This is a genomic window from Dyella sp. C9, from assembly GCF_003332825.1.
GTDB lineage: Bacteria > Pseudomonadota > Gammaproteobacteria > Xanthomonadales > Rhodanobacteraceae > Dyella.
The window spans coordinates 57,672-286,640 of the sequence record NZ_QIRF01000003.1; the positions used below are offsets into that span (position 1 = coordinate 57,672).

General features: G+C 66.3%; 200 protein-coding genes and 1 pseudogene (2 of these 201 running past the window's edge). 110 read left to right on the top strand and 91 right to left on the bottom strand.

Going from position 1 to position 228,969, the window contains the following annotated elements; all coding sequences use genetic code 11:
* Both DVU99_RS04950 and DVU99_RS04955 read right to left on the bottom strand, forming a co-directional pair.
* Positions 1–333, bottom strand: the 5' end (the start) of a protein-coding gene (locus DVU99_RS04950) for an ABC transporter permease (protein ID WP_114239108.1). Its footprint begins 801 nt before the window's first position; only the first 333 of its 1,134 coding nucleotides appear in the window; its start codon is at positions 331–333; the stop codon falls past the left edge of the window.
* Positions 333–1,751, bottom strand: coding sequence for a TolC family protein (locus DVU99_RS04955; RefSeq protein WP_232823458.1), 1,419 nt, complete (start codon positions 1,749–1,751; stop codon positions 333–335). Before DVU99_RS04955 ends, DVU99_RS04950 begins: the two co-directional genes overlap by 1 nt.
* 246 nt (positions 1,752–1,997) lie before the next feature.
* Between DVU99_RS04955 and DVU99_RS04960 the strand changes: the two genes are divergently transcribed.
* Positions 1,998–2,702: an MtnX-like HAD-IB family phosphatase gene (locus tag DVU99_RS04960; protein ID WP_114239110.1), complete on the top strand. Its 705-nt coding sequence runs from the start codon at positions 1,998–2,000 to the stop codon at positions 2,700–2,702.
* A 50-nt stretch (positions 2,703–2,752) separates the two neighbouring features.
* Entirely contained in the window at positions 2,753–4,159 is a 1,407-nt protein-coding gene (locus DVU99_RS04965; RefSeq protein WP_114239111.1) for an aspartate aminotransferase family protein, read from the top strand.
* A 302-nt stretch (positions 4,160–4,461) separates the two neighbouring features.
* On the opposite strand, the gene DVU99_RS04970 is transcribed toward DVU99_RS04965, so the two are convergent.
* Both DVU99_RS04970 and DVU99_RS04975 read right to left on the bottom strand, forming a co-directional pair.
* Entirely contained in the window at positions 4,462–5,901 is a 1,440-nt protein-coding gene (locus DVU99_RS04970) for a sensor histidine kinase (RefSeq protein ID WP_114239458.1), read from the bottom strand.
* 26 nt (positions 5,902–5,927) lie between these two features.
* Positions 5,928–6,617, bottom strand: coding sequence for a response regulator (locus DVU99_RS04975; protein WP_114239112.1), 690 nt, complete (start codon positions 6,615–6,617; stop codon positions 5,928–5,930).
* Positions 6,618–6,845: 228 nt separating this feature from the next.
* Here DVU99_RS04975 and DVU99_RS04980 point away from each other — a divergent pair, with 228 nt between their 5' ends.
* From DVU99_RS04980 to DVU99_RS05010, 7 genes are all read left to right on the top strand, one after another.
* Positions 6,846–7,505, top strand: coding sequence for a PepSY-associated TM helix domain-containing protein (locus tag DVU99_RS04980; protein WP_114239113.1), 660 nt, complete (start codon positions 6,846–6,848; stop codon positions 7,503–7,505).
* Between the two features lie 44 nt (positions 7,506–7,549).
* The gene (locus tag DVU99_RS04985) at positions 7,550–8,065 is read left to right on the top strand and encodes a DUF2271 domain-containing protein (RefSeq protein ID WP_114239114.1); all 516 of its coding nucleotides are present in this window, start codon (positions 7,550–7,552) and stop codon (positions 8,063–8,065) included.
* A 17-nt stretch (positions 8,066–8,082) separates the two neighbouring features.
* A complete protein-coding gene (locus tag DVU99_RS04990) occupies positions 8,083–8,895 on the top strand; it encodes a DUF4198 domain-containing protein (protein WP_114239115.1) in 813 nt (270 codons plus the stop codon).
* 15 nt (positions 8,896–8,910) lie between these two features.
* Complete coding sequence (locus DVU99_RS04995) at positions 8,911–9,891, top strand: FAD:protein FMN transferase (RefSeq protein ID WP_114239459.1); 981 nt, start codon at positions 8,911–8,913, stop codon at positions 9,889–9,891.
* Positions 9,888–11,516, top strand: coding sequence for a sulfite reductase flavoprotein subunit alpha (locus DVU99_RS05000; RefSeq protein ID WP_114239116.1), 1,629 nt, complete (start codon positions 9,888–9,890; stop codon positions 11,514–11,516). The genes DVU99_RS04995 and DVU99_RS05000 overlap by 4 nt, the downstream gene beginning before the upstream one ends.
* A gap of 104 nt (positions 11,517–11,620) precedes the next feature.
* Entirely contained in the window at positions 11,621–13,837 is a 2,217-nt protein-coding gene (locus tag DVU99_RS05005; protein ID WP_232823460.1) for a M1 family metallopeptidase, read from the top strand.
* Entirely contained in the window at positions 13,837–14,742 is a 906-nt protein-coding gene (locus DVU99_RS05010; RefSeq protein WP_343126319.1) for a hypothetical protein, read from the top strand. The genes DVU99_RS05005 and DVU99_RS05010 overlap by 1 nt, the downstream gene beginning before the upstream one ends.
* Before the next feature lie 24 nt (positions 14,743–14,766).
* Here DVU99_RS05010 and DVU99_RS05015 read toward each other — a convergent pair whose 3' ends face one another.
* From DVU99_RS05015 to DVU99_RS05030, 4 genes are all read right to left on the bottom strand, one after another.
* Positions 14,767–15,339 (bottom strand): HutD family protein, encoded by a 573-nt coding sequence (locus tag DVU99_RS05015; RefSeq protein WP_114239118.1) that lies wholly within the window; start codon positions 15,337–15,339, stop codon positions 14,767–14,769.
* Positions 15,336–15,875 (bottom strand): GNAT family N-acetyltransferase, encoded by a 540-nt coding sequence (locus DVU99_RS05020; protein WP_114239460.1) that lies wholly within the window; start codon positions 15,873–15,875, stop codon positions 15,336–15,338. The genes DVU99_RS05015 and DVU99_RS05020 overlap by 4 nt, the downstream gene beginning before the upstream one ends.
* Before the next feature lie 5 nt (positions 15,876–15,880).
* Positions 15,881–16,360, bottom strand: coding sequence for an SET domain-containing protein-lysine N-methyltransferase (locus DVU99_RS05025; protein ID WP_114239119.1), 480 nt, complete (start codon positions 16,358–16,360; stop codon positions 15,881–15,883).
* Between the two features lie 107 nt (positions 16,361–16,467).
* Positions 16,468–16,797: a helix-hairpin-helix domain-containing protein gene (locus tag DVU99_RS05030; protein ID WP_114239120.1), complete on the bottom strand. Its 330-nt coding sequence runs from the start codon at positions 16,795–16,797 to the stop codon at positions 16,468–16,470.
* 202 nt (positions 16,798–16,999) lie between these two features.
* Between DVU99_RS05030 and DVU99_RS05035 the strand changes: the two genes are divergently transcribed.
* From DVU99_RS05035 to DVU99_RS05045, 3 genes are all read left to right on the top strand, one after another.
* A complete protein-coding gene (locus DVU99_RS05035; protein WP_114239121.1) occupies positions 17,000–18,424 on the top strand; it encodes a M20 family metallopeptidase in 1,425 nt (474 codons plus the stop codon).
* Positions 18,425–18,542: 118 nt separating this feature from the next.
* Positions 18,543–19,256: a YggS family pyridoxal phosphate-dependent enzyme gene (locus tag DVU99_RS05040; protein ID WP_114239122.1), complete on the top strand. Its 714-nt coding sequence runs from the start codon at positions 18,543–18,545 to the stop codon at positions 19,254–19,256.
* 248 nt (positions 19,257–19,504) lie between these two features.
* Positions 19,505–20,227 carry a C40 family peptidase gene (locus DVU99_RS05045; protein ID WP_114239123.1) on the top strand — a complete coding sequence of 241 codons (723 nt, stop codon included), beginning with the start codon at positions 19,505–19,507 and terminating at the stop codon, positions 20,225–20,227.
* 59 nt (positions 20,228–20,286) lie between these two features.
* On the opposite strand, the gene DVU99_RS05050 is transcribed toward DVU99_RS05045, so the two are convergent.
* Positions 20,287–20,931: an oxidoreductase gene (locus DVU99_RS05050; RefSeq protein WP_114239124.1), complete on the bottom strand. Its 645-nt coding sequence runs from the start codon at positions 20,929–20,931 to the stop codon at positions 20,287–20,289.
* 97 nt (positions 20,932–21,028) lie between these two features.
* On the opposite strand from DVU99_RS05050, the gene gloA reads away from it, so the two are divergent.
* Positions 21,029–21,556 carry a lactoylglutathione lyase gene (gloA, locus tag DVU99_RS05055; protein ID WP_114239125.1) on the top strand — a complete coding sequence of 176 codons (528 nt, stop codon included), beginning with the start codon at positions 21,029–21,031 and terminating at the stop codon, positions 21,554–21,556.
* Between the two features lie 39 nt (positions 21,557–21,595).
* On the opposite strand, the gene DVU99_RS05060 is transcribed toward gloA, so the two are convergent.
* Entirely contained in the window at positions 21,596–23,242 is a 1,647-nt protein-coding gene (locus tag DVU99_RS05060; protein ID WP_198670188.1) for a M28 family peptidase, read from the bottom strand.
* 112 nt (positions 23,243–23,354) lie between these two features.
* On the bottom strand, positions 23,355–25,943 hold the full coding sequence (locus DVU99_RS05065) for a TonB-dependent siderophore receptor (protein ID WP_114239127.1): 2,589 nt from the start codon (positions 25,941–25,943) through the stop codon (positions 23,355–23,357).
* A 687-nt stretch (positions 25,944–26,630) separates the two neighbouring features.
* On the opposite strand from DVU99_RS05065, the gene DVU99_RS05070 reads away from it, so the two are divergent.
* Both DVU99_RS05070 and DVU99_RS05075 read left to right on the top strand, forming a co-directional pair.
* Complete coding sequence (locus tag DVU99_RS05070; protein WP_114239128.1) at positions 26,631–27,284, top strand: rhomboid family intramembrane serine protease; 654 nt, start codon at positions 26,631–26,633, stop codon at positions 27,282–27,284.
* 28 nt (positions 27,285–27,312) lie between these two features.
* Positions 27,313–28,686, top strand: a complete 1,374-nt coding sequence (locus DVU99_RS05075; protein WP_114239129.1) for an amino acid permease — start codon at positions 27,313–27,315, stop codon at positions 28,684–28,686.
* 51 nt (positions 28,687–28,737) lie between these two features.
* Here the strand turns inward: DVU99_RS05075 and rapA are convergent, their stop codons facing one another.
* The 8 genes from rapA to DVU99_RS19680 form a co-directional block, all read right to left on the bottom strand.
* Complete coding sequence (gene rapA / locus DVU99_RS05080; RefSeq protein WP_114239130.1) at positions 28,738–31,578, bottom strand: RNA polymerase-associated protein RapA; 2,841 nt, start codon at positions 31,576–31,578, stop codon at positions 28,738–28,740.
* 149 nt (positions 31,579–31,727) lie between these two features.
* Positions 31,728–32,246, bottom strand: coding sequence for a type IV pilin protein (locus DVU99_RS20055; protein WP_304529403.1), 519 nt, complete (start codon positions 32,244–32,246; stop codon positions 31,728–31,730).
* Between the two features lie 17 nt (positions 32,247–32,263).
* Positions 32,264–36,418 carry a PilC/PilY family type IV pilus protein gene (locus tag DVU99_RS05090; protein ID WP_198670189.1) on the bottom strand — a complete coding sequence of 1,385 codons (4,155 nt, stop codon included), beginning with the start codon at positions 36,416–36,418 and terminating at the stop codon, positions 32,264–32,266.
* Positions 36,418–36,990 carry a PilX N-terminal domain-containing pilus assembly protein gene (locus DVU99_RS05095; protein WP_157971351.1) on the bottom strand — a complete coding sequence of 191 codons (573 nt, stop codon included), beginning with the start codon at positions 36,988–36,990 and terminating at the stop codon, positions 36,418–36,420. Before DVU99_RS05095 ends, DVU99_RS05090 begins: the two co-directional genes overlap by 1 nt.
* 40 nt (positions 36,991–37,030) lie before the next feature.
* A complete protein-coding gene (locus DVU99_RS05100) occupies positions 37,031–37,789 on the bottom strand; it encodes a PilW family protein (RefSeq protein ID WP_157971352.1) in 759 nt (252 codons plus the stop codon).
* A gap of 5 nt (positions 37,790–37,794) precedes the next feature.
* Positions 37,795–38,328: a type IV pilus modification protein PilV gene (gene pilV / locus DVU99_RS05105; protein ID WP_114239133.1), complete on the bottom strand. Its 534-nt coding sequence runs from the start codon at positions 38,326–38,328 to the stop codon at positions 37,795–37,797.
* The gene (locus DVU99_RS19675) at positions 38,325–38,915 is read right to left on the bottom strand and encodes a GspH/FimT family pseudopilin (protein WP_157971353.1); all 591 of its coding nucleotides are present in this window, start codon (positions 38,913–38,915) and stop codon (positions 38,325–38,327) included. Before DVU99_RS19675 ends, pilV (DVU99_RS05105) begins: the two co-directional genes overlap by 4 nt.
* Before the next feature lie 118 nt (positions 38,916–39,033).
* Positions 39,034–39,585, bottom strand: a complete 552-nt coding sequence (locus DVU99_RS19680) for a hypothetical protein (RefSeq protein WP_157971354.1) — start codon at positions 39,583–39,585, stop codon at positions 39,034–39,036.
* Between the two features lie 348 nt (positions 39,586–39,933).
* On the opposite strand from DVU99_RS19680, the gene pilV (DVU99_RS05115) reads away from it, so the two are divergent.
* The 6 genes from pilV (DVU99_RS05115) (at position 39,934) to DVU99_RS05140 (ending at position 49,391) form a co-directional block, all read left to right on the top strand.
* Positions 39,934–40,464, top strand: coding sequence for a type IV pilus modification protein PilV (gene pilV, locus DVU99_RS05115; protein WP_157971355.1), 531 nt, complete (start codon positions 39,934–39,936; stop codon positions 40,462–40,464).
* Between the two features lie 16 nt (positions 40,465–40,480).
* Entirely contained in the window at positions 40,481–41,638 is a 1,158-nt protein-coding gene (locus tag DVU99_RS05120) for a PilW family protein (RefSeq protein WP_198670190.1), read from the top strand.
* Positions 41,622–42,368, top strand: coding sequence for a PilX N-terminal domain-containing pilus assembly protein (locus DVU99_RS05125; RefSeq protein ID WP_198670191.1), 747 nt, complete (start codon positions 41,622–41,624; stop codon positions 42,366–42,368). The genes DVU99_RS05120 and DVU99_RS05125 overlap by 17 nt, the downstream gene beginning before the upstream one ends.
* Positions 42,369–42,378: 10 nt before the next feature.
* Entirely contained in the window at positions 42,379–48,276 is a 5,898-nt protein-coding gene (locus DVU99_RS05130) for a hypothetical protein (protein ID WP_114239138.1), read from the top strand.
* Complete coding sequence (locus tag DVU99_RS05135) at positions 48,273–48,695, top strand: type IV pilin protein (protein WP_114239463.1); 423 nt, start codon at positions 48,273–48,275, stop codon at positions 48,693–48,695. The genes DVU99_RS05130 and DVU99_RS05135 overlap by 4 nt, the downstream gene beginning before the upstream one ends.
* Positions 48,696–48,764: 69 nt before the next feature.
* Positions 48,765–49,391, top strand: coding sequence for a GspH/FimT family pseudopilin (locus DVU99_RS05140; protein WP_232823461.1), 627 nt, complete (start codon positions 48,765–48,767; stop codon positions 49,389–49,391).
* A 66-nt stretch (positions 49,392–49,457) separates the two neighbouring features.
* On the opposite strand, the gene DVU99_RS05145 is transcribed toward DVU99_RS05140, so the two are convergent.
* Both DVU99_RS05145 and DVU99_RS05150 read right to left on the bottom strand, forming a co-directional pair.
* Positions 49,458–50,135, bottom strand: coding sequence for a Fe2+-dependent dioxygenase (locus tag DVU99_RS05145; protein WP_114239140.1), 678 nt, complete (start codon positions 50,133–50,135; stop codon positions 49,458–49,460).
* A 157-nt stretch (positions 50,136–50,292) separates the two neighbouring features.
* Complete coding sequence (locus DVU99_RS05150) at positions 50,293–52,617, bottom strand: catecholate siderophore receptor Fiu (protein ID WP_114239141.1); 2,325 nt, start codon at positions 52,615–52,617, stop codon at positions 50,293–50,295.
* 234 nt (positions 52,618–52,851) lie between these two features.
* On the opposite strand from DVU99_RS05150, the gene panE reads away from it, so the two are divergent.
* Positions 52,852–53,781: a 2-dehydropantoate 2-reductase gene (gene panE / locus DVU99_RS05155; RefSeq protein ID WP_114239142.1), complete on the top strand. Its 930-nt coding sequence runs from the start codon at positions 52,852–52,854 to the stop codon at positions 53,779–53,781.
* Between the two features lie 4 nt (positions 53,782–53,785).
* Here panE and DVU99_RS05160 read toward each other — a convergent pair whose 3' ends face one another.
* Positions 53,786–55,030, bottom strand: coding sequence for a patatin-like phospholipase family protein (locus DVU99_RS05160; RefSeq protein WP_114239143.1), 1,245 nt, complete (start codon positions 55,028–55,030; stop codon positions 53,786–53,788).
* Positions 55,031–55,156: 126 nt separating this feature from the next.
* Positions 55,157–56,647 carry an HD domain-containing phosphohydrolase gene (locus DVU99_RS05165; RefSeq protein ID WP_114239144.1) on the bottom strand — a complete coding sequence of 497 codons (1,491 nt, stop codon included), beginning with the start codon at positions 56,645–56,647 and terminating at the stop codon, positions 55,157–55,159.
* Positions 56,648–56,918: 271 nt separating this feature from the next.
* On the opposite strand from DVU99_RS05165, the gene DVU99_RS05170 reads away from it, so the two are divergent.
* Positions 56,919–57,695 carry an alpha/beta fold hydrolase gene (locus DVU99_RS05170; RefSeq protein WP_114239145.1) on the top strand — a complete coding sequence of 259 codons (777 nt, stop codon included), beginning with the start codon at positions 56,919–56,921 and terminating at the stop codon, positions 57,693–57,695.
* A gap of 75 nt (positions 57,696–57,770) precedes the next feature.
* On the opposite strand, the gene DVU99_RS05175 is transcribed toward DVU99_RS05170, so the two are convergent.
* Complete coding sequence (locus tag DVU99_RS05175) at positions 57,771–59,885, bottom strand: M13 family metallopeptidase (RefSeq protein ID WP_114239146.1); 2,115 nt, start codon at positions 59,883–59,885, stop codon at positions 57,771–57,773.
* A 123-nt stretch (positions 59,886–60,008) separates the two neighbouring features.
* Positions 60,009–60,893, bottom strand: a complete 885-nt coding sequence (locus DVU99_RS05180) for a LysR family transcriptional regulator (RefSeq protein WP_114239147.1) — start codon at positions 60,891–60,893, stop codon at positions 60,009–60,011.
* A 77-nt stretch (positions 60,894–60,970) separates the two neighbouring features.
* Between DVU99_RS05180 and DVU99_RS05185 the strand changes: the two genes are divergently transcribed.
* From DVU99_RS05185 to DVU99_RS19685, 6 genes are all read left to right on the top strand, one after another.
* Positions 60,971–61,381: a CidA/LrgA family protein gene (locus DVU99_RS05185; protein ID WP_198670192.1), complete on the top strand. Its 411-nt coding sequence runs from the start codon at positions 60,971–60,973 to the stop codon at positions 61,379–61,381.
* The gene (locus tag DVU99_RS05190) at positions 61,371–62,060 is read left to right on the top strand and encodes an LrgB family protein (RefSeq protein ID WP_114239149.1); all 690 of its coding nucleotides are present in this window, start codon (positions 61,371–61,373) and stop codon (positions 62,058–62,060) included. The genes DVU99_RS05185 and DVU99_RS05190 overlap by 11 nt, the downstream gene beginning before the upstream one ends.
* Before the next feature lie 128 nt (positions 62,061–62,188).
* The gene (locus DVU99_RS05195) at positions 62,189–63,877 is read left to right on the top strand and encodes a phospholipase C (protein ID WP_114239150.1); all 1,689 of its coding nucleotides are present in this window, start codon (positions 62,189–62,191) and stop codon (positions 63,875–63,877) included.
* Positions 63,878–63,957: 80 nt separating this feature from the next.
* On the top strand, positions 63,958–65,577 hold the full coding sequence (locus DVU99_RS05200) for a multicopper oxidase family protein (RefSeq protein WP_232823462.1): 1,620 nt from the start codon (positions 63,958–63,960) through the stop codon (positions 65,575–65,577).
* A gap of 346 nt (positions 65,578–65,923) precedes the next feature.
* The gene (locus DVU99_RS20065) at positions 65,924–66,268 is read left to right on the top strand and encodes a hypothetical protein (RefSeq protein ID WP_232823463.1); all 345 of its coding nucleotides are present in this window, start codon (positions 65,924–65,926) and stop codon (positions 66,266–66,268) included.
* Between the two features lie 96 nt (positions 66,269–66,364).
* Positions 66,365–66,925 (top strand): hypothetical protein, encoded by a 561-nt coding sequence (locus DVU99_RS19685; protein ID WP_157971356.1) that lies wholly within the window; start codon positions 66,365–66,367, stop codon positions 66,923–66,925.
* Between the two features lie 124 nt (positions 66,926–67,049).
* On the opposite strand, the gene DVU99_RS05210 is transcribed toward DVU99_RS19685, so the two are convergent.
* Together DVU99_RS05210 and DVU99_RS05215 are read right to left on the bottom strand one after the other, a co-directional pair.
* On the bottom strand, positions 67,050–67,724 hold the full coding sequence (locus DVU99_RS05210; RefSeq protein WP_114239152.1) for a DUF502 domain-containing protein: 675 nt from the start codon (positions 67,722–67,724) through the stop codon (positions 67,050–67,052).
* A gap of 96 nt (positions 67,725–67,820) precedes the next feature.
* Positions 67,821–68,309 carry a DUF4442 domain-containing protein gene (locus DVU99_RS05215; protein WP_114239153.1) on the bottom strand — a complete coding sequence of 163 codons (489 nt, stop codon included), beginning with the start codon at positions 68,307–68,309 and terminating at the stop codon, positions 67,821–67,823.
* Positions 68,310–68,794: 485 nt separating this feature from the next.
* On the opposite strand from DVU99_RS05215, the gene acnD reads away from it, so the two are divergent.
* The 3 genes from acnD to DVU99_RS05230 all read left to right on the top strand — a co-directional run bounded on the left by acnD (position 68,795) and on the right by DVU99_RS05230 (position 74,914).
* Positions 68,795–71,389: a Fe/S-dependent 2-methylisocitrate dehydratase AcnD gene (gene acnD, locus DVU99_RS05220; protein WP_114239154.1), complete on the top strand. Its 2,595-nt coding sequence runs from the start codon at positions 68,795–68,797 to the stop codon at positions 71,387–71,389.
* 178 nt (positions 71,390–71,567) lie between these two features.
* Positions 71,568–72,758: a 2-methylaconitate cis-trans isomerase PrpF gene (prpF, locus tag DVU99_RS05225; RefSeq protein ID WP_114239155.1), complete on the top strand. Its 1,191-nt coding sequence runs from the start codon at positions 71,568–71,570 to the stop codon at positions 72,756–72,758.
* A gap of 161 nt (positions 72,759–72,919) precedes the next feature.
* Positions 72,920–74,914, top strand: a complete 1,995-nt coding sequence (locus tag DVU99_RS05230; RefSeq protein ID WP_114239156.1) for a S9 family peptidase — start codon at positions 72,920–72,922, stop codon at positions 74,912–74,914.
* A gap of 99 nt (positions 74,915–75,013) precedes the next feature.
* Here the strand turns inward: DVU99_RS05230 and trxA are convergent, their stop codons facing one another.
* The gene (gene trxA, locus DVU99_RS05235) at positions 75,014–75,874 is read right to left on the bottom strand and encodes a thioredoxin (RefSeq protein WP_232823464.1); all 861 of its coding nucleotides are present in this window, start codon (positions 75,872–75,874) and stop codon (positions 75,014–75,016) included.
* 120 nt (positions 75,875–75,994) lie between these two features.
* Here trxA and DVU99_RS05240 point away from each other — a divergent pair, with 120 nt between their 5' ends.
* From DVU99_RS05240 to nadD, 8 genes are all read left to right on the top strand, one after another.
* Positions 75,995–76,636, top strand: a complete 642-nt coding sequence (locus tag DVU99_RS05240; protein WP_114239157.1) for a paraquat-inducible protein A — start codon at positions 75,995–75,997, stop codon at positions 76,634–76,636.
* Entirely contained in the window at positions 76,633–77,256 is a 624-nt protein-coding gene (locus DVU99_RS05245; RefSeq protein WP_114239158.1) for a paraquat-inducible protein A, read from the top strand. The genes DVU99_RS05240 and DVU99_RS05245 overlap by 4 nt, the downstream gene beginning before the upstream one ends.
* Positions 77,249–78,934: an intermembrane transport protein PqiB gene (locus DVU99_RS05250; RefSeq protein ID WP_114239159.1), complete on the top strand. Its 1,686-nt coding sequence runs from the start codon at positions 77,249–77,251 to the stop codon at positions 78,932–78,934. Before DVU99_RS05245 ends, DVU99_RS05250 begins: the two co-directional genes overlap by 8 nt.
* Positions 78,931–79,545 carry a membrane integrity-associated transporter subunit PqiC gene (locus DVU99_RS05255; protein ID WP_114239160.1) on the top strand — a complete coding sequence of 205 codons (615 nt, stop codon included), beginning with the start codon at positions 78,931–78,933 and terminating at the stop codon, positions 79,543–79,545. The genes DVU99_RS05250 and DVU99_RS05255 overlap by 4 nt, the downstream gene beginning before the upstream one ends.
* A gap of 205 nt (positions 79,546–79,750) precedes the next feature.
* Entirely contained in the window at positions 79,751–82,555 is a 2,805-nt protein-coding gene (gene leuS, locus DVU99_RS05260; RefSeq protein WP_114239161.1) for a leucine--tRNA ligase, read from the top strand.
* 5 nt (positions 82,556–82,560) lie between these two features.
* Positions 82,561–83,148, top strand: coding sequence for an LPS assembly lipoprotein LptE (gene lptE / locus DVU99_RS05265; RefSeq protein ID WP_232823465.1), 588 nt, complete (start codon positions 82,561–82,563; stop codon positions 83,146–83,148).
* Between the two features lie 13 nt (positions 83,149–83,161).
* The gene (holA, locus tag DVU99_RS05270) at positions 83,162–84,172 is read left to right on the top strand and encodes a DNA polymerase III subunit delta (protein ID WP_114239163.1); all 1,011 of its coding nucleotides are present in this window, start codon (positions 83,162–83,164) and stop codon (positions 84,170–84,172) included.
* Between the two features lie 58 nt (positions 84,173–84,230).
* Positions 84,231–84,866, top strand: coding sequence for a nicotinate-nucleotide adenylyltransferase (gene nadD, locus DVU99_RS05275; protein ID WP_114239164.1), 636 nt, complete (start codon positions 84,231–84,233; stop codon positions 84,864–84,866).
* Between the two features lie 106 nt (positions 84,867–84,972).
* Here nadD and msrB read toward each other — a convergent pair whose 3' ends face one another.
* Together msrB and DVU99_RS05285 are read right to left on the bottom strand one after the other, a co-directional pair.
* Complete coding sequence (gene msrB / locus DVU99_RS05280; protein WP_114239165.1) at positions 84,973–85,590, bottom strand: peptide-methionine (R)-S-oxide reductase MsrB; 618 nt, start codon at positions 85,588–85,590, stop codon at positions 84,973–84,975.
* 29 nt (positions 85,591–85,619) lie between these two features.
* Positions 85,620–87,344: a cytochrome c biogenesis protein DipZ gene (locus tag DVU99_RS05285; RefSeq protein ID WP_114239166.1), complete on the bottom strand. Its 1,725-nt coding sequence runs from the start codon at positions 87,342–87,344 to the stop codon at positions 85,620–85,622.
* Between the two features lie 265 nt (positions 87,345–87,609).
* Here DVU99_RS05285 and DVU99_RS05290 point away from each other — a divergent pair, with 265 nt between their 5' ends.
* The 10 genes from DVU99_RS05290 (at position 87,610) to DVU99_RS05335 (ending at position 94,756) form a co-directional block, all read left to right on the top strand.
* Positions 87,610–88,134: a sigma-70 family RNA polymerase sigma factor gene (locus DVU99_RS05290; RefSeq protein WP_114239466.1), complete on the top strand. Its 525-nt coding sequence runs from the start codon at positions 87,610–87,612 to the stop codon at positions 88,132–88,134.
* A 5-nt stretch (positions 88,135–88,139) separates the two neighbouring features.
* Positions 88,140–88,799: an NrsF family protein gene (locus DVU99_RS05295; RefSeq protein WP_114239167.1), complete on the top strand. Its 660-nt coding sequence runs from the start codon at positions 88,140–88,142 to the stop codon at positions 88,797–88,799.
* A 71-nt stretch (positions 88,800–88,870) separates the two neighbouring features.
* Positions 88,871–89,155, top strand: a complete 285-nt coding sequence (locus tag DVU99_RS05300) for a hypothetical protein (RefSeq protein WP_114239168.1) — start codon at positions 88,871–88,873, stop codon at positions 89,153–89,155.
* A 375-nt stretch (positions 89,156–89,530) separates the two neighbouring features.
* Complete coding sequence (locus tag DVU99_RS05305; protein ID WP_114239169.1) at positions 89,531–89,812, top strand: hypothetical protein; 282 nt, start codon at positions 89,531–89,533, stop codon at positions 89,810–89,812.
* A 90-nt stretch (positions 89,813–89,902) separates the two neighbouring features.
* Positions 89,903–90,970 carry a nitronate monooxygenase family protein gene (locus DVU99_RS05310; RefSeq protein WP_114239170.1) on the top strand — a complete coding sequence of 356 codons (1,068 nt, stop codon included), beginning with the start codon at positions 89,903–89,905 and terminating at the stop codon, positions 90,968–90,970.
* Positions 90,971–91,044: 74 nt separating this feature from the next.
* Entirely contained in the window at positions 91,045–91,437 is a 393-nt protein-coding gene (gene rsfS, locus DVU99_RS05315) for a ribosome silencing factor (RefSeq protein WP_114239171.1), read from the top strand.
* An 84-nt stretch (positions 91,438–91,521) separates the two neighbouring features.
* The gene (rlmH, locus tag DVU99_RS05320; protein WP_114239172.1) at positions 91,522–91,992 is read left to right on the top strand and encodes a 23S rRNA (pseudouridine(1915)-N(3))-methyltransferase RlmH; all 471 of its coding nucleotides are present in this window, start codon (positions 91,522–91,524) and stop codon (positions 91,990–91,992) included.
* A gap of 108 nt (positions 91,993–92,100) precedes the next feature.
* Positions 92,101–92,550 carry a GNAT family N-acetyltransferase gene (locus DVU99_RS05325; RefSeq protein WP_114239173.1) on the top strand — a complete coding sequence of 150 codons (450 nt, stop codon included), beginning with the start codon at positions 92,101–92,103 and terminating at the stop codon, positions 92,548–92,550.
* Positions 92,551–92,644: 94 nt separating this feature from the next.
* Positions 92,645–94,156 (top strand): acetyl-CoA hydrolase/transferase family protein, encoded by a 1,512-nt coding sequence (locus DVU99_RS05330; protein ID WP_114239174.1) that lies wholly within the window; start codon positions 92,645–92,647, stop codon positions 94,154–94,156.
* A gap of 30 nt (positions 94,157–94,186) precedes the next feature.
* Positions 94,187–94,756, top strand: a complete 570-nt coding sequence (locus DVU99_RS05335) for a nucleoside triphosphate pyrophosphatase (RefSeq protein WP_114239175.1) — start codon at positions 94,187–94,189, stop codon at positions 94,754–94,756.
* A 20-nt stretch (positions 94,757–94,776) separates the two neighbouring features.
* On the opposite strand, the gene DVU99_RS05340 is transcribed toward DVU99_RS05335, so the two are convergent.
* On the bottom strand, positions 94,777–95,598 hold the full coding sequence (locus DVU99_RS05340) for a CPBP family intramembrane glutamic endopeptidase (RefSeq protein ID WP_114239176.1): 822 nt from the start codon (positions 95,596–95,598) through the stop codon (positions 94,777–94,779).
* 195 nt (positions 95,599–95,793) lie between these two features.
* Here DVU99_RS05340 and DVU99_RS05345 point away from each other — a divergent pair, with 195 nt between their 5' ends.
* The gene (locus DVU99_RS05345; protein ID WP_114239177.1) at positions 95,794–97,350 is read left to right on the top strand and encodes a hemolysin family protein; all 1,557 of its coding nucleotides are present in this window, start codon (positions 95,794–95,796) and stop codon (positions 97,348–97,350) included.
* Positions 97,351–97,475: 125 nt separating this feature from the next.
* On the opposite strand, the gene DVU99_RS05350 is transcribed toward DVU99_RS05345, so the two are convergent.
* Positions 97,476–97,868, bottom strand: coding sequence for an MAPEG family protein (locus DVU99_RS05350; protein ID WP_114239467.1), 393 nt, complete (start codon positions 97,866–97,868; stop codon positions 97,476–97,478).
* A 119-nt stretch (positions 97,869–97,987) separates the two neighbouring features.
* Between DVU99_RS05350 and DVU99_RS05355 the strand changes: the two genes are divergently transcribed.
* Together DVU99_RS05355 and DVU99_RS05360 are read left to right on the top strand one after the other, a co-directional pair.
* Complete coding sequence (locus DVU99_RS05355; RefSeq protein ID WP_114239178.1) at positions 97,988–98,845, top strand: neutral zinc metallopeptidase; 858 nt, start codon at positions 97,988–97,990, stop codon at positions 98,843–98,845.
* A 128-nt stretch (positions 98,846–98,973) separates the two neighbouring features.
* On the top strand, positions 98,974–99,333 hold the full coding sequence (locus tag DVU99_RS05360) for a YkgJ family cysteine cluster protein (protein ID WP_114239179.1): 360 nt from the start codon (positions 98,974–98,976) through the stop codon (positions 99,331–99,333).
* Between the two features lie 23 nt (positions 99,334–99,356).
* On the opposite strand, the gene DVU99_RS05365 is transcribed toward DVU99_RS05360, so the two are convergent.
* Both DVU99_RS05365 and DVU99_RS05370 read right to left on the bottom strand, forming a co-directional pair.
* Positions 99,357–100,151, bottom strand: coding sequence for a dioxygenase (locus tag DVU99_RS05365; RefSeq protein WP_114239180.1), 795 nt, complete (start codon positions 100,149–100,151; stop codon positions 99,357–99,359).
* A 255-nt stretch (positions 100,152–100,406) separates the two neighbouring features.
* Positions 100,407–102,248 carry a DEAD/DEAH box helicase gene (locus DVU99_RS05370; protein WP_114239181.1) on the bottom strand — a complete coding sequence of 614 codons (1,842 nt, stop codon included), beginning with the start codon at positions 102,246–102,248 and terminating at the stop codon, positions 100,407–100,409.
* A gap of 119 nt (positions 102,249–102,367) precedes the next feature.
* On the opposite strand from DVU99_RS05370, the gene DVU99_RS05375 reads away from it, so the two are divergent.
* Genes DVU99_RS05375 through DVU99_RS05385 form a run of 3 tightly spaced genes read left to right on the top strand, consistent with a single transcriptional unit; the run spans position 102,368 to position 104,562 of the window.
* Positions 102,368–103,117 (top strand): SDR family NAD(P)-dependent oxidoreductase, encoded by a 750-nt coding sequence (locus DVU99_RS05375; RefSeq protein WP_114239182.1) that lies wholly within the window; start codon positions 102,368–102,370, stop codon positions 103,115–103,117.
* Between the two features lie 48 nt (positions 103,118–103,165).
* The gene (fghA, locus tag DVU99_RS05380) at positions 103,166–104,014 is read left to right on the top strand and encodes an S-formylglutathione hydrolase (RefSeq protein ID WP_114239183.1); all 849 of its coding nucleotides are present in this window, start codon (positions 103,166–103,168) and stop codon (positions 104,012–104,014) included.
* Positions 104,011–104,562: a GNAT family N-acetyltransferase gene (locus DVU99_RS05385; RefSeq protein WP_114239184.1), complete on the top strand. Its 552-nt coding sequence runs from the start codon at positions 104,011–104,013 to the stop codon at positions 104,560–104,562. Before fghA ends, DVU99_RS05385 begins: the two co-directional genes overlap by 4 nt.
* A 12-nt stretch (positions 104,563–104,574) precedes the next feature.
* Here the strand turns inward: DVU99_RS05385 and DVU99_RS05390 are convergent, their stop codons facing one another.
* From DVU99_RS05390 to DVU99_RS05400, 3 genes are all read right to left on the bottom strand, one after another.
* Positions 104,575–105,057 carry a hypothetical protein gene (locus DVU99_RS05390; RefSeq protein WP_157971357.1) on the bottom strand — a complete coding sequence of 161 codons (483 nt, stop codon included), beginning with the start codon at positions 105,055–105,057 and terminating at the stop codon, positions 104,575–104,577.
* Between the two features lie 127 nt (positions 105,058–105,184).
* On the bottom strand, positions 105,185–106,501 hold the full coding sequence (locus tag DVU99_RS05395; RefSeq protein ID WP_114239186.1) for a DEAD/DEAH box helicase: 1,317 nt from the start codon (positions 106,499–106,501) through the stop codon (positions 105,185–105,187).
* Between the two features lie 123 nt (positions 106,502–106,624).
* Positions 106,625–107,281 (bottom strand): class I SAM-dependent methyltransferase, encoded by a 657-nt coding sequence (locus DVU99_RS05400; protein WP_114239187.1) that lies wholly within the window; start codon positions 107,279–107,281, stop codon positions 106,625–106,627.
* 173 nt (positions 107,282–107,454) lie between these two features.
* On the opposite strand from DVU99_RS05400, the gene DVU99_RS05405 reads away from it, so the two are divergent.
* On the top strand, positions 107,455–108,699 hold the full coding sequence (locus DVU99_RS05405; protein WP_114239188.1) for an MFS transporter: 1,245 nt from the start codon (positions 107,455–107,457) through the stop codon (positions 108,697–108,699).
* 49 nt (positions 108,700–108,748) lie between these two features.
* Complete coding sequence (locus DVU99_RS05410) at positions 108,749–109,234, top strand: peptidylprolyl isomerase (RefSeq protein ID WP_114239189.1); 486 nt, start codon at positions 108,749–108,751, stop codon at positions 109,232–109,234.
* Between the two features lie 175 nt (positions 109,235–109,409).
* Here DVU99_RS05410 and DVU99_RS05415 read toward each other — a convergent pair whose 3' ends face one another.
* The 4 genes from DVU99_RS05415 to DVU99_RS05430 all read right to left on the bottom strand — a co-directional run bounded on the left by DVU99_RS05415 (position 109,410) and on the right by DVU99_RS05430 (position 112,412).
* The gene (locus DVU99_RS05415; protein ID WP_114239190.1) at positions 109,410–109,838 is read right to left on the bottom strand and encodes an organic hydroperoxide resistance protein; all 429 of its coding nucleotides are present in this window, start codon (positions 109,836–109,838) and stop codon (positions 109,410–109,412) included.
* 3 nt (positions 109,839–109,841) lie between these two features.
* Positions 109,842–110,300: a MarR family winged helix-turn-helix transcriptional regulator gene (locus tag DVU99_RS05420; RefSeq protein ID WP_114239191.1), complete on the bottom strand. Its 459-nt coding sequence runs from the start codon at positions 110,298–110,300 to the stop codon at positions 109,842–109,844.
* A 119-nt stretch (positions 110,301–110,419) separates the two neighbouring features.
* Positions 110,420–110,992, bottom strand: a complete 573-nt coding sequence (locus tag DVU99_RS05425; protein WP_232823466.1) for a C40 family peptidase — start codon at positions 110,990–110,992, stop codon at positions 110,420–110,422.
* 88 nt (positions 110,993–111,080) lie between these two features.
* Positions 111,081–112,412, bottom strand: coding sequence for a hypothetical protein (locus tag DVU99_RS05430; RefSeq protein ID WP_232823467.1), 1,332 nt, complete (start codon positions 112,410–112,412; stop codon positions 111,081–111,083).
* Between the two features lie 52 nt (positions 112,413–112,464).
* Between DVU99_RS05430 and DVU99_RS05435 the strand changes: the two genes are divergently transcribed.
* The 4 genes from DVU99_RS05435 (at position 112,465) to DVU99_RS05450 (ending at position 116,429) form a co-directional block, all read left to right on the top strand.
* Positions 112,465–113,724 (top strand): FAD-binding oxidoreductase, encoded by a 1,260-nt coding sequence (locus DVU99_RS05435; protein ID WP_114239192.1) that lies wholly within the window; start codon positions 112,465–112,467, stop codon positions 113,722–113,724.
* Between the two features lie 59 nt (positions 113,725–113,783).
* Positions 113,784–115,130 (top strand): glutathione-disulfide reductase, encoded by a 1,347-nt coding sequence (gorA, locus tag DVU99_RS05440; protein WP_114239193.1) that lies wholly within the window; start codon positions 113,784–113,786, stop codon positions 115,128–115,130.
* A 56-nt stretch (positions 115,131–115,186) separates the two neighbouring features.
* Entirely contained in the window at positions 115,187–115,972 is a 786-nt protein-coding gene (hutG, locus tag DVU99_RS05445; protein WP_114239194.1) for an N-formylglutamate deformylase, read from the top strand.
* Between the two features lie 187 nt (positions 115,973–116,159).
* Positions 116,160–116,429, top strand: coding sequence for a hypothetical protein (locus DVU99_RS05450; RefSeq protein WP_114239195.1), 270 nt, complete (start codon positions 116,160–116,162; stop codon positions 116,427–116,429).
* A gap of 70 nt (positions 116,430–116,499) precedes the next feature.
* On the opposite strand, the gene DVU99_RS05455 is transcribed toward DVU99_RS05450, so the two are convergent.
* The 7 genes from DVU99_RS05455 to asnS form a co-directional block, all read right to left on the bottom strand.
* Positions 116,500–116,922: a RidA family protein gene (locus DVU99_RS05455; RefSeq protein WP_114239196.1), complete on the bottom strand. Its 423-nt coding sequence runs from the start codon at positions 116,920–116,922 to the stop codon at positions 116,500–116,502.
* Complete coding sequence (gene can, locus DVU99_RS05460; protein WP_114239197.1) at positions 116,919–117,587, bottom strand: carbonate dehydratase; 669 nt, start codon at positions 117,585–117,587, stop codon at positions 116,919–116,921. The genes DVU99_RS05455 and can overlap by 4 nt, the downstream gene beginning before the upstream one ends.
* 10 nt (positions 117,588–117,597) lie before the next feature.
* The gene (locus DVU99_RS05465; RefSeq protein WP_114239198.1) at positions 117,598–119,049 is read right to left on the bottom strand and encodes an aldehyde dehydrogenase; all 1,452 of its coding nucleotides are present in this window, start codon (positions 119,047–119,049) and stop codon (positions 117,598–117,600) included.
* Positions 119,050–119,204: 155 nt separating this feature from the next.
* The gene (locus tag DVU99_RS05470; RefSeq protein WP_114239199.1) at positions 119,205–119,993 is read right to left on the bottom strand and encodes an SDR family oxidoreductase; all 789 of its coding nucleotides are present in this window, start codon (positions 119,991–119,993) and stop codon (positions 119,205–119,207) included.
* Between the two features lie 22 nt (positions 119,994–120,015).
* Positions 120,016–120,330 (bottom strand): hypothetical protein, encoded by a 315-nt coding sequence (locus tag DVU99_RS05475; protein WP_114239200.1) that lies wholly within the window; start codon positions 120,328–120,330, stop codon positions 120,016–120,018.
* A gap of 34 nt (positions 120,331–120,364) precedes the next feature.
* The gene (locus DVU99_RS05480) at positions 120,365–121,228 is read right to left on the bottom strand and encodes a MalM family protein (RefSeq protein ID WP_114239201.1); all 864 of its coding nucleotides are present in this window, start codon (positions 121,226–121,228) and stop codon (positions 120,365–120,367) included.
* 14 nt (positions 121,229–121,242) lie between these two features.
* On the bottom strand, positions 121,243–122,643 hold the full coding sequence (gene asnS / locus DVU99_RS05485) for an asparagine--tRNA ligase (RefSeq protein WP_114239202.1): 1,401 nt from the start codon (positions 122,641–122,643) through the stop codon (positions 121,243–121,245).
* 134 nt (positions 122,644–122,777) lie between these two features.
* On the opposite strand from asnS, the gene DVU99_RS05490 reads away from it, so the two are divergent.
* From DVU99_RS05490 to radA, 9 genes are all read left to right on the top strand, one after another.
* Positions 122,778–123,104 (top strand): iron-sulfur cluster assembly accessory protein, encoded by a 327-nt coding sequence (locus tag DVU99_RS05490; protein WP_114239203.1) that lies wholly within the window; start codon positions 122,778–122,780, stop codon positions 123,102–123,104.
* Positions 123,105–123,304: 200 nt separating this feature from the next.
* Complete coding sequence (gene rpsF / locus DVU99_RS05495; RefSeq protein ID WP_114239204.1) at positions 123,305–123,706, top strand: 30S ribosomal protein S6; 402 nt, start codon at positions 123,305–123,307, stop codon at positions 123,704–123,706.
* Between the two features lie 15 nt (positions 123,707–123,721).
* A complete protein-coding gene (gene rpsR / locus DVU99_RS05500; protein ID WP_017462785.1) occupies positions 123,722–123,952 on the top strand; it encodes a 30S ribosomal protein S18 in 231 nt (76 codons plus the stop codon).
* Between the two features lie 179 nt (positions 123,953–124,131).
* On the top strand, positions 124,132–124,581 hold the full coding sequence (rplI, locus tag DVU99_RS05505; RefSeq protein ID WP_114239205.1) for a 50S ribosomal protein L9: 450 nt from the start codon (positions 124,132–124,134) through the stop codon (positions 124,579–124,581).
* Between the two features lie 212 nt (positions 124,582–124,793).
* Positions 124,794–126,239, top strand: coding sequence for a replicative DNA helicase (locus DVU99_RS05510; protein WP_114239206.1), 1,446 nt, complete (start codon positions 124,794–124,796; stop codon positions 126,237–126,239).
* Between the two features lie 148 nt (positions 126,240–126,387).
* Positions 126,388–126,540, top strand: a complete 153-nt coding sequence (locus tag DVU99_RS05515; RefSeq protein WP_114239207.1) for a DUF3309 family protein — start codon at positions 126,388–126,390, stop codon at positions 126,538–126,540.
* Positions 126,541–126,550: 10 nt separating this feature from the next.
* Positions 126,551–126,766: a hypothetical protein gene (locus DVU99_RS05520; RefSeq protein ID WP_157971358.1), complete on the top strand. Its 216-nt coding sequence runs from the start codon at positions 126,551–126,553 to the stop codon at positions 126,764–126,766.
* 186 nt (positions 126,767–126,952) lie between these two features.
* Positions 126,953–128,041, top strand: coding sequence for an alanine racemase (alr, locus tag DVU99_RS05525; protein ID WP_114239209.1), 1,089 nt, complete (start codon positions 126,953–126,955; stop codon positions 128,039–128,041).
* Between the two features lie 78 nt (positions 128,042–128,119).
* Positions 128,120–129,499, top strand: a complete 1,380-nt coding sequence (gene radA, locus DVU99_RS05530; protein ID WP_114239210.1) for a DNA repair protein RadA — start codon at positions 128,120–128,122, stop codon at positions 129,497–129,499.
* Positions 129,500–129,547: 48 nt separating this feature from the next.
* Here the strand turns inward: radA and DVU99_RS05535 are convergent, their stop codons facing one another.
* Genes DVU99_RS05535 through DVU99_RS05545 form a run of 3 tightly spaced genes read right to left on the bottom strand, consistent with a single transcriptional unit; the run spans position 129,548 to position 131,827 of the window.
* Positions 129,548–130,153, bottom strand: coding sequence for a glutathione S-transferase family protein (locus DVU99_RS05535; RefSeq protein WP_114239211.1), 606 nt, complete (start codon positions 130,151–130,153; stop codon positions 129,548–129,550).
* A 13-nt stretch (positions 130,154–130,166) separates the two neighbouring features.
* On the bottom strand, positions 130,167–131,027 hold the full coding sequence (gene purU / locus DVU99_RS05540) for a formyltetrahydrofolate deformylase (protein WP_114239212.1): 861 nt from the start codon (positions 131,025–131,027) through the stop codon (positions 130,167–130,169).
* Entirely contained in the window at positions 131,024–131,827 is an 804-nt protein-coding gene (locus tag DVU99_RS05545) for an inner membrane protein YpjD (RefSeq protein WP_114239213.1), read from the bottom strand. Before DVU99_RS05545 ends, purU begins: the two co-directional genes overlap by 4 nt.
* Before the next feature lie 208 nt (positions 131,828–132,035).
* Between DVU99_RS05545 and DVU99_RS05550 the strand changes: the two genes are divergently transcribed.
* The 6 genes from DVU99_RS05550 to rplS all read left to right on the top strand — a co-directional run bounded on the left by DVU99_RS05550 (position 132,036) and on the right by rplS (position 136,975).
* Entirely contained in the window at positions 132,036–133,307 is a 1,272-nt protein-coding gene (locus DVU99_RS05550) for an alpha/beta fold hydrolase (protein WP_157971359.1), read from the top strand.
* A gap of 67 nt (positions 133,308–133,374) precedes the next feature.
* Complete coding sequence (gene ffh / locus DVU99_RS05555; RefSeq protein WP_114239215.1) at positions 133,375–134,757, top strand: signal recognition particle protein; 1,383 nt, start codon at positions 133,375–133,377, stop codon at positions 134,755–134,757.
* Between the two features lie 227 nt (positions 134,758–134,984).
* Entirely contained in the window at positions 134,985–135,239 is a 255-nt protein-coding gene (rpsP, locus tag DVU99_RS05560) for a 30S ribosomal protein S16 (RefSeq protein ID WP_114239216.1), read from the top strand.
* 2 nt (positions 135,240–135,241) lie between these two features.
* Positions 135,242–135,757, top strand: coding sequence for a ribosome maturation factor RimM (gene rimM, locus DVU99_RS05565; RefSeq protein WP_114239217.1), 516 nt, complete (start codon positions 135,242–135,244; stop codon positions 135,755–135,757).
* Between the two features lie 33 nt (positions 135,758–135,790).
* Positions 135,791–136,558 carry a tRNA (guanosine(37)-N1)-methyltransferase TrmD gene (gene trmD, locus DVU99_RS05570; protein ID WP_114239218.1) on the top strand — a complete coding sequence of 256 codons (768 nt, stop codon included), beginning with the start codon at positions 135,791–135,793 and terminating at the stop codon, positions 136,556–136,558.
* Positions 136,559–136,585: 27 nt separating this feature from the next.
* On the top strand, positions 136,586–136,975 hold the full coding sequence (rplS, locus tag DVU99_RS05575; RefSeq protein WP_019463592.1) for a 50S ribosomal protein L19: 390 nt from the start codon (positions 136,586–136,588) through the stop codon (positions 136,973–136,975).
* Between the two features lie 216 nt (positions 136,976–137,191).
* On the opposite strand, the gene DVU99_RS05580 is transcribed toward rplS, so the two are convergent.
* Both DVU99_RS05580 and epmB read right to left on the bottom strand, forming a co-directional pair.
* Positions 137,192–139,234: an EAL domain-containing protein gene (locus DVU99_RS05580; protein ID WP_114239219.1), complete on the bottom strand. Its 2,043-nt coding sequence runs from the start codon at positions 139,232–139,234 to the stop codon at positions 137,192–137,194.
* 154 nt (positions 139,235–139,388) lie between these two features.
* Positions 139,389–140,399: an EF-P beta-lysylation protein EpmB gene (gene epmB / locus DVU99_RS05585; RefSeq protein ID WP_114239220.1), complete on the bottom strand. Its 1,011-nt coding sequence runs from the start codon at positions 140,397–140,399 to the stop codon at positions 139,389–139,391.
* Between the two features lie 84 nt (positions 140,400–140,483).
* Between epmB and efp the strand changes: the two genes are divergently transcribed.
* From efp to DVU99_RS05625, 8 genes are all read left to right on the top strand, one after another.
* On the top strand, positions 140,484–141,053 hold the full coding sequence (gene efp / locus DVU99_RS05590; protein ID WP_114239221.1) for an elongation factor P: 570 nt from the start codon (positions 140,484–140,486) through the stop codon (positions 141,051–141,053).
* Between the two features lie 276 nt (positions 141,054–141,329).
* Complete coding sequence (locus DVU99_RS05595; protein ID WP_114239222.1) at positions 141,330–142,670, top strand: TRZ/ATZ family hydrolase; 1,341 nt, start codon at positions 141,330–141,332, stop codon at positions 142,668–142,670.
* Between the two features lie 10 nt (positions 142,671–142,680).
* Complete coding sequence (locus tag DVU99_RS05600; RefSeq protein ID WP_114239223.1) at positions 142,681–142,935, top strand: YciI family protein; 255 nt, start codon at positions 142,681–142,683, stop codon at positions 142,933–142,935.
* Positions 142,936–142,966: 31 nt separating this feature from the next.
* Positions 142,967–143,689, top strand: a complete 723-nt coding sequence (ubiG, locus tag DVU99_RS05605) for a bifunctional 2-polyprenyl-6-hydroxyphenol methylase/3-demethylubiquinol 3-O-methyltransferase UbiG (RefSeq protein WP_114239224.1) — start codon at positions 142,967–142,969, stop codon at positions 143,687–143,689.
* On the top strand, positions 143,686–144,357 hold the full coding sequence (gene gph / locus DVU99_RS05610; protein WP_114239225.1) for a phosphoglycolate phosphatase: 672 nt from the start codon (positions 143,686–143,688) through the stop codon (positions 144,355–144,357). Before ubiG ends, gph begins: the two co-directional genes overlap by 4 nt.
* The gene (locus DVU99_RS05615) at positions 144,354–145,193 is read left to right on the top strand and encodes a squalene/phytoene synthase family protein (protein ID WP_114239226.1); all 840 of its coding nucleotides are present in this window, start codon (positions 144,354–144,356) and stop codon (positions 145,191–145,193) included. The genes gph and DVU99_RS05615 overlap by 4 nt, the downstream gene beginning before the upstream one ends.
* Positions 145,194–145,306: 113 nt before the next feature.
* On the top strand, positions 145,307–146,260 hold the full coding sequence (gene folE2 / locus DVU99_RS05620) for a GTP cyclohydrolase FolE2 (RefSeq protein WP_114239227.1): 954 nt from the start codon (positions 145,307–145,309) through the stop codon (positions 146,258–146,260).
* A 65-nt stretch (positions 146,261–146,325) separates the two neighbouring features.
* Positions 146,326–146,796, top strand: a complete 471-nt coding sequence (locus DVU99_RS05625; RefSeq protein WP_114239228.1) for a YbaY family lipoprotein — start codon at positions 146,326–146,328, stop codon at positions 146,794–146,796.
* A gap of 11 nt (positions 146,797–146,807) precedes the next feature.
* Here the strand turns inward: DVU99_RS05625 and DVU99_RS05630 are convergent, their stop codons facing one another.
* The 3 genes from DVU99_RS05630 to yidD form a co-directional block, all read right to left on the bottom strand.
* Complete coding sequence (locus tag DVU99_RS05630) at positions 146,808–148,352, bottom strand: PAS domain-containing methyl-accepting chemotaxis protein (protein ID WP_114239229.1); 1,545 nt, start codon at positions 148,350–148,352, stop codon at positions 146,808–146,810.
* Positions 148,353–148,541: 189 nt separating this feature from the next.
* Positions 148,542–149,879: a dihydroorotase gene (locus tag DVU99_RS05635; RefSeq protein WP_114239230.1), complete on the bottom strand. Its 1,338-nt coding sequence runs from the start codon at positions 149,877–149,879 to the stop codon at positions 148,542–148,544.
* A complete protein-coding gene (gene yidD, locus DVU99_RS05640; RefSeq protein ID WP_114239231.1) occupies positions 149,869–150,129 on the bottom strand; it encodes a membrane protein insertion efficiency factor YidD in 261 nt (86 codons plus the stop codon). Before yidD ends, DVU99_RS05635 begins: the two co-directional genes overlap by 11 nt.
* Before the next feature lie 188 nt (positions 150,130–150,317).
* Between yidD and dksA the strand changes: the two genes are divergently transcribed.
* Positions 150,318–151,325 (top strand): RNA polymerase-binding protein DksA, encoded by a 1,008-nt coding sequence (gene dksA, locus DVU99_RS20070; protein WP_232823468.1) that lies wholly within the window; start codon positions 150,318–150,320, stop codon positions 151,323–151,325.
* Positions 151,326–151,449: 124 nt separating this feature from the next.
* On the opposite strand, the gene DVU99_RS05650 is transcribed toward dksA, so the two are convergent.
* Together DVU99_RS05650 and cysS are read right to left on the bottom strand one after the other, a co-directional pair.
* Positions 151,450–151,884, bottom strand: a complete 435-nt coding sequence (locus tag DVU99_RS05650) for a SufE family protein (RefSeq protein WP_114239232.1) — start codon at positions 151,882–151,884, stop codon at positions 151,450–151,452.
* Between the two features lie 63 nt (positions 151,885–151,947).
* On the bottom strand, positions 151,948–153,336 hold the full coding sequence (gene cysS, locus DVU99_RS05655) for a cysteine--tRNA ligase (RefSeq protein WP_114239233.1): 1,389 nt from the start codon (positions 153,334–153,336) through the stop codon (positions 151,948–151,950).
* Between the two features lie 244 nt (positions 153,337–153,580).
* Here cysS and DVU99_RS05660 point away from each other — a divergent pair, with 244 nt between their 5' ends.
* From DVU99_RS05660 to DVU99_RS05715, 12 genes are all read left to right on the top strand, one after another.
* On the top strand, positions 153,581–154,135 hold the full coding sequence (locus DVU99_RS05660; protein WP_198670194.1) for a glycine zipper 2TM domain-containing protein: 555 nt from the start codon (positions 153,581–153,583) through the stop codon (positions 154,133–154,135).
* 317 nt (positions 154,136–154,452) lie between these two features.
* Entirely contained in the window at positions 154,453–155,460 is a 1,008-nt protein-coding gene (locus tag DVU99_RS05665; protein ID WP_114239235.1) for an N-acetylornithine carbamoyltransferase, read from the top strand.
* 2 nt (positions 155,461–155,462) lie between these two features.
* Positions 155,463–156,089, top strand: a complete 627-nt coding sequence (locus DVU99_RS05670; protein ID WP_114239236.1) for an FMN-binding negative transcriptional regulator — start codon at positions 155,463–155,465, stop codon at positions 156,087–156,089.
* Positions 156,086–156,565, top strand: a complete 480-nt coding sequence (locus DVU99_RS05675) for an OsmC family protein (protein ID WP_114239237.1) — start codon at positions 156,086–156,088, stop codon at positions 156,563–156,565. The genes DVU99_RS05670 and DVU99_RS05675 overlap by 4 nt, the downstream gene beginning before the upstream one ends.
* Positions 156,566–156,605: 40 nt before the next feature.
* Positions 156,606–157,799, top strand: a complete 1,194-nt coding sequence (locus DVU99_RS05680) for an argininosuccinate synthase (RefSeq protein WP_114239238.1) — start codon at positions 156,606–156,608, stop codon at positions 157,797–157,799.
* A 135-nt stretch (positions 157,800–157,934) separates the two neighbouring features.
* Positions 157,935–159,029 (top strand): acetylornithine deacetylase, encoded by a 1,095-nt coding sequence (locus DVU99_RS05685; protein ID WP_114239239.1) that lies wholly within the window; start codon positions 157,935–157,937, stop codon positions 159,027–159,029.
* Between the two features lie 6 nt (positions 159,030–159,035).
* The gene (locus tag DVU99_RS05690; protein ID WP_114239240.1) at positions 159,036–160,352 is read left to right on the top strand and encodes an acetylglutamate kinase; all 1,317 of its coding nucleotides are present in this window, start codon (positions 159,036–159,038) and stop codon (positions 160,350–160,352) included.
* Between the two features lie 3 nt (positions 160,353–160,355).
* Complete coding sequence (argC, locus tag DVU99_RS05695; protein WP_114239241.1) at positions 160,356–161,312, top strand: N-acetyl-gamma-glutamyl-phosphate reductase; 957 nt, start codon at positions 160,356–160,358, stop codon at positions 161,310–161,312.
* Positions 161,313–161,452: 140 nt separating this feature from the next.
* Positions 161,453–162,748: an argininosuccinate lyase gene (argH, locus tag DVU99_RS05700; protein WP_114239471.1), complete on the top strand. Its 1,296-nt coding sequence runs from the start codon at positions 161,453–161,455 to the stop codon at positions 162,746–162,748.
* Positions 162,749–162,762: 14 nt separating this feature from the next.
* On the top strand, positions 162,763–163,122 hold the full coding sequence (locus tag DVU99_RS05705; protein ID WP_114239242.1) for a cupin domain-containing protein: 360 nt from the start codon (positions 162,763–162,765) through the stop codon (positions 163,120–163,122).
* Positions 163,119–164,279 (top strand): glutamate 5-kinase, encoded by a 1,161-nt coding sequence (gene proB, locus DVU99_RS05710; RefSeq protein WP_114239243.1) that lies wholly within the window; start codon positions 163,119–163,121, stop codon positions 164,277–164,279. The genes DVU99_RS05705 and proB overlap by 4 nt, the downstream gene beginning before the upstream one ends.
* The gene (locus tag DVU99_RS05715) at positions 164,276–165,541 is read left to right on the top strand and encodes a glutamate-5-semialdehyde dehydrogenase (protein ID WP_114239244.1); all 1,266 of its coding nucleotides are present in this window, start codon (positions 164,276–164,278) and stop codon (positions 165,539–165,541) included. The genes proB and DVU99_RS05715 overlap by 4 nt, the downstream gene beginning before the upstream one ends.
* Positions 165,542–165,583: 42 nt before the next feature.
* Here the strand turns inward: DVU99_RS05715 and DVU99_RS05720 are convergent, their stop codons facing one another.
* Positions 165,584–166,489 (bottom strand): LysR family transcriptional regulator, encoded by a 906-nt coding sequence (locus DVU99_RS05720; RefSeq protein ID WP_114239472.1) that lies wholly within the window; start codon positions 166,487–166,489, stop codon positions 165,584–165,586.
* 119 nt (positions 166,490–166,608) lie between these two features.
* Here DVU99_RS05720 and DVU99_RS05725 point away from each other — a divergent pair, with 119 nt between their 5' ends.
* Positions 166,609–167,868: an MFS transporter gene (locus DVU99_RS05725; protein ID WP_157971360.1), complete on the top strand. Its 1,260-nt coding sequence runs from the start codon at positions 166,609–166,611 to the stop codon at positions 167,866–167,868.
* 95 nt (positions 167,869–167,963) lie between these two features.
* Here the strand turns inward: DVU99_RS05725 and DVU99_RS05730 are convergent, their stop codons facing one another.
* The 4 genes from DVU99_RS05730 to DVU99_RS05745 all read right to left on the bottom strand — a co-directional run bounded on the left by DVU99_RS05730 (position 167,964) and on the right by DVU99_RS05745 (position 171,486).
* The gene (locus DVU99_RS05730) at positions 167,964–168,455 is read right to left on the bottom strand and encodes a nuclear transport factor 2 family protein (protein ID WP_232823469.1); all 492 of its coding nucleotides are present in this window, start codon (positions 168,453–168,455) and stop codon (positions 167,964–167,966) included.
* Between the two features lie 157 nt (positions 168,456–168,612).
* Complete coding sequence (kynU, locus tag DVU99_RS05735; RefSeq protein ID WP_114239246.1) at positions 168,613–169,893, bottom strand: kynureninase; 1,281 nt, start codon at positions 169,891–169,893, stop codon at positions 168,613–168,615.
* 55 nt (positions 169,894–169,948) lie between these two features.
* Positions 169,949–170,455, bottom strand: coding sequence for a hypothetical protein (locus DVU99_RS05740; protein WP_114239247.1), 507 nt, complete (start codon positions 170,453–170,455; stop codon positions 169,949–169,951).
* Positions 170,452–171,486 carry an amidohydrolase family protein gene (locus DVU99_RS05745; RefSeq protein WP_114239248.1) on the bottom strand — a complete coding sequence of 345 codons (1,035 nt, stop codon included), beginning with the start codon at positions 171,484–171,486 and terminating at the stop codon, positions 170,452–170,454. The genes DVU99_RS05740 and DVU99_RS05745 overlap by 4 nt, the downstream gene beginning before the upstream one ends.
* Before the next feature lie 262 nt (positions 171,487–171,748).
* Between DVU99_RS05745 and DVU99_RS05750 the strand changes: the two genes are divergently transcribed.
* A complete protein-coding gene (locus DVU99_RS05750) occupies positions 171,749–172,123 on the top strand; it encodes a YciI family protein (RefSeq protein WP_114239249.1) in 375 nt (124 codons plus the stop codon).
* Positions 172,124–172,157: 34 nt separating this feature from the next.
* Here DVU99_RS05750 and DVU99_RS05755 read toward each other — a convergent pair whose 3' ends face one another.
* The 4 genes from DVU99_RS05755 to DVU99_RS05770 all read right to left on the bottom strand — a co-directional run bounded on the left by DVU99_RS05755 (position 172,158) and on the right by DVU99_RS05770 (position 176,663).
* Positions 172,158–174,242, bottom strand: coding sequence for an FUSC family protein (locus DVU99_RS05755; protein WP_114239250.1), 2,085 nt, complete (start codon positions 174,240–174,242; stop codon positions 172,158–172,160).
* 87 nt (positions 174,243–174,329) lie between these two features.
* On the bottom strand, positions 174,330–175,112 hold the full coding sequence (locus DVU99_RS05760; RefSeq protein WP_114239251.1) for an N-acetylmuramoyl-L-alanine amidase: 783 nt from the start codon (positions 175,110–175,112) through the stop codon (positions 174,330–174,332).
* 115 nt (positions 175,113–175,227) lie between these two features.
* Positions 175,228–175,791 (bottom strand): elongation factor P-like protein YeiP, encoded by a 564-nt coding sequence (yeiP, locus tag DVU99_RS05765; protein ID WP_114239252.1) that lies wholly within the window; start codon positions 175,789–175,791, stop codon positions 175,228–175,230.
* 110 nt (positions 175,792–175,901) lie between these two features.
* Positions 175,902–176,663: an SDR family NAD(P)-dependent oxidoreductase gene (locus tag DVU99_RS05770; RefSeq protein WP_114239253.1), complete on the bottom strand. Its 762-nt coding sequence runs from the start codon at positions 176,661–176,663 to the stop codon at positions 175,902–175,904.
* A gap of 732 nt (positions 176,664–177,395) precedes the next feature.
* Here DVU99_RS05770 and DVU99_RS05775 point away from each other — a divergent pair.
* The 3 genes from DVU99_RS05775 (at position 177,396) to DVU99_RS05785 (ending at position 199,114) form a co-directional block, all read left to right on the top strand.
* Positions 177,396–178,142 carry a SapC family protein gene (locus DVU99_RS05775; protein ID WP_157971361.1) on the top strand — a complete coding sequence of 249 codons (747 nt, stop codon included), beginning with the start codon at positions 177,396–177,398 and terminating at the stop codon, positions 178,140–178,142.
* 69 nt (positions 178,143–178,211) lie between these two features.
* Positions 178,212–197,441 (top strand): filamentous hemagglutinin N-terminal domain-containing protein, encoded by a 19,230-nt coding sequence (locus DVU99_RS05780; protein ID WP_114239255.1) that lies wholly within the window; start codon positions 178,212–178,214, stop codon positions 197,439–197,441.
* Between the two features lie 98 nt (positions 197,442–197,539).
* Positions 197,540–199,114, top strand: coding sequence for a ShlB/FhaC/HecB family hemolysin secretion/activation protein (locus DVU99_RS05785; RefSeq protein WP_198670195.1), 1,575 nt, complete (start codon positions 197,540–197,542; stop codon positions 199,112–199,114).
* A gap of 67 nt (positions 199,115–199,181) precedes the next feature.
* Here the strand turns inward: DVU99_RS05785 and DVU99_RS05790 are convergent, their stop codons facing one another.
* The 14 genes from DVU99_RS05790 to DVU99_RS05855 form a co-directional block, all read right to left on the bottom strand.
* Positions 199,182–199,757, bottom strand: coding sequence for a GNAT family N-acetyltransferase (locus DVU99_RS05790; protein WP_114239257.1), 576 nt, complete (start codon positions 199,755–199,757; stop codon positions 199,182–199,184).
* A complete protein-coding gene (locus DVU99_RS05795; protein ID WP_114239258.1) occupies positions 199,754–200,221 on the bottom strand; it encodes a GNAT family N-acetyltransferase in 468 nt (155 codons plus the stop codon). Before DVU99_RS05795 ends, DVU99_RS05790 begins: the two co-directional genes overlap by 4 nt.
* Entirely contained in the window at positions 200,221–200,817 is a 597-nt protein-coding gene (locus DVU99_RS05800) for a YdeI family protein (RefSeq protein WP_114239259.1), read from the bottom strand. The genes DVU99_RS05795 and DVU99_RS05800 overlap by 1 nt, the downstream gene beginning before the upstream one ends.
* A 9-nt stretch (positions 200,818–200,826) precedes the next feature.
* Complete coding sequence (locus DVU99_RS05805; RefSeq protein WP_114239260.1) at positions 200,827–201,312, bottom strand: GNAT family N-acetyltransferase; 486 nt, start codon at positions 201,310–201,312, stop codon at positions 200,827–200,829.
* Positions 201,309–202,592 (bottom strand): amidohydrolase family protein, encoded by a 1,284-nt coding sequence (locus tag DVU99_RS05810; RefSeq protein WP_114239261.1) that lies wholly within the window; start codon positions 202,590–202,592, stop codon positions 201,309–201,311. Before DVU99_RS05810 ends, DVU99_RS05805 begins: the two co-directional genes overlap by 4 nt.
* A 103-nt stretch (positions 202,593–202,695) precedes the next feature.
* On the bottom strand, positions 202,696–203,061 hold the full coding sequence (locus tag DVU99_RS05815) for a hypothetical protein (protein ID WP_114239262.1): 366 nt from the start codon (positions 203,059–203,061) through the stop codon (positions 202,696–202,698).
* Between the two features lie 45 nt (positions 203,062–203,106).
* Entirely contained in the window at positions 203,107–203,871 is a 765-nt protein-coding gene (locus DVU99_RS05820) for a LytTR family DNA-binding domain-containing protein (RefSeq protein WP_114239263.1), read from the bottom strand.
* Positions 203,868–205,133, bottom strand: coding sequence for a histidine kinase (locus DVU99_RS05825; RefSeq protein WP_232823470.1), 1,266 nt, complete (start codon positions 205,131–205,133; stop codon positions 203,868–203,870). The genes DVU99_RS05820 and DVU99_RS05825 overlap by 4 nt, the downstream gene beginning before the upstream one ends.
* Before the next feature lie 135 nt (positions 205,134–205,268).
* Entirely contained in the window at positions 205,269–205,895 is a 627-nt protein-coding gene (locus tag DVU99_RS05830) for a GIY-YIG nuclease family protein (protein WP_114239265.1), read from the bottom strand.
* A 71-nt stretch (positions 205,896–205,966) separates the two neighbouring features.
* Positions 205,967–206,878: a hydroxymethylglutaryl-CoA lyase gene (locus DVU99_RS05835; RefSeq protein WP_114239266.1), complete on the bottom strand. Its 912-nt coding sequence runs from the start codon at positions 206,876–206,878 to the stop codon at positions 205,967–205,969.
* 179 nt (positions 206,879–207,057) lie between these two features.
* Positions 207,058–209,061 (bottom strand): biotin carboxylase N-terminal domain-containing protein, encoded by a 2,004-nt coding sequence (locus DVU99_RS05840; RefSeq protein WP_114239267.1) that lies wholly within the window; start codon positions 209,059–209,061, stop codon positions 207,058–207,060.
* Between the two features lie 139 nt (positions 209,062–209,200).
* Entirely contained in the window at positions 209,201–209,710 is a 510-nt protein-coding gene (locus DVU99_RS05845) for a cupin domain-containing protein (protein WP_114239268.1), read from the bottom strand.
* Positions 209,711–209,772: 62 nt separating this feature from the next.
* Positions 209,773–210,165 carry a VOC family protein gene (locus DVU99_RS05850; RefSeq protein WP_114239269.1) on the bottom strand — a complete coding sequence of 131 codons (393 nt, stop codon included), beginning with the start codon at positions 210,163–210,165 and terminating at the stop codon, positions 209,773–209,775.
* A 100-nt stretch (positions 210,166–210,265) separates the two neighbouring features.
* Complete coding sequence (locus DVU99_RS05855) at positions 210,266–211,060, bottom strand: enoyl-CoA hydratase-related protein (RefSeq protein WP_114239270.1); 795 nt, start codon at positions 211,058–211,060, stop codon at positions 210,266–210,268.
* Positions 211,061–211,422: 362 nt separating this feature from the next.
* Here DVU99_RS05855 and DVU99_RS05860 point away from each other — a divergent pair, with 362 nt between their 5' ends.
* Positions 211,423–213,057 (top strand): phosphoethanolamine transferase, encoded by a 1,635-nt coding sequence (locus tag DVU99_RS05860; protein ID WP_157971362.1) that lies wholly within the window; start codon positions 211,423–211,425, stop codon positions 213,055–213,057.
* A 41-nt stretch (positions 213,058–213,098) separates the two neighbouring features.
* Here the strand turns inward: DVU99_RS05860 and DVU99_RS05865 are convergent, their stop codons facing one another.
* Positions 213,099–214,190 carry an MBL fold metallo-hydrolase gene (locus DVU99_RS05865; protein WP_114239272.1) on the bottom strand — a complete coding sequence of 364 codons (1,092 nt, stop codon included), beginning with the start codon at positions 214,188–214,190 and terminating at the stop codon, positions 213,099–213,101.
* A gap of 239 nt (positions 214,191–214,429) precedes the next feature.
* On the opposite strand from DVU99_RS05865, the gene DVU99_RS05870 reads away from it, so the two are divergent.
* The 5 genes from DVU99_RS05870 to DVU99_RS05890 all read left to right on the top strand — a co-directional run bounded on the left by DVU99_RS05870 (position 214,430) and on the right by DVU99_RS05890 (position 218,681).
* A complete protein-coding gene (locus DVU99_RS05870) occupies positions 214,430–214,768 on the top strand; it encodes a hypothetical protein (protein WP_114239273.1) in 339 nt (112 codons plus the stop codon).
* Between the two features lie 91 nt (positions 214,769–214,859).
* The gene (locus DVU99_RS05875; protein ID WP_114239274.1) at positions 214,860–216,152 is read left to right on the top strand and encodes a hypothetical protein; all 1,293 of its coding nucleotides are present in this window, start codon (positions 214,860–214,862) and stop codon (positions 216,150–216,152) included.
* Between the two features lie 146 nt (positions 216,153–216,298).
* Complete coding sequence (locus tag DVU99_RS05880; RefSeq protein ID WP_114239275.1) at positions 216,299–216,544, top strand: FeoA family protein; 246 nt, start codon at positions 216,299–216,301, stop codon at positions 216,542–216,544.
* Entirely contained in the window at positions 216,541–218,385 is a 1,845-nt protein-coding gene (locus DVU99_RS05885) for a ferrous iron transporter B (RefSeq protein ID WP_114239276.1), read from the top strand. The genes DVU99_RS05880 and DVU99_RS05885 overlap by 4 nt, the downstream gene beginning before the upstream one ends.
* Positions 218,382–218,681, top strand: a complete 300-nt coding sequence (locus tag DVU99_RS05890; RefSeq protein ID WP_114239277.1) for a DUF6587 family protein — start codon at positions 218,382–218,384, stop codon at positions 218,679–218,681. Before DVU99_RS05885 ends, DVU99_RS05890 begins: the two co-directional genes overlap by 4 nt.
* A 17-nt stretch (positions 218,682–218,698) precedes the next feature.
* Here the strand turns inward: DVU99_RS05890 and DVU99_RS05895 are convergent, their stop codons facing one another.
* From DVU99_RS05895 to DVU99_RS05925, 6 genes are all read right to left on the bottom strand, one after another.
* Positions 218,699–219,559 carry a tetratricopeptide repeat protein gene (locus DVU99_RS05895; RefSeq protein WP_198670196.1) on the bottom strand — a complete coding sequence of 287 codons (861 nt, stop codon included), beginning with the start codon at positions 219,557–219,559 and terminating at the stop codon, positions 218,699–218,701.
* Positions 219,560–219,751: 192 nt separating this feature from the next.
* Complete coding sequence (locus DVU99_RS05900) at positions 219,752–220,660, bottom strand: tetratricopeptide repeat protein (RefSeq protein ID WP_114239279.1); 909 nt, start codon at positions 220,658–220,660, stop codon at positions 219,752–219,754.
* A 102-nt stretch (positions 220,661–220,762) separates the two neighbouring features.
* Positions 220,763–221,719: an SRPBCC domain-containing protein gene (locus DVU99_RS19905; RefSeq protein ID WP_198670197.1), complete on the bottom strand. Its 957-nt coding sequence runs from the start codon at positions 221,717–221,719 to the stop codon at positions 220,763–220,765.
* Complete coding sequence (locus DVU99_RS05915) at positions 221,716–222,066, bottom strand: helix-turn-helix transcriptional regulator (protein ID WP_232823471.1); 351 nt, start codon at positions 222,064–222,066, stop codon at positions 221,716–221,718. Before DVU99_RS05915 ends, DVU99_RS19905 begins: the two co-directional genes overlap by 4 nt.
* A gap of 74 nt (positions 222,067–222,140) precedes the next feature.
* Positions 222,141–224,090: a hypothetical protein gene (locus tag DVU99_RS19910; RefSeq protein WP_198670198.1), complete on the bottom strand. Its 1,950-nt coding sequence runs from the start codon at positions 224,088–224,090 to the stop codon at positions 222,141–222,143.
* Entirely contained in the window at positions 224,087–225,778 is a 1,692-nt protein-coding gene (locus DVU99_RS05925; protein WP_114239281.1) for a molecular chaperone HscC, read from the bottom strand. The genes DVU99_RS19910 and DVU99_RS05925 overlap by 4 nt, the downstream gene beginning before the upstream one ends.
* 119 nt (positions 225,779–225,897) lie before the next feature.
* On the opposite strand from DVU99_RS05925, the gene DVU99_RS05930 reads away from it, so the two are divergent.
* Entirely contained in the window at positions 225,898–226,083 is a 186-nt protein-coding gene (locus DVU99_RS05930; protein WP_114239282.1) for a hypothetical protein, read from the top strand.
* 268 nt (positions 226,084–226,351) lie between these two features.
* Here the strand turns inward: DVU99_RS05930 and DVU99_RS05935 are convergent, their stop codons facing one another.
* From DVU99_RS05935 to DVU99_RS05945, 3 genes and pseudogenes are all read right to left on the bottom strand, one after another.
* Entirely contained in the window at positions 226,352–227,959 is a 1,608-nt protein-coding gene (locus tag DVU99_RS05935) for a carboxyl transferase domain-containing protein (protein ID WP_114239283.1), read from the bottom strand.
* A gap of 147 nt (positions 227,960–228,106) precedes the next feature.
* A pseudogene (locus tag DVU99_RS05940) lies at positions 228,107–228,376 on the bottom strand (hypothetical protein); the annotation flags it as partial.
* Positions 228,377–228,522: 146 nt separating this feature from the next.
* A protein-coding gene (locus tag DVU99_RS05945; RefSeq protein WP_114239284.1) for an acetyl-CoA C-acyltransferase crosses the window boundary here: on the bottom strand, positions 228,523–228,969 show its 3' portion. Its footprint extends 738 nt past the window's final position; the window shows 447 of its 1,185 coding nt (coding positions 739–1,185); its start codon lies off the right edge, out of view; its stop codon occupies positions 228,523–228,525.

Below are 228,969 nucleotides of genomic sequence, written 5' to 3' on the forward strand. Positions count from 1 at the left end.
GACGAACACCGATACGCCGCCGGTGTCGCTGGGGCCGCGCCAGTCGGCATCAACCCAGTGGAACGGTTCGACGGAGGCAACCGCCGGGTCCATGCGCAGCCGCATCTCCACGCCGGAGTCGATCGAGCGGCCCAGGTTCACGCTCTGCGTGCCCGGATAACCGGCCCAAAGATCGGCGGAGGAGCCGGTGATGTAAACGCTGGCACTGCCGAAGATGCCGAGCACCAGTGCGGCCTGCAGCAACTGCAGCAGACCGGCGAAGCCCACCGCGAGAATGGCCGGCAGGAAACGCCGCCATTCATAGACAAGTGTCTTGCGTGCCAGCGCCACCATCAGTCGGTGCTCCGCGGCGGCTGCGGCGGATTGGGCATGGGGGCGCCACCCAGGGCCTTGTACAGGGACACATAGGCCAGGTCGCGTGCGGCCACGGCGCTGACCAGTTCCAGTTCGGCGCGATGGCCTTCGATCAGTCCGTCCTGCACGTCCATGTTGCTGCCCAGGTTGAGATCCGCCCGCTTTCGCAGCGCCGTCAGGTTGGTCTGCAGGAGATCGGCGGCCTGGCGTGAGGCGTCTTCGCGGCCGCGCAGCTGTTCCAGGTCGCCCATGGCCGTTTCGGCCTCGGCTACACCTTGTAGTACCGCCTGGCGGTAAGCGTAGACGGCCGCCTTCAGCTCGTGGTCCTTGGCGTGCGCGGTGGCCACGCGCTGGCCCCAGTCGAACAGCGGCACGTCGATGATCGGACCGTAGGAGAAGATCGCCTCGCCCGTATGCACGTGGTAGTTGGAGGCAATGTTGGCCGACCACTGCAGCGAGGCGCCCAGGCCAATGTGCGGATAGATGTCGGCGCGGCTCATGCCCAGCTCGCCGGCGGCGCGCAGCACATCGGCTTCCGCGCTGGCGATCTCGGGGCGGGCGCGCAACATGTCGGCCGGTGCCGTGGTCAGCTGCCAGGCGCCGAGCTGCGGCTGCTCGCCGGGCTGCAGCCATTGAGGATCCGGCTCGGGCTGGCCCAGCAATACGGCGAGCTGCTGGGCGCTGGCGTTGATGGTCTGCTGCGGCTCGCTCAGGGCGGCCTGGGCACGGGACAGGTCGGCCTGCGCGCGGGCTACTTCCAGTGGCGGCGCCAGCTTCAGCTGCTCGCGCACCTGCAGCAGGCGCACCTTTTCCTGTTGCGCATCGCGGATGGCCGTAAGCAGGCGAGCCTGCTGCTGGGCGGAGCGCAACTCGATCCAGCGGCGGGACACCTCGGCCACCAGCGACACCTGCGCGCCGCGCAGCGCCGCGGCCGAGGCATCGAGCTGCCCCTGGGCGACGCGCTGGCTGCTCTTCCAGGCCCCGAACAACGGCAGTTCCCACAGCGCGTCGAAACCCACCACGAAATACGAGGCGGTGGTGTCGGGGTCGATCACGTCGTTGGTGCGGCCATGCAACGAAGGCAGGTATGGGTCGTGGGCATGGCGGTTCAACAGCCGGGCCGAGCGCATGCGCGCGGCTGCCTGGGCCACGTCCAGGTTGTTCTGCAGGGCGCGGTCGACCAGGGCGTCCAGCTCCGGATCGCCCAGGGCCTGCCACCAGCCCCGCAGGTCGGCGCTCGGCGGGGCGACGCCGGCCGGCGCGTTGCGCCAGGTGTCCGGCAGGGGCGGCTTCAATGCCGGTACCGGTGCAGCCGCGCAGCCGGCCAACACGACCAGGCTCCAGCCCAGCAGGCTACAGGCGAGCAGGTGGCGTGGCCGGATGGGTGCAGCTTCCATGTTCGACGGATCCGGGTGATTTCGACGCTGAAACACGAATTTCCTGATTGTTCAGCCGATTATGTGGGGAACGTATGGCCGGGGAATGCGCCAATGAAGCGGTTAAGAATAGCCGACTAAGCCTACGACAGGCTTATGAAAGTCTTACAGGATGGATAGTACCGCGCAGAATCTTTCGGAAAGAAAGGAGGCCGAAAGGGGGGGCTACCTATTGTGTCCTCACACTGCAATGTGGAGCTTCACCTAGTGACTGGCTGGACCATTCTCTGCGACTTCGACGGCACCATCTCGGTCGAAGACGTGATCGACTCGCTGCTCGACCGCTTCGGCCGTCCCGGCTGGGAAACGCTGGAGCAGGACTGGCGCGCTGGCCGCATCGGCTCGCGCGAATGCATGACGGGCCAGGTCGGCCTGCTCGACATGACCCAGGAGGCGCTGGACAAGCACTTGTCCTCGCTGTGGATCGACCACGCCTTCCCGGCGTTCGTGAAGCAGGCGCGCGACCTGAACACGCCGATCCGCGTGGTCAGCGATGGCCTGGATTATGCCATCCACAAGATCCTCGGCCGGTATGGCCTGGACGACCTGCCGCTGGCCGCCAACCACCTGGCCCCGGCCACGCCGCCGCGCCAGTGGCAGCTCACCTCGCCGTTCCAGGCCGAGGGCTGCCGCAGCGGTACCTGCAAGTGTGCGGTGGCCGCCCAGGCCAGCAAGGGGGGCGCCAAGACCCTGCTGATCGGCGACGGTGCATCGGACTTCTGCGCCGCCGACCGCGTCGACTTCGTGTTTGCCAAGCACCGCCTGATCGAGCACTGCCGCGCCGCCGGCATCCCGTACGTGCCGATCACCGGTTTCGAGGATGCGCTGGAACTGCTGCCGCGCCTGCTTGATGGCAGCCTGCTGGCCGAACACACCCCGGCCGCGCCCGCGCTGGCCGTTGCTTCCCTCTGAGCGGGCGCTGCCCGCTCTTCCCCATCTTCTGATCGTTTCCGGATTTACCAATGAACGCTTACGACAAGAACGCTGGCGTCGTGATCCCCGACGCGCAGCTGCTGGCTGACGAGGCCGAGTGGAGCTCGTTCGGCGACACCGTGCACTACGTCGATCCGCCGAAGATCTTCCGCCACGGCGAAGGCAGCTGGATGATCGACACCGCCGGCACGCGCTTCCTCGACCTGCAGATGTGGTACTCCGCGGTCAACTTCGGCTACGGCAACCAGCGCCTCAACGACACGCTGAAGCGCCAGATCGACATCCTGCCGCAGGTCGCCAGCCAGTACCTGCATCAGACCCGCATCGAGCTGGCCAAGACCATCGCGGTCGACGCGCAGCAGAAGTTCGGCCTGAAGGGCCGCGTGCACTTCAACGTCGGCGGCGCGCAGGCGGTGGAAGACTCGCTGAAGCTGGTGCGCAACTACACCGGCGGCAAGAGCCTGATGTTCGCCTTCGAGGGCGGCTACCACGGCCGTACGCTGGGCGCCTCGTCGATCACCTCCAGCTACCGCTACCGTCGTCGCTTCGGCCACTTCGGCGAGCGCGCGATGTTCGTGCCGTTCCCGTACCCGTTCCGTCGCCCGAAGGGGATGACGCCGGAGGAGTACTCGGACGCCTGCGTGCGCCAGTTCGCGCGCCTGTTCGAGACCGAATACAACGGCGTGTGGGACCCCAAGGTCAGCCAGGCCGAATATGCCGCCTTCTACGTCGAGCCGATCCAGGGCACCGGTGGCTACGTCGTCCCGCCGATGAATTTCTTCAAGGACCTGAAGAAGGTGCTGGACCAGTACGGCATCCTGATGGTGGTCGACGAAATCCAGATGGGCTTCTGGCGCACCGGCAAGCTGTGGTCGATCGAGCACTTCGGCGTGACGCCGGACGTGATCGTGTTCGGCAAGGCGCTGACCAATGGCCTGAACCCGCTGTCGGGCCTGTGGGCGCGCGAAGAGATGATCAACCCGACCATCTTCCCGCCGGGCTCCACCCACTCCACGTTCAACTCCAACCCGCTGGGCACCTCGCTGGGTCTGGAAGTGATCAAGATGGGCTACGAGCTGGACTACGAGACCAGCGTGCCGAAGAAGGGCGCGCACTTCCTCGAAGGCCTGCGCGACCTGCAGAAGCGTCACAAGGAAATCGGCGACGTGGACGGCCTTGGCCTCGCGCTGCGTGCCGAGATCTGCACCGACGACGGCTTCACGCCGAACAAGGCGCTGCTGGACAAGATGGTCGATATCGGCCTCGCTGGCGACCTCGAGCACAACGGCAAGAAGATCGGCCTCGTGCTGGACGTGGGCGGCTGGTACAAGAACGTGATCACGTTCGCGCCGTCGCTGGACATTACCTACGAAGAAATCGACCTGGCCATTGCGCTGCTCGACCAGCTGCTGACCAAGGCCAAGAAGGCCATGTAATGCGATGCCGCGGGGCCCATGGCCCCGCGGTTCTTTTTTTGTTGATGGTTTGTCTCAAGTAGTTCCCATGCAGGGGAAGTGTGACGACGGCGGCGCGCATGTGTCGCCGTTTTTTTATGGGCGATGATTTTGTCAGGCCTTCAGTGCCTGTGTCGTGGTGAACCCATCGCAGTGCGAGGGGCAAGGCGATCCCTGTAGGAGCGCACCCTGTGCGCGACCGCTCCTGGCTTCGGTCCATCGCGCACAGGGGGCGCCCATACAAAGGGCTGGAGCCGATTCAGCGAACGTTGGGCACGTCGCGGTCAGCCCACGATCCGCGAGGTACGCGCGGGAGGAAACACCACTTCAACGCGAAGGCCTCCTGCGCTGCCCGACAGGTAATGCACTTGCGCGTGGTGCCGCTCCGCGATGCGCTGCACGATGGCCAGGCCCAGGCCGGTGCCTTCCTCGGTGATGCCGGGCACGCGGAAGAAGCGTTCGCCCAGTCGTTCGAGGAAGGCCGGCGGCACGCCGGGGCCGTTGTCCTCCACGCTGAGGCAGGCGCCGGCGGGCACGGTGGAAAGGCCCACGGTGAGGATGCTGTCGCGGCCGGCGTAGCGCAGGCTGTTGTCGATCAGGTTGTCGAGCATCTCCTGCAGCGAGATGCGGTCGCCGTCGATCCACACCGGGCCGGCCGGGCCTTCGTAGCCCAGGTCGACCCCGGCGGTGATCGCATCATGCACGCGCACGCCGAGCAGTTCTGGCACGACCTGCGCGAGGTCGAGCAGCACCAGCGGGCTGGCCTCGTTGAGCTCAGGCGACTGCGCGCGGGTGAGGGCCAGCAGCTGGCTGGAAGCACGGCTGGCGCGCTGGGTCAGTCGCAGGATGTGTTGCAGGGCGTCGTTGACGGTTTCCTTGCTTGGATCGGCCTGTGCGCGCTCCACGTGCACGCGCAATCCGGCCAGCGGCGTCTTGAGCTGGTGCGCGGCATCGGCGATGAAGCGCTCCTGCAGCGAGAGCATGCTGCGCTGGCGTGCGAACAAGGCGTCGATGGTGCGCGTGAGCGGAAGGATCTCGACCGGCACGTCGGCGTCGCCGATCGGCGCCAGGTCATGCTCGCGTGCCGCCAGGCGCGTGGTCAGCGGGTCGAGCTGGCGCAGGCCCACGCGTACGCCATACAGCACCAGCATGAACACGCTGGCGATCAGGATGGCCTGCGCCGGGATGGTCAGCAACAGGATCTCCCGCGCGCGCTGGTGGCGATCGTGGAAGGTCTCGGCCATGGTGACCGTGAGCTGGTCGCTGGGATCGCGCAGGTTCGGGATGCGCACGGTGGCGGCGCGCAGGTCGCGATGCTTCTGCGTGTGGGTGAAGATGGAGGTCGAATACAGCTCCGGCTCGCCGTCCTGCGACGCGCCCGACAAGGGCGCCGGCTGCAGCTCGGCGGTGCCCGCGAGCAGGCCATGGCGCTGGCTGCTGACGTTGAAGTAGTTGTGGCCTTCGGGGGCGTATTCGAGCAGGAAACGCGCCTGCGGCGAAATCTGCCCGCCGAGGTCTTCCTGGCTGAGCATCTGGGCCAGTGTGGTGGCGTCGTCGGCGAGATCGCGATCGTGCACGTGGTTGGAGTAGATCAGCGCGCCGCCATAGGTGACCAGGCTCTCGATCACCAGCAACACCATCAGCGGCACCAGCAGCGAGGACAGCAGGTGCCGCCGCAGGCTGGGGCGCCCATCCGGCTCGGTGATGCGGTAAAGCCAGGCCATCGGGGAGGGCGGATGCGCCGGTTCACTCATGCCTTCGATTCCTTGCCTTCCTTCACTTCCTCGAGCAGGTAGCCAAGGCCGCGAATGGTGCGTACCTGGGTGCCGGAGTCGGTCAGCTTGCGCCGCAGCCGATAGATGGCGATGTCCAGGCCGTTATCGGTGAGCTCCTCATCCCAGCTGCACAGGGCTTCGACCAGTTGGGCGCGGCTGGTGACACGGTCGGGGCGTGCAGCCAGCGCTTCCAGCAGGCCGAACTCGCGGGCCGTGAGCTCCAGTGGTTCTTCACCGATCCAGGCACGGTGGCCCGGCAGGTCCAGGCGCAGCCGGCCCATGGTGAGCTCGGGGGCGCCCTGTGAGGTATAGCGGCGCAGCAGGGCGCGCACGCGTGCCTCGAATTCGGCCAGCGCAAACGGCTTCACCAGGTAGTCGTCGGCGCCCAGGTCGAGCACGCGCACGCGCTCGCGCAGGCCTTCGCGCGCGGTGATCACCAGCACCGGCAGTCCGGTACCGCGCTTGCGCAGCCGTTGCAGTACGTCGGCGCCGTCCAGGTTGGGCAGGCCAAGGTCGAGGATCAACAGGTCGTAGGGGGTGTCGCGCAGGGCGGCGTCTGCCTTGCTGCCATCGGTCACGCAGTCCACCGCGTGGCCTCCCTGGCGAAGCGCCGCGCTTACACCGGCGGCAATGGAGGGGTCATCTTCGGCAATCAAGATGCGCATGCAGGTATCCGTTGGGGCCGCGTGGCCATGGGGGTGAACGCGGCAGGGGCGGGTAGGGCTAAATTGCGAGTGATTCTCATTTGTGGCAAGATCCCGGCCTGGTGTCAGGGACGGCCGCCCGAGCGGCCAGCTTAGCCCCTGGCGAAGTGCTGTGACAGCAAGCGCGCGTCATCGTTGCATGGCCCGTCATGCGGGAGTGGCGCGGACGGGACACGCAAGAAGGCGGGCATGCAGGCAGCGGCGCAGTCGCGCGACAACAGGGGCGGGGGCGCACGGGCCGGTACCCGGCGGGCGTTCTGGCTCAAGCAACTCCATCAGTGGCACTGGATCAGCTCCGCGCTGTGCCTGGTGGGCATGCTGCTGTTTGCCATCACCGGCTTCACCCTCAACCACGCCGGCCAGATCGAGGCCAAGGCGCAGACCATCCATCGCAACGCGCAGCTGCCGACGGCGCTGCTCCACGTGGTGGCCGGCGAAGACGAGCGCAAGGGCATCGCCTTGCCCACCGCGGTGGCGGACTGGGTATCGGGCACGCTAGGCGTGGATGTCGCGGGCCGCGAGGGCGACTGGTCGAGCGATGAAATCTATCTGTCGATGCCGCGCCCGGGCGGTGACGCCTGGCTCAGCATCGACCGCGAGACGGGCAAGGTGGAATACGAGCGCAGTTCGCGCGGCGTGATCGCCTATCTCAACGACCTGCACAAGGGACGGCATGCCGGCCCCGCGTGGGGCTGGTTCATCGACGTGTTCGCGCTGGCCTGCGTGATCTTTTCGGTCACCGGTCTGCTGCTGCTGAAAATGCATGCCGCCCAGCGTGGTGCCACCTGGCCGCTGGTCGCATTCGGCCTGGTGCTGCCACTGGTGCTGGCGCTGATCTTCATCCACTGACATCACTGTTCATTGGCATCGCCTCCTTCCATCGAGAGAAATCCATGCGTCGTCTATCACTGACTCTTCCCGCCATGTTGCTGGCGGCTCCTGCGATGGCAGCCGACCTCAACGTCACCGTGCAGATTCCGCAGCTCAACGTGGCCGAATACCACCGTCCGTACACCGCGGTGTGGATCGAGCGCGAAGACCACAGCGTGGCCGCGCAGTTGGCCGTCTGGTATGCCCAGAAGGAATCGAAGGAAGGCGCCGGCACCAAGTGGCTGCCCGAGCTTCGCCAGTGGTGGCGGCGCGGTGGCCGCGAGCTGCAGCTGCCGATCGACGGCGTGTCGGGTGCCACGCGTCCGGCCGGCGACCAGAAGCTGAGCTTCCACGACGGCAAGGCGCCGCTGGGCGAACTGCCGGCGGGCAAGTACGAACTGGTGGTGGAGGCCGCGCGCGAAGTGGGTGGCCGCGAAGTGGTGCGCGTGCCGTTTACCTGGCCGGCCAGCGCCCCGCAGCAGCTGGCTGCCCAGGGCAACAGCGAACTGGGCGCGGTGAAGCTCGACCTCGCCCCCTGAACACGGAGAGTCCTCGAATGATCAAGCAAACGTTGAAGTGGAGCGCGCTGGCGCTGGCCCTGTCGCTGCCGGTGATGGCGCAGGCACACAAGCTGTGGCTGGTGCCCTCGGCCACCAATGTTTCCGGTGCCGACCCGTGGGTGACGGAGGACGCCGCGGTGTCCAACGACCTGTTCTATCCCGCCCACATGCCGGTGGCGCTGGACCGCGTGGTGATCACCGCGCCCGATGGCCAGGCGGTCAAGGCCGAGAACGCCTCCACCGGCCAGTACCGCAGCGTGTTCGACGTGCACCTCACCCAGCAGGGCACCTACAAGATCGCCGTGGTGAATGGCGGCCTGTTCGCCAACTACGAAGTGAATGGCGAGAAGAAGCGCTGGCGCGGTGACGCGGCCAACCTTGCCAAGGATGTTCCCGCAGGCGCGAAGAACCTCGAGGTGTCCGAGTCGATCAACCGCGTGGAAACCTTCGTCACCAACGGCAAGCCCAGCGACGTGGCGCTCAAGCCCACCGGCAAGGGGCTGGAGCTGGTGCCGGTGACCCAGTTCACCGATTTGGCGGCCGGCGAACCAGCCACCTTCCAGTTGCTGCTGGACGGCAAGCCGGCGGCGGACGTGAAGATCGCCGCGATCGCCGGCGAGACGCGCTACCGCAATGCGCAGGAAGAGCTGGACGTCACCACCGGCAAGGACGGCAAGTTCAGCCTCAACTGGCCGCATGCGGGCATGTACTGGATCAACGCCACCGCGCAGGACGACAAGACCAGCGTGAAGGCCGCCAAGCAGCGTCGCCTGTCGTACTCGGCCACGCTGGAAGTGCTGCCGCAGTAAGGACGCGTCATGCAGATGTCCCCGGGAAGGGATCTTGCCGTGCAATCCACCGGCGGCGACACCATGGGCACCACCTGGTCGGTGCGTGCGGTGCTGCCGGTGGAGTTGTCGCTGCAAGCCTGGCATGCGGGCATCCAGGCCGTGCTGGATCTGGTCGACGGACAGATGAGCACGTACAAGCCACACTCCGCGTTGTCGCGCTTCAACGCGGCACCGGCCGGCACCTGGCACGTGCTGCCGGCCGAATGCTTCGAGGTGGTGACGCATGCGCTGCAGCTTGCACGCGACAGCGGCGGCGCCTACGACCCGACCGTGGGGCCGCTGGTGAACCTGTGGGGCTTCGGACCCGACGGACTGCGCCGCGCGCCTCCGTCCATCGAGGAGATCACGCGGGCCCATGCCCGCATCGGTTGGTCGCGCCTGGTGCTGGACGCGCAGACGCGCAGCATCTATCAACCGGGTGGCGCTTATCTCGACCTGTCCTCGATCGCCAAGGGTTACAGCGTGGACCAGGTCGGACGTTATCTCGACAGCGTGGGCCTGGGCACCTGGCTGGTGGAAGTCGGCGGCGAGCTGAAGGGGCAGGGACTCAAGCCCGACGGTTCGCCCTGGCGCATCGGCATCGAGCGCCCCGGCGCCGTGCCGGGTTCGGTCGAGCGCATGGATCAGCTCAGCCAGGTGCTTGCACTCAGCGGACGCGCGATCGCCACCTCGGGCAATTACCGCCGCCAGTTCGAAGCGGATGGCGTGTCCTACTCGCATCACATCGATCCGCGCACCGGGCAACCGGTGCCGCACCGGGTCGCCTCGGTGAGCGTACTGGCGCCACAGGCGTTGCAGGCCGATCCGCTGGGTACCCTCATGACCATACTCGGACCCGAGCATGGCATGACGTACGCGCGTGATCGCGGCCTGGCCGTGATGTTCATCCTGCACGGCGAGCTCGGGCTGGAAGAGCGGTTGTCGCCAGCGTTCGCCGAGGCGCTGGCTTCGTGAGCGCTGACGGCCACACGCGCCCTGCCTGGGGAAATCCGGTGCTGGGCGTGGTGCTGGCGCTGACCGCGCTGGCTTTGCTGTGGCTGCACCGCGCGGAATGGGAATGGCATGACCCCGGTGCATCACGCTGGCTGGCCGCCGGCCTGGTGCTGCTGGCCTGGGTGGGTTTCACCGCCGCTATTGCGTTACGTCGTCGCGGCATGCGGGCATTGCGCGTCGATGTGTCGACAGCATGGCCCGAGGATGCGCTGCTGGTGGTGTTCGCCAGCCAGACCGGCACGGCCGAACAGTGGGCTTTGCAGACCATGCGCAGCCTGGAGCAGGCGGGTATGGCTGCCCGCTTGCAGGCGATGGGCGACCTCAATGACGTCGCGCTGATGCAGGCGCGTCGCGTGCTGTTCCTGGTGAGCACCACGGGCGAAGGCGACGCGCCGGACGGCGCCTCGGGCTTTGTCACGCGCTGGATGCAGGCAGGGTTGTCGCTCGGGCACCTGCGCTATGGCCTGCTCGCGCTCGGCGATCGCGATTATGCGAATTTCTGTGGCTTCGGTCGTGAGCTGCGGCACTGGCTGCAGCACAACGGTGCCACGCCGCTGTTCGATACGGTCGAAGTGGACAACGGCGATCCGGCGGCCTTGCGCCACTGGCAGCATCATCTGGCCCGGTTGTCGGGCGTCACGGAGATGCCCGACTGGGAGCGGCCGGACTATCAGCGCTGGCAACTGGTCGAGCGCCAGTGGCTCAACCCGGGCAGCGTCGGCGGCCCCTGTTTTCATCTGGCGCTGCGTCCGCTTGAGGGCATGGCCGAATGGCAGGCCGGTGACTTGGTCGAAATCGGGCCGCGTCATGCCGCCTCGGCGGTGGAAGAGTGGCTGGCTCGGACGTCATTGGTGGCGGGTGAGCTGGTCTCGCACCAGGGACGCACAGATACCCTTGGCGAATGGCTGGCCGCCAGTCACCTGCCGCCCTCGGACGAAGTGCCATCACTCACCGCCGCCGCGCTGGTGGGCAGCCTGCAGGCCTTGCCCCATCGCGAGTATTCGATCGCATCGTTGCCGTCGGACGGCACCTTGCAGTTGCTGGTGCGTCGCGTGCAGCGCGAGGATGGCAGCGCCGGCGTGGGTTCGGGCTGGCTTACCGAGCATGCGCCGCTGGGCGCCACGATCGCACTGCGCATTCGCGGCAATGCCTCGTTCCGCGTACCCGCCAGCGATGCCCCGCTGATCCTGATAGGCAATGGCACCGGCCTGGCCGGACTGCGCGCCCTGCTCAAGGCACGCATCGCTGCCGGCTATCGCCGCAACTGGCTGCTGTTCGGCGAGCGGCAGCAGGCCCACGATTTTCATCACCGCGCCGAGATCGAACAGTGGCTGCAGGAAGGCCAGCTCGAACGCCTGGACCTGGCCTGGTCGCGTGACGGCACTACCCGCGTCTATGTGCAGGATCGCCTGCGCGGCCATGCCGACCTGCTGCGCGACTGGGTGGGGCAGGGCGCCACGGTGTGCGTGTGCGGCAGTCTCGATGGCATGGCGCCGGGCGTGGACGCCGTGTTGCGCGAGGTGCTCGGCGACGAGGCCACCGAGCGCCTGCGCGAAGACGGCCGCTACCGTCGCGACGTTTACTGAACCTTCCTGCGGGCATGCTTGCGGCCGAACGGGCGTGACCTCTGGCCTATAGGAGGCCGGCGCGCCGATGCCGCAGGCTGCGTATTCCTTCGGGGGAGGGTGCCATGGGGAAGTCGATGGGTGGCTGGCGCAGCCTTGGGCTGGCCTGGGTGTGCTGTCTGGCGTGGTGTGGTGCAGCGCATGCCCAGCAGGCACCGGCGCCTGCTTCCAGCGTGGAGCCCGCACCGATCGTGGAGATCCCGTTGACCGGGGCCCGCGCGGCCGCGCCCCGCGTGGCCAGTAACGCCGATGCCTGGGGTGGCGTGCGCCAGGGCAACGAGCCCACGTTGTCCGATCGCGTGGTGGGCTATCGCATCGACGCCGAACTCGATGCGGCGCATCACAGCGTCAAGGGCAGCGAGCAGCTGACCTGGCGCAATCGCAGTGATCGTGCGGTCGATCGCATCTACCTGCATCTCTACCTCAACGCCTTCCAGAACGAAGGCAGCACTTTCTTTACCGAGCGAAGCGTGCTCGATGCGCATGGCCGTGGCTCCGACAGCGTGCCCGGCAAGGGCGAGTGGGGTTGGATCGACCTCAAGAGCGTGCAGCAGGGCAATGCCCTGCTGAAGTGGGAGTTCGTGCATCCCGATGATGGCCCTGGCACGGACGAGACCGTGGCGCGCGTCGATCTCGCCGAGCCGGTGCCGGCAGGGGGCACGCTGACGCTCGACATCGATTTTCTCAGCCAGCTGCCCCGCGTGATCTCGCGCACCGGCTGGTGGGGCCATTTCAACCTGGTGGCCCAGTGGTTTCCAAAGATTGGCGTGCTCGAACTGCCCGGTGAACGCGGCGCCGACCAGTTGCAGTGGAACGTCCATGAGTTCCACTACAACAGCGAGTTCTACGCCGATTTCGGCCAATACGACGTGCGCCTTACCGTGCCGTCGGACTACACGGTCGGTGCAGTCGGTGCTCTGCAGGGGCCGCCGGAACAGGGCAATGGCAAGAGCACCTATCACTTCGTGCAGGGCGACGTGCACGACTTTGCCTGGGTGGCCGCCAAGGACTTCAAGACGCTGGAGTCGAACTGGCAGGGGCCGGGCAGCCCCAGGGTGGCCGTGCGGGTGATCTATCCGGCGGAATACGTGGCGAGCGCGCAGCCGGTGCTGAAGGCCACGCTCGATTCGCTGGATTACTTCTCGCGCACGCTCGGCCCGTATCCGTACCGCACCGTCACGGCGGTGGTGCCGCCCTTCAACGCGGAGGATGCGGGCGGCATGGAGTACCCCACGTTCTTCACCGCCGAGGGGCACGCGAACATTGATCCGCAGACCATGGATCAATGGAACATCGACTTCGTGACCATCCACGAATTCGGGCACGGTTACTTCTACGGCATCCTCGCCTCCAACGAATTCGAGGAGCCGATGCTCGACGAGGGCATCAACGAATACTGGGACGAGCGCATGCTGCGTGATCGCAACCAGCGCGTGCTGGTGCCCGATTCATGGCTGCGCCGGGCCGGCATCACGCCATCGGCCGACGTGTTCGTCACGGAGCGGGCCACGGCAGGCCTCTCGCATCCGTTCGACCCGCTGGGACAGAACAGCTGGGATCGCTATTCCAACGGCAGCTACGGCACGGTCTACGCGCGCACGGCCACGGCCATGCACGACCTGGAGGCACGGTTCGGCCGTGACGTGATGGAGCGCGCGATGCGCGAGTACTACCAGCGCTGGCGATTTCGTCATCCCTCGGTGGCGGACCTGCGCGCGGTGCTGATCGACGTGTCAGGCGATGCGCGGACGGTCAACCGGGTGTTCGACCAGTACGTGTATGGCACGGCGCGCATCGACGATCGCGTGGCGTCCATCGTCAACCAGGAAGTGTTGCCGATGGCCGGGAGCTGGGTGGCGCATGGCGAGCGCAGCGAACGCTCCGCCGACGAAGTCGACGACCAGGTCGATGAGCGACGCGCGGCGTGGCGCAAGGATCATCCAGGGGCGGGTGTCAACGCCAGGGGGCCATACCCGTGGCGTGGCACGGTGACCGTGGTGCGTGAAGGCGCGGCGGTGCCGCAACGCCTGCGCGTCACCTTTGCCGACGGCAGTCGCGAAGACGTGCGCTGGGATGACGATCGTCGCTGGGCACGCTTCGTGTTCACACGCCCCACCCGGGTCGTGTCGGCGGAACTCGATCCGGACCAGCAGATCCTGCTGGACGAAAACAAACTCAACGACAGCCGCGCGGTGAAGGCCGACCCCTCCGCCTCGCGCCGCTGGACGGCCGACGCCGCCACGCTGCTGCAATCGTTCTACGCCCTGCTGGGGACCCTGTGATGGCCTACAAGAGTTCCCGGCGTGTCGATGCCCTGGCGCTGTTGCGCGCACTGCCCAGCGCCATGCAATGGCGATTGCTGCTGCTATGGGCCCTGATGCTGCTGCTGCCGGTCATCGTGGTGGCCGTACCGCTGCTGCAGTCGCTGGGCGAACTGCTCGACCACTCGGTGCATGCGCGTGGCTGGGCCAGGCAGTTCGACCTGTTGATGATGACCGACGTGGGGCAGGTGCTGGGACGCGAGCACGCATTGCTGCACGGCGCGGCCACGGCCAGCCTGCTGTGCGCGTTGCTTTCGCTGCCGCTGCTGCATGGCATGGTGGTCGCCAGCGGCCGCAGCGGTCGGACGCTTGGTTTTGGCGCGTTGTTGCAAGGTGGCCTGGTCGAATACGGCCGCATGTTTCGACTGCAGTTGTGGGCATTGCTGCCTTACGCGGCGGCGGGCTATCTGCTGCAGGTGGGGCTGGATCACGCGGCGGATCGTGCCGATCTTGCCGTATTGGAATCGCAGGCGATGGCGGCGCAGCACCTGGCATGGTGCTTCGGCGGCCTGGTGATGCTGGTGGCGCTGTTGTGGGTGGAGTCGGCGCGCGCGGCATTCATTGCCGATGGCGGGCTGCGTTCGGCGACGCTGGCGATGGGGCGCGGATTGATGCAGGTGCTGCGTCGCCCGTTTTCCTCGTTGCTGGTGTTCGTGCTGGTCAGCCTGCCGGGGCTTGCCATCGCGCTGGGACTGGGGCTGGTTCGCGCGCACACGCTGGCGGTCGGCCGGCACGGCCTGCTGCTGGCTTTCGTGCTGACCCAGCTGGTTGTGGCCAGCCTGGGCTGGATGCGCATCGCGCGCCTTTATGCACTGACGGAAATCGCTCGTTCACTCGGCGGTTCGCGGCGCGCTGGCCTGCTGTAGGCGCCCGCGCGAGGGCGGGGCGCTTCAGTGGGCCGGCAAACGGGCCAGCACCAGCTCGCCGCCACCTTCGATGCGCACCGGGTGACCGGGTATCGGATCGATCCACAGCATGTCGTTAGGTTCCAGGTCGCGGATGCGATGGTCGGCGATGACCTTGGCCTGGCCCGACAGCAGCAGCACGAACCAGCGCCAGCCGTTGGGGGCGAGCAGCACCATGGCGCCGTTGAGCGGTCGGGCGATCAGTTCGCCCTGGGTGTCGTCGCGCAGCTTGAGGTTGAAGGTGCGGGTGGGGCGGTCCGACAGGGCGGCTTCCGGATCATTCACGTGATCGAAATGCGCCACGTCGAAACGGTTCAGGTGCTGGGTGCGGCCGTCGGGGAAGGTGACGTCCACCGGGGCATCGAGGGGCACAAATTGCCGGCGTATGTCGCTATGTGCCGGAAATTCCAGCTGCTGCTCGCCGATGCCGATCATGGACATGCGCCAGAGCCAGCTGTCTTCGTCGGGACTGCAGGCAATGTCGGTGATGATCACGCTGCCGTCCGAACAGGGCTTGCCCTGCAGGCCATCCGCAGACAGGGGCTCCAGCCGGCTCATGCCCAGGCGCGCCGTTTCTCGGGGAGCGGCGGGTAATAGGCGAACACGTGGTTGTGCGCCCCGAAGAAATCCATGTCGTCGATGTGCTCGCCGCCCAGGCGCTCGGCCACGCGGTCGGAGGCTTCGTTGCCGATCTTCACCAGGCTGATCACGCGCTGGGCGTGCAAGGTGTGCCAGGCGAACTCGAGGATCGCGCCGCTGGCTTCGGTGGCGTAGCCGAGGTGGCGGTACTGGGGCTTGAGCATCCAGCCCAGCTCCAGGTCGGGCCAGCCTTCCGGGCGCATCAGGCCCGCGCGACCGATGAACTCGCCGGTGTCCTTCAGCTCCAGCGCCCACATGCCGTAGCCGCGCAGCTGCCAGTGGCCGATCAGCATCGCCAGCGAGCGCCAGGCGTTGGCGCGGTCCAGCGGCTGGCCGTCGCCGATCCAGCGCGTGCTGGCAGGGTCGGCAAGCATGGCGGCGTAGTCGTCGAAGTGACGTTCCGCCAATGCGGTCAGGCGCAGGCGGGCCGTTTCAATGACAGGTATCTCGATCATGGTCATCAGCAAGCAAGTCGGGTGCCAGCGAGCAGGTCCGCCAGTGCGCGGGTGCTCTCGGTGAGACTGTCGAGCCAGGACAGGCCGACGATCGGGCGACCGGTGGCGGCATCGACGAATGCCTCTTCCTCCCCCGGGGGAAGCAGGTGGCGGTAATCCACGGTGATTTCGGTGCCGGCGGGCAGGTCGCGCGTGGCGAACACAAAGCCCAGGTGCCATAGCCCGGTGGGGTCGAAGCTGTGGTTGACGTAGCACTCGTCGGGCCAGTCGGGCGAGACGGTGTAGCGGTCCTCGAACCAGCGCGCGCTGGCATACAGCTGCGCGGAAAGTTCCGGCGAGCTGACCAGCTCGTCGTACCGGTAGGTGCGCTCGATCGCGTCCGGCGCCGTGACGATCTGTCCGGCGGCGACGTCCTGTTCGAGAAACAGCCCCTGGCCCGCACCGGGGATCCCGGACCGGGCAATGCGGTAACGCGGAACGATCATGTCACCCCTAACCCCACAGCAAGGCGGCCGAGTGTAGGCCCATCCGGCCGGGGTTTCCATACCCGGCCGGATCGCGTTTCCTGAACGCAAGTGACTGACGGGTTTGATTATTCGCCTGAGCCCTTGACCGGCTTGGACTTGCTCTTGGCGGGGGCGGCCTTGGTGTCGGCCGGGCTGTCGCCGAGCAGGATGGCGTCGCGATTGCGTTCCAGCGTGGCGGGACCAATGCCTTTGACCTGGGTCAGGTCGTCCGCGCTCTTGAACGGGCCGTGCTCAGTGCGGAAGGCCACGATGGCCTCGGCCTTGGACATGCCCACGCCGTCGAGCGAGTGGGCGAGCGTGCTGGCGTCGGCCTTGTTGATGTTGACCGGAGTGGAGGCAAAGGCGTGGCCGGCGAGGGCCAGGCCGGTCAGCAAGGCGATGAGCTTCATGCGCATGGGTGTTACTCCCTGTAGGTGATTGCGGTCGCGAGTCGGCCGCGACCGGACTGTGCCAATGCGCTGCCGTCGCGGCAGTCGGCATAACCGGCAGATCGGGGTGGGGGTTGCCACTGGTGGCGTGTGCGCCTAAGGCCGTTGAGGCGGCCTTTTGGCCAGCGCTGATACAATTGCCGCTTTCCCAATGCTGCAGGAGTCGCCCATGGATACCGCTCGCCTCAACCGTTTCATCAGCGGCCTGTGGGACGACGAGATCGTGCCGCAGCTGGTTGAGTACATCCGCATTCCCAACAAGTCCCCCATGTTCGATCCCAAGTGGGTCGAGCACGGCTACATGGACGCCGCGGTGAAGCTGATGGAGACGTGGGCGCGCTCGAAGCTGTCCTCGCTGCCGGGCGCCACGCTGGAAGTGGTGCGCCTGGAAGGCCGTACCCCGCTGATCTACATCGAAGTGCCGGGCAGCGGCGACGACACCGTGGTGCTGTACGGCCACCTGGACAAGCAGCCGGAGATGACCGGTTGGGCCGAAGGCCTGGGTCCGTGGACCCCGGTGCTCAAGGGCGACAAGCTGTATGGCCGCGGCGGCGCCGACGACGGCTACGCCATCTTCGGCTCGCTGGCGGCACTGCTGGCGCTGCACGAGCAGGGCGTGCCGCATGCACGCTGCGTGGTGCTGATCGAGGCCTGCGAGGAGTCCGGCAGCTACGACCTGCCGTACTACGTGGACCACCTGGCCGATCGCATCGGCAACCCTTCGCTGGTGGTGTGCCTGGATTCCGGTTGCGGCAATTACGACCAGCTGTGGCTGACCACCTCGCTGCGCGGCATGACCGGCGGCGAGCTCACCGTGCAGGTGCTGGAAGAGGGCGTGCATTCCGGTGACGCCTCCGGCGTGGTGCCGTCGAGCTTCCGCATCCTGCGCGAGTTGCTGAGCCGCCTGGAAGACCCGCAGACCGGCACCATCGAGCCCAAGGAGCTTTACGTCGACATCCCGCCGCAGCGCATCGAGCAGGCGCGCAAGTCGGCCGAGGTGCTGGGCACTGCGGTGTACGACAAGTTCCCGTTCGTTGAAGGCATGCACCCGGTGACCGAAGACCTCACCGAGCTGGTGCTCAACCGGACCTGGCGTCCGCAGCTGGCGGTCACCGGTGCCGACGGCCTGCCACCGCTGGAAAGCGCCGGCAACGTGCTGCGCCCGAAGACCGCGCTGAAGCTGAGCCTGCGCGTGCCGCCCACGCTGTCGGGCGCCAAGGCCGGCCAGTTCGTCAAGCAGCTGCTGGAGAAGGATCCGCCGTACGGTGCCAAGGTCACCTTCAAGCTGGAGAAGGACGGCAGCGGCTGGAACGCACCGCAGTTGTCGCCGTGGCTGGAAGAGGCCGTGGCCAATGCCTCGCAGACCTATTTCGGCGCGCCCGCCGCGTACATGGGCGAGGGTGGCAGCATCCCGTTCATGGGCATGCTGGGCGAGAAGTTCCCGAAGGCGCAGTTCCTCATCACCGGCGTGCTCGGTCCGCACTCCAATGCGCACGGTCCGAACGAGTTCCTGCACATTCCCACCGGCAAGAAGGTGTCGATGGTGGTGGCCGACGTGGTGGCGCACCACTACGCACAGGGCGCCAAGGGCTGACATGCCCGGCCGTTGCCCCGGCGCTCGCCGGGGCTCGGCGCTTCTTCCGCCACGAGGCGTCGGGTGCCGGCATGCGCTGGCGTGACATGGCAGTGGCGTGACGCCAGGCCTGCCTGAGATGAACAACGCCTCCAGCGATTATTCCTACGTTGCCGACAACTGGTCCGCGGTGCGTGCGCGCGTCGATGACGCCTGCCGCGCCGCCGGGCGCGAACCCTCCGACGTGTCGATCCTGCCGGTCAGCAAGACCTTTGGCGCGGATGCGGTGCGGGCGGCCATGGCCTTGGGCCTGCGGCGCTTTGGCGAGAACAAGGTGCAGGAAATCCGCAGCAAGGCCGCGGCGTTGGCAGGCGAGGACATTGCGTGGGTGGTGATCGGCCACCTGCAGACCAACAAGGCCAAGGACGTGGCGCGGCTGGCCAGCGAAGTGCAATCGCTCGACCGCATCGAACTGGCCGACGCGCTGCACCGGCGCCTGCAGATCGAGGGGCGGGCGATCGACGTACTCATCGAGGTGAAGACCTCACCGGAGGAGAGCAAGCAGGGGCTTGCGCCGGAGCAGTTGCTGCCCTTCCTGGCTGCACTGCGGAGCTACGACACGCTGCGGGTGAAGGGGCTGATGACCATGGCCGTGCAGTCGGAAGACCCCGCGGCGGTGCGTGCCTGCTTCCGCCAGTTGCGCGAACTGCGCGACCTCGCATGCGTGCAAGGCCATGATCTGAAGCGGCTTTCCATGGGTATGAGCGGGGATTTCCCACTGGCCATTGCCGAGGGGGCAACCGAGATACGGGTGGGTACGGCGATCTTCGGTCAGCGGCTCAGAACCGCCTGAAACATACGGTACCGAATTGAATAATTAGTTTACTAATTGATCAAAAAGTAACCACATTAGGTATATTTATATTTCTAAATCAATGATTTATGCGCAATGCATAGGTCATGCCAAATTTTGAAACGATGGAGTTTAGTTAACCCCAATCGAACATACGACCGGGAACCCTTTGATAAGTTCACGTCACCGTCACGGCCAGCGGACACCCCGCTGGCATAACTCACGAACTGCAAAGGGATTTGTCCCACATGCCAACGAAGCGATTCATCGCCGCTGCTGCGCTTGCTGGTGCACTGCTCTTCTCCCTTCCGCTCTTTGCTGAACCGCTGACTGGCCAGACCACTCCGTCGGCCGCTCCCGCTTCCAGCCTCACCCCCAATCTGATGGGTTCGCTTTCGGTGTTCGCACCGGCCGCGGCGCTGGCGCAGTCGGCCATCCCGGCCAAGCTCACCGTTCCCTCCGCTGCCAATGGCGCCGGCTGGGGCGACGATGACGACGTCGATGGCGACGGCATGCCGAATGCCGGCGTGGCCAACGGTGCCGTGGCTTCGCTGGCAGCCGATACCTCCGACCTGCGCAAGACCCTGATCGGCCTGGCCATGCAGCTGCGCGACATCCGCTATGTGCGCGGTGGCCGCGATCCTTCCACCGGTTTCGATTGCAGCGGCTTCGTCCGCTACGTGTTCGCCCATGCCGTGGGCCTGGACCTGCCGACCAATTCCGCCTCGCAGTTCCTCGCTGGCCTGAAGGTGAGCCGCGATGACATGAAGCCGGGCGACCTGGTGTTCTTCCGTACCGCCGGCAAGCGTGGCCAGGGCCGCATCTCGCACGTGGGCATCTACATTGCCAACGGCCAGTTCATCCATTCGCCCTCGCGCGGCAAGACCGTGCGCGTGGACAGCCTGGACGAGTCGTACTGGGCACAGCGTTTCGCCGGCGCCAAGCGCCCGGGTGCGCTGGCCCGCAGCTGATTGCAGGCGTCTTCGTCAGTCAAGGGCCGCCCTCAAGGGCGGCCTTTTTTGTGGCTGGCCTAGGCGGCGCCGAGTTGCTGCAGTTCGTCCGATTCGACGATGCGCAGCCCTTCACCCGGGAGGCTCGCCAGGCGCCACATGGCCCGTGCCACGGTAGCCGCCTCGATGCCACGCCAACGCCCCGGCAGCACGCGCGAGAAGGGCGCGGCCAGCACCTCGCCCATGCGCGGCTTGTGGCGGGCGCCGAGCAACAGCGAAGGACGAATGATGCTCAGCCGGGGCCAACCCTGCTTCTGGAGGGCGACCTCGAGTTCACCCTTGGTGCGATTGTAGAACAGGCGTGAGGCGGGATCGGCGCCCAGCGCACTGATCACCAGATAATGCGTGGCGCCCAGTGCCTGCGCGTGCCGGCCAAGCGACAGGGGCAGGTCGTAATCCACGATGCGGAAGGCCTCGCGGGAACCCGCCTGTCGAATGGTGGTGCCGAGGCAGCAGAACACGGTATCCACCGGACCGTGCAGTTGTGCGGCGAGATGGCTGACCATGCCCACCGGATTTTCCAGCTTGGGATGGCGCGGCAGCGCATGGCGCGTCGGTGCCAGCACGTGGCTGACGCCGGGATCGTCCAGCAAAAGGCCAAGCAGCGCCCCTCCGGTCAGTCCGGTGGCGCCGGCGATCAGGACGTGGCCTGGCGATGTGCCCATGCGGCCATTCTACGGCGTGGCGGGCGCGCCGCCAGGGAGGGCTTGCCTGGGAGGCCTGTGGCCCCATCTCTGAACACCTGTTGTCAGGAGTCCAAGAATGTCGCTTGCCCCCTTGCTCGCCATGCCTGGCGTCAGCGCCCCGGAATCCGCCACGCGCGGCTTTGTCTTCAACCACACCATGATCCGGGTCAAGGATCTGGCCCGCTCGCTGGACTTCTACACGCGGGTGCTCGGCTTTACGCCGGTGCACCGCCAGGACTTCGCCGAGGCGGCGTTCACCATCGTCTACCTGGTGCTTGCGGCCGATCCGTCGGTGATCCCCGATGACGATGGCGAGCGGCTGCAGTGGGTGCTGGCCCAGCCGGGCGTGCTGGAGCTGACGCACAACCACGGTACCGAGCAGGACGAGGCGTTCCAGTACCACCACGGCAATGCCGAGCCACGCGGCTTCGGTCATCTATGCGTCTCGGTGCCGGACGTGCAGCAGGCCTGCGAGCGTTTCGAGGCATTGGGCGTGCCGTTCCAGAAGCGCCTGAGCGACGGCCGCATGAAGCACATCGCCTTCATTCGCGACCCGGATGGCTATTGGATCGAGATCCTGCAGCCGGCGCCGTTCATCGCCTGAATGCCGGGAGCGGGGCGGTCTTGCCGGCCGCCCTGCACGTCACAAGCCCTGCATGCTCTCGGGGCGCCGGTAGTCGGCTCCCGGCTTCCACTGCGGATAGCTGTCTTCCATCGACAGGCGGCTGCCGACCATGAACAGCGCACGGATATCCTCCACCGTGCCGCTCAGGTCCCAATGCGGGTCGAACACGTCGCTGGCCGGCGTCGTGTCGCCCGCGCTGGGCGCGGCATCCGGCTGGGTGGCCGCCGACCGTGCATACAGCACCGGCACGCCGGCGCGGGCAAAGCTGAGCTGGTCGGAACGGAAGAAGAAGCCCTTCTCGGGCATCAGGTCCGGCATCACCGCGCGTCGCTGCGCGCGCGCGGCATCGGCGAGGTAGTCGTCGAGCTGGGATTGGCCAAAGCCGATCACCGACAGTGTGCTGGCGGGGCCATCCACCGGCAGCATGTCCAGGTTGATGTCCGCCACGGTCCTCGCCAGCGGGACCAGCGGATGGGCCACATAGTAGCGCGAGCCGATCAGTCCTGATTCGTCGAGGGTGGTGGCAATGAACAGCACCGTGCGGTGCGGCTTGGGCGCGCGGTGCGCGAAGGCTTCGGCGATCTCCAGCAGCCCGGCGACGCCGGTCGCATTGTCCACCGAACCGTGTTGTGCATCGCTGGGCGCGGCGAGATGGTCCCAGTGCGCCGAGTAGACGATCGCCTCGTCGGCATGTCCTTTGCCGTCCAGGCGCGCCACCACGTTGTGCGATTCGCCATGGGCAATGCGGCTGTCGAAGGCCACGCTCAGCGTGGCGTCGAGCGGCACGGCGGTGAAGCCGCGCTGGGCGGCTCTCTGTTTCAGTGCGTCAAAATCAACGCCGGCATTGGCGAACAGCTGGCGCGCGGCCTCGGTGGTCAGCCAGCCGGCCACGGGCAGCCGTGGCGTGCCTTCCTCGCCCTTGGGCAGGTCCATGCGGGTGCCGCTCCAATTGCGCTCCACCACGCGCCACGGATACCCCGCCGCGTCGGTGTCGTGCACGATGAAGGCTGCGGCGGCACCGGCGCGGGCGGCCTGTTCGAACTTGTAGTTCCAGCGCCCGAAATAGGTGTACTCCCGGCCACGGAACAACTTGGGATCCTGGGTGCCCCAGCCCGGGTCGTTGACCAGGATGATCAAGGTCTTTCCCCGGACGTCGGTGCCGGCGTAGTCGTCCCAGTGCTCGCCAGGCGCGTCGATGCCGTAGCCCACGAACACCAGCGACGAGGCGTTCAGCGCAGCGTGCGCTTGCTCATCGAGCGTGCCCACTACCATGTCCTTGCCGAAGGCGAACGCCGAGGTCCCGTGTTTGCCGTCCACGCTCAGCTGCACCTGGCTCGGGTGCAGCACGGTGGCCGCGACGTAGGGCACGGCCTGCAGCCACTCGCCCTGGTTGCCGGGTTGCAGGCCGATGCGCTTGAACTGCTCGATCAGGTAGTCGGTGGTGCGTCGCTCCGCCTCTCCGCCGGGCGTGCGGCCGAGCAGTGCGCTGGAGGAGAGCACCTTCATGTGCTGGGCCACGTCGTCGGCCACGATGCCGGGGGAGAACGCGTGGTAGCCGAACAACGCACCGGTGTCTGCGTCGCGATCGTTGCCGCCATTTGTCTGGTGATGCTGGCAGGCGCATAGCGCCAGGGTCAGCAGAGCCAGGAACCACCGGTGACGCATGTTCATTCCAACGGAAAGCAGGGCTGCCAATGTACAGCTTCCAACGCACGGGGAAACATGCCGGGCGACACTGGGCCCGGCATGTTGTGTGGCGCAAGAAACTGCTTGTTCGTCAGAACTTGTAGTCGACGCCCAACGTCACGAAGCGGCCGCGGGGGTCGGCCTGGCTGATGTCGAAGTAAGGCGTCGACGGGTCCCACGGCGGGCGGCGGTTCTGCAGGTTCTGCACGGCAAGCGTGATGGTGGTATGCGCAAGTCCGGTGTAAGCGATGGAGAGGTCGTAGGTGCTCCAGTTCTTCACCCATTCCGGATACGCGGGCGTGAACAGGTTGGCGGGATTCTGCTTGTAGCCGCCCACGTAATACCAGGTGAGCGTGCTGGAGAAATCGCCCTGGGTCCAGTTGAGTCCGGTGACCGCGCGCCATTTCGGCAGCGAGCCGAAGATGTTGGTGCCTGCACCGTTGACGGGCGCATCGCCCGCCACCAGTGGCTGGCTGTACTTGAGCAGCCGGGTGATCGAGCTGTTCAGTGCGAACTCGCCGTAGCCCTGCGTGTGCAGCGCCTGGTGGAAGTCGATGTCGACGCCGTCGGTAGTGAGGCTCTGCTGGTTCTTGTACTGGTTGTAGATGGTGACGATGCGTCCCTGTGCATCGCGTTGCACGCGCGGATCCTTACGGTCCACCAGTGCCGTGTCGTTGTCCGGTCCGATGATGCCGTCCTGCACGATGTGGTAGTAGTCCATGCCGACGCTGGTGTCGGCGGTGGGTGAAACCACGAAGCCCGCGTTGTAGTTGGTCGAGCGCTCGGGCCTCAGGTTTGGGTTGGCCGTAAAGACGTCCGTGTAGCCGCGGCGCTGGCCCGGCGTGATCGGGTCGTAGGGATCGATCACCGTGCTATAGCTGATGGCGGTGCTGTTGGTGATCTCCGGCAGCGAAGGGGCACGGAACCCGCGCGAGAACGACCCGCGCAGCAGCAGCCAGTCCAGTGGCTGGTAGCGCAGGCTGAACTTGGGTGCGAACGCATTGCCGAAGTCGCTGTAGTGGTCGAGGCGGCCCGCGACATTGGCTTCCAGCGTACTGAGCAACGGAACGTTGAACTCCGCATATGCCGCGTTGACGTCGCGCGAGCCCTGGATGATGTCGATGGCCGGTCGCAGCTCGGTGCCGGACAGCACGGCTTGCGAGGTACGCGAATCCATCGCTTCGTGGCGGAACTGGTAGCCGGTGGCGAAGCCAACGCTGCCCGCCGGCAGGTCGAACAGCTGCGTGCTAGCCGTGGCATCCACCGTGGTCAGGCGCGACACCGCCGGCCGGATGGTGGACAGGCGCAGGGCATCGGTCGCGTCCGCCGGATTGTCATTGCTGGCCAGGTCATAGGCTCCGCTGGCCAGCAGCGACTGGAACGCGTATCGGTTGCCGAAGTTGGTGACGTATTCCTTGAGGCTACTCTCGGAATGCTGCGCGGATACGTCCCAGTCCCAGGCGCCGGTGTGCCCTTTCACGCCGGCGAGGAAGCGGGTGAAGATGGTGCGGTCGCGCTTGTTGCGCTGGCCGACATCCCACAGGTTGGTGTTAACCGGAGTCGGCACGTCGTAGGGATTGGCGGGATTGCCCACCGGCAGCGTGGTGTCGATGTTCACCAGGTGCTGCTGGGTGTTGTCCCAGGCGCGCAGGCCGCTGCCGATGGCCAGCGGTGCGCTGAACACGAACGCCGCGTGGCTGCGGCTGTACATGGCCTCGCCGTAGCCGGTGATGTCGTCGGTGAGCTTCAGCGTGCCGCGCAGCACGGCGTGATAGCGCTCCACGCCGGGCATCACCGAGTCGTACTGGGCCGGGTTGTAGGCCCAGACCTCGCCGGTCTTGCCCGGGGTGATGGCGCCGTAGGGGACCTTCTGCACCGGCCCCACCGCATTGGCGAAGCCTTGCGTGGGATCGTTGTTGTAATAGTTGGTCGGCACCCAGTTGAGCTGGCCGCCGGGCTTGTCACGGAAGTCGTTGCTGCGCAACCAGCTCACGTCGCTGGCGGTGAGCTGGTTGCTGCGCGTGCCGTCGAGTGCGAAGAACACGTTGTAGCCGTCCTTCTTCAGGTCGCCATGGCCCAGCAGCAGGTGGAAATTGTTCTGCGTCTGCCCGGTGCCTTCGGTGCTGCCGCCGAAGCTCGCGCCCGCCTCGGCTCCCTGGTAGTTCTGGCGCAGGATGATGTTGACCACGCCGGCGATGGCATCGGAACCGTAGACGGCGGAGGCGCCGTCCTTCAGCACTTCGATGCGTTCTACGGCGGCGAGCGGCAGGGAGTTGAGGTCGACGAAGGTGTCCTGCAGCTCGTAGGCGGTGGCGTAGTTGGCCACGCGCTTGCCGTCGACCAGGATCAGCGTGTTCTTTTGGCCTAGGCCTCGCAGCGACATGCCGGCGGTGCCGGCGGAGAAGCTGCCGGTGAGCTGCTCGTTGACGCTGTTGCCGGTGTTGGCCGAGATCGAGCGGAGGAAGTCGGGGAGGGTGGTCTTGCCGCTGACCCGGATCTGGTCGGCGGTAATCACCTGCACCGGGCTAGGGCCTTCCACATCGGTGGTCTTGATGTTGGAGCCGGTCACGGTGACGGCTTCCAACTGGGTGGGCTTCTGGTTGCCGTTTTCCTCGGCGTGAAGCGACGGTAGAGCCAGCGCGGCGGCGATGGCGAGCGGGAGCAGGCTTGGCTTGGACATGAAGCGACAAAATCCTTTTGCGCGCACGCGCCCCGGCTACGGGCCAGGTGCGGGTGAGCAGGGTGGGGACAGCGGGGGAGCTGCCGGGTATTACGCCGTGGGGACGGCGTCAGGAGCGGAGCGTGGGGTCGCTCAGGGTTGCAACGTCAGGCGTGGCAACACATTCGGTGCAGGCGACAGCATGCCGCGTGCTGCGGCGTGGTACTGGAACGAGCCTGGAAAACGAGGCGTGACATGGCGACATCCGTGATGGGGCTGGGCCCCTTGCGTGGCGGCCGGAGCGGCCGCGTCAGGGTTTCTGCGACGAGTGGGCGATCAACAGCCGCAACACATCGCCGTGCGGCGGTGTGCGGTGTCGATGGCGCTGCAGAAACGCTGGGTATTCACGGTGCGAAGAGTCCTTGCTGCCTGGATGGTTTCGCCGTTTGGCGGTATGGACGTCCATTTGTCCATCAAGTTCTCGCGATGTCAACCGATTTCTCGCTCGTGCGTGGGTCGCCCGCCCGGCCGGCACCCGCGATGGCCCCAGGAGCGGCCAATCTGCTGCGTTGCGTCATTCCTGGGTAGGCATGTGGCGAATTGTCGCAGCTTCGTGTCCTTCGAGCCGGCGCAAGTTAAGCGCAAGCGTGGCGGTACCGGCCCCGGCCGGTTACGCTTGGACGGTTCGCCCCCCGGAAATGCTCCGAAATGCCGTTCGACCTACCTGCAGTCACGCGCAACCTGCTGATCGCCAATGTGGTGGTGTTCCTGCTGCAGCAGTTCATGGGGGACACCCTGCTGATGTACTTCGCGCTATGGCCCTGGGGTCCCGACCAGGTGGCCCAGACCGCGGCGGGGAGCCTCGTCTCGATCGGATTCCGGCCATGGCAGGTGGTGACCTACGCGTTCATGCACGGGAGCACGCTGCACCTGTTCTCCAACATGCTCGCCCTGTTCATGTTCGGCGGCCAGATCGAGCGCATCTTCGGGCCGCGCAATTTCACCCTGTACTACTTCGTGTGCCTGGTGATGGCGGCACTGGCGCAGCTGGTGGTGGTGAAGTGGTTCACCGGCGGTTTCTACCCGACGCTGGGCGCCTCGGGCGCGGTGTTCGGCATCCTGCTGGCCTTCGGCATGCTGTTCCCGCACGAGAAGATGATGCTGATCTTCCTGCCCATCCCGATTTCCGCCTGGCTGTTCGTGACGCTCTACGGCCTGGCCGAGCTTTACATGGGCGTGACCGGCACCCAGTCGGGCATCGCTCATTTCGCGCATCTGGGCGGCATGCTCGGTGGCTTCATCCTCATCCAGTACTGGCGCGGCAAGTTGCCGATCAAGCCACAGCGCCAGCTGTGGCGCTGAGTACCCGTTTCATCCCCTCGGCAGTCCCATGACGCAACATCTCCAGCGCAGGCTCACGCCGCGCCATATCACCTTCATGGCGCTGGGCATGGCCATCGGTGCCGGCCTGTTCCTCGGCTCGGCCGATGCGATCAAGCTGGCCGGCCCCTCGGTGCTGTTCGCCTACCTGTTTGGCGGCGTGATGATCTTCGTCATCATGCGCGCGCTGGGCGAGATGACCGTGCGCGACCCGGTGGCCGGGTCGTTCAGCGTGTACGCGCAGCGCTACCTGGGGCCGTTCGCCGGCTATGTCACTGGCTGGAATTACTGGCTGCTGATGGTGGGCGTGGGCATGGCCGAGGCTACCGCGGTGGGCGCGTACATGCACGAGTGGTTTCCCGACTGGCCACGCTGGATCTGGGTGCTGGGCAGCGTGCTGATGATCGGCGGGCTGAACCTGCTCACCGTGAAGATCTACGGCGAGATGGAATTCTGGTTCACGCTGGTGAAGGTGGTGACCGTGCTGGCGATGATCGCCGGCGGCCTGGCCATCATCTTCCTGGGCTGGGGCAACGGCGGGCAGCCGACCGGGCTCTCCAACCTGTGGTCGCATGGTGGCTGGTTCCCGCATGGCCTGATGGGCATGGTGCTGGCCTTGCCGGTGGTGGTGTTCTCGTTCGGCGGCGTGGAAACGGTGGGTATCGCGGCAGGCGAGGCGGCGCAGCCGGAACGCACCATTCCGCGCGCGGTGAACTCGGTGTTGTGGCGCATCCTGATCTTCTACGTGGGCGCGCTGTTCGTGATCATGGCGATCTACCCGTGGACCGGGCTCGGCGAGCACGGCAGTCCGTTCGTCACCACCTTTGCCCGGCTGGGCATTCCGCAGGCCGCGGGCGTGATCAATTTCGTGGTGATCACCGCGGCACTCTCGGGGTTCAACAGCACCACCTTCAGCGGCAGCCGCATGCTCTACAGCCTGGCCGGCAAGGGCCAGGCGCCCGCCGGGCTGGCACAGGTGAACCGGCACGGCGTGCCTATGCGCGCGATCCTGCTCACGCTGTCGGTGCTGCTGCTGGCGGTGCTGCTCAACTACCTGCTACCGGCCAAGGTGTTCGGCATCATGATGTCGATCCTGTCGTTCAACACCGTCTGGACCTGGAGCATGGTGTTGCTGGCGCACTACAGCTTCCGCCGCCGGCTGCGCCAGCGGGGCGAGGCGCCGACGGGTTTTCGCCTGCGCTGGTGGCCGCTCAGCGGCGTGGTCTGCCTGGCCTTCCTGGGTTTCGTGGTGGTGATGCTGGGTGTGAGCCCGGATACGCGCGTGGCGCTTTACGTGGGCGCGGCGTGGATGGCCCTGCTCAGCATCGCCTACAAGCTGTTTGGCGTGCATCGGCGCATCGTGGCGCTGGCCGAGCCGGCTTGATCCGCGAAACTGTAGGAGCGCACCCTGTGCGCTCCTACAGTAGGGCCTTGCTTAGCGCAGCGCGAGGAAGTCCGGGCTGACCACGAAGCGCACGGCGTCCAGGCGCAGGCGCGATTCCGGCAGTGCCTTGAGCACGGCGGTGCGCTCATCGGCAACGGCGGCGATTTCCTTCTCGCTGATGGCCGGGTTCACCGCGCGCAAGGCCAGCAGGCGCGAGAGTTCGGCGTCCAGCGCCTCGGTAGCCTGCGCTAGTGCATCGGTGATGCTGGCCTGGGCGCGTTCGCCGGCGACGGCTTCGGCCTTCTCCAGCATCGGCGGCACCAGCTTGCCGAGGAATTTGCGGTAACGCGCGACTTCGATGTTGCGGTCGGCCGCTTTGCGCAACGCGATGTCGCTGGGGCGGAAATCCGCGCGTTCAGCCAGTCGCGTGTCGATGGTGACCACGATCGGCTGCGTCGGCAGGAAGCGCTCGGCGTCGAGCTGGCGGTCGGCCACGCACTCAAGCAGGAACACCGCCTGCAGCAGGGCGCTGCGCGGCGGCAGGGCGTCATCGACCAGGAAGGCCGCATTGCCCTGTTCGCCGGACAGGGCCAGGTCAAGCGCGCCGAGCACGATCGGGTGGTCCAGGCGCAGCAGCGGGAGGTCTTCGCGGGCCAGGGCCACTTCGCGTGCGAAGGTGGCGGCTACTGGGCCCTCGGAGAAACCGGGCAGGGCATCGGTGGACAGGTACTGTGGATCGAGCAGCAACACCTTGCCGCCCAGTTCCTCGGCGTGGATGCCGAAGCGCTCCAGCATGCCCTGGATGAAGGCGTCGCGGCCGGGGTCGTTGTCTTCGCGGGTAAAGGCCTGCTGCAGCTCGTCGGCGTGCAGGTCGCGGCTGGCGGCCAGTTCCAGCAGGTGGTCGCGGCCGTCGCGGATCAGTGCGGCCATGTCCTCGTGCGCGCCGCGCGTTTCCGCCAGCAGCACGTCCAGCTCCTGGTCGCGGTTGTCATCGCCGCGCGCGTGTTCGCCGGCCAGGCGGGCGAGCGATTCGCCGAAGCGGCGCAGCAGTTCGCGCCCGTCGGCGGGGCTGGAGCGGAATGCGTCCACGCCCTCGTCGTACCAGCGGGCCAGCACGTGCTGCGCGCTGTCGGCCACGGCGAGGATGTGGATGCTGATGTCGTGCTTCTGGCCAATGCGGTCGAGGCGGCCGATGCGCTGTTCGAGCAGGTCCGGATCGAGCGGCAGGTCCCACAGCAGCAGGCGGTGAGCGAACTGGAAGTTGCGGCCTTCGGAGCCGATCTCCGAGCACAGCAGCAGGCGGGCGCCATCGGGCTGGGCGAAGTAGGCGGCGTTGCGGTCACGCTGCACGATGCCCAGGCCTTCGTGGAAGCGGGCGATGCCGACACCGCTGCGCGTGCGGAGCGCCTCTTCCAGCGCCAATACCTTGGCCTGGCTGCGGCAGATCAGCAGGAACTTGTCCTGTGGGTGCTCCTCGAGCAGCTTGACCAGCGCATCGAGGCGCGGGTCGTTGGCGTAGTCGACCTCGATGGCCGGCGGCGGTTGCTGGATGTCCGCGTGGAATTCAGCCAGCAGCGCCTGGCGGCCGTCATCGCTGAGCGCGTCGGCGTCCAGCACGTGCCACACCGGCACGCGCGTGGGAAAGCCGCCGATGCTGGCGCGGCGATTGCGGAACATGGCGCGGCCGGTGCCGTGGCGGTCGATCAGCGCGGCGAGGATCTCGCGCACGTGGTCAGGCTTGGTGGTATCCGCCAGGCGCTCCTGGAGCGCGCCGTCGCCGGCAAAGGCCTCGCGCAGGGCGACCCGCTGCGCGTCGTCCAGCGCGCCGCCGCCAAGCAGCTGGTCGGCGATGCGCGAGAGGTTGTAGAAGGCGTCGGCCTCGGACAGATAGGTGTCCAGGTCGTGGTAGCGCTGCGGATCGAGCAGGCGCAGGCGGGCGAAATGGCCGCTGCGGCCCAACTGCTCGGGCGTGGCGGTGAGCAGGATCACGCCAGGCGTGGCTTCGGCCAACTGCTCGACCAGGGTGTAGCGGGGGCTGGCGGCCTCCGGCGTCCAGGCCAGGTGATGCGCCTCGTCCACCACCAGCAGGTCCCAGCGGGCGTCCAGCAGTTGCTGGGCACGCTTGGGTGACTGCTCGAGGAAGCCGAAGTCGGCGATCACCAGCTGTTCGTCCTCGAACGGGTTACGCCCGTCGCCGGACTGCTCCAGCGCCTCGCAGCGCTCCTCGTCGTAGATGGCGAAGCTGAGGTTGAAGCGGCGCAGCAGCTCCACGAACCACTGGTAGACCAGCGTGTCGGGCAACAGCACCAGCACGCGCTCGGCGCGGCCGGTGGCGAGCTGGCGGGCGATGATCATGCCCGCCTCGATGGTCTTGCCCAGGCCCACCTCGTCGGCCAGCAGCACGCGGGGCGGCCGGCGCGAGGACGCGATGCCGGCCACGCGCAGCTGGTGCGGTACCAGGCCGATGCGCGAGGCACCCAGGCCCCAGGCCGGCGAGCGGCGTGCATCGGCGCGGCGACGCAGGCCTTCCACGCGCAATTCGAACTGTGCCACCGGGTCGGTGCGGCCACCCACGAGGCGGTCATCGGCCTGGCTCACGCTTTGCTCGTCGTCCAGCTGGCCTTCTTCCAGCTCGCGGCCCTCGCCGCGGTAAACCAGCAGGTCGTCGCGCACCTCGACCCGCTCCACCAGAAAGGCGATGCCCTTGCCGGCCACGCGCTGGCCGGGGCGGAACTCCGCCCTGACCAGCGGCGCGGAGTCGATCGCGTAGGGGCGCAGCACCCCCGCCTTGGCGAACAGCACCTGCACGCCGCGTCCCTCGACGCGAAGTACGGTGCCGAGGCCGAGCTCAGGCTCGGCGGTGGAAATCCATCGTTGACCGGGTACGAACATGCGGAGGGGGCTTGCAACTGATACAGAGATCGCAATTATCCGCTGACCAGCCGGTATTGACCATGCCCGAATGAAAATGGGCCCGCGGAAGACCGCAGGCCCATGCATGGCTTGCCCCTCGCCGGCGCGGCGGTCACTTCACGAAGGCATCACCAGCAGTTGGTTTCGGTGTTGCCAGTGTTGGCCTGTACACCGAGGTCGGTAAGCGTGTAGCTGCCGCAAGTGTCGTTGGCCTGGACGCCCTGCGGGGTCGCGGTGATCAGAAAGCTGGCATTCGCGCCGCTCACCTGGGAGTTCGGGTTTGGCAGGGTGATGGTGACGTTGTAGAAGTCTTCGCCGTTGCCCGGGGCCTGGATCGCTCCGCCGACCAGGTTGGCGTAGCCGAGGTTGTCCAGCGTGGTGTAGACGTTGTTGGTGGAGTAGTACGCCTCCTCGCGCCGTGCCACGTCCAGCACCGTGGTTTTGGCTGCCGTGCGGCGCGAGCGCGCGACATAGCCCTGGTAGATCGGCAGGGCGATGGCGGTAAGGATGGCCATGATGGCGACCACGATCATCGCCTCGATCAGCGTGAAGCCGCGGCCTCCGTCTCGCTGAACGGGGCGCTGCCTGCGGAGCCGCTCTGTCATGGGCTGGCGGGCCGTGGCAGGGCAAAGGGGCGGTTGGGACATGGCGATCGGCTCCTTCATCAATGGATCTGCAGCCAGGTGAGTCGCTTGGAGTGGTAGGCACCCGGCGGCATGATCTGGTTCACCGTGCCCGCGCCGCTCACGGTCTGGCTGACCAGGTAATAGTTGGTATTGGCCATAACCACTGACGGGCTGCCGGTCGCATTGAGCGCGATGCCGCTTATGGTGGCGCCGTTGTAAGTGGGGAAGTTGCCATTGGCGTCTGCAAAGAAGGACTGCTCGAACGCTCCGCCGGTGGATGGATCGAGCGCCATGGTCCAGCCCTGCGCGGCCTGCACCGAGCACGACAGCGGCGAGTTGTTGGCTGGCACCGCGGTATTGACGATGAATGCGCCGTTGGCCTCGATCGGGCTGTAGATGGTCTGCTCGGTCTGGTTGTCGCCACCGACGCCGCTGACGCCGTTGTAGCCCGGCAGGTTCATGTACCAGCCGAGCTGGGTGCCGGCAGCCGTGGTCGTGGTGCCGCTGGAGTTCACCGTGGAACAGGTCTGGCCGATGTAGCAGACGGCATTGTTGCTGACTGTGCGATAGCCCTGGCCGGTGCCCGATTGGCTGGCGTTGACGGTGCCCGTCACTGTCTGCTGCTCCAGTTGGGTCACGCTGATGGTTGTCGTCGGTGCGGACGACGTCCCTACCAGCCCAGCGTACTGTGCATTGGCCGTGCCGCTCTGGCCCATGTACCAATCCCATACGCCGTAGAGCGACTGCTGTCCCGGGGCGTAGGCAATGGGCGCGGTGGGCGTCTGCGGCGTCACCGCTCCCGTGCCGAACTCCACCATTACGCGTGGTTGGCCACTGACCGTCGGCGAAATTGCGAGCACGGTGACCTGGGTGGTGATGGGTTGCCCGGTGATCACCGTGGTGGTGTTGCCGGTCGTGGTGGAACTGTTGGGCGTGGCCGGTTGGGCCGCCAGTGCCACGGTGTACTGGGTGACGGTAGTGGTGGCCGTGCCCGTGGTTGGCGTGGTCGTGACGGTCTGGGTAGTCGGCGTGGTGAACAGCGGCGTGGGCGAGCTGTGGCCGTAGGTCGAGGCAGCCCAGTTGGTCGGCACGTTGCTGGTCAGGTCGAAGCGCCACACGTTGCCATAGGCATCGCCCGCATAGACGTAGTCGGTGATGTGGTCGCCGTCGAGGTCCACCGGTGTCACGAAGGCGATGCCATCGGGGTTGGCCGCCGTGCCGCCCACGCCGGTGTCGAGGAAGTACACCTTGTCCAGCGCACCCGCATTGGTGATTGTCATCACGTAGATGCCGGCGTGACCCGTGCTGCTGTTGAGGCCATTGCCGAAGATGATGCCCCATTCGCCGTTATGCAGGCGCCGGATCTGGGGCGTTCCATAGGTCTGGCCAAGGTTGCTTCCGCAGGTGCTGTTGTTGACGCAGCTCAGCGTGCTTGCGTTCCATTCGCCGATGACCAGCGATGCCGCATTGGACGCGCTGAACTGGGTGGGGTCGGTGACGTCGATGGCGAAGATCGCATTGCCGCCCGCCCCGAGGCCGCTTACCAGCCAGGTATGCCAGTTGCCGCTGTAGAACAGGTCGCCGGTGCCCGGCGTGGCATCGGTGAAGTAGTTGTGCGCGTACTTGGTCGACGAATAGTCCAGCGCCGGCGTGCCACTGTTGTGGATGGTCTGAAGCACGGCCTGTGGCATGTAGGCCAGCACTTCCCAGCCGTCGTTGTCGGTGCTGACGTAGTTGCCGCTGGCGTCATAGGAGCCGCTGCGGAAGCCATGCAGGAATCCGTCGTTGGCACCGTCGTACACCACGTTGAGGCGCGTGGCGGCATTGGTCATGAACTGCGGATAGGTGGTGCCTGAGTTCTCGTTGGGGATGGCGCTGGGGTACAGCAGGTCACCCCATACGGCCGGATACGGCGCGTTCGGGGGGCCGACCCAGGTAGGGCTGGAGTCGATGATGTCGCCCAGCACGCTGTTGCGGTCGCGGAACACCTGCGATCCACTGGGACCCGTAGTGGGGACTTCGTTAGTGCGGTCGCCGGTCAGGTAGGACAGGCGCGTGGATCCCAGCGTATCACCCGCGTTCAACCAGCCCTGCTGGGTGGAGCTCAGGTTGTTCCAGGCCAGCGCGATGCCGGTATTGCTCTGCGCGCCACCGGTGGTGGTGTCCTGCCAGCTGAGCAGCACGCGTTGGCTGGGCGTCTGCGCATTGCCGCTGGTGGCTCCGGTCGACGTGCATGCGCCGCCGGTCAGCACGCAGGACGCATCCCAGTTGACGGTGGAGCTGAGCGATACCGTGCCGCCCGAGCCAAGCACCAGATCCTGCGAGGTGAGTTGGCCCCACCAGTTGTTGACGTGGTAGAAGGCGAGGTAGACCTGCGTGCCGGTCTTGACCTCGCCGGACTGCTGCACGTTGAGGCCGGCGGAGCTTGCCGACTGGTCGGCGGGGGTCACCTGGAAGCAGGTGATTTCATGCACATTGCTGCTTCCACCGGTGGAGCCGCCAAAGCCGAACAGGAACGAGCTGGGAATCGGTGCATTCGACGACGTGATGCTCTGGCCGGTCAACACCGGGTTGTAGGTGCCGCCGTTCCAGCTGTACCAGAGGCTCAGCAGGCCGGCCTGGGTGATCTGCAGCTTGTAGGAGATCGGTACCGCCGAGGTGCGTACGGTCGCACTTTCATCGGCGATCGGCGTGGTCGTGGGCAGGTTCACGAACGCGTTCGGAATGGCCGCATAGTCGGGGAAGGTCACCGATTGCGAGCTTGCCGACACGGCCTGCTGGTGCGTGGTTACCGGATAGTACTGGCCGTCGACCAGCGCATAGGTCGTGCCGGTCCCGGTGAAGCCGCTGGTCGTGTTGCCAGCGGCGGGGAAGGTGTAGGTGGTGGTGCTGGTCGTGGTGTCGGTAGTGGGCGTGGCGGTCCCGGTGCACCGGTAGGTCGAATTGCCGCTCTGGATGCTCTGCGTGGTGGTTGCCGTGGTTGTGCTGCTTGAGCTGGCCGTGGTCGGCCCGGAAACGGCCATCTGGTAGAACGGTCCGACGTAACCGGTGGCCGTGCCACCGTTGTTCTGCTGTCCACCGGTGGTCGTCGTCTGCGAGTTGTTGCTCACCGTCGGGTTGGTGCCGCAGTTGGAGACGTTGACGCTGGTGCCGCCGCCATTGCCGCCTCCGTTGCCGCCTCCGTTGCCGCCTCCGTTGCCGTTGCCGTTGTTGCCGCCTCCGTTGCGATTGTTGCTCTGCGTCGCTGACGTCCAGTTGATGCTCACCTGGGTCTGGGTGGTAGTGACAACCTGCGGCGTCTCCAGTGCTTCGCCTGGTTGGTAGGTGTAGTTGGTGGTGACGCTGGCGTTGTACGTGTAGGTGCCGCCATTGGCGCAGGTCGCCTGCACGTCGCTGTCGGAAGCGCTGGCATTCACCGCCTGGAGCGAGGCGAGGTTGATGTTGCCGTAGGCGCGCAGGCCGATGCGTTCAGGCTGGTATTGCGCGCCGTTGCCGCCATTGCTGGTGGTGGCCTGGTCGCCGGTGCCGGTGTTGTCTGCCGAATTGAGGAAGTTGCCGTATTCGTCGATGCCCAGGCCCATGTAGGCGCCTGCCATGCCGCTATGCGGGGTATTGGTGTTGGAGCAGCTGTAACCAAGGCTGCCGCCCCAGGCGCCGTAGCTCGGCACCGCTGCGGTGCTATTGATGGTATTCGGGCCCTGGTTGCCGGTGGTGGCGCCAAGCAGGTAGAAACCGATGCCGTCTGCGCCGTCACCCGCGCCGCCGCCGGAGTTGCCGCCGTAGGTGTAGGTGGTGAAGGTGACCTGGATGCCCGCATTCGACGGATAGGACTGCGTGTCGATGATCAGGCCGTTCTGGCTATAGCTGTTGGTAAGGCGCAAGGCGCCGCTGCCGGCGGAGTCGGCGTTGTCGGTCAGGCCGATGAGGGTCTGGCCGTTATAGTAGCTGCCGGTGGCATCCAGTGCGGCGCATGAGGGAATGTAGCCGCCTGACGTGCCGGTGGTGTTGTTGCCGGCGGTAAGGCAGGCGCCGTTGAACGCTTTCCACGGTAACTGCGCTGTGGTCCCGGTGAAGCTGTCCTGGATGACATTGGACGTCTGCGCCTGCGCGGCCGGCGGCGCAAGCAGGAGCCCGGTCAGTGCGCACCCAGCAACCAGCAGACACCTGCTGATGATCGAACGGATCGCCGCCATTAGAGTCCCCCGAGATTCTTGACGCCGCTGGATGTCTCGAACGTGCTTTGCACGACGGCCACGGCATTGCCGGTGGCGCCATAGCCGAGTGCGGTGATCTGATACAGCTGGCCCTGGTTGTCAGGTGAAATGCCCAGGTATTGGATGTAGATCTGCGGATTGGCGTAATACGTGTTGGCCTGGCCGGCGCCCGGCACGACGTTGAGCGCCGGCTCCATGGTGGTGTAGGGCATGCCGTTGCCCAGCGTCATCGGGCTGGTGAAGGTTGCCGGTATCACGTTCACCGCGTCGGAGCAGATCGTGGGTGTGGTCAGTGGCGTCGTGGTCGCGCAGGTGCCGCCCTGCACGAAGGTGGTGTTTTGCGCCAGCAGATACTCCGCATACTGCAGCGAACTCTGTGCCACCTGGAATGCGCGCGATTTTTCCTTGCTGTTGGCCGCCATGTTCTCCTGCGCGTTGAAGCTGTGATACATGGTGACGCCGAGGAAGGTCAGCACCAGCAGGAACACGATGGCTGCGATCAGCACGTAGCCGCGTGTGGTACGGGATCGATGAAGGATGGGCGATGTCATGGTGGCCTCGCAGGCGACGGCACGTGGATCGTCGACAGGTTCATTGCTCGGTCTGGTTGACCGAGGCGATGCGGTAAATGGGATTGAGGATCGCCGGTTGGCCGTTCTGGCCTGGCAGTCCATACAGCGGGTTGTTGAACCAGAGTTCCACTTCGATCGAGATCACCTTTCCCCAGTAGGAGCCATTGGTGACCTGGTCAGCCGTCATGTATTGCAGCTGGTTGCCATCGCCCAGCTGGTCGATGACGTAATAGACCTGCATGTCACTGACCGGGTTGGTGATGATGGGTTGCCAGGTGTTGCCGCCGTCGGTCGAGCACTGCAGCATCCCGTTGAGGATTTCGTACGTGTTGGTGACGAGCGTGCCGGTTGTCTCGGTCTGGCCCTGGCAGTCGAGCGTGGGATTGTTGCTGTTGGTGCTGCTGCTGTCGGCCACGAATCGTAGCGACAGCGTGTCGCCGGGCGGCGTGGCGGTGTGCGTGCCAGTGACGAACTGCTCGGCGCCAAATCCGCCGCTCTGCACGAACGAGTTGGCGAGCGTGTAGGGCGTGGTGGGCGGGGTAGCGGAGTAATTCAGATAGACCGGGTAGAAACCCGCGGTCTGGATCGTGTTGGCCATGGTGGTCAGGGCCATGCGTTCGCTGTCCTGTAATTGCGCGAGCTGCCCTTGCACTCCGAAGGTCTGGCGCGTCTGCAGCCAGATCTGGAACAGGCCGGCAAGCAGGAAGATACCCAGCGCCAATGCGATCAGCAGGGTGATCAGGCCGACGCCGCCTTGGTGTGTCTTGACGTTGCGCATAGTGGTCAGAACTGGTTCACCAGGGTGTAGGACACGGTGGTAGGTGTCGCGGGCACGGAGCTTTGCGTGCCCTTGCTGATGGCCACCGTGGTCTTGGGCTGCCAGGTGATCTGGATGGTGCACTCGTCGGGCGAGGCGATCTGGCAGGTGATGTTCGCCGTGGCGCCGGGCACCTGGCTTTGCAGCTGAGTGCCCCATTGCTTGAGGTCGTAAGCCGCCAGTTCCTGGGGCTTGCAGGCGGTCTGCGTGCAGTTGGTGCTGATGCCTTCGAGCGTGGCGTCGCTCAGCGTCGAGCTGGCCACGGCAATGGTGGCGGGAAAGCTGCCATTCTTCCAATAGTTGAAATTGGCCTGCATGGCATCGGCGAGGCTACGGGCCTCGATCGATACCACCGATTCCGTCTGCGACGCGTGCGTGTTGACGATGGCCGATGCCTGCATCGCGGCTATCCCCAGCAAGCCCAGGGAGATGATGACCAGGGCGACCAGCACCTCGAGCAGGGTGAAGCCGCGCGGCGGGGATGCGAATGGGCGGTTCATGGGCAACTCCCCGGGGGTTGGAGCGTGGTGGTACCAACGATCGATACGATCACGCAGCGATACCAACCCACGGTGCTGTTGGCGTCATGCACGCTGAGCGCTGCGTATTTGGACGGCGTGGCGAGTGACGGCGCGCCCATGCGGTTGAACGAGAGATAGGTGAGGGTCCCCCCGAAGGCTCCGTTCGCCGTCTCGCTGACGCTGCCGGTGAGGGTGTCGTCCAGTTGCAGTGGGCTGTGCACGTGCAGCAGCGTGTCGCCGGAATCGGCGGCGTAGGTCTGGTTCTGGCCAATGTCGGTGAATACGATCCAGCCGCTCTGCCAACTGGTGCTGCCACTGCAGCTGGGTGTGGTGGCAGTGGGGTTGGACGATGGGCAGATCACCACCGGCACACCCTGCTTGATCGCGGAAGAGCGGCTCAGCTCCAGGTCGCCCTGCAGGTCGTTGATCTCGCCGCCCATGCGGTTCTGCGTGATCAGGCTTTTATAGGCCGGCACGGCATAGGCGAGAATGATGGCGGCGATGACGAGCACCACCAGCATCTCGATGACGCCATAACCTCCGGCCCGCGTGCGACGCATAAGCATCGTTTCCCCTGTCTGGCTTCTATCGTTCTTGTCGGGTACCGGATCCAGTCCGGCACGTTTGCGCGTTCTCCTTTGCTGCGATCCCTGGCGTCGCTCCTGGCGACAGCTCCCATGTGCATCAGCCTGCGTGAACATTGTTGACAAGCAGGCGCGCGATGGAACTACCGTTGGTCGGATAAAAGATGCCGCTCGTCTGTCGCAAGTAATTGAATTTACAAGAAAAAATATCAATTGCTTGTGCAGATTTCTTTCGTCGCAAGGATCTTTTGCAGTAATTTCCATGCACATCGAAGTGTTCTGCCGGTGCATCCATGCGAGCGCGCGCCGTAGTTGCTTTCGTCGTGGGCAAGCGAGAGGTCGACTCCGCGCACGGCGCATGCCGGTCTCCCGGCGTTTGGATGGCTGTCCGCGAGATGATGGAATGCCAGGGCGTCTTTGGCCGGGCTTGGGTCCGTGCTCGTGCGTAGTTGACGCGAATGCACGTTTGGCTGCGGATGCACATGCGATTGGTACAGGAATTTCCGGGGGAGATGGCGAAAGCTGTCGCGAACACGGCGCTCGCATGTGCAAGGCATGCAAGCTGGTTGCAGGCCTTTGGGTCGCCGGCACCATCGCGATTTGTGCCGTGGATCACGTCTGCGCGGGCGTTGTGCAACAGGCCGAGCTGCATGATCGCTGGCAACGCTGCCTATGCGCAGGGACGTGCGATACGGGGCGGGTAGCGGCGCTGTCGGCGATCCGACATCGCGTGGAAGCGCCCCCGTACGGTGCCTATGGCAAGGGACGCTTTCCGCAGAGTTACCCGCTATGAACGCCTTGGGCGCAAGGAGGGGCGATACGAAGCTCCCCGGGCCGGTAGCCTCTGGAGCCCGGCCAGACCGGGTTTGCGGTGTGATGGGCATCACTGATGCTGCGATTTCCTAGCCGTTTGTCGGAAAGTTCTTGCCTTCCGTCGAGGCGGGCGCCGCTATCGCAATCGTCTCGACTAGATTTGGCGCAGGAAATTGGGGGGGGGCTCATGCGCACCGGATCGCATCAGCGAGGCGACTCGCTCATCGAGGTATTGGTCTCGATCGTGATTTTCAGCCTGGGTGTGCTGGGCGTGGCGCTCCTGCAGCTGAAGGGCATGCAGTTCACCAAGCAGTCCGGCTCGCGCACGACCGCCATCGAGCAGACGCGCTCCCTGGCCGATGCCATGCGGGCGAATCCCAACGGTGTTTATGGGGTGGCTACCGAATCGGCTATTGGTGCACTCAATGGGAATCTCTCCGGCAGCTACTACCTGTATGACGGTACGGATGCGCCGGATCCCGCAGCATGCGGCAGCGATAACGTGGCCTGCGTGCAGGCGAAGAACGACCTGCTCAACTGGCTGGCCGTACTCAATGCCAATACGGCCGCTCCTACCGCCAGCGGGGCCCTGCGCGCGCAAGTCGTCGTGAACCAGCAATCGGGCGCGCTGACCATCGCAACGCGTTGGGACGGGATGATCCCCGGGTCCGATGGCGCGACTTCGGACGACTCCTATCAATTCGATTACCAGCCCTGACCCGGTGCGCCGCCCCATGCGTGAATCCTCACCCTACGGCCGCTCGCGCGGTTTCTCCATGATCGAACTGATGGTGACGATGGTGCTCGGCTCCATTGTCGTCGCCGGCATGGTCAGCCTGTTCATCTCGAGCAAGCAGTCGTTCCAGGTGCAGTCCGGCGACAACTACCTGCAGGACAACATGCGCTTCGCTTCGGACCGCCTGGGCTGGGCTCTGCGGATGTCGAACTTCTGGGGTGGCGACTCCATCAGTGCCAACAACCTGACGGTGGGATCTTCGGCCCCGTCGGCGATCACTGCGCTGGGCAAATGCAATGGCGCCTGGGCCACGGCGGTGGACCCGGGTACGACCGGCGGCGGTGGCGTTTTCGGCTATGACGGCGCGGCGACGTTCCCGTTCGACGCTACCTGCATCGGCGGTGCCGCCAACTACGTGCCGCAGTCGCCCGTGCTGGTGGTGCGCTACGCCGATCCCCAGATGCTGCCGCCGGGACCGGCGGTCTCGGGTTTTGCGCCGGCCGAGTCCAGCACGATCAGCGGCAATCCGAGCGAAGTGTTCGTGCTGAGCGTGCCGGCTTCGTCCGCCCAGTTGTTCGCCGGGACGCCGCCGACCACGGATATTCCCGGCCTGCATCGTTACGCCTACCAGTATCACGTGGAGATGTACTACCTGCAGCCCTGCGACGTGTATGCCAGTGGCAGTACGTGTTCGGCCAGCGCCGACAATGGCATGCCGCTGCCCACCCTGATGCGCCTGTCGCTGCAGGCCAATGGAACACTGAGCGCGCAGCCTGTGGTGGACGGCATCGAACAGCTCAATTTCGAATATGGCGTGGTGACGGATACAACCGGAGCCCAGCTGACGCCAACCTATGAAACCGCCACCGAGGTCACCAATGGTGGCCTGTGGGGCAGGGTGGTGTCGGTGCGGGTGTCCATCGTGGCGGTCAATCCGAGCCGCGATCTCAAGGTGCCGCATGGGCAGCTCATCACCTTGGGCACCTTGGGTACGTGCACGTACACCATCAACGTAGGCAGTGCTCCCACCACTACCGGGTGCCCGAACTTCACGCCTTATGGCGACAAGCCTTGGCAGTTCACCCGTGTCGCGCAGTCGTTCATCGTGCAGTTGCGCAATCAGGCGCAGGAGCTGGGTTATGCGAATGCTCAATAACAAGGATGCCTGCACGGCCATGCGCGGCAAGTCGGTCGATCGGGGCCAGCGCGGCGTGGCGCTGTTCATGGGCATGATGCTGTTGCTCGTGCTCACCCTGGTGGCGCTGGTGGCCATGCGCAGCACCCTGCTGGACATGCGTGTGACCTCGTCCACGGCCACTCATCAGCAGGCATTTGAATCATCCGAGGCGGCTCGCGAAGTTCCGGAGGCGCTGTTGACTGCTTACGGCTACTACCACGGCTGGCCGGAGAGTTGGGGCGGCACCATTCCTGACGCGCAGTACCAGCTAAGCAGCACGTTTCTCAACCGGCCCAACTGGCTCAATCAGCTCAAGCCGAACGGATCCACCGGACTGCAGACCTCCTGCAACGGCGCGTTGGCGAACTTCATTCTCAACGTGCCCTGCATTCCCGGGCAGACCGACGCCTACAACTACACCCCGTCACAGTGGGCGACCACCTTCATCATGGATACCTGCACCGACGGCTCGCCTGCGCCCTGCGCCTCGGCCAACCTGCAGGTGGTGAATGCCGTGGCCATCGTGCGCGACGGCGTATCGACCAACGCCGGATCTGGCGCCGCGGCCCAGCAGGGCTACGCGAGCATCGGCGTGGGAAGTGCCCGTGGTGGCGCCCTGCTGATGTTGCAGATCCGCAGCAGCTCCGTCGTGGCAGGTACCAGCCAGGCCGTGACCACCGCGCAGTATCGACTGAATATCGTGAATTGAGGACACCCGCGTGACCAAGTCCGGATTTCCCCTGCGTGGATGGTTGCTGGCGCTGCCTCTGCTGCTGCTGAGCGCCTTTGCCGTCTGGACGGTCGGCGCCGCAACGACGACGGCGACCGTCCCGACAGGGCCGATCTCGACGACCGTGAATGCCAACTTCACGATGACCAATTACACGGCCTATCCCGCCGGCATCAATTCCTTGAGCGCGCCGGACGTGCCGCCGATCATCATGCTGGTGATGTCGCGCGACGAGCAGCTGTTCAACAAGGCGTACTCCGACTACACCGATCTGAACAACGACGGCACGCTGGACACGACCTACCTCGACTCGTTCACCTACAACGGCTATTTCGACCCGAACATCTGTTACTCCTATGGCACCATGCCGGCCGGCGGAACGGGGTTCTATGCAGCTGTCAGCGTGAGCGTCAACATCCACGAATGTCCGTCCGGGCAGAGTTACTGGAGTGGCAACTTCCTGAACTGGCTCGCGATGAGTCGCCTGGACATCGTGCGTTGGACGCTCTATGGCGGCATGCGCCAGATCGACACGGCTACTGCGACGGTCCTTGAGCGCGCCGAGATCCCGGTGGACCTGCACTCCTGGGCCAAGGTCTATAGCGGCAGCGATATCGCCAACCTGGCACCGTTCTCCGGGACCACCACGTTCTGCAATACCTCAGGCGGCTCAGTGTCGGCGACCTCGATGACGGCCGCTACCGCCTCGAATGGCAACATCAGCTCTACCGGCAAGTGGGGTAGCTTCGGCACGTCACTGTCCGGTGTCCAGAGCACGCCGTTCATCCGTACGGCGTCAGGCGCATGGAACGACTGGGCGGCCAATGCAAAGGTGCAGTGCTTCAACCGTACCGGTAATGCCGATGGCAATAACGTGGACAGTGCCAAACCCAGCGGTACGATCACGGACTATGTGGCCCGTGTGCAGGTTTGCCAGACGTCCAGCGGGTCGTCATCGACGCCGATCGAGTCGTTCTGCGTGCTCGAAAACACCGGAACCATGAAGCCCGAGGGCCTGTTGCAGAAATACAGCAAGGGCGATGCTTACGAAAAGCATTTTGGCCTGGTGACGGCATCGGCAGTCAACGCACGCGGGCCGGGCCAGCTGAGGCGCAATGTGGGCATGCTCGCTGGCAATGGCGGCAACACCACCTATTGCCAAACTGACAGCACCGGCGCTGGCGACGACGACGAGTTCGACAGCAATACCGGCCAGTTCTGCTACAAGGAGCTCGCTCAGACGCCATCCGAGGGCATCGTCTACTCGATCGACCGCTTTCAGATCACGGGTTGGCAGTACGAGTCCTCGGGCTCGGATGGTGGCTATTACGACTACGGTGACAGCCCGTCGTCGACGGGTTGCTATGGGCCCAGCAATCCCTGGGGCGCACGCGGTTACCAGCTGCTGAAGACAACGACCATGTGCCCGGATTTTGGCAATCCGATCGCAGCGGTCTACGCAACGGCCTTGCAGTACATCCAGGGCCAGTCGACACCTTCAACGGCGGATACCACGGGGCCTCTGCCCAACCCCGCATGGGTGGACCCGTATGGCACGCCGGCCGGCTCGTCGACGCAACGCAATGCAGAATGCGCGGCCTGCTCGATCGTGCTGATCAGCAGTGGCCTTAACACATTCGATGCGCCAGGCACCCAGACGCTGCCGACCGTCAACAATCTCAGCAGCAACTTGTCGACCCTGATGAGCAGCATCCAGCAGGGCGAGGCGCTGAGTGGCAACTACTTGCTTTCCACCTACTACACGGGCGGTACCGATACGGGCACGCTTACCGTGGGTGGAGCTACGACCAGCGACGTGGCCGCCTGTTCGTCAGCTGCGCTCAGCAGCCTCAATTCACTGGTCGGCATCTGTAATGGCGCTCCGGGCCAACAGGGCGGTTATCTGTTCGCGGGGCTTAGCCTTGGTGCATGGAATGCATCTGGTCTCGCACCTATCCGCACCGATGGGCATGTACCTGGCACTTTCCAGATCAAGACCTTCGCCGTGGCCTTGTCGGACAACCTGCCCTCATTCAGCATTCCGGTTGGAACGAGCGGCACCATTTCGCTGGCGCCGAGTTGCCGCGCGAGTGCGGACGGCACGAATTACACGACGTGCTTCATTGGCAGTGTGCAGATCGGCGCGCAGAGCGATTACAACCTGAGCGCCACGAAGACAGGGTGGAATACCTACGGCTTGATACCCACCACGGCCTATCCGAACGTGGGCAGCTTCTATTTTGTCTGGGAAGATTCGCAGTACGGCTCGGACCACGACCAGGACGCCAACAACCTCATTTCCTATTGCGTCGGCGCCAGCTGCAACATGCCCTCTGTCGTGAATACGGCGAGCGGCGCGGTGGCCATCTGCGACCCGGCGGTGTTCAACGGCTCCATATCGTCCAAGACCTCGACGACCACCTATTCGACGACGACCAGCAGCCAGGCGTGCAATGCCAATGGCACCCTATCATTCACGCCTGGGGCCAATGACGTGGTGATCCGCAACCAGCTCGTGGCCTACAGTTCGGGCGACATGTTTGTCGGTTACGAGATCAGTGGTACGGGCACGACGGACGGCCTGCATGAAATGTTCATGTCCAATGGCGGTGGCTCGAGCAGCGCCACGCAGAACGGTGCCGCATTCAACTGCAATCTCATGGGCGGCGTTCTTGCGGGGTTCTCCAATTATCCCGGCGACTGCAAGAGCGCTCCCGTTGTCGATCATTACACGCTGGGCACCACGTCACCGGTGCAACCCCTGCAAACGCCTCTCTGGTACGGTGCCAAGTACAGCGGCTTCACCGGTACGCTGCCTTCGCTGCCGGCCGGGCAGGACCCTTCCAACTACTTCTTCGCCCGCAATGCGGGCCAGTTGAAGGCGCAGCTGGACTCGGTGTTCCAGTCGATCACCTCGCTGGCGGCCAACAACTTCGGCAACGCTACCACGCCTTCGTCGAGCAATGACGTGCAGGGCAACGGCCTGGCCTACCAGGTCCAGTACTACATGCAGCGCAACGGCATCAACTGGACCGGCGACTTGCTGGCGTTGTGGACGGATGCTAACGGCTATCAGCGCGAAGGCACGATGAGCCAGACCGGCAATGAAGAGCTGGACGCCAGCGCTAACTACGTCGTCAACGGGCCGGATTCCTCTCAGGGTGCGTTGCCTGGCGCCATGGCGCAGTACCGGTGCAAAGCCTCGACCGCACTGCTGCAGGCGTTGCAGGCCGGTGGGTTCACCCCGGTGGGCAATAGCGCCTGTACGGAGGTGAATGCTGTTTCCAATCCGCTGGTCCCGGCCTGGGATGCGGATACCTTGTTGAACGCCTATTACGACCCGACCACCACAGCGGGGCAGTCGGCCATCACAAACGTGTCCGTACAACGCAGCTACACCGCCGATTCCGGAAGTGGGAGCGGCGTAGGTAGTCGCTACATCTTCACCTATCTTCCCACCGTGTCGTCCGGTAATTGGGCGCCGAATGGCGGCAACGCCACGGGCACGATCACCAATGGTATCCAGACCGACTTCGTGTGGAACGACAGCAGCTGCAGTTCCACTGGCGTCTATACGCCGGGGGCGCAGGCTGGGTTCTGCGGGACCTACAGCACTGCCAATAAAGTGCGTTCCGGCAACTACAGTCTGCTGAACGAGCAGAGCCCCACTCTCGCCAAGGAGCTGGTCAACTGGGTGCGCGGCGTGGAGTCGCCGGACTATCGCAGTCGCACGACGGTGTCGAGTACCAGCGCCAACACCTTCCGCCTGGGTGACATCATCGACTCGTCGCCGATGATCGTGGGTACGCCGGCGGAGTCCTACGACACGCTGTACAACAGCGCCAGCTACGGCGCCTTCCGTCTGAACTACTCCAATCGCCGCCAGATGGTGTACGTCGGCGGCAACGACGGCATGCTGCACGCATTCAACGGCGGCTTCTACGTTCCGTCCCAGACCGTGGCGACGGTGGGGGGAAGCTCGACAGGCAATGCCGACCCGACGGTTTATCGCCAGCTGCCGTCGGGGCTGGGCCTGAGCTCCGGTGACACCAATCACACCTACGGCAACAACTGGACACTGGGCCAGGAGGTATGGGCGTTCATCCCGGGCAACCTGTTGCCTCATCTACGCTGGATGGCCGACAAGAACTATACCCACGTGTTCTATGTCGATGGTTCACCCGTGGCCAGCGACGTGCAGTTGTGGGGTACCGGTTCGAGCACGTCGTGCCAGGCCGGCCAGGCTGCGGCGGCGGATATCGATGCGTCCGGGCATGTCTGCGGCTGGGGTACGGTGATCGTTGTGCCGTTCCGCCTTGGCGGCGGCTACATCCAGGTGGACACGGTCGGTAGCGACAACAACGCCACAGCCAACCTGCAGACATCCAATCCTGCCTATGTGGTGCTGGACGTGACCGATCCTGAGCAGCCGCCCACGGTGCTGGGCGAGATCACCACGGCGGCCTTCAACGCCACCACATCCACCTATACCACGGGCACGTTCACCACGTCGGCACCGTCGTTCGTGGCGCACCGCGAGTCGGACGGCGTGACGCACTTCCTGCTCGCGATCGGCTCGGGCCCCGGTGACGATGGCGGCCCGATCCCCAGCACGAACTCGACGGGCATCCCGAACAATGTCCTGTGGTGCGGCACCACGCAGACGGCCGGCAACAAGGTGGTCCAGGCGCCCTGCGGTGGCAACCTCAGCGTGTCTGTCTATGACCTTGCGCAGATGGTCAAGGGCACCAGCACGCCGGTAACGACGCTCACTGGACCCGCCAACAGCTTTGCCGGTGACATGGTCGCGTCGGACTTCAACCTGAACTTCAGCGACGAGGCGGTGTACTTCGGCGTGGTGACCAATCCGACGACGACCACCACCAACGGCACCTATACCGACAAGACACCCTTCTCGGGGGCGCTGTACAAGCTGGACATGAACACCGGACCTACCACGCTCAAGGGCCAGCCGAGCACGCCCGATGTCAGTGACCCGAGTACCTGGGCATTGAAGTTGGTGATCAACAACGGCCAGCCGGTGACGATCCGGCCGACGTTGGCGACCGACAGCTCCGGGCGTCCGATGATCTATTTCGGTACGGGCCGCTCCTATACGCAGGACGATGACAGTGGCAGTTCGCTGCAGGGTACTCAGCAGCAGTACATCTACGGCGTCGCTGACGTGAGCCTGATGACCGGGCTTCCGGCCAATTGCGTGACCCTGCCCGTCAGCACGAGCTCGTTGTTCAACGCATCCACGACGACCCTGGGAACCACCGGGACGATCACCGTGGGAACGGGAAGCGGACTGTCCAACGCCTCGAGCGTGACCGACATCAATCAGCTGACGACCGCGTTGACCTCGGTGGACACCACGGCAACCGATGCGAACTACCAGTGCTACCTGTACAACGGCTGGAGTTATGCGTTGACGCCGGGAGTGTTGCCCTCGACGACGGGCGGCACGCCCACCGCAGCCCAGGCGCAGCCGTCCGAGCGCGTGGTGAGCAGCCAGGTCCTGTACTCACAGATCCTGCTGACGCCGACCTATATCCCGCCCGGCGCGGCGGCGATCGCGGCAGCCAATTCGACCGTGTGCAATCCGGTGCCGGTGCCGGGTACCAGCAACCTTTATGGCATGGACTATCTGACGGGCACCGCGAATGTCGCCATGGCGGGGTCGTTCGGTTCGGTGAAGGGCATAGTCAGTACGTCCGTCGGCCTCGGCAGCGGTCTGGCCTCGTCGCCCGTGTTGCATACCGGTAACGGGACCGTGACGGCCGCCCTTGGCCTGAGTGGCGGAACCACCCTGCAGAACGTCAGTGGCATGACCACTCCAAACAATGCCGAAATTTCCTGGCGTGAACCGGCGACCAATCAATGAAGATGAAATCCTCATCCACCCGCGGTTTCAGCCTGATTGAACTGCTTGTTACGGTGATTATCCTGTCCGTGCTTGCCGCCATTGCCATACCGAGTTATTGGCAGTACGTGACACGGGGGCGTCGCACCGACGCGACCCGGGCCTTGCAGGATGTGGCTTCGCGGGAGGAGAGCTATTTCTTTTCCAACAGTGCCTACACCTCGTCCCCGACCGCGCTTGGTATCAGCTCTCCGACCATGTACAGCCCGTTCTATACGGTGAGCGTGGTCTCGGCCAGTACCACGGCTTACGTGGCGCAGGCAGTGCCGATCAGCACCCAGGCGAAGGACACGGCATGCGCCACGCTATCGATCAATCAGGCGGGAAGTCAGATGACCACGGGCACGGCTACGCCCGCTACCTGCTGGGGCTCTCAGTAAGCGGCGTGCGTAGGCCGGCCTGTCTTGCGGGCCGCACGGGCACGGTGTTGCATTCATGTGGCAATGATCATGGGCAAGGGTTTCTGGGTGACCGATATGGCTGACAGGACGATTCGACCGCGCTCCCTGCGCACGCTGGGGGAGCGAGGCTTCACCCTTATCGAGCTGGTGGTGGCGCTGGTGGTGGCCGCCATCCTCATAGGATTCGCCATCCCGGCCATGCATACCTACATCCAGAACAACCGCGTGGTGGCGCAGGCCAACGGCCTGATCGCCGACCTGCAGTACGCGCGCGGCGAGGCGGTGGCGACGCACGGTTATATCTCGGTTTGTCCTTTGGCCAGCGCCGGCGGCAACTCGTGCGATACGACGGATGGCAGCTATGCCCAGGGTTGGATGGTGTTCACCACGTCGGGACCAGGCACCAACTACAACAGTACGACTGGCACAGTGCTGCGGGTGCAGATGGCCCCGACCACGACGACGGTCAACGCGAATTCCAACGGCATCTTGACGTATGACTCGTACGGCCAGCTATGGGCCTCGAATCAGGTCTCGGGGACATCGTTTACCGTATGTGCGATATCCAGCGGCACTTCGGGGTCGAGCGCGATCGTTGGGTCGATGGTCAATGTCTCGTCTTCAGGACGGATAGTGTCGATGCCGCCGCAAACCTCGTACTGCAGTTCGACCTGAATTCGTCGGGCTGGAGAACAGAAGGGGCCTTGTGGCCCCTTTTCGTTTTGCACGCGCAGTTACCCTTCAGCTTTCGGCCCATTGCCTGAGCAGGTTGTGATACACGCCGGTGAGTTGCAGCACGGCGTCGGGAGAGGCCTGGCTGCGGGTGAGAGTCTGGATGGAGGTGTCCAGCTCGAACAGCAGTCGCCGCTTCGCGTCGTCGCGCACCAGGCTCTGCACCCAGAAGAAGGCGGCGATGCGCGCACCCCGTGTCACCGGCGCCACGCGGTGCAGGCTGCTGGAAGGGTAGATGATGATGTCCCCGGCGGGCAGCTTCACCTCATGCTCGCCGTAGGTGTCGCTGATGATCAGCTCGCCGCCGTCGTAGTCTTCGGGCTCGGCGAGGAACAGCGTGCAGGAGATGTCGCTGCGCAGCTGCTCGCCGCCGGGCAGTGACATGACGGCACCATCCACGTGGAAGCCGTACTGGCCGCCGCCTTCGTAGCGGTTGAAGCGCGGCATCAGCGTGCGCAGCGGCAGCGTGGCAGCGTGGTATTGCGGATGACGCCCCAGGGCCGCGAGCACCTCTCGCCCCAGTTCCTCGCGCAGCGGGGAGCTGTCGGGCAACTGCAGGTTGCGCTTGACCTTGGCGCCTTGGGGGCCAACGGTTTCGCGGCCATCGGTCCAGTCGGCTGCATCCAGCTCGGCGCGTAAGCGCGAGACCTGCGCGTGATCGAGGATGTTGGGGATGTGCAGCAGCATGGCGGGTTCCCGTGGTGAGGCAGCCTATCGTCGTGCCAGTGAAGGCTGGAATCCAGCGCCTGGTGCCGTCGGCTGGAGGCTGGGGATCCAGCATCTTCATGAATCAATCGGCGCTGGATCCCAGCCTCCGCCGGGATGACGGTCGGTCAGTGGTCCACTAGAACCTGATGTTCGCCGTCAGCATGGCCGAGCGCGGCGCTCCAGGCGTGTAGCGATAGCCGCTCTTGTTGATGGCTGCGACATAGTCCTTGTCGAAGATGTTGTACACGTTCAAACGCAGGTCGAAGTTCTTGGTGATGGGGTATTCGGCCATCGCATCGAACACCCAGTAGGCCTGCGTGTAGGCCGGCGTGCCGATGGCCGAGTCGGTACCGCGCTCCATTTCGCCGGTGTAGCGCGCACCGCCGCCGATGGTGAGGCCGAACGGCAGCAGGTAGCTGGTCCAGCTGGTGAAGGCCTTCTTGGGCGTGTAGGCGAGGTCGGAGGAACCGTCTTCCGCCACGGCCGTGCCGCTGAGCACGCTGGCATTCATGGTGGTGAAGCCGGCGCTGACCGCCCAGTTCTCGGTGATCTTGCCCACCGCGCTCAACTCCACGCCCTGCACGCGTTTCTGGCCGATCTGGTAGTAGAGCAGGGTGATCGGATCCTGCACGAGGTCATTGGACACCGTGGTCTGGTACAGCGCCCCGGTCAGCAGCAGGCGTTCGTCGCCCAGCTCCCACTTGGTGCCCAGTTCATAGGTGCGCGCGCGCTCCGGTTCGAGGTTCGGCTGGTCGAGGCTGCTGGCGGAGCTGCTGAAGGTCAGCGTGTCGCCACCCGGCGGTTCGGCCGACACCGCGTAGTTGGCGTAGAGCGTGCCGTGGTCGGTGAGCTTGTACAGCGCGCCGAGCTTCCAGTTGTACAAGTTGTCGCCGGTGCGCACATCGAGGCCGGGCACGATGGTGCCGGTAGGCAGCGTGCCGCACGCGGGGTTGCCCTTGGAACCGCACTGCACAGTGCTGTCGTAATCGGTGTCGTAGTGATCCAGGCGTATGCCCGCGTTGACCTGCCAGCGCTCGCCGAACTTCAGCGTGTCGAACACGTAGGCCGAGGCGGTGTTGGTCTTGCCGTTGGTATAGGCACCGGTCTGGCCGTAGGGCGGTACCGCGACATCCCACTGCGGGTCGTACAGGCTCGCCGCGGGCCATGCCTTGCCGTTGATCGAGGCATAGCCCACCGTGGTGGCCTTCTCCTGGGTCAGCTCGATACCGGTGCTCAGGTTGTGCGTTATGGCGCCGGTGTCGAAGTTGGCGGTGAGGTTGGTCTGGTCGGTGATGATGCGGTTGACCGAGTGCTTGAAGGTCGGGTTGCTGCGCGCGATGGTCCAGGTCGACGGATCGAGCGGGTTGGGCGTCAACAGGTTGGCGGCGCTGCCCATGAACGAGGTGAGCAGGTAGTCCTCGGCGGTGCGGCCCCAGCGCAGCGTGTTGTGCAGCGCGAGGTTGTCATTGAAGTCGTGCTCCAGGCGCGTGGTGAACATGTCGGCGCTCACGCGGTCATGGTCGGCCGAGGTGCCGTAGAAGTTGGACGAATCCACTTCCGGCGCATCGCTGAGGAACGGGCGCTTCGGGTCCGGGCTGCTATAGCCCGGCAGCCCGATGGTCGGCACGCCACCGTCGGGCACGTTGTTCTGCTTCACGTGCAGGTAGTCCAGGTACACGCGGGTGGCGGTGCCCAGGCCGAAGGCGAAGCTCGGCGCCACGCCCCAGCGGTTGTTCTCCACCTGGTCGCGGCCGGGCACGCCGCTGTCCTGGCCCATCACGTTGAGGCGGAACGCCGAGGTGGCGCCCACCGTCTGGTTCCAGTCGGCGGTGGTGCGTCGCTGGTCGGCGCTGCCGTAGGAGAACGCGGCGCTCACGCCGTCGGTGAGTTCCGGCTGCTTGCTGACCATGTTGATCGCGCCGGTGGGCGCGGTGCGCCCGTTGTCGGTGCTGGCCGGGCCCTTGATCACTTCCACCTGCTCGGTGTTGAACACGTCGCGCGAGATGGTGCCCAGGTCGCGCACGCCATCGACGAAGATGCTGGTGGAGGTGTCGAAGCCGCGCATGTAGATGGCGTCGCCGGTGGAGGTCGAACCGTTCTCGCCGACATAGAAGGTGCCCACGCCCGGGCTGGTGCGCAGGGCTTCGGTCAGCGTGGTCGCGCCTTGCTGCAGGAACAGGTCCTTGCTGATCACGCTGATGGTCTGGGTGGTGGCGAGGATCGGCTGGGTGAATTTGGGCGAGGCGATCTTGTCGACTTTGTAGTCGGGCACGCCATTGGCATCGACCTGCACGCTGGAGAGCGTCTTGGGATCGGTGGTGGTCGTCGTGGACGCAGTGTCCGACGGTGCATCGGTGGCCGTGGCCGGCTGGACCAGCGCCAGGCCGGTCATCAGGGTGGCGGTGGCTGCGCTCAGGGCGGTGCGGGTAACAGGGTGCTTGCGGCTCTTGATGTAGGCCATGGGACATTCATTGATAGGGGATAGGGATGCCCGGCATCCATGCCGATGAAGCGCCATGGCGGGCAGAAGTCCGGCCCTGGTGCGGCCGGTTGTTTAATAAATGCTATTTAGAATGAGAATGATTCGCAAACGCAAGATATTGCGAAGGATTTTGCGCTTTGGGTTCAAGGCGATGGCGCGGAAGTCCGTGCGGTTGGGCTAACCTCATCGACCTGGTTTGAAGGAGTACCGGTCATGCGAGTGCTAGTGGTGGGTGCGGGAGCGACGGGCGGCTATTTCGGTGGACGGCTGCTGGAGCGTGGTCAGGACGTCACCTTCCTGGTGCGAGCCAAGCGCGCGGCGCAGCTGGCGCAAAACGGCCTGGTGATCCGCAGCAGCCTGGGCGATGCCGTGCTGCCGTCGCCACGCACCGTGCAGGCGGGCGCCATCGACGGGCCCTACGACCTGGTGCTGTTGAGCTGCAAGGCTTACCACCTGCCGCAGGTGATCGAGGACATCGCGCCGGCGATCGGGCCACAGACGGTGATCCTGCCGCTGCTCAACGGCATGCGGCACCTGGACCTGCTCGACGCGCGCTTCGGCGCCGAACACGTGCTGGGTGGCCAGTGCGTGATCGCGGCAACGCTGGATGCCGAGGGCGTGGTGCGTCATCTCAACCAGTCGCACAGCCTTACCTTCGGCGAGCGCGACGGCAGCCGCTCCGATCGCGTGCAGCGCATCCTCAAGCTCATGGAAGGCGCCAAGTTCGAGCCGCGGTTGAGCACCACCATCCTGCAGGACATGTGGGACAAATGGGTGTTCCTCGCTTCGCTCGCCGGCATCACCTGCCTGATGCGTGCGCCCGTCGGTGACATCGTGGCGGCACCGGGGGGCGAGGCCGCTACCCTGCAGTTGCTGGACGACTGTCGTCGCGTTGCCGCGATGCACGGGCATGAGCCCGCCGATGCTGTGCTTGCGCGCGCGCGCGGTGTGTTGACCGAGGCGGGTTCGTCGCTCAGTGCCTCGATGATGCGCGACCTGGAGCAGGGCGGCCCGATCGAGGCCGACCACGTGGTGGGCGACCTGATGGCGCGTGCGGAGGCGCAGGCCGATGCGCTGTTGATGCTGCGCACCGCCTACGCACACCTGAAGGCCTACGAGGCCCGGCGCGCGGGCCAGGCCTGAGTGCTCACGGCGGCCCGTGTGGCGTGATCGCCGGATCTTCCGTGGGGCATGACGGCGGACCGGAGGGCGTGATGCTGTGCGCCATGAGGTTGCGGCGCAGCCCCTGTTCCGGCGTCACCCACAGGCGTCCCTGCGCGGCGCAGTCGGCGGCGTAGTTGAACAGCGCCAGCATGTCTTTCTTGTTGAAGTCGATGAAGCTGTTCATCGGATAGTCCGCCGGTATCGACGTCATCACGAAGCGGATGTTGAGCTGGCGGCTGAAGGCGATGGTTTCGGCAACCGACTCGCGCGTCTTGTAGGTGAGGCCGGCGCCGAAGCTGCTGGTAAGCACCGGCAGCGTCTGCAGCGGCGTTTCCCGCGGAAAGTGGTGCATCTGGCTGTTGACGATCATGTACAAGTTGGCGTCGTGCAGCATCGACAACGCCTCCGGATGCAGCTCGGCGATCAGCGGCGTGGTGAACACCGGCGTGGTGACGCTGCCGTCGACATGCATTTCGTCGTAGTGATGCACGCCGTCGGTCACGTGGATCAGCACGGGCGGAAACATGCCCGGTACGCTGGCCGAAGCCACCAGTACGTCGCGGAAGGTTTGCCGTGCGGTTTCGCCCCCCAGCGCGGCGATGCCGCCCATGTCCCACAGTACGGTTTCACTCTTGTCCAGGTCGGTGGTGGCCACCACCAGGCGGCGCCCCTTGGCGTTCTCCCGCGCCACCGCGGCGATCATTTCCGGCGTCACGAAATGGTCCACCAAGGCGAACAGGCGGCCGTGGTTGCGCCCCATCGGGAACAGCAGTCGCGTGAACAGCGTGCGTGCGGGCGAACCCAGCAGTTGCGCGGTGGCATCGCCGCCCAGCGCCTGCTGCATGGCGACATCCCAGTCCGGGCCCAGGTAGGCGAACGGCGCCATCAGCGCGCCCACGCTGACGCCGGTCACCAGTTCGTATGGCGGGCGGAGGTGGGCACGGCTCAGTCCGGCCAAGGCGCCCACGCCGAAGGCGCCACCCGCACCTCCGCCGGAAAGGGCAAGGATGTCGATGTCGCCACTGCCGGCGGCGTCGCGGATGCCCTGGAAGAACTCCGGCGAGCGCCTGGTGAACTGCTCCACGTCGGAGGCGAGCAGGCGCACGCGGTCGGTGTAGCCCTCGGGCACCGCACCGGAGATCAGCCGCGGCGGCGGCGGTCGCCGCGTCGCCGTGCCACAGGCGGCCAGCAGGAACAGCACCCATAGCAGGAGCGCGATTCGGCGCATCGATCCTCCCAAGAGCACGTGCCCGGGGCCGGGATTGGGCCACGCCGCGTGTGCACTGGCCGTGTGGGCCCACCATGCCCGCGGCCCGGGCTACGTGGCAAGGCCCGGCAGGCGGCGACGCAGGGCTTACTGCAGTTCCACCGGGTCGAGCAGGCCGAGCTGTACCGCCTTGAGTATCGCCGCTGCGCGCGTGGTGCACTGCAGCTTCCGGAACACGCTCTCGACGTGCGTGCGCACCGTGCTGGTGCTGATCGACAGCTTCAGCGCGACGGCCTTGTTGCTCGCCCCCAGGCTGATGCAGCGCAGAACTTCCTTTTCTCGATCGGTGAGGACGTAGAGCTTGGTCACGGCGGGCGTCGCTGGGTGGGAAGAACGGCGGGGCGTTTGGGACAACAGGGCGCGTACGGCGGGGCCGTCCAGGCGTCCCTGTCGTGCTTCCTCGAACAAGAGTTCGCGCACCTGGTTGGCCGGGTACGCGCTGCGCCATGGCCGTGGACGGCCCAGCGCTGCCCGGGCCACGGCCGCGGCCAGGATGCGGCCTTCGAGCGGCACGTCGTCCGCCGTGAGGCCGCGGTAGTAGCCGGAGCCGTCAGAGCGCTCGTAGGCCAGCGAAGCCAGCTCGGCCTCCTTGCGCAGCGAGGGCAGCAGACGGCCGGCCCGCGATGTCCAGTACGGGGCGAGGCGCACGCGCTCCCACGCCGACTCCGACAGCGCGCTGGGCGTTTCCCAGATCATGTTGGGTATGGCGGTGCGCCCCATGCCGTGAATCAACGCAGCGCGGTAGAGCAGGTGCTGCACCGAAGGTTCCAGCCCCAGCTGTTCCGCGGCATCGCGCGCCAGCGCGGCGGCCAGTCGGGAGTGTCCGGTCATCCACGGCAGCTTCAGGTCGATGACGTCGGCCAGTACTTCGAGCGGAACGCCTTGTTCCAGTGCGTCGCCGCGAAGGACATCGATGTCCTCGGTGGTGCGGCGCGTGGCCAGTTCGGTGAACCAGGCGCGCGCGTTCGCCACGGCGGTGTCGACCAGGTCGGCGGGATATTGCCGATCCGCGCGCAGGCGCACCAGCGCGCACGCGCGCTCCAGTCCGTACAGCCGATGCAGGATCTCCAGGTCGCTGGCCATCGCGGTGAGGTAGACGAAGCGCGGTACCTCGTCGTGCGACAGGCCGCCCGGTGCACCGGAGCCGTCGTAGTTCTCGAACAGGTGGCGCAAGGCGTATTGCACGTCCTCGTCGAGGCTGAGCAGGGCGGCGATGTCGCCGGCCACTTCGCAATGGATGCGCGACAGCGAGAAGAACGCGGCGGGCCGGTTCTGCACACCGATCTTCAGGCCGCCCTCCGGGTCTTGCGTCGACAGCAGTGATTCGCGCAAGGCGACGTCGTCTCCGAAGGCGCGCGCGAATTCGTGTGCATTGGCCGTGCAACCGGACCAGCGCAGCGAGGCGACGATGGCGGCTTGCGCGCAGTGCGCCTCGTTGCCACCGGTGGCCTGGGCGAGCTGCCTGGCGAGCCAGGCCGTGCGCCAGGAGTGATCGGTCGGTTGACCCATGGCCAGGTCGCCCACGAAGGCGATGGCTCGGATCACGTCGCGGGCGGGCACGGCGGAAGTTGTGCTCATTCAGAAGGTTATAGCCCATCAGTGGCGCCGGGAAAGTCTACGGGGATCCCGCCAGGAGCCGGCATCGGATATTTGACCGATGCCCTGCGCCCAGGCGCCGGCGCAAGCTTGTTCCCACGGTAGGTCCCCGGTATCCGGATGCCCGCACAGCCTCTCCCCGACAGATGGCAGGCGGTTGCAACCCAACCATCAGGCACGTCATGGGCCACATGCGGATGGCGAACAGCGCCGTCAGCCGCATGCATCCTGTTGCGCTGGAGGAGCGTCACATATGAATCCGAGCAAGCTTCTGGTGGCCGGCGTCGTCGGCAGTGCAGTGGCCCTGGGCGGCGGCGCGACGCACGCGTCCGAGGTTCGTCCTTCAGTGGTGCTGGTCCATGGCGGTTTCGTCGACGGTTCCGGCTGGGAGGGTGTCTACGACATCCTCAGGAAGGACGGTTACGAGGTGAGCAGCGTGCAGAACCCGACGACCTCGCTGGCCGACGACGTGGCAGCCACCCGTCAGGTGCTGGAGCGGCAGAAAGGGCCGGTGGTGCTGGTGGGGCATTCCTACGGCGGCGCGGTGATCACCGAGTCGGGCAATGCGCCCAACGTGAAGGCACTGGTGTACGTCACGGCGTTCGCGCCCGATACCGGCGAGTCGGTGCAGTCGCTGCTCAAGGACCCGCCGCCGGGTGCGCCGGTGCCGCCCATCCTGCCGCCGCAGAATGGCTTCCTGATGCTGGACAACGCCAAGTTCGGCGCTGCGTTCGCCGGTGACCTGCCGCCGCAGAAGCAGCAGTTCATGGCCGATTCGCAAGTGCCCTGGGGCGTGAGCGCACTGTCCGGCACCATCAGCCAGGCAGCCTGGCGCACCAAGCCGAGCTGGTATCTGGTGGTCACCGACGACCACATGATCCCGGTGGCCGCGCAACGCACCATGGCCAAGCGCGCCAACGCCACGGTGAAGGAAACCGGCGGCAGCCACGCCATCTACGTGTCCAACCCCAAGGTGGTCGCGTCGCTGATCGAGCAGGCGGCGAGCAGCGTGGCTGCGGGTTCGAAGTAAGGGAGATACACAAAGAAAAAGGCGCCGCGCTTGCGCGCGGCGCCTTTTTGCCCGGTCATGCAGACCGGAGCGGTGTTACCAGATCTTCACCTGCTTGTCGCCCGAACGAACCATCGGATCGGTCGGCTTGCACTGGAACGCGCTGGCGAACGCTTCCATGTTGGACGGTGCGCCAATGGCGCGCAGCGAGGCCGGCGCATGCGGGTCGGTGTTGAGGCGCAGCAGCGCTTCCTTCTCGCGGATGTTGCTGCGCCACACGCGGGCCCAGTTGAGGAAGAAGCGCTGGTCCTGGGTGTAGCCGTCGATTTTCTCGCCGGCTTCCTGCGGGTTCTTCTTCAGCGCGTCCTGCAGGGCGTCGTACGCCACGTTCAGGCCGCCCAGGTCGGCGATGTTCTCGCCCAGGGTCAGCTTGCCGTTGACGTGAGCATCCGGCTTGTCCTTGACCGGCGCGTACTCGTTGAACTGCTGCACCAGCTTGTCGGTGCGCGCATCAAACTTCTCGCGGTCTTCCTTGGTCCACCAGTTGGCGTTGTGGCCGGCGCCGTCGAACTGGCTGCCCTCGTCGTCGAAGCCGTGGCTGGCCTCGTGGCCGATCACCGCGCCGATGCCGCCGTAGTTGATCGCGTCGTCGCCGTTGGCATAGAAGAACGGCGGCTGCAGGATCGCGGCCGGGAAGTTGATGGTGTTGTCGGTCGGGTTGTAGTACGCGTTGACCGTCTGCGGGGTCATGCCCCACTCCAGGCGGTCGGTCGGCTTGCCGATCTTGTTGAGATCGTACTGGTAGTTGAACTTGGAGGCGGCCATCACGTTGCCGTAGTAGTCGTCCGGCTTGATGTCCAGGCCCGACCAGTCACGCCACTTGTCCGGGTAGCCGATCTTGGGCAGGAAGGTGTTCCACTTGGCGATGGCCTTTTCCTTGGTGGCGTCGCTCATCCAGTCGAGGTTTTGGATGCGTGCCTTCAGCGAGTCGCGCACGTTGTCCACCAGTTCCTTGGCACGCTCCTTGGCTTCGGGCGTGAACACCTTGGCCACGTACAGCTGGCCCAGCGCTTCGCCCATCGACTCGTTCACGCCGCCGAGCACGCGCTTCCAGCGCGGCTTCTGCTCCGGCTGGCCCGAGAGGGTCTTGCCGTAGAAGTCGAAGCGGTTGTCCTGGAAGGCCTTGCTGAGGAACGGCGAGGCGTCGTCGATGGTGTGGAAGCGCAGGTAGGCCTGCCACTGGTCGATCGGCGCGCTGGCCAGCAGCTTGTCGAACTCGGCCATGAACTTCGGCTGCGACAGCGAGAAGCCCTTGTCGATGGTCACGCCCTGGGCCTTGAAGAAGTCGTCCCAGCTGAAGTGCGGGGTGATCTTGTCGGCTTCCTTCACGGAGACGAAGTGGTACTGGTTCTCCGGGCTGCGCATTTCCACCGGCGCCAGCGAGGCCTTGGCCAGCTCGGTTTCGAACGCCAGCACCTGGTCGGCCTGCTTCTTGGCATCGGCCTCGGACACACCGGTCAGCTCAAGCGACTTGGCGATGTGGTCCACGTAGGCATCGCGAATGTCCTTGTACTTCGGATCGAGGTAGTAGTCCTTGGTCGGCAAACCCAGGCCCGCCTGCTCGGTGAAGGCGATCTGCATCTTGGCGTCCTTGAAGTCGGCGCCGGAGCCGAACTGGAACACCTGCATGTCACCCTGCGCGAAGCTCTGGGTGAGGTAGTTGGCCACGTCCTTACTGTTCTTCAGCGCGGCGAAGGCGTCGAGCTTGGGCTTGATCGGGTCGAAGCCGGCCTTCTCGATGGCCGCGTCATCCATGCCCGAGGCGTACAGGTAGCCGATCTTCTGCTCGATCGAACCGGCCTTGGCGTTGGCGGCGTCCTTGGCGGCGGCGTCGACGATCTCATGCTGGGTGTTGAGGCTGTCCTCGGCCAGCTTGTCGAACGCGCCCCAACGGGTGCGGTCGGACGGGATCGGGTTGGCGGCCACCCACTTGGCGTTGACGAAACCGTTGAAGTCCTGGCAGATCTGGCCGTTGTCGCCCAGCTCGGTCACATCGAACACCTTCGGTGCCGGTGCGGCAGCCGGGGCGGCGGTGGAGGCGGCGGCGGGGGCCTGCGCGGTCTGCTCGGCCTGCTCGTGCTTGCCGCAGGCGCTGAGCGACAGGGCCAGGCTCACGGCCAGGGCAATGGGCTTCATATACGGTTTGGTCATGGAATTCCCTCTGTGGTTCGGAGCCCGCGTGGGCGATCGAGTAAAGGGCGAGCGCGGTTCGGTAACGTCCGTGTCGCCATCGTGACCTTTCAGGCTAGGCCGCAAGTCACGGTCCAGACAGTGTCAAAGGTCAGGGGGCTGTCCCGCAACCAGGGCCAGCCAGGCCCGGGCCGCCGGCGACAGGGTGGCGTCGCGGCGCCAGGCCAGCACCATCTTCCAGCGCAGGTCGTTGCCCGCCAGCGGCAGCGCCACCAGCCCGCTCAGCGTGCGGCCCTCGAGGGTAAGCCGGGGCAGCAGGGCAATGCCGCCGCCGGCGGCCACCAGGGCCAGGATGAACTCCACCTGCGCGCTGCGCACGGCTTCCTGGGGCGCCACGCCCCGCCGGGCGCAGGCTTCGCGGATCAGCTGGTTCAGGGCAAACCCCTCCTCGAACAGGATCAACGGCGTGTCGGCCAGCCATTCGAGCCGAAAGCGCTTCGCCCCGGCGCGGGGATGGGCCTGCGGCAGCAGGGCCAGCATGGGTTCGTCGCGCACATCCTGCCACGCCAAGCCTTCGCCCACCGGCTGCAGGGTGGCGGCTACCTCCAGCTCGCCGGCCAGCACGAATTGCTCCAGGCGACGGCTGCCGTGCTCCTCCAGGCGGATGTCGATCGGCGGGTAATGCTGGCGAAAGCGCGCCAGCAACGGGGCGAACAGCACGCTGCTGCCCAGTGGCGGCAGCCCCAGGCGCAGCTCACCGCGGCGCAGGCCACGCAAGGCATCCAGCTCCTCGCGCAGCCGCGACTGTTCGGCCAGCATTGCCAGCGCATGGCGATGCACCACGTCGCCCGCGGCGGTGAGGCGCACGCCGCCACGGCCGCGTTCAAGCAGGCGCATACCCAGCTCGTCCTCGAGCTGGGCAATGGCCTTGCTCAAGGTGGGCTGGCTGGCGTGGGCGTGGTCGGCGGCTCGCGCAAAGCCGCCATGCCGGACCACTTCCACCAGGTAGCGCAGGCTGCGTAGATCCATGTGTATTCCAGAATGGAATCGATGTGATGGAAACAATTCATTTCCATCATACGACACGCAGAACTAGGCTGCAGCGCATGAATACCCTGCATGTCCGTATGCGCTGGCTTGCCTGGCACCGCCCGCTGCTGGCGCGCTGGGCCCAGGTGGCGCTGATCGTGCTGTTCTGGTTCGCCTGCGACCAGCTGGTGCGCCGCCTGCATCTGCCCGTGCCGGGCAGCGTGCTGGCGCTGGCCCTGCTGCTGGTGCTGCTGCTTGCGGGCGTGGTGCCTGCGGTGGGCCTGCGCCGTGGTGCCGACTGGCTGTTGGCCGAAATGCTGCTGTTCTTCATTCCCGCGGTGATGGCGGTGTGGGAACACCTGCCGCTGCTGCGCCAGGACGGCCTGCGCATTCTGCTGGTGATCCTGCTGGGCACCGTGCTGGTGATGGGTACCACGGCCCTGCTGGTGGATCTCATGTTCCGCTGGAGGCAGCGTCATGCGCGCTGAACTGCTCTCGCTGCTGTGGCTGGCCATCACCATCGGTGGCTACTACGCGCTAAAGCCGCTATATCGCCGTCGTCCGCGCTGGTGGACGTCGCCACTGCTCACCGTGCCCGTGCTGCTGGCCGTGCTGGGCCTGGTGCTGGGCATGAACTATCCGGCGTACATCCGCGACACGCACTGGCTGGTGCTGATGCTGGGCCCGGCGACGGTGGCGTTCGCCTTGCCGATCTTTCGCTATCGCGCGCTGATCCGTGCGCATTGGCCGGCGTTGCTGGCGGGCGTGCTCGGTGGCAGCGCGATGGCGGTGGCCAGTGCATGGGGCCTGGCCACCGCGTGCGGGCTCGATGACACGGTGCGGCGCAGCCTGCTGGCACGCTCGATCACCACACCGCTGGCGATGGTGGTGTCGGCCGACGTGGGCGGCGTGCCGGAACTGACGGCCTTGTTCGTGGTGATCACCGGCGTCATGGGCATCGCCCTGGGGGAGTTGCTGCTGCGCTACCTGCCGTTGCGCTCGGCATTGGCGCGCGGTGCGTTGTTCGGCGTCGGCGCGCACGGCGCGGGCACCGCGAAGGCTTACGACGTGGGTACGGAAGAGGGCAGCGTGGCGAGCCTGGCGATGGTGCTGGCCGGTCTGCTCAACGTGTTGCTGGCGCCTTGCCTGGCCGGTTGGCTGCATTGATCGTGCAGCCCGGATTTCGCATGAAAATGCGATGTTTTGTTGTTATTCGCCTGTCACCTTGCCAGCCTATGGTTCGTGGCTTCCGCGCTTGAGGGGAAGCGCATCACCGCGACCGTAGGGAGCCTTCCATGCGACAGAACCTCGCAGTCTGCATCGCCGCGTGCATTCTCAGTCTCAGCGCCGTTTCGCTAGCCCAGCTTCCCGTTCATGCCGAGACGTCGGCGAATGCCGCCAACTGGCGTGCCTCGGACGTCCATACGTCCACGCCGATCAAGCACCTGGTGGTAATCTTCCAGGAGAACGTCTCCTTCGATCACTACTTCGGCACCTACCCCAGCGCCGCCAACCTCACCGGCGAGCCGACCTTCTACGCGCGCCCGTTCACGCCCAAGGTCAATGGGTTGACCACGGCGTTGCTGACGCACAATCCGACCCAGTCGAACACCGCCAACGGCACGGGTGCGATCAACCCGTTCCGGCTTTCGCGCGCGCAGGCGGCCACCGCCGACCAGGATCACGACTACACGCCGGAGCAGCAGGCGTTCGACGGCGGCGCGATGGACCTGTTCCCCGAATTCACCGGCTCGGGCGAGACCCTGCCGGGTGCAACCGCCGCCGAAGACGGCGCCGGGCAGGTGATGGGCTACTACGACGGCAACACCGTCACCGCACTGTGGAACTACGCGCAGTGGTTCGCACTGAGCGACAACAGCTACGGCACCACCTTTGGCCCGTCCACGCCGGGTGCGATCAACCTGGTGTCCGGCCAGACCAATGGCGTGACGCAGACACTCAACGGCACCGCCAACGAGATCGCCGACGGCCAGGGCGGCCTCACCCTGATCAGCGACGCCGACCCGATCGGCGACGTGTGCTCCTCGCCCTCGGGCAACCAGGTGCAGTTCGGTGGCAAGAACGTGGGTGACCTGCTGAACAAACAGGGCATCACCTGGGGCTTCTTCGAGGGCGGCTTCGACCTGTCCACGGTGAATTCCAACGGCACCACCGGCTGCAAGCGCAGCACCCTGTCGACCGTCACGCAGACCACCAAGGCCGACTACATCCCGCATCACCAGCCGTTCCAGTACTACGTGTCCACCGCCAACCCGACCCATGTGCGTCCCACTTCGGTGGCGATGATCGGTCACCAGGGCGATGCGGCTAACCACCAGTACGACATCAACGACTTCTATGCAGCGGTGAGCGCCGGCAACTTCCCGGCGGTGAGCTTCCTGAAGGCGCCGGGTTACCAGGATGGCCATGCGGGTTATTCCGATCCGCTCGACGAGCAGCAGTTCATCGTGCGCGTGATCAACTTCCTGCAGCAGCAGCCGGAATGGCGCGACACCGCGGTGGTGATCGCCTATGACGACTCCGACGGCTGGTACGACCACCAGGCCGCGCCGCGCGTGAACGCCTCGGCCACCACCTCCGACGCGCTCGATGGCGCCGGCGTGTGCAAGGGCGAAAGCACGCTGCCGGGCATCAACAGCAACGGCAAGCCGGTGCAGGGTCGTTGCGGTCATGGTCCGCGTCTGCCGCTGCTGGTGATCTCGCCGTGGGCTCGCAGCAACTACGTTGACCACAGCATGACCGACCAGTCGTCGGTCACGCGCTTCATCGAGGACAACTGGCTGCATGGCGAGCGCCTCGGTGGCGGTTCGTTCGATGCCGTGGCCGGTTCGCTCGAGCACATGTTCGAGTTCTTCCAGCCATTCCCGGGCCGCCGCAAGCTGGTGCTGGATGAAACCACCGGCCAGCCGGTGCAGCAGCCGAGCGGACCGTGGGGCAGCCAGCCGCACGTGCCGCGCGGCTAAGCTGACGCCGTTACCCAGCGCCCCGGGCTCCGGCCCGGGGCGTTTCCCGTTCAGATGCCTGCGCACGGAGGTCGTGGATCTTGCATCCCTCCCGTCGTCGTTTTCTTCAAGGCCTGGCCTGGACCGCCGCCGCCAGCGGCACCATGCGCGCCTTCGGCATGGCCATGCACATGCCCATGCCGGCACCGCCCAAAGGTGGCGCCAGCCTGTGCAAGCACCCGGTGGCCGACCAGACCAGCGTGCCGCGCCTGCTCGATCCCACGCGGCTGACCCCGTTCGTCGATCCACTGCCGGTGCCGCCGGTATTGCGCGCACAGCATGGCGCCGCGTTGCGCATCGCCATGCGCGAATGCGAGCAGCGCCTGCACCGCGACCTGGCGCCCACGCGACTGTGGACCTACAACGGCTGCATGCCGGGACCGACCATCGAGGCGCATAGCGGCGAAAGCCTGCGCATCGACTGGTCAAACGCATTGCCCGACCGGCACTTCCTGCCGATCGACCACAACATCTGCGGTGCGGAGCCCGGTACGCCGGACGTGCGCGCCGTGGTGCACGTGCATGGCGCGCGCGTACCGTCCGCCGATGATGGTTATCCCACCGACTGGTTCGTGCCGGGCCAGTCGCGCCGGCAGACCTTTCCCAACCGCCAGGATGCCGCCACGCTGTGGTACCACGATCACACCATGGGCATCGAGCGGCTGAACCTCTATGCCGGCCTGTACGGCATGTACCTGTTGCGCGACGCGCACGAGCTGGCGCTGGGCCTGCCCGATGGCGAGCATGAGCTGCCGCTGGTGCTGAGCGATCGCCTGCTCACCGAGGACGGGCAGTTGTATTACCCGGTGTCCGGCGTGAGCGACGCGCCGTGGGTGCCGGAGGTGTTCGGCAACGCCATGCTGGTCAATGGCGCGCTGCTGCCCAGGCTGGACGTGCGCGCACGCCGTTACCGCTTCCGCGTGCTCAATGCCGCCAATGGACGCTTCTTCCGCCTGAGCCTGCATGGCCAGCGACCGTTCCAGCAGATCGGCAGCGACCAGGGCCTGCTGGCCGCGCCGGTAACGCAGACCAGCCTGTTCCTCGCGCCTGGCGAACGCGCCGACCTGGTCATCGATTTCGCCGGCATGGGTGGTTCCGGTATCGAGCTGATGAACGACGCGCTGCCGCTGATGCGCTTCAACATCGCGGCGGGGCAGGAGACCGACACCAGCCGCGTGCCTGCCGTGCTGCGCGATACGCCGCGCATGCAGGAGTCGATGGCGAGCCACACGCGCCTGCTCACCATCGACGAGTACGCCAATTGCGTGTCCGACCCGATGCTGATGCTGCTGGACGGCAAGCACTGGCACGACCCGGTCAGCGAGAAGCCGAAGCTGGGCAGCACCGAGATCTGGGGCCTGGTGAACCTCACCGAGGACACCCACCCGATCCATCTGCACCTGGTTCGCTTCCAGATCCTTGACCGCCGTCCGTTCGACGTCGACGAGTACCTGGCCTCGAAGACCCTGCGTTGGCTTGGCCCCGCGCAACCGCCCGCGCCGCACGAGGCCGGCTGGAAGGACACGGCGCAGGTCTATCCGGGCATGGTGACGCGCTACATCATCACCTTCGACGGATATGTCGGGCGCTATGTGTGGCATTGCCATCTGCTGGAGCATGCGTCCAACGAGATGATGCGGCCGTTCGAGGTGGTGGCCTGAGGTTCTCTTGGAAGCGTCGACTATCGAGCCGCAGGGTGTTGGGGAGCTTGAGGACGTCGGCTCTTGCTTCCGAAGGGGTGGGTAGATTTCCGACTCGATGCCGCGATCGCACAGCAGGCCAAATGCGAAGTTGTGAGACCCCTGGTTGCCACATCCGTAACGGATTCGACAGTGCGCGCCATGGAATATGAGGATTTCTCCTTCGGTTGGTTCGAACGTGCGGCTGGTTTGGTGTGCCCCGCTTGTCCTTGATGAGCCGCTTGCCACCATTCCTACGGACACACTCAGTTATGTCCGATGGACAAGTCGTTTTCTGTGTTGGCAAATGGGCAGGCGTGAAGTCGGAGTGCGCGCTTTCGTAAAGGAAGGCGCCGCAAAGGGACTCACGACGCGGCAAAGTTCCAACGACAGAACGAAGCCACATCGGTTCGGTTGGACTGCCACCCAAGCGTTCTTCGTGCCGACGAAGGGCGCTTCCTTCGAATACCACAAAGGAGTGTTACTCGTGATCGAGTTGAGGCAGAAAGAAATCAATCAGGTAGGTGGAGGCATGAAGTGGTGTTATGGCGAAATGTCAGACAACGTTATTGTTGATGGCAGCGTTTCAGAGGACACCAGGATGCAGTGGGCGGTCGGTGGCGGATGTGGCGGTCTTCGAGACAACATCCCTCACCTTGACTTCTTCTGCTGATGTGGGGTTCCGCTAAAAGCACCTCAGAGGGGCCAGTGGATCAGATGCCGCTGGCTCCTTCTTGATGGGGTAGTCCGTCATTCTCAGGAAAGCGCGATGCTTACACGCCAAGGAAAAGATCTGACGTTTTGCTGGGCGCTCGTCGGTGTGGCCATGGCTTTGGTGAGCTCCAGTTGCGCGTCGCAGTCGGATGATCCGCGGCGTGACGGTTCCGTCCATTTGTCGGCAAAAGAATCCCGCAGACCAGCATCCGATGAAGGTGCCAAGCTGCTCTCGGAAAACTTTATTGAAATAACAAACGTGGATGCGATTCCGGAAAGTTGCCAGAGGGCATTTGCCGAGGCTACACGAGAGCCCACTTATTCGCTGGCCAATCCCAGTGAGCCCTATCAGGCGACGGACGTTATCTCGTCGGGGCCAAGGTTGCCATGGCGGCGACTTGTATATGGCGGGGTGTCAAGCGACCGATGTGTCATCTACTACGAGGTGGGAGGGATTGCCAAACACTATGCGGTCTTGGTTTTCGACAGGTCGACGCCGAAGGTTGCCAAGTGTGTCTGGGGTGGTGCTGGTGGGAAGAATGTATCGAGTTTTTCCCGGCTGATTTCGCAAATAGCTAGTGGGGCCTTTGATCAAGAAGGCGACACTTGCAGGTGATTCCGTGGCGAAGCGCTTGCTTCCGCGAGGTCGGCGCGCGACGCCTCGACGGTCAGGTCCAGTCGGTGGCGTGTGCGATGAGGTGGCAGGGCCTAGTCATGACGACAGGAAGCGGCGCGCGGATTCACGCGGTGTCCGGACGGTCCTCGCGCAGCGACGCGGGCGGCGCCGGCAAGGTATCGGGAGCCACCGCGCCACCGGAAATAATGAAAGCCATGGCTTGGTCCATGGTCCAGTCGGTCGGCGTAAGCTCGTCCACCGCCACCACCTCGAGGTACCCGCCGGTGGGATTGGGTGTAGTGGGGATGTACACCGCCGCCATCTCGCGGCCGGTGCCTTCCTCGACCATCACGCGGGTGACGAAGCCGACCACCTTCATGCCCTTGCGCGGAAAATCGATAAGCACCACGCGCTGGACCCCCGACGGCTTCTGCTGCAGCACGGCCATCAGCTTCTTGGTGCCGCCGTAGATGGTCTGCACCAGCGGGATGCGGGCGAGCAGGGCGTCGAAGCCGTCGATCAGGCGTCGGCCGATCACGCGATTGGCCAGCCAGCCAATGCCGTAGAGCACCACCAGGGTCAGCAGCAAGGCCAGCACGAACAGGATCACTGCGCTGTTGAGCGCAATCGTGGCCTGCGGTGAGTGGGCGGCGAGCGAGCCAAGCAAGGCCGACACCAGTGGCGCGCCGATGCCAGCGAGCATGCCGAGCACGAACTTGAACACCACCCATGTCACCCACAGCGGGATGACCGTGAGCAGGCCGGTGATGAGATAGCGCTTGAGGCGCAGGTGTTTCATGGGGGAGGGGCCGGGGAGGGGGAGCCGGCATTGTAGGCGAGATGCCGTGCATGCCGTCCCGTCATTGCCGGCCGCTCCATCTCGGCCGAGGGTGTTCTAGCCTGCGGCGGTGCCGTCCTGGGCCGGCGACTCCGTGCGGGCCTTCGGCTTCAGCCGCACGTATAGCTGCTTGCGCACGCGCGCAACGACTTCGCCGCTGGCCGTGGTCACGTCCACGTCGAACCAGTGCAACACCTTCTCCCCGCCCGCCGCCGCGGCGCGCAGTTCATCGACCACCGCCGGCTCCATTTTGAAATGCGCGTACACGTCCTCGCGCCCCGGCGCGACGAATTCGATGGCGCCGGCCTTGTCCCACACGAAGTAATCGTTGCCCAGCTGGTGCATGGCCAGCAGCATCCAGAACGGATCGGTCATGGCGAACAGGTTGCCGCCGAATTGGGTGCGAACGTAGTTGCGGTTCCACGGCCGCAGGCGCAGTGCCACGCGCAGCTCCGACCAGTCTTCGGACACGTACTGGACGCGGATGCTGTTGAAGAAGAACGGCGGCCACAGGTTCATCAGGCGGCGGAAGGTGGAGGCGCGCATATCGGTCGGCAGGGGAAAAGCCGCAAGCATACCTCAAACATACGGTTGCGTATGTTTGAGGTCGGGCAGGGTTCGGTGGGTGCGGCGTCGCGTGATGACACTCATTGCGACAGCATTTGGTGCCGCCGGGGCGCAGGAGACGATCCTCGCCGGATACGAACGACATGTTGCGGCGCAGCACTGGATGCGTGAGATGCCCCGCCAATGCGCCGATCACGCAGGAAGCATCCGCACCATTCGTCGGCAAGAGCGGCTGGCGCACGCGTCGCCAGGGTGGATGGAGACACTGCAGCAGGCGTGCTTGCCGGGGGCGGTCCCGTACGGGTGCGTTATAGTAAGTGGCTACGGGCGCGCGTTGTTGGCGCCTCGACGTGGGTGAGCTTTTCGCATTGGATCGCCGGCTCGGACGCTTCCGTTGACCGGACATCGCGCGGGCAGCCATCCGCGCGACACCGATCCGAGCAAGCCAAAGGTCCTCCCACACCATGAATAACGCCTACCGCCAATCCCTCCCGGGCACGTCGCTGGACTATTTCAATGCACGTGCCGCCGTGGAGGCGATCCAGCCGGGTGCCTATGACGCGCTGCCGTACACCTCCCGCGTGCTCGCCGAAAACCTGGTGCGCCGCTGCGATCCGTCGATCCTCACCGAGTCGCTGAAGCAGATCATCGAGCGCAAGCGCGAGCGCGACTTCCCGTGGTTCCCGGCGCGCGTGGTGTGCCACGACATCCTCGGCCAGACGGCGCTGGTGGATCTGGCCGGACTGCGCGACGCGATCGCCGATCGCGGTGGCGACCCGGCCAAGGTGAACCCGGTGGTGCCGGTGCAGCTGATCGTCGACCACTCGCTGGCGGTGGAATGTGGCGGCTTCGACCCGAACGCGTTCGCCAAGAACCGCGCCATCGAGGATCGCCGCAACGAGGATCGCTTCGACTTCATCAACTGGACCAAGAAGGCGTTCGAGAACGTCGACGTGATTCCGCCGGGCAACGGCATCATGCACCAGATCAACCTGGAGAAGATGTCGCCGGTGATCCAGGTGCAGGACGGTGTGGCCTATCCGGATACCTGCGTGGGTACCGACAGCCATACGCCGCACGTGGATGCGCTGGGCGTGATCGCCATCGGCGTCGGTGGTCTCGAAGCCGAGAACGTGATGCTCGGCCGCGCGTCGTGGATGCGCCTGCCCGACATCGTGGGCGTGGAGCTCACCGGCAAGCGCCAACCCGGCATCACCGCCACCGACATCGTGCTGGCGCTCACCGAGTTCCTGCGCAAGGAGAAGGTGGTCGGCGCGTATCTGGAATTCCGTGGCGAAGGTGCATCCAGCCTCACGCTGGGCGATCGCGCGACCATCTCCAACATGGCACCGGAATACGGCGCCACCGCCGCAATGTTCTTCATCGACGACCAGACCATCGACTACCTGCGCCTCACTGGTCGCAGCGACGAGCAGGTCAAGCTGGTGGAAACCTACGCCAGGGCCGCGGGCCTGTGGGCTGATACGCTGGCCCACGCAGAGTACGAGCGCACGCTGACGTTCGACCTGTCCTCGGTGGTGCGCAACATGGCGGGCCCGTCCAACCCGCACAAGCGCCTGCCGACCTCCGATCTCGCGGCGCGCGGCATTGCCGCCGAGTGGAAGGAAGAGCCGGGCCAGATGCCCGATGGCGCGGTGATCATCGCCGCCATCACCAGCTGCACCAACACCAGCAACCCGCGCAACGTGATCGCCGCGGCGCTGCTGGCGCGCAACGCGAATGCGCGCGGCCTCACCCGCAAGCCGTGGGTAAAGAGCTCGCTCGCACCCGGCTCCAAGGCCGTGCAGCTGTATCTGGAAGAAGCCAACCTGCTGCCGGAGCTGGAGAAGCTCGGCTTCGGCATCGTCGCGTTCGCCTGCACCACCTGCAACGGCATGTCCGGCGCGCTCGATCCCAAGATCCAGCAGGAAATCATCGACCGCGACCTGTACGCCACGGCGGTGCTGTCGGGCAATCGCAACTTCGATGGCCGCATCCATCCGTATGCCAAGCAGGCCTTCCTGGCCTCGCCGCCGCTGGTGGTGGCCTACGCCATCGCCGGCACCATCCGCTTCGACATCGAGAAGGACGTGCTCGGCGTCGATGCCAACGGGCAGCCGGTGACGCTCAAGGACATCTGGCCGTCGGACGAAGAGATCGATGCGATCGTGTCCGCCAGCGTCAAGCCGGAGCAGTTCCGCAAGGTCTACGAGCCGATGTTCGCCCGCACCGGCAGCACGGGCACCAGCGCGGCGCCGCTGTACGACTGGCGTCCGCAGAGCACCTATATCCGCCGCCCGCCGTACTGGGAAGGCGCGCTGGCCGGCGAGCGCACGCTCAAGGGCATGCGCCCGCTGGCGGTGCTCGGCGACAACATCACCACCGACCACCTGTCGCCGTCGAACGCGATCCTGCTCGACAGCGCGGCCGGTGAGTACCTCGCCAAGATGGGCTTGCCGGAAGAGGACTTCAATTCGTACGCGACCCATCGCGGCGATCACCTCACCGCGCAGCGCGCCACCTTCGCCAATCCCACGCTGATCAACGAAATGGCCGTGGTGAATGGCGAGGTGAAGAAGGGCTCGCTGGCCCGCGTGGAGCCGGAAGGCCAGGTCATGCGCATGTGGGAAGCGATCGAAACCTATATGGATCGCAAGCAGCCGCTGATCGTGATCGCGGGTGCCGACTACGGACAGGGTTCGTCGCGCGACTGGGCTGCGAAGGGCGTGCGCCTGGCCGGTGTGGAGGCCATCGTGGCCGAAGGCTTCGAGCGCATCCATCGCACCAACCTGATCGGCATGGGCGTGCTGCCGCTGGAATTCAAGCCCGGCATGAACCGCAAGACCTACGGCATCGACGGCACCGAGACCTTCGACGTGATCGGCAAGCGCACGCCGCGCGCGGAGCTCACCCTGGTCATCCATCGCAAGGACGGCGAAACCGTCGAAGTGCCGGTGACCTGCCGCCTGGATACCGCCGAGGAAGTGTCCATCTACGAGGCGGGCGGCGTGCTGCAGCGCTTCGCGCAGGACTTCCTCGAGGCCTCGCAGGCGGCTTGAGCATCGCCCGCGGAGCTTCGAGGTTTTCGCACGCTTCACCCTTGCCGTCATTCCCGCGAAAGCGGGAATCCAGCGCCTTTGCTTCTTGGGTGGCTTAAAAGACACTGGATTCCCGCTTTCGCGGGAATGACGAGCAAAGGCACGTATCTTTGAAGTTCTCTACAGGACAAAACCCACGATGGCACACGCTCCCCAGATCCGCATTCCCGCCACCTACCTGCGCGGCGGCACCAGCAAGGGCGTGTTCTTCCGCCTGCAAGACTTGCCGGCATCGGCACAGGTGCCGGGCGCCGCGCGCGATGCGCTGCTGCAGCGCGTGATCGGCAGTCCCGATCCCTATGGCAAGCAGATCGACGGCATGGGTGGCGCCACCTCCAGCACCAGCAAGACGGTGATCGTGTCCAAGAGCAGCCGCCCGGACCACGACGTGGACTACCTGTTCGGCCAGGTGGCGATCGACAAGGCCTTCGTGGACTGGAGCGGCATCTGCGGCAACCTTTCGGCGGCAGTGGGTCCGTTCGCCATCGCCGGCGGCCTGGTCGATCCCGCGCGCGTGCCACGTGACGGCATCGCCATCGTGCGCATCTGGCAGGCCAACATCGGCAAGACCATCATCGCCCATGTGCCGATGACCGACGGCGCGGTGCAGGAAACCGGCGATTTCGAGCTGGACGGCGTGACTTTCCCGGCGGCCGAAGTGCAGCTGGAATTCATCGATCCGGCGGCCGAGGAAGAGGGCGCCGGTGGCGCGATGTTCCCGACCGGCCACCTGGTCGATGACCTGGAGGTGCCGGGCGTCGGTACGCTCAAGGCCACCATGATCAATGCCGGCATCCCGACGATCTTCGTCGAGGCCTCGGCCATCGGCTACACCGGCACCGAACTGCAGGACGCCATCAATGGCGACGCCAAGGCGCTGGCGATGTTCGAAACCATCCGTGCGCATGGCGCGCTGCGCATGGGCCTGATCAAGTCGCTCGACGAGATCGCCACGCGCCAGCACACGCCCAAGGTCGCCTTCGTGGCCAAGCCGGCCGACTATGTCGCCTCGAGCGGCAAGCCGGTGGCGGCCGGTGAGGTCGACCTGCTGGTGCGCGCGATGTCGATGGGCAAGCTGCATCACGCCATGATGGGTACGGCGGCGGTGGCCATCGGTACCGCGGCGGCCATTCCGGGCACCCTGGTGAACCTGGCCGGCGGCGGCGGCGAGCGTCAGGCGGTGCGCTTTGGCCATCCATCGGGCACGCTGCGGGTAGGCGCCGAGGCATCGCTGGTGGACGGCACCTGGACCGTCACCAAGGCGATCATGAGCCGCAGCGCGCGCGTGTTGATGGAAGGCTGGGTACGCGTGCCGGGCGACTCGTTCTGAGGAGGGCAGCCCCGGGAGGGGCAGCCTCGTAAGAATCCAGCGCCCTTGCTGTCGGGCAATCCTGCGTGCGCCGCGCACCGGTATAAAATCGCAAGAATTCACCCCTATACTCGCCGCCAGTGACGCCACAGGGTGTGACGTCGCGCTACAGGGGAGGGGTCATGCAAAAACTATTGGGGCGCGCGCTTGGCGGCGCGCTTTGCCTGTTTGCGTCCGTGGTTCCGGCCGGGACCGTCTCGTTGGCTGATCTGGCGCGCCAGGAGCAATTCATTGAAGTGAGGATCTCGGGTGACGGCAAGTACTTGGCCGCCACCACGGTGGTGAAGGACAAGCCCATGCTCGCCCTCATCAATATCGCGACGCAGAAAGGTGCGATGGTCACGCCGCGCGAAGGCAACCAGGTGGTCGACTTCTGGTGGGTCAACGATCACCGGGTGCTCTATACCGAAGGCACCAAGGTGGCTGGCTGGGACCGGCCGTTCGCGACAGGTGAGATCTTTGGCGTCAATGCCGATGGTTCCGGGGGGGAACTCCTGTTTGGCTACCGCGCCAGCGATGGCCGCGGCGCCACCCACATCCAGCGCCGGGAGCCCGAGCGGGCCAGTGCTGAACTGCTCGACATCATGCGTGGCGATGACAAGCGGGTGCTGATCGGCGTGACGCCGTGGGACTCGGGAGCCGACGGAGCCTTCACCCAGATCTTCCAGATGGACGTGAACGACGGCTCGAAGCATCAGGTCGGTACGGCGCCGCTGCGAGGCGCGGAATTCCTGGTCGATCATCATGGCGTCGTGCGCTTCGCGATGGGCATGGACGTGCATGCGTACCCCCAGGTGTTCTACCGCGAAAACGCTGACAAGCCGTGGAGCCTGCTGTTCCAGGGTACGGCGGACCAGAGCATCCCGTGGCCGGTGGCGTTCAATCGCGACGACTCCACGGTCTACATGACCTGCAGTGCCGCCGGTGCCGTCGCCGCACTGTGCCCCTGGAGTGTGGCCAGCAGCAAGATGAATGCGCCGGTGTGGCAAAGCGCGACGGTGGGGCCGACTGGCCTGGTCAGGAGCCTGGACCGATTGGACATCGTGGGCGTGTACTCGGATCCGGGAACGCCGACGGCCCAGGCCATCGTTCCCGATGCCGATACCATCAAGGTGATCGGCATGATGTCCCGTGCGTTGCCGGGTGAAAGCGTCAGCGTGGTTTCCAGCACCGACGATGGCAGCAAGGCCGTCGTGCTGGCCCGTTCGGACATGGATCCGGGCACTTACTACCTGTGGGACAGCGCCACGGGCAAGGCATCGCTACTGGCGCAGCGTGCGTCGTGGATCAAGCCGGAGCAGATGGCTTCCATGCAGCCGGTGGAGTTCAAGGCGCGCGACGGTCTTGCCGTGCACGGCTACCTGAGCCTGCCGCCAGGCAAGGAGCAGGCAAAGCACCTGCCCATGGTGGTCTATGTGCATGGTGGTCCGTTCGGTGTGCGCGACCGATGGGAGTTCGATCCTTACGTGCAGATGCTTGCCACCCGCGGCTACGCGGTGTTGCAGGTGAACTTCCGCGGCTCCGGCGGCTATGGCGATGCTTTCCTGCGTGCCGGCTATCGCGAGTGGGGCGGCAAGATGCAGGACGACGTCACCGATGCCACCCACTGGGCGATCGAGCAGGGCATCGCCAATCCGGGGCGTATCTGCATCTTCGGTGGAAGCTACGGCGGTTATGCGGCCCTCGAGGGCGCGGTGAAGGAGCCGGATCTCTACCGTTGCGCCATCGGTTACGTGGGCGTGTACGACCTCAATCTCTTGTACTCGCGCGGTGACGCTTCCGACAGCACCAAGAACAAGAGCTTCCTGCGCTTCAGCCTGGGTGAGGACTCGGCCCAGCTGGCGGCACGCTCGCCGATCAACCAACTGGACAAGTTGAAGGCTGGACTGATGTTGATTGTCGGCGGCGAGGATACCCGCGTGCCGCCCGCGCATGCCGACGAGCTGCGTAATGCACTCGGCAAGCGTGGCATTGGCTACGAGTGGCTGTTCAAGCCCGATGAAGGCCATGGCTTCTACACCGAGGCCAATCGCACCGAGCTGTTCGAGAAGGTGAACCAGTTTCTCGATCGGCAGATCGGCAATGGTGGGGGCGGCAGCGCCACAGGGGCGCCCTGAGGTCGCCGTGGGCGACCCGGTTGCCTACACGAAGAAGCCCCGGCCTGGTTGCAGGCCGGGGCTTCTTCATTCGGGGGCATGGGCCCCGCCAGCGCTGTGTCAGAACAGCAGCGAAGCCATCTTGCGGCGATAACGGCCGACCAGCTCGGCATCGTCCAGCGTGGCAAAGGCGGCCAGCAGGCGCTTCTTGGCCTGGTCATCGTTCCAGTCGCGGGCCTTCTCCAGGATCGCCAGGAACTGGTCGAGGCCTGCCTCGGCCTCGCCCTCCAGCAGCAGGCGCACGCCCAGCAGGTCGCGGGCGGCCCAATCGCTGCCATCGGCCTGCACACGTTGCTGCAGTTCGGGCAGCAGCGGTGCATCCTTGAGTGCACGGGCCAGGTCGAGCTGGCTGCGCAGGCGCACGGCGCGGGCGTCGGTGGCCAGGTTGGCGGGCAGGGCGGCCAGCTCGGCTTCGGCGGCATCCGCCTGGCCGGCGCGCATCAGCGCCAGGGCCAGGTCGAGCTTCAGCTCGGCCTGCTCGGGCGCGGCGGCAATGGCCTGCTGGATGCGGTTGATGGCGTCTTCGGGCGTTTCGATGACTTCGGCGGGAGCGGTCTCTGCGCCATCCAGCGGCTGCACGTGGCGCAGCAGGAACTCACGCAGCTGGCCCTCGGGCAGGGCGCCGGCAAAGCCGTCGGCGATCTGTCCGTCCTTCACCAGCATCACGGTGGGAATGCTGCGGATGCCGAACATCGCGGCCAGCTGCTGTGACTTGTCCACGTCCACCTTGGCCAGCCGGAACGCGCCATTGAACTCGGCGGCGAGCTTCTCCAGCATGGGCCCCAGGGTCTTGCACGGGCCGCACCAGGTTGCCCAGAAGTCCACCAGGATCGGCGTGGTCAGCGAGGCCTGCAGCACCTCGGCTTCGAAATTGTCCTCGCGCACGTCGAAAACATGCGTATCGGCGATGGTGGCACTCACTGGGGACTCCCGTAGACGAATGGCCCTCACATCAGGGCAACGGCCAGCATATCAAGGTGGCAGGTACTTACGGTCGGGCGCCTATCGGCGTTTGTCACCGATTTTTGCGAAAATCACCGGATGACCATGCCAGCCCAAGGCGTCCAACCCGGCATCGCTCCACCAACCCTGTGGATCTGCGAGCATTGCGACACGGTGTACCACCGGCGCGAGCTGGCGTGTGGCGAGGTAGCGCGTTGCGCACGCTGCGACGCCATCCTCGAGCGGCACCACAGCGTGGGCGTGCGCGGCATGCTGGCGCTGGTGATCACGGCGATGATCGCCTTCGTGCAGGCCAACATATGGCCGATCGTGACGCTGGGGCTCAATGGCCAGCAGATCAGCACCACGCTGTGGGGCTGCATCGAGATGATGTGGCATCAGGGCGCCCAGGTGGTGGCGGTCATTGCTGCCTGTACGCTGTTCTTCTTTCCCATCGGCAAGATGCTGATGCTGGGCTGGGTGCTGTTGTACGCCCGTACCGGTCGGCGCGCGCCAGGATTCCGCCTGGCCATGGTGACGCTGTACCGTGTCGGACCATGGACCATGAGCGAGGTGTTCGTGCTGGGCACGCTGGTGGCCATCGTCAAGGCGCATATGTACTTCGAGGTGATTCCCAATCCTGGCGTGTTCGCCTATGGCGTGCTGATGCTGATCATCACCGCGTTCTCCAGCATCGACGTGCGTCGCCTGTGGGACCTCACCCGGGATGACCCGGCATGACCCGCTTGCCGCGTGCCCGCGACCTGGGCCTGGTCGGCTGCCACGTATGCCGGCTCGTGTGCCGTGACGTCGAGGCGCCCAATGCCGCCTGTCCGCGTTGTGGCTCGGCCCTGCACCGGCGCAAGTCCGCCAGTTACACCAAGACCTGGGCCTTGCTGATCGCCGCGTTCTTTTTCTATATCCCGGCCAACGTGCTGCCGATCATGCGCACGGTGAGCCTGGGCGACGTCGACGACAACACCATCCTGAGCGGCGTGATCGAGCTGTGGGTCAAGGGATCGCCCGACCTGGCCGTTATCGTGTTCACCGCGAGCATCGTGGTGCCGGTGCTGAAGTTCTTCGCGCTGGGGCTGCTGTTGATCAGCTCGCAGCGGGGCAGCCGCTGGGCCCAGCGGCAGCGCGGCAAGCTTTACCGGCTGGTCGAGTTCATCGGCTACTGGTCGATGCTTGACGTATTCGTGGTGGCATTGCTCACGGCGCTGGTGCAGTTCGGCTTTTTCAGCGAGGTGGAGCCGCTGCCGGGCGTGGTGTTCTTTGGCTTGACCGTGGTCATTACCATGCTGGCCTCGATGACTTTTGACCCGCGACTGATCTGGGATGGCAGGGATTTCGATGACTGACGACAACAAGGTAAGCACGGACGACTTGCCCGAACCCGTGGTGCAGCGGCCGCGCATCAATGCCTCGCTGGTGTGGCTGGTGCCGGTCATCGCGGCACTGGTTGGCCTGTCCCTGGTGATCCACGCCTGGGTCCAGGCGGGTCCGACCATCGACATCAGCTTCCAGAGCGCCGAAGGCCTGGATCCGGGCAAGACGCCGGTGAAATACAAGAGCGTGGTGATCGGCAAGGTGACCACGGTGCGGCTCAGCGACGATCGCACGCACGTCATCGCCAAGGTGGCGCTTGAGAAGAGCGCGCAAAGCTTCGCCACGGCCGGTTCGCGCTTCTGGGTGGTGCGTCCGCGCATTGGCCTGGGCGGCGTGTCCGGCATCGACACCCTGCTGTCGGGCGCCTTCATCGGGGCCGATGTGGGCCAGTCGCAGGAGCCCAAGACCGATTTCACCGGCCTGGAATCGCCGCCTTCCGTTACCCACGGTGCGCCCGGCAAGACCTTCGACCTGCATTCGGACGACCTCGGTTCGCTGGATATCGGATCGCCGGTGTACTACCGCCGCATCCAGGTGGGGCGAGTGTCGTCCTATCACCTCAACAAGGACGGCAAGGGCGTTACCCTGCAGATCTTCATCGACGCGCCGAACGACCAGTTCGTCACGACCTCGTCGCGCTTCTGGAACGCCAGCGGCATCGACGTGTCGCTGGGCGCGGACGGCCTGAAGGTGAATACGCAGTCGCTGGCCACCGTGCTGGCGGGCGGCGTGGCGTTCCAGGATCCCCCGGGTCCGCACGAGAGCAGGCCCGCGCAGGAAAACGACGCGTTCACCCTGTTCAATGACCGCACCACTGCGATGGCGCCACCCGATGGCGAGCCCAAGTACATCCGCATGCGCTTCGAGCAGTCGTTGCGCGGGCTGGCGGTGGATGCGCCGGTGGAATTCCTCGGCGTGCCGTTCGGCCGGGTGGTGTCGATCAACCTCGATTTCGACGAGAAGACCCAGACTTTCCCCACCGTGGTGGGTGCGGTGGTGTATCCGCAGCGCCTCGGCAAGGCCCACGACAAGCTGGTGGCGCTGGCCCGCGCCCAGGGCGACGACGAGCAGATGTCGCAGATGATGTCGCGCCTGGTCGAGCATGGCCTGCGCGCGCAGGCGCGCAGCGGCAACCTGCTGACCGGCCAGCTCTATATCGCGCTCGACTTCCTGCCCAAGGCGCCGGCCGTGGCCTTCGATGGAACGTCCAGGCCGCTGGAGATCCCCACCGCGCCGGGCGATTTCGACAAGATCCAGCAGCAGGTGGCGGACATCGTCGGCAAGTTGCAGAAGGTGCCATTCGACAGCATCGGCAACAACCTCAACGACTCGCTGGCCGAGCTCAGCCGCACGCTCAAGCAGGTCAACACCGGCGTGCTGCCGGAGGTGACCCATACCCTGCAGGGCGCGCAGCAGACCCTGGGCACGGCCAACAGCGCATTCGCGCCCGATTCGCCGTTGCAGCAGAACCTGGGCGGCACCCTGCAGGAACTGCAGCGCGCGGCGCGCTCGCTGCGCGTGCTGACCGACTACCTGGGCGCCCATCCGGATGCCTTGCTGCGGGGGCGTCGTGCCGACGACAAGCCCGCGCCGCAGGCGACGCCACTACCACCGCCGTCCAGCGCACCGGCACAAGGGAGCAAGCCATGATTCGTGCGGGATATCTCAACCTGGCCGTGGCCGCGCTAGCGCTGGTGCTGGGCGCCTGTGGCTCGGCGCCGGTGACGCACTACTACACCCTGGTGCCTCCGGCTGGCGGCGACACCGCCGTGGTGCGGCCCGGCCAGCCGTTCCAGTTCGATCTGCTGCCGGTGGCCGTTCCGGCCCAGGTGGACCAGCCGCAGCTGGTGGTGCGCCAGGGCGGGCAGGGTGTGGCCATGCTGCAGGGCGAGCGCTGGATCGCGCCGCTGGGCGACGAGCTGCGCGGCGCACTGTCGGCCGACCTGACCCGGGACTTCCACGCGCAGGATGTCAGCGGGCTGCCTTCGCAGGGCCCCGCCACGGTGCGCATCAAGCTGGACGTGCGTCGCTTCGACTCCGTGCCCGGCAGCTATGCCTATATCGATGCGGCCTGGAGCGTGCGTCCGGTGAAGGGTGGCGAGCCGCTGGCCTGCACCAGCCGCATCAGCGAGCCCGTGGGTGAGGGCTATGACGCCCTTGTCCAGGGCCACCAGCAGGCGGTTGCCCGCCTCGCCGGCCAGATCGGCGCGGTGGCCAGTGCCGTTGCCAACGGCCAGCGGCCAGGCTGCCCCGGCGGCTGAGGCGGGGCCGGTCCCTGCGGTGCGCACGCCATGCGCCCCCTTCCTGTCACATCCACCCTGTCGAGCACGGGGTGGGCTTCTGCAGAAAATCGTTGTTTGGCGACGTTTTGCGACCGTTTGGCGCGGAACAGACCCCAGTTCTGCTAGTCTGCCGCGTTCATCGCCAGTCAGTGCTGACTGAGCAAAACATCACGGCGCCGGACACATGCAGGACATTCAGGATCAGGGTTCCCACGAGGGCAACGAGCAGGGTTACCAGCCGCAGGCGGTGGAGACCGCCGCGCAGGCGTACTGGCGCGATCAGCGCGCCTACGAGGTGAAGGAAGACGCCTCGCGTCCCAAGTTCTACTGCCTCTCCATGCTGCCGTACCCGTCCGGCGCGCTGCACATGGGGCATGTGCGCAACTACACCATCGGCGACGTGATCAGCCGCTACCAGCGCATGCAGGGCAAGAACGTGCTGCAGCCGATGGGCTGGGACGCGTTTGGCCTGCCGGCCGAGAACGCCGCGATCAAGAACAAGACCGCGCCGGCCAAGTGGACCTACCAGAACATCGAGCACATGCGCGCCCAGCTGCAGCGCATGGGTTTCGCCTACGACTGGACCCGCGAGTTCGCCACCTGCCGTCCGGAGTACTACCGCTGGGAACAGCTGATGTTCACCCGGTTGATGAAGAAGGGCATGGCCTACCGCAAGAACGCGGTGGTGAACTGGGATCCGGTGGACCAGACCGTGCTCGCCAACGAGCAGGTGGTCGATGGCCGCGGCTGGCGTTCCGGCGCGCTGGTGGAAAAGCGCGAGATCCCGCAGTGGTTCCTCAAGATCACCGACTACGCGCAGGAGCTGCTGGACGGCCTGGATACGCTGCCGGGCTGGCCCGACGCGGTGAAGACCATGCAGCGCAACTGGATCGGCCGCTCCGAGGGCGTGGAGATCCATTTCGAGGTGGAAGGCGAGGGCGAGCCGCTCACCGTGTTCACCACGCGTCCCGACACGCTGATGGGCGTGACCTTCGTGTCCATCGCGGGCGAGCATCCGCTGGCAATCAAGGCGGCGCAGGACAACCCGAAGCTGGCGGCTTTCCTGGAGGAGCTCAAGCACGGCGGCGTGTCCGAAGCGGAGCTGGAGACGCAGGAAAAGCGCGGCATGGATACCGGCATCGAAGCCATCCATCCGCTCACCGGCGAGAAGATCCCGGTGTTCGTGGCCAACTTCGTGCTGTGGGGCTACGGCACCGGCGCCGTGATGGCGGTGCCCGGCCATGATCAGCGCGACTGGGAATTCGCCAAGAAGTACGAGCTGCCGATCAAGATGGTGGTGGTCGACCGTTCCGTGCTGGACGCGGTGGCCGAGATCAAGCACGACCTGGCCAAGGGCGTGGGCGCCGATCCGATCCGGGCCGCGCTCGGCGGTGGCAGCGTCGATGCCTATGAAACCTCGGCGGCGGTGCAGCTGATCGAAGACTTCGAGAACAGCATCCAGCAAGACAGCGCCTTCACCGAGCGCGGCTACCTGGTGAACTCCGGCGAATTCGACGGCATGGACTACAACCAGGCCTTCGAAGCCATGGCCGCGCGCTTCGAGCGCGAGCACAAGGGCGTGCGCCGCGTGAACTGGCGCCTGCGCGACTGGGGCGTGAGCCGCCAGCGCTACTGGGGCTGCCCGATCCCGGTCATCTACTGCGCGAAGTGCGATGCGGTGCCGGTGCCGGAAGACCAGCTGCCGGTGGTGCTGCCCGAGGACGTCGCGTTCTCCGGCGTGCAGTCGCCGATCAAGGCCGACCCCGCGTGGCGCAAGACCACCTGCCCTCAATGCGGTGGCCCGGCCGAGCGTGAAACCGACACCTTCGACACCTTCATGGAGTCGAGCTGGTACTACGCCCGCTACACCAGCCCGGGCGCCCATGACCAGGTCGACGAGCGCGCCAACTACTGGTTGCCGGTGGACCAGTACATCGGCGGCATCGAGCACGCCATCCTGCACCTGCTGTACTTCCGCTTCTATCACAAGCTGATGCGCGACGCGGGGCTGGTGAAGGCGGATGAGCCGGCCACCAACCTGCTGTGCCAGGGCATGGTGATCGCCGAGACGTTCTATCGCGAAGAAGAAGTGGAGTCCAAAGAAGTGCGGCCAGACGGCACGCTTTCGACGACCAAGACCTTGACGAAAACGTGGATCAACCCGGCCGAGGTGGAGATCCAGCGCGACGAGAAGGCGCGCGTGATCGGTGCCGTGCTCAAGAGCGATGGCCAGCCGGTGAAGATCGGCGGCACCGAGAAGATGTCCAAGTCCAAGAACAACGGCATCGACCCGCAGGCGATGGTGGACAAGTTCGGTGCTGACACGGTTCGCCTGTTCTCCATGTTCGCGGCGCCGCCGGAACAGTCGCTGGAGTGGAGCGAGGCCGGCGTGGAAGGCATGGCGCGCTTCCTGCGCCGCTTCTGGCGCGAGGTCACCACGCATGCGTCGCAGCCGGACCATCCGGTGGTCGATCCGTCTGCGCTGGACGCCGGCCAGAAGACGCTGCGCCGGCAGGTGCACGAGACCATCCAGAAGGTCAGCGACGACCTCGGCCGCCGCCACTCCTTCAACACCGCCATCGCCGCGCTGATGGAGCTGCTCAACGCGCTGAACAAGTTCAACGACATGAGCGAGCAGGGCCGCGCCGTGCGCCACGAGGCGCTGGAGGCCATGGTGCTGCTGCTCAACCCGGTGGTGCCGCACGTCAGCCACACGCTGTGGCAGGTGCTGGGCCATCCGCAGTCGGTGCTGGAAGACCAGCCGTGGCCACAGGTGGACAGTGCCGCGTTGGTGCGCGATTCGCTGACCCTGGCCGTGCAGGTCAATGGCAAGCTGCGCGGTACCATCGAGGTCGCTGCGAATGCATCGAAGGAAGAGGCCGAGGCCCTGGCTCGCGCCCACCCCCAGGTCATCGCCTTCCTCGAAGGCCAGGCCGTGCGCAAGGTGATCGTGGTGCCGGGCAAGATCGTCAACATCGTCGCAGGATGAAATTCATGAGCCGTGTGTTCAAAGCTTCGCTGCTGTTGGTGTGCCCCCTGCTGCTGGTCGCATGCGGCTTTCATCTTCGCCAGAGCGTGCCCCTGCCTCCGGCGATGAAGGAAGTACACATCACTGCACCCGGCAACATCGATCTGGAGCGTCGCCTTGCGCGCTCGCTGGCCGCCCAGGGCGTGACGATCGAGGAACACAGCGGCACGGATGTCGCCGAGCTGATCGTGCCGGTTTCCGCCTTTAGCACCGACACGCTGTCGGTCAGCGGCCAGGCCGAAGTGACGGAATACACGGTGCGCTACCACGTGGAATTCGAAGTGCATGACGGCACCGGCCAGCCGATCATTCCGCGCCAGCGCATCGACATGTCCAAGGAATTCAGCTACGACGTGACCAATACCATCGGTACGCAGGCGCAGGTCGACGCGATCCATGCAGCACTCAACGACGACATGATCACCGCGATCATGTTCCGACTGCAGGCCGCGGGCCGTCACCCGGGCAAGACGGCCGCGGAAGCGGCCAACCAGGCGCCGGGTTCGACCGAGGCACCGACCCTGGTGCCGGCGCCGGCTACCAGCATCCACTGACGCTTCCACCCGCATGCCGCTCAATGCCGCCCAATGGCAGAAGTCGCTGACGGCGGATCAGCTGCGGCCGGTCTACCTGCTGGCCGGCGAGGAACTGCTGGTGCTCGAGGCAGCCGACGCACTGCGCGCACAGGCACGCCGGCTCGGCTATGCCGAGCGTGAGGTGCTTGATGTCGGCAACCACTTCGATTGGGACGACCTGGCGCGCGCCGCGGCCGGCATGTCGCTGTTCGCCACGCGCCGGCTGCTGGACCTGCGGTTGCCCACCGGTCGCCCCGGTACCGAGGGCGCCAAGGCCATCAACGAGTTTTGCGCCAACCCGCCGCCCGACGTCACCCTGCTGATCACCGCCACCGAGTGGAGCAGCAAACACGAGGGCGCGTGGACCAAGAACCTGGACGCTGCCGGCGCGCTGGTGGTGTTCAACGCGCCGCGACCGATCGAGTGGGGTGCCTGGATCGGCGCACGACTTGCCTCGCGTGGCCTGTCCGCCACGCCGGACGCGGCAGGGCTCCTGGCCGAGCGCGTGGAGGGCAACCTGCTCGCTGCCGCGCAGGAGATAGACAAACTGGTCGTGTTGCACGGGCAGGGCAAGATCGATGCGCAGGAGATGGAAAACCTTGTCGCCGACAGCGCGCGTTACGACGCCTTCAAGCTCACCGACGCCGCGTTTGCCGGCGAGGGTGGGCGCGCCCTGCACATCCTCCACGGCCTGCACGCCGAGGGCGATGAGCTGATCGCCCTGATGGGCTGGCTGGTCAACCAACTGCAACTGGCGCTGCGCCTGGCCAACGCCCGCGACTTCGCGGCACAGGCTCGCGCCGAACGCCTGTGGCCGGCGCGCGAACAGTTGTTCCGCAAGGCGCTGCGGCGCGCACCGCGCGAGCATTGGCTGCAATGCCTGGCACGCGCGGCCCGCATCGATCGCATGGCCAAGGGGCGCGCGCAGGGTGATCCCTGGCTGGAAGCCGAGCGGCTGGTGGCCGCCATCGCCGAGCCGCGCGCGGCACAGGCGTTGTCATGAACGACGCCACCACTTTTTTCGCTCCCATCGGGAGCGCGGGGAGAGGGACCCTGCATTGATGCGCCCGCTGGCCATCTTTGGCGGCACCTTCGATCCGGTGCACCTGGGGCACCTCAGCGTGGCGTGGGAAGCGTCCGAGCTGCTCGATGCCGAGGTGCGCCTGATGCCGGCCAGCGTGCCGCCGCACCGGCCCGCGCCGCTCGCCAATGCCCGGCAGCGCGTAGACATGCTGCGCGCTGCCCTGAAGAACCAGTCGCGCCTGACCCTGGACACGCGTGAACTGGAACGCAGCGGCCCGTCCTACACCATCGATACGCTTGCCGAATTGCGGGCGGAGCAGGGCGATCGACCACTGGTGCTGCTGATGGGCGCCGATGCCTTCGCCGGATTGCCTTCATGGCATCGCTGGCAGGCGTTGTTCGAGGTCGCGCATATCGGCGTGCTCAGCCGCCCGGGCGTGGAGACCGTCCTGCCGGACGCGCTGCTGTCCGAAACCGCGCATCGTCGCGTCGATGAGGCCGCACTGTTGCGCGGCTCGCCGGCCGGCAAGGTGATCGAGCTGTCCGTCACGCCGCTGGAAATCTCCGCCACGCGCATCCGCGAGCTGTTGGCCGAAGGGCGCGATCCGCGTTACCTGCTGCCCTGCGGCCTGTTCGACGATCCGGCCATCCTCGCGCCCTACCGCAAGGCCTGATCCCTCTCGTGTAGGAGCGCACCCAGTGCGCGACCGCGGAGCCTCGGTATAGCCGCTTCGTAGGCTTTTCGCGCACTGGGTGCGCTCCTGCAAAAAGCCATGGGCGTCACGATGTACGCGGCACGAATCGCAGCGCTACCGAGTTCATGCAGTAGCGCAGGCCGGTCGGTGGCGGGCCGTCGTCGAACACATGGCCCAGGTGACTGTCGCAGCCCGCGCAGCTCACGGCCGTGCGTTCCCAGCCGAAGCTGGTGTCGCGCGTCTCGATCACGTTCTCCTTGGCGATCGGCTGCCAGAAGCTTGGCCAACCGGTGCCCGAGTCGAACTGCGTGGCGGCATCGAACAGGGCTGTATCGCAGGCGGGGCAGCGATACAGCCCGGGCACGGCCGGCTTTTCATGCGGACCGCTGAAGGCGCGCTCGGTGCCGGCGCGGCGCATCACGTCGTACGCGTCGTCGGACAGCCGCTCGTGCCATTGCGCGTCGTTCAACACCAGCTTGCGCACATGGCAGCTGCCCAGGCGGTGGCCGTCATCGGCAAAGCACACCAGCAATACGTCGGCGCCGCTGGCGGCTGGCGTGGCCGCCATGGCCTCGCTGCCGCCACTGCGCCTGAGCAGTCCGGGCAGGGCCAGCCAGCCTGCGGCTGCGAGTGTGCCGCCGGTCAGCGCGGCACGCAGGAAACGACGGCGTTCCAGCCTCACGAGATCCTGGGTACGGGACATGGCAAGCTCCTTCGCGCTGCATGCGCGAATCAACCGAAAGTGAAGGCGTAGGCCTGCACACCCGGGTCGAGGAACGTGATTTCAAAAGTGCGTTCGCCGGTGCCGTTGGCCTGGCGCACCAGCTGGTACAGGCGCTGCGCGGTGACAGTGCCGTTGCCGTCGGCATCGATGTCCATGCCGTGGTCGGCGCCGGGCGCCTTGCCGTCGATGGTGACGCGGAAGCGAACCGGTTTGCCGTCTTCGCCGGGACCCAGCACCAGGTGCAGGTCGCGTCCGCGGAAGCGGTACACGATGCGGCCATTGGCGGCATCCAGTCGTGCATTTTCGTCGCGTACCGTCCAGCGGCCATCGAGGGCCCACTGGTTGGCCATCAGCACGGTGGGGGCGCGATAGCTCCACGGATCGTCATGCGCCACGTTGCCGCCGGCGAAATTCTCGGCGCGCGCATAGCCCACGTAGGTTTCCGGCGAGCGAGTGGCGTCGCCCGATCCGGCGGCTTCCGCGCCTTGCGCGCCGCCCGGCTCCACATAACCGCCCGGCAGGTTCTTTTGCCCGGCTTCGGTGAGCAGCTGGCGGATCACATCCTCGCTCTGCGCATAGTCGCCCTCGCCGAAGTGGTGATGACGGATGCGGCCCTGGGCATCGATGAAGTAATGCGCAGGCCAGTACTCGTTGTCGAAGCCCTTCCAGATGGCGTAGTCGTTGTCGAGCGCCACGGGATAATCGACGCCGAGATCCTTCACCGCCTTGATGACGTTCTGCGGTTCCTTCTCAAAGGCGAACTCCGGCGCGTGCACGCCGATCACCACCAGCCCGTAATCCTTGTACTTGTCCGCCCAGCCGCGCACGTAAGGCAGCGAGCGGATGCAGTTGATGCAGGAATAGGTCCAGAAATCGACCAGCACCACCTTGCCGCGCAGCGACTGTTCGGTGAGCGGCGGACTGTTGATCCACTGGGTGGCCCCGCCCAGGGACGGCAGCTCGCCTTCCACCGGCAGCGGCGCGCCGGCTTGCACCATGGGTTGGGGTGCGGGGGCCGGACGCACCGCTTGGATCAGTTTCTGCTCGATGCCTCCCGTGCTGGCCAGCGACACCCGGGTGAGCACGCCGGTATCCAGTCCCAGCGCAATCATCGCCACGCCGGCCAGCACCAGCACGCCCAGCGCGCGGCGCACCCATTCCCCGGCACCGAGCGAGCGCTTCATCAGCGCGAACACGCGACCGCCGATGGCCAGCGCCAACGCCAGCGAGGTGGCCGCGCCGGCGGCGTACGTCAGCAACAACAGCGAGGTCTGCACGCTGGCGCCATTGAGCGCCGCGCCGGTCAGCAGCAGGCCGAGGATCGGGCCGGCGCAGGGCGCCCACAGCAGCCCGGTGGCCACGCCGAGGCCCGCGGCCGACCAGATCGAATCGCCCTGGGCATCACTGCGTTGCGACAACCGGTTGCCCAGTGCGACAAAGGGGCGGCTGATCCACTCGGCCAGGTGGGACGAGAGCAGGGTGAGGCCGAGGATGGCCAGCACCACCATGGCGACGATGCGGCCGTACTGGTTGGCGCGGATGGCCCAGCCGCCGCCGACGGCCGCCAGCGTGGCGACCAGCGCGAACGTCACTGCCATGCCGAGCAGCATCGGCAGGCCGTTGCGCGCGAAGGGCCGGTCGGCCCGCGCGAAGACGAAGGGCAGCACTGGCAGGATGCAGGGGCTGAGGATGGTCAGCACACCACCGAGATAGGCGAGGATCAACACAAGCATGGCGCGGCGTCCGTTGGAGGTTCCATGGCGTATTCGGTGGCAGGGCGCTGGCGGTTACCTGCCCGGGCCAAGGTAACGCGGGGTACGGCCGGGACGAATACCCCGATAGAGCCGTAGCCAACCTTGCGCCATGCCCCCTGCCTTGACCACTGCCGGCACCTTGGTTCTAGATAACGTCTTTCCCGCCTGGGCAAGGACCGAACCTGCCGTGACCGACGCCGAAGCCCAAGCCAGCGATTCGCCGGAGCGGCGTCGTGCGGCCTGGATGGCGGCCGCGCAGGGCGGCGACCGGCTTGCCTATGAGCGCGTGCTGGGCGAGTCGGTGGCGCTGATCCGTGCCGCGGCACGGCGCCAGGGCGTGGGCGTGGACCAGCTCGACGACGTGGTGCAGGAGACCCTGATCACCGTGCACCGTGTGCGCCACACCTATGATCCCGCGCGCTCCTACGATGCCTGGCTCAGCGCCATCGCCAGCCGACGTGCGGTGGATGCCTTGCGCAGCCAGGGACGAAGGGGCCGGCACGAACTGCATGACGAGTTCGCCTACGACAACCATGCCGACACGGACGACGTCGCCGCCGCGGCCGAGCGCGAACAGGAGGCAAGGCGCCTGCGCGACGCCATCGCCACGCTGCCGCCGGGGCAGCGCGAGGCCGTGGAGCAACTCGGGTTGAAGGAGCGCTCGCTGGCCGAAGCCTCGGCCGATACCGGGCGCCAGACTGGCGCACTGAAGGTCAACCTGCACCGCGCGATGAAAGCGCTGCGTGCCCGTTTCCACGGAGAATCCTGAGCACCATGGCCGAACCGCGACTTCCCGAGTCACTGATCCAGTCGCTGGGCGCGCAGCTGACCCCGGTGCGGCGCCTGCCGCCGCCGTGGCTGCGCACGGCGGGCTGGCTGCTGGCCGTGGCGGCGCTCGCGTTGGCCCTGCTGTGGCACTACGGCGCCGAGCACATGATCCGGCGCTGGATCGCCGAGCCGGATATCGCGGTGGCAGGCATCGGTGCCGTGATCACGGCGGTCTGTGCGGCCTGGGCCGCCTTTACGTTGGGGGTGCCGGGCCGATCCGCACGCTGGGCCTGGCTGCCGCTGCCTGGCCTGCTGATGTGGGTGGGCGCCAGTGGACTGGGATGCCTGCGCGACGCGGTACTGCCCGGTGCCGAAGTGGCCGGCGTGCATCAGTCGGTGGACTGCCTGGTGTTCATCATTGGCCTGTCGGTGCCGCTGTCCCTGCTGCTGATCGTGCTGGTGCGGCGTGCCTGCCCACTGCGGCCCGTGCTGGCGGCCGTGATGATCGGACTGGCCAGTGCCGCGGCATCGGCCGCATTGCTGGAGATCTGCCATGGCTTCGCCGTGGCGGCCACCGACCTGCTGACCCATGCCGTTGCCGTGGCCATCGTGGTGCTTGCCAATGCCGCCATGGGTGGACGCCTGCTGCAGCCGGCGCTGAGGTAACCGGCCCGCGGGTGCCGGCGAAGGAAGGATTGCGGTGTGGACCGCATTCCCTTTCTTTCAGGAGATTTCCGATGAAGACTGTCATTTCCCTGGTGCTGGCCGCCTCGATGGCCTGTGCGTCGGTTGCGTTCGCGCAAGACGCCATGCAGCCGGCGTCCGCCGGCAGCGCCATGAAGCAGGATGCGATGAAGAGCGGTGATGCGATGAAGAAGCCGGCCGCAGGGCAGGCCATGAAGCACTCTGGTAAGCCGATGTCGAACGGCATGAAGGCTGGTGATGCGATGCAGCAAGGCGATGGCATGAACAAGCAGGCCACCCCGCCGGCGACGGATGCGATGAAGTCCGGCGGCCAGTAAGCCCGCGCCCTGCGGCGGGTTGCTGCGGGTTGCCGCAGGCCCGCCGTGGGCAGTGCAGCAAGGGGCGGGACGGAAGGCAGCCTGTCAATAATTGATGCTGAACGGCGGTACTGGCACGCCACATTGCGCAGCCGCGGGTGGGTATACGCTTAGCCCGATCCGGGGCGGTTTCGGACGGGGGCGCTCCGGCGGAAGTGGTTTCACGGACCAGGGATGGACCGTTCGCATCGGGCTGGATCGCTGATGCGGCGTGGCCGGAACCGACACAGGCCGGTGCCGGATTGTCGAGGTCGCCTTGGAGGGGCGGTCACGGCTGTTCCATGGAAGTGCGGCATGGCCGCACGGTTACCTCACCGCTCCAGGAGATACGTACCCATGAAAGTTTCCCGTTACGCCGTACTCGCCCTTGCCACTGCCGTCGCGTTCGGTTTCGCCATGTCGCCAGTCATGGCACAGGATTCGACGCCAACGCAGTCGGCCCAGGACGCCAGCAAGGACGCGATGAAGTCCAGCTCGGATGCCATGAAGTCCTCCAGCGATTCGATGAAGAGTGATGCCAACAGCGCCACCAGCGGCCAGCATCACAAGAAGCAGCACAGCGGCAGCGGCACCAAGAAGAGCGGCGAGCCCGCTTCCACTTCGTCCGCCGGCCATTGATGTTCGTTTGAATGACAAGGCCCTCCCCATGGGAGGGCCCTTGTCATGGGCATGGTCTAATACGCAGTGACACACTGCGGAGTACAGGTCATGCCGTCCTCGTTTCTCGCACGACTGGGCGTAGTCCAGCCTCTCGTCCTCGCGCCGATGTCGGGCGCTTCCACGCCGGCGCTGGTGGCGGCGGTCTCCAACAGTGGAGGCCTGGGCTCGCATGGCGTGGGCTATCTCGCCCCGCAGGCCATCCTCGATGACGCGGCCAGGATCCGTGCGCTCACCGATGCCCCGTTTGTGCTGAACCTGTTCGTGCTGCCGGACGAGTTCGAGGAGGACGAGCCGGCGATCGAGTTCGCGCGCGCCACACTGGATACCTTCATGGAGCGCCAGGGCCTGGCGGCGCGAACCAGCCGACCCGAGCGCTGGGCGCCGCGTTTCAGCGACCAGTTCGCTGCCTTGTGCGAGGCACGGCCAGCGGCGGCGAGTTTCACCTTCAACCTGCTCACGCCGGCGCAGGTGGGCGAGCTGAAGCGTCGCGATATCGCGGTCATCGGCAGCGCGACCACGCTTGATGAAGTACGGGCCTGGGCCGAACTGGGCGCCGACGCCATCAGCCTGCAGGGCGCGGAGGCGGGCGGTCATCGCGGCAGTTTCCTGCATCGGCCGGAGGACGCCATGATTGGCCTGTTCGCCTTGCTGCGGCTGGCCGCCCGGGCCGTCAGCCTGCCGTTGATCGCTGGCGGTGGCGTCATGGACGGGCAGGGCATGGCCGCTGCGGAGGTGCTGGGCGCCGATGTCGCCCAATTGGGCACGGCGTTCCTGGCCTGCCCCGAATCGGCGGCGGCACAAGCCTGGAAGGACGATCTCACGCGGGCGCAAGACACCGACATCACGACCATCCGCAGCTTTTCCGGCCGCGCGGCGCGTGGCCTGCGCAACACCTATGTGGAGGCCATGGCGGGAGTGGAGTCGCGCCTGCCGTCCTATCCCGTGATGAACGCGCTGACCTCGCCGCTGCGTCGGGCTGCGGCCGCTGCCGGGCGCGGCGACCTGGTTTCCGAGTGGTGCGGCCAGGCCGTGGGGCTGTTGCGCCCGATGCCCGCGCGGGAGCTGGTGGCGCGATTGCTGGAGGAGCGAATGCAGGCACTGCAAGGGCTTGCTTGACGTCGGTTTCAGGTGTGGGCGTTATACTGGCGCCGCGCCATACCGCGCATCGATTCGTATCGAGGCAACCGCACTTGAGTCAGACCTCCCTGCGCAACACCAAATCCGCCACCACGGCGGTCCTTCGCAAGCACGTCATCGACGCGCTCGACGAACTGAAGGCCAAGGACGTTCGTGAGATCGACGTCCGCGGCAAGACCTCCATCGCCGATCTGCTGGTCATCGCCTCCGGCACTTCCGCGCGCCACGTGAAATCCATCGCCGACGAAGTCGTCAAGTTCGCCAAGAAGGCGGGCGTGATGCCGCTCGGCGTGGAAGGCGAGCAGGAAGCCGAGTGGGTACTGGTGGACCTGGGTGACGTGATCGTCCACGTCATGCTGCCGCGCATCCGCGAGTTCTATGGCCTGGAAAGGTTGTGGACCGTGGGTGACCGCGAAATCGACGCCGAAGTCGCCAGCGCGGGCTAATGGCCCGCGCACAGGCGGCAACCGCCGCGCGCATCCATGGCGCGTGGTCTTCGTTGCTGTTCCCTCTTTTTCCGGTTCCGACACATGCGTGCCCGCCTGATCGCTGTTGGTGAACGCATGCCCGCTTGGGTGGCCGAGGGTTTCGCCGAGTACCGCAAGCGGCTCTCGCACGAGCTGCCCCTGGAGCTGATCGAGCTCAAGCCCGGCATCCGCGGCAAGGGGCGCGATGATGCGCGCGCGATCCAGGACGAAGGCACGGCGATCCTCGCGGCCTTGCCGCGCGACATCCATGTGGTTGCGCTGGATGGCCGCGGCAAGACCTGGTCCAGTGAGGATCTCGCTGCGCAGCTGGCGAAGTGGCGCATGTCGGGGCGTGACCTGGCGTTTCTCATCGGCGGCCCTGACGGGCATGCGCCGGAGGTGCTTGCGCGCGCTGACCAGAGCTGGTCGCTCGGTCCGCTCACGCTGCCGCACATGCTGGTGCGGCTGGTGCTCGCCGAGCAGTTGTACCGCGCTACCACGCTGCTGTCCGGGCATCCCTACCACCGCGCCTGAGCCATGCATTCCGTCGAAGTGGACGGCGTGCACGCGCAAAGTGGTCATGGGACGTTACCCGCGCGCGCACCCATACTGGTCGCCCTGCTTTCATCCATGGAAAACGGCATGAGCTTCACCGTGCGCCAGGCCAGCATCCACGACCTCGATCTTGTGGCGCCCCTGTTCGATGCCTACCGGCAGTTCTATGGCCAGCCGGCCGACCTGCCGCTGGCCCGTCGATTTTTGCAGGAACGTTTCCAGCATCACGAGTCGCTGCTGTTCCTGGCCCTGGATGCGGAAGGCGAGGGCGCGGGATTTGTGCAGCTTTATCCCTCGTTCTCGTCAGTGAGTGCTGCGCGCACCTATCTGCTCAATGATCTTTTTGTCACACCCCCGGCCCGCCGCCACGGCGTGGGTGCGACATTGATGCACGAGGCGATGGACTACGCACGGGCAGCGGGTGCCGTGCGCATGTCCTTGTCCACTGCGCATTCCAACGAGCCAGCACAACGGCTCTACGCGTCGCTGGGGTGGATACCCGACCGGCAATTCCGCGAGTACACCATCGCGTTGTAGGCCGGAAGCCCCTCCCGACCATCGTCTACCTTGCCAAGAGTTTGACGTACCCGCGCGCTACCATGGCAGGATTGCAGCGCAGGAGACATCAATCGTGGACAAGCGCATCCGCCACGCGGGGCTGGCCAGTAAGGTGATGACGGCGGCCAAGGCGGCCGAACTCATCGATCACGGCATGACGATCGGCATGAGTGGCTTCACCGGCGCCGGCTACCCCAAGGCCGTGCCGCAGGCGCTTGCGCAGCGGATGGTGGCGACCCATGAGCGCGGTGAACCGTTCCGCGTACGCGTGCTGACCGGCGCCTCCACGGCTCCCGAACTGGATGGCGCGCTGGCCCGCGCCGACGGCATCGACCTGCGCCTGCCGTACCAGTCCGATCCGGAACTGCGCGCACGCATCAACCGCGGCGAGATGGACTATCTGGACATCCACCTCAGCCACGTCGCCCAGTACGCGTGGTTCGGCTTCTTCGGCAAGATCGACCTGGCCGTCATCGAGGCCACGGCGATCATGCCCGACGGCAGCCTGCTGGCATCGTCCTCGGTGGGCAACAACAAGACCTGGCTCGATCTTGCCGACAAGGTGATCGTCGAGGTCAACCACTGGCAGCCGCTCGAAATGGACGGCATGCACGACATCTACTACGGCACCGCGCTGCCCCCGCATCGCAAGCCGATCCCGCTGCTCAAGCCGGACGACCGCATCGGCGAGCCGTACCTGCGACTCGACCCGAACAAGGTCATCGCGGTGGTGGAGACCAATGCGCCGGATCGCAACAGCGCCTTTGCACCGCTGGACGATACCTCACGGCAGATCGCTGGCCACCTGATCGACTTCTACCGCCACGAGATCGCCAAGGGGCGCCTCAGTCCGCAGTTGCTGCCGTTGCAGTCCGGCGTGGGAAACATCGCCAATGCCGTGCTGGCCGGGTTGCGTGACGGTGGTTTCACCGGGCTCACCGCCTATACCGAGGTGATCCAGGACGGCATGCTCGACCTGCTTGCCAACGAGGTGCTGACGGTGGCGTCGGCCACCTCGTTCTCGTTGAGCCCGGCAGGCATCGAGCGCTTCCTCGAGAACATCGATTTCTATCGCAAGCGCATCATCCTGCGCACGCAGGAGATCTCCAACCATCCGGAACTGGTGCGCCGACTCGGCTGCATCGCCATGAACGGCATGGTCGAGGCGGACATCTACGGCAACATCAACTCCACTCATGTGGCCGGCACCAGCATCATCAATGGCATCGGTGGTTCGGGTGACTTCGCCCGCAACGGCTTCCTGTCCTGCTTCCTGACGCCGAGTACCGCCAAGAACGGTGCCATCTCCTGCATCGTGCCGATGGTGAGCCACGTGGACCACACCGAGCACGACGTGGCGGTGGTGGTGACCGAGCAGGGCCTGGCCGACCTGCGCGGGCTGTCGCCTCGACAGCGTGCCAAGGTCATCATCGAGCGCTGTGCGCATCCGGGCTACCGCCCGATGCTGATGGATTACTACGAGCGGGCGCTGCACGACAGCCGCGGCAAGCACACGCCGCACCTGTTGAACGAGGCGCTGTCCTGGCACCAGCGTTTCCTTGAAACCGGTGATATGCGACCGTAGGCGCTTCCCAACGCCTACGATGGAACCGCCATGCTGTATCTCGCCTCCCAGTCGCCGCGTCGCCGCCAGTTGCTGGAGCAGATCGGCGTGGCGTTCCGCGTGGTAGACGTGGACGTTCCCGAGCAACGTGCGCATGCCGAATCGCCGCGCGAATATGTCAGCCGCGTGGCACGCGAAAAGGCCATTGCCGGCTTGGCTGCGTTGAGCGATCCCAAGGCATTCGTGCTTGGCGCCGACACGGAAGTGGTGCTGGACGATGAAGTATTCGGCAAGCCGGCCGACGTGGCCGATGCAACGGGCATGTTGAGGCGCTTGTCCGGCCGTGTGCACGAGGTGATCTCCACCGTGTGGCTGGTCAGCCACAAGGGCGAGTGGAGCGACACCAGCCTCTCACGCGTGCGCATGCCGCCACTGGACGATGCGGCGATTGCCGGTTACATCGCCACCGGCGAGGCCTTCGGCAAGGCCGGTGCGTACGCCATCCAGGGGCATGGTGCCAAATTGATCGAGCATCTCGACGGCAGCCACTCCGGGGTGATGGGCTTGCCCGTGTTCGAGACCGCGCGCCTGCTGCGCGCCCACGGACTCATCGCCGCCTGATGGTGCACCCGCCGGTCGGCTCAGTTGCCGTTCGGCACCAGCATGAACCACGACACCACGGCCAGCAGGTTGTTCATGCCGTGCGCCAGCACCGCGGGCCAGATTGAGCCGGACTGCACGCGCAGCCAGCCCAGCAGCAGGCCAAGCAGGGCCAGGTTGGGCAGGGCGTACCAGAGGATCGACAGGTCGGGCAGGTGCACGCAGGCGCACCGCACCGCCGTGATGGCGATTGCCCAGCCATTGCCGACATGGCGCGCGATCGCCGACAGCAGCCCGCCACGGAACAGCAGTTCTTCCACCAGTGGCCCCAGCGTCACTACCAGCAAAGCGAGTGGCACGCGCAGCGGCAGCGGGATGTTGGCACCGAGCTGCGTGATGTCCTGGCTCACCTCGTGCCCATGCGCGAGCCATTGGGTGAGCATGCCGCCGACGAAAGGCATCAGCAGGCCCAGCATCATCGCCACCAGGTACATCACCGGCCAAGGAGAACGCGCAAAACCCAGGCCGGGCGTGGGCCCGATAGCCCACAGCCCAGGCCACCAGCGGCGTGCCAGATGGATGATCAGCGAAGCCGCGACCAGCAGCGTGAGCATCACGGCCACGGCGCTGGCGTAGGGACGGGCGATCCACGCGCGGCCCTGGTGGATGACCTCGGCCAGCGATCCGCCTTGCTGCAGTACCGACGCCACACCGGCGATCAGACTGATTGAGCCGCCGATGGCCAGCTGCAGCGCGAAATAGAGTGCGATCAGGCCAAGCGCATGGCCGACGCCCGGTGCCATGGCAGGCGGCGGAGCCGACGGAAGCGAAACGGACGGGGATTTCGGGTGGTTCGCATCCATCAATGAATCCTGCGGGCGCGCGAGGTGTTCTGGTGCAGTCGGGGCGCGACACGACCCACGGCTTCACGCTAGCCCTTGCCGATGCGCAGGCGCAATCCTGTCCTTTGGCAGGGTTGGCTTTCGCCGCGTTCACAAACCCTGCCTGTATAGTGGCGGGACGTTCCAAGGAGGAATCCGGCGCTTCGGTGCCGACCCATGTTCACTTTCGACTGGCTGGCCGACCCTACGGCCTGGGCAGGTCTCCTTACCCTCGTGGTACTGGAGATCGTGCTCGGTATCGACAACCTCGTGTTCATCGCGATCCTCGCCGACAAGCTGCCGGTGAAGGAGCGCGACCGGGCCCGGGTGCTCGGACTCACACTGGCGCTGGTGATGCGCCTGTTGCTGCTGGGAGCAATGTCCTGGCTGGTCAAGCTCACCACGCCCATCGTCAGCTGGGGCGCGGTGTCGTTCTCCTGGCGCGACATCATCCTGCTGCTCGGTGGTGCCTTCCTGCTGTTCAAAGCCACCGTGGAGCTGCACGAGCGACTGGAAGCCAGCGACCACGATGATGCCGCCAAGCGCGCGCCGGCGCGTTTCTGGCTGGTGGTGGCGCAGATCGTGGCGCTCGACGCGGTGTTCTCGCTCGATTCGGTGATCACCGCCGTGGGCATGGTGGATCACCTCTCGGTGATGATGATCGCCGTGGTGGTGGCGATGATCCTGATGATCAGCGCGAGCAAGCCGCTCACTCATTTCGTCAATGCGCGGCCGACAGTGGTGATCCTGTGCCTGTCATTCCTGCTGATGATCGGCTTCAGCCTGGTGGCGGAAGGCTTCGGCTTCCATATCCCCAAGGGTTACCTTTACGCGGCGATCGGTTTCTCGATCATGATCGAGGCCTTCAACCAGACCATGCGTCGCAACCGGCAGCGCAGCCTGCTGGGCAGCGCACGCACCTTGCGCGATCGCACCGCCGCCGCCGTGCTCAACCTGCTGGGTGGCGCGGGCAGCGAGGATGAAGATGCCGCGCCCAAGGCTGCCGCCACGGCCACCGACAGCGGCATGGCTGTATTCGGCAAGGACGAACTGGCGATGGTGCAGGGCGTGCTCGACCTGGCGCATCGTCCGGTGCGTTCGATCATGACGCCGCGCCCGGAGATCAACTGGATCGATCCGCGCGAGAGCGCCGAGCAACTGCGTGCGGAAGTCACCGCCTCCAGCCATGCGTGGTTGCCGGTGGCGGGCGATGATCTTGATCAATTGGTTGGCGTGGCATCGTCGCGCGACTTGCTGGCCAGCCTGCTCGAGCACGGCCGCATCGAGGTGGAGCAGGTGGTGCGCAAGCCGCTTACCGTGCTGGAGTCACTCAGTGTGCTGCGCCTGATCGAGGAGTTCCGGCGCTCGACCCTGCAGGTGGCGCTGGTGGTGGACGAATACGGCAGCGTGCTTGGCCTGGTCACGCCCACCGACGTACTGGAAGTGATCGCCGGCGAGTTTCCCGACGAGGACAGCGGCGACCCGTCTGCCGTGCAGGAACCCGATGGCTGCTGGATGCTCGATGCCAGCCTGGACCTGCGTCGGGTAGAACACTTGCTGGGTCGCCGCCTGACCGGTGACGACAGCTTCTCCACCCTTGCCGGCTATGTGCTGGAGCAGCTGGGTCGCCTGCCCAGCGTGGGTGACACGCTCACCAGCGAAGGCCTGCACTTCGAGGTGGTGGCGATGGACGGCGCACGCATCGAACGCCTGCGCGTCCGTCCGGTCGAGTAAGCGCGGCCAACCCGGCTTCGCGCAGGCTCAGGTCGTCATTCCTGCGCATGGCCTGTGACAACGGCGCAGGACCCCAGCTTTCGCTGGGGTCGTGATGCCTTTGTCGGTGGCGTCAGCGCGCGGCATCAGCCGGCGAGCAGCGCCTTCACCAGCCCCACCACGCCCAGCAGCAAGGTGGCCAGCCAGGCCGCCGAGGACACCATGAAACCAGGGCCGCGCTTGGCGGCGTCCTGCAGGTAGGCCACGGCATACCAGACGCGCCCGAATACCCAGACCAGGCCGGCCACGCCGGCCCACAGCGGGAAGCCGTACTGCACGGCCAGCCACAACGAGGGCAGGAAGGCCACGGTCGATTCCAGCGTATTCATCTGCACGCGCCAGGCCCGCTCGAAGGCTGGGTGGCCGCTGATCGCCGGCGCCTTCACGCCGTACTTCTCGCGGGCATGGCCGGTGGCCCAGATGGTGCCCAGCTGCAGCAGGACGGTGAGCACGACGACGATGGCGGGCAGATGCTGGATCACAGGGAGGTTCTCGCGGAAAAGGTGGCTCAATGTAGCCGCGCCCCGCACGTGGCGGGAGGGGGCGTCGAGGGGTATCGTGACCAGACCGTCGACAGCACGCGAGCGAGGGCCGTCACATGGATTGGCAAAAAGGCGAGCGCAGTCAGAACGTCGAGATCGACAGTGGTGGCGGCGGCCCGCGTTTCGGTGGCGGGCGCGGACTGGGCCTGGGTGGCATCGTGATCCTGGCCATCCTGGGCCTGGTGTTCTTCAAGGATCCGACCGCGCTGCTCAGCCAGGTGGACAACGGCGGGCAGTCCGCGGCCCCGAGCGGCCAGCCGGCCCAGGTGGATCCCCAGACGCGCGATTTCGTCAGCGCCATTCTCGGTTCCACCGAGAAGACCTGGAGCGACATTTTCGCGGCGCACGGGCGCCAGTACGTCGATCCCAAGCTGGACCTGTTCAGTGGCGGCGTCAGCACGGCCTGCGGCGCGGCATCGACTGCGGTGGGGCCGTTCTATTGCCCGGGTGACCAAAAGGTCTACCTGGACGTGGCGTTCTTCCAGGAGCTGGAGAACCGCTTCCATGCGTCGGGTGACTTTGCCCGCGCCTACGTGATCGCGCACGAGGTGGGCCATCACGTGCAGAACCTGCTTGGCATCTTCGACCAGGTGGAGCAGGCGCGCCGCCGCGGCGCGCCGATGGAAGGCGCCGATGGCCTGTCGGTGCGACAGGAGCTGCAGGCCGACTGTTTTGCCGGCGTGTGGGCCAACCACAGCCAGCAGCGCCTGCAGTGGCTGCAGCCCGGCGATATCGAATCGGCGCTCAATGCGGCCAGCAAGATCGGCGACGATGCCCTGCAGCAACAGGCCCAGGGCCGCGTGGTGCCCGACTCGTTCACCCACGGCACCTCGGCGCAGCGCGTGAAGTGGTTCCGTACCGGCTTCGACAGCGGCGACATCGCCAGTTGCAACACCTTCGCGGGCGAACCCTGAGGGGCCAGGCAGCAACGTCCCGGGGTGGCCAGGACGCTTCCCCGTCAGGACCGCAGGCTGCACGCGGGCGCCGGGCGTTTTAGAATCCCGCCGCCGCGTGCCTTGGGGTGCGCACTCTTTTTGACCCCATGCTTCATCCCTGCCTGAGCTGCGGCGCCTGCTGCGCTTTTTTCCGCGTTGCCTTCCACTGGTCCGAGGCGGATGCGTCGCTGGGCGGCGTGGTGCCACCCGAACGCACCGAGAAACTGGACCCGCACCGTCTCGTCATGCGTGGAACGCAGGCCTCGCGCCCGCGCTGCACGGCCCTGCAGGGCGCGGTGGGCGAGGCGGCCCATTGCGGCATCTACGAGCAGCGCCCATCGGTGTGCCGCGAGGTGGAGCCGTCATGGGAGTTCGGGCGTCCCAGCGCGCAGTGCGACAAAGCGCGGCTGGGTCATGGCCTGCCCGTGCTGACCGCTGCCGACTGGACGTTGGCCGCCGGGGCGTAGCCGCATGAAGGCTGGCGGCTTGCCTACGCCGCCGCGCTGTCGAAGCGGTAGATGTCCATGGCAAGCAGGCCATGCTCGATGCCTGCATCAATGCGCGTGGCGTGGGCATCCGCGCCGGCAGCACCGAGCGCCACGAACAACGGCAGCAGGTGCTCGTCGGTCGGATGGGCCTGCTCGGCAAACGGCGCCTGGCGGCGGTAGTCGAGCAGGGCGGCGGTGTCACCCTCGGCCAGCTTGCGTTCGATCCATTCGATGAAGGGGCGCACGTAAGGCGCTTCGCGTTCCTCGCTGTAGCCCGCGCGGAAATCGTGCAGGTTGTGCGTGATGCTGCCCGAGCCGATCACCAGCACGCCTTCCTCGCGCAGCGGCGCGAGCGCGCGGCCCACGGCGTACTGGTGCGCAGGGCCGAGCGCGGGCTGGATGGACATCGGGACCACCGGGATGTCGGCCTTGGGATAGAGCAGTCGCAACGGCACCCAGGCGCCGTGGTCCAGGCCATGGGTGGGGTCGAGCGTGGTTGGCAGGCCGGCCTGGTCCAGCAGTTCGGTGACGCGGGCCGCCAGCGACGGCTCGCCCTTGGCGGGGTACTGGATCTGGTACAGCTCCCGCGGGAACCCGTAGAAGTCGTGGATCGTCTCCGGGCGGCTGGCGCCACCCACCTGCGGTTGGCGCGCCAGCCAATGGGCGGTAGCCACCACGATCGCCCTCGGGCGCGGTAGCGCCTGGGCCAGTTCGGCCAGGCGTACACCTACCTGCCGCGGCTGGATCGCGGTCATCGGAGAACCGTGGGAGATATACAGGCTGGGCAGGGCAGACATGGCGGTTACCTCGGGATACCGCCATAGGGTATGGGCTGCACGGGAAATTGCAGCCCGCGTACGGTGAACGATCCGTCACGCCTGTGGAACGATCCACCCGACGGCGCCCTGGCGGTGCCGTCTTGAAGCCGTCGAAGGTGTTGGCACCGATGGAATGGGGGCTGCGCAGGCAAGCGCTGCCCCCATTCCCTGGCTGCCATTCCCGCGGAAATGGCAACGCGGTGCCTTTCCGTTCCGCCGGATGCGCCGCGCCGCTTACTTGTGGCGACGCGGCGGCTTGCCACCCTGGCCGTGCGGACGCGGCTTGCCACTGGGCTTCTTGAAGCCACCGGGGCGGAAGCCGCCCGGGCGACGCGGCGGGGCATCGCCGGCGCCGCTGTCGTTGCCATCCCATTCCTTGATGCGCAGCTGCTGCTGGCTCACCCACACCTTCTGCAGGTGCTGGAACACTTCCGCCGGCATGCCATCGGGCAGGTCGATCAGGCTGTATTCGCCACGGATGCTCAGGCGGCCGATGAAGCCGCTTTCCAGGCCGGCCTCGTTGGCGATGGCGCCGATGATGTTGCCCGGCTTCACGCCGTGTTCGTGGCCCACCTCGATGCGGTAGGTGCGCTTGCCTTCCTCCGTGTGGTGCGGACGCACCGGACGCGGGGTGAAGTCGCGCGGCGCGCCTTCGCGCTCGCGCGGACGGTGCTCGCGCTCACCACGCTCGTGGCTGCCGTGCTCGCGCGGGGTGAACTCGCGCTCGCGCTTGGGCGGCGGCGTCAGCAGCAAGGGCTGGTTGCCCTGGGCGATGCGCGCCAGCGCGGCGGCAACCTCGATCGCCGGGATATTGTGTTCCTGCTCGTACTGCTCGATCAGCTGCTGGAACAGCTCCAGCTCGCCCACTGCCAGCGTGTCGCTGATGCGCTGCTTGAACTTGGCGATGCGAACGTCGTTCACCGCCTCCACCGTGGGCAGCTTCATCTCCTCGATGGGCTGGCGCGTGGCGCGCTCGATCGCGCGCAGCATGCCCTTTTCGCGGGGCGTCACGAACAGGATCGCCTCGCCGCTGCGCCCCGCGCGGCCGGTGCGGCCGATGCGGTGCACGTAGCTTTCGGTGTCGTACGGGATGTCGTAGTTCATCACGTGGCTGATGCGGTCCACGTCGAGGCCGCGCGCGGCCACGTCGGTCGCCACCAGGATGTCGAGCTTGCCGTCCTTGAGCTGCTGGATCACGCGCTCGCGCTGTGCCTGCGCGATGTCGCCGTTGATCGCGGCGGCGGCCAGGCCGCGCGCCTGCAGCTTCTCGGCCAGTTCCTCGGTCGCCTGCTTGGTGCGGGCGAAGATGATCATCGCGTCGAACGGCTCGGCTTCCAGGATGCGCGTCATCGCATCGAGCTTGTGCATGCCGCTGACGAACCAGTAGCGCTGGCGGATGTTGGCGGCGGTGGTGGTGGACGACTTGATCGTCACTTCCACCGGATCCTTCAGGTGATGCTGCGCGATCTTGCGGATCGGCGCCGGCATGGTGGCGGAGAACAGCGCGACCTGGCGGCTCGGCGGAGTCGCCTGCAGCACCTTCTCCACGTCGTCGATGAAGCCCATGCGCAGCATTTCGTCGGCTTCGTCCAGCACCAGGAAACGCAGCTCGGACAGGTCCAGCGTGCCGCGCTCAAGGTGGTCGATGACGCGGCCGGGCGTACCCACCACGATGTGCACGCCGCGCTTGAGCGAGTGCAGCTGCGGACCGTAGCTCTGGCCGCCGTAGATCGGCAGCACCTGCAGGCCCGGCAGGTGGGCGGCGTAGCGCTGGAACGCTTCAGCCACCTGGATGGCCAGTTCGCGCGTGGGCGCAAGCACCAGCGCCTGCGGCTTGCCGGGCTTGAGGTCGATGCGCGAGAGGATCGGCAGGGCGAACGCGGCGGTCTTGCCGGTGCCGGTCTGCGCCTGGCCAAGGACGTCCCGGCCATCGAGCAGGGGCGGAATGGTGGCCGCCTGGATGGGCGAGGGCGACTCGTAGCCGACGTCGGTCAGCGCACGCAGCACCTCTGGATGAAGGCCGAGCGCGGCGAAGCCGACGGCTGCCGGCTGGGAATCGGAAGACGGGGAGGACATGGGGGAACCTCGACATGGCATGCACGATGGCATGCGGGAGAATGAAGCTATTGTAACAGGCTGATCCGCCTCAGCTGGGCTTTATTGCACCAGATAGGCCAATTACCGAGGAAATATTCATGTCCGGAAGTCTCAAGGGTCGTGTTGCGTTGGTTACCGGCGCCTCATCGGGCATCGGCGAGGCCACCGCGCTGGCGCTGGCCGAGGCGGGTGCACAGGTGGCGATCGCCGCCCGCCGCCAGGATCGCCTGGAAGCCTTGGCCGCGCGCCTGCAGGCGCTGGGTGCCGCGCCCACCGTGCTGGTGGCCGATCTGGCCTCGGAGGCCGAAGCCCAGCGCGTGGTCACCGAAACCGAGGCGCGTTACGGTCGCCTGGACATCCTGGTGAACAACGCCGGCGTGATGTACCTGGAGCCGGTCATCGACGCGGACCTGGGCCGCTGGCGCCACATGCTGGAGTTGAACGTGCTCAGCCTGATCGCCTCCACCCAGGCTGCGCTGCCGGGCATGCGGGCGCGCAAGGACGGCCACATCGTGAACATTTCCTCCACCGCCGGTCGAGTGGCCAATCCGAATGCGGCGGCCTACTCGGCGACGAAGTTCGGCGTGGTGGCGTTTTCCGAGGCCCTGCGGCGCGAGGAGTACACGCACAACATCCGCGTTTCGGTGATCGAGCCGGGCGTGGTGGAGACCGAGTTGCGCGACCACATCGGCCATGCGGAGGTGAAGGCCAACCTCAATGCCTGGGCCGACAGCATGCGCCAGCTGCAGGGCCGCGACGTGGCCGACGCCATCGTGTTCTGCGTATCGCGTCCGTCGCACGTCAACATCAACGAGGTCCTGATGCGGCCCACCGACCAGGAGCGCTGAGCCGCATCGCACTATCATGGGGCCCGGTGCAATACACGGAGCATGACCATGACAGGGATCGAAACGATCTCGGAACAGCGTTGCCACGGCGGCGTGCAGGGTTTCTACCGACATGAGTCCGAGGCTTGCGGCGGGCCGATGCGCTTTGCGCTGTACCAGCCGCCGCAGGCGCAACAGCAGGTGTGCCCGGTGCTGTATTTCCTGGCCGGACTCACCTGTACCGAGGAGACCGCCACCATCAAGGCTGGCGCGCAGCGCCTGGCGGCCGAGTTGGGCCTGATCCTGGTGATGCCGGATACCAGTCCGCGCCATACCGGCATCGATGGCGCAACCGGCGACTGGGAATTCGGCGAGGGCGCTGGTTTCTACGTGGACGCCACGCAGGCGCCGTGGTCCTCGCGCTTTCGCATGCACAGCTACGTCACGCAGGAGCTGCCGTCGCTGCTGGCACGGCAATTCCCGGTCGATCCGGAGCGCAGCGGCATCACCGGCCATTCGATGGGTGGTCACGGCGCACTGACCATCGCCTTGCGTCATCCGGGCCAATACCGCTCAGTGTCGGCGTTTGCGCCGATCGTGGCGCCCAGCCAGGTACCCTGGGGCCAGAAGGCGTTGCCGCGCTATCTTGGCGAGGACACCCATGCGTGGGCCGACTACGACGCCTGCGAACTGGTGCGCCGCCAGACCTTCGACGGCACCATCCTGATCGACAAGGGCGAGGCCGACGGGTTCCTTGCCACGCAGCTGAAGCCGGAGCTGTTCGACCAGGCCTGCGCCGAGGGTGGGCAGTCGCTGCTGCTGCGCCGCCATGCCGGCTACGACCACAGCTATTATTTCATCACCAGCTTCATCGACGACCATCTGCGGCACCACGCACGGGCGCTGGGCTGCCTGTGAACCTGCTGCAGCCGCTCATCACCCGTCGTGCGCTGATCCGGCTGGCCGAACCCTCCGATGCGGGGCGGCTGCGCCGTTACCGGGTGCAGAATCGCGAGCACCTCGTGCCGTGGGAGCCCTGGCGTGAGGAGGCGTATTACGAATTGGAGCACTGCGCGCAGACGCTGGCCGATGCGCGCGACGTGGTGCGCCAGGATCGTTCGTATCCGATGTTCGCGCTCGACCTCGCCGGCGAGGAGATCCTTGCCAGTTTCACCTTCGCCAACGTGGTGCGTGGCGCCTTCCAGGCCTGCCACCTGGGGTACAGCGTGGCGGCCAGGCGGCAAGGGCAGGGTCTGATGCAGGAAGTGCTCGAGGCGGCATTGCCGTGGGCCTTCCAGCGACTGGACCTGCATCGCGTGATGGCCAACTACATGCCGCGCAACGAGCGAAGTGGCCGGCTGCTGGCCCGCCTGGGCTTCGAGCGCGAGGGCTACGCCAGGCGCTATCTGCAGATTGGCGGCGTATGGGAAGACCACGTGCTCACCTCGCGCATCCGCGAGTCGTAGCGCGTCTTCCGCTCAGTGGGGGCTGCTGCTGGCAGGCGCGGGTGCGGTGGCCGCTGCCGGCAGGACCGGTCGCGTACAACTGGGCGGCAGCCACTGGCGGTCACCCGAGAGCAGGTCGCAACTCCACACCAGGTTGGCGCCGCCACCGCTGTCCAGCGGCGTAAGCAGGAACACCGGATCGGGCGAGGCGCCCGTGTCGCGGGTGGCGATGGTGATGCGGCCGCTCTCGGAAATGTCGACCCGTGCCGCATAGATGTTGAGGGACGACTGCGCGTTGAATGCGAGGTCTTCGGGCCGGATCCGGTTCAGGCCGCCTCGCGTGGTGGCAGCCTCCATCACCACCAGTTTGGCTGCCTCGCCGGCCTGCAGGGCCTGCTCCATATGGCTGATGATGCGATGACTGCGCCATGCCGGGATCCCGATGCTGGCGACGATGGCGGCAATCGCCAACAACGCCAGGCTGGTCATCAACGGCGCGGACTGGGGGCGGTTCATGGCGTCTCTCCCTCGGCGCAGCAAAGCTCGGCCTAATGTTGCCCGCCATGGGTGAGTGGCTCGTCAACGGGGAGGCACTCCGCTCTCCCCGTCATGACGATGGCCCGCCAGGCGCGGGCCGGGTGCATCAGGCCTTGCTGGCCGCGGGACGGCGACGGCGCTGGCGCTTGCGGTTGCCCTCGGCAGGACGATCGCCACCGGTGTGGCCATGGCCCTGGTTGTGCGGTCGATGCGAACCCTGCGGACGACCCTGGCGCGGCTGGCGCTGGCCCTGCACCGGGCGCGGTGCGCCGGCGTCCAGGCGCAGCGGCTGCGAGGGCTCGAAGCCGGGAACGTTGCTGATCGCGATGTCCTGCTTGAGCAGCTTGCGGATATCACGCAGCAGGCCCGATTCCTCATGGCTCACCAGCGACACGGCCATGCCGTCGGCGCCGGCGCGACCGGTGCGGCCGATGCGATGCACGTAGTCTTCGGCGACCATCGGCAGGTCGAAGTTGATCACGATCGGCAGCTGGTCGATGTCGATGCCGCGCGCCGCGATGTCGGTGGCGACCAGCACGGTGATGCGACCGCTCTTGAAGTCGCTCAGCGCACGCGTGCGGGCGTTCTGGCTCTTGTTGCCGTGGATGGCGGCAGCGCGCATGCCTGCCGCTTCCAGGTAGCGCACCAGCTTGTCGGCGCCGTGCTTGGTGCGGCTGAACACCAGCGTCTGGCGGCGGCTGTCCTGCGACAGCACATGCAGCAGCAGATCGCGCTTGACCGCCGCGTCGACCGGATGGACGTGGTGGGTCACCGTGGTGGCCACGGTGTTGGGCGGCGTCACCGACACTTCGCGCGGCTCGTGCATGAACTGCATGGCCAGCGCCTTGATCGGCGGCGCGAAGGTGGCGGAGAACAGCAGCGTCTGGCGCTGGCGCGGCAGCGCGGCCAGGATGCGCTTGAGCGCCGGCAGGAAGCCCATGTCGAGCATGCGGTCGGCTTCGTCCAGCACCAGCACCTCGACACCGGACAGGTCCAGCGAGCGCTGCTGCATGTGGTCGATCAGGCGGCCCGGCGTGGCGATCACGATGTCGACGCCGCGACGCAGCGTCTGCACCTGCGGGCCCATGCTGACGCCGCCGAAGATGGTGGCGCTGCTGATGCGCAGGTGCTTGCCGTAGTCACGCAGGTTGTCGTGCACCTGGGCGGCGAGCTCGCGGGTGGGGGTGAGCACCAGCGCGCGCGGGCGGCGGGTGCCGGCCGGCGGGCCCTGCATCAGGTGCTGCAGCAGCGGCAGCGAGAACGCGGCGGTCTTGCCGGTGCCGGTCTGCGCGGCGGCCAGCAGGTCGACGCCTTCCAGCACCACAGGAATGGCGGCGGCCTGGATAGGGGTGGGTTCGGCGTAGCCTTGTTCGGCAAGCGCACGCAACAACGCAGGCGCAAGGCCCAGCGATTCGAAAGACATGGAAGCTCCAGAGCAACCCGGAGCGTTCTAGGAACCGCGTTGCAATAACTAATAGGGGAGGACGACATCAAGTCGTTTACGCATTATAGCAGCAAACGCTGAATGACTGGCTGGGCGGGGTTCTCAGGCGGTTTTTTCGGCCACCAGCAGGTAGCAGTCGAACGGCGTGCGTCCGTGCAACGGCCGCATGCTGACGCGCAGCCCCGCCGATTCGAGCCGCGTACGCAGCTCGTCCGCGCTGGGGTAGTGCTGCGCCCCCACCCGCATCCAGCCGCTGGCACTCAGGAAGAATTCCGAGAAGCGCGTGAAGTAATAGCGCCAGCTGCGTTCGCGCAGCACGTTACGGATGATCAGCAGTCCGCCCGGCGCAAGATGCCTGGCTGCATTCGCCAGCAGGGCGCGCTGGCCTGCTTCCGGCAGGTAGTGCAGCACGTCCAGGATGGCGACATGACCACGCAGCGCCTGTTCGCTGGCGCCATCGGCAAGGCGCAACTGCAGCGTCCTGTCCAGCCCGGCCTGGCGCATCGCTCGCTGGCCGGATTCGATCTTGCGTGGATCGTGGTCCAGCCCGAGGTAGCCGGTCAGCAATCCCTGTGCCTGCAGGTAACGACCCAGCAGGCCGATGCCGCAGCCGATGTCCAGCAGGGGCAGTGGTCGCCCGGCGATCAGTTCGGCGACAGCGGCGTAGGCGGGATCGGCCGACAGCTTGCCCTTGACGTAGTGGCGCTGGAACCAGTGATCGTACGAATCGGCGATGCGATAGAGGGCGGTGGCATCCATGGGGGACATCTCAGCCGGCTCCTTGACTGGGTGGCGTGAAGGAAAGTCTGCGCCGGGTGTGCGCGAGAAGCCAGCGCGAGCGCGGCTTGCCCTTGCGTTGCGTCGCCCTTGATGGTTCGCTTGGCGCCCTGCGTGCCGCGCGGGCGGACACGGGCTTCACGATGGAGTTGCACATGTCGCCGTTCGCGTCCCTGCGGGAACTCACCACCACCCAGCGTCATACCGTGCTGGCCAGTTTCCTGGGCTGGACGCTGGACGCCTTCGATTACTTCCTGCTCACCTTCGTCATCGTGGCGGTGGCGCAGGAGTTCCACGCCGACAAATCGCAGGTGGCCTACGGCCTGCTGCTGACCCTGGCGGCACGCCCGCTCGGCGCCCTGCTGTTTGGCCGTCTGGCCGACCGTTACGGACGGCGTCCGGTGCTGATGCTCGACGTGATCCTGTTCTCGCTGTTCGAGCTGGCCACCGCGTTCTCCACCTCGCTCACCATGCTGCTGGTGCTGCGCTTCCTGTTCGGCGTGGCCATGGGCGGCGAGTGGGGCATCGGCGCCTCGCTGGCGATGGAGTCGATTCCGCCGAAGGCGCGCGGCGTGGTTTCGGGCCTGCTGCAGAGCGGTTATCCCTGCGGCTTCTTCCTTGGCGCGCTGGTCAACTGGCTGCTGGTGGACCACATCGGCTGGCGCGGACTGTTCATCGTCGGTGCGCTGCCGGCGATGCTGGTGCTGTACATCCGCCGCACGGTGCCGGAGTCCGAAGTGTGGCAGCAGGAGCGCGCCACCCAGGGCAAGCAGGGCCTGCTCGCCTCGATGCGCGGCCATTGGAAGCTGGCCATCTACCTGATGCTGTTGATGATGGCGTTCAACATGTTCAGCCATGGCTCGCAGGACCTGTACCACACCTTCGAGGAAGAGAGCCTGCACCTGCCCACCGGTTCGGGCGTGGCCTTCATGCTGGTGGCGATGCTCAACCTGGGTGCGCTGGTGGGTGGCGTGTTCTTCGGTGCCCTGTCCGAGCGCATCGGCCGCCGCCGCGCCATCATCCTGGCGGCGCTGCTGGCGATCCCGGTCATTCCGCTATGGATGTACGGCGGCTCGCTGTGGGCCCTGGCGCTGGGCGCCTTCCTGATCCAGGTGATGGTGCAGGGCGCCTGGGGCGTGGTGCCTACCCATCTCAACGAGCTGGCGCCGGAAGGCATGCGCGGCACCTTGCCCGGCTTCGCCTACCAGACCGGCAACCTGCTGGCCTCGGTGACGGCCAATACCCAGCTGTGGATCGCCGGGGTGTACGGCGGCAACCTGGCCTTCGCCATGTCGGCCTGGATCGCCGGCGTAGCGGTGCTGCTGGCCGTGCTGGCCTGGCTGGGCCCCGAGGCCCGTGGCGTGCGCTTCGGCCAGCCCCGCGGTGGTACGGGCGGCTGAGCGCCCGGGCTGCTAGAATCCCCGGTTTGGATCCATCACGAGACACGCAATGAAGGCTGGCAAGGACAAGGTCATCTCGCTCCACTACACGCTGACGGTGGACGGGGAGAAGATCGAGAGCTCCCTCGATCGCAACGAACCGCTGTGGGTGCTGCTGGGCCACGGCCAGCTGATTCCGGGCCTGGAAAAGGCGCTGGAAGACCACGAGGCCGGCGAGAGCCTGCAGGTCGAAGTGGCGCCGGCCGAAGGCTATGGCGAGCGCCAGGAAGGCCTGACCCAGCGCGTGCCGAAGAAGTACTTCCAGCAGGCGGGCAAGCTCAAGCCGGGCATGACCACCGTGCTGGCGCTGAAGGAAGGCGGCCACCGCGTGGTGGTGGTGCAGAAGGTCGGCATGACCACGGTCGACGTGGACCTCAACCACCCGATGGCCGGCAAGACGCTGAACTTCGACGTCACCCTCAATGAAGTGCGCGAAGGGACCGAGGAAGAGGTCGCCCACGGCCACGCCCACCCGCCGGGCGCCGAGGCGCACTGAGCTCCCGATAGCTCTCGCCGGCAGGAGCGCATCCTGCGCGCGACAAGCCCAGGGAGCGGTAACGGCATAGCTCTGCGGTCGCGCACTGGGTGCGCTCCTGCAGGGCGCGATACACCACTTGAAACAACAACGGCGCCTCAGGGCGCCGTTGTTGTTTTCGCTTGTCGCAGACCGATCACACCAGGGTGATCTGCACGTCCACGTTGCCGCGCGTCGCGTGCGAGTACGGGCAGATGTCGCGGTGGGCGGTGTCCACCAGCTCCTGCGCCACGGCGCGGTCGATCCCCGGCAGGCTCACGTCGAGCTTCACCGCGATGCCGAAACCGGTGGGTTCGCGCGGGCCGATGCCGACATGCGCGGTCACCGAGGCGTCCTTCAGCGTCACGCCCTTCTGGCGGGCCACAAAACGCACCGCGCCTTCGAAACAGGCCGCGTAGCCGGCGGCGAACAGCTGCTCCGGATTGCTGCCGGCGCCACCCGGGCCGCCCAGGCCCTTGGGCACCACCAACTGCAGGTCGAGCACGCCGTCGTCGCTCTTGGCATGGCCTTCGCGGCCGCCGTGCACGGTGGCGGTGGCGGTGTAGAGAATCTTGCTGATGTTCATGACTTAGTCCTCGCTGGGGGAGAGTTGGATCTGTCGGGTGAGTCGCTTCAGTTCATCGCGCAGCGTCTGCATCTGGTCGATCGACAGTTGCATGCACTGGGCGAGACATTCGGGAATGCCGCTGGCCTTTTCACGCAGGGCCAGACCGGCATCGGTGAGACGGATATCCACTTCGCGCTCGTCCTGCTGGCGGCGTTGGCGGCTGACCAGCCCGGCGGACTGCAGTCGCTTGAGCAGGGGCGTGAGGGTGCCCGAGTCCAGTTGCAGCCGTTGGCCCAGTTCGCGCACGGTCAGTCCGTCCTGTTCCCACAGCACCAGCATCACCAGGTACTGCGGATAGGTCAGGCCCAGCGGCTCCAGCAGCGGCCGGTACAGGCCGGTAACCGAGCGCGACGCCGCATACAGTGCAAAGCACAGTTGCTGGTCGAGCAGGAGCTGCTGGGGAGTGGCTTCGCGTTTCATGGGGCAAATGCTAAGTGCAAAATTAAATTGTGTACAATTCAATTTTTCGATGGCAACGATAGGCCGAGCCTAAGGTGCCCGGTCGCAGCCGATGTGAAGGGAAGGCCGGCCCTGGCCGGTCAGTCGAGCAGGCGCTTGCCGAAGGCGAAGTGATCGCGCCAGTACGGCCCGTCGATGTCGTCCAGGCGGACGGTGCCGCCGCTGTTGGGGGCGTGCACGAAGCGACCCTTGCCCACGTAGACGCCCACGTGGCTGATGCCGCCGGTGCCGCCGAAGAACACCAGGTCGCCACTGACCAGGTCGGTCATCTGGCGGACCTGCTGCCCGTTGAGCTGGGCCATTTCGCGTGAGCTGTGCGGCAGCATCAGGCCAGCCGCGTTGCGGTAGATGTAGTCGACCAGGCCGCTGCAGTCGAAGCCGCCGTCCGGTGTGTTGCCGCCCCAGCGGTAGGGCGTGCCGACCAGGGCGATGGCGCGGAACAGCACGTCATTGGCCGTGCCGGCGTTGCCGGCCGGCGCGCGGGCGGGCAGGTTGGCCAGGCCGGAGCGGGAATCCTTGTAGGTGGGCTCGGGCCGGCGCGGGCTGCTGGAACAGGCCGCCAGCAGCAGGATGGCCGTGCCCAGAAGCCATGGCCGCGCCGTTCGCCACGGCGCGGGCGATAAAGACGGAGCGTCGACGTCCGGGCACATCATGCATCCCCTCAGCATGGATTGGTGCCGAGGTTAGCAAATCAATGGCTTGCCGGATAGTTCTCAGTCGGGCTCGAACTGTTCTCGCCGGTCATGAGCCGGGTGGTTCCACCGTGAGATTGCGCTCGCTGACGGTGTGGCCATTGCGGTCCCAGGCCACCAGCCGGTACGTGCCGGGTCGCAGGTACAGGGTGTTCATGGTGTTGTCCGCGGAGAAGACATAGCGGTCGGCGGGAATGGCGTCAGGGCCCTCGTTGGCGTAGCGGGCTTCGACCACGCAAGGCAGCTGGCGCTGGCAGATTTCCGAGGAAACCACGCGGGGCTGCCGTGTACCGGCCAGGGCGAGCCAGTGCGGGCGGCGCTGATGGCCGGATGGGGGGAGGATCACGTCGACGTCGTGACGGGTCGGATCGGAAGCCCATACGCTGCCGCTCTGCCGGCTGATCAACACGGAAGGCCCCTCCACTGGGAACTGCGCATAGAGCTGCTGGTACAGATCGGTGCGGGGCATCGGGCCAATGTCCCGCCAGCGGGTCTGGTCGATCGATAGCGGGTCAAAGCCGCTGAGCTGCTTGAGCTGCATGGCCATGGGCTGGATGGTGCCGCCCAGGTTGCCTGGCGCCTTGTCGATGTGGGCATAGCCCGCATGCACGAACAGCCTTGCGTGCGGGTCCTTGGCAAAGACCTGCTGGTAGAGCAGGCGCGCCTGGCCCGCCTCGCGGTCGGCCAGCACGTCCGCATCCGATTCATAGGCGACCACGTGGAAGCCCAGCCGGATCGCCTCGCGGATGATGTCGCCGTAGAGCGGTTCATGCAGGTATTCGCTGCCGGACGTGGCGATCGGGTAGCCGCGCTGCATCAGCCCGGTGTCGCTGTTGCTCAACGCCTCGGCGGCGAAGTAGTTGAAGCCCTCGGCACGCAGCTTGGGCAGCAGGGCCAGGGTCAGTTCGCGGGTGTGCGCGTCGTGGTGCGCTTCGTTGATCATCACGATGCGCCGATTGGTGGCGAGTTTGGCGATCTCGTTCGCGGCGTCGCTGGCCTGCCAATCGTTGGGCGAGGGCAGCGGCACCGGCGTCTGTACCCGGTTGTCGAACGGGAAATGCAGGATCGCCTCGTCGTACAAGCCCAGCTCGTCTTCGGTCGACGACAGCAACTGCTGGTCGATCAGGCGATCGTCTTGGCTCAGCTGCGGCATCACTTCCTTGAGGTAGAGATAGCGCGCCAGGTCGTTCTTGATGTGCGCGGTTTCCGTATACAGGTCGCGGGATACCTGGGTTCCGGACGATGCGGTGGCCGGTTGCTGCGCCTGTTGCTGGCCGGCATGCGAAACAGGCGCCAGCGTGGCCATCAGGGCAACGCTGCAGGCCAGCGAAATCCACCGCGTGACTGCCATCCTCTGGGACTTCACCACGGTCGTGTCCATCGCTCGAGCTCCCGGGGTTAGGGTCGGGCCGTTGCGACGCTACAATAGCTTTATGGATGCTTCACGCAGTGATGTGTTGATTCTGGGCGGCGGCGTCATCGGCCTGGCCTGTGCGTATTACCTGCTGAAGTCCGGAGCTACCGTGCGCGTTTTGGAGCAGGGTACCCCGGGTTGCGGCAGTTCGCACGGCAATTGTGGAACGATCACCCCCAGCCACGCCGCGCCCCTGGCCATGCCGGGTATGGTGGGGGTTGCCCTGCGCTCGATGTTGCGGGCCGACGCGCCGCTTTACCTCAACCCCCGTTTCGACGGCGCGCGCCTGCGCTGGCTGCTCGGCTTTGCCGGGCACTGCAATTGGCGCGACTTCGAGCAGGCGGCACAGGCGCGTTCGACCATCCTCCAGCATTCACGCCAGCTGCTGGCGCGGCTGGTCCGCGAAGAGCGCATCGACTGTGAATTCGGCGAGGAAGGCGAGCTCTACGTCTATCGGACGGCCAGGGCGTTGGACAACGACGAACGCCATCATGCGCGGCTGCTGGATCGCCTGGGCGTGGAAGTGCAGCGCCTGCGCGGCGAGGAAGTGCAGGCGCGCGAGCCGGCACTGAAGCCTGGCGTGGCGGGCGGGCTGTTCCATCCCGGCGATGCGCGCCTGCGTCCGGATCGCTATGCGGCGGAGCTGGCGCATCGAGTCACCGCGTTGGGTGGGGCCATCGAGGCCGGTGCGCGCATCGATCACCTGGGCACCGAGGGTGGACGGATCGATCACGTGCGCACCACGCGTGGCGTGTTCCGCGGTGAGCAGGTCGTGATGGCACTCGGTGCCTGGTCACCGCTGCTGGGCAGGCAGCTTGGGCTGCGCCTGCCAATGCAGCCGGGCAAGGGCTACTCGTTGACGTATACCCGTCCTGCGCTGGCGCCGCGTCACGCGCTGGTGCTGCGCGAGGCGGCGGTATGCGTCACCACCTGGGAGAGTGGCTTTCGCCTGGGCAGCACCATGGAGTTCTCCGGTTATGCCGAAGGCCTCAATCGCACGCGCCTCGACGCCTTGCGGCGCGGCGCGGCGCAGGGCCTGCATGTGCCCGAGGGCCCGGAATTGCTAGAGGAGTGGTGGGGCTGGCGCCCCATGAGCATGGACGAGGTGCCAATCATCGGTCCGAGCACGCGCTGGTCCAACCTGCTGCTGGCCACCGCGCACGGCATGCTTGGCGTCAGCATGTCGGCGGCCACCGGCGAGCTGGTGGCCGCGCTGGCGCGCGGCCATGTGCCAGCGATCGACCCCAGGCCGTACGCGCCGGCACGCTTCCGGCTGTGATATTGACGTCGCCTGCTCGTGTGCTCGCCTAGGGTGCACGGTGGAACCGGGAGAACCGCATGGCTGACAGCTTCGACCTGATCGTGCTTGGTGGCGGCTCCGGCGGCCTGGCCGCAGCACTCCGCGCGGCGCGCTACGGCGCGCGCGTGGCGTTGCTCGAGCCCGCGGCACTGGGGGGTACCTGCGTCAACGCTGGCTGCGTGCCGAAGAAGGCATTGTGGTATGCCGCACAGCTGGCGCAGGGCCAGCGGCTGGCGCTGGACTACGGTTTCGCCAGTTCGCCTGGTCGACTCGACTGGGAGCACTTCCGCCTGCTGCGCCAGTCCTACATCGAGGGCATTCGCGAGCGCTATGCCGCGCGATTGGCCGAGTCCGGCATCCAGGTGTTCGCCGAGTCCGGCCGATTCGTTTCGCCCCATACCGTGGCGACCTCCAGCGGCGATGAACTGGGCGCCACCCAGATTGTGATTGCCACCGGCAGCCGTCCGCGCCGGCTCGACCTGCCGGGATTCGAGCTGGGCATGGTCTCGGATGACATCTTTGCGCTGCGCAGTCTTCCTTCCCGCATCGCGGTCGTGGGTGGCGGCTATGTGGCGGTGGAATTCGCCGGCCTGCTGCGCTCGCTGGGCAGCGAGGTGAGCCTCCTGGTGCGCAGCCGCCTGCTGCCCGGTTTCGACGAGGAACTGGTGGATGCCCTGGAAGAGCACATGCGCCTGCAAGGCATCACCGTCACCCATGGCATACGCGCCGAGGGCTTGCGCCGTGAGGCCGGCGGCCTGGTCTTCGACGATGGCGTGCATGGCCCGGCGGAAGCCTGCGATGCGGTGCTGTGGGCAGTCGGCCGCGTGCCCAACAGCGATCGTCTGGATCTGGATGCCGCGGGCGTACGTGTGGATACGCAAGGGCACGTGCTTACCGATGGCTGGCAGAACACCAGCGCGCCGGGGATCTACGCGGTCGGTGATGTCACCGGGCGTGCTGAACTGACACCGGTTGCGGTGGCGGCCGGACGGCGCCTGGCTGATCGGCTGTTCGGTGGCCAACCGGACAGCCGGCTCGAGTACGAACTCATTCCGAGCGTGGTGTTCGCCGAACCGCCGCTGGCCATGGTCGGCCTTACCGAACAGCAGGCGCGCGCAACGCATGGCGAGCAGCTCAGGGTCTATCACACACGCTTCCGGCCCCTGCAATGGGCGGTGGCGGGGTGGCAGGAGCAGACCCAGATGAAGGTCCTCTGTGTGGGCGACGACGAGCGCGTGGTCGGCATCCATGTGCTCGGGCCCGGCGCCGAGGAGATGCTGCAGGGCTTTGCCGTGGCCATGAAGATGGGACTGCGCAAGCGCGACCTGGAGGCGACCGTGGCGATTCACCCCAGTTCGGCCGAAGAACTCGTGCTGATCGGCTGACGGGAGAGGTAGGCCTGGGTACGGCGGACTTGCCCCGAGCCCGTTAAACTCGAACCATGAGCCATCCGATCTACACGCTTCGTCGCGGCACTGCGCCGCTGCTGATCAGCCTGCCGCACGACGGCAGCCATGTTCCCGAGGCCATTGCGGCACGCATGCATCCGCATGGGCAGCGCTCGGTCGATACCGACTGGCACATGGCCCGCCTGTATAGCCCGCTGGCCGAAGCGCTGGGCGCGAGCCTGCTGCATCCGCTGGCCTCGCGTTACGTGGTGGACCTCAATCGTCCTGCTGACGGTCAGGCTTTGTACCCCGGACGCCGCGAAACCGGCCTGGTTTCCACCATTGGCTTCGATGGCGAGCCGCTTTATCTCGAGGGGCAGGAGCCTTCGTCCGAGGAAATTCAACAGCGAGTGAATGCCTATTGGCGTCCGTACCACGATGCCCTGTCGCAAGAACTTGAACGACTGCTCGCCGAACACGGCCGCGTTGTGCTGTGGGAAGGTCACTCCATCCGCAGTCGCGTGCCCATGCTGTTCGAGGGCCAGCTGCCCGACCTCAACGTGGGCACCGCCGATGGCGCCAGTTGCTCGGCGGGTTTGCAGCAGCGCCTGTCGGGTGTGCTGCAGGCGCAGTCGCGCTACAGCCACGTGGTGAACGGGCGCTTCAAGGGTGGCTATATCACGCGTCATTACGGCAACCCGCCGAAGGGTGTCGAAGCGGTGCAGCTGGAGATGGCGCAGGTCAACTACATGGACGAAGACAGCTTCGCGTATGACGAGGCGAAGGCCGCCGAGGTGCAGCTGACCATCGGCCGATTGCTGCGCGAATGCCTCGCATGAGCGCAAGAAGCTTCGCTGCTTGTTAGGGACTTGCAATGTCAAGATGCGCGCAGCGGAAATCTCGCGCGCATGCGGCAAATGCACGGTTTCGATGTACAAAGAAACATGCCATGTTTTAGCCGTCGCGCCACCCGTGTCGCCGGGTTCCGGCCGGGTCCGCGGCATTCGACGTTCGAGGCTCATCAACATGCGTAAGTTCGCGATCGCTTCCCTCCTCCTGGCGGGTGTCGCCCTCTCCGGTTCCGTGCTGGCCCAGGACGCTGCCCCCCAGGCTGCGCCCGCGACCAAGCCGGCGGCAGCTGCCCAGCCGGCCAGCTCGTCTTCCTCTTCTTCCTCGCACCACCACAACAAGAAGAACAAGACCACGCCGCAGCCCGGTCAGCCCAACCAGAAGGGCGGTCACTCGGCCAAGCGCACCGCCAAGTCGACCCAGCCGCAGACCGAAGCCAGCCACTGAAGTCCGCCGCAAGCAAAAAGCCCCGACGCACAAGCGCCGGGGCTTTTTCGCGCCTGCATGGCCGGGTGGCTCAGTCGTGGCGCAGCGAGGCCACGCACTTGAGCTCGATGGCGATGGGCGTGGGCAGCGCGGTGATGCCCACGGTGGTGCGGCAGGCGTCCACGCCTGCAAAATACTCCGCGTACAGCCGGTTGTAGGCAGCGAAGTCGCGGGACATGTCGGTCAGGAACACGGTGACGTCGACCAGGTCCTCCCAGCGCGCACCGCTGGCTTCCAGCACGGCGCGCACGTTGGCGAACACCTGCCGGCTTTGCGCCTCGATGTCGTACCCGACGAGCTTGCCTTGCGCGTCGTGCACGTTGCCGGGGATGGCGTTGCTGCCCGGCGTGCGCGGGCCCACGCCGGAAAGGAACAGCAGGTCGCCCACGCGTCGCGCATGCGGGTAGGCGCCCACCGGCGCCGGCGCCTGGTCGGTGCGGACGACTTCGCTCACCGGTTGAATTCCGGAATCGTGCCCAGCCGCTGCAGGGCGTGCTCGTAGGCGGGCTTGAGCTGCGCGCGCGAACTCACGTGCATGCCCAGGTCATTCACGTGGCCGTCGAACAGGCTGTAGCACCACGCATGCACGGAAAGATTCTGGCCGCGTTCCCAGGCGTCCATCACCATGGTGGTGTGGCAGACGTTGACCACCTGTTCCATCGCGTTGAGCTCGCACAGGCGGGCATTGCGCAGGTTCATCAGGTCGATCGAGGAGAGCAGCTGCGAGTGCTTCTGCGCCACGTCGCCCACATGGCGCAGCCAGTTGTCGACCAGGCCCATGCGGCGCTCGTCCAGCACGGCCTGCACGCCGCCACAGCCGTAGTGGCCGACCACCAGGATGTGCTCGACCTTGAGCACGTCGACCGCGAACTGGATGGTGCTCAGGCAGTTGAGGTCGGTGTGCGACACCACGTTGGCGACGTTGCGCTGCACGAAGATCTCGCCCGGCGGCAGGTCGACGATCTGCGTGGCCGGCACGCGCGAGTCGGAGCAGCCGATCCACAGGTACTTGGGCGCCTGCTGCTGGGCAAGGCGTTCGAAGAACCGCGGGTCCTGTTCGACCATGGTCGTGGACCACACGCGGTTGCTGTCGAGGAGGTTCTGCAAGGGACTTTTCACGGCGGCGTTCTCAGTAGCGTATGCAAATGTTCTTGGGCTCGGTGAAGAAGCGCAGCGCTTCGGCGCCGCCTTCACGGCCGAGGCCGGATTGCTTCGTGCCGCCAAAGGGCGTGCGCAGGTCGCGCAGCAGCCAGCAATTGGTCCACACGATGCCGAAATCGAGCTGGGCGCCGAAGCGATGTGCGCGCGACAGGTCGCGTGTCCACACCGAGGCGGCCAGGCCGTAGCCGGTGCCGTTGGCGATGGCCAGTGCGTCGGCCTCGTCGTCGAACGGGATCAGGCTGACCACGGGGCCGAAGATTTCCTGCTGGTTGGTGCGGGTGTCGTTGTCCAGGCCCTCGATCACGGTGGGCGCCACGAACCAACCGTCGGCGCAGCGACCCGGCACCGTGACGGCCTCGCCGCCGCACAGGACGTGTCCGCCTTCCTCGCGCGCGGTGGCGACGCAGCCCATCACCTTGTCGAAATGTTCGCGCGAGACCAGGGCGCCGAGGTCGCTGCCGTCGTCCTGCGGGTCGCCGACCCGCAGCGCCTTCACGCGTGCCAGGTAGCGTTCGCGGAACGTGTCGTAGATGGAGCGCTGCACCAGCAGGCGCGAACCACACAGGCAGATCTCGCCCTGGTTGGCGAAGCCGGAGCGCACGATGATGTCGAGGTTCGCCTCGCTGAGGTCGGCATCGGCGAACACCACGGCCGGATTCTTGCCACCCAGCTCCAGCGATACCTTCTTGAATTGCGGTGCGGCCACGGCGGCGATCTGCGCGCCGGTGCGCGTGCTGCCGGTAAACGACACCGCCTTCACCGCGGCGTGTTCCACGATGGCCTGCCCCACGCTGGGGCCACGGCCATGCACGATGTTCAGCACGCCCGGCGGGAAACCGGCTTCGATGCTCAGGTCACCCAGCAGGGCAGCAGTGCAGGGCGTGATCTCCGAGGGCTTGGCCACCACGGTGTTGCCCGCGGCCAGCGCCGGCGCGATCTTCCATGTGAACAGGTACAGCGGCAGGTTCCACGGGCTGATGCAGCCCACCACGCCCAGCGGCTGGCGCAGCGTGTAATTGATGGCGCCGCTTTCCATCGCATGCGATTCGCTGCCAAACGCCACCACGGCAGCGGCGAAGAAGCGAAGGTTGGCGATGGCGCGTGGAATGTCGAGGTTGCGCGCCTGGCTCAGCGGCTTGCCGCTGTCACGGGATTCCAGCGCCACGAATTCGTCCAGTTGCGCGTGGATCAGGTTGGCCAGCTTGTGCAGCAGGCCGGCGCGCTGTTCGGCGGGCGTAGCGGCCCAGTCGGGCGCGGCGCGCCGGGCGGCAGCCACGGCATCGGCGACATCAGCGGCAGTGGAGTCGGGACAGTGTGCGAAAACCTGGCCGGTGGCCGGCTCGTACACGTCCAGCCAGCGATCGTCACGCGGCGCCTGCAGGCGGCCGTCGATCAGGTTGGCGAGGCGCGGGATGGGCATCGGCGCAGCTTAAGGCCTGTGGCGTCCAATTGCACCGGACGCGGGCGTATGCGTGGGGTGAAGACGCATTTCTGCAGGAGCGCACGCTGTGCGCGACGGCGTCACTGCTGCGCAGGCTTTTCGCGCACAGGTGCGCTCGTGCAGGAGGGGCGGTATCAGCTCAGCGAGCGCGTGCGCCCGCCGTCCACGGCGATGCTCACGCCGTTGACGTAGGCTGCGGCGGGCGTGCACAGGAAGGCAATCACGGAGGCCACTTCCGCCGGCTCGCCGAAGCGTCGCGCGGGCACGGTGGCAAGCATGCCCTGTTCGATGTCCTGTTCGCTGCGCCCGCTGCTGCGGACCTGGGCAGTGACCAGGCCATCCAGCCGCGCGGTGCGGGTATAGCCCGGCAGCACATTGTTGACGGTGATGCCATCGGAGGCGAGCTCGCCGGAAAGGGTCTTGGCCCAGGAGGCCACCGCGGCGCGCACCGCGTTGGAAACGCCCAGTCCAGCGATGGGCTCTTTCACCGAGGTGGAGATCACGTTGACGATGCGGCCGTAGCCGCTGGCGCGCATGCCGGGCAGCAGCGCCTGCACCAGCGTCTGGCCGGCCAGCAGGTGCTGCCGGAACGCCGCTTCGAACGCCTCGGGCTCGGCCGTGTGCGCCGCGCCGCCCGGCGGGCCGCCGGTGTTGTTGATGAGGATTTCCAGCGGATGATCGGCCACGATGTCGGCCAGTGCCTCGCGCAGCAGTTCGGTGCGCGACATGTCGACGGCGAACCAGCGATGATGCTGGCCGTGGCGCCGCGGCAAGGCTTCGGCGGCGGCCTTCAGTGCGTCGGCTGATCGTGCCAGCAGGCTCACACTGGCGCCCAGCTCGGCGAGTTCGACCGCAGTGGCCTGGCCGATGCCTTGCGAGGCGCCGCAGACCAGGGCATGACGACCACTCAGATCGAGCTGCATACGAGGACTCCCGGGTTGAGGGTTAGCGTGCGTTGAGCTGGATGCCGAGCGCGCCAAACCAGCACAGCCAGGCAGCCCAAAGACTGTAGCGCCAGGCGCGCCGCCAGCGCGTGATGGCGCTGTCTTCCAGTGCAGGCAACACCGGGGAGCGCAGCGCCAGCTGCAGGCGCATCCAGGTGCGCAGCAGATTGGTGGGGCGGCCGTCCGCGTCGGTGATGATCTGCCATTCGCGCGGATGCTTGCGTCGAAGCAGCGAAGCCACGCGGTACTGCGCGCCGAAGTGCAACAGGAAGCAGGCAACGCCGGCCAGCAGCAGGGAGAGGTAGATCTGGATCATCGGGAGTCGTCTGGATAATGGCTGCGGCGGTGGCTCAGCCCTTGGTGGCATTATCCGCGGCTGGCGTGCTGGTGCCTGGGGTGGCGCCCGCCTTGTTGGCGTCGCCCTTGTCGTCACCGCCAGCGCCTGGCAGCGGGATCGCATCACGCAACGTGCTCAGCACGCCCTTGCCCTGTTCCGGCTTGGCGCAGATCGCGTTGTCCACGGCGTCCTTGTAGGTCTTGTTCATCAGTCCGACCCAGACGGTGCCATCGGGACCGTGCGGCACCTTGAAGGTGCCGGTGGCCGCCATCTTGGCCGGTGCTTCGGCCGAGAACGCGGCGGGCGACTGCTCCCAGTAGGTGTTGCCCGATTGTTGCTTGGCCGAGCTGTACAGCACCAGGTAGCGCGCGCGCTGGTCCTTGACCTCGACGCTGCCGAACGCGCCGGTGCTCTCGTCGGTCCAGCCCATGTGTTCGCACAGGCTGATGTCCTGGGTGGTGATCGGCTGGAACGCCTCGTCGAGCACCACCACGGTGGGCGCAAACAGGTAGCTGGCGCGCAGCCAGCGGCCGTTGAGCTCGGACTTCAGCGCGATGCGGTACGGATACTGCGCCTCACGCGGCAGGGCGAAGCTCAGGAAGTAGCTGCGCTCGCCGTTGAGGTTGGCGACCATCGAGCCCGGCCCCAGCACGAACTTCTTCGGCTGCCAGGGCAGGGGGTTCTGGTAGGAGAAATCGGCGAACGTGGTGCAGCAGGGCGTGGCCTGCTGCAGGGCGGACTTGGCCTCGTTGAGGCCGTTGCTGGCGTTCTCGGGTGGCCGGAGATTGGGCGGCAACAGCGTCTTGGCGCTGTGGCAGCCCGCGATCATGGCGGTGGCGAAGACAACGACGGTGGCGATATTCAGGCGATAACGCATGGATCAACCGTAGATCAGAACTCCGCCGTGCCGGCGGCACGGGGATAGGGGATGGCATCGCGGATGTTGGACAGGCCGCACACGTACACGAGCAGGCGCTCGAAGCCGAGGCCGAAGCCGGCATGTGGCACGGTGCCGTAACGGCGCAGGTCACGGTACCAGCCATAGGTGGCGGGATCGAGCCCGAACTGGACCATGCGGCGGTCGAGGTAGTCCAGGCGCTCCTCGCGCTGCGCGCCGCCGATGATTTCACCGATGCCCGGTGCCAGCACGTCCATCGCGGCGACGGTCTTGCCGTCGTCGTTCAGGCGCATGTAGAAGGCCTTGATCTGCTCGGGGTAGTTCATCACCACCACCGGGCGGCCGACATGCTTCTCGGCCAGGTAGCGCTCGTGCTCGGTCTGCAGGTCGATGCCCCAGGCCACCGGGAATTCGAACTTCTGGCCGGAGTTCTTCAGGATCTCGATGGCGTCGGTGTAGTCGATGCGCTCGAACGGTTTGGCGATAAAGGCTTCCAGACGGCTGATCGCATCGGGCTGCACGCGTTCGGCGAAGAACGCCATGTCGTCGGGGCGTTCTTCCAGCACGGCCTTGAAGATGGCCTTGAGGAAGCCCTCGGCGCAGTCGGCATTGTCGTTGAGGTCGGCGAAGGCGATTTCCGGCTCCACCATCCAGAACTCGGCCAGGTGGCGCGCGGTGTTGGAGTTCTCGGCGCGGAAGGTCGGGCCGAAGGTGTACACCTTGCTCATCGCCAGGCAGTAGGCCTCGACGTTGAGCTGGCCGGACACGGTGAGGAAGGCTTCGCGGCCGAAGAAATCCTTGCGGAAGTCGATCTTGCCGTCAGGCGTGCGCGGCAGGTTGGCCAGGTCCAGGGTGGACAGGCGGAACATGTCGCCGGCGCCTTCGGCGTCGGAGGTGGTGATGATCGGCGTGTTGATCCAGAAGAAGCCCTGCTCAGTGAGCCAGCGGTGGATCGCCGTCATCATGGTGTGGCGCACGCGGGTCACCGCGCCGAACAGGTTGGTGCGCGGACGCAGGTGGGCCACTTCGCGCAGGAACTCCATCGAGTGCTGCTTGGGCTGGATCGGGTAGGTTTCCGGATCGTCGACGAAGCCGGTCACGGTGACTTCGGTGGCCTGGATCTCGAAGCTCTGGCCCTTGCCCTGCGAAGCCACCAGGGTGCCGGTCACGATGACGCCGGCGCCGGCGGTGAGGTGCTTCACCTCGCTGTCGTAGTTGGCCAGCTCATGGGTGGCCACGGCCTGGATGGGGTCGAAGCAGGAGCCGTCGCTCACGTTCACGAACGAAAGGCCCGCCTTGGAATCGCGCCGGGTGCGGACCCAGCCGCGCACGGTCACGATGCTGCCGGCTTCGATGCTGCCGGAGAGAGCCTGCTTGACGCTAACCACCGCCATGGATTGAAACTCCTGCTGGGTGCCGCATATCGGGCACATAAGACGAATCTGGCATCATAATCGACGTGTCGTTCAGGTAGCGACCCTTCACGTCCGATTTCCGACCCCCGAAACACCAGGTAGTTGCACCGCCCATGACCATCACCATCACTCCCGCCGCCAGCGAACGCATGCGCACCTTCCTTGCCGGCACCCCCGGCGCCGCGGGCGTGCGCTTTGGCGTGAAGCGCACCGGCTGCTCCGGCTTCGGCTATGTGGTGGACCTGGCCCAGGTGGTAGGCGAGGACGACCAGTTGGTCACCGTCGACGGCGTGCCCCTGATCGTGGACGGCAAGAGCCTGCCCCTGGTGGACGGCACCGTGATCGACTTCCAGCGCCAGGGCCTGAACGCCAGCTTCGTGTTCCACAACCCCAACGCCACCGGCGAATGCGGTTGCGGCGAGAGCTTTACGGTCGGCTGAAGCCTCCCTGAGTAGCGCCTTGGGCCGGGGGCGAGGCCCCGCGGGTGGGTTGGTCGGCGCGCGCTTGCCCCAAGCCCATGAATTCCCTTACACTTCCGCTTCTGTCCGCGCCCCAACGGCCCGGGCGGAACCTTGCCTCACCGCATAGGGCGGGAGGCTGCGAGGCCATAACGGCCGCATCCACAAGGAGTTACCACACGATGTCCCTGCGACATTACGAAGTCGTGTTTCTGGTCCACCCTGACCAGAGCGAGCAGGTCCCGGCGATGATCGAGCGCTACAAGGCGCTGATCGAGACCGACGGCGGCAAGATCCACCGCCTGGAAGACTGGGGCCGCCGCCAGCTGGCCTACCCGATCGTGAACCTGGCCAAGGCTCACTACGTCATGCTCAACATCGAAGTCAGCCAGAACGCGCTGAACGAGCTGGAGTCGGGCTTCCGCTTCAACGACGCCGTGCTGCGTCACCTGGTGATCCGCCGCGACGAGGCCGACACCGAGCAGTCCTTCATCCTGAAGTCCAAGGAAAAGGACGACGCCAAGTCCTCGCGTCGCCGCGACGACGAAGCGCGTGACGACAACGATCGCGACAGCGACGACTGATCAGGAGCCTAAGCCATGTCCAAGTTCTTCCGCCGCCGCAAGTTCTGCCGCTTCACGGCTGAAAAGGTCAAGGAGATCGATTACAAGGATCTCAACACCCTGCGCCAGTACGTGACCGAGAACGGCAAGATCGTGCCGAGCCGCATCACCGGCACCAAGGCGCGCTACCAGCGTCAGCTGGCGACCGCCATCAAGCGCGCCCGCTTCCTGGCCCTGCTGCCGTACACCGACAACCACGACGTCTAATGACGTCGTGGTGGGAATAGAGAATAGGGAGTAGGGAATAGTAAAAGTAGCCTGAGGTCACCTCACCGCGCTTTGTGCTTTATCACTATCCCCTATTCACCATTCTCTATTCCCTCACTCTTCGGACAACCGTCCACGGCTGCGTCGGGCCACACCGACGCTAACGAAAAGGAACCACCATGGAACTGATTCTTCTCGAAAAAGTCCGCAACCTCGGCAACCTGGGCGACAAGGTCAACGTGAAGCCGGGTTATGGCCGCAACTACCTGCTGCCGCAGGGCAAGGCCGTGCCGGTCACCGCTGCCAACCTCGAAGCCTTCGAGAAGCGCCGCGCCGAGTACGAAGCCAAGGCTGCCTCGCAGCTGTCCGGCGCCGAAGGCCGCAAGGCCAAGCTGGAAGGCGTGGAAGTGACCATCACGGCCAATGCGAGCCCGGAAGGCAAGCTGTACGGCTCGGTCGGTCCGCGCGAAATCGCCGAGGCGCTCGAGGCTGCTGGCCACGAAGTGCACAAGAACGAAGTGATCCAGGGCGAAGGCCCGATCCGCCACACCGGCGAGTTCGAGGTCGTGGTTGCGCTGCACGCTGACGTGCAGACCCAGGTCAAGGTGATCGTGGTCGGCGAAAAGTAAGCCGAACGCTGTTGCTCGCAAGTCCCGGACGGGCGCCCCTGCGGCGCCCGTCTGCTTTTGTGGCGGGGTGGGGGCTTCTGTCCACCGTCTTATCCACAAGTAACCACAGCTTATCCACAGGGTTATTGTCTCGTCGCCTGAGATGGCGCCGCGTATGCTCTGTGCCCAACGTCGTGTCGCCGGGCGTGTCCGGCGCGCTCTGAGGAACCGCGATGTCCTTCGTTCCCGATCAATCCGACCGCCCCGAGCGTTCCGAGCGCCGCGGGCGCGGTGGACGCTCCGAGCGCAAGCCCGCCCCCAACATCGACGCGCTGCGCATGCCGCCGCACTCCATCGATGCGGAGCAGGCCGTGCTGGGTGGCCTGATGCTGTCCCCCGAGTCGCTGGACAAGGTGGCCGACCGCCTGAGCGAGCAGGACTTCTACCGCAAAGACCATCGCCTGATCTGGCGTGCGATCACCGAGCTGGCCGCCAAGGGCATGCCCTGCGACGCGGTGACCCTGGGTGACTGGTTCGAGGCCAATGGCCTGGCCGAGATGATGGGCGGAGCCGCCTACCTGATCGAACTGGCCAACACCACGCCGAGCGCGGCGAACATTGCCGCCTACGCGGAAATCGTCCGCGAGAAATCGGTGCTGCGCCAGCTGATCGATGCCGGCACCGGCATCACCGAGGATGGCTACCAGCCCGAAGGCAAGAGCGTGCAGGAGGTGCTGGAGCGCGCCGAGCAGGCGGTGTTCAAGATCGCCGAGTCGGGCGCGCGCGGCAAGAAGGACACGGTGTCCATGCGCGAGGCGGTGAAGGATGCCTTCCGCATCCTGTCCGAGCGTTTCGAGAACAAGGGCCAGCTCACCGGCGTTTCCACCGGCTTCTCCGACCTGGATGAGCTCACCTCGGGCCTGCAGCCTTCCGACCTGATCATCGTCGCGGCGCGACCCTCGATGGGCAAGACCGCGTTCTCGGTGAACATGGCCGAGGCGGTGGCGATGCGCGGCAAGAAAGCGGTGGCGATCTTCTCGATGGAAATGTCGGCCTCGCAGCTGGCCGTCCGTATGATTTCCTCGGTGGGGCGCATCCATGCGCAGCACCTGCGCAACGGTGACCTGGCCGAGGAGGACTGGCCGCGCGTGACCAACGCCATCGCGCTGCTGTCCGAGGCCAAGATCTTCATCGACGATACGCCGGGCCTGTCGCCGGTGGAAATGCGTTCGCGCGCACGTCGCCTGCATCGCGAGCACGGCGGCCTGGGCCTTATCGTGATCGACTACCTGCAGCTGATGCAGGTGCCGGGCATGAAGGAAAACCGCGCCACCGAGATCTCCGAGATCTCGCGTTCGTTGAAGGGCCTGGCCAAGGAACTCAACTGCCCGGTGATCGCGCTGTCGCAGTTGAACCGCTCGCTGGAACAGCGCGCCGACAAGCGTCCGATGATGTCCGACCTTCGCGAATCGGGCGCTATCGAGCAGGACGCGGACGTGATCATGTTCATCTACCGCGACGAGTACTACAACAAGGAATCGCCGGACAAGGGCCTGGCCGAGATCATCATCGGCAAGCAGCGTAACGGTCCGACCGACACGGTGAAGCTCACCTTCCTCGGCCACTACACCAAGTTCGAGAACTACGCGCCCGACTCCTTCGTCGGCGCCTTCGAGTAAACGCGCCCGCGCCTTTAGGCGCCGTTCCGCTTCTCGAACGGCGCCTGTATCGATCCGGCCTCTTTGCGCCCCGTGCATGTGGAACACGGGTGGGATTCACCTCGCCCGGCGCAGCCTCCTAGGCGGTTCCCCGCACGAGGCACAACGCATGTCGCTGATCCTTCTGCTCATCATCGTGTTGCTTTTGCTTGGCGCGTTGCCGTCTTGGCCGTATAGCCGCAACTGGGGTTATGGGCCCAGCGGCGGCATTGGCCTGGTCCTGATCATCTTGATCGTCCTGTTGGTGCTGGGCGTCATCTGAGGGTGCTGCCATGAACCGAAGCCTGATTCCCGCGATATTGGTCGCCGCCTGCCTCACCCTGGCGGGCTGCGGAAGCAGCACCCGCGTGGTGCAGAACAACGATACCTGCGGCAAGCAGATGACCGACCTGCAGAATGCGCTTGCTTCCGGTGCCATGACCCAGCACGAATATGACAGGGCGCGCCAGGTGGCTATCGAACGCTGCGACAGCCGCGACAATCGTTGAGAAGCGTCTGCCCGGGGTTTGCCATGTGCATGCCCCGGGTAGGTCGTGCTTGCTGGCTAGGCTGGGCGCATCACTGGACCGGCTGGGCCGCGGACAAGGCTGCTAAGCTCTGTGCCTTGTCGGGGTTGCCTGGTCCGGCGTTTCGCCCCTCCTCCCACTACGCCGCAAGCCCGGCATCCCGCAGGTATGAGCCGCACCACTGTTGCCACCATCCATCTCGGCGCCTTGCGCCACAACCTTGCCCGCATCAAGCAGCTGGCCGCGCCGGCGAAGGTGATGGCGGTGGTCAAGGCCGACGCCTATGGTCACGGGCTCGAGCGTGTCGCGCGTGCCCTCGATGGCGAGGCCGATGCGTTCGCGGTGGCTGCGTTGGGCGATGGCTTGCGCCTGCGCGCGGCAGGTCACCGGCAGCGCATCGTGGTGCTCTCGGGTCCCGACCGGGCCAGCGATATCGCCGAGATGCAGCGATTGAACCTGGATGCGGCGATCCATCACGAGGAACAGCTGCAGTGGCTGCGCGAGGCTTCGCCTGCGCGCGGATTGCTGCGCGTATGGTTGAAGGTCGACAGCGGCATGCATCGCCTGGGCTTCGCTCCCGAGGCCGCGCCGTTCGTGCACGGGCAACTTTCCACCATGGCGGGGATCGATCCGGAGATCGGCCTGCTGACCCATTTCGCCGAATCGGAAGTGTTCGACGGCACCAGGACGCCCGCGCAGATCCGGCGCTTCGCCGAGGCCACGCGTGGCCTGCGTGGGCCGCGCTCGCTGTCCAACTCCGCGGCCGTGCTGGGTTGGGCCGAGGCACGCGGTGACTGGGTGCGCACCGGCGGCCTGCTGTACGGCCTGTCGGTGGTAGATGGCAAGAGCGGCGCCGATTTCGGCTTTCGTCCGGCGATGACGTTGAGCACGCGCTTGATCGCGATCAACCGCATCGGCAAGGGCGAGCGCATCGGCTACAACGGCACCTGGACCTGTCCCGAGGACATGCCGGTGGGCGTCGCGGCGGTGGGCTACGGCGATGGCTATCCGCGCAGCGCGGTGGCTGGCACGCCCGTGCTGGTGGGCGAGCGGCAGGTGCCCCTGATCGGCCGCGTGTCGATGGACCTGATCACCCTGGACCTGCGCGGCGCGCCGGAGGCCAGGGTCGGTGATCGCGTCACCCTGTGGGGCCCGGAATTGCCGGTGGAGATCATCGCCGCCCACGCTGGCACCATCTCCTACGACCTCACCTGCGGCATGACCCGTCGCGTGCTGTTCGTCGAAGACGAGAGCTGAGCGCGGCGCAGGCGTCTCGCCGTCTGCGATCAGCGCCCGCTAAGCTCACGGCCTTGCCCGTATCCCAGGATCTCCCCGATGGCCAAAGCCAAGACCGCCTATGTCTGTGCCGATTGCGGCGCGGAGCACTCGAAATGGCAGGGCCAGTGCCTGGAGTGCAATGCCTGGAACACACTCAGCGAATTCGTGGTGCAGCCGGCGGTGAAGTCGGCGGGCGCGGCGCGCAGCACGGGCTATGCCGGCGCCGCCGCGGGGGCGCCCAAGGTCACGCCGCTGACCTCGGTGGCGCTGAACGCGGAAACACGCACGCTGACCGGCATCGGCGAGCTGGATCGCGTGCTTGGCGGCGGCCTGGTCGATGGTTCGGTGGTGCTCATCGGTGGCGATCCGGGCATCGGCAAGTCGACCCTGCTGCTGCAGATGCTGGGTACGCTGGGCACGCAGATGCCCAGTGTCTACGTCACCGGCGAGGAATCGCTGGCCCAGGTGGCGGCGCGCGCACAGCGACTGGACCTTCCGCTGGCACCGCTGCATGCGCTGGCGGAAACCTGCATCGAGCGCATCATCGAGCAGGCGCTGGCCAGCCGGCCGCGCGTGCTGGTGATCGACTCCATCCAGACCATCTGGACCGAATTGCTCACCGCGGCGCCGGGCTCGGTCAGCCAGGTGCGCGAGTCGGCGGCCAAGCTCACCCGCTTCGCCAAGGAAACCGGTACCTCGGTGTTCCTGGTTGGCCACGTCACCAAGGAGGGCGGCATCGCCGGCCCGCGCGTGCTCGAGCACATGGTGGACGCCGTGCTGTATTTCGAAGGCGAATCCGGCAGCCGCTTCCGCGTGCTGCGCGCGTTCAAGAACCGCTTCGGTGCGGTCAATGAGCTGGGCGTGTTCGCCATGTCCGAGAAGGGCCTGCGCGAAGTGCCCAATCCCTCGGCGATCTTCCTCTCCGCGCACAGCGGTCCGACGCCGGGCAGCGCGGTGATGGTCACCCGCGAAGGTACGCGGCCGCTGCTGGTGGAAGTGCAGGCACTGGTCGACCAGTCCTCGCTGGGCAACCCGCGCCGTGTCGCGCTGGGCCTGGAGCAGAACCGCCTGGCCATGCTGCTGGCGGTGCTGCATCGGCACGGCGGCGTGGCCGCCTACGACCAGGACGTGTTCGTCAACGTGGTGGGCGGCATCCGCGTGCAGGAAACCGCGGCCGACCTGCCGGTGCTGCTGGCCGTGCTGTCCTCGTTGCGCGATCGCCCGCTGCCGGAAAAGACCATCGCGTTTGGCGAAGTGGGTCTGTCGGGCGAGATCCGCCCGGTGCCCAACGGCGAGGAACGCCTGAAGGAAGCCGCCCATCACGGCTTCCAGAAGGCCATCGTGCCCAAGGCCAATGCGCCGAAGAAGGGCAAGGTCGGCGAGATGGAAGTGGTGGCGGTGGAGCGGCTCTCGCAGGCCATCGACGCCACGCGCTGAATTGCCTTTCTGCAGGAGCGCACCCTGTGCGCTCCTGCATGGGAGTCTTCAGACGGGCGGCAGCGCGGCGAAATCCGGATGCTGCTCCGCGCGCAGCGCGAACATCACCAGCAGCGGGTATGTCGCGGCGGGCACGAACTCCGACACCACCAGCTGGGTGAAGCCCCATGCCACGGCGATGGCGATGTCGGGCTGCGTGGGCGTCGCGCCGAACAGCCAGTCGTCGACGCCTTCCAGTTCGGCTTCGAGGCGGTCGTAGGCGGCGCGCAATTGCTGCTGCACGCGCTGCAGCCAGCCGGCATCCCGTTTGTCGGCGTCGCGCTTGTACTCGTAGACGATCTGTACGCTTTTCTCCATGGCCGCGAGCGCCAGGCCGCTGAGGCGCAGGGCGCGCAGCCGCTGCGCCGGTGCCGAAGGCATCAGCGAGCGACCGGCCAGGGTCTCGGCCCAGTCGACGATCAGGCCCGACTCGGTCAGCAGCGAACCATCGTCCAGCACCAGCGTGGGCGCCTTCACCAGGGGGTTGATCGCGCGAAACTCGTCGTAGTTGCGGAATACCGACAACGATCGGTGAGTGAAGGGAATGCCCAGCAGGCGCAGCGAAACCGCCGCGCGACGCACATAGGGCGAGTCGAGCATGCCGATCAGTTCCACGTTCTTCTCCGTGTCAGGAATGAAAGACCACGGTCTTGCCGCCGTTGAGCAGCACGCGGTCGTCGAGGTACAGCCGCAGGGTGCGAGCCAGCACGCGCCGCTCGATGTCGCGGCCGATGCGGATCAGGTCGTCGGGCGTGTCGGCATGCGTCACGCGCTCGATGTCCTGTTCGATGATCGGGCCTTCATCCAGGTCGGCGGTGACGAAATGGGCGGTGGCGCCGCTCAGCTTCACCCCGCGCCGGTGGGCCTGGTGATAGGGGCGGGCACCCTTGAAGCCGGGCAGGAACGAGTGATGGATATTGATGCAGCGCCCGGCCAGGCGACCGGCCAGCTCGCGGGACAGCACCTGCATGTAGCGCGCCAGCACCACCAGCTCGGCGCCGCTCTGTTCGATCAGCGACCACAGGGCGGCTTCCTGCTGCGCCTTGTCGTCGCGCTCCACCGGCAGGTGATGGAACGGGATGTCGTCGAAATCGAGGTGGCGATAGGTCTTGAGTGGATGGTTGGCGACGATGCCCACGATGTCCATCGGCAGCTCGCCGATGCGCCAGCGGTAGAGGATGTCGGCCAGGCAGTGGTCGAACTTGGACACCAGCAGCATCACCTTGCGCTGCCGGGCACGGTCGCGCAGCGTCCACTGCATGCGCAGCGTGGGGGCGAAGGCGTCGAGGCCGGCCTCCAGCCCGGCAAGCGGAAGGTGCGCGCTTTCGAACACCAGCCGCATGAAGAAGCGCCCGGTTTCGGCATCGCCGAACTGCTGGGCCTCGATGATGTTGCAGTCGTGGTCGGCCAGGTGGTTCGACACCGCTGCCACGATGCCGGCGCGATCCGGACAGGACAGGGTGAGCACGAACTGGCCGGCAGCGCTCATGGCGTGCGGTGCAATATCAGTTCCAGCACCAGCTTGGTGCCGAAGAAGGCCAGCAGCAGCACGCCCATGCCGATCAGGGTGAGGTTCACCGCGCTGCGGCCGCGCCAGCCGTGGCGCCAGCGGCCGTAGAGCAGGGCGCCGAAGACCAGCCAGGCGATGATCGACAGCACCGTCTTGTGCACCAGGTGCTGTCCGAACAGGTTGTCGACAAACAGGATGCCGGTGAGCAGGGTCAGCGTGAGCAGCACGAAGCCCGCGCCGATCAGGCGGAACAGCAGGGTCTCGGTGAGCGTCAATGGCGGCAGCGCGCGCAGCCACGGCCCAAGCTGGCGATGGCGCAGCGCGCGCTCCTGCACGGCCAGCAGGATGGCCAGCACGGCGGCGATGGACAGCACGCCGAAGGCCAGCAGGGCCACCGTCACGTGCAGCTTGATCTGCCATTCCAGCGGCTGCGGCGCGGTGGCTGGGGCCAGGAAGGTATCCACGCCCAGCAGCAGCGCCGACAGCGGAAACACGATGCCGCCGAGTGCGGCGACGGGCCGCCAGATGTTCACCACCAGGGTCAGCGCGGACACCACGCAGGCCACCAGCGAGAGCGCGGCGAAGAAATGCAGGTCCAGCGCGCCGCGATGCAGGCTGAGCAGGATGGTCGCGTGGGTCACCACTGCCAGCGTGGCGATGGCCAGCGCGATGCGCTGCACCGTGGTGGAGGTGTTGTGTCGTGCGAACAGCGGCCACGTGGGCAGCCCCGCGGCTAGCAGGTAGTCGACGATGGCGATCAGTGCGGCGGCGGTCAGCATGGCGGGGAAGTGTGGCACAGCGTCGGCGGGGCGTGAACGGCACTTGTCAGGGGCCCCGATTTGGCCAATCGTGGCGCCCCCGCACGCATCGGCCCGAGCCTGGCACGCCAGGGCGGGCGCTGCGGCGCGACTGTGTTTTGCAGGGGAGCATGCGATGGTGCGCTGGTCGAGCCTGCTGGCAGGTGTCGGGTTGTTGGGAGTGGCGGTCATGGCACAGGCGTCCGAAAACCCGTGTGTGGCGCGTTCGGCGGAAATCCTCGATGGGTTGCGCAAGGGCGAGTTCGCCACCGCGACCCGCCATTTCGACACGCGCATGACGGCAGCCCTCGGTGCCGACAAGCTGGCCGACCTGTGGCAGCACCGCCTGCCGCAGCAGTTCGGGGCCTTCGATCACGCAGGCGATGCCAGGCTGTTCGAGCAGGGCGGCACGTCGGTGGCGGAAACGCCGCTGTACTTCGCCGGGCAGGCGCTGGCCATGCGGGTGAGCTGCAACGAGCAGGGCGAGGTCGCGGCGTTGTTCTTCGCGCGGCTGCCCGGCTCGCCGACCGCCCCGGTGCTGGGCGAAGGTGAGCGTCGCCTTGACGTGTCGACCCCGCTGGGGCCCTTGCCCGCCGTGCTGCGCCTGCCTCAGGGCGCAGGACCGTTTCCGGCTGTCGTGCTGGTGGCCGGCTCTGGCCCCAACGATCGCGACGAAACCGTGGGGCAGAACAAGCCCTTTCGCGACATCGCGGAGGGCCTGGCTGCGGCCGGCATCGCCAGCCTGCGCTTCGATAAGCGCACCCTGGTCTACGGCGCCAAAGTGCTGGAAAACGATGCGGCATTCGGTATCGACCAGGAGGTCACCGATGACGCGCTGGCCGCCGTGCGCTTGCTCGCTGCGCAGCAGGGCATCGATCCGCATCGCGTGTTCGTGCTGGGCCACAGCCTGGGCGCCTACATGGCGCCGCGCATCGGCCAGCGTGCGCCGCAGCTGGCGGGTCTGATCCTGCTTGCGGCCCCCGCCCGCCCCCTGCTGCAGGTGTCGGCGCAGCAGCTGGGCGAGCTCGGCGTATCGATGGGCCTGAGCGACGCCCAGGTCGCGGACAAGAAGAAGGCCATTGCCGACGAACAGCGCCTGCTGGCCTCGGCCGACCCGGCCCGGCCGCCCCAGGGCAGCTACGAGAGCCTGCCGCAGGGCTACTGGCTGAGCATGCGCGACTACGACGCGGTGACCGTGGCCGGGCAATTGGCCATGCCCATGCTGGTATTGCAGGGCGATCGCGATTTCCAGGTGTTTCCCGTCGAGGATTACCAGCGCTGGCAGAAGGCATTGGGCGGGCGTCCGCAAGTCGGCTTTCACCAGTATGCGGGCCTGAACCACTTGTTCATGCCTGCCGGGAAGTCCGGCACGCCGGCCGATTACCAGCTGCCGGGCCATGTCGATGGCCGCGTGATCGAGGACGTGGCGCAATGGATCAAGGCGCAGGCCGCCGCCCGCTGAGCCGGGCAGGGTGGCCCGCGCCGGCCTCTGCTATATTTGCCCGCTTGTCCCTGGACTCCTGTCTGCCATGTTCGAATCGCTCAGCCAACGCCTCTCTGCCACCGTCAACCGCCTGCGCGGCCGCGGTCGCCTGACCGAGGAGAACATCCGCGAATCGCTGCGCGAGGTGCGCATTGCCCTGCTGGAGGCCGACGTGGCCCTGCCGGTGGTGCAGGCGCTGGTCGAGCGCGTGAAGGTGCGCGCGGTCGGCCAGGAAGTGCTCAAGAGCCTCTCGCCGGGCCAGGCCCTGGTGAAGGTGGTCAGCGACGAGCTGACCGCGCTGATGGGCACCGCCAACACCGAGCTCAACCTTGCCCAGCAGCCGCCTGCGGTGGTGCTGATGGCGGGCCTGCAGGGTGCCGGCAAGACCACCACGGTGGCCAAGCTCGCCCGCTTCCTCACCGAGCGCAAGAAGAAAAAGGTGATGGTGGTGAGCTGCGACGTGTACCGTCCGGCCGCCATCGAGCAGCTGCGCACGCTGGCCGAGCAGGTGGGCGTGAAGTTCTTCCCGTCCGAGGCGGGCCAGAACCCGGTCGATATCGCCAAGAACGCGATTGCCGCTGCCCGTCGCGAAGTGGTCGACGTGCTGCTGGTCGATACCGCTGGCCGCCTGCACGTCGACGAGGCGATGATGGCGGAGATCAAGGCGCTGCACGCCGCGATCACCCCGATCGAAACCCTGTTCGTGGTCGACTCCATGACCGGCCAGGACGCGGCCAACACCGCCAAGGCGTTTGCCGAGGCGCTGCCGCTCACCGGCGTGGTGCTGACCAAGACCGACGGTGACGCCCGTGGCGGTGCCGCGCTGTCGGTGCGCTATGTCACCGGCCGCCCGATCAAGTTCCTCGGCGCTGGCGAGAAGACCGACGCGCTGGAGCCGTTCCATCCCGATCGCGTCGCGCAGCGCATCCTGGGCATGGGCGACGTGCTGTCGCTGGTCGAGGAAGTGGAGCGCAAGGTCGACCAGGAAAAGGCGCAGAAGCTCGCCGAGAAGGTCATCAAGGGCAAGCGCTTCGATCTCAACGACATGCGCGACCAACTCGAGCAGATGACCAACATGGGCGGCCTGGCTGGCCTCATGGACAAGCTGCCGGGCGTCTCCAGCCTGCCTGAGAACGTCAAGTCCAAGGTCAACGACGGCGAGATCAAGCGCATGGTCGCGATCATCCAGTCGATGACCAAGAAGGAACGCCGTCACCCGGACCTGCTCAACGGCTCGCGCCGCGCCCGCGTGGCGCGCGGTTCTGGCACTCAGCCGGCCGACGTCAACCGCCTGCTCAAGCAGTATATGCAGATGGAAAAAATGATGTCCAAGCTCTCCAAGGGCGGTACCAAGGGTCTGCTGAGGCAGATGCGTGGCGCCATGAAGGGCATGGGCGGCATGGGCGGCGGGTTCCCCCCGATGCGCTGATGGGGTGGGACGAGGGGCGCGACGAGAGGGCGCAAGCTCACGAGTACGGCGTTTTCCCTTGTCCACAGGCTGGCTGCGGGCGGTGATTTTGCCGCCCTCGCGACTCGCCTCTCACCTCTGATTCACCCAACCCCTTCCTTTTTCTCCAAAATTCATTAAAATGCCGCGTTTACCGCGCACGGACTCGTGCGTGCTGCCGGCATACGGCAACTCTGGAGCTTTTACTTATGGTCAAGATTCGTCTTTCGCGCGGCGGCGCCAAGGGCCGTCCGTTCTACCACATCGTTGTCACCGATCAGCGCAACAAGCGCGACGGTCGCAGCATCGAGAACGTGGGTTTCTACAATCCGGTTGCTTCGGGCAAGGACAAGCGCCTTGAGCTGAACCTGGCCCGCGTGCAGGAGTGGGTGGGCAAGGGTGCGCAGCTGACCGACAAGGTCGCGTCCCTGGTCAAGGAAGCCGGCAAGCAGCAGGCTGCCTGAGCATGACGGCAGCCGGTCGGCGCGTCCTGGTCGGACGCATCGTCGGGCTGTACGGCGTGCAGGGCTGGGTCAAGATCGAATCCTGGACCGAGCCCCGTACGCGGATCTTCACCTACCAACCCTGGCTGCTCACATCGGCGCCGGGTGTGGAGACGGAGATCACGGGAGTGAAAGGCCGTCCGCAGGGCAAGGGGCTCATCGCCCAGTTGCCCGGCATCGACGACCGAGATGCTGCAGCAGCACTGGTGGGACAGGACATCCACGTCGCCCGCGAACTGCTGCCGCCTCCCGGCAAGGATGAGTATTACTGGGTCGACCTCGAGGGTCTGGAGGTCGTCACCACGGAAGGCGTGGCACTGGGGCGGGTCAGTCACCTGTTCGCGACCGGGGCCAACGACGTCGTGGTGGTGAAGGACGGCACGCGCGAGCGTCTGATTCCTTTCATCCAGGGTTCGTATGTGCGTTCGGTGGATCTGTCCGACGGGCGCATGGTGGTGGACTGGGATCCTGAATTCTGAGCGCGCCATGCGCCGCCATATGGGTTGAGGATCATGCGCATCGATGTCGTCACGCTGTTTCCCGACTTCATGCGCCAGTGTGCTGCGGTAGGTGTGGTGGGGCGCGCGCAGCAGCGTGAACTGCTTCAGGTGGAAACCTGGAATCCGCGCGATTACGCCACCGACAATTACCGTACCGTGGACGGCCGCACCTGCGGCGGCGGGCCCGGCATGGTGATGCTGATCCAGCCTTTGCGCGATGCCCTCAAGGCGATGCGCGAGGCCGCACCGGAACCGGTGCATGTGATTTATCTCAGTCCGCAAGGAGCGCGGCTGACGCAGGGCCGGGTGGAAGCGCTGGCGAAACTGCCACGCATCGCTCTGCTCTGTGGGCGTTACGAAGGTGTGGACGAGCGTCTGCTGGCGCACGAGGTCGACGAGGAGCTCTCCATCGGCGATTATGTGCTGTCTGGCGGTGAGCTGGGTGCCGCGGTGATCATCGATGCCGTGGGCCGCTTGCAGGACGGCGCGTTGAATGACGCGCAGTCGGCGCAGCAGGATTCGTTCTCGGATGGACTGCTGGATTGCCCGCACTATGCGAAACCGGTGCATGACGCACTGGGTGACGTGCCGGATGTACTGCTTTCCGGCGACCACGCGGCCATCCGCCGCTGGCGCCTCAAGCAATCACTGGGACGGACCTGGTTGCGGCGTCCCGACCTTTTGGCTCAGCGCACGTTGGATCCACAATCCCGGGCGCTGTTGGATGAATTCCGCCGCGAACATGCGATGCAGACGCGGCACGACGATATGGCCCAGTAAGGGCTTAGTGAACAGACAGGTGTTGCCATGAACAAGATCATCGAACAGTTCGAAGCCGAGCAGATCACCCGCCAGCTGCCGGAATTCGGCCCTGGTGACACCGTGGTGGTCAATGTCAAGGTGAAGGAAGGTAACCGCGAGCGCGTCCAGGCGTTCGAGGGTGTCGTCATCGCCAAGCGTAGCCGCGGCCTGCATTCGGCCTTCACCGTGCGCAAGATCTCGCACGGCACCGGCGTGGAGCGCGTGTTCCAGGCGCACAGCCCGGCCATCGACTCGCTGGAAGTGAAGCGCAAGGGCAAGGTCCGCGGCGCCAAGCTGTACTACCTGCGCAACCTGGAAGGCAAGGCTGCCCGCATCAAGGAAGACGTCGCTGCCGTCTCCGCCGCCAAGGCTGCCAAGAAGGCTGCCGCCGAGTAATCCCGGCGCCTCATCGGTTCAAGCAAAACCCCGCGGAGCGATCCGCGGGGTTTTTGTTTGTTCTTTTTCTTCCTCTCCCCTTGGGGGAGAGGACTGAGGAGAGGGGAGGGTGCTCGCGGTGAGGCCTCAAAAGACCGTGCTTCGCTTGAGCAATGGGGCAAGATTGACCCCTCACCCCAATCCTCTCCCCTGTGGGGAGAGGGAGTCATTGGGAGCCTACGCCAGGCGCTGCGGTTCCTGCAGGAAGTTGCCCTGCACGAAGTCCACGCCGCAGGCGAACAGCAGCGAGGTGCTGGCCGCGTCTTCCACCCATTCGGCGATGGTCTGCTTGTTCAGTTCGCGCGCCTGGCGGCAGATCTCGGCGACCTTCTTCTGGCTCTCGGCCTGCTGGGGCAGGTCGGCCATGTAGCTGCGGTCGATCTTCAGGTAGTCCGCGTCGATGTGGTTGAGCAGCTGGAACGAATTGAGGCCCGAGCCGAACTGTTCCAGCGCGAACTGGCCGCCCAGCTTCTTCCACGACTGGATGAACTCCTGCGCGGGGCGCAGCGCGGTCACCACCTTGCTCTCGGTCATCTCCAGCACCAGCTGGCCGTGCTTGAGGCCGGCCGACTTGAGGCGCTCGCCCAGCCACGGCAGCAGCTGGGTGTCTTCCAGCGAGCCGGAGGTGAGCTTGACGAAGAAGGTGGTTGGCGTGCCGTTGCGGTCGCGGGCGCGCAGGTGTTCGATGGCCTGGTTGAGCACCCAGCGGTCGATGGCCGGGGTGAGGTTGTGCTTTTCGGCGATGGGCATGAAGAAGCCCGGCAGCACCTCGCCCTGCGGACCATTGAGGCGCAGCAGGATCTCGGAGAATTCGCCTTCGGCATCCTGCAGGCTGATCGTCTGCTGGTGGTACAGCACGAAATCGTTTTGCGTGAGCGCCTGCTGCAGCACGCCGAGCCAGTAGCGCTCGCGCTCTTCGTCGGCCTTTTCGCGGGCGCCCGGATCGTGCAGGTCGCTGCGGTTGCCGCCCTGGCTCTGCGCGTTGCGCAGCGCCTGGCTGGCCTGGTTGAGCAGCAGCTCGGTGTTGGCGTTCTTCTCGCCCAGCAAGCTGCCGCCGATGCTGGTGGTGACCGTGATGGAGCGCGTGCCCAGATCGAAGATGCCGCCTGCGATCGCCTGCTGCAGGCCGGCGATCCACTGCTTGATGCCTTCGTCGTTGCGGGTATGCAGCAGCACGCCCACGGTGTGTTCGGCCAGCAGGCCGGCCGTGTCGTGGGCGCCGAGCTGACCTTCCACGCGATTGGCGAAGGCCGCCAGCAGTTCGTCGGCCTTGGCCAGGCCCACGCCGCCCACGATCGCCTGCCAGTTGTCCGGCTCGATCAGCAGCAGCGACTGGCCCTTGGTGCCTTCGGTCGCGGCGGCCACCGCCTGGTCGATGCACTCGAGCATGCGGGCGCGGTTGAACAGGCCGGTGACCGGGTCACGCTGCAGCTGTTCGATCATGCCGACGTCCACCTGCTGGCGGCGGAACACCACCTGCAGGCAGGGCTCGCCCTCGAAGGTGGCGTGGGCAAATTCCACGCCGGCCTTGAAGCTGGCGCCATCGGCACGCCGTGCCTGAAGCTCGATGGGGCCATTGGGCTTCTCGCCGCGCGAGAGGCCCTTGAGGGTGTTCTTGAACTCCTCGGCATCGTTCGGGCCGACCATGTCCAGCACGGGCAGGCCGAGCAGGTCATCGAATTCGGTATAGCCGAAGGTGTCGAGGTAGGCCTGGTTGGCGCGCACGTGCATGCCTTCGTGCACGTAGGCGATGGCGTCGGTGGAGGAATCCAGCAGCGCATCGCAGCGGCGCTCGGATTCACGCAGCGCGGTCTCCAGGCGGCGCAACTGGCGGCGGGCGTTGAGCGCGTCGAACTCGCGCTGGATCACCGCCATCAGCTGCTTGGGCTGCGGGCGCAGGGCCACGCTGCGCGCGCCACTGACGAACAGTTCGGTGATGGTGGCGTTGTCCACCTGGCTGACCAGGGCGATCAGCGAGAGGTCGCGGCCGTGCGCATCGAGCAGGCGCGATACCTCGCGCAGCTCCAGCGTGCCCACGGCAGGATCGAACAGCACGATGTCCGGTCCGAGTTCGTCCAGCGCCGCGGTCACCTGCTCGGCGCTGGTGGCCCGCGCGGGGCGGACGGCGATGCCGCTGTTGCGCAGCAGGCTGATGATCTGTTCCGCGTCTTCGACCGACTTTTCGATGAAAAGGATCTTGATGACCTGGTCAGTTTTCATGGGCACGTCGAGCTATCCATTGTTCGCCGCTGCTGGTGGAAAACCTGCTATGACAGCAGGGCGCGGGCCATCGGTGGTTGTAGCGGATTCCGCCGGCGACTGCCAGCGGAAAGTTTCTAGAAGTGACGCGGCCCACAAGTGTGCCGCCGGGCCGTTACAGCGGGCGCTTGGAGGCCTCGCCGCCGACCTCGCGCACCAGCTTGGGTACCAGGTAGCCGGGCAGGCGATGGCGCATCGCCTCCACCAGGGCCAGTGCCTGGTCGTCGCCCACCTCGAAGTGAGCGGCGCCCTGCACGCGATCGAGCTGGTGTAGGTAGTAGGGCAGCACGCCGGCGGCGAACAGCCGCTCGGACAAGGCTGCCAGGGTCTCCGCATCGTCGTTGATCCCGCGCAGCAGTACCGACTGGTTGAGCAGGGTGGCCCCGGCTTCGCGCAGTCGCCGGCAGGCGGCATCCACGCTGGTGTCGAACTCGTTGGCGTGGTTGGCATGCAATACCACCACTTTTTGCAGTGGCAGGGAGTCCAGCCACTGGCCGAAGGCCTCGTCGATGCGCTCGGGCAGCACCACCGGCAGGCGGGTGTGGATGCGCAGGCGGGTGACATGCGGAATGTCGGCCAGGCCGCGCGAAAGCTCCTCCAGCTTGGCGGTGGCCAGCGACAGCGGGTCGCCGCCGGACAGGATCAGCTCGCTGATCGAACTGTCCTGCCGCACGTGTTCCAGTGCCTTGCGCCACTGGCCGGCCGCGGCCATCTCGTCCCCGTAGGGGAAGTGCCGGCGGAAGCAGTAGCGGCAGTTGATGGCGCAGCTGCCGCTGGCGATCAGCAGGGCGCGGCCTTCGTACTTGTGCAGCACGCCCTGCGCCGAGCGGGCAGCCATGTCGCCCACCGCGTCGGTGCTGAAGCCGGGAGCGGCGTCCAGCTCGGCCAGTTGCGGCAGGGCCTGTAGCAGCAGGGGGTCGCGGGCGTCGCCCCGGACCATGCGCGCCGCGAACCCGCGCGGCACCCGGGTGGCGAACCCGGCGTCATCGGCGGGCAGGCGCTCCGCCAGGTGGCCCAGCCCGACCGTCTCCAGCAGCTCGCGCGGGTCCGTGATGGCCTCGCGCCAGAGCGTGCGCCAGTCGGTTCCGGGTGGAGATAGGCGGGCAGCGTGGCTTGCGGTTATCATAGTGGGTCTTGAGTCGGGCCCCGGGCCCGGTGAAATCCCTATTCTAGCTGCCTGCCGGCGGCGTCACATCTGGAGCAAGAGCGCATGGCCACCGTCGGTCTTAACGACGTCAAGAAGGGTATGAAGATCCTTCACAACAATGACCCGTGGGTCATTACTGACGCCGATTTCATCAAGCCCGGCAAGGGCCAGGCCTTCACCCGCATCTTCATCCGCAACCTGAAGAACGGCCGCACCACCGAGCAGACGATGAAGTCCAGCGACTCCTTCGAAGTCGCCGACGTCGTCGATACCGACATGCAGTACCTGTACTCCGATGGCGAGTTCTGGCACTTCATGCACCAGGAGAGCTTCGAGCAGCACCAGGCCAGCAAGGTCGGCATGGGTGATGCCTCCAAGTGGCTCAAGGGCGAGGAGGAGTGCGTGGTCACGCTGTTCAACGGCGAAATCATCGCCGTGCAGCCGCCGAACTTCGTCGAGCTGAAGATCACCGAGACCGACCCGGGCCTGCGCGGCGACACCTCCGGCGGCGGCGGCAAGCCGGCGACGCTGGAAACCGGTGCCGTGGTCCGCGTGCCGCTGTTCGTGAGCACCGAGGAAGTGATCAAGGTCGACACCCGCACGGGCGAGTACGTCAGCCGCGTGGGCAAGTGATGAATCGGCGCGCGGGCTGAGCCCGCGCCCCTGCCGGTTCGTCATCCCTGCGAAGGCAGGGATCCAGTGAAGTACGTTGTGCGAAGCACGCATTTCCTTCTTCGCACAGTTCAACGCAAAGTCACTGGATGACCAGCCTTCGGCTGTTGTAGAGATCCTCCGGCCTGCGCCGGAATGACGAGCGGAAAAGCGTCACGCCGTTAGGCAACCATGGGGCGGCCACCGCAAGGTGATCCGCCCCATGTCGTATCCACCATTGAAAAAGCGAGCCTAAGGATGAGCCAGACCACCCCGCAGACCATCGACCTGCTGATCGAAGCGCGCTGGGTCGTGCCCGTGGAGCCGCATGGCGTCGTGCTGGAGCACCATGCCGTGGCCGTCGACAAGGGCGCCATCGTGGCGTTGCTGCCGCAGGCCGACGCGCACGCGGCTTATGCGCCGCGCGAGCGCGTGGAACTGGGCGAGCACGTGCTGATCCCGGGCCTGGTGAACACGCACACGCACAACCCGATGACGTTGCTGCGTGGGCTGGCCGACGACCTGCCGCTGATGGTGTGGCTGCAGAAGCACATCTGGCCGGTCGAAGGGCAGGTGATCGGGCCGGAATTCGTGCGCGACGGCGTGGAGCTGGCGGTGGCCGAGATGATCCGCGGCGGCACCACCTGCGCCAACGAGAACTATTTCTTCCCCGACGTGATCGGCGCCACCTATCGCCGCATGGGTTTCCGTGCGGTGGTGGGCCTGCCGGTGATCGAGTTCCCCACGGCGTGGGCCAAGACCCAGGATGAATATTTCGAGCGCGCCATCGAGGTGCATGACAGCTTCCTCGGCGACGCCCTGGTCGGCACTGCGTTCGCGCCGCATGCCCCGTACACGGTGTCGGACGAGAGCTTCGAGCGCATCCGCGTGCTGTCCGACCAGCTCGACATCCAGGTGCACCTGCACACGCACGAAACCGCGCACGAGGTGGAGGAGGAAAAGGCCAAGAGCGGCCTGCGTCCGTTCCAGCGCCTGCAGAAGCTGGGCCTGGTCAACGACCGCCTGATCGCCGTGCACATGACCCAGCTCACCGACGGCGAAATCGCCGCGTGCGCCGAGGCAGGGGTGTCGGTGGTGCATTGCCCCGAATCGAACCTTAAGCTGGCCTCGGGCTTCTGCCCAGCCGAGCAGCTGCGCAAGGCCGGCGTCAACGTGGCCATCGGCACCGACGGCTGCGCCTCCAACAACGACCTGGACATGTTCGGCGAGATGCGCACCGCCGCGCTGCTGGCCAAGGCCGTGGCCGGTGATGCGGCCGCCTTCGACGCGGCCTATGCACTGCGCGCGGCCACCCTCAACGGCGCGCGTGCCATGGGCCTGGAAGACCGCATCGGTTCGATCGAGCCGGGCAAGCAGGCCGACTTCGCGGCTGTGCGTCTGTCTGACCTGGAAACCCAGCCGCTGTTCCATATCGCCTCGCAGCTGGCCTACGCCACCGGCCGCCACCAGGTGACGGATGTGTGGATCAGCGGCGTGCGCAAGCTCGCCGGCCGTGTGCTCACCGACATCGACACCGACGCCGTGCTGGCCAAGACGCATGCCTGGCGCGAGCGCATCGCTGCCATCGACGCCGGCTGAGGAGACCGCGATGAACCGTTACCTGGTCATGGTGATGCGCCGCCCGGAGTTCGATCCGGCCGTCGTGCAGCCGCACAAGGACTTCCTCGAAGGCCTGCGTGCGGGTGGACGGCTCGAGATGACGGGGCCCTTCAGTGACATGTCCGGCGGGGCCTACCTGATGCGCGCAACCGACATGGACGAGGCACTGCGCATCGCCCACGAAGACCCGGCCCACACCAGTGGCGGCTGGGACATCACGGTCTACGAATGGCAGGCGCGTTAAGCTCTGCGAACCGATTCAAAGGATGCTTTCGATGCAAGCCGCTGCCAATGTCAGCCCCGAGGAAATCGCCCGTTTCAGCAAGCTCGCCGCGCGCTGGTGGGATCCCGACGGCGAGTCCCGCCCGCTGCATGACCTCAATCCGGTGCGAGCGGAGTACGTCGCCGCGCGGGTCGACCTGCGCAACGCGCGCGTGGCCGACGTGGGGTGCGGTGGTGGCCTGCTGAGCGAGGCGCTGGCCCGGGCCGGCGCCCGTGTGACCGGCATCGACCTGGGCGAGAAGGTCATCGAGATCGCCCGCCTGCACATGCACGAATCGCGGTTGGAAAAGCCCGATCTCGACATCGACTACCGCGTGCAGTCGTCCGCCGAACTCGCCGCCACCGAACCGGAGAGCTTCGACGCGGTGTGCTGCATGGAGCTGGTCGAGCACGTGCCCGATCCCGCCGCGCTGGTGCAGGACCTGGCGCGCATGGTCAAGCCGGGTGGCGTGGTGGTGATGTCCACCCTCAATCGCACGCCCGCCGCGTTCGGCGCGGCCATCCTCGGCGCCGAGTACATCACCCGCATGCTGCCGCGTGGCACGCACCACTATGCGCAGTTCCTCAAGCCGTCCGAGCTGGGTCGCCTGATGCGCCATGCAGGCCTCGAGCTGGACGATGTCTCCGGCCTCGGCTACAACCCGATCAACCGCAAGGCGTGGCTCAGCCGCATCACCGCGGTGAACTACCTGATCAGCGCTCGCAAGCCGGCATGAAGTCGTTTCCCGAAAACCTGCAGGGCGTCCTGTTCGACCTCGACGGCACCCTGCTCGACAGTGCTGCCGACCTCTATTCCGCGCTGAAGGCGCAGTGCCATGAACTGCAGGTGGCCGCGCCGCCCTATGCGATGGTGCGCGAGGTGGTCTCGCGCGGCTCGCGCGCGATTTTGCGCTGCGCGTTCCCCGGCCTCGACGACGCCGGCGTGATGGCGCTGGTGCCGCGCTACCTCGAGCTTTACCAGTCGATGCTGGCCCAGCACACGCACCCGTTCGACGGCATCAACGACCTGCTGTCCGCCATCGAGGCGCAGGGCCTCGCCTGGGGCATTGTCACCAACAAGCCCGGCTTCCTCACCGACGAACTGGTCGAGTGCATCGGCTGGGCGCCGCGTGCCGCGGCCGTGGTGTCTGGCGACACCCTGCCGGTGAAGAAGCCTGACCCCGCACCGGTGCTACTGGCCTGCGAGCGGGCCGGGCTGGATCCGCGCCGCTGCGTGTTCGTGGGCGATGATCAGCGCGACGTGCTGGCCGGCAATGCGGCCGGCATGTACTCGGTGGCCGTGCGCTGGGGCTACCTGGACGGCAGCAATCCGCACGAGTGGGGCGCAGACCTGGTGGTGGACCACCCGGACGAGCTCACCCGCCGACTCAAGGTGGCGGCATGAGCGATACCGCGCTGCAGAGCTATATCGACAAGTGGCTGGCGGTACAGCCGCAGCAGCGCATTGCGTTGGCCTTCGTCGATCCGCACCTTCATCCCGGGCACGTGGCGCTGGCCGCGCTGGAGCAGGAGCTGCTGGCCGCGGCCTACGGCATCCGCGAGCCCCAGGTGGCCGCCACCAAGCTCAATTGGTGGGCCGAGGAATTGTCCGGTGCCGCCGCCAGCGGTGGGCGCCATCCGTTGACCCAGGTGCTGTTCGACGATGACCGCGCCCATGCGCTGCCGGCCGATCGCTGGGTGGCGCCGGTGCTGGCGGCCATGGCCCAGCTGGAAGAGGGCACCGCCGCCGACTTCCAGGCCCAGGTGGCTGCCGGCTCGCTGTTGCATGGTGCCCTGGCCGAGCTGGAAACCGCCTGGTGGTACGGCGAAGGCGTTCCCAGTGAGCGCGCTGCGCGGGTCGCCACCCTGTCCCATTTGCTATTTGCCCTGCTGCGGCTGGAAGAGGACGCCGAGCGCGACCGCCTGCCCTTGCCGATGGCCCGCCTGGCCCGGCACGGGTTGAGCCGCAACGACCTGCGCAGCGCCAGCGCCGGCCGCGAAGACGCCATCCGCGCCCAGCTGGAAGACCTGCACCAGGCCTGGCGCGAGTCCGATCGCCTGCCCGGGCTGCTCAGCGCGTTCCGGGGGCTGGAATCGAGGCATGGCCGTAGCCTGGTGGCCAAGGCCCGCAAGGCCGCCGATCCGCTGGACGTGCTGCGCAAGGGGCAAGGCCGGCAGGGTCCGGTGGTGGCCTGGCAGGCCTGGCAGGCCGCGCGCGCCTGGCGCCAGCAGGTCGGCTGAACACCGCCGGGACGCACCGTTTCCGCCACGCCACTATTGCGCGACCCCCGCGCTGCCCCAAGATTGAGTCTCGTTCGCGGCGATCCCCTGGCCGCTGGATTACAGGATTTCCCATGTACAACGAGGAAAACACCGCTCGCCTGCTGCCCGACGTGGCCGTCCACGCCCAGCCACACCTGGCTGGCGAGCTGGACTGGGTAGGCATGAACGGCATCGAGGTGCCGGTGCGTTTCGATGCCGGTGACGGTGATGCGCAGCGCGCCAGCGCGCGCGTCGGTGCCTTCGTCAACCTGCGCCGCCCGGACAAGCGTGGCATCCACATGTCGCGCCTGTACCTGATGGTGGAGCAGGCGCTCAGCACGCAGACGCTCAGCGCGGACAGCCTGCGCGAGTTGCTCAAGGGTTTCCTGGAGTCGCACAAGGATCTTTCCGACCGTGCCTGCCTGAGCATCCGCTTCGAGCATCTGGTGCGTCGCCCGGCGCTGCGCAGCGCCAACAGCGGCTGGCGTGCCTATCCGGTGTGCATCGAGGCGAGCCTGGTGGGCGATGAGTTCCTGCTCGAATTCGGCACCGAAGTGGTCTATTCGTCCACCTGTCCGGCTTCCGCCGCACTGTCGCGCCAGTTGATCCAGGACCAGTTTGCCCGCGATTTCGATGCGTCGCGTCCGCTCGACCACGCCGCCGTGCTGGCCTGGCTGGGCAGCGAGAAGGGCATCGTGGCCACGCCGCACGCCCAGCGCAGCGTGGCACGCCTGCGCGTGCGCCCGGCCAAGGGTGCGCACTTCAACCTGATTCACCTGATCGACCAGACCGAACAGGCGCTGGGCACACCGGTGCAGACGGCGGTCAAGCGCGAGGACGAACAGGCCTTTGCGCTCGCCAACGGCGGCAACCTGATGTTCTGCGAGGACGCGGCCCGCCGTATCCAGAAGGCGCTGGACGCCGACAACAGCCTGGGCGACTTCCACGTTCGGGTGGAGCACCAGGAAAGCCTGCATCCCCACGATGCCGTGGCCTATGCCAGCAAGGGCGTCGAGGGCGGCTACGCAGGCAAGGGCTGCGCCTGAGCCCCCGGCGGGGGCGGGCCTGTTAGCATCGGGGAGCCTGTCACCAGGCTCCCCAGGAGATCTGCATGTTGTCCCGTGTTTCCCTGCTGGCCGCCGCCGCGCTCGCGCTGTCGGCCTGCTCGCTGTTTCCCCATCACGCCAAGACCGCCGATCCGGCGCCCGCGCCGGCCAGCGCGCAACCTGCGGCTCCGGTGCACCAGACGCTGATGAAGTCGATGATCGGCGACGTCCGCTATGAACTGCCGCAGCCCCTGCCGGCGGATGCCTATCTGCTGGTGACCCTGGCCGACGTGAGTCGCCAGGACGTGCCGGCGCGCACGATCGCCGAGGAAAAGATCCAGCCGGTCGGCGCCTCGCCGGTGGATTTCCTGATCAGTTATGACCCGGCAGACCTGCGCGACGGCGTGGACTTCACCATCAACGTGCGCCTGCAGCAGGGCGACAAGCTGCTGGCCATCAACGACACGCGCACCAGCGTACTCGGGCGCTCGGGCGAGAACGGCCCGGTGAGCATCACGCTCAAGGCCGTTCCCTGACCCGTCGGCGGTCAGCGGAACACGCTGACCGCCTCGGCCAGATGCGTGGCCTGCCGGCGCAGGCTGTCCGAGGCCGCCGCGCCGTGCTCCACCAGCGCGGCGTTCTCGCGCGTGAGATGGTCCAGCTGCATCACCGCCTGGTCGATCTGGGTGATACCTGCGCTCTGCTCGCTGGTTGCCGCGCTGATCTCGGCCAGCAGCGCGCTGACGCGGCGTACCTGCTCCACGATCGACTGGATGGCCTGGCCGGCCTCGTCGGCCACCCGCGAACCCGACTCGATGCGCTCCACGCTGTCGCCGATCAGTTGCTTGATCTCCCGCGCCGACTGTGCCGTGCGCTGCGCCAGTGCGCGCACCTCGCCGGCCACCACGGCGAAGCCGCGGCCCTGTTCACCCGCACGCGCGGCCTCCACGGCGGCATTGAGCGCAAGGATATTGGTCTGGAACGCGATGCTGTCGATGACGCCGATGATCTCGGCGATCTGCTGCGAGCTGGCGTGGATGCCGTCCATGGTGGCAACGACATTGCCGGCCGCCTCGCCACCCAGGGTCGCGGCGCGGCTGGCCACGCTGGCCAGCTGATGGGCCTGGTCCGAGGTCTCGGCATTGCTGCCCACAGTGGCCGACATCTGCGTCATCGATGCTGCCGTCTGCTGCACCTGGGCCGACGCCTGGTCCACGCGCGCATGCAGGTCGTGGTTGCCCTGCGCGATGTCGTGGCTCGCCTTCTGCACGCGTACCGCCTGGTCGGCCACGTCGTCGATCAGCCAGCGGAACATCAGGCCCAGCTGGCCGACGGCGCGTAGCGTCATGCCGATCTCGTCGACGCGTTCCATCGGCGTGCAGTGATGGCGCTCGCCGCTGGCCACCTGCAGGGCCTCGCGCCAGACCTGTTCCAGCGGCCGCGACACCTGCGCACGCAGCCACCATGAGGCCAGCAACAGCAGCAGGCTCGTGCCGCCACCGAAGGCAGCCAGCGCCTGGCCGCGAAGGCCGCTCATTCCCGCAAGCAGCAGCAGCAGCGGCCACACCGCCAGCAGTGCGCCGCGGATGCGCCAGCGCACCGGCAGCGTGCGCAGCGCCGAACGCCATGCCATGGCACCGGTACGCACGAGCACGCCCTTGTGCAGTTTGCGGTTGCCGCCCTTGCCCCGGCGAAATGTGCCGTACAGCGCATCGGCCTGCGCGACTTCCTCGGCCGACGCCTTGGTGCGCACCGACAGGTAGCCGACCTGGTGGCCCTCGCGTACCACCGGCACGGCGTTGGCGCGCACCCAGTAATGGTCGCCGTTCTTGCGCCGGTTCTTCACCAGCGCGGTCCACGGCTCGCCGCCCTTGATGGTGGCCCACATGTCGGCAAACGCTTCGGCCGGCATGTCGGGGTGGCGCACGAGGTTGTGCGGCTGGCCTTGCAGTTCGTCCTGCGAAAAGCCGCTCACCTGCGCGAAGGCCGCGTTGGCGTAGGTGATGTGGCTGTGGATGTCGGTGGTCGACATCAGGGTGGCGTCGTCCGGCACGAGGAACTCGCGCTGGGTGACGGGCTGGTTGTTACGCATGCTGGAATCCTCTAGACGGCACAGGCCGTCTACGAACTCCATCCATGCGGCCTGCCACTACGATGCGTCGCGTCCGAAGACGGCGTTCGGTTCTCGGCGGTCTTGCACGGCTCTTGAGCGATCGCCGCTGCGGCATGCGGACGCAGCGGCGAGAAAATGCAGCGACGGCGATGGCCGCCGCTGCGAGAGTCAGCGTGTGAAGGCCAGGCGCTGGCCGCGCACGCTGTCGTCGATGCGCTCGCCATCCCACACGCGCTGGCCGTTGACGAAGGTGGACACGATGGAGCTGTTGAAGGTGTAGCCCTCGAACGGCGACCAGCCGCACTTGGACAACACCTCCTCGCGACGCACGGTGTGCGGCTTGTTCGGATCCACCAGGACCAGGTCTGCGGCATAGCCTTCACGCAGGTAGCCACGTTCCTTCACGTCGAACAGCGTGGCCGGGGCATGCGTGACCGCTTCCACCACGCGCTCCAGCGTGAGCTTGCCCTCGAACACGCGCTGCAATGCCGCCTGCAGCGCGAACTGCACCAGCGGCAGGCCGCCCGGCGCCTTGTCATAGAGCTGGGCCTTTTCTTCGAGCAGGTGCGGAGCGTGGTCGGTGGCCAGCACGTCCAGGCGGCCTTCGGCCAGGGCCCTGGTGATCGCCTCGCGATCGGCAGCGGTCTTGATCGCCGGGTTGCACTTGATCAGGAAACCCAGGCGCTCGTAGTCGCGATCGTCGAAGTGCAGGAAGTGCACGCAGGTTTCCGCGGTGATGCGCTTGCCCTTGATCGGACCCGGGTCGAACAGCGCCAGTTCGTCGGCGGTGGAGATGTGCAGCACGTGCAGACGGCTGTTGTGGCGGCGCGCCAGCTCGATGGCCAGGCGGGTGGACTTGATGCAGGCCTCGCGCGAGCGGATCAACGGGTGTTCGCGGGGCGGGATGGCGTCGCCGTACTTCTCGTGCGCCTTGGCGAGGTTCAGGTCGATCATCGGCGTGTCTTCGCAATGCGTGATGATCGGCGTGGGTGCCTCGCGGAAGATGCCGTCGAGCACCTCCGGGTTGTCCACCAGCATGTTGCCGGTGGAGGCGCCCATGAACACCTTGACGCCGGGCGCCGCCAGCGGGTCGAGGCGACGGATGGCCTCCAGGTTGTCGTTGCTGGCACCCATGTAAAAGGCGTAGTTCACCGCCGAGGTTTCCGCCGCGCGGACGTATTTGGCCTCCAGCGTGTCGCGGTCCAGGGCAGGGGGCTTGGTATTGGGCATCTCCATGTAGCTGGTGATGCCGCCGGCGGCGCAGGCACGCGATTCGTGCGCGATGTCGGCCTTCTGGGTCAGACCGGGTTCACGGAAGTGAACCTGATCGTCGATCATGCCGGGGAACAGCCAGAGGCCGCTGGCATCCACCACTTTTTCGCCCGGGCGGGCGTCCAGGTCGCCCGCGATGGCATCGATGCGCCCCTGCTTCACGCGTACGTCGGCATGGAAACGGCGGCCTTCATTGACCAGTTCGGCGTTCTTGATCAGCCAATCAAGGGACATGGGTTTCTCCAGGGGAACAGCAACGGCGGAAGGTGAAATGCTCGGGAACCGGGTCCTCGCCGCCCTCGCACAGCGGCTGGCAACGAAGCAGTCGCCAGCCGGCCAGTGCCCCACCCCGCAGCGGCCCGAAGCGCACGACCGCAATCCGTGCATAATCAGAACAGCTGGGATGGAAGCGGCAGCGCTGACCCAGCAGGGGGCTTAGCCAGCGCTTGTAGAAGCCGAGCAGTAGAAGTATGAGTCGGGTCACGACGGTTTGACGCTGCCGAAACAGCTTGCGGCATGTAGTGTCGCAAGTATTCCAGAAGCAAGGTTGCCGGTGTAAGCCGCTTGGGCTATAACACCCGGCCGCCAAGGCCAAAATGGTGAAGGGAAATGGCGAAAACCACGCGTAGTGCGACAGCCGCCAAGCCACAGAAGGGAAAGGCTGCCGGCAAGGTGAAAGACGTCAAGGCCGCCAAGAAGGTCGCCGCTGGCGGACGCAGTGCCAAAAGCGCGCCGGCCAAGAAGCCTGCAGCCAAGAAGGCGGCAGTGAAGAAGGCCGTGGCCAAGAAGCCAGCTGCCAAAAAGGTCGCCAAGGCTCCAGCCAAGCAAGCCGTCGCCAAGAAGGCTGCCCCCAAGGCTCCGGCCAAGAAGGCAGCTCCGGCCAAGAAGCCGGTGGCCGTAAAGAAGGTGGCGAAGCCAGCAGCCAAGAAGGTGGTGGCCCCCGCCAAGAAGCAGCCCCCGAAGACCGTGGCCAGGCCGGTACCCAGCCCAGCCTCAGCCACCAAAGCGCCGTCGGCCAAGCCGGTAGCCCACGCCGCGCCGGCCAAGGCTGCGGCGGTGCATCCGGCGGCCCCGGCCAAGGCGACGCCGGTGGCGGTGCAGGCCCAGAAGCCCGCAACCTCCCCGCTTGCGGGTAAAGTAGCCAGTGCCACCGCGCGTCATACCCCCCTCAAAAAACAGAAAGCCCAGCAGTCCTCGATGAACAAACCCGCAACTCTCGACAATGGCATCACCCGCGAAGACGGTCGCTATGCACTGCCTTCCACGACCCTGATCGACCTGCCCAAGGGTTATCGCCCCTCGAACGACGAGGAGTACATGAACCCCAAGCACCTGGCCTACTTCCGCAACAAGCTGCGCGAATGGCGCGAACAGCTGGTGGAAGAGTCGCGCCAGACCATGGAGAACCTCCGCGACGAGGTACGCGACGTGGGTGACGAGGCCGAGCGTGCTACGCGCGAGACCGAGAATTCGCTGGAACTGCGTACCCGTGACCGTTACCGCAAGCTGATCTCCAAGATCGACAAGGCACTGCGTCGCATCGAGGAAGGCCGCTACGGTTACTGCGAGGAGACCGACGAGGAAATCGGCCTGGAGCGTCTCGACGCCCGTCCGATCGCCACGCTGTCGCTCGACGCGCAGGAGCGCCGCGAGCATCTGCAGAAGCAGATGGGCGACTGACCCATCCTCGGCCTCGCTGCCAAAAGAAACCCCGCCAATGGCGGGGTTTCTTTTGGCAGGGGCATCGGCTGCCGGTGTGTTGTCCGCAGCCTCGCCGGCATGCCGGGTCAGTGGCTGGGCAGCGTCATCCGGCCAGCGTGGCCGCTGCGTACGCCTTGAGCTTGGCCAGCATCGCGGCCAGCCCGTTCGAGCGGGTCGGCGAGAGGTGTTTGGCCAGGCCGATGGCCTCGATGAAGCGTGGCTCGGTGGCCACGATCTCCCGGGCCGGGCGATCGGAGTAGACGCGCAGCACCAGGGCGATCAGGCCCGAGACGATGGCCGAGTCGCTGGCGGCCTGGAAATGCAGCTTGTCCGCGCTCCCGCTGGGTACCAGCCAGACCATGGACTGGCAGCCGTGCACCCGGTAGTCCTCGGTCTTGAGCTCCTCGGGGAAGGGCGGCAGCTGCTTGCCCAGGTCGATCAGGTACTGGTAGCGCTCGGTCCAGTCACCAAAGAAGGCAAATTCCTCGACGATGTCCTGCTGCGCCTGCTCGGCGCTGGGTGTGGCGATGGCATTCATAGGCACATTATCGCGCGTTTTGCCGCCTTATCCCCCACTCCCTGGCGAAGAGAGGGGGTGGAATCAGCCCTTCACCACGCTCCAGCGCGTGCCCTGGGCGCCATCTTCGATGGCAATGCCCATGGCGGTGAGCTCTTCGCGAATGGCGTCGGCGCGCTTGAAGTCGCGCGAGGCGCGGGCATTGCGGCGTTCCTCCAACAAGGCCTCGATGCGGGCCTCATCCACCTCGGCGGCGCCGCCTGCCTGCTTGAACCAGGCCTCCGCATCCTGCTGCAGCAGGCCGAGGATGGCGCCGCCGCCCAGCAGCGCCGCCTTGGCGGTGCGCCGGGCCTGGTCATCGCCGGCCTGCCGCGCGGCATCCGCCAGCTGGGCCAGCTCGGCCAGCGCCTGCGGGGTGTTGAGGTCGTCGCACAGCGCCGCTTCGACGGCCGCGGGGATCGGCAGCGCGCCCGCGTCCACCGGAACCTCGGCCAGGTCGCGCAGCACTCGATACCAGCCGTCCAGCGTGCTGATCGACTGCGTGATGGCGGCCTCGGACCAGTCCAGCGGCTGGCGGTAGTGGCCACGCAACAGCAGCAGGCGCAGGGCCTCTGGCGGGTGCGACTTGAGCAGCTCGTGCACCAGCATCACGTTGCCCAGCGACTTGGACATCTTGCGGCCGCTGAACGTGAGCATGCCGTTGTGCAGCCAGTAGCGCGCGAACACCTTGCCGCCGTGGGCGCAGGTGGACTGGGCGATCTCGTTTTCGTGATGCGGGAACTGCAGGTCCACGCCACCGGCATGGATGTCGATGGTCTCGCCCAGGTGAGCCTCGCTCATCGCCGAGCACTCGATGTGCCAGCCCGGGCGGCCGCGGCCCCAGGGGCTGTCCCAGCCGGGCAGCTCGGGCGTGGAGGGCTTCCACAGCACGAAGTCGCCGGGATTCTTCTTGTACGGCGCCACTTCCACGCGGGCGCCGGCGATGAGCTCTTCCGGATCGCGGCCGGACAACTCGCCATAGGCCGGGAACGAATCCACCTCGAACAGCACGTGGCCCTCGGCGGCGTAGGCGTGCCCGCCGGCGATCAAGCGCTCGATCATCGCGATGATCTGCGGGATGTGCGCCGTGGCGTGCGGCTCCACGTCCGGCGGGGCGATGCCCAGCGCGGCCATGTCCTCGCGGTAGGCCTGGGTGTAGCGGCTGGTGATGCTCTCGATGCCCACGCCCAGCTGCTGGGCGGCGGCGTTGATCTTGTCGTCGACGTCGGTGATGTTGCGCGCGTAGACCACCTGGGGGTAGTGGCGGCGCAGCAGCCGTACCAATACGTCGAACACCACCGGCCCACGCGCGTTGCCGATGTGCACGTAGTTGTAGACCGTCGGCCCGCACAGGTACATCGTGACCCGGTCCGGGTTCAGCGGGGTGAACGGTTCAACGCGGCGCGTGAGGCTGTTATGGAGCGAGATCGGCATCGACTGGAGGTCCGGACGGTGGGAGCGGGCGCCCTTGGGGCGCAAGCCGGTCGCGCATCTTAACAAGCCGCAGGGCAGGCCGCAGGGCGGCCCAGGGACCACGGACCAAGGGCCACCGGATGAACAACGGCTGCCGGGCGCAGGACTTTAGGAAAAGTTCTAAGCGTCGATTCAGTGTGAATTTGCTGGAATGGATGGTATGAGGTGCCGAGATGCGCCCATATTGCCCCGAGCGGAGGCCGCAGTGACAAAGTGGTTGTTCCCCGCGCTGGCGCTGTCCTTGATGGCTACCGGCGTGTTTGCGCAGGACGCGCGGTACCAGAACCCGTCCCAACCCCAGCCCCAGAATGACGACAACACCCATTACGGGTGGGCCGATGTGCTGCGCGTCGATCCGGTGTATGGCGTGGCGCGTACCGAGGTGCCGCATACGGAGTGCTATGACCAGCAGGTGGTGCGCCAGGCGCCCCCGCAGGGTAGTGCGGCAGGCACCATCCTGGGCGCCGTGGTCGGTGGCGTGCTGGGCAGCACGATCGGCCGTGGTGATGGCCGTACGGCTGCCACCGTGGCCGGTGCGGTGGCCGGTGGCGCCGTGGGCAACAGCGTTTCCGCCTCGGGCGGTGGCGAATACCAGACCACTGAAACCCATTGCCGCCAGGTGAACGCGGTCAGCGAGCAGCGGCGCATCATGGGCTACGACGTGGAATACCGTTATCGCGGCGAGGTCTACCTGTCGCGCCTCAATTACGACCCCGGTGAGCGCCTGCGCGTGCGGGTCAGCGTTTCTCCCGCCGATTGAGACCGAGCCAAACCGCCGCCTTCGGGCGGCGGTTTGGCATGGGTGAGACGCTGCTTGTTGCACGGCAGCGAAAATCCCGTCATGATTGAAGTTCAACCACCCGGAACACCCATGTCCGCAGCCGTCTATACCGCCACCGTTCTTACCAGCGCCCGCATGGCCGCTGGCATGACGTCGCGTGCGCGCCGACCGCTGGTCCGACATTCGGCCGGGTAGGCTGTCGCACGCGTTTCATGTGAATCGACGACAAAACCCGGCCTGCAGCCGGGTTTTTTTGTTTCCGCACTCTGAAGATTTCACCAAGGGCACTCCACGACATGACTCTCCGCCACTTTCTGACCACCCAGGACTACAGCCGCGCCGAGATCGACGCGCTGCTCGAGCAGGCCGCTGCCTTCAAGCGTTCCCCGCGCGGCCAGCAGCTGGCGGGCAAGTCGGTGGCGCTGATGTTCTTCAATCCGTCGATGCGCACCCGCACCAGCTTCGAGCTGGGCGCGTTCCATCTGGGCGGCCATGCCATCGTGCTGGCGCCGGGCAAGGATGCGTGGCCGATCGAGTTCGAGGTGGGCACGGTGATGGATGGCGATACGGAAGAACACATCGCCGAGGTGGCGCGCGTGCTGTCGCGCTACGTGGACCTGATCGCCGTGCGCGCCTTCCCCAAGTTCCAGGACTGGTCGGTCGATCGCGAGGACAACGTGATCAAGGCGTTCGCCAAGTACGCCACGGTGCCGGTGATCAACATGGAGACCATCACCCATCCGTGCCAGGAGCTGGCGCACGCGCTGGCGCTGAAGGAGCACCTGGGCAACCTGCAGAACAAGAAGTACGTGCTCACCTGGACCTACCACCCCAAGCCGCTGAACACCGCAGTGGCCAACTCGGCGCTGCTGATCGCCACCAAGATGGGCATGGACGTGACCCTGCTGTGCCCGACGCCGGATTACGTGCTCGATGAGCGCTACATGGAGTTCGGCTACCAGAACGCGAAGGAGAACGGCGGTTCGCTCAAGGTCAGCCACAACATCGAGGAGGCCTACAGCGGCGCCGACGTGGTCTACGCCAAGAGCTGGGGCGCGCTGCCGTTTTTCGGCCGCTGGGAGCAGGAGAAGCCCATCCGCGAGGCCAACAAGCACTTCATCGTGGACGAGGCCAAGATGGCGCTGACCAACAACGGCCTGTTCAGCCACTGCCTGCCGCTGCGCCGCAACGTCAAGGCGACCGATGCCGTGATGGATTCGCCGGCCTGCATCGCCATCGACGAAGCCGAGAACCGCCTGCATGTGCAGAAGGCGGTGATGGCCTCGCTGATCGGCCAGCGCTGACCATGTACCTGCCCCCGTACTTCAAGGAAACCGATGCCGCCCGGCTGGACGCGCTGATGCGCGACTATCCGTTCGCCACGGTGATCGTCCATGGCGAGGAGGGCATCGTCGCCAACCACATGCCGCTGGAGCGCGTGGGCGATACTCAGTTGCACGGCCACGTGGCGCGCAGCAACGAACTGGCGAAGCTGGACGGCGCCGAGGTGCTGGTGATCTTCCGCGGCCCGGATGGCTACGTGAGCCCGAACTGGTACCCCAGCAAGCAGGAAACCCACCGCGAAGTGCCGACCTGGAACTACGCCGTGGTGCACGTGCATGGCCGCCTGCGCGTGGTCAACGATGCCGGCTGGCTGCGCACCTTGCTGGAGCGCCTCACCGATCGCCATGAGGCATCACAGCCCAGGCCCTGGCATGTGTCCGACGCGCCGGAAGACCACATCGAGAAGAGCCTGCGCGGGATTGCCGGTATCGAGATCGCCATCGAGCGCATCGAGGGCAAGTTCAAGCTGAGCCAGAACCATCCGACTGCCAATCGCCAGGGTGTCATCGCGGGCCTGCATCAGCGTGCCGGCCGTGGCGATGCGGACCTGGCCGCACTGATGACGCAACTGGAGGAGGGCAGGGCATGAGCAGAACGCACCAGCACCAGTACCAGGTGGAAGTGACCTGGACCGGCAACCAGGGCACGGGCACCAAGACCTACCAAGGTTACGGCCGCGACCATGAGATCCGCATCGCCGGCAAGCCGGTGGTGCAGGGCTCGTCCGATCCGCTGTTCCGCGGCGACGCCAGCAAGCTCAATCCCGAGGACATGCTGGTCACCGCGCTGTCGACCTGCCACATGCTGTCCTATCTGCACCAGGCGGTGCTGGCCGGCGTGGTGGTGACGGCCTACGTGGACCATGCCGAAGGCACCATGGAGACCAGCGTCAACGGCGGTCGTTTCCTCGAAGTGGTGCTGCGCCCGGTGGTGACCATCACCGCCGGCAGCGATGCGGCCAAGGCCGAGGCTGCGCACGAGCCCGCGCACCATGCCTGCTTCATCGCCAACTCCGTGAATTTCCCGGTGCGCTGCGAACCGCGCATCGTCGTTGAATCTGCCTGACATCTATTTGTTTAGCCTTCCATACCAGGATCTGCAAGCCATGAGCAAAGACATCGTTCTCGCCTTCTCCGGTGGCCTCGACACCAGCTTCTGCGTGCCCTACCTCAAGGAACGCGGCTGGGCCGTGCATACCGTGTTCGCCGACACGGGCGGCGTGGATGCCGAGGAGCGCGCCTACATCGAGCAGCGCGCCAAGGAACTGGGCGTGGCCAGCCACGTTACCGTCGACGGCGGCCCGGCGATTTGGGAAGGCTTCGTCAAGCCGTTCGTGCAGGCCGGTGAGGCCTACCAGGGCCAGTACCCGCTGCTGGTATCCGACCGTTACCTCATCGTCGACGCGGCGATCGCGCGCGCCAAGGAACTGGGCACCAAGGCCATCGCGCATGGCTGCACCGGCATGGGCAACGACCAGGTGCGTTTCGACCTGGCGGTGAAGGCGCTGGGCGACTACGAGATCGTGGCGCCGATCCGCGAGATCCAGAAGGAGCACACCCAGACCCGCGCCTATGAGCAGGCCTATCTGGAACAGCGCGGATTCGAAGTGCGCGCCAAGCAGAAGAGCTACACCATCAACGAGAACCTGCTGGGCGTGACGCTGTCCGGCGGCGAGATCGACCATTGGAAGACCCCGGGCGAGGGCGCCCGTGGCTGGTGCAAGCCGCGCGCCGAATGGCCGTCCGAAAAGCTGTCGGTCACCATCGGCTTCGAGCAGGGCGAGGCGGTGTCGCTCAACGGCCAGAAGCTGCCGGGCGCCAAGCTGCTGGCCAAGCTTAATGAGCTGTTCGCGCCGTATGGCGTGGGTCGCGGCATGTACACCGGCGACACCACCATCGGCCTCAAGGGCCGTATCGTGTTTGAGGCGCCGGGCCTGATCTCGCTGCTCACCGCGCACCGTGCGCTGGAAGAAGCCGTGCTGACCAAGCAGCAGAACCGCTTCAAGCCGGAAGTGGCGCGCAAGTGGGTGGAAGTGGTGTACGAGGGCTTCTTCCATGACCCGATCAAGACCGACCTGGAAGCCTTCCTGACTTCCAGCCAGGCCTGCGTGAATGGCGAAGTGGTACTGGAAACCTCCGGTGCGCAGGTCACCGCGGTGGAAGTGCGCTCGCCGCACATCCTGAACGCCAAGGGCGCGACCTACGCGCAGTCGGCGGACTGGGGCGTGGAAGAGGCTGAGGGCTTCATCAAGCTGTTTGGCATGAGCAGCACGCTGTGGGCGGAAATCAACCGCGGCTAAGAAACGCTCGTCATCCCAGCGAACGCTGGGATCCAGTGACTTTTGCGTGTCAACTGCAAAGACCCTGGATTCCGGCCTTCGCCGGAATGACGGCGGGATTGAAGACCTAGTCAAAACCTTCACCAGACGGATCGCATGAGCGCACTACTGGACGACACCCTCCGACATCTTCGCGCGCTGGTCAGCTACGACACGCGCAATCCGCCCCGTGAAATCGGTACCGGCGGCATCTTCGATTACCTGCGGGACAACCTGCCGGGTTTCGACGTCAAGGTTACCGATTACGGTGCCGGCGCCGTCACGCTGTACGCCGTGCGCGGCCAGCCGAAGGTGCTGTTCAACGTGCACTTGGATACGGTGCCGGACTCGCCGCACTGGACGGCCAACCCGCATGAGCTGCGGGTGACCGACGACCGCGCCATCGGCCTGGGTGCGTGTGACATCAAGGGCGCTGCAGCCGCTTTGGTGGCGGTGGCCAATGTCACCGACGGCGACATGGCGCTGTTGTTGTCCACCGATGAGGAAGCCAACGACCCGCGTTGCATCGCTGGCTTCCTCAAGGACAAGCCGGCCTACGACGCGGTGATCGTGGCCGAACCGACCAAGGGCGAGGCGGTGCTGGCGCACCGTGGCATCCATTCGGTGCAGATGCGCTTCAAGGGCCAGGCCGGCCACGCCTCGGGCGAGCAGAAGCCCAGCGACAGCGCCGTGCACCAGGCGGTGCGCTGGGGCGCGGCGGCGCTCGACTTCGTGGAGAAGCAGGCGCATGAACGCTTCGGCGGACTCACCGGCCTACGTTTCAATATCGGGCGCGTGGACGGCGGCATCAAGGCCAACATGATCGCCCCCTCGGCCGATGTACGCTTTGGCTTCCGCCCGTTGCCGACCATGCATCCCGACCAGTTGCTGGAAACGTTCCGCACGCTGGTCGAGCCGCAGCCGGTGGAGTTCCAGGAACTGTTCCGCGGCGACTCGCTGCCGGCTGGCGATACCGCCACGGCCGAGGCGCGCCGCCTCGCGGCGCGCGACCTCGCCGACGAACTGAACATCCCGATCGGCAACGCCGTCGATTTCTGGACCGAGGCCGCGCTGTTCTCGGCCGCAGGCTACATCAGTTTCGTTTACGGCCCCGGTGACATCGCTCAGGCGCATACCGCCGACGAGTGGGTTTCGCTTGATCAATTGAAGCACTACGCCGACACCATTCATCGCATCATCGACAAGAGCTAAGCAACAGTGGAAGCCCACAAGCACACCCGGAAAACCATCGTCCGCCTGCTTTCGAGCATGGGCAGCGCGAAGGAGATCCAGCAATACCTCAAGCGCTTCTCGCAGCTGGACGCCAAGCGCTTTGCCGTGGTCAAGGTCGGCGGCGCGGTGCTGCGTGACGACCTGCCGGCGCTCACCTCCTCGCTGACCTTCCTGCAGCAGGTCGGCCTGACCCCGATCGTGCTGCACGGCGCGGGTCCGCAGCTGGACGAGGAGCTGTCGGCGGCGGGCATCGAGAAGCACACCGTCAACGGCCTGCGCGTGACCACGCCCAAGGCGCTGGCCATCGTGCGCAAGGTGTTCCAGGAGCAGAACCTGCGCCTGGTCGAGGCCCTGCAGACCATGGACACGCGTGCCACGTCGGTGCCCTCGGGCGTGTTTACCTCCACCTACCTGGATCGCGATGTCTATGGTCTGGTCGGCAAGGTGAGCCAGATCAACCTGGCGCCGATCGAGGCCAGCCTGCGCGCCGGTTCGATTCCGGTGATCGCCAGCCTCGGCGAGACGGAAGAGGGCCAGATCCTCAACGTCAACGCCGATTTCGCCGCCAACGAGCTGGTGCGGGTGCTGCAGCCGTACAAGATCGTGTTCCTTACCGGTACCGGCGGCCTGCTGGACGACCAGGGCAAGATCATCGACTCGATCAACCTGAGCACCGAGTTCGACCACCTCATGTCGCAGCCGTGGATCAATGGCGGCATGCGCCTGAAGATCGAGCAGATCGCCGACCTGCTGAACGACCTGCCGCTGACCTCCTCGGTGTCCATCACCAAGCCGTCGGAACTGGCCAAGGAACTGTTCACCCACAAGGGTTCGGGCACCCTGGTCCGCCGGGGCGAGAAGGTGAAGCGTTTCGAGTCGTGGGAGGGCATCGACCTGGAGCGCATGCGCGCCCTGATCGAGTCCAGCTTCGGCCGCACGCTGGTGCCGGATTACTTCGAGCGCACCAAGCCGTTCCGCATCTACGTGAGCGAGAACTATCGCACCGCGATGATCCTCACCCAGGAAGGCGGCCTGCCGTACCTGGACAAGTTCGCCGTGCTGGACGACGCGCAGGGCGAAGGCCTGGGGCGTGCGGTGTGGCAGGTGATGCGCGAGGAGAACCCGCAGCTGTTCTGGCGTTCCCGCCACGGCAACAACGTCAACCATTTCTATTACGCCGAATCGGACGGCTGCCTGAAGCAGCCGCGCTGGAAGGTGTTCTGGTATGGCATCGACGACTTCGAAACGATTGCACGCTGCGTGGCGCATTGCGCCCAGCGTCAGCCGACTTTGGTGGACTGAACCATGAGCACGACCAAGCATCGCATCGGCATCGTCGGCGCACGCGGGCATACCGGCGCCGAACTGATCCGCCTGGTGGCCGCGCATCCGGCGCTGGAACTGGCATTCGTCTCTTCACGCGAGCTGGATGGCCAGCGCGTGGCGGACCACGTGTCCGGTTTCAGTGGTGAGCTGGGTTACGCCAATCTGGACCCGGAAGCCGTGGCAGCGCAGGGCGCCGACGTAGTGGTGCTGGCCCTGCCCAATGGCAAGGCAGCGCCGTACGTCGAGGCCATCGACAAGACGAAGCCGGACACGTTGATCGTGGACTTGTCGGCGGACTATCGCTTCAATGAGAAGTGGTACTACGGCCTGCCCGAGCTCACCCGCCAGCGCTGGCGCGGCGAGAAGCGCATCAGCAACCCGGGTTGCTATGCCACGGCGGTGCAGCTTTCCATCGCGCCGCTGAAGGACCTGCTGGCCGCGCCGCCGGTGAGCTTCGGCGTGTCCGGGTACTCGGGTGCGGGTACCACGCCGTCGGATCGCAACGACCCGGAGAAGCTGCGCGACAACCTGATGCCGTATTCGCTGACCGGCCACATGCACGAGAAGGAAGCCAGTCGCCACCTCGGCGTGCCGGTGGAATTCATGCCGCATGTGGCGCCGCATTTCCGCGGTCTCACCGTTACCACCAACCTGTACCTGGCACGCCAGGTGAAGCGCGAGGACATCCTCAGCCGCTTCCATGGCGCGTACGACGGCGAGAAGCTGGTGCACGTGGTGGACGAGGCGCCGTGGGTCAGCCACATCGCCAACAAGCACCATGTGGACATCGGCGGTTTCGCCGTGTCCAACGACGGCAAGCGCGTGGTGGTGGTGGCGACGCTGGACAACCTGCTCAAGGGCGCGGCGACCCAGGCCATGCAGAACATCAATCGCGCCATTGGCGTGGACGAGTACACGGCGATTCCGGTTTCTTGATCGTCATCCCTGCGAAAGCAGGGATCCAGTGCCTTTGCTCCAGAACCAGCAACTCGGTAAAACCTGAGTCGCTGGATCCCTGCTTTCGCAGGAATGACGAGCAGGGGAGGCTAGCTTCATACGATTTGCAGGACATCTCCATGACCCAACCCCTCTGGCAAAAATCCAACATCAAGATCGACGCGCGCATCATGCAGTTCCTCGCCGGTGACGACGTGGTGCTGGATCGCGAGTTCTTCCTGCACGACATCACCGCGAGCAAGGCGCACGTGGAAGGCCTGGCCAACATCGGCGTGGTCAGCGCAGATGAGGCTGCGGCGCTCAAGCGCGAACTGGACGTGCTGGCCGAGGACTTCCGCGCCGGCCAGTTCGTGCTGGACGAGCGCTACGAGGATGGCCACTCGGCCATCGAGGCGCGCCTCACCGAACGCCTGGGTGATGCCGGCCGCCGCGTGCATACCGGCCGCAGCCGCAACGACCAGATCCTGGTCGCCACCCGCCTGTGGCTGAAGGAGCAGCTGGCTACGCTGGAGCAGCACTGCAAGGCCATCGCGCAGGTCTGTCTCGACCGTGCCGCCCAGCCCGGTTTGCCGCTGCCGGGTTACACGCACCTGCAGCGCGCGGTGGTGTCCTCCACTGGCATGTGGTTCGCCGGTTTTGCCGAGGGCTTCATCGACAACGCGTTGCGCGCCAGGCAGACCACGCTGCTGATCGACGCCAACCCGCTGGGCACCGCCGCCGGTTATGGCGTGAACCTCAAGCTTGATCGCGAGCACACCACGCAAGCGCTGGGCTTTGCCCGCATGCAGGTGTCGCCGATCTATGCGCAGCTGTCGCGAGGCAAGTTCGAGATGGCCGTGCTGGAAGCCATTGCCGGCGCCTTGCTCGACCTGCGTCGCCTGGCCTGGGACCTGTCGCTGTTCACCACGGCCGAATTCAATTTCGTGAAGCTGCCGTCGGAGTACACCACCGGCAGTTCCATCATGCCCAACAAGCGCAACCCCGACGTGGTGGAGCTGCTGCGCGCAAGCTATGCTAGCGTGGCGGCGGCACGCACCGAGATCGAGCAACTGCTGTCGTTGCCGTCGGGCTACCAGCGCGACCTGCAGTTCTCCAAGGGCTCGCTGTTCCATGGGTGTCGCCATGGCCTCGCCGCGCTGGAGCTGGTGCCGGACCTGCTGGCCCGCATGGAATGGAACGAGTCGGCCATGCGCGCGGCCATCGAGCCGGCCATGTATGCCACCGACGTGGCGATCGAACAGGCCGCTGCGGGCGTGCCGTTCCGGGATGCCTACCGGGCGGCGGCCGATGCCGCGGCGGCGGCCGGCGAGGGGCGCAGCCCCGAGGGCAGCCTGGCGGCGCGCGTGTCGCCCGGTTCGGGCCACGACCTGCGCCTGGGCGAATTGCGCGCTAGACTCGGCCATATGGACGGCTAAATGGGGTGGAAGGCATGGGAACCGTCAGTACGGGGAATGCCGAACATTACCGATGGGGACAGGGTTGCGACGGCTGGCACTTGCTGGCCGGTGCCGACCTCAGCGTGATCGAGGAACGCATGCCGGGCGGCACCTTCGAGGTGCGGCACCGGCATGCGCGGTCGCGCCAGTTCTTTTACGTACTCCAGGGCGAGTTGACCCTCGAGCTCGATGGGGTGGAGTGTCTGCTTCAGTCAGGTCAGGGGTTGCATGTGCCGCCGGGCCATGCTCACCAGGTTCGCAACGACGGCGTCGCCGACGTGCGCATGCTGGTGGTGTCCTCGCCGCGCAGCCACGGTGACCGCGTAGAAGTTCCACTGGATGCGCCCGCATGAGCGGCGCCCTGGCCGGGCAGGCCTTGCCCGCTTGGCGCCGGGCCGTGCTGAAGGTGGGCAGCAACCTGCTCGCCGCGGACGGCGGCGGCCTGACCACGCGCCACGCCGGGGCATTGTCGGCTTTCATCCAGGCCAGCCGTGCGGCGGAACGCGAAGTGGTGCTGGTGTCGTCCGGCGCGGTGGCCGCAGGGCGGGCCCGGTTGCGTGCGCACGCGGCCGCAAGTGGCGACCTTGTTGCACGACAGGCGCTGGCGGCCCTGGGGCAGGCGCCGATGATCGCGTTGTGGCAATCGCTCAGTCCCCGTCCGGTGGCGCAGGTGCTGCTCACCCACGACGACCTGCGCAATCGCCGTCGCTATCTGAATGCACGCGCCACCCTGCGCGGCCTGCTGGCGCTGGACGTGCTGCCGGTGGTCAACGAGAACGACACCGTGGCGGTGGATGAGCTGAAGCTCGGTGACAACGACAACCTGGCGGCCATTGTCGCCGCACTGGTCGATGCCGACCTGCTGCTGATCGCCTCGGACATCAACGCGCTGTACAGCGCCGATCCGAGGCGCGACCCGGCGGCGTCGCCGGTGCCGCGCGTGCCCGTGCTGACTCCGGAGATACTGGCGATGGCCGGCGGCAGCGGCAGCGCCGTCGGGACCGGTGGCATGCAAACCAAACTGGAGGCGGCCGCCAAGGCGGCAGCGGCCGGCATTCCCACCGCGCTGTTCAGTGGCCGGGATGACGCCGCCGTGTCCGCGCTCGCCGAAGGTCGCCTGCACGGCACGCTGTTCGACGCCGCCCGCACGCGCATGCAGGCGCGCAAGTACTGGCTGCGCCATGCACCCACGGCGCCGGGCTGCATCCAGGTGGATGCGGGCGCGGCGCTGGCGCTGGCGAGCGGACGGGCGTCCCTGCTGCCGGGCGGCATCACCGGTGCGCAAGGCGATTTTCATCGCGGCGACCTGGTGGAAGTCGTGGGTTCCACCGGACAGTCCATCGCGCGTGGCCTCTGCCAGTACGGCAGCGGCGAGATCCGTCGACTGGCCGGACGGCACAGCCGGGACATCGAGTCGATCCTGGGTTACAGCTACGGCGCGGAGGTCATCCATCGCGATGATCTCGTCTCGCTGGGCGATATCGAGCTGGCGGGAGACATCAGCGCATGAGCGACATTCGAGCCCTGGCCGAAGCCTGCCGCGACGCTTCGCCCCGCATCGCCGCGCTGTCGACGGAGGCGAAGCGGGCGCTGCTGATGGACATGGCTGCTGCACTCGAACGGCACGCACGGGCCGTGCTCGCCGCGAATGCACAGGATATGCAGCAAGCGGCGGCGCAAGGCGTGCAGGGCGCCATGCTGGATCGCCTGCGCCTGGATGAGCCACGCGTGGCCGCCATCGCACAGGCCTTGCGCGAGGTGGCGCAACTGCCCGACCCGGTGGGCGTGGTGACCCGGCGCGAGACGCGTCCCAACGGCATCGCGATCGAGCGCGTACGCATCCCGTTGGGGGTGGTGGCGATGATCTACGAAGCGCGCCCCAACGTGACCGCCGACGCCGCGGGCTTGTGCCTGATGGCAGGCAACGCGGTGATCCTGCGCGGCGGCTCCGAGGCCATTGCTTCCAACATGGCGATCGCCGTCGCGCTGCACGAGGCCCTGCAAGCCCATGGCCTGCCCACCGCCGCGGTGACCTTGCTGTCCGATCTGCGCCGCGAGGCGATGCTGGAACTGCTTCAGCTCAGCGATCTGATCGACCTGGCCATCCCGCGCGGTGGCGAGGGCCTGATCCGTTTCGTCACCGAGCACGCGCGCGTGCCCGTGATCAAGCACTACAAGGGCGTGTGCCACCTCTACGTGGACCGCGCGGCCGACCTGGCGCTGGCACTGGACCTGCTGGTGGATGGCAAGACCTCGCGTCCTGGCGTGTGCAACGCGCTGGAGACCTTGCTGGTGCATCGCGATGTGGCCGCCAGCTTCCTGCCGAGGGCGGCCGCGGCGCTAAGCGATCGGGGCGTCGAGTTGCGCGGCGATGCCGCCACCCGCGGGTGGGTGGCGGAAGCGGCGCCCGCCACCGATGACGACTACGCTGCCGAGTTCCTCGACCTGATCCTCGCCGTTCGCGTGGTGGACGACCTGGAGCAGGCCATCGCGCATATCCGTCGTTATGGGTCGGATCACACCGAAGTGATCGCGACGAGCGACGACGCGGCGGCGCAGCGCTTCATTCGCGCCTTGCGCTCGGCCGTGGTGATGGTCAATGCGTCATCGCGTTTTTCGGATGGCGGGCAGCTGGGACTGGGCGCCGAGATTGGCATCTCGACGACGCGCCTGCATGCCTATGGGCCGATGGGGGCGGAATCCCTTACGGTCGAACGTTTCGTGGTACGCGGGGAAGGACAGGTGCGCCATCCGGAGAGTCGCACCGGCTGAGTGCCTGTTCAAAACCTCGTGGCAGCGTGTCGAGCGAGGCCGTCATCGCACGCGTGGCCGTTGTGCGGTCAATGCATTGAGTTGCTCCAGCAACAATGCCACCGGCGCCTCCAGCCGTGGTGGCAAGGCCCGATGGACCAGCCAGGCGATCATCTCCAGGTGGAAGTCGGTGAGGGCAAGCACCTTGACCTGCTTGCGATACGGGCTGGTGGCCAGCATGTCGGGCGTGACCATGCCCACGCCAGCGCCGCGCGCAACCAGTGACAGCTGCAGGTCCGAGCCGAACGCCTCGATGCCGACGTTGCAGGGCAGGCCACGCTCCTCCATGGCCCGTCGCAAGGTGGATCGCATGCCACATCCGTTCTGGCTGAGTACCCATGGAAACGCGGAAAGGTCCTTGAGCGTCACGCGGCCGCGCAATCCCAGCGACGGGGCGGCCACGATGCGTATCGGCTGGCGGTCGAAGGCACGGGTGGTCATGCCTTGTGGCGGCGGCGAGTTCTCCGAGAGCAGCACGGCCGCGGCGTCGAGCAGCCCCTGCTCGACCTGTTCCACCAGCCCGAGTGACCAGGCGGCATGGATGCGCAGGGTCAGTCCTGGATAGCGCGAGCGCAGCTGGTCGATCGGCGCGGCCAGCGCTCGTTCGGCGAGGTAGGGCGGCATGCCCAGGCGCAGCTCCCCGGTCGGCTCGGTGTCCGCGCGGGCGAGGGCCAGCAGGTCAGCTTCCGCGTGGAGCAGGTCACGGCCTTTCTGGTAGATCTCGCGTCCTGCCGCGGTGGGTCGCAGCGGTTTGGACTGGCGGTCGAGCAGCGCCACGCCCAGCAGCGTCTCAAGGCTTTGCACGCGGCGCGTGACACCCGGTTGGGTGAGGTGAAGCAGCGTCGCGGCTTGCACGATGGAGCCCGTGTCCACTACCGCGATGAAGGCCCTGACGTCTCGTGTATTCATGTCACTGATGGTCTGCCTCTTCATGCGAATAGCGCATGAAAATTATGACTAATATTCACTGTAGTTATGTTGCGCAGGTATTTAGCATCGGGTGCCTGTCCATAGGCAAGGCCCGGGTCATGCACTATCCCTCCCGTCGTCGTATCGAAGTGACCACTGGCGAAGTGCAGGCGGAGCTCACCATGCCGCTGACGCTGCTGTTCGCCTTCGCGGTGGGGGTGATCATCATCAACCTCACGGCGGCGCAGCCGCTGGCCGGCCCGGTGGCGCGAGCGATGCGCCTGCCCTCGTCGATGACGGGGCTGGTGGCGATGCTCCCGCAACTCGGTTATGCGGTGGGCATGCTGTTCCTGGTGCCCTTGGCGGATCTGTTCGAGAACCGCCGCCTCACCACCATCACGCTGGTCGCCTGCGCGCTGGCGTTGGGCATGGCAGCGCTGGCCCAGCAGGCGTGGTGGCTGCTGGTCGCCGTGTGCATCGCTGGCGCGACATCCTGCGCGATCCAGATCCTCGTGCCGTTGGCGGCGGCCATGGCCAGGCCGGAGCACCGCGGCAGTGCCGTGGGCAACGTGATGAGTGGCGTGATGCTGGGCATCCTGTTGTCACGCCCGTTCGCCAGCCTGGTCGCAGGCACGTGGGGATGGCGCGCGTGCTACGGCATGCTCGGCATCTTCGATGCGTTGCTCGCTGTCGCACTTTGGTATGCGCTCCCTGCGCGACACCCCCCGGGGCATGCCTCGTATCGCGAGTTGATCGCTTCGTTATGGTCGCTATGGCGAACCGAGCCAGTATTGCGCCGGTATGCGGTATCGGCCGCGATCGTCATGGCGGCGTTCAGCACCTTCTGGACGGGCATCGCGTTGCGCCTGGCGCAGCCGCCGTTTCTGCTGGACAGCCGTGGCCTTGCCTGGTTTGCGCTCGCGGGCGTGGCGGGCACGGTGGTTGCGCCGCTGGCCGGCAGGGCGGGTGACCGGGGCTACAGCGCAGTGGGCATGCCCATCGCTCACGTGGTCGCCACCATCGGTTTCGTGCTCGCTGGCGTCGCGGGGGCAGGCTGGTTCGGCCTGGACATCGCGCGGCAACCTCGTCTGGCCCTGGGGTTGTTGGTGATGGCCGCCATCGTCCTGGATGCGGGAGCCGTCGGCGACCAGACCTTGGGGCGGCGCGCCATCAACATGCTCGATCCGGCGGCACGCAGCCGCTTGAACGGTCTTTTTGTCGGAGTGTTCTTCATCGGCGGTGGAGCAGGCGCGGTGGCCGCGGGAAGCGCATGGGCCATCACCGGGTGGACGGGGGTGTGCGTGGTCGGGCTTGCCTTGTGCGCGCTGGCTTTTGTGGGCGATGCCCGGGCCCGACGTGGGCTCGGCCGCAGCGCCTGATCCAGTCCAACTGCATGGCCGCCAGCGCTACCTTGGCGGCGCTGGCACTGCCCGATGCGCGCGGGGTGGCGCAGCTGGCACCGCCCCGCGATGGCTTACTTGCCAGCCTCGATATTGTGGTGGTCGTAGCTCACCACGCGCGTCATCTGCCACTGGCCGTCCTTGTAGCGCCAGATGTTGAGGAACCGGCCTTCGCCCACGCACTTGCCGGTTTCAATCTGGCAGAAACGGTGCGTGCCGACTTCCATCGCGCCGTAATCCTTGATGGGGAACACTTCAAGCTTGCCCACCAGTTCGCGACGCACCTTGTGGCAGATATTGCGGCGCGTGGCGTCCACCACGGCATCGCGTGAAGTCATCAGGCCGGCGTTGTCGTGATAGAACTCCACGTCCTCGCTGAAGTAGTCGCCGAAGGTCTTCAGGTCGCAGGTGTTGTAGGCATCGAACACCTTGGTGTCGAGGGCGCTGATAGTCTGCACCAGGGCATCGCCGGTCGGCAGGGGGGCGGGCGTCTCGGCGCGGACCATCCCGACGGCGAACAGGGCGGACAGCAGGCAGGTCAGTCGGATGTGCAGTGCGTTGCGCATGGTCAGTCCTTGGCTTGGGTAGTGCCGATCATCACGCAATCGGCGTGCCAGCACGAGGAACGGCGCAAAGCTATGATCCTGCTTGGGAATTATGGTCGCGGAGACCGGTTGCCCGCTGTCCGCGGACAATATCCGGCCGTCCGGACGTCCGTTTGGTTCAGGCCCGGCCAGCCCAGGCGCGTACGGCCTCGGCAAAGGCCAGGCCATCGGCGAAGCGGTTGTACAGCGGCGTCGGCGAGATGCGGATGACATCCGGTTCGCGCCAGTCGCCGATGATGCCGTGCTCCATCAGGTATTCGAACAGGGAACGGCCGCGCTCACGGCCACCCAATACGCGGATGGATAGCTGGGCGCCGCGTCGTTGCGGATCGGCAGGCGTCACCACTTCCAGCACATCGGCCAACTGCGATTGCACCAGCCATTCCAGGTAACCGGTCAGTCGCAGCGACTTCTCGCGAAGGCGCTCCATGCCGGCACGGCGGAAGATCTCCAGCGACACACGCAATGGCGCGAGCGCAAGGATGGGCGGGTTGCTCAGCTGCCAGCCGTCCGCGCCATAAGTAGGCACGAACTCCGGACCCATCTGGAAGCGCGTGGTCTTGTCGTGTCCCCACCAGCCGGCGAAGCGGGGCAGGGTGGTGCGCGCATGGCGGTCATGCACGAAGGCGCCACCAACCGCGCCCGGGCCACTGTTGAGGTACTTGTAGCTGCACCAGATGGCGAAGTCCGCGCCGCTGTCATGCAGCTTTAGCGGCAGGTTGCCGACGGCATGGGCCAGGTCGAAGCCGACCATGCAGCCATGCCGGTTGGCCAGCCGCACGATGCCCGCCAGGTCGAAGGCCTGGCCGGTGCGGTACTGGATACCCGGCAGCATCACCAGGGCGATGCGCGAGCCATGCTCGGCCAGTGCGCGCTCGATCGCCGCCATCGAGATGGTGCCGTTGGGCTCGTCGCTTTCCAGTTCGATCAGCGCCGTGGCCGGATCGAAGCCGTGGAAGCGCACCTGCGACTCCACCGCGTAGCGGTCGGTCGGGAATGAACCGGCCTCGATCAGGATGGCGTGACGTTCCGCGGTCGGGCGATAGAAGCTCACCATCATCAGGTGCAGGTTCACGCCCAGCGTGTTCATCGCCACCACTTCGGACGGCATCGCGCCCACCACGGTCGCGAGGTCGTCGCGCACGAACTCGTGGTAATCCATCCAGGGCAGGCGGCCCCTGAAATGACCCTCCACGCCCAGCTCACCCCAGTAATCCAGCTCCGCGCTCAGCGCCGGGCGCACCGCGCGCGGCTGCAGGCCCAGCGAATTGCCACAGAAGTAGTGGCTGTCGCGCCCCTCATGCGGCGGAATCAGGAATTCGTCGCGGAAGTTGCGCAACGGGTCGGCGGCATCCTGGGCCTGGGCCCAGGCGAGGGTGGCTTCATAGGGAGCGGACATCACGGGATCTCGTGCAGGCGGAGGCACGGTAACCGGGCCTCCGTGATGGAACGGCTTACTTCAGTCGCGCCGCAATGGCATCGCAGCCCTTGTCGAAGGCCGTCTTCCACTGGGTACCGGCCTGGCTCTGCGAGGGGCGCACGCAGCGCAGCTGGATGGCGTGGTTGTCCTTGAGCCAGTACCGTTCGCTGTAGCTGTCCTGCGTGCCGTTTTCCTGCGCGGTATAGACGAAGTTATCGGGCGTCTGGCTGGCGCCGGCCTGGTAGCCGGTCAGCGCCTTGGCCTTGCCCATGGCGGTGTTGACGAACTGCTGGAACTCGGCGGAGTTCGCCACCTGTTTCACCGTCACGGTGACGCGCGCCAGGCTGGTGCCGGCGGTGGGGGACGGATCGGGCACCTGGAACACGCGCACTTCCGGATCCCCTTGGGTTTCCATGATGCCGAGCCACTGATCGGGCGTGCTGAAATTCACGCTGCCCCCGGCCATGCTGACGTCCGTGGCGTGGGCCATGCCGGCCAGCACGAGTGCACTGGCGAGAACCGTGTTGCGGAAAAAGCTCATGCCTGCTCCTGGGAAACGGCTAGGGGTTCGACTCGCTGTAGCGGCAGCCCCAGCCATTCCAGGGCGGTACCGTGGAAGAGCCGTGCGCGGTCGGCATCGCCAAGGCCCAATGCCTCGATGCCGCTGCCCGGAACCTGCTCCCCCAGCGGGAAAGGATAATCGGTACCCAGCATGACGCGCTCGACCCCGGTCACATCCAGGAGATAGCGCAGAGCCTGGGGATCGTGCACGCAGGAGTCGAAATACAGCCGCTGCAGGTACTCGCGCGGATTACGCGGATTGTCGGTGGCCACCAGGTCGGGACGCATGCGGAAGCCGTGTTCGATCCGGCCAATGCTCCAGGGGAAGCTTCCGCCGCCATGGGCCAGCATCACGCGCAGGCGGGGCAGGCGTTCCAGCACGCCGCCGAATACCAGGCAGCAGCCCGCCCTGGACTGTTCGGCCGGCATGCCCACCAGCCAGGGCAACCAGTACTTGGGCATGCTGGCCGCGCCCATCATGTCCCAGGGATGCACCATCACGGCGGCGCCGAGGTCTGCTGCCGCTTCGAAGAACGGGAACAGCTCGGGCGCATCCAGGTTCCAGTCGTTGCAGTGCGAGCCGATCTGCACGCCTTGCAGGCCCAGCTCGTCGATGCAGCGCTCCAGTTCGCGGATCGCCAGTTCCGGCGACTGCAGCGGCACCGTGCCGATGCCGGCATAGTGACGCGGATAGTCCGCGCAGAGCTGGGCGGTCTGGTCGTTGAGGTGGCGGTGCAGTTCCAGCGCCTGGTAGCCCGGCGCCCAGTAGGAGAACAGTACCGGGACCGTCGATACCACCTGCACGCTGACCCCGAAGCGCGCGTAGTCGTCAATGCGTTGCTGGGGATCGAACGCCGACTCCCACACCTCGCGGAAGAACTTGCCGTCCTTGTAGATGCGATGCCGTCCGTCGTTGTGGATCATCACGGGGAAGCGCTCATCGCCGTACTTGGCCGCCAGGTTGGGCCAGTCGCGCGGAAGGATGTGGGCGTGCGTGTCGATTTTGAGCATGTCGCCGAGTGTACGTCCTGTGCAGGCGAGCGTCGCGGGGGGCCTTGGCGGACGTTTCCGCGGCACATGAGGCAGTGCATCAAGCCTGCTCGCGCGGGATGCGCCCACGTGGCTTCCGGCGGCCTCCGGCTGCCATGTCGCGCTGCAGCGTAGGGCTGGGCGGGCGTGGCTGGCGCGTGAACCGGCGAAGCCCCGCATGCCCCTGGCTGGCCGCTTTGGCGTCATCATGGGCGGCGCCGTTACGTCTGCCATGGGAGGCCGCATGAAGTTCCTGGTGATGATCTACTGCGAGGATGCCTTGCTCGAGGCACTGCCTCCCGGCGAGTTCGATGCGATGATGCGAGGCTGCTTCGCGCACGCGGACGAGTTGCGCGAGGAGGGACGCTTGCTCGACTCGCTCCAGTTGGAGGCGCCGGCCCAGGCCAAGTCGTTGCGCATGCGCGACAGCAAACTGAGCGTGATCGACGGGCCGTTCGCCGAGGCGCGCGAATACCTGGGCGGCTTCAACCTGATCGAAGCGGCTGACATGGACGAGGCGCTGCGCATCGCGCAAGCCTTCCCGTGGTCGCGCACCGGGCGGATCGAGGTGCGGCCGGTGCGCGACATGGATGCCGTGCGCCGGCGCGTGGGGGCCTGAGACCGCGACTCGCCGCCAGGGCACCGGCCATCGCTCAGGCGGTGGCAGTGAACTTGCTGCGGCTGCGGCCGGTGATGTGGGCCAGTGTGTTCACGTTGTCGACCAGGCGGTCGCTGATGCGCGTGAGCAGTTCCGCGGCCGGCTTGTCCTCGGACATGCCGAGCAGGGCCGCATAGGTGCGTTGCAGGCTGCGCAGGTCGGGCAGGTGTTCGGGCGGGTGCTGGTTGCGCAGGGCGGCGGCCACTTCATGCAGCGCGCGCGCGGCCTGGTCGACGAAGGTGCACATCTCGCGGGTTTCCGGCAGGTTGTCGTGATCGTCGATCAACGCTTCCAGCGTCATCGCGGTGCGGGCGAGACGGTTGCCGTTGGCGAACAGCGCCGAGGCCAGTTCCAGCAGGTGGTCGGGCGTGGCCGGCTCGGCGCGCATGCGTTCAAGTGATGCCTGGGCATTGCTGCGCGTCGTGCGGGCCGCCGTGCGGGCCTCGCGTCGGCCGTCGCGACGTTCGGGCCGGGCCAGCGCCTGCAGGTAATCGGCGTAGGCATCGAGCATGTCGGCCAGCGCGGCGCGCGCGCGGCCGCGCTCCCAGGTGGGCCACAGCACGTAGGCGAGCAGGGCCATGCCACTGCCGAGCGCGGTGTTGATCACGCGGTCGAGCACGGCATCGCTGGAGTTGACCCCCTCGAAGGAAAGCAGGATCACCACGGTACCGGTCAGTGCCGCCACGGCGATGCCGTAGTGTGCGGTGGCGAGATAGCGGAAGGCCATGCACAGTACCGCCATCAGGGCCAGGTGCGCCCAGGCCTCGTGCGGGGTGAAGTGCAGCAGCGCCGTGGTGAGCACCAGGCCGAGCACCGTGCCCACCACGCGCAGCAGCCCGAAGTTGAAGGTGGCGGCAAAGTCCGGGCGCAGCACGATGGCGGCGGTCATCGGCAGCCAGTAGCCATGGGGCAGGGCCAGTTCGCGTGCGACGAACAGCGTCGCGCTCAGCGAAACGGCGCTGCGGATGGCATGGCGGAAGGCCACCGAATGCGGCGTCAGGTTGGCGCGCAGCGTCGCGCGTGCCGAGTTGCTGCGCAGCGCGGCCGGCAAGGGGGTTTCCGCGGCGGCCGCGCGCAGTTCGCCCCGGCTGCCGGCCCAGTTCGCGTTGCGCACCGCCGCGGCTAGCTGGCCGGACAGCGCGTGGATGTGCGTGGCGAGGCCGTCGGCGTTGCCGCCGTTGCCGAGCAGCGCGTTCTCGCTCGCCTGCAAGGTCTGCAGCGCATGTTCGGCCTGCCTCGGCTGCTCGCCGGCCTCCAGTGCGTCGGCGATGGCGGCCAGCACACGGGAGGCATCGCCGCGGAACATGGCATGGATGGTGGCGTTAGCGCGCAATTCCGCCATCGCGGTGAGTTCAAGCCGGATGCGTTCGGCCAGTTCGAGCAGCACGCCGAAGGCTTCCATCGCACGGCCACGTGCGTGGTGGCGACCCAGCAGGGTGTGCTGCAGCGTGGTCATGGCGTCGGTGAGCGCCGGCACGTCGGCGTCGTCGTGCGCCTGTTGCCGCGCCAGGCTGGACAGCCCGCGGTAGACCTCGGCCAGCGCGTGCCGCTCGGGGCGATATCGCTGCAGCGGCCAGGCGGCAACCGAGAAAATGGTCAGCAGCAGGCCGCCGGAGAAGATCAGCGCGGACGCGCCCAGCGCATCCATCAGTGGGCGTGGCGTGGCGGCGGTCACCACCAGCAGGATCATGCTCGTCATGCCCACGCGGGTCATGTCGGTGCCGAACACCACCAGCAGGCCACCGAAGAAGCCGAAGGCGGCGGTGGCGATCAGCATGGGAACGAGTTGGTCGCCGATCAGGAAGCCGATCAGCGAGGCGAGACCTGCCGCCAGCGAAGCGAGCAGCAGGCGTGTCATGCGCTGGCGATACGGGCCCGGCTGGTCGGAGAACATGGTGTCCAGCGCACCGGCGCCGATGCCCAGCCCGATGCCCGGATGACCGCTGGCGATGCCGATCGCCAGCGGCAGGATCACCGCGGCGGTATTGCGAATGACCACACGGGCGGGCACGTCCGGCCGCTTGGTGGTCAGCAGGCTGTCGATCACCGTGGCGCGCAGCGAATAACCACTCGATGCCATGACGCTTCGTTCGCTCCTAAACGAGGCTGACATTCTGCCTGAGTCAGCCTGAAGCGGATGCGACGAAGGCGGTGTCGGGTGCGGTATTCAGTAGGCGACGGCTCCCAGCTGGCGCGACAGCGTGTAGAGGATGCGCAGGTCCTGGCCGTCCAGCGTGTCGCCATCCATGCCGCGGAAGTGGTGATGGAACGACTTCACCGCCGCGGTGCGGTTGTCCAACGGGTAACCGATCAGCCCCAGCGCCGCCCACGGATCGAAATCCGGCGGCGGATCGAGCAACGGGCCGCGCGGCCACAGCCCGAAACCTGCCTGCGCCAATTGCTGCCATGGGAAGTGCGGGCCGGGGTCATCCTTGCGGCCCGGGGCCATGTCCTCGTGGCCGATGACCTGCGTGCGCGGGATGCGCCAGCGGTCGGTGAGGTCGGCCAACAGGCGCAGCAGGCTGTCGATCTGCACCTGGGTGAAGGGCGAGTCGCCGTTGTTGTCCAGCTCGATGCCGATCGAGGCCGAGTTGACGTCGGTGATGGTGCCCCAGCGCCCGACGCCGGCATGCCAGGCGCGCTGGCTGTCGTCCACCAGCTGGTAGATGCGGCCGTCGTTGCCGATCAGGTAGTGCGAGCTCACCGGGCCGCCACTGTTGGCGGTGCGCAGCGTATGCAGGGCGGCTGCGGCGGAATCGTCGTCGGTGAAGTGCAACACGATCAGCACCGGCCGGCGCTGGTCGAAGTTGGGCGAGGGCACCCATTGGGCGATCGGGTTGTGCACCGGCGCCGGCGCGCAGCCGGCCAGCAGGGCCAGCAGGGCCAGCAGGGCCAGCAGGGCCAGCAGCGGCAGAGGCAGCAGCGCACGCCGTAAACGGGGAAAGGGCATGGCGGTCAGGTCGCGGGGACGATGGCGCGAAGCTGCCGCAGCAACGCGCCGCGGTCAAGCGAAGAAAAAAAACGGCGCCCCGGAGGGCGCCGCGGGATGCTGCGGTACACGCGGATCAGGCGCGGCCGGCGAACTCGCCGGTGAGGGTGTTCACCCACACCTTTTCTTCATTGGTGATGTACTCGGGCACCTGGATTTCGACGCCGGTGTTGAGCTTGGCCGGCTTGGTGCGCTTGGTGGCGCTGGCGCCCTTCAGTTCCGGCGCGGTGTCGACCACGGTGAGCGTCACGCTGGTCGGCACCTGCAGGCCCACCGGGGCGTCGTCGATCAGCTGCACGTAGTAGCCCTCGACTTCTTCGACGATGTAACCGGAGTTGTCACCCACCAGTTCGGGCGACAGCAGGTACTGGGTGTAGTCCTCCTTGTCCATGAACACGTAGACGTCGCCGTCCATGTAGGAGAAGTTCGCCTCGCGGCGCACCAGGTCCATTTCCCGGAGGTCGTCGTCGGCGCGCAGGCTCAGGTCGAACTTGCGGCCACCCGGGATGGAGTACATGGTGAAGCGGAAGGTGACATTGCCGCCACGCGCGGTGGGCGCGCTGCGCTCGATGTCGCGCACCTGGTAGACGGTGCCTTCGTGTTCGACCACGTTGCCTTTCTTGACGTCGGAAGCTTTCATGTTTTTGGAGGGAATAGAGAGTAGTGAATAGGGAATAGTGAAAGCAGGATGAGGGAGCAGGACGGGATTCGCTTTTGCTATTCCCTATTCTCGATTCCCTATTCCCGGCGTCACTTCGGCTGCAGGCGAACCGCGCCATCCAGGCGGATGGTCTCGCCGTTGATGTAGCGGTTGCCGAGGATGAAGCCCACCGTGCTGGCAAATTCATCGGGCTTGCCCAGGCGCGACGGGAACGGGATCGATGCCGACAGCGACTCCTGCACCTGCGGCGGCATGCCGTCGACCATCGGGGTCCAGAAGATGCCCGGGGCGATGGTCGCCACGCGGATGCCGAAGCGCGACAGCTCGCGCGCCATCGGCAGGGTCATGCCGACCACGCCGCCCTTGGAGGCGGAGTAGGCGGCCTGGCCGATCTGGCCTTCGAAGGCGGCCACCGAGGCGGTGTTGATGATCACGCCGCGCTCGCCGTCTTCGCCGGCCTCGTTGGCCTGCATCAGGTTGGCCGCGGCCTTGGCCACGTTGAAGCTGCCGACCAGGTTCACCATCACCGTCGTGGCGAAGGTGTTGAGCGGCATCGGGCCTTCCTTGCCGAGCATGCGGCCGGCGCCCAGGATACCGGCGCAGTTCACCAGCACGTTCAGCCCGCCCAGAGCTTCGCGAGCGGCGGCGACGTTGGCGATCACGCCTTCCTCGGAGGTCACGTCGGTGCGGAAGAAGTGGCCGCCCAACGCCTTGGCCGCTTCCTGGCCCTTTTCCTCGTTCACGTCGAACAGGGCGACCTTGCCGCCGTGGGCGACCAGGTGCTGGGCCACTGCGTGGCCGAGACCGGAGGCGCCGCCGGTAATGATTGCCTTGACCTGATTGAGCTGCATGAGAAATCTCCGGGCGCTGGGGGGGCAAAGCGTCAATTGTACCGTTGGGCGCCGGACGCCCGCAGCAGGCGGGGTCGACGGGGCGGCGACGTCGTCTCGCGCCGCATCTAATCGCATGATCTTGCGGGCATTTTTATGTTGGCAAGGCCGGTCGCCAATGACAGAATGCCGCCAGTCGGAGTGTGAGCTACCTAGCATTTCGTCCGTCGTACGCATCCGTCGACCGGATGGCGACAGGGGACCCGGAACCAAACCGCAGTAACGCCACAGCTTTTATGCCCGCGTCTGGTCATGGCCGGGCCCCGTGGTGCGTATCCGTTCACCGGCCGCCGCATGGCCGGCAAGCCAGTCCAGCAAGACAAGACCGGATGCTTCCCGGTTTTGCGCATGAGTTCAGGCAGGGGCGGTGGGTGCCGCCAATGGCAACACAGATCGGCGCAGCTTCCGGCTGCGCCAGGCAATGGCAGGGCCGGTTCATCCATCGGTGCGGGGGCACCGGGGGGAATCGGGGAACGTGCAGTAGCCGGTCGTCGTGGCCGGTGATGTTGCGGGACGTCGCGTTGTAATCGGGACTGTCGGCCACTGCCTGCCTCGCGCGGGCAACTACAGGGGAACAGGGATGGAGATCAGGGGAAACGGTGTCCGGCCGAAGGGGCGCGGCGCGTCTGCGCGGCGCAGGCCGGCGATGATCGTGCTGGATGGTTCCGAATGCCCATGGACCGGGGGACGGGCATGAAGCAGCTGCTCATCTATGACCGGCCGATCGCGCTGAACCGCCACCAGCATCGGCATCTGCGCATCAAGCCGTCACTGCCCGACTACCAGTTCGCCAGCAAGCTCAATTCGGTGCCGCTCACCGTCACCGAATTTGGCGACGCGCTGCGCGACTTCCCGATCGTGTTCGCCGGCAGCCCGGGCAACGCGTCCATGCCGGTGGCGCTGCTCGGCCTCACGCAGGCCGAAAACCTTTTCGTGCAGAACGACGGCCATTGGGATGCCGGCACCTACGTGCCCGCGTTTTTGCGCCGCTATCCGTTCGTGGTGGCCAGTCAGGATCAGGCCGACAACTTCACGGTGTGCGTGGATGGATCCTTCATCAGCAATGATCCCGATGCCGTGGCGCTGTTCGACGAAAACGGTGGGGATGCGCCGGTGCTCGCACAGGCGGTGAAGTTTCTCGCCGATTACCAGCAAGCGGTGGCACGCACGCGCGCGTTCATGGAGCAACTGCGCGAGCACAAGTTGCTGGTCGATAAGGCGATCCATCTCGATCGCAAGGGCGCCGCGCAGCAATCGCTCAACGGCTTTTGCATCGTCGACGAATCGCGGCTGGGCAAGCTCGGTGCACGCGCGCTGGAAAAACTCTCACGCACCGGCGCACTTGGCCTTGCGTATCTGCAAGTGGCTTCGCTGGGCAATGTGAAGCGCCTGGCCGGTCGCCTGGACGCTCGTACGCAAGCGTCTTCCCCGCTGCATTAATTGCGAGCGCGGACACGCATCGCGTGCCCTCGCCCATCCTTGCACGTTTACCGCCACACGGTCAGTGCCATGAATCATCGCATCGTTTCGAAGAACCCGGCCAACCCGCGCTTGCATGGCTTGGAGAAGATGTCATTGCGAACCCTCGCTACCGCCGTGTGCGGTGCGCTGGGCATGGGGTTGTCGGCACAGGCATTGGCGGCGGGGCCATCGGCCACGACGATCACGGTAGCGAACGGGCAAGGCCATACGCTCAATAATTTCAGTACGAGCAATATCCAGACCAGCGGCAGCACCACCAACATCACGCCGGTGCGCCCAAAGAATACCGGCAGCGTCGCCTTTGGTTCGTACGGCGAATTCAATGTCGCCAGTGGCGCTACGGTCAACTTCAATCTTCCTGCCAACACCACCAGCGTGGTCAACCTGATCTGGGGCGAAAGCAGCAGCCAGGCGGCGCAGATCTACGGCACGGTCAACAGCTACCTCAACGGGCAGAGCGGCAAGAACTACGGCGGCGCGGTGTATTTCGCCGACCCCTACGGCATCGTCGTGGGCAAGGGGGGCACGATCAATGTCGGCGCGTTGTCGTTGAGCGCGCCCACCGCATCGTTCATGGCGAGCGTGTTGAGCGATGCCAACAGCATCGGCACCCAGAACGCCACCAGTGCCAACCTCGATGCGCTGCTTGGAGTACAGAACACGGTGACGACGCCGGCGACCACCACATCGCCCTTCACCGATTCCAAGAATCCCACCTATCTCAACGGCAGTGCGCCGACCAGCACCACCACCTCCACGGATGCGAACGGCAACACCACCACCGACTACACCTACGTCAGCGGTAACGTCAGCACGCGGGTGGTGGTGTACGCGCCCAAGAGCGGCAGTACCACCTACACCATCTACACCACTACCGCCGAGACGGTGAACGATACCGCCGCGGCCAACGTCTGCGCATCGGGCAACAGCGCGATGATCTGCGTCGATGGCCTCGTCAATGCCAACAACGCGGTGCGCATCCACGCCACCACCATCGACGTAAGCGGCACCATCAGTGTCACTGGAAACGGCAGCGATATCCTCGCCACCGCGGTCAACCTCGATGGCAATGGCGCGCCGACGCAAGTGGAGCAGGATGGCAACACCATCCGCCTGATCGCCGAGGATAGCAACGGAAGCTCCGGCGGCGGCGACGCGCAGGCCAACGGAGCGGTCAGCGTGAGCGGTACGCTCAGCACCGGCAACGTGGCTTACCCCACATCGTCCACGCCTGCGCCGAGCCAGGACAGCTGGGGCGAAATCGCCCTGACCGCCAACGTTGCAAGCAACTCCGACTACGCCACGGGCAGCGAGATCAGCACGCTGGAAAGCGCCGGCAAGAACGTGGCGGATGGCGCCCTCCTGATGCTGGACCAGGGCAGCTTCAACAGCAGTACGCCGACCCAGATCATCGACAACCTGGCACCGTCCACGTCCCAGTTGGCATCCGATGCGATGGTCGCGGGCAATCTGGTGGCCGGTAAATTGGGCGTACAGGTGGCGTTCGCGCGCTCCTTCAGCACGGCCAATGTCGAGTTGTCGAGCGGCGCCCACGTCAACGCCAGCGGCGACGTGGTGCTGCAAGCCGGTACCACCACCGAAACCAGCGCCAATGTCACCGCCGCGACGACCAGCGGTTCCAGCCCGCTTTCGGCTGCCGGTTTCTACGGGGCGGTGTATAGCAAGGCCAATGCGTTGGTGGATTCCGGTGCCATCGTGACCAGCGGCGGCAACGTCACGGTGAAAGCCACCACCGACAACTCGATGGCGGTCACGGCCAGCAGCACGGCCACCAGCAGCAACAGCGTGGTGGGTGCCACGGTGGCGTGGACCCAGGCGGCGGTGGATGCCCAAGCGCAGGTCAATGGCGCGGTCACGGCCAACGCGCTGAATATCGGCGCACACAACACCAACAATTTCGACACCGAAGCGAGTGCTTCCACCAGCAACAGCAGCAGTTCCGGTTCCATCGGCCTGGCCGGCGCGGTCAGCCGCCAGACGATCGCCGCCGATGCGTACCTGGGCAGCGCGCCGACCATCAACAACGGCGCGGCCGGCGACATCACCGTTGCCGCCGAAACCGACACCACCAAGAACAACACCAGCGTATCGACTGGCACCACTGCGCCGACGCCTGCGCAAAGTCCGTCGCCGAGCCAGAGCGAGCAGGGCGAAAGCGGCGATCTGACCAATACGATGGGCAACGTGACCCAGAACGCCGATGGCAGCGGTTCGGGCAAGGGCCTGGGCGGTGACTTGCCGTTCAAGATCGGCTCGGCCGTGGCGTGGACTGACAGCAGCAACACCGCCACCGCTGCCGCCGCGCCGGGCCTGACCATCACCACCCCCGGCAACCTGGCGATCCAGGCCATCGTAAGCAATGCCGGCATCCACAACGGTGCCCTGAGCGAAACCTCCTCCGCTGAAGATGCCGGCAGCGAAGGCGCCAGCTCCACATCAAGCTCCAGCAGTGGCGGTTCCTCCACCGTCAACGTCTCGGCCGCGGTTGCCTACGCCAATTACCAGAACACCGCCGATGCCGAGATCGGCAGCGGCGACAAAGTCACGGCACAGAACATCGGCGTGAACGCGCAGGTCATCGTGCCATTCGATTTCACCTTTGGCCTTGGCAGCCAGGCTTCGTCCGATCTTTCCGATCTGGAGAGCATGGGCAATAGCCTGGATGCTTTCGAGAAAGGCCTTTCCGATCTCAACGCCCTAAAGAGCACGGTGACGGGTTTGCCCGCCACCATCATGAATGGGGTCAGCGGTTTTGCCGGCGCGGCCGGTGATGGCAGTACCGTCACCATCGGCGGCTCGGTCAACTACTTCGGCATGAGCAACAGCAGCCGAGCCTGGGTCGGCAGCGGCAGTTCGCTCACTTCCACCGCCGCGACGCCGGCCAAGGGCAGCAGCGAAAGCTGGACCAGTTCGCTCGACTGGCTGACGGGTGCGGTCAACGACCAGAACATCGGCAACATCGCCATGCCCGCTGATCCAGGCATGACCGGTACGGGCGCCGACGGCAGCAGCACCTTTACCTGGAACAATTCCATCGACGTGCTGGCCGGCACGCACGTGGCGGCGTTCAATCTGGTGGGCGACCTCGCGCCGTGGGCCGACAAGGGCGCATCGGCGGCCATCGGCGGTGCGTTCAACTACGGCGGCTATGCGGACAGCGCCACCGCCGGCGTGGATTCCCAAGTCACGATTACCAGCAACAACAGCGTGGCGGTCAATGCCACCGGCGCGGATACGTTGTTCGTGTTGAGCCCCACTTCCGGCCAAGGCGGCTCGGCCGCCATCGAAGGCATGGTGGCGCTCACCGATGTGAGTGACGCCACGCACGCCACACTGAGTGGCAGCGACACCGTGAATGCATCCGCGCTGGACGTCAATGCCAGCAACCCGGTGATGGTGTGGTCGCTGGCCGGTGCGTTGTCGATGTCCGGCAGCGGCGCGGTAGGCTTGAGCGTGGGCATCAACGACATCACCACCAGCACGGTGGCGAATATCGGCGACAACAGCGGTGACGAAGTGCCAGCGCCCACGCCTCCGCCAGCGCCGGCGCCGGCCGAAACGGGCGGCGCCATCACGGTCGACAGCCTGGCTGTGCAAGCCAACACCAGCGGCGAAGCGGGCGGGTTGAGCGTGGCCGGCTCGTATGTGAGTGCGCCGGCGCCCGCTCCCGCGCCGGCGCCGGCTCCAGCACCGGCCCCGGCCCCGGCGCCAGGCAGTGGTCTGCTCAGCATGCTGAAGAGCGTGTCCTCGCTCGCCGACAAATTGCGCGGTGGCGCGGACACATTCCAGAGCGCGCTGGGCAAGGTGGATGAAATCAGCGGCGAAGGTGCCACGATCGAAAGCGATCTGACCGGCTCCAGCCCCAGCCCGAGTCCGGGCAGTTCGCTGCTGGACGAAGCCAGCAGCAAGCTCAGCACCATTTCCAGCGGCCTGAGCGCGGTGTCCAGTGCAAGCTCCGGTTTGCAGGGCATCGTGAGCAAGCTCGGCAGCCTGAACAAGAAATCGAGCGGTACACCCAGTTCCAGTTCGGGTTCCAGCTCGAACTCCAGTGCGACCTTTGGCATTGGCATATCCGGTGCGGCCAGCGTGGACATGGCCAGCCTCAGCACGCAATCGGGCGTGGATGGCGTCACCGTCACCGTGCCGGCCGGCACCACCGCCGCCAGCCCGCAGGTCGATGTCACGGCGACCAACGACGCGCAGTTGTATAGCGCCGCCGGCAGCGCAGCGATCGTGCGCGCGCAGAGCAGCAACACCAATGCCGGCATCGCCGGCACGGTGGCGTACTCCAATGTGGCCGACACCACCACCGCCATCATCGGTGACCATGGCAACAGCAATGCCACCCAGGTCAATGCCGGCAATGTCGCCGTGCAGGCGGTGGACAACAGCATGCAAGTGGACGCCGGCATCGGCGCGGCGGCTGCGCTGGGCGGCAGCGGCACGGATGTGACGCTGGCCGGTTCCGTGTCGATCGGCGCCTCGAACAACCAGACCACCGCGTCGATCGATGACGCCACGTTGACCGATCCGGACAAGACCACTGGCGCCGACGGCGTACAGGTCACGGCCTACGACGCCTCGGAAATCGGCATCGGTGCCGGCGGCCTGGCCTTGAGCACGGGCAGCGGCACCAACGTCAACGGCGCGTTGAGCCTCACCTACGCGCAGATCAAGGACAACACCAACGCCACCGTGGACGATGGCGCCAGCATCAGCAACTACGGCAACTTCGCGCTGAACGCGCTGGACAGTGCGCGGATCGTGGCCGTGGCCGCCACCGGCAGCCTCGCCACCGGTGAAAACGGCGTGAGCGTGACGGGCGCCGTGACTTACAGTGACGTGCAGAACGGCACCATTGCCAGCATCGACAACGGCGCCAGCGTGAGTGCCAACGGGAACATCGCCGTGCAGGCCGAAGCGGTCGATCCGACCAGTTCGGTGGTGAGCTCGCTCAACCTGCCCACGCCGCAGCCGGCAACCAGCTACTACGATTTCAGCGGCGGCGGTTTGCAATCGAACATCGCCAGCGCCAACAGCGCCAGCCAGAACGCAGCCAGCGACACCAATACGCAGGCCGGGCTCACCGACACGACCACCACGTCCGGGTCGAACAGCACCGGCCTTGGCAGCTCCATCATTGCGGTGGCCGGTGATATCAGCAGTGCATCCAATGACGTGGGCATGTCGCTGGCTTACAGCAACATCGCCAACACCCATCAGGTGGTGATCGACGACGCCAGCCTCACCGCCACCGGCGGCACGATCAACCTCAACGCGCAAGACAACACGCGCATCATCGATTTCGCCTTGGGCGTGGGCGTGTCTACCGGGCAATTCGCCGGCTTGGGCAGCGCCACTGTCAGCACCATCGCCAACCACGACGAAGTGCTGCTGGGCCCCAACAGCGACGAGGCCAGCGGCCTCGGTGTCGGCGCGACCTCGCTTGCCGCCAACACCATCAACGCCAGTGCGAAGGACGCATCGGCCATCTACAGCCTGGCCGGGGGCGTGGGCGTAAGCACCCAGGGTGTCGCGGCTGGCGGTGCGGTCGTATACAACAACATCGGCAACACCATCGCTGCGCAAGCGACCAACGTCGCTTTCACCACCAACGGCGCCGATACCCAACCCTCGACCACCAGCCCCGTCTACGACCTCGGCCTGCAAGCCAGCAACAACGCCAGCATCATGGCTGGCGCGGTGGCCGGTTCGTTCGGTTCGGATGTCGCGCTGAGCATCTCCTTCGGCTGGAACCAGACCAGCAACACGGTCGATGCCAGCCTCGTCGGCGGCTCGCTCACCAATCTAGCGCAGGGCGGTGGCAGTGCTGGCGCGCAAGGCACGCTCGGCATCATCGCTACCGACAACGCCACCATCCAGGCGCTCTCCGGCGCGGTGGGCCTGAGCAGCAGCGCGGGCGTGGGCGCCGCTGCCAGCGTGCAGGAAATCGGCGATAGCACGCAGGCCTCGCTGCAAGATGCCAGCCTGCAAACGGATGATGTCACCGTCAACGCCAGCACCACCGCGACCGAACAATCCATCGCGCTGGGTGCGGCGATCGGTGGCGACGGCTCGGGCGCGGCTTCGGTGGCCTACAACTGCATCGGCAGCGGCGGCGTCAGCAACGGCAATTGCTCCGGCAGCAGCTCGGGCAATCCCGGCACGCTGGCCGCGGTCAGTGGTGTCACCGGGGCAGGCGGCGCGGGCGCGGCGGTGATCGGCAATGCGCTGAACGTCGCTGCCGTCGACAACAGCAGCATCAGTACGCTGGCGGTGGACGTGTCCGGCAGCGGCGGAGTAGCGGTCGGTGCATCGGTGGCCGTCAGTGGCATCGGCACGACGACCTCGGCCAGCATCGGCACGGCGGCGCCGGCCAGTGGCGGCGACAGCACGCTTACCTTGCTGGACGTTGGCGGTCAGACCAATGTTACGGCGACATCCGGCGCCAACATCGAATCGCTGGCGGTGGGTGCGTCTGGTTCGGGAGATGCGAGCGTGGCCGGTTCGGCCACCGCCAACAGCATCGACAATACCATCAGTGCCAGCATGACCAACGTGTCCACGGGCACGACCACCGATCCGCTGGTGGCGACCAGCAATGGCACCACCACGATCCAGGCAGTCAACAGTGCGCAGATCGGCTCGTTGGCCGGCGCGTTGGCCGGGTCTGGCAGCGCGGCGGTTGGCGCGGCGGTGGCGGTGAACGACATCAACACCAACACCACCGCTGCGTTCGATGGCGATGGTGGCACGCCCACCAGCACGGTGGGCAACGTGGGCAACTGGTACCAGACCGGTTCGCTGCTGGTGCAGGCCACGGCGAGCAACCCGGGCAGCACCGGTGGCTTGTTCGGCGGATCCAGCAGCCTGGCCAGCGACAACGCCAACATCCAGACCATCGCCGTGGCAGCTGGCCTGGCTGGCGGCGTGGGGGTGTCCGGTTCGGTCGCCGTCAACCAGATCACTGGCAGCACCAGCGCCTACGTGGACCAGGACGCCAATGTCGTGGCCAACCAGAACGTGGGCGTGCTGGCGTCCAGCAACCAGGGCATCAACGTGTACGCCGGTGCGGCCGGGCTTGGGGAATCGGCCGGCGTGGGCGCCGGTGTGGTGGTCAACACACTCAACAGCGGCACCACGGCCTACATCGACAACAGCGACGTCAACGCCTATGCCAACGGCGGCGCGTTGAGCGTGGCCGGCGGCGCGACGGCCAGCACGGTCACCCTGCCTACCAGTCTCACCGGAACGCTCAGCACCTCGACCGGCACCACCAGCAACATCAGCGTGCCGGATCCGGATCTGGACAGCGCGACGACGTCCGTCAAGGGCGTGGCCGTCGATGCCAGCAACGAGCAGCATGCTTTCACGTTGAGCGTGGGCCTGGGCGCGGGCAGCGGCATCGCCGGCGCGGCCGAAGTGGGCGTCAACCAGATCGGCGGCGACACCAGTGCGTACATTGATGGTGGCTCGCTCATCAATGCCTTGAAGGACACCGCCACCGAGTCGCAACAGTCGATCAACACCGCGCAGCAGGTTTACGTCAACGCCTACAACGCGCAGTACGCCAGCAATTATCTGGCCGCCGCATCGGCCTCCGGTGGCATCGCCATCAGCGCTGCCGCGCCCGTCAATACGTTCAACGGCGACACCAAGGCGTACATCAACGGGTCGGCGGTCGATTCGCTGGCCAGCCAGCAAGGCACGATGGTGCAGGCAGACAGCTACCAATGGTCGCTGAACAACCTTGGCGCGGCGTCGGTGAGCATCGACGGAGCCGCCAACCTCACCGGTGCCGTGTCATTGTTCAGCGCCAGCACCGATGCCTATATCAACGGCGGCAGCATCAGCGCCAGCAATGTCAGCGTGCTCGCCAACTCGGCCATCCAGAGTTCGCAGATCGGCGGTGCGCTGGCAGTCGCCGTCGGCGAGATCAGCGCGGCAGGTTCCGGCATGGCGCTGGTCAACATCGACAACGCCGAAACCTCCGCCGAAATCACCAACGTGCAGAACTTCGCCGATGGTGGCGCTGCCACCGTGCAAGCCACCTCCAGCAATACGGCCGATGCGCTCGGCGAGCAATTGGCCGGGGGGCTATGGGCGGGTCTGGCGGGTACCGTGGGGGTGGACATCCTGGGCAACACCACCACCGCGCTGGTGCAGAACAGCACGCTGGCGGTGGGCGGCACGCTCAATGTCACGGCCAACGATACGCAGAACGTGGCCAACAACCTTGGCGGCATCGGCATCGGCGCGGCCGGGGTGGGCGGCGGCGTGGACGTGACGCTGATCCAGACGCACGTGGATGCCAACATCGACGACAGCAGCGTCACCACGAATTACGGCAACCTCGCCAGCGGCGTGAATGTCTACGCCAACTCCGCGCTGAGCGTGGACAACCAGACCACCAACATCGCCGCTGGCGCGGCGGGTGTGGGCGTGTCGGTGGGCGTGCTGATCGCCGGTTCCGGTGATGCGATCGCCAACAACGGCAATCTGTCCTGGCTCAATGGGGGCTCGGGCACGCCCAGCGCTTCCAGCAATGGCCAGAGCCAGCAGCAGGTCACGCTGGCCAACGTCGATCAACTCGGCAGCCAGGGTTCGCTCAGTGGTACCGATGCCAACGGCAATGCGATTTCCTACAGCAGCCTTGGCGTGAACAACGCAAGCTCGGTCAACGGCAGCGGCAATTTCAGCAGCGCCTGGGCCACGGCGATGAACAGTGCCAGCAATGGCATCACCGCGCGCATCACCGACGGCAGCCAGATCACCACCAGCGGCAACGTCAACGTCGCCGCCAACGTCACCGACAGCACCAGCAACACGGCCGGCGCGGGTGCCGGCGGCGCGGCGGCGATCGGCGTGTCGGTGGCCTACACCGAACTGGACAACCAGGTCGGCGCGCTGGTGGACAACACCAGCAAGATCTCCGGCGCAAGCAAGGTGGCCGTGCAGGCCGGCATCGCCGATGGCGCCGGCGGCAGCGCGGCCTACACCGCGATCAGTACGGGCCAGAGCGCGGGCAATGTCACCGTGGGTGCGCTCGGCGTCAACGTGGCGGTCGCCGACAGCGAGATCAACAACAACGTGGTCGCCGAAGATGCCGGCAACGTCGCCGGCAGCGCCACCCTGGACATCCTGGCCGGCGACAGCAGCACCGCCTCGTCGGGTAACAGCAACCCGACCGTCAATGTCGGCATCGGCGTCGCCGCCGGCACCATCCAGGACACCGCCGATCGCCACGACACCATCCTTGCGTCGCTGGACGCCGGTGCCACGGCCAGCGGCTTCGGCAGCCTGACAGTGGCCGCCACCGACAACGGCGGCGCCACCGCACAGGGCGTGGCTGGCACCGGTGGCATCATTTCCGGCGATGGCGCGGACATCACCGCCAGCGACACCAGCACCGTCAGCGGCAGCATCGGCGTCAACACGCTGGCCAGCAGTGGGGCGGCCAGCATCTTCCCCGGTTACAGCATCGGCTCGGGTCTGGTTACCACGCTGTCGGGCGTGGGCGCTACCAGCGTCACTGCCGATGCCGCGCCGACCTTGTCGGCCAGCGCGCAGACCACCACCATCGGTGTGGGCATTTCGATCGGCGTGAACAACGTCAATGCCAGTGCGGCACTCACCAGCAGCGCTGTGGTGGGTTCGTCCAGCTCCGATGTGCAGTTCACCAACGCACCGACCGGCAGCGCGCTCAACCTGACGAGCGATTTCGCGCCGAACCTCTCGGCCACTTCCACCGGCAACAGCGGCGGTATCGTTGCCGCCGATGCGTCCAACGCGACCGCCAGCAGCAGCGGCACCAACCGTGCCGAAATCGGCAGCGGCGTCATGCTGCCGCTGCTCGGCAGCGTGTCGATCCTGGCCGACAGCACGCCGGTGGCCTCGGCCAATGCCAACGGCGTGGTCGCCGGCGGTTTCATCGGCGGCGGTTTCAACGCCAACGCCAGTTCCGACGAAACCACCACGGCGTCGCTGGACGGCAGCCAGGCCAATGTGAGCGAGAACATCAGTAACGCCACTACCGGCGTGACCTATACGGGTGCCACCGAGCTGAACAGCCTTGGCATCCTGGCCGACAGCACCGACACCAACAACGCCTACGTCAAATCGGGCAGCGGCGAGCTGGTTGGCGGCGTGGCTGCCACGGCCACGACAGCCGCGCTGTCCACCTCCAGCGCCACGCTGGGCGCCGACCAGTACCTGACGATGGGCGGCGAATTCAACCTTGTCGCCAACACCCAATATTTCTACGGCGTCACCGCCGATTCGAGCAACGGTGCGGTGATCGGCGGTAGCGGCGCCTATGCCAACAACCTCGCCGGCACCACCGGCACCACGGCTGCCGCGGGGATTGGCATCAACACGGCGGTGGTGTCGGGCGGCAACCTCAACGTGATCGCCGACACCACGATGAGCGCTGATGCAAGCAACGGCGGCGCCACCAGCGGTGCGGGTGGCTTGTTCGTGGGCACGGCGGCCGAGGTGAACAACACCTTCCTCGCCAACAACTCCGCGCACATCGGCAACGGCGATTATCTGGCCACCTACGGTTACGACACGGCCAGCACGTTGAGCAGCATCAATGTGATCGCCGACAGCACCATCCAGAACGTGCAAGATCAGGCCAGCATCACCATCGGTGGCGCGGTGCCGGTTGCCAACCCCACCACCAACTTCACCGGCACGGTGGGCAACACCATCGATATCGATGGCAACAGCACGTTGACCAGCTACGTCGTCAACATCGGCACCTACGCCATGATGGGGGCGATGAACACGGCGATCGGCAATTCGTACGGCATTGACGGCGTTGCCTCGGCCAGTTCCACCACCAGCCTCACCGCCAACCAGTCGGTCAACGTCGGTACCGACGGCAATGGCACCGTATCCATTGCCAGCATGAACGACAGCTACGTGCTGGCTGGCGAGGATTTCGGCGACGGCAGCCTGGCCACGGAACTGAATGCCCAGCCGGTGGCGCAGGCTTACGTGCGCGGGCTCATCGCCATTCCGGTGGCTTCGGCGACAGCCAATGTGGTCAGCAACGCCACCTTGACGCTGGGCGCGGGCAGTTCGGTCACCAGCGATGGCGACGTGAATATCGGCAGCATCAACGGCACTCTCACGGCCAGCCCCGACAGCGAGGGCCACGGCTACGAGCTTGGCTTCATTCCGGTAACCAACAGCAACAACAGCACCAGTGTCGGCGGTAGTGCCAACACCGCCATCAACGGCAACGTGGTGGCAGGCACGGGTGGCGATCTGCTGATCAACATCGACGCCAACGGCAATCTCACCAGCAATGCCATTGCCTATGCCGTGGATACCGGCAGCGGCTTCACCACCGCCGGCAGTACGATCGGCGGCACGCCGAGCGCCGTCACCTTCGCCGCGCAATGGGTCAACGACTACAACGAAACGGACCCGGGCTCGACGGGCAACGTGACCGCATGGGAGTTCGGCGGTTCGGCCAGCGACATCCTGGGCGTGCCGCTCAGCGTGCGCGGTGGCAACGTCTACCTGTTCGGCGGCAACGGCACCAGCACCAACATGGGCGGCATCAGCGGCAGCGGCTCGGTCACGGCCAACCCCGCGCCATCCATCACCATCGACAATGCAAGCGCCGATACGGTGGCGCTGTCGGGCATCGACGTCAGCTTCGGCCTCAGCGGCACGGTGTACGAGAACAACGCCAACACCAGCGGCACGACCAGCATCGGTGGCGTCCGCATCACGCAGGCGCCCAGCGACGCGCAGCCCAACATCACCATCGACAACTCGTACAACAACACGTTGTCGCCGGGGCAGAACACGCCGGACATCATGGTCAACGGCGCCATCCAGGATTTCGGCGGCAACGTCAGCCTGAGTACCAGCGAAGGCTCGATCACGACCAATGGCATCTATGCCAATGACGTGTCGATCTATGCACCGCGTGGCGACGTGACCTTCAATGCCAACCCTGCGTTCACCGGTGGCGATCCGGCCGGTGCATTGGACAGTTCGACAAGCTGGCTTTTCACCGACATCCTCGGGCCGGATTTCTTCAATACCGGCAGTGCCGCGACCGGCTCCTGGGACGCGGACAAGGTGGCGGCGGCGATCATGGAGGCGGTGTACGCGCCCAACTCGACCAGTACGGCAACGCTCAATGCCGCACTGATGACCTACGGTGGCGGCACCACGGTGCCCTTTTCGAACTACCAGGGGACATTCCAGGCCACGCCGATCATCACGATCGGCAACTGTGCCGGATTCTCATACGGCGGTAGCACCTGCAGCGGATCCGGCAGTTCCGGCATCGGTTATGGCGTGATCAGCGAGGGACCCAGCGGCAACGACTACACGCCGATGGTGCCGTGGATCGCGCTTAGCGCTTCGGGTACCAATGTGCAGGGTGCCTCCAGCAGCTGGGGCACCGGCCAGAAGATGCCCTCGTCGCAGTCGCAAACCCTGACCGTGAATGCCGGTGCCAATGGCTACATCGATTTCGATTCGTCCTACACGGTGGGCCAGTCCGGTGTATGGACGGTGCAGACGCAAAAGGGCCTCAGCGATTTCCTCAATGCCTATGCCAGCAACAAGGGCACGCTGCTCTACGCCTACAATGCGGGCAACAACAGTTACACCACGTACCAGGAGTCGGTGAGCAATGGCACGCTGGGGCTGACCGACGGCACCGGCAACACGCTGTACTACTACAACAGCAGCAACGGTTCGTATGAGCCCTTGCTGGGCCTGGTGCAGTCGGCTGGCTCCAGCCAGCTCATCGGCGCCAGCTACAACATCAACCAGAAGCAGATCGACCTCAACAGCGTCGAGGCCACCGGTGGCGGCCAGGCTACGTTGATCGGCCATGTGGTGAGCACGGGCGGTGGCAGCATCACCGTCAACAGCGGCTATGGCGAAGTGTTGGTGGACAACACCACCGGCTTGCCGTTGCAGGTGAACAACATCGACACCGGCAAGGCATCGCCGGGCATGGTCACCATCGAAGACTATTCGCAGTTGATCGGCGGTTCGAATGTGCCCACCACCACCTGGTACGTCAGCGTGGATGGTGGTGCGACGCAGACCTTCACCAACAACCCGGGCGCCTACAACAGTGCGCAGAGCGGCGTGACATCGACGCTGGAATCGGCATCGGGCGTGCCGAGCATCGTGGAAGCCTCCAACACCAGCGGCGATGCCATCTATGCGTTGACGGAGAATGGGGCGGCGCTGGCCAGTTATGCCCCGGCCCAAGGCCAGTACTACAACTACGGCATGTCCGCCACCGTGTTCCGTCCGACCTCCGGATTGCCCGCTGCCTACACCGGATCGAGCTCCAGCACGGACTGGTCGTTCTACAACGCCCAGACCGGCCAGGCCGAAGATGGCGACCAGGCCTGGACGCCGTATTCGGGGTTCTCCAAGACGGCCAACGTGACACTGAGCAATGGCGCGCAATGGGCCGTGGGTATTTCCGGCAGCACGAGCAATCCCGTGCAGTCGATCTACGCAGGCGGGTGGGCGGTCTTTCATGGATGCAGCGGTAGCCTGGGCACAGGGTGCAATTACGGCACCACGGCCACCGTCTATGACGACGACACGACCTGGTACTCCTCCAAGAACCCGGGTGGCTGGGGCTCGGCCTGGAATTTCCTGTATCCCGACTACGGCACGCTCAGCATCAACGTCACCCAGTCCGCTTCGCTGCCGATCGCGATCAACTTCGCCACCTCCACCACCAACCGCGTGGAGATCGACTCCAACGCCAACATCCTGCTCAACGGCGTCATCTCCAACACCAACAACCCGGTGCAGAACGGCAACACCGCCTCAGGCGTGTCGGCCACGCCGGACACGCTGCTGGTGGCCACCAACGGTGGCAACATTCTCAGCACCAACCCGCAGCAGCAACTGATCTGGACGCATGACCTGGCCATGATCACCGAAGGCGGCGGCAGCATCGGCACGTCGTCCAGGCCGATCAACGTGCAGATCACCGGTTACGGCAACACCGATACCGGCAACAGCGGCGTGGTCGATACCGGCAACGAAACCACGCTCGTGGCCGTGACCGACGGGTACACCAATACCAGCGCGACACCGGGCGATGGCAACGACGGCAGCATCAACCTCAACATCAATTCCGGCAGCAGCAACCAGCCGATCCTGGCGGTCGCGGGCGGCAAGGGCACGCAGGTTTACGGCAACGTCAACATCACCAGCACCGGTTCGCTGGTGAGCACCCGCGGCCCCGGCGTGAAGATTCCGGGCATGGCTTACCTGGGCTGCCTGCCGGCGGACATGGGCAGCGGCGCGTGTACCGCGGATGCGACGGTGCAGGGCGCGATCGGCGGGCCGGAGGATATCGTCGGCGACGCGGTGAGCCTCACCAGCCAGCTGGGCAGCATCGTGGGCTCCCAGACCATCAATGGCAGCCAGACCAGCGACCAGCCGCTGATGGTGCAGACCAACTTCTCGGCCGGCTCGGTCGATGCGCTCAATCTGCATGCCGCTGGCGACATCGATGTCGCCAACGATGCCGGCGACTACGAAGTGGGCAGCGTGGTTTCCCAGCATGGCAACGTGATCATGGATGCCGAGAGGGGCGGCATCTACGACGCCAGCTCGCTGTCCGCTTCGGCCACGCTCAATCCCACGCAGGAAGAGGCGCTGTGGCAGCGCTTCGGTCTGGTGTCGGTCGATACCAACGGCAACGCCATCAACGCGCCCACCGCGGTGGACCAGGCCATCACCAGTCAGGTGAATGCCGCTTACAGCGAGTACATCGGCCTCATGGCCGAAGGCAGCTACAGCAACGGCAAGTACACCTTCGCCAAGACGCCGACGATGGGCCTGTTGCAGTCGTATTGGGCCTTGGTGGTGCAAGCCAGCAACGGCACCATCAGCGCTTCGGCCACGCCGGACCAGGCCGACGTGCAGAACTATCTGGCCGGCCGCATCGCCAGCGACATCTCGCTGTTCAGTCAGTGGATCAGCAGCTCCGGCGCGAGCTGGAACACGCAGAGCGAATTCACCACGCCCGGCGGTGGCTATGTATTTTCGCTTACGTCGGCACAGCAACAGTCGCTGGCGTCGCAGGCGTGGAGCGAGAACGCCTTGCTGTACAGCCTGAGCAGCGCCGGCATGCTCGCCGTACCCAGCACGGGTGGCACGGGTTCGGGCCTCACCACCACCACGGTCGGCACCAACTTCACGCCCAACATCAGCGGTGTGAACGTGACGCTGCTGGCCAATGGCAAGAACAGCGGCCTCGGCCAGCTGGGTACGCCCATCACCATCGACGAAAGCGACCTGGCCACGCTCTACAGCACCGGTACGCTCGTCAACACGCTCGACAACAGCAACAATCCGGGCGTGTTGCAGGCATTGGCCAGCGCCAACACGCCCGGCGACATCACGGTGTACGACACCAACCACAACGTGATCAACAGCCAGCAACTGGCGCAACTGGCGGCCAACGCCACCTTGTCCAGCGTGGGTGCCACGGCTGGCGGCACCACCATCGGTTCGATCGTGATCACGCAGATCGATCCGCTGTTCGTCGAGGTGACCGGCGATCTGGCCGGCAGGGCCAATGGCGCGGTTTACATCCAGGCGCAGGGCAACCTGGCGCTGGCCACACAGCGACAGGGTGACCAAGTCGTCCAGCTGTCGGGGCTCAGCTCCGGCCTGGACATGAACCTCACCGCCTCCGGCGGCATCCAGGCCGACCCGGACGCCACATACTCGCCCAACGCCCAGGCGTTGCTGAACGTCGGCGGCAACCTGACCATCGCGGCCAACAACAACGTCGGCTTCGACAGTTACGGTTTGGAGGCACTGACGGTCGACATCGCGGGCACGCTGAACAAGGGCTCGGCCGGCGGCAACCTCGCGCTGGAGCAAACCACCGGCAACCTGCTGGTGAACCAGGCCGTTGCCAACGACGACGTGCTGCTGCAATCGCGCAACGGCAGCATTTACGCGATCAACAATGTCACCAGCGTCGCGGGCAATCAGATCACGTTCGACGCGCTGGACAACGTCGCCTACAACGGCACGCCTACGCTGGGCGCGATGTGGGTGCAGGAAACCGGCAGCAACCCGCTGCTCAAGGCCACGGCGACCAACGGCATCGTGGACATCGCCACGGACACCGGCGATCTCGCCGTGGGCACGATCCAAAGCGGTGGCCAGATCACGCTGCTTTCCACGGTGGGCAGCCTCACTGCCCAACAGCTGACCTCCAACGATGCCGGCGTCAATGCCACCGGCTACCTGGATGCAGGGTTCAACGACGTGCAGGCGGCGGGCGGCGTGGTGCTCAATGCCACCACCGGTGCGCTGACCACCACCGGCACCATCGCCAGCAGCGGCACGCAAGCCGTCGGCGGCAGCAATGCCAACGACGACGTGGACCTCAACGGCGCCACTGGCGTGACGATCGGCGGCAATGTCTCCACCGGCAACGGCAACATCAATGCCACGCTGACCAACCTCACGGGCACCGGTACGCTGGACATCGGCCAAGGCGCTGCGTTGAGCGCGACCGGAGGCAACGTCGCCGTGAGTGCCGCGCAAACCGGCGATGCCGTGCAAATGGGCAGCGGCAGCAGCATCGCCGCCACTGGTACCGCCACGATCGGGTCCGGCGGCAATGTCGTGCTCGGCCTGGTGCAGAGCACCGATGCCAGCGATACCCCGTCCATCAGCATTGCCGCCGCTGGCAGCATCCAGGGCAATGGTGATCCGCTGAATGTGGAAGAACTCGCGGGCGGCAGCGTGTCGCTGCAATCGGTCAACGACACCGGCAGCGCATCGCATCCGCTGATCGTGAACGTCAATCCGGGCACGCTCGATGCCACCAGCACGCTAGGCAGCATCTACATCGATGCGCTGGGCAACCTCGACGCGCAAAGCATTCGCGCCTATGGCAACGTCGGTCTCGCCGTGGCCGACACGCTGGACTTCACGCAGATCACCGCCGGCGGCAACGCCACGATCTCGGCCGCAACCATCGTCGGCAGCAACCTGGCCGCCGGTGGCACCGTGCATACCAACAGCACGGGTGCGACGACGCTGGGTACGGTGACCAGTGGTGGTGATCTGACCGCGACTGCCGGCACCGACCTCACGGCGGCCACGTTGAGCAGCGGTGGCAACGCCGCACTCACTGCCACCCAGGGTAATCTGCAAATCACCAACACCTTGGGCAGCGGCGGCAACACCACGCTCACCGCGGGTAACGACATCAATGTCAATGCGCTGACGGCGGGTGGCGCGCTGGTGAGCAACAGCGGTGGCGACACGACCATCACGCGAGGGACGGTGACGGGTACCAGCCAGTTCGGCGCGGGTGGCGACCTTGCCCTGGGCGACTTCACCGGTGGCAACAACCTCACGGCGCAGGCCACCGGCTCGATCGACTTCGGCTCGGTGCTGTTGACCGGCGGATCGCTGCAGGCCAAGGCCGGTGGTGCGCTGGACGTCACCCAGCAGCTCGACGTGCAGCAGGGCAGCGCGACGCTGGCTGCGGGCGGCAACATGTCGTTGGCGACGGTGCAGACCGGCCAGTACCTCTCGGCGCAGGCCGGCGGTTTGCTACAGGCCAGCACGCTGGGTGTTGGGGGCAATGCGACGCTGCAATCGGGCGGCGACACCGACCTCGATACCGTCGCCATCGGGGGCAACCTGTCGGTGGACAGTGGTGGCAATACCAACGTCGTGCAGGGCACGGTGGGCGGCAGCAGCCAGTTCACGGCGGGCGGCGACCTGACGCTGGGCAGCTTCACCGGTGGCAACAACCTCACGGCGCAGGCCGCCGGCTCGATCAGCTTCGGCTCGGTGCGACTCACCGGCGGATCGCTGCAGGCCCAGGCGGGTGGCACGCTGGATGTCACGCAGCAGCTCGACGTGCAGCAAGGCAGCGCGACACTGGCTGCGGGCAGCGACATGTCGCTGGCGACGGTGCAGACCGGCCAGGATCTCTCGGCGCAGGCCGCTGGCTCGCTGCAGGCGGGTACGCTCAGCACCGGCGGCAACGGCTCGCTGCGTTCGGGTGCCGCCATGACCCTGGGTAGTGTCACCACCGGTGGCGACCTCGGCATGCTGGCCGGCCAGCAACTCGACTTCACCGCGCTCAGTGCCGGCGGTTCGGTCTCCGGGCAGTCGCAGCAGGCGGGCATCCAGGGCAACAGCGTGCAAGCCGGCAACGCCATCCAGTTCGTGGCGCCCGGCGACATCCGCGTGGGCACGCTGAACGCGGGCACCGACATCAACCTGCAGGCGGGCGGCATGGTGGTCACCCAGACCATGGCCGCGGGCCACGACGTGGTGGTGCAGTCCGGCGGTGACGCCGACCTGTACTCCACCACGGCCGGAAACGCGCTGGATGTGGACAGCGGGGCGGCGATCAACATGCACGATGGCACAGCCGGCCACAGCATCGACCTGGCGGCGCAGCAGCTGGGCTTTACCTGGCTCACCGCACCGGACAGCATCACCTTGCTGGCGCGCGACGGCAGCATCCTCGGGGCCACGCTGACCACGCGCGACGCCTTCGTCGCCGCCAACGGCGATATCCAGCTGGATGCCGCCTATATCGGCGACCGCATCAACCTGCAGGCCAACAACATCAGCGCCTACGTGAAGCAGACCACCAGCGGCCAGCCGCTGTACTCGCTGCTCACCGGCTACCAGGGTGGCGTGGCAGGCAGGATCACGGTGACCGCCGATGCACCAAAGGACTGGATGATCGATCGCCTGACCGCGGTGAATGCCGCACTGGCCACCACCGCGCCAAACGTGGATATCAGCTCGGCGCATATCGAGCAGACCATGTCGGTGAAGACGCCCGATGCCTACGTGTGGATGAACCAGCACAGCGCGATCCTGGTGCCGGCCACGGTGCAACTGATGCAGCCGACCTACGACTTCCAGCTGCACCAGGACGGCATCGCCACGCTGACCGACGCCTTCATCATCCGCTACAGCTTCGGTGACGACACGACGACGCCCGACTACGTCGCGCCGCATGACTGGCTCGCGCCGAACTACCTCGGCGAGAGCGCGCTGCGCTTTAACGGCCGCATGCTCACCGAACAGACCGAAGATCGTGGCGATGATCAGGTCGATCCGCATCCTACGCCGGCATGGACCCATACCGACCCCAGCCAGCTGGTGCGCCCGTCGGATGTCCACGAAGCCGCCGTCAACATCAATGCTCCGGAGTGAAACGATACATGCAGGGATACAGGGGAGCGGCGCCGTGGCGCCGCGTGGTGATGAGTGCGGCGCTGGCGGCAGGATGCGGCAGCGGAGTCCTAGGCACGATGCCGGTCCAGGCGCAGACGCAGTCGCAGGTGACTCCCAGCACATTGCAGAATGATGCCCAGCGCCAGCAACGCTACTACCAGCAGCAACAGGCGCCCGCACCGGTGCCGCCCACCGACCCGCTGCAGCAACCGGCCGCACCGGCATCGAGTGCGGCCAAGGCGCACGCCACCAGCCGTTTCATGCTCAGGCACGTGGAGTTCACGCCGTCGGCCCTGCTGAAGCCGGCGGACCTGGCGGCCGCGGTGAAGCCCTACGAGGGCAGGGAGGTCGATGGCGCCGAACTGGCCCGGATGCTCGATGCGGTGAACGACCTGTACCGCGCGCGCAAGATCACCACGGCACGCGCATTCCTCAAGAACCAGCCGGTGGTCGACGGCGTGGTGCATGTGGAGTTGATCGAGGGACGGCTGGGCAAGGTCGCCGTCAAGGGCAAGCGGCACGTCAGTGACCACTACCTGGCCCGGCGCCTGGACCTGAAGGAAGGCGAGGTCATCGATCCCGAGCAGTTGCGCGACAACCTGGTGACGCTCAACCGGACCACCGACCTGCAGGCGCAGGCGGTGCTGCAACCGGGTGCCTCGCGCGGCCTCACCGACGTGGAGCTGGATGTGCAGGAGCCGAGCCGGTATGCGCTCGACGCCTTCGTCGACAATGGCGGCGTGGACAATACCGGGCGCAATCGCATCGGCCTGCAGGGGCATGTGTACAGCCTGCTCGGCATCGATGACATGCTGGACGGCAACGTGGCGCACTCCAGCGGCGGCAACGACGGCTCGGTGTCCTATTCCGTGCCATTGTTCCCGAACAACGGGCGGCTGGGCATCAGCTACTCGCACAGCCAGATCAACGTGCTCGACGAGGCCTTCCGCAACATCAACATCCAGGGCACCTCGTCGGTGACCTCGCTCAACTACAACCAGCCCCTGATCGCGACCCTGGACTGGCTGTTCAGCGGGATCGGTTCCTATTCGATCACCGACTCGACCACGCAGATCAGCGGGCAGGACATCGCCGATACACGCACCTATGCGTGGACACTGGGTGCCAGCCTGGCTCATCAGTCCGACGGACAGCGCTGGAACGCGACGCAGCTGGTGACACGCGTGCACTCCGATGAGCCCATGCTGGGCAAGACCGATTTCACCATCGCGCCGGGCAGCGCGTACTTCATCCAGCGCCTGGGCCAGTCGCGCTGGGCGTTGCGCGCCGACCTGGGCTGGCAGTTCAGTTCAGGCTACCACGTGCCATCGGCCAACCTGTTCCAGATCGGCGGCCCCGGCAGCGTGCGCGGCTACGAGCGCGGCGTGTTGTCCGGCGCGCGCGGCTATTACGCCGACCTCGAATTGCATCGCTCCGTCGGCGAACGACTGGACCTGTTCGGCTTCGTCGACCATGGCGAAGTGTTCGCAGCGTTCCCCAGCAGCCAGCAGATCACCGGCGCCGGCGTCGGTGGCAGCTACAACTGGCGTTGGATCACCGCATCGGCCGATGTCGCCAAGCCGTTCGAGACGGTGGTGCCGGACCAGGACAGCGTGCGCGTCGACTTCCGCCTGACCGTGCACTTCGAATAGCTATCGCCGTGTGCGTGAAGGCCCCACCCCGGTGCATCGTGCCGGGGCGGCTGCGCCAGGCTACGCGTCAGTCGTTGACGCGGCGAAGCAGGTCAGTCCAGGCCGGCGTCTCGCGCAGCCCGGCGAAGGGAACCACCAGCCCGGGCGGAACGGTCGGCGGCTGCAGTTCCTTCTGCCATACGCCCACGTCCCACCATTGGCCCAGCTTGTAGCCGGAACTGCGCCACACGCCGGCGGGGCTGAAGCCCATCGCCTCGTGCATGGTCACGCTGACGTCACCGGGCAAGGTGATCACGCCGACGGCCTGGTTGATGCCCTGCAGGGTCATCGCCTCCAGCAGGACGGCGTACAGGCGGCGGGCAATGCCGCGGCGGCGTGCATCGGCGTGCACGTAGATCGAGGTCTCGGCGATCCAGTCGTAGGCCGCGCGTTCGCGGAAGCGACTGGCATAGGCGTAGGCCAGCACGCGGCCGTCCTGCTCCCACACCAGCCAGGGATACTGGCGCAGGCGCGTGGTGATGCGCTCGCGCATGGCATCGACGCCAGGCGGTTCGGTCTCGAAGGTCTCCACGCCGTGCAGCACCGACGGCACGTAGATGTCGTGGATGGCGGCGGCGTCGTCGGCATGGGCAATGCGGATCATGCGAGCAGTTTCTCCATGCAGATGCTGCGGGGATTGGCGTGGTGTTCGCCAAAGGGCGGGCAGCGACGATAGCCCGCGCGTTCGTACAGTTCCAGGGCCTCGGTCTGCGCCGTGCCGGTCTCCAGCCGGATAAGCTGGCCGCCGCCCTGGCGGACCTTGTCTTCCAGCGCGTCGAGCAACTGCTTGCCCAGGCCAAGGCCGCGGCAGGCGGGCAGCACGTACATGCGCTTCACCTCCACGTAGCCCTCATGCCAGACACAGGCCCCGCAGGCCACCGGCGTGCCGTCGACGCGGGCGGTGAGGAAAGTGACGTTGGGTCGCTTGAGTTCATCCACCGCCAGCGGGCGGATATTGGCGGTGGGGTAGAGCTCGGCCAGATAGCCGTCCAGTTGCCTGATCAGCGGCGTGACATCAGGCGAGTCCGGATCGTCGATCTCGAAATGCAGGGTAGGGGTGTTCGCCATCACTCGTACTTCCAGTTGCGCCGCTTGCCTTCGGCCAGCCACTCCAGCGTGGAGGCCAGGCGTTTCTGCCGGGTGGCCTCGGTCTTGGTCTCGGTGATCCATTCGACGTATTCGCGCTGGGCGCTGGGCGGAAAACCCTCGTAGGTCTTGCGTGCAGCCGCGTGCTTGCGTTGGGCGAGCAGGGTGGCAAGGTCTTCCGGGAGCACCGGCGGCGGCTTGGCAGGCTTTGCCGCACGGGCCGGCTTTATACCGCTGTCCTTCAGCGCCACGGCCTTCCTGATCCGTGCAAGCAGGGTCTTCCTGGGCGGGAGATCCTCCAGCGACACGAGCTTGCCAAGCTGCCCCATGCCTTCGCCGGGTGGCTCACCGACGATGTCGCGACCCTGCCAGAAGCCGAAGCTGCAGTGCTGCTTGAACGCCGCCATGTTGCACAGGTTGCTGCCCTTGTAGCTGAAGAACGGCATGCTCCACTTGATGCTTTCCTCGACCTCGGGGCAGGCCTCGTGCACGACGGTGCGCAGATGCTCGAGGATGGGCGCGGCAAACGGGGCCGACTTGGCGATATAGGCGTCGACGCGCGGATCGTGGCTGCCCATGGCGATACCTCACAGCTCGCGGATGAAGAACTTGTCGCAACTGAAATGGCCGGTGCCGCCCATCGGGGCATCCAGCGTGGTGAAGCCATGACGACGATACAACGTCTGTGCCGCATCCATGCCGGTCAGCGTCTCCAGGTAGCAGCGACGGAAGCCGTGCGCACGCGCCGCATCCAGGCAGCGCAGCATCATGGCGCTGCCGGCGCCCAGGCCGCGGGCCTCCGGCAGGAAATACATCTTGCGCAGCTCGCAGACGCCGGCATCGCCACCCTCCAGCGGGGCGACGCCGCCGCCACCGATCACCTGGCCGTCGCGCTCCACCACGAAATAGGCACTGCGTGGACGCGCATAGGCCTCGTGCATGCTGTCCACTTCGGCATCGTGGATGGCGAAGCCAGGGCCATCGGCGCCGAACTCGGGCATGACCGTGCGGATGATGCTGGCGACAGCGGCGTTGTCGCGCTGTTCGATGGGACGGATCCGGAAATTGCTCATGGCGTGGCTTGTGGTGTGCGGTAGACCGTGCCGTCCTTCATCACGAAGGCGACATGCCGTAGGTCGTCGATATGCGTGCTCGGGTCGCCGGTGAAGGCGGCGAGGTCCGCGCGCATGCCCGGCGCGATGCGGCCGAACTTGTCCTGCTGGCGCAGGATCCGCGCAGCCACGTCGGTGGCCGCGTGCAGCGCCTGCGGCGCCGTCATGCCGTCGCGCACCATGTTGGCCGGCTCGCGCCAGTTGTCGCCGTGGGCGAACACGCCCACGTCGCTGCCGTTGCCGATGGTGACGCCAAGCTTCAGCGCGGTGCGGAAGGCGCGCTCGGCATCCTTCATGCGCGCGGTAGGCTCGCTCTGGCCGGGGACGTAATGCTCGAAGTACTGGGCAGTCGACTCCACCGCGGTAAGCGTGGGTTCGTAGGCGGTGCCATGTTGCTTGAGCAGGCGGAAGGTCGACTCGCTAGCGCCGTAGCCGTGCTCGATGCTGTCCACGCCCGCTTCCACCGCCAGGCGTACGCCTTCGTCACTGGAGGCATGCGCGGCCACCGGCCGACCCGACAGGTGGGCGGTGTCCACGATCGCCTTCATCTCCGCCAGCGACAGCGTGGGCTGGGTGCTGCCGTCGACACCCACGCGGTAGTCCGCATAGAGCTTGATCCAGTCGGCGCCGCGCCCGGCCTGCTCGCGGGTGGCACGGATCGCTTCGTCCACGCCACTGACCTCCTGCGCGCCGCTGGGCAGGTCCATGTCGGGACGAAAACCGCGCGGACCCGGGCCATAGCTGGCCGTGGCGACGATGGCGCGCGTGGCGATGAACATGCGCGGGCCGGGGATCATGCCCTCGTCGATCGCGCGCTTGATCGAGACGTCGGCGTAACCCGCGCCCTCGGTGCCCAGGTCGCGCAAGGTGGTGAAACCAGCCAGCAAGGTGGCGCGCGCATGTGCAGCGGCCTCCAGCGTGCGGTAATCCTGCGGTTCCTTCAGCACCTGGTCGTTCCACAGCGTCTCGTTGTACGGATGCAGGAACACATGCGAATGCAGGTCGATCAGGCCCGGCGTGAGCGTGGTGCCGGGCAGCGCGATGCGCTGGGTGCCGGCGGGCGCGTGCAGGCTGGCCTCGGGGCCCACGGCGCTGATCGCACCGTCGTGCACCAGCACGGCCCAGCCGCTGCGTGCCATATCGCCTTCGGCCGTCCATACCCGGTCGGGTACCAGCAGCACGTCGCCCTTGGGCGGGGCGACCGTGGTCGCCGCGGCTCCTGCCATCCACAGGGCAGCCATCCAGCCTGCCCACCGTTTATGCCGACTCCATCCCATCACAAGCTCCCCGCTGGCAAGAAGCCCGATTCTAGCGAGGCATGCCCGGCCTCCGCGAGGCCGAGGGTCAGGGCGAGATGCTGGCCACCTGTTGCGCGCACTCGGCGGCGGCCGCTGCCTTGGCGGTAACACAGCTGGCGAAATCGGCCGGCAGCTGGGTGACCATCAGCGTGTCGCCTTCGCGCATGCTGAAGGTGGTGAGCGGCGGGTTGCAGCCGTTGCCGCTGGTGGCGCAGCTGCGCGGCAGCACCGTGTAGTGACACACCCCGGACTTGCTGCGCAGGCAGCGGAAGGTGGCCAGCGGGCCGACGATGCGGATCTGGCTGTCGATCACGTCCACGCCGTCGACCATCGAGTGCATTACGATGGTGCGGCCTCGGTCACAGCCGGTAAGCACCAGCAACAGCGAACACAGCAGAATCAACTTGTTCATGACGACCTCGGGTAAGGCAAGCTTGAGCGTGGCCTCGACGGAGGCTCACATGTTGCGGAACAAGGCCATGAAGGGCTGGCTCACCACCAGGGTTTCCGGACGCTGCTTCAGGCGCAGTGTGCCCTTGCCGGTGTCGTCGCGGACGATGGAAGCCACGGCCTTGAGGTTGACGATGGTGGAACGGTGGATCTGCTTGAACAGGGTGGGATCGAGCCGGCTGGCCAGCTCGCGGACCGACGTGCGCAACAACACTTCGCCTTCCGCGGTCACCGCCACGGTGTACTTGTTGTCGGCCCGGAAATAGGCGACGTCGTCCACCATGATCAGGCGCGTCTCGCGGCCGTGGCTGGCGGTGATCCAGGTCAGCGGCTCGCTGCCGGGTGCGCGCTCGGCGGCCAGGTCGCGGAACAGTGCGGCGAGCGCAATGGCATCCATCGGCGGCGCTTCGCGACGTGCCTTCAGGCGCTGCACGGTGGCGGCGAGGCGATCGGGCTTGATCGGCTTGAGCAGGTAATCCACCGCGCCGCGCTCGAATGCATCGATGGCGTACTGGTCGTAGGCGGTGGTGAACACCAGCTGCGTCGTGGGGCTGGTTTCGGCGGCGGCCGCCGCCACGTCCATCCCGCTGAGACCGGGCATGCGGATATCCAGGAAGGCCACGTCGGGGCGGTGCTCGTCGATGGCTTCCAGCGCGCTGGCGCCGTCCTCGCACTCGGCCAAGATCTCCAGCTCCGGCCACACCTGCGCCAGCAGGTCGCGCAGGGCGGTGCGCAGCAGGGCTTCGTCTTCGGCAAGGATGGCGGTGGTCACGGTGTGCTCTCCCGGCTCGTGCCTGCGGGCTTCAGCGGCACGGTGATGGTGCTGGCCACGCCTTCGGGCGCATTGCTCACCACGGAGAGCGAGGCGGCGGCGCCGTAGATCAGGCGCAGGCGTTCGCGCACGTTCTTCAGGCCGATGCCGGTGCCGCTGGTGGCGTCGCTGAAGCCTCGGCCATCGTCGGCCACGGTGATCGCCACCACGCCATCGTCGCGGCGCGCGATGATCCACACCGTGCCGCCGCCGGGCTTGGGTTCCAGGCCGTGCTTGATCGCGTTCTCCACCAAGGTCTGCAGCATCATCGGCGGCAGCGGCAAGCTGCGCAGCGTGTCGGGCACTTCGATCTGCAGCGACAGGCGCGGACCCATGCGCAGCTTCATGATCTCCAGGTAGGCGCGCGTGCGTTCCAGCTCCTCGCCCAGGTTGGACAGTGCGTCATCGGTCAGCGGCAGCGAGTGGCGCAGGTACTGGATCAGGTGTCCCAGCATCTGGTCGGCCAGCGCGGGATCGGTGCGCGTGAGGTACTGCGCGCTGGCCAGCGTGTTGTAGAGGAAGTGTGGTTCCACCTGGGCATGCAGCAGGTTGAGCCGCGCCACGGTGCGTTCCTTCTCGCTCTCCGACTGCTGGGCGCGCTGTTGTTCCTGCCGGCGCTTCTCGGCGACGCGACGGGTGACGGCGCGGGTGATCGCCTCGGCGTTCTCCAGGTTGGTGCCGTCGTCCACGCGGAACCAGTCGCTCCACGCGGCCGCTTCCGGTTCGCAGATCAGGGTGATGCTGCTGCTGCCGTCGCCCGGGGTCACCGTGGCATAGATCTGGTTGCGCAGGTGGCCGAACCAGTTGGACGGGTTCAGCCGCCCAAACGGGCTGCGCCCATAGGCGAGGGGACGTTTGATCTTGGCGCGGATCTGCAGGCTGTCGTGCGCGCTTTCGACTTCCTCGGAGCGGGGCAGCTCGCGAATCGCCGCATCGAGCAGGTCGAAGGTCTCGCCAGCCTCGAAGGGCACTTCCACGCGGCGTCGCTGGCGGTTGCCCAGCGTATCCTCATCGATGTGGCCGGCGATCAGGCGAACGCGGCGCAGGTGCGAGACGGCACCGGTGACCACGCCCAGCAGGGCCAGGAACACCAGCAGCACGGCGAGGCCGCCGGTGTCGTGATGGCGGAACGGCCCGCTGTTGAAGATCAGCAGCGAGGCGAACAGCAGCACCAGGAACCATGCCACCACCAGGCGGACGACGAAGAACAGGCTCTTGATCACGGCGTTATCCCTGACGGCGTTTTGACGGACGGAGCATACCCAGCCCCGGTGAGGATGGGCGGTGTTTTGCGACGGAGGCGGGAATGGGGCGACGAAACCGCTGCTGGCCGGCATGAGCCTGTGCGGCCGGGGGAGCTAGCGCGGCCCGAACAGGGCGCGATGCGGTCCATGGCGGTGCCAATCCAGTACGTCCTCGGGCAGCCAGCGCTGCAGCGAAAGGCCCACCGCCTCGCACAGCGCCAGCGTGTCCAGCAGCGCCTGCTCGAAAGGCCCGGACAGGCCAGTGTATTCGCGTTCCAGCCGGGCCTGCGACAGCATCTGCTCACTCCAGCCATAGAGCGCGTCTGCGCGTTCGGTGAGCCGTAAGGCGAGCCAGTTTCGCAACGGCTGGTGCACCGGCAGCGCCGCGTCCACGGCGAGTTGGTGGGCCAGGGTGGTGACTTCCTCGCCAACGCCCCGGTACCACTCGGTGTAGCCGGCGGCGGCCTCGGGTACGACCAGCGGCGCGGGCGCGTGGTGCTCGGGCCATGCGGTCAGCAGGCGACGCTCGATGCGCCGCGCCAGCGCCACCTTGTCCGCCTCGACCAGCAGGGCGCGATCGAGGTCGAAGAACTCGAAGAAGCGGCGATGCAGGGTACGCAGCCGCTGCAGCGGCTCGCGTGAGAAGCCAACCTTCAGCAGGTCCTCGTCGCGGCACGGCAGCACGTACACGTAGGCGCGGCCGCGCGAGGCGAAGCGGGGCTCGATGAAATCGTCATCCATGGCGATGTCCTGGGGATGGACTCGTCAGCATGAGGGGGGCGTCTCATGGCGGTGGACGCCGCACGCGGTCGTTACGCGGCGGTGCGCGCGCGCGTCACCCGGCTGGCGGTTTCCTTGTGCAGCTGGGCGGCGAGCCAGGCGCCGGTGGCGACCAGGATGTCCAGGTCGATGCCGGTGTGCAGGCCCAGGCCATGCAGCATGTACACCACGTCCTCGCTGGCCACGTTGCCGGTGGCGCCCTTGGCGTAGGGACAGCCGCCGGTGCCGGACACGGCGCTGTCGACCACGCGCACGCCTTCTTCCAGGCAGGCGAGGATATTGGCCAGTGCCTGGCCGTAGGTGTCGTGGAAGTGCACGGCCAATGCGGCCATGGGCACTTTCTGCGCCACGGCATGCAGCATGGCGCGTGCCTTGGCCGGCGTGCCGACGCCGATGGTGTCGCCCAGCGACACCTCGTAACAGCCCAGCTCATGCAGGCGACGGGCTACACGCACCACATCGGTCACCGGCACCTCGCCCTGGTAGGGGCAGCCGAGCACGGTGGAGACATAGCCGCGTACTTTCACTCCATCGGCACGGGCGCGCTCCAGTACCGGCATGAAGCGCTCGATCGATTCGTCGATCGAGGCGTTGATGTTCTTGCGGTTGAACGCCTCCGACGCGGCCGTGAACACCGCCACCTCGCTCACCCCCACGGCACGCGCGCGCTCGTAGCCCTGTTCGTTGGGCACCAGCACGGGATAGCTCACGCCCGGCACCTTGCGGATGCCCTGGTAGACCTCGGCGGCGTCGGCCATCTGCGGCACCCACTTGGGGCTGACGAAGCTGGTGGCCTCGATGCTCTGCAGGCCGGTGCTGGAGAGGCGGTCGATCAGCGCGATCTTCACGTCGGTCGGCAGCAGCGTCTTCTCGTTCTGCAGGCCGTCGCGCGCGCCGACCTCGACGATGCGGACATGATCAGTTTGTGCGGGAGAAGTATTCATCGCGCGTTCTCGTGAAGAGTGTGGCCATGAATGGCCACATTTTTTCGTCAGACGACATCGGGACCAGCGGCCTTGGGCCATCATTCCTGCTCAGGCAGGCATCCAGTGACGCTGCATTCGCCTGGCCTACAAACTGGATCCCAGCCTGCGCTGGGATGACAGGCAAAACCGCCGATTCCTCACTGCTCGGGGCTAAAGCGCACCAGCACAGCATCGGCCTCGACGAAGTCACCCTGCGTGGCGCTCACGCTCTCGATGGTGCCGGCGCGCGGTGCTTTCAATGCCAGCTCCATCTTCATCGCTTCCATGACCAGCAGTTCCTGGCCTTCCTCCACGTGGTCGCCGGGCTGGGCCTTCACCAGCACGATGCGGCCGGGCATCGGTGCCGTCACCTGGTTGCCACCACCGGCTTCCTTGGACTGCCAGGCAAACGCAGTGGCGCGTTCGAAGCTGTGGCGGTTTCCGTCGGCGTCGTGCACGGTGACACGCGCGCCGTCGACACGCAGCGGCAGGCGCTGCGATTCGCCATCGAAGCGGGCGCTCAGCGATTCGCCGTCATGGCGCGCACCACGCACCTCGGTGCTGGTGCCGCCATGGCAGAGCCGATAGTCGCCATCGTGGCCATAGGCTTCGATTTCGAAGCGTTGGCCGTGCAGGGCCAGCGCCACGATGCGCTTGCCGGCATGACCCACGCGCCAGGCATCGGCGCGCGACCATGGCGAGTAGGGGTCGGTGCCGGTGCTGGCCTGCACACCGACGGCCTGCTCGTCATGCAGCAGGGCAGCGGTGGCCGCGGCGAACAGCACGCGATCGGCGGGCGCCACGTTGCCGGCCAGGAATTCGTCGAGATGGCGGTCGAGATAGCCGGTGTCGATGCGGCCTTCGACCACCGCCGGGTGACGCGACAGTCGCTCGAGGAAGGCCACGTTGGATTTCGGTCCCACGATCTCGCAGGCCGCCAGCGCCTCGCGCAGGCGCTGCAAGGCCTGTGGGCGATCCGTATCCCACACGATCAGCTTGGCGATCATCGGGTCGTAGAAGATGGTGACGGTATCGCCCTCGATGACGCCACCATCCAGGCGCACGTGGCGCGACGGCGCGGGCAGCCGCAGCCTGAGCAGCTTGCCCGAGCCGGGCAGGAAATTCTGGTCCGGGTCTTCCGCGTAGAGGCGCACCTCGATGGCGTGGCCGTGCGCGTGGATCTGGTCCTGCGTCAGCGGCAAGGGCTGGCCGGCGGCGATGCGCAGCTGCCATTCCACCAGGTCCAGCCCCAGGGTTTCCTCGGTGACCGGATGCTCCACCTGCAGGCGCGTGTTCATCTCCATGAAGAAGAACGCGCCGTCCTGGCCCACGATGAATTCCACCGTACCCGCGCCGATGTAGTTCACCGCCTTGGCCGCGGCCACCGCGGCGGCGCCCATGGCGGAGCGACGCGCAGCGTCGAGGAAGGGCGAGGGCGTTTCCTCCAGCACCTTCTGGTAACGGCGCTGCGCGGAGCATTCGCGCTCGTTGAGATGGATGACGTTGCCCTGGCTGTCGCCGAACACCTGGAACTCGATGTGGCGCGGATGCTCGACGTAGCGCTCGAGGATGACGCGGGTATCGCCAAACGAACTGGCCGCCTCGCGCTGCGCGGAAGCGAGTGCTCCGGCGAACTCGCCCTCGCTGCGCACGATGCGCATGCCCTTGCCGCCGCCACCAGCAGCCGCCTTGATCATCAGCGGGAAGCCGGTGCGGCGGGCTTGTTCGGCCAACACCTCCGGCGACTGGTCCTCGCCGTGGTAGCCGGGCACCAGCGGCACCTGGTGCTTCTCCATCAGCGCCTTGGCGGCGGCCTTTGAGCCCATGGCGTCGATGCTTTCCGGGCGCGGCCCGATGAAGGCGATGCCGGCGTCGGTGCATGCCCGCGCAAACGCGGTGTTCTCTGACAGGAAGCCGTAGCCCGGGTGGATGGCCTGCGCACCGCTTTTGCGCGCCACTTCCAGGATGGCATCGCCACGCAGGTAGGATTCATTCGGACGCGGGCCACCGATGGGCCACGCTTCATCGGCCAGGCGCACATGCTGCGCGTTGGCATCGGCTTCCGAATAGACCGCGATGGTGTGGATGCCCAGGCGCCGGCAGGTCCGTATCACGCGACAGGCAATCTCGCCGCGGTTGGCAATGAGTACGCGCTCGAACATGCGGTTTCCGGGGTGGGGCGAAGCCCATAACGCTAGCAGATCGGCCCGTCGTAGCCGATGCGCGCCGCAGCAAATCGGCCCCACGTGACGTGCGCGGCACCTGTCGCGGGCCGCCGGTTGGCGCCGTGCGCGCGGTCGTTCATTCCTCGTCCCAATAGCCCACGGCCAGGTCCAGCTTGCTCACCACGCGGAAGCTCTGCTGCGAGCCGTCTTCGGCCGGAGGGAACTCCGCCATCACCGCGTACTTGCCCGTGTCCGGGTATTCGCAGATCTCAGGCGTCTCCTTGGTGCTCACGGCGAGATAGAGCATCTCGACTTCGCCGGTATTGATGATCTGGTGCGCACGCTCGGGGCCACCCGGCGGACAGGCGATGATGTCGCCCTTGCGGATGGAGTGGCGTTCCTTGCCGAAACGCACCTCGCCCTCGCCTTCGAGGATGAAGAACATCTCCTCGTTGAAATGGTGGCAATGGAATGGAAACGCGCGCTTGCCCGGCGGCACCGCCGTGATGTTGTAGCCCAGCTTGGTGGCGCCGATATGGGTGGAAAACCGTCCCAGTCGCGCCTCGAAGCGTTCGGCGGCACCACCGCTGGGGCGGGGATACGGGTGCAGTTCGATATCGGCAATGTTGATGATGGGATGCGGCATGGCGTGACGTCCTCTGGGGGCGGGCAGGGCTCCGCAGTCGCTGGGAAGTTGCCGTGCAACCGTCAGGTTGGCTGGTGGCAGACGGCCTCGATGTTGTGTCCGTCCGGGTCGAGCACGAAGGCTCCGTAATAGTGCTCGTGGTAGTGCGGTCGCAGGCCCGGCTCGCCGTTGTTCTTGGCGCCGGCTTCCATGGCCGCCCGGTAGAAGGCGTCCACCGCCTCGCGGCTGCCGGCGGTGAAGGCGATGTGCACGGGCCCGGCGGAGGCACCGCGGCTCGACGTCCCGATCCAGAAGTACGGGCGCCCGTTGATGCCGAAGCCGGCATGTGCGCCGTCCCCGGTTTGTTCCTCGGTGACTTCCATCACCAGCGTGCCGCCGAGCGGTGCCAGCACGCGGCGGTAGAAGTCGCGGCTGCGTTCGTAGCCCGAAACGTGAAGGCCTACATGGTCGAGCATGGCGTCACTCCTTGTTGACGGGAAGGCCAGGGCCGCAGCCAAGCCGCGGCGTCACTTCCGGCCCCCGGGACGATACACGCCCAGTATGTGGGGCGTTTCGTCAGCCCGGCGTGCACCAGGCGGCGGCGCGCTTGCCCAGGAAGGCACCCAGGCCCTCCTGGCCCTCCGCGGACACGCGAAGCCGGGCGATCAGCGCCGCGTTCTCCACATCCAGCCTTTCGGCCTCGGCCTCATCGGCATCGGCCATGCGCAGAGCCAGGCGCTTGGCCTCGGCCTGGGCCACCGGGCCGGCCTTGGCCAGCAGGGCGCGCGCCGCATCGACGGCCTCGTCGAGCTGTTCCGGCGCAACACACTGGTGCAGCAGGCCGATTTGTAGCGCGGTGGCGGCATCGAACAATTCGCCGGTGAGGAACAGCCGGCGGGCCTGGCGCAGGCCGATGGCATGGATGACATACGGCGAGATCACCGCCGGCACCAGCCCCAGCTTCACCTCGGTCAGGCCGAAGCGCGCACCACTCACGCCGATGGCGATGTCGCAACAGGCGATCAAGCCGACGCCGCCGCCATAGGCCGCGCCGTTGACGCGGGCGATGGTGGGCTTGGGCAGGTACTGCAACGTGCGCATCAGGCGCGCCAGGCGCAGGGAGTCCTCGCGATTCTCGGCCTCGCTGGCCGAGGCCATGCCGCGCATCCAGTTGAGATCGGCACCCGCCGAAAAGCTCGCGCCTTCGCCGGTCAGCACCACCACGCGCACGCCTGCATCGCGGCCGGCGTCTTCCAGCGCCGCGGTCAGTTCGGCGATCAGGCCGTCATCGAAGGCGTTGTGGACCTGTGGCCGGTTCAGGGTGATGCGGAGGCTACCGGCGTAGCTGGCGACTTGGATAGGACTGTTCATGCTTGGCTCCATCGAGGAGGTGGGCATCTTAGGCCTTGTTTGGCCATTTGGCCTGCCTGTCACGATGGAAGGCAGCCGATGTCAATGCGTGACAGGTTCGTAACGGGCATTGACAGATGAGCGTAAGGGCACTTGTTGTTTTGGGGAGCCAGTTCTTGAGCAAAAGCCGTCCCCAGTCTCCTGTGTCGAGATCTTGTTGGCTGCATTACTTTGCAAATTCAATGCCTTATGAATTTCATGGCGACTTGTTCGCGGCGTCTTGCGCAGCTGCTGCGAGGCACGTTGCCAGGGGGCTCTTGAACATGCGAATTTTGCCGCGCTGGTTATCCAGCTAGGGATTTGATTCGTCAAAGGATGGCGACGTGGAACAAGGACGTGGGTTGAGCGGGGCGGGTTTCCGCCGCGTGTTGGTTCATAACTCGGTGTTTGGCTTGCTGTTGGCGATTTTGCTGTTGCCTTCGGCACTTGTCTCATTCGAGGCTTTCATCTGTGGGCTGCCCGCATGGCTGGCGTTGCTGGCCGTGGTCAACAGCCGGCGGGCCGTGGCATGGCTCGCGATTCCTCTCGTCCTCTTCCTGCCCGCTGTGCTGCATTACCAGCACGTCGCACAAATGGCGCCAGGCGAAAGTTTGTGGCTCATCCTGTTCAACTCCAGCCTCGCGGAGGTACTGGAATACTTGGAGCCTTTTGCGCTGTGGTTGTCGGTATGGGCGGTCATCAGTTCAGCCTTGCTATGGCTCGCCTGGCGTTGGATGCGTGGGCCAATATTCAGCAGGCAGGCCATTCGATGGGCGTGTGTAGCGCCACTGCTGATGCAGGTCGCGACTTTTCCCACATGGGTGGCCTCGCAACAACCTATGGTCGCGACGAATTGGCACTTCCACATGTCGTATCCCTGGAGCTTGTTGACGGGCTATGTGCAGGCCCGCATCGAGCTGGCGGAGTTTGCCCAAATAGAGCGGGTCGTCGCGGCATCGAGCAAGGTGAAGGTCAATCAACTTGCGAGCGGGCGTGGGCCGCGCACCATTGTGTTGGTGATTGGGGAGAGTGCGCGCCGAGACCGACACGGTATCTATGGATACCCAGTGCAAACGACGCCCATGGCTGAACGAACCCCTGGCCTCGTCGCGTTCTCAAACGTAATCTCCCTGCACTATCACACCGTGGATGCGGTGCCGGTGATTCTTGCCAAACGCAGGGCCTGGAATACTGGATCCCAAGATCATCCGAATCTGATAAGCAGCTTTGCGTCGGCCGGATTCCGCACCTTCTGGATTAGCAATCAAGCAGCAATGGGGATGGATGACAGCGCCGTAGCGGCCTATGCCAGTTTTGCCGATGTGCAAATATTTGAGAGGCCGCTCAGTCGTTTTGGCTTGATCGCATATGACGACGTTTTGCTACCTCGTTTTTTCGCTGCACTGTCGGGTAAAGCAGATGATCGGTTCATCGTGCTCCATCTATTTGGAAGTCACGAGCGCTTCAGCCAACGCTATCCATCCGAATTCAATGAATTTCCGGACTCTTATGACAACAGCATCCTCTACACGGATGCAATTCTCGGGCAGGTTATGCAATCTCTCAGCCAAATGCCCGGCGAGAGTGCCATGGTCTACCTGTCGGATCATGGACTAAAGCTTGGGGAGTGCGATGGCTTGAGGGAACATTTCGATTCCAAACAGGCTTTCGAGATTCCGCTTTATGTCTGGACATCCTCGTCATGGCAGGCTGCACATCCTGCTCAATGGGCGCAGGCAAAAGCCAATCGCGACTTGCCTGCCACGACGATGAACGTGTTTGACACGCTCATGGATCTCGCCGATCTACGCTATCCGCAGTACGACGCTGGTTCGTCCTTGCTTGCTGCACATCCCGAGACCTCCAAGCGCATCGTCGCTGGCTCGTTCGGGCTAGTCGATTACGACCACGCAAGTAACAACAAACAGTGCCATCTCGTTCCGAATGTCGACGTGAGGCCACGAAGCACTGCGCCCTGAGGGCAGCCCTGCGAGTCGTCTGCAAGTTCGCTATGTCGGATTCAGTCCTTGCTCGGCAGCGTCAGGAATTCCGCGGCCTGAAGCGCGGAGCCTTGCCAGTGGGCTGGCGCCACGTTGCGCCACCACGGCTGCACCACATCGATATGCGCCGGCTCGACCGGGTCGCCCAGGCGCGGCATCAACAGGCCTTCCGGCGCCTTGGCCAGCAACACCTCGGCCGGTTCCGCCCAAGGATGCATGGCCAGGTTGAATGTGCCCCAGTGCACCGGTAGCAGGCGTCCGCTGCCGAGCTGGCGCCAGGCCGCGATCGCGTTGTCCGGTCCCAGGTGCACGTTGCCCCAGGATGGATGGAACGCCCCGACCTCGATCATCACCAGGTCGAATGGGCCCAGGCGCTGGCCGATCTCTGCAAAGTGCGGGGAGAGGCCGGTGTCGCCGCTGAAGTACACCGCGTGGCGTTCGCCGCGCAAAGCGAAGGACGACCACAGCGTGGCGTTGCGATCCTTGAGGCTGCGACCGGAGAAGTGGTGCGATGGAGCCGCAGTGATGGTGAGGCCGCGGGGCAACGTGGCGCGCTCCCACCAGTCGAGTTCGGTGATGCGTTGCGCCGGGACACCCCAGGCTTCCAGATGCACGCCCACACCCAGCGAGGTGATGAACGGGACATTGAGCCGGGCCAGTGCGCGGATGCTGGGATAGTCCAGGTGATCGTAGTGGTCGTGCGAAATCAGCACGGCGTCGAGCGGAGGCAAGGCATCGATCGCCACCGGCACCGGCTGGAACCGCTTGGGTCCCATGAAGCTGAAGGGCGAGGCGCGGTCACCCCACACCGGGTCGGTCAGCACGCGCACGCCGTCGATCTCCAGCAGCACCGTGGAATGTCCAAGCCAGGTGGCGCGCAGGCCGGTATCGGGGCGCTGGCTCCAGTCTGCCCGCGGATCGAGTGACGGCAACGGACGCGATGGCGTGCGTCCCTCGCCGCGAAAGATGAAATCGACCAGCGACGGTCGCTCGTCCGTCACGCGCGGCGTGCTGGAGGGATACGTGTTGACGAAGCCACCGTCGGCGTATTGCGGTGACGCCTGCATGCGTTCCAGTCGGGCGCCATTGGCGTGTCGGGTGAACCAATCCATCGATGAGGTCTTCAGCCTGAGTCGTGAGGTATCCCTCTGGATTCTGGCGATGGAGCTGCCAGGTGCCCCATCCCAGGGGTACGGGGATTTCTATCGGGGCGATGGGGGTGGTTCGCAAGGCGCGCCGTGGCGATCCTGGCTGGCGCGAACCTGACAAAAAGCTAAAGAACTGATCGGGCACGCCGATAAACCGCGCCGAGGCTCACGGTGAGCGTCCTTGATTGATACCGGAGAGAGACATGGAAGGGTGGAAGCGCAGTTTGACGTTGGGCCTTGTGACGGGGGTGCTGGGCGCTTGCAGTAACGCCTCACCCCCGGCCCATGGCGAAGCGGGCACGTTAAACCAAGCGGCTATCTGCGAAGTACGCCAGTGGCAGCACGACGTCGTGGCGGCGGCCTGCAAGCCCGGGCAGAAAGTGGCATTTCTGCCGGAGACCTTTGGAAACGAACAGCTTCCCGTGTTGTTCGCGGCGGTCAATTGCGACCTGCGCTATACGGTCGCCCTCACCACTGGCGGCGTCACCTGCATCTACGTCGGGCCGCTCGCGCCGGACACCAAATCCGAGCCTCAGAAGTAATCGCGGCCCCATGCCCGTTGCCTGTCGCTCCGCTCGCGCTGGCGCGACTGAACTGTGCGGGCGCATGGCCAAGCAAAGGAGACCTTAGCGAATGAACAGGATCGGTAAGATCGGCATGGGCGTGATCGCTGCCATGCTGGCGATGACGGCGTATGCCGATGGTCCGCAAAATGCCCAGGAACAGGCCCTGATGGAGAAGGTGCGCCAGGCCTACGCCAAGCAGGGCCTGCAACTGACGCCTGAGCAGGAACAGCAGCTACTGCAGCGTTATCGCAATCAGATCGGGCAAGTGATCCAGGCGCAGGCGATGATCAGCTCCGGCGCGATGCCGGCCGTGGGCACGCCGCTGGCTCCGGTCAGCGCGCCGGTTGCCAACCAGGCGGCGGTGCCGCTCGACCAGTTGATCCGCCCCTTCGAAGGTAGCGCGGCTCCCGCCACGTTCGAGCGCAAGCCAGATGGATTTCTGGCCAACGGGCGACCCGTGCTGGACCCGCAGGGCCGCATCGTCGATTTCGCCGGCAACGTGGCTACTGGCGATGTGACGTACTTCGTCGAGCAGGCGCCGGGCAGCCTCATCGTGCGCTTCATGAACGTGAATAGCGCGCTGCCGGCAGTGACGATGGGCCAGCTGAGCAAGCCGGCGGGCTATCGTTTCATCTCCGTGGATGGCCAGCAGATTGCGGGCGACCAGATCGTGCCCACCGGACGGGGCCTGGTCGTGGCGCGGCAAGGTGCGGTGTTCAACGAAGTCTTCGGGCGAGGTATCACGACCCAAAGTCTGCCTGACGGCTACACGCTCGCGCCCATGCAACACGGTGACGTTGCAGGCACCGGTTACGTGCTGCTTCGGCGCGCACCGCAGGCTGACAATCAGGCCAACCCCTTGACTGGCATGGGGCGCCTGGTGCGTTCCATCGCCGGCAAGAGTCAGGATAGTGATTACGCGCTGTTCAATTTGCAGAACGGCCGCCTGGTGACGCTCAACCGTTCGGTGGATACCGACAAGGTGGGCGAGGGCACGGGTTGCCAGGCCAAGACCAAGTTCGTGAACAAGTGCTCCGGGTGGACCTCCCAGGAGTCGGTGTGGGAGAAGGATGGCATGCCCAACTTCGGCCACTACTACTGGGCGGTGCAGTGGGTGCATACCGCGGATGGCCCTACCGCCGTAGTCATGGAAAACGGCGTGCGCGAAGTGAACGTGATCCGACTCGACTCCGGGACGCGGGTAAATGCCTTCCAGCGCGGGCTGGGCATAACCAATTTCGTGGTCAGTCCCACGCCCGACGGCAGCATCAGCGTGAACGGTCGCTGGATGTTCCAGGATCATGTGGTGGCCGATATTCGTTCACTGTTCAATGGCACGGCAGCGCCGGTCCAGGACTGAGTAGGGGCGGTGCCAGGCTGGCACCGCCATTTCCTGCGGGCATCACACGCAAGTTTCGTCGCCGGTGTGTGGCGACAGCCAGTCGCGCTGCAGCGGGTTCGCGAGTACTGTACAATGCGAACCATTCTTATTTGAGTTGCTGACGAGTGCGCCTGTCCGACCTGCCCAAAGGGGCTACTGCTGTGGTGGACCGAGTGGACGATGCCCATGCTTCCGACCCTATCGCGCAACGCCTGCGCGATCTGGGCTTCGTGCAGGGTGAGCCGGTGCGGCTGGTGGCCGTGGGGCCGCTGGGTGCGGATCCGTTGCTGGTGCAGATCGGTTCGACGCGTTTTGCATTGCGCCGCGCCGAGGCCGCTCGCGTCATGGTGAATTCGGAGACTGCAGCATGAGCGCCGGCACCGTTCGCATCGCCCTGGTGGGCAACCCCAACTGCGGCAAGACGGCGCTGTTCAACCAGCTCACCGGTGGTCGCCAGAAGGTGGCCAACTATGCCGGCGTAACCGTGGAGCGCAAGGAGGGCCGCTTCACGGCGCCTTCCGGCCGCGTGCTGCAGGTGCTCGACCTTCCCGGCACCTACAGCTTCGACGCCACCAGCCCCGACGAGCAGATCACCCGCGACGTGCTGGAAGGCAACTACCCAGGCGAGTCGGCACCCGACCTCGTGGTGTGCGTGGCCGATGCCACCAACCTGCGCCTGCACCTTCGCTTCGTGCTGGAGGTAAAGCGGCTGGGTCGCCCGGTGGTGCTGGCGTTGAACATGATGGATGCCGCGCGGCGTCGCGGCGTGGTGATCGACGTGCCAGAGCTGTCGCGTCGCCTGGGCATGCCGGTGGTGGAAACCATCGCGGTGAAGCGCGACGGCGTGAAGGCGCTGATCGCGCAGGTGGACGGTGAGATCCCCGAAGCGCCGGCCGCGCTGCCGGACGATCCGGCCAGCCGCGCCGACCTGCATGCGCAGGTGCGCGAACTGCTGGCCGCCACGGTGACCATGCCGCGCGCCACCGCCGAGATGGACGACGCGCTGGACCGCTGGGCGCTGCATCCGGTGTTCGGGCTGGCGATCCTCGCGGTAGTGATGTTCCTGGTGTTCCAGGCGGTGTACGCCGCCGGCAAGCCGATGACCGACCTGATCGGCGACGGTTTCGGCTGGCTGGGCGAGCAGGCCACGGCCTGGATGCCGGCGGGCCCGCTGCAGAGCCTCATCGTGGATGGCATCTTCGGCGGCCTGGGCACGGTGGTCGGCTTCCTGCCGGAAATCCTGGTGCTGTTCTTCTTCATCCTGGTGCTGGAGGAGTCCGGCTACCTGCCACGCGCGGCCTTCCTACTCGATCGCCTGATGGTGTCGGTGGGGTTGACTGGCCGCTCGTTCATCCCGCTGCTGTCCAGCTTCGCCTGCGCCATTCCCGGCATCATGGGTACGCGCAGCATCACCGATCCGCGCGATCGCCTGGCCACCATCCTGGTGGCGCCGCTGATGACCTGTTCGGCGCGCCTGCCGGTGTATGCGTTGTTGATCGGTGCGTTCATTCCCACGCGTCGCGTGCTGGGCGTGTTCAACATGCAGGGCCTGGTGCTGTTCGCGCTGTACGCCGCAGGCATCATCGGTGCCATGGCGGTGGGCTGGGTGATGAAGAAGCTGCGCAAGGATCGCAGCGAGCACGCGCTGCTCATGGAGCTGCCGTCCTATCGCCTGCCCAAGGCGCGCGACGTGGTCATCGGCCTGTGGGAGCGCGGCATGATCTTCCTCAAGCGCCTCACCGGCGTGATCCTGGGGCTGACCGTGCTGATGTGGTTCCTGTCCACCTTTCCGACCCCGCCGGCTGGCGCCACCGGGCCGGCCATCGATTACAGCTTTGCCGGCTACATCGGGCGCGGCCTGCAGTTCATCTTTGCGCCGCTGGGCTTCAACTGGCAGATCAGCGTGTCGCTGATTCCGGCCTTCGCCGCGCGCGAAACGGCGGTAGCCGCGCTGGCGACCGTGTACGCGGTTGGGGGCGACGGCGCCGATGGCGCGGGCCTGGCGCAGGCGCTGGCGGCGAACATCCCGCTGGCCAGCGCACTGTCGCTGCTGGTGTGGTTTGCCTTTGCGCCGCAGTGCATGTCCACGCTGGCGGTGATCCGCCGCGAGACCAACTCCTGGCGCAACGTGGCCATTTCGTTCGGCTACATGTTCGCCGTGGCCTACGCGGCTTCGTTCCTCACCTACCAGATCGCGAACTGGCTGACATGAGTACCGGACTGCTGCTGCAATACGTGGTGATCGGGGTGGCCGTGCTCATCAGCGCGCTGATCACCTTCCGCAAGCTGGCGCCCCAGCTCACCAACCGCTGGCTGGCGGCAGTCGCCCTGCGTTTCGATCGCCCCGAACGTGCCGGCTGGTTGCGTGCATTCGGCCAGAGCCTGCAGCCGAAGCAGGCCACAGGCAATTGCAGCGACGGATGCAGTACGTGTGGCGCATGCGGCCCCAAGCCGCCCGCAGCGGCGCGCGACGCCCAGCCGCTGGAGTTCCGTCCCCGCACGAAATAGGGCGCGTTCGGCGAGGATCAGTGATCCTGCGCCGGTTGGCTGTCCATCGGTGGATTGATCTTGCGCATCGCCGGATCGTCCGGCCTCACCGGCGTGAGGATGCCTACCGTCACCGTGCCCGAATACAGCTCGGTCATGAATTTCGGATCGTAGGGGTCATCGGTTTCGCGCAAAGGCATGTATGCGAAGTAGCCGTCGGTCTGGTGCACACCGGTGATTTCGCCCGGTGTGGTGGCCGCGATGCCGCCGGTGCCGACGTCGTAGGTCGGCGGCGCGTTCTGATTGTTCATGCCGACCACGCCGCCGACCCAAACATGAGCGGCGGTAGAGCCAACGCGCGAACCGGTTGCCGAATAGCGTACTTCGCGCCAGCGCGCCTTGGCCCGGGTCAGTGCGACGGCGTCACCGTAGGTAGGCAGCAATTCCCGCCATATGGCGTTGGCTTGATCGAATTGCTCCGGCGTAAGGTTTGAGTACAACAACTGCTTGGCGTACACGTATTGCGGTTCGCCCCGTTCGGCAGCCAGTGCAAACCAGGCCATGGCCCGCGGCAGGTCCACCGGGGAACCGTGCCCGTTGAGATAGAGCACGCCGAGGTTGTACTCCGCCGGCTTGAAGGCCCACGAGGCCGCCACCTTGTACATTGCGATGGCGTGCTCGTAGTCGTGCCGCTGGTTGGCGAGCGCGCCGAGGTAGAAGAAGTACTCCCCGGGGCGCCCATCATCCGCCGGCATGTTGAAGGGGTCGGTGCGGCTGACGGGAACATCGGGCGTGGCACGATAGCTCACCACCTTGGATGGCGGCGAACTGGTGTCGATGGGAATGGTCGGCAGCGTGGCATCGGTGCCGGCCAGGGCGGCGCCTGTCCACGTCGTCATCAGAGCGCTGAAACACAGCGCATGCCACGTCGTAAGACCTTGCCTTTTCATGACGGCATCTCGCATCGCGAGCCGGAAGTCGCTGACGGATGGAAGCTACTCCCAACCGTGAGGGGGAGCAATTGGCCCAGTGGCTTCAACGCGTTGCCGACCGTGAAGCCTGGTCGGTCCGGCTGGGCGCGACGCTAGCCGTCATGGATGGCTTTGGTCCTCATTGCCGGCAGAGGGGCTGGCCGCGTTCTTGGTGGCGTCTCCGTCGTGTTGGCTGACCTGGGTGAGCTTGCCCACCGACGTCACGCCTGACACCGGCATGACCTTCGGATCGTAGGGATTGTCGCTCGTGCGCAAGGCCTGGTACGCAACCGCGCCATCGCCCATGTGTACGCCGGCAAGTTCCGCGGGGTTGGTGGAGATGTGCCCGCCGTCGTGCACGTCGTAGTTGGGCGAATTCATATGATTGGGCAAGCCGGATGCGCCGCCGACCATGACATGCGCAGCGTTGGAGCCGACGCGTGAACCGGTGGCGTTGGCCAGCGCTTCGTGCCAGCGCGCCTTGGCGCGCGGCAGGGCGGCTTCGTCGCCATAGGTGGGCCGCAGGTCGCGCCAGATCGCATTGGCCTGGTCGAACTGCGCCGAGGTGAGGTGGGCATACACCAGCTGTTTGGCGCGTACGTAAGGCGCGTCGCCGCGCTCCGCCGCGAGCGCCATCCAGGCCATCGCGGTGGGCAGGTCCACCGGTGTGCCCTGGCCGGCGAGGTACATCACGCCGAGGTTGTACTGGGCGGGCTTGTAGGCCCAGGAGGCGGCGACCCTGTACATGGCCATGGCGTGGGCGTAGTCGCCTTTCTTGGCCGCCTGCACGCCGAGCGTGAAGTAATACTCGCCGGGGCGCCCGTCATCGGTGGGCGTGTTGAACGAGCGGGTGTTGTCCTCACCCTGGTCGGGATCATTGACCGGCGCCACCGCCGTTACCGGCTTCTCGTCGACGGGAATGGTCTGGAGGGCAGCGTCCTGCGAGGCGGCGAGGCAGGCGCCAGGGCCTGGCGCGAGAAGTGCCGCGAGGATGGGCAGGGAGAACGTCGAGGTCTTCTTCACGGGCATGGCGGTTCCGTCCATCGGCAGCGTGAGAAATCGGCCCTCGGCACGCTACGCCCGTCGCGGCGGGTTCGCAACGCAGGGTTCCCGGTGGTGCCGGGCACGTGGTCAGCTGCCGGCTTGTTCGTAATGTTCGAGGTGCCGGCTGAAGACTGGCCAGAACGGCTGGGGGAGACGTCCCGACAGCCGGTCGGCCAGCACGTCCAGATGGGTGTGCCAGCCCGCGCTTGCTCCGGCCACATCGGCCTCGTGCAGGCGGCGATGAGTCATCACGAGTCGCACCTCATCGCCTTCGTGGAAGAGCTCGAAGGTTACCTCCGACGGTTCAGTCGGCCGGCCCCAGGTGAGGTCCATCCGGTATGGCGGCTCCCACGCCAGCAGGCGATGCTGGGTGGTCATGCCGTCGGCGTGGGCTTGGAAGCGTTCGGGGGCGTGCACCGGCGTGCGTGCAAGCTCGACGTGGTGGAAGCGCATGGAGAACGCGTGGCCGGGTTGGGTCGGCATGTCGCCGTGGGCCAGCCATTGCCCGCGCTTGTCGGACTCGGCAAGCCAGGCCCACACGCGTTCAATCGGGCCGGGCAGCAGGCGCTCGAAGCGCACGCAGTCCTGCGACAGCCGCAGGTGCGGCGGGCGACGACGGATGTAGTCGCCCAGGTGTCCAAGGATCTCTGCCCAGCCTTGTCGGGTCGCATCAGCCCATTCGGGCAGCACGTCTTCGTGGGTGAGCGTGAGTTCGCAACCCGCGCCCAGTGACGCGATGTCGATCGTCACTCGCGTAAACGCCGCGGAGTAACGTGGCACGGCGAAGGTGAAGACAATCCGCCGTGGCCTGTCGATCTCGACGTACTCGCCGACGTGATCGATGTCCTCGCCGTTACGCCGATCGGTAAAGCAGAAGCGGCCACCCACGCGCGCATCGATCTCGACTCGGATCATCTCGCCAGTGTCCGTGGCGAACAGCCAGCGGCCAGCGGTGGCCGGATCGAGCCAGGCATCGAATACGCGCTCGGCGTTGGCGTCGAAACGCCGGCTGATGCGGAGCGAGCGGAGTACGCCGGTAGTCATCGTGGTTTGGCCCGGGGCAGGGACCCGCTTTCGGCCAAGTCTTCGGCCTTGAGCAGGGCTTCAAGGGCATCGAGCCGGTCCATCCAGAAAGGCTCGTAGAAGCGCAGCCATTCGCCCGCCGCTGCCAGCGGTGCCACCTCAAGGCGACACAGGTGGGTGCGCCCCTTGACCAGGCGTCGCACCAGCCCGGCACGTTCTAGCACCTTCACGTGCTTGGATGCAGCGGCCAGCGACATGGCAAAGGGCGCGGCCAGTTCGCCGATGTTGCGCTCGCCGCCAGCGAGATCACGAAGCATGGCGCGCCGCGTGGGGTCGGTCAGCGCATGGAAGACGTCATCCAGTGCCATGGAGCTTAATTCAACCATGAGGTTGAATGTCTCTCCGGCCGGCACCGAAGTCAACTGGCGACGTCGCTCCCGGTTCAGCGGGCGCCGGCGGGGCTCGGCGGCGGGTCGACGGGCCTCCGATAGCGCAGGCGCAGCTGCTTGCGTTGGCTGAGCAGGTCCAGCACCCAATAGAACATCGCAATGCTGGCAGTGACGGCTGGATAGCGCAGCACCAGCCAGGCAGCCATGCCTGTGACGTAGACAAGCACCAGCAGGTTGACGGCCGGACTGCCCTTCTTCGGTGAAGGGTTGCGCTGGCGGTAGCGCGTGTACGCAAGGCCAGCCGTAGTGATCAGCACCGCCTGTGAAGCGACCAGTTGATCGGCGACGAAGCTCAGCACGAGTCCACCGGCGACCAGCAGCGGAATCATGCCCAGGCGCAGCAGGGGGCGTGGCTGCACCGGCTCTTCGGGGCGCTGCTGCCACAGCCGCACGGCCGTGAATCCCATGTAATACAGCCAGCCGGCCGTGACCAATCCACCGGCCATGAGCGGAAGCCAGGTGTCGCCGGTATTGGGAAATACGTTGCCGCGGAGCGTCAGTACATTCAGCAGTGCGCAGGCCGCCAACAGCATGGCACAACGAACGGCTCCGACGAACACGCGTGGCCACGACACGCGCGAGCGGTCGGCGGTGGCGATGCAGAAGCGGGTGAGGCGCGGATCGAAGTGGCCGTCCAGTCGCGCCGGCACGCCGCCACTGAGGCGCCATGCGAACAGGCCCAGCGAAGCGAGCAGCTTGGGTACCAGTGCGGCAAGGGCAAGCCACCACCATTGGAACGGACGCCGCAGCCAGCGCAGTCGACGTGCCGCCTTGGCGGGATCGCCGTAGCGCTCAGACGGCTCCTTCACCTGCAGCGTGAGCTTGCCGTTGTGGCGGGGTTCCATCAGCCATCGCATGTGCAACGCGGCGACCACCTCACCCGGAGGCTGGCCGGCCTGCGTGAGCAAGGGCACCAGTCCGAAGAAGCTGAGCAGCAGGCTGGAGCAATCCTGCGGCATCGGTGGATGCTCGCGCAGCAGCCGCTCCAGCAGCCTCGGCGCCACCTGCTGGCGGACGCTGAGCGAGAGCAGCGCCGGCTGCACAGAAAGCGTGGCGGCAAGCCGTTCGTCCTCGCCCTGGTCGGCCAGCTCGCAGAACCACTGGAAGAATGCGGCGAGGTCCAGGTGGCGCCGATTCGCGCCCCAGGGCATCACCGGGGGATGGACGTTCTGCACGCGCGCGTGCCGTTGTTGCATGGCCTCGCGCAGTTGCATCAGCTGCAACGGGTCAATGCCGGTCAGCGCGTGGTCCATGCCGAAAAACGCCAGCGTCGCCTCCAGGTTGCTCATGCGAATGGGCGGTGGATCGCGGAACAGGCGCTGCAGGATGGCGCGGCCGGCCTCCTGCTTGAGGCGCAGCGACCACAGCTCCTGGCGTTGCTGCAACCAGTCCTGCACGCCCTGCGCATCGCGGTGGATGGCAATCTCGAGATAGTCGGCCATAAAGACGTCCATATCGAAATGGGACGTCGCGGCCTGGCTGGCGGAGAAGGCCGGGGTGCGAGGCGGCAGGGGCACCGGTACTGGCGGCCTCGGTGCCTGCGAGGGCAGTGGGTGGGTCGGCGGCGGGGCGGGGCGTGGCGCGTGAGGAACGGCTTGTGGCGGCAGGGTCGGCGGCACGGCCGCCGGCCTGGGCATGGCGGGTGGCTCGGCCTCCTCCGCATGTGCTTCAGATATGCGCACCGCAGCCGCCATGCCAGACACCTCGGCTTCCTGCGTCGTCGCTGCCGGCGCATCGTCCAAGTACGGCTCCGGTGCCATTGACGGGCGCGTCGCCTGCCGCTGAGCCCATTCGAGAGCGTTCCGGTACATGTCGTGCAGGGTCTGGAAGCCGACGGGGTCGGTATCGGGGCGCGTGGCCTTCAGCCGCTGCGCGTAGGCCCGCTTGATGGCGCGTTCGTCGGCCTCGTCAGGAAGGCCGAACCAGGCCAGCGGCGAGCTCATGCGCTCGCCTCCAGCGTGTCCAGCGCCTCGCCGAACTGACGACGATGCTCTCGGATGAGGTGGTCGTCCTGGCTGTCGAGGATGGAACGGAAATACGCGATCCATTGTTGCAGTTGGGAGCGTGCGGCAACGTACTCCTCGTACAGGCGCTCGGCACGGGCGAGGATCGCGATGTTCTCCTGCTTGTCGCGCGGATGCACCTTGATGTCCTGCAGCGCGGCCAGGCGTTCGCGGATCTCGGCCGAATCGAGCAGGCCCGGGTTCTGCTCCAGCACCAGCTCATAGCGCTGGCCGGTGGCCATCAGTTCGGCCTCGACCTGCAACACGCCGTTGATGTCGTAGGTGAAGCGCAGGCGCACGGCGTTCTCGGCCATGCTGCGCTTGGGCGGCAGGGGAATTTCCAGCTGGCCGAGCTTGATGTTGCGCTCCACCATCGGGTTCTCGCCCTGGTAGACCTCCAGCGTGAGCTTGGTCTGGTGGTCGCGCATTGGCTGGAACACTTCCTCGCGGCTCACCGGCACCGTGCTGTTGCGGTGGATGATCGGCGCGAAGAAGCCGGTCTGCTCGTTGCCCTTCTCGTCGCGGCGCGACACCTTGGTGCCCAGGGTATACGGGCACACGTCGGTGAGGATCACCTCGTCCAGGCGCTGGTCGCGTGCCTTGAGTCCCGCGGCGACGCAGGCGCCCAGGGCGATGGCCTGGTCCGGATTCACGTGGCGCAGCGGCAGGCGCCCGAACATGCGCGAGACCAGTCGGGCCACCAGAGGCATGCGGCTGGCTCCACCCACCAGCACGATCTCGTCCAACTGGGTGGGCTGCAGGCGGGCGTCGCGCATGGCGCGCTCCAGCGGGGTGCGCATGCGCTGCACCAGCGTTTCGCTGAGCCTGGCGAAACGCTCTTCGTCGATCTGCCAGCCATGGATGTGCTCGCCCTGGCGCCATTCCACGGAAGCCGTGCTGTTGGCGCCCAGTTCGCACTTGGCCTGCTCGAGGCGCCGGCGCAACTGGCCATGCTCCTGCGGGGTCAGGGCTTCCAGCGAGAGCTTTTGGTCGGCGCAGAATGCCGTTTCCAGCACATCGAGGAAGTCCTCGCCACCGAGGAAGTTGTCGCCTGCGCTGGCGTGTACCTCCACGACGCCCTCGAACAGCTCCAGCACCGATACGTCGAAGGTGCCGCCACCGAGGTCGAACACCAGGAAGCGCGCGCCGTCCTGCTTCTCCTGCATGCCGTAGGCGAGGGCGGCCGCGGTGGGTTCGTTGATCAGCCGCTCCACGCGGATGCCGGCCAGTTCGCCGGCCGCGCGGGTAGCCTTGCGCTGGGCATCGGAAAAATAGGCCGGCACGCTGATGACCGCCTCCGTGACCGTTTCCCCCGTGGCGGCCTCCGCATCGGCGATCAGCGAACGCAGGATCAGCGCGGACAGCTCCTCCGGGCGGAAGCGGTGGCTGCCCAGTACCGTTTCGCGCGGGGTGCCCATCCAGCGCTTGAAGGTGGCCACGCTGGCGCCGGGATGGCTGACCATGCGGTCGCGCGCAGCCTGGCCGACGATGACGTGGCCCTGTTCGTCCACGCTCACCACCGATGGCGTGAGGTATTCACCCAGTGCATTGGGAAAAAGCACGGGGCCATTCTCCCCGTACGTACCGACCAGCGAATGCGTGGTGCCCAGATCGATGCCGACGATCATCCCTGACTAGCCCCCTGTGATCTTGCGCCGAGTTTACACGGGGAACCGATGACCGCCCTGTGTCAGCTGCGGGTCGGCTTGGGATGGGTAGAATCTCCTTTCCTCACCGGGAGTTTCCCATGCAGCCCAAGCCGCCCCAGGACAGCAACCTACCCGCTGGCGACAGCACCGAGGTCACTGTGCCCCCCGCCGCACCGCGTCACCTGCCGGTGCACGGGTTGCTGGAAAGCATCGATGTGGCGACCGAGGATGAATTGCTGCACGAGGCTGCGCTACGCGACTCTTGCCTGCGTACGCCGCGCTGAACGGTCAGGCCAGCAGGGTCCTGACGCCCTGGATTCCTATCCGTTCGACGACGGCCGGGGCGGCCACAGCTGCAGCTGGCGCTCGTGCGGCGCAGTGTTTCGATGCCGATCACCGGGATGCGCTCACGCTGGCGCAGTTCCAGGTGCTGACACTGGAGCTCACGCCCGGAGCTTCCCCTTGGTTTTTCCCTTGCTGGCGCGCGCCGCGCCAGCCACCTTGCACCCAGGGTTGGAGGGGGCGGCCTCGTCGGTCGACGAGACCTTTCTTTTACATGCGGAACACGCCGTAGCGCTGCGGCTCGATCGGCGCATTGAGCGAGGCGGAGATGGCCAGGCCCAGCACGCGTCGCGTATCGGCCGGGTCAATGATGCCGTCGTCCCACAGGCGCGCGCTGGCGTAGTAGGGGTGCCCCTGGCGCTCGTACTGCTCGCGGATCGGGGCCTTGAAGGCCTCCTCGTCTACCGCGCTCCAGGTCTTGCCGGCGGCCTCGATGCCGTCGCGGCGCACGGTGGCCAGCACCGAGGCTGCCTGCTCGCCGCCCATCACGCTGATGCGCGAGTTCGGCCACATCCACAGGAAGCGCGCGCCGTAGGCACGGCCGCACATGGCGTAGTTGCCGGCGCCGAAGCTGCCGCCGATCACCACGGTGAACTTGGGCACGTGCGAGCAGGCCACGGCGGTCACCATCTTGGCACCGTCCTTGGCAATGCCGGCGTTCTCGTATTTCTTGCCGACCATGAAGCCGGTGATGTTCTGCAGGAACACCAGCGGCACGTTGCGCTGGTTGCACAGCTCGATGAAGTGCGCGCCCTTGAGCGCCGACTCCGAAAACAGGATGCCGTTGTTGGCGATGATGCCGACCGGGTAGCCGTGGATATGCGCGAATCCGCACACCAGGGTTTTGCCGTAGCGGGCCTTGAACTCGTGGAACTCCGAGCCGTCGACGATGCGGGCGATCACCTCGCGGATGTCGAACGGACGGCGGGTGTCCTGCGGGATCACGCCGTAGAGCTCCTCGGCGGGGTAGAGCGGCTCGGCCGGGGCCTTCAGCGCCAGCGGCATGACCTTCCTGCGGTTGAGGCTGGCCACGATATCGCGGGCGATGGACAGCGCATGGGCGTCGTTCTCCGCATAGTGGTCGGCCACGCCGGAAACGGCGGTATGGACGTCCGCGCCGCCCAGCGCTTCGGCATCCACCACTTCGCCGGTAGCGGCCTTCACCAGCGGCGGGCCACCGAGGAAGATGGTGCCCTGCTCGCGCACGATGATGGTCTCGTCGCTCATCGCCGGCACGTAGGCGCCACCGGCGGTGCAGGAACCCATCACCACGGCGATCTGCGGAATGCCCAGGCCCGACATGCGCGCCTGGTTGTAGAAGATGCGGCCGAAGTGATCCTTGTCCGGGAACACCTCGTCCTGCAGCGGCAGGAAGGCGCCGCCGGAGTCGACCAGGTAGATGCAGGGCAGGCGGTTCTCCAGCGCGACTTCCTGCGCCCGCAGGTGCTTCTTCACCGTCATCGGGAAGTAGGTGCCGCCCTTGACCGTGGCGTCGTTGGCCACCACCACCACCTCGACGCCGTCGACCCGGCCGATGCCGGTGATGATGCCGGCCGCGGGGGCCGCGTCGTCGTACATGCCGTGGGCGGCCAGCGGGGAGAGTTCCAGGAACGGCGAGCCGGGATCGAGCAGGGCGCGGATGCGCTCGCGTGGCAGCAGCTTGCCGCGGGCCGTGTGTTTCTCGCGGGCCTTCTCGCCGCCGCCCTCGGCGCTGCGGGCCAACTCGTGGTGCAGGTCGTCCACCAAGCCCTTCAGCTGTGCGCTGCTGGCCTGGAATTCCGGGGAGCGAGGATCGATCTGCGAGGCAAGGACACTCATGAGCTGCTGCCGTTCAAGGGGAGCCCCGGATGATAGCGGTCCGGGTGCGCCGGCTAAATCGGCGTCGCAGCATGAGCAGGGGGCATAAAAAAAACCGGCCGCGCAAGGCGGCCGGTTTTCCGAAGTACACGAGTGTACTTAGTGACCGGCGGTCGAAGCAGCAGCCGGAGCAGCAGCGGTCGAAGCCGGAGCCGCCTGGTCAGCCGGAGCCGGGGCCGGCTGTTCGGCCGGAGCAGCAGCGGTCGAAGCCGGAGCAGCCGCCGGAGCTTCGGCAGCAGCCTTCTGAGCCTGGTCAGCAGCCTGCTGAGCCTGGTCAGCCGACTTCTGGGCGTCCTGCGCGGAATCCTGCGCGCCGTTGCTGCAAGCCGCCAGCAGCGCGACGAGCGCAGAGGCGAGAAGGGTACGCGTGAACTTCATGTTGAATCTCCTTTGCCGTGGAATGCCGTTTGGCGGGCGTATTAATAGCGCTTTCGTTGAAAATGCGCCACATATTTATGTGAAGCGGGGAAACCGGTTAACCCCGCTTTCATCGGCGATCGCCCGTACAGGCGCCGTGAAGGGTGTCAGTCCAGCAGTTCCACCGCGACCGCGGTGGCTTCGCCGCCGCCGATGCACAGCGAGGCGACGCCGCGCTTGAGGCCGCGGGTCTTGAGCGCATTGAGCAGGGTCACCACCAGGCGGGCGCCGCTGGCGCCGATCGGATGGCCCAGCGCGCAGGCGCCGCCGTTGACGTTGATCTTGTCGTGCGGGATGTCCAGCTCGCGCATGGCGGCCATGGCCACCACCGCGAAAGCCTCGTTGACCTCGAACAGGTCCACGTCGGAGACCTTCCAGCCGGCCTTCTCCAGCACCTTGTGCAGGGCACCGACCGGCGCCGTGGTGAACCACTCCGGCTCCTGCGAGTGCGTGGCATGGGCCACGACGCGGGCCAGCGGCTTCAGGCCACGCGCCTTGGCGTCATCGGCTGACAGCAGCACGAGGGCAGCGGCGCCGTCGGAAATGCTCGACGA

What these genes read in the sequence shown, in the direction of transcription:
- DVU99_RS04955 (WP_232823458.1), bottom strand. Translation starts at nt 1,751, where the DNA reads ATGGAAGCTGCACCCATCCGGCCACGCCACCTGCTCGCCTGTAGCCTG.
- DVU99_RS04965 (WP_114239111.1), top strand. Translation starts at nt 2,753, where the DNA reads ATGAACGCTTACGACAAGAACGCTGGCGTCGTGATCCCCGACGCGCAG.
- DVU99_RS04970 (WP_114239458.1), bottom strand. Translation starts at nt 5,901, where the DNA reads ATGGCCTGGCTTTACCGCATCACCGAGCCGGATGGGCGCCCCAGCCTG.
- DVU99_RS04975 (WP_114239112.1), bottom strand. Translation starts at nt 6,617, where the DNA reads ATGCGCATCTTGATTGCCGAAGATGACCCCTCCATTGCCGCCGGTGTA.
- DVU99_RS04980 (WP_114239113.1), top strand. Translation starts at nt 6,846, where the DNA reads ATGCAGGCAGCGGCGCAGTCGCGCGACAACAGGGGCGGGGGCGCACGG.
- DVU99_RS04985 (WP_114239114.1), top strand. Translation starts at nt 7,550, where the DNA reads ATGCGTCGTCTATCACTGACTCTTCCCGCCATGTTGCTGGCGGCTCCT.
- DVU99_RS04990 (WP_114239115.1), top strand. Translation starts at nt 8,083, where the DNA reads ATGATCAAGCAAACGTTGAAGTGGAGCGCGCTGGCGCTGGCCCTGTCG.
- DVU99_RS04995 (WP_114239459.1), top strand. Translation starts at nt 8,911, where the DNA reads ATGTCCCCGGGAAGGGATCTTGCCGTGCAATCCACCGGCGGCGACACC.
- DVU99_RS05005 (WP_232823460.1), top strand. Translation starts at nt 11,621, where the DNA reads ATGGGGAAGTCGATGGGTGGCTGGCGCAGCCTTGGGCTGGCCTGGGTG.
- DVU99_RS05010 (WP_343126319.1), top strand. Translation starts at nt 13,837, where the DNA reads ATGGCCTACAAGAGTTCCCGGCGTGTCGATGCCCTGGCGCTGTTGCGC.
- DVU99_RS05015 (WP_114239118.1), bottom strand. Translation starts at nt 15,339, where the DNA reads ATGAGCCGGCTGGAGCCCCTGTCTGCGGATGGCCTGCAGGGCAAGCCC.
- DVU99_RS05020 (WP_114239460.1), bottom strand. Translation starts at nt 15,875, where the DNA reads ATGATCGAGATACCTGTCATTGAAACGGCCCGCCTGCGCCTGACCGCA.
- DVU99_RS05025 (WP_114239119.1), bottom strand. Translation starts at nt 16,360, where the DNA reads ATGATCGTTCCGCGTTACCGCATTGCCCGGTCCGGGATCCCCGGTGCG.
- DVU99_RS05030 (WP_114239120.1), bottom strand. Translation starts at nt 16,797, where the DNA reads ATGCGCATGAAGCTCATCGCCTTGCTGACCGGCCTGGCCCTCGCCGGC.
- DVU99_RS05035 (WP_114239121.1), top strand. Translation starts at nt 17,000, where the DNA reads ATGGATACCGCTCGCCTCAACCGTTTCATCAGCGGCCTGTGGGACGAC.
- DVU99_RS05040 (WP_114239122.1), top strand. Translation starts at nt 18,543, where the DNA reads ATGAACAACGCCTCCAGCGATTATTCCTACGTTGCCGACAACTGGTCC.
- DVU99_RS05045 (WP_114239123.1), top strand. Translation starts at nt 19,505, where the DNA reads ATGCCAACGAAGCGATTCATCGCCGCTGCTGCGCTTGCTGGTGCACTG.
- DVU99_RS05050 (WP_114239124.1), bottom strand. Translation starts at nt 20,931, where the DNA reads ATGGGCACATCGCCAGGCCACGTCCTGATCGCCGGCGCCACCGGACTG.
- gloA (WP_114239125.1), top strand. Translation starts at nt 21,029, where the DNA reads ATGTCGCTTGCCCCCTTGCTCGCCATGCCTGGCGTCAGCGCCCCGGAA.
- DVU99_RS05060 (WP_198670188.1), bottom strand. Translation starts at nt 23,242, where the DNA reads ATGCGTCACCGGTGGTTCCTGGCTCTGCTGACCCTGGCGCTATGCGCC.
- DVU99_RS05065 (WP_114239127.1), bottom strand. Translation starts at nt 25,943, where the DNA reads ATGTCCAAGCCAAGCCTGCTCCCGCTCGCCATCGCCGCCGCGCTGGCT.
- DVU99_RS05070 (WP_114239128.1), top strand. Translation starts at nt 26,631, where the DNA reads ATGCCGTTCGACCTACCTGCAGTCACGCGCAACCTGCTGATCGCCAAT.
- DVU99_RS05075 (WP_114239129.1), top strand. Translation starts at nt 27,313, where the DNA reads ATGACGCAACATCTCCAGCGCAGGCTCACGCCGCGCCATATCACCTTC.
- rapA (WP_114239130.1), bottom strand. Translation starts at nt 31,578, where the DNA reads ATGTTCGTACCCGGTCAACGATGGATTTCCACCGCCGAGCCTGAGCTC.
- DVU99_RS20055 (WP_304529403.1), bottom strand. Translation starts at nt 32,246, where the DNA reads ATGTCCCAACCGCCCCTTTGCCCTGCCACGGCCCGCCAGCCCATGACA.
- DVU99_RS05090 (WP_198670189.1), bottom strand. Translation starts at nt 36,418, where the DNA reads ATGGCGGCGATCCGTTCGATCATCAGCAGGTGTCTGCTGGTTGCTGGG.
- DVU99_RS05095 (WP_157971351.1), bottom strand. Translation starts at nt 36,990, where the DNA reads ATGACATCGCCCATCCTTCATCGATCCCGTACCACACGCGGCTACGTG.
- DVU99_RS05100 (WP_157971352.1), bottom strand. Translation starts at nt 37,789, where the DNA reads ATGCGCAACGTCAAGACACACCAAGGCGGCGTCGGCCTGATCACCCTG.
- pilV (WP_114239133.1), bottom strand. Translation starts at nt 38,328, where the DNA reads ATGAACCGCCCATTCGCATCCCCGCCGCGCGGCTTCACCCTGCTCGAG.
- DVU99_RS19675 (WP_157971353.1), bottom strand. Translation starts at nt 38,915, where the DNA reads ATGCTTATGCGTCGCACGCGGGCCGGAGGTTATGGCGTCATCGAGATG.
- DVU99_RS19680 (WP_157971354.1), bottom strand. Translation starts at nt 39,585, where the DNA reads ATGCAGCTCGGCCTGTTGCACAACGCCCGCGCAGACGTGATCCACGGC.
- pilV (WP_157971355.1), top strand. Translation starts at nt 39,934, where the DNA reads ATGCGCACCGGATCGCATCAGCGAGGCGACTCGCTCATCGAGGTATTG.
- DVU99_RS05120 (WP_198670190.1), top strand. Translation starts at nt 40,481, where the DNA reads ATGCGTGAATCCTCACCCTACGGCCGCTCGCGCGGTTTCTCCATGATC.
- DVU99_RS05125 (WP_198670191.1), top strand. Translation starts at nt 41,622, where the DNA reads ATGCGAATGCTCAATAACAAGGATGCCTGCACGGCCATGCGCGGCAAG.
- DVU99_RS05135 (WP_114239463.1), top strand. Translation starts at nt 48,273, where the DNA reads ATGAAGATGAAATCCTCATCCACCCGCGGTTTCAGCCTGATTGAACTG.
- DVU99_RS05140 (WP_232823461.1), top strand. Translation starts at nt 48,765, where the DNA reads ATGGGCAAGGGTTTCTGGGTGACCGATATGGCTGACAGGACGATTCGA.
- DVU99_RS05145 (WP_114239140.1), bottom strand. Translation starts at nt 50,135, where the DNA reads ATGCTGCTGCACATCCCCAACATCCTCGATCACGCGCAGGTCTCGCGC.
- DVU99_RS05150 (WP_114239141.1), bottom strand. Translation starts at nt 52,617, where the DNA reads ATGGCCTACATCAAGAGCCGCAAGCACCCTGTTACCCGCACCGCCCTG.
- panE (WP_114239142.1), top strand. Translation starts at nt 52,852, where the DNA reads ATGCGAGTGCTAGTGGTGGGTGCGGGAGCGACGGGCGGCTATTTCGGT.
- DVU99_RS05160 (WP_114239143.1), bottom strand. Translation starts at nt 55,030, where the DNA reads ATGCGCCGAATCGCGCTCCTGCTATGGGTGCTGTTCCTGCTGGCCGCC.
- DVU99_RS05165 (WP_114239144.1), bottom strand. Translation starts at nt 56,647, where the DNA reads ATGAGCACAACTTCCGCCGTGCCCGCCCGCGACGTGATCCGAGCCATC.
- DVU99_RS05170 (WP_114239145.1), top strand. Translation starts at nt 56,919, where the DNA reads ATGAATCCGAGCAAGCTTCTGGTGGCCGGCGTCGTCGGCAGTGCAGTG.
- DVU99_RS05175 (WP_114239146.1), bottom strand. Translation starts at nt 59,885, where the DNA reads ATGACCAAACCGTATATGAAGCCCATTGCCCTGGCCGTGAGCCTGGCC.
- DVU99_RS05180 (WP_114239147.1), bottom strand. Translation starts at nt 60,893, where the DNA reads ATGGATCTACGCAGCCTGCGCTACCTGGTGGAAGTGGTCCGGCATGGC.
- DVU99_RS05185 (WP_198670192.1), top strand. Translation starts at nt 60,971, where the DNA reads ATGAATACCCTGCATGTCCGTATGCGCTGGCTTGCCTGGCACCGCCCG.
- DVU99_RS05190 (WP_114239149.1), top strand. Translation starts at nt 61,371, where the DNA reads ATGCGCGCTGAACTGCTCTCGCTGCTGTGGCTGGCCATCACCATCGGT.
- DVU99_RS05195 (WP_114239150.1), top strand. Translation starts at nt 62,189, where the DNA reads ATGCGACAGAACCTCGCAGTCTGCATCGCCGCGTGCATTCTCAGTCTC.
- DVU99_RS19685 (WP_157971356.1), top strand. Translation starts at nt 66,365, where the DNA reads ATGCTTACACGCCAAGGAAAAGATCTGACGTTTTGCTGGGCGCTCGTC.
- DVU99_RS05210 (WP_114239152.1), bottom strand. Translation starts at nt 67,724, where the DNA reads ATGAAACACCTGCGCCTCAAGCGCTATCTCATCACCGGCCTGCTCACG.
- DVU99_RS05215 (WP_114239153.1), bottom strand. Translation starts at nt 68,309, where the DNA reads ATGCGCGCCTCCACCTTCCGCCGCCTGATGAACCTGTGGCCGCCGTTC.
- acnD (WP_114239154.1), top strand. Translation starts at nt 68,795, where the DNA reads ATGAATAACGCCTACCGCCAATCCCTCCCGGGCACGTCGCTGGACTAT.
- prpF (WP_114239155.1), top strand. Translation starts at nt 71,568, where the DNA reads ATGGCACACGCTCCCCAGATCCGCATTCCCGCCACCTACCTGCGCGGC.
- DVU99_RS05230 (WP_114239156.1), top strand. Translation starts at nt 72,920, where the DNA reads ATGCAAAAACTATTGGGGCGCGCGCTTGGCGGCGCGCTTTGCCTGTTT.
- DVU99_RS05240 (WP_114239157.1), top strand. Translation starts at nt 75,995, where the DNA reads ATGACCATGCCAGCCCAAGGCGTCCAACCCGGCATCGCTCCACCAACC.
- DVU99_RS05245 (WP_114239158.1), top strand. Translation starts at nt 76,633, where the DNA reads ATGACCCGCTTGCCGCGTGCCCGCGACCTGGGCCTGGTCGGCTGCCAC.
- DVU99_RS05250 (WP_114239159.1), top strand. Translation starts at nt 77,249, where the DNA reads ATGACTGACGACAACAAGGTAAGCACGGACGACTTGCCCGAACCCGTG.
- DVU99_RS05255 (WP_114239160.1), top strand. Translation starts at nt 78,931, where the DNA reads ATGATTCGTGCGGGATATCTCAACCTGGCCGTGGCCGCGCTAGCGCTG.
- leuS (WP_114239161.1), top strand. Translation starts at nt 79,751, where the DNA reads ATGCAGGACATTCAGGATCAGGGTTCCCACGAGGGCAACGAGCAGGGT.
- lptE (WP_232823465.1), top strand. Translation starts at nt 82,561, where the DNA reads ATGAGCCGTGTGTTCAAAGCTTCGCTGCTGTTGGTGTGCCCCCTGCTG.
- holA (WP_114239163.1), top strand. Translation starts at nt 83,162, where the DNA reads ATGCCGCTCAATGCCGCCCAATGGCAGAAGTCGCTGACGGCGGATCAG.
- nadD (WP_114239164.1), top strand. Translation starts at nt 84,231, where the DNA reads ATGCGCCCGCTGGCCATCTTTGGCGGCACCTTCGATCCGGTGCACCTG.
- msrB (WP_114239165.1), bottom strand. Translation starts at nt 85,590, where the DNA reads ATGTCCCGTACCCAGGATCTCGTGAGGCTGGAACGCCGTCGTTTCCTG.
- DVU99_RS05285 (WP_114239166.1), bottom strand. Translation starts at nt 87,344, where the DNA reads ATGCTTGTGTTGATCCTCGCCTATCTCGGTGGTGTGCTGACCATCCTC.
- DVU99_RS05290 (WP_114239466.1), top strand. Translation starts at nt 87,610, where the DNA reads ATGGCGGCCGCGCAGGGCGGCGACCGGCTTGCCTATGAGCGCGTGCTG.
- DVU99_RS05295 (WP_114239167.1), top strand. Translation starts at nt 88,140, where the DNA reads ATGGCCGAACCGCGACTTCCCGAGTCACTGATCCAGTCGCTGGGCGCG.
- DVU99_RS05300 (WP_114239168.1), top strand. Translation starts at nt 88,871, where the DNA reads ATGAAGACTGTCATTTCCCTGGTGCTGGCCGCCTCGATGGCCTGTGCG.
- DVU99_RS05305 (WP_114239169.1), top strand. Translation starts at nt 89,531, where the DNA reads ATGAAAGTTTCCCGTTACGCCGTACTCGCCCTTGCCACTGCCGTCGCG.
- DVU99_RS05310 (WP_114239170.1), top strand. Translation starts at nt 89,903, where the DNA reads ATGCCGTCCTCGTTTCTCGCACGACTGGGCGTAGTCCAGCCTCTCGTC.
- rlmH (WP_114239172.1), top strand. Translation starts at nt 91,522, where the DNA reads ATGCGTGCCCGCCTGATCGCTGTTGGTGAACGCATGCCCGCTTGGGTG.
- DVU99_RS05325 (WP_114239173.1), top strand. Translation starts at nt 92,101, where the DNA reads ATGAGCTTCACCGTGCGCCAGGCCAGCATCCACGACCTCGATCTTGTG.
- DVU99_RS05335 (WP_114239175.1), top strand. Translation starts at nt 94,187, where the DNA reads ATGCTGTATCTCGCCTCCCAGTCGCCGCGTCGCCGCCAGTTGCTGGAG.
- DVU99_RS05340 (WP_114239176.1), bottom strand. Translation starts at nt 95,598, where the DNA reads ATGGATGCGAACCACCCGAAATCCCCGTCCGTTTCGCTTCCGTCGGCT.
- DVU99_RS05345 (WP_114239177.1), top strand. Translation starts at nt 95,794, where the DNA reads ATGTTCACTTTCGACTGGCTGGCCGACCCTACGGCCTGGGCAGGTCTC.
- DVU99_RS05355 (WP_114239178.1), top strand. Translation starts at nt 97,988, where the DNA reads ATGGATTGGCAAAAAGGCGAGCGCAGTCAGAACGTCGAGATCGACAGT.
- DVU99_RS05360 (WP_114239179.1), top strand. Translation starts at nt 98,974, where the DNA reads ATGCTTCATCCCTGCCTGAGCTGCGGCGCCTGCTGCGCTTTTTTCCGC.
- DVU99_RS05365 (WP_114239180.1), bottom strand. Translation starts at nt 100,151, where the DNA reads ATGTCTGCCCTGCCCAGCCTGTATATCTCCCACGGTTCTCCGATGACC.
- DVU99_RS05370 (WP_114239181.1), bottom strand. Translation starts at nt 102,248, where the DNA reads ATGTCCTCCCCGTCTTCCGATTCCCAGCCGGCAGCCGTCGGCTTCGCC.
- DVU99_RS05375 (WP_114239182.1), top strand. Translation starts at nt 102,368, where the DNA reads ATGTCCGGAAGTCTCAAGGGTCGTGTTGCGTTGGTTACCGGCGCCTCA.
- fghA (WP_114239183.1), top strand. Translation starts at nt 103,166, where the DNA reads ATGACAGGGATCGAAACGATCTCGGAACAGCGTTGCCACGGCGGCGTG.
- DVU99_RS05390 (WP_157971357.1), bottom strand. Translation starts at nt 105,057, where the DNA reads ATGAACCGCCCCCAGTCCGCGCCGTTGATGACCAGCCTGGCGTTGTTG.
- DVU99_RS05395 (WP_114239186.1), bottom strand. Translation starts at nt 106,501, where the DNA reads ATGTCTTTCGAATCGCTGGGCCTTGCGCCTGCGTTGTTGCGTGCGCTT.
- DVU99_RS05400 (WP_114239187.1), bottom strand. Translation starts at nt 107,281, where the DNA reads ATGGATGCCACCGCCCTCTATCGCATCGCCGATTCGTACGATCACTGG.
- DVU99_RS05405 (WP_114239188.1), top strand. Translation starts at nt 107,455, where the DNA reads ATGTCGCCGTTCGCGTCCCTGCGGGAACTCACCACCACCCAGCGTCAT.
- DVU99_RS05410 (WP_114239189.1), top strand. Translation starts at nt 108,749, where the DNA reads ATGAAGGCTGGCAAGGACAAGGTCATCTCGCTCCACTACACGCTGACG.
- DVU99_RS05415 (WP_114239190.1), bottom strand. Translation starts at nt 109,838, where the DNA reads ATGAACATCAGCAAGATTCTCTACACCGCCACCGCCACCGTGCACGGC.
- DVU99_RS05420 (WP_114239191.1), bottom strand. Translation starts at nt 110,300, where the DNA reads ATGAAACGCGAAGCCACTCCCCAGCAGCTCCTGCTCGACCAGCAACTG.
- DVU99_RS05425 (WP_232823466.1), bottom strand. Translation starts at nt 110,992, where the DNA reads ATGATGTGCCCGGACGTCGACGCTCCGTCTTTATCGCCCGCGCCGTGG.
- DVU99_RS05430 (WP_232823467.1), bottom strand. Translation starts at nt 112,412, where the DNA reads ATGGACACGACCGTGGTGAAGTCCCAGAGGATGGCAGTCACGCGGTGG.
- DVU99_RS05435 (WP_114239192.1), top strand. Translation starts at nt 112,465, where the DNA reads ATGGATGCTTCACGCAGTGATGTGTTGATTCTGGGCGGCGGCGTCATC.
- gorA (WP_114239193.1), top strand. Translation starts at nt 113,784, where the DNA reads ATGGCTGACAGCTTCGACCTGATCGTGCTTGGTGGCGGCTCCGGCGGC.
- hutG (WP_114239194.1), top strand. Translation starts at nt 115,187, where the DNA reads ATGAGCCATCCGATCTACACGCTTCGTCGCGGCACTGCGCCGCTGCTG.
- DVU99_RS05450 (WP_114239195.1), top strand. Translation starts at nt 116,160, where the DNA reads ATGCGTAAGTTCGCGATCGCTTCCCTCCTCCTGGCGGGTGTCGCCCTC.
- DVU99_RS05465 (WP_114239198.1), bottom strand. Translation starts at nt 119,049, where the DNA reads ATGCCCATCCCGCGCCTCGCCAACCTGATCGACGGCCGCCTGCAGGCG.
- DVU99_RS05470 (WP_114239199.1), bottom strand. Translation starts at nt 119,993, where the DNA reads ATGCAGCTCGATCTGAGTGGTCGTCATGCCCTGGTCTGCGGCGCCTCG.
- DVU99_RS05475 (WP_114239200.1), bottom strand. Translation starts at nt 120,330, where the DNA reads ATGATCCAGATCTACCTCTCCCTGCTGCTGGCCGGCGTTGCCTGCTTC.
- DVU99_RS05480 (WP_114239201.1), bottom strand. Translation starts at nt 121,228, where the DNA reads ATGCGTTATCGCCTGAATATCGCCACCGTCGTTGTCTTCGCCACCGCC.
- asnS (WP_114239202.1), bottom strand. Translation starts at nt 122,643, where the DNA reads ATGGCGGTGGTTAGCGTCAAGCAGGCTCTCTCCGGCAGCATCGAAGCC.
- DVU99_RS05490 (WP_114239203.1), top strand. Translation starts at nt 122,778, where the DNA reads ATGACCATCACCATCACTCCCGCCGCCAGCGAACGCATGCGCACCTTC.
- rpsF (WP_114239204.1), top strand. Translation starts at nt 123,305, where the DNA reads ATGTCCCTGCGACATTACGAAGTCGTGTTTCTGGTCCACCCTGACCAG.
- rpsR (WP_017462785.1), top strand. Translation starts at nt 123,722, where the DNA reads ATGTCCAAGTTCTTCCGCCGCCGCAAGTTCTGCCGCTTCACGGCTGAA.
- rplI (WP_114239205.1), top strand. Translation starts at nt 124,132, where the DNA reads ATGGAACTGATTCTTCTCGAAAAAGTCCGCAACCTCGGCAACCTGGGC.
- DVU99_RS05510 (WP_114239206.1), top strand. Translation starts at nt 124,794, where the DNA reads ATGTCCTTCGTTCCCGATCAATCCGACCGCCCCGAGCGTTCCGAGCGC.
- DVU99_RS05515 (WP_114239207.1), top strand. Translation starts at nt 126,388, where the DNA reads ATGTCGCTGATCCTTCTGCTCATCATCGTGTTGCTTTTGCTTGGCGCG.
- DVU99_RS05520 (WP_157971358.1), top strand. Translation starts at nt 126,551, where the DNA reads ATGAACCGAAGCCTGATTCCCGCGATATTGGTCGCCGCCTGCCTCACC.
- alr (WP_114239209.1), top strand. Translation starts at nt 126,953, where the DNA reads ATGAGCCGCACCACTGTTGCCACCATCCATCTCGGCGCCTTGCGCCAC.
- radA (WP_114239210.1), top strand. Translation starts at nt 128,120, where the DNA reads ATGGCCAAAGCCAAGACCGCCTATGTCTGTGCCGATTGCGGCGCGGAG.
- purU (WP_114239212.1), bottom strand. Translation starts at nt 131,027, where the DNA reads ATGAGCGCTGCCGGCCAGTTCGTGCTCACCCTGTCCTGTCCGGATCGC.
- DVU99_RS05545 (WP_114239213.1), bottom strand. Translation starts at nt 131,827, where the DNA reads ATGCTGACCGCCGCCGCACTGATCGCCATCGTCGACTACCTGCTAGCC.
- DVU99_RS05550 (WP_157971359.1), top strand. Translation starts at nt 132,036, where the DNA reads ATGGCACAGGCGTCCGAAAACCCGTGTGTGGCGCGTTCGGCGGAAATC.
- ffh (WP_114239215.1), top strand. Translation starts at nt 133,375, where the DNA reads ATGTTCGAATCGCTCAGCCAACGCCTCTCTGCCACCGTCAACCGCCTG.
- rpsP (WP_114239216.1), top strand. Translation starts at nt 134,985, where the DNA reads ATGGTCAAGATTCGTCTTTCGCGCGGCGGCGCCAAGGGCCGTCCGTTC.
- rimM (WP_114239217.1), top strand. Translation starts at nt 135,242, where the DNA reads ATGACGGCAGCCGGTCGGCGCGTCCTGGTCGGACGCATCGTCGGGCTG.
- trmD (WP_114239218.1), top strand. Translation starts at nt 135,791, where the DNA reads ATGCGCATCGATGTCGTCACGCTGTTTCCCGACTTCATGCGCCAGTGT.
- rplS (WP_019463592.1), top strand. Translation starts at nt 136,586, where the DNA reads ATGAACAAGATCATCGAACAGTTCGAAGCCGAGCAGATCACCCGCCAG.
- DVU99_RS05580 (WP_114239219.1), bottom strand. Translation starts at nt 139,234, where the DNA reads ATGAAAACTGACCAGGTCATCAAGATCCTTTTCATCGAAAAGTCGGTC.
- epmB (WP_114239220.1), bottom strand. Translation starts at nt 140,399, where the DNA reads ATGATAACCGCAAGCCACGCTGCCCGCCTATCTCCACCCGGAACCGAC.
- efp (WP_114239221.1), top strand. Translation starts at nt 140,484, where the DNA reads ATGGCCACCGTCGGTCTTAACGACGTCAAGAAGGGTATGAAGATCCTT.
- DVU99_RS05595 (WP_114239222.1), top strand. Translation starts at nt 141,330, where the DNA reads ATGAGCCAGACCACCCCGCAGACCATCGACCTGCTGATCGAAGCGCGC.
- DVU99_RS05600 (WP_114239223.1), top strand. Translation starts at nt 142,681, where the DNA reads ATGAACCGTTACCTGGTCATGGTGATGCGCCGCCCGGAGTTCGATCCG.
- ubiG (WP_114239224.1), top strand. Translation starts at nt 142,967, where the DNA reads ATGCAAGCCGCTGCCAATGTCAGCCCCGAGGAAATCGCCCGTTTCAGC.
- gph (WP_114239225.1), top strand. Translation starts at nt 143,686, where the DNA reads ATGAAGTCGTTTCCCGAAAACCTGCAGGGCGTCCTGTTCGACCTCGAC.
- DVU99_RS05615 (WP_114239226.1), top strand. Translation starts at nt 144,354, where the DNA reads ATGAGCGATACCGCGCTGCAGAGCTATATCGACAAGTGGCTGGCGGTA.
- folE2 (WP_114239227.1), top strand. Translation starts at nt 145,307, where the DNA reads ATGTACAACGAGGAAAACACCGCTCGCCTGCTGCCCGACGTGGCCGTC.
- DVU99_RS05625 (WP_114239228.1), top strand. Translation starts at nt 146,326, where the DNA reads ATGTTGTCCCGTGTTTCCCTGCTGGCCGCCGCCGCGCTCGCGCTGTCG.
- DVU99_RS05630 (WP_114239229.1), bottom strand. Translation starts at nt 148,352, where the DNA reads ATGCGTAACAACCAGCCCGTCACCCAGCGCGAGTTCCTCGTGCCGGAC.
- DVU99_RS05635 (WP_114239230.1), bottom strand. Translation starts at nt 149,879, where the DNA reads ATGTCCCTTGATTGGCTGATCAAGAACGCCGAACTGGTCAATGAAGGC.
- DVU99_RS05650 (WP_114239232.1), bottom strand. Translation starts at nt 151,884, where the DNA reads ATGAATGCCATCGCCACACCCAGCGCCGAGCAGGCGCAGCAGGACATC.
- cysS (WP_114239233.1), bottom strand. Translation starts at nt 153,336, where the DNA reads ATGCCGATCTCGCTCCATAACAGCCTCACGCGCCGCGTTGAACCGTTC.
- DVU99_RS05665 (WP_114239235.1), top strand. Translation starts at nt 154,453, where the DNA reads ATGACTCTCCGCCACTTTCTGACCACCCAGGACTACAGCCGCGCCGAG.
- DVU99_RS05670 (WP_114239236.1), top strand. Translation starts at nt 155,463, where the DNA reads ATGTACCTGCCCCCGTACTTCAAGGAAACCGATGCCGCCCGGCTGGAC.
- DVU99_RS05675 (WP_114239237.1), top strand. Translation starts at nt 156,086, where the DNA reads ATGAGCAGAACGCACCAGCACCAGTACCAGGTGGAAGTGACCTGGACC.
- DVU99_RS05680 (WP_114239238.1), top strand. Translation starts at nt 156,606, where the DNA reads ATGAGCAAAGACATCGTTCTCGCCTTCTCCGGTGGCCTCGACACCAGC.
- DVU99_RS05685 (WP_114239239.1), top strand. Translation starts at nt 157,935, where the DNA reads ATGAGCGCACTACTGGACGACACCCTCCGACATCTTCGCGCGCTGGTC.
- argC (WP_114239241.1), top strand. Translation starts at nt 160,356, where the DNA reads ATGAGCACGACCAAGCATCGCATCGGCATCGTCGGCGCACGCGGGCAT.
- argH (WP_114239471.1), top strand. Translation starts at nt 161,453, where the DNA reads ATGACCCAACCCCTCTGGCAAAAATCCAACATCAAGATCGACGCGCGC.
- DVU99_RS05705 (WP_114239242.1), top strand. Translation starts at nt 162,763, where the DNA reads ATGGGAACCGTCAGTACGGGGAATGCCGAACATTACCGATGGGGACAG.
- proB (WP_114239243.1), top strand. Translation starts at nt 163,119, where the DNA reads ATGAGCGGCGCCCTGGCCGGGCAGGCCTTGCCCGCTTGGCGCCGGGCC.
- DVU99_RS05715 (WP_114239244.1), top strand. Translation starts at nt 164,276, where the DNA reads ATGAGCGACATTCGAGCCCTGGCCGAAGCCTGCCGCGACGCTTCGCCC.
- DVU99_RS05720 (WP_114239472.1), bottom strand. Translation starts at nt 166,489, where the DNA reads ATGAATACACGAGACGTCAGGGCCTTCATCGCGGTAGTGGACACGGGC.
- DVU99_RS05725 (WP_157971360.1), top strand. Translation starts at nt 166,609, where the DNA reads ATGCACTATCCCTCCCGTCGTCGTATCGAAGTGACCACTGGCGAAGTG.
- DVU99_RS05730 (WP_232823469.1), bottom strand. Translation starts at nt 168,455, where the DNA reads ATGCGCAACGCACTGCACATCCGACTGACCTGCCTGCTGTCCGCCCTG.
- kynU (WP_114239246.1), bottom strand. Translation starts at nt 169,893, where the DNA reads ATGTCCGCTCCCTATGAAGCCACCCTCGCCTGGGCCCAGGCCCAGGAT.
- DVU99_RS05740 (WP_114239247.1), bottom strand. Translation starts at nt 170,455, where the DNA reads ATGAGCTTTTTCCGCAACACGGTTCTCGCCAGTGCACTCGTGCTGGCC.
- DVU99_RS05745 (WP_114239248.1), bottom strand. Translation starts at nt 171,486, where the DNA reads ATGCTCAAAATCGACACGCACGCCCACATCCTTCCGCGCGACTGGCCC.
- DVU99_RS05750 (WP_114239249.1), top strand. Translation starts at nt 171,749, where the DNA reads ATGAAGTTCCTGGTGATGATCTACTGCGAGGATGCCTTGCTCGAGGCA.
- DVU99_RS05755 (WP_114239250.1), bottom strand. Translation starts at nt 174,242, where the DNA reads ATGGCATCGAGTGGTTATTCGCTGCGCGCCACGGTGATCGACAGCCTG.
- DVU99_RS05760 (WP_114239251.1), bottom strand. Translation starts at nt 175,112, where the DNA reads ATGCCCTTTCCCCGTTTACGGCGTGCGCTGCTGCCTCTGCCGCTGCTG.
- yeiP (WP_114239252.1), bottom strand. Translation starts at nt 175,791, where the DNA reads ATGAAAGCTTCCGACGTCAAGAAAGGCAACGTGGTCGAACACGAAGGC.
- DVU99_RS05770 (WP_114239253.1), bottom strand. Translation starts at nt 176,663, where the DNA reads ATGCAGCTCAATCAGGTCAAGGCAATCATTACCGGCGGCGCCTCCGGT.
- DVU99_RS05775 (WP_157971361.1), top strand. Translation starts at nt 177,396, where the DNA reads ATGAAGCAGCTGCTCATCTATGACCGGCCGATCGCGCTGAACCGCCAC.
- DVU99_RS05780 (WP_114239255.1), top strand. Translation starts at nt 178,212, where the DNA reads ATGAATCATCGCATCGTTTCGAAGAACCCGGCCAACCCGCGCTTGCAT.
- DVU99_RS05785 (WP_198670195.1), top strand. Translation starts at nt 197,540, where the DNA reads ATGCCGGTCCAGGCGCAGACGCAGTCGCAGGTGACTCCCAGCACATTG.
- DVU99_RS05790 (WP_114239257.1), bottom strand. Translation starts at nt 199,757, where the DNA reads ATGATCCGCATTGCCCATGCCGACGACGCCGCCGCCATCCACGACATC.
- DVU99_RS05795 (WP_114239258.1), bottom strand. Translation starts at nt 200,221, where the DNA reads ATGGCGAACACCCCTACCCTGCATTTCGAGATCGACGATCCGGACTCG.
- DVU99_RS05800 (WP_114239259.1), bottom strand. Translation starts at nt 200,817, where the DNA reads ATGGGCAGCCACGATCCGCGCGTCGACGCCTATATCGCCAAGTCGGCC.
- DVU99_RS05805 (WP_114239260.1), bottom strand. Translation starts at nt 201,312, where the DNA reads ATGAGCAATTTCCGGATCCGTCCCATCGAACAGCGCGACAACGCCGCT.
- DVU99_RS05810 (WP_114239261.1), bottom strand. Translation starts at nt 202,592, where the DNA reads ATGGCTGCCCTGTGGATGGCAGGAGCCGCGGCGACCACGGTCGCCCCG.
- DVU99_RS05815 (WP_114239262.1), bottom strand. Translation starts at nt 203,061, where the DNA reads ATGAACAAGTTGATTCTGCTGTGTTCGCTGTTGCTGGTGCTTACCGGC.
- DVU99_RS05830 (WP_114239265.1), bottom strand. Translation starts at nt 205,895, where the DNA reads ATGGATGACGATTTCATCGAGCCCCGCTTCGCCTCGCGCGGCCGCGCC.
- DVU99_RS05835 (WP_114239266.1), bottom strand. Translation starts at nt 206,878, where the DNA reads ATGAATACTTCTCCCGCACAAACTGATCATGTCCGCATCGTCGAGGTC.
- DVU99_RS05840 (WP_114239267.1), bottom strand. Translation starts at nt 209,061, where the DNA reads ATGTTCGAGCGCGTACTCATTGCCAACCGCGGCGAGATTGCCTGTCGC.
- DVU99_RS05845 (WP_114239268.1), bottom strand. Translation starts at nt 209,710, where the DNA reads ATGCCGCATCCCATCATCAACATTGCCGATATCGAACTGCACCCGTAT.
- DVU99_RS05850 (WP_114239269.1), bottom strand. Translation starts at nt 210,165, where the DNA reads ATGCTCGACCATGTAGGCCTTCACGTTTCGGGCTACGAACGCAGCCGC.
- DVU99_RS05855 (WP_114239270.1), bottom strand. Translation starts at nt 211,060, where the DNA reads ATGAACAGTCCTATCCAAGTCGCCAGCTACGCCGGTAGCCTCCGCATC.
- DVU99_RS05865 (WP_114239272.1), bottom strand. Translation starts at nt 214,190, where the DNA reads ATGGATTGGTTCACCCGACACGCCAATGGCGCCCGACTGGAACGCATG.
- DVU99_RS05870 (WP_114239273.1), top strand. Translation starts at nt 214,430, where the DNA reads ATGGAAGGGTGGAAGCGCAGTTTGACGTTGGGCCTTGTGACGGGGGTG.
- DVU99_RS05875 (WP_114239274.1), top strand. Translation starts at nt 214,860, where the DNA reads ATGAACAGGATCGGTAAGATCGGCATGGGCGTGATCGCTGCCATGCTG.
- DVU99_RS05885 (WP_114239276.1), top strand. Translation starts at nt 216,541, where the DNA reads ATGAGCGCCGGCACCGTTCGCATCGCCCTGGTGGGCAACCCCAACTGC.
- DVU99_RS05890 (WP_114239277.1), top strand. Translation starts at nt 218,382, where the DNA reads ATGAGTACCGGACTGCTGCTGCAATACGTGGTGATCGGGGTGGCCGTG.
- DVU99_RS05895 (WP_198670196.1), bottom strand. Translation starts at nt 219,559, where the DNA reads ATGACGACGTGGACAGGCGCCGCCCTGGCCGGCACCGATGCCACGCTG.
- DVU99_RS05900 (WP_114239279.1), bottom strand. Translation starts at nt 220,660, where the DNA reads ATGCCCGTGAAGAAGACCTCGACGTTCTCCCTGCCCATCCTCGCGGCA.
- DVU99_RS19905 (WP_198670197.1), bottom strand. Translation starts at nt 221,719, where the DNA reads ATGACTACCGGCGTACTCCGCTCGCTCCGCATCAGCCGGCGTTTCGAC.
- DVU99_RS05915 (WP_232823471.1), bottom strand. Translation starts at nt 222,066, where the DNA reads ATGGCACTGGATGACGTCTTCCATGCGCTGACCGACCCCACGCGGCGC.
- DVU99_RS19910 (WP_198670198.1), bottom strand. Translation starts at nt 224,090, where the DNA reads ATGAGCTCGCCGCTGGCCTGGTTCGGCCTTCCTGACGAGGCCGACGAA.
- DVU99_RS05925 (WP_114239281.1), bottom strand. Translation starts at nt 225,778, where the DNA reads ATGATCGTCGGCATCGATCTGGGCACCACGCATTCGCTGGTCGGTACG.
- DVU99_RS05930 (WP_114239282.1), top strand. Translation starts at nt 225,898, where the DNA reads ATGCAGCCCAAGCCGCCCCAGGACAGCAACCTACCCGCTGGCGACAGC.
- DVU99_RS05935 (WP_114239283.1), bottom strand. Translation starts at nt 227,959, where the DNA reads ATGAGTGTCCTTGCCTCGCAGATCGATCCTCGCTCCCCGGAATTCCAG.